This window comes from Pseudomonas sp. S32, from assembly GCF_016648095.1.
In the GTDB taxonomy this organism is placed as follows: Bacteria; Pseudomonadota; Gammaproteobacteria; order Pseudomonadales; family Pseudomonadaceae; genus Aquipseudomonas; species Aquipseudomonas parafulva.
The window spans coordinates 1-193455 of sequence record NZ_JACVVF010000004.1; the positions used below are offsets into that span (position 1 = coordinate 1).

Annotated in this window: 206 protein-coding genes and 3 pseudogenes; 137 read left to right on the forward strand and 72 right to left on the reverse strand. The window is 62.2% G+C overall.

Translation table 11 applies throughout. The features are described 5' to 3' along the window. Positions 1 to 100: 100 nt before the first annotated feature. The 5 genes from IAE38_RS03045 to IAE38_RS03065 all read right to left on the reverse strand — a co-directional run bounded on the left by IAE38_RS03045 (position 101) and on the right by IAE38_RS03065 (position 9837). Entirely contained in the window at positions 101 to 2146 is a 2046-nt protein-coding gene (locus tag IAE38_RS03045) for a PhoX family protein (protein ID WP_201215798.1), read from the reverse strand. A gap of 166 nt (positions 2147 to 2312) precedes the next feature. Further along, positions 2313 to 6830: a hemagglutinin repeat-containing protein gene (locus IAE38_RS03050; protein WP_201215800.1), complete on the reverse strand. Its 4518-nt coding sequence runs from the start codon at positions 6828 to 6830 to the stop codon at positions 2313 to 2315. A gap of 27 nt (positions 6831 to 6857) precedes the next feature. Further along, on the reverse strand, positions 6858 to 8540 hold the full coding sequence (locus tag IAE38_RS03055) for a ShlB/FhaC/HecB family hemolysin secretion/activation protein (RefSeq protein ID WP_201161871.1): 1683 nt from the start codon (positions 8538 to 8540) through the stop codon (positions 6858 to 6860). A 161-nt stretch (positions 8541 to 8701) separates the two neighbouring features. Then, positions 8702 to 9256: a L,D-transpeptidase family protein gene (locus IAE38_RS03060; protein WP_201215803.1), complete on the reverse strand. Its 555-nt coding sequence runs from the start codon at positions 9254 to 9256 to the stop codon at positions 8702 to 8704. Positions 9257 to 9282: 26 nt separating this feature from the next. Further along, positions 9283 to 9837 (reverse strand): NUDIX hydrolase, encoded by a 555-nt coding sequence (locus tag IAE38_RS03065; protein ID WP_201215805.1) that lies wholly within the window; start codon positions 9835 to 9837, stop codon positions 9283 to 9285. Between the two features lie 124 nt (positions 9838 to 9961). On the opposite strand from IAE38_RS03065, the gene IAE38_RS03070 reads away from it, so the two are divergent. The 5 genes from IAE38_RS03070 (at position 9962) to purT (ending at position 13395) form a co-directional block, all read left to right on the forward strand. Next, positions 9962 to 10609, forward strand: a complete 648-nt coding sequence (locus IAE38_RS03070) for a CoA pyrophosphatase (protein ID WP_201161868.1) — start codon at positions 9962 to 9964, stop codon at positions 10607 to 10609. Continuing rightward, positions 10606 to 11130 (forward strand): gamma carbonic anhydrase family protein, encoded by a 525-nt coding sequence (locus tag IAE38_RS03075; RefSeq protein ID WP_201215807.1) that lies wholly within the window; start codon positions 10606 to 10608, stop codon positions 11128 to 11130. The genes IAE38_RS03070 and IAE38_RS03075 overlap by 4 nt, the downstream gene beginning before the upstream one ends. Further along, positions 11123 to 11317, forward strand: a complete 195-nt coding sequence (locus IAE38_RS03080) for a DUF1289 domain-containing protein (protein ID WP_028634838.1) — start codon at positions 11123 to 11125, stop codon at positions 11315 to 11317. Before IAE38_RS03075 ends, IAE38_RS03080 begins: the two co-directional genes overlap by 8 nt. A gap of 352 nt (positions 11318 to 11669) precedes the next feature. Further along, positions 11670 to 12137 (forward strand): VUT family protein, encoded by a 468-nt coding sequence (locus IAE38_RS03085; protein ID WP_201215810.1) that lies wholly within the window; start codon positions 11670 to 11672, stop codon positions 12135 to 12137. 76 nt (positions 12138 to 12213) lie between these two features. Continuing rightward, positions 12214 to 13395, forward strand: a complete 1182-nt coding sequence (gene purT, locus IAE38_RS03090; RefSeq protein ID WP_201215813.1) for a formate-dependent phosphoribosylglycinamide formyltransferase — start codon at positions 12214 to 12216, stop codon at positions 13393 to 13395. Between the two features lie 42 nt (positions 13396 to 13437). On the opposite strand, the gene IAE38_RS03095 is transcribed toward purT, so the two are convergent. From IAE38_RS03095 to IAE38_RS03105, 3 genes are all read right to left on the reverse strand, one after another. Beyond that, positions 13438 to 14739: an MFS transporter gene (locus IAE38_RS03095; protein ID WP_028634841.1), complete on the reverse strand. Its 1302-nt coding sequence runs from the start codon at positions 14737 to 14739 to the stop codon at positions 13438 to 13440. A gap of 264 nt (positions 14740 to 15003) precedes the next feature. Then, a complete protein-coding gene (locus tag IAE38_RS03100; protein WP_201215820.1) occupies positions 15004 to 16206 on the reverse strand; it encodes a transporter associated domain-containing protein in 1203 nt (400 codons plus the stop codon). A 9-nt stretch (positions 16207 to 16215) separates the two neighbouring features. Then, positions 16216 to 17025, reverse strand: a complete 810-nt coding sequence (locus tag IAE38_RS03105; RefSeq protein ID WP_028634843.1) for a cytochrome C assembly family protein — start codon at positions 17023 to 17025, stop codon at positions 16216 to 16218. 281 nt (positions 17026 to 17306) lie between these two features. Here IAE38_RS03105 and ffh point away from each other — a divergent pair, with 281 nt between their 5' ends. From ffh to IAE38_RS03160, 11 genes are all read left to right on the forward strand, one after another. Continuing rightward, positions 17307 to 18683 carry a signal recognition particle protein gene (ffh, locus tag IAE38_RS03110; RefSeq protein WP_201215823.1) on the forward strand — a complete coding sequence of 459 codons (1377 nt, stop codon included), beginning with the start codon at positions 17307 to 17309 and terminating at the stop codon, positions 18681 to 18683. Positions 18684 to 18932: 249 nt separating this feature from the next. Next, a complete protein-coding gene (gene rpsP, locus IAE38_RS03115) occupies positions 18933 to 19184 on the forward strand; it encodes a 30S ribosomal protein S16 (protein ID WP_008094480.1) in 252 nt (83 codons plus the stop codon). 5 nt (positions 19185 to 19189) lie between these two features. Continuing rightward, a complete protein-coding gene (gene rimM / locus IAE38_RS03120; RefSeq protein WP_201215826.1) occupies positions 19190 to 19726 on the forward strand; it encodes a ribosome maturation factor RimM in 537 nt (178 codons plus the stop codon). A 3-nt stretch (positions 19727 to 19729) separates the two neighbouring features. Next, positions 19730 to 20482: a tRNA (guanosine(37)-N1)-methyltransferase TrmD gene (gene trmD / locus IAE38_RS03125; protein WP_201215829.1), complete on the forward strand. Its 753-nt coding sequence runs from the start codon at positions 19730 to 19732 to the stop codon at positions 20480 to 20482. Positions 20483 to 20524: 42 nt separating this feature from the next. Continuing rightward, positions 20525 to 20875 carry a 50S ribosomal protein L19 gene (gene rplS / locus IAE38_RS03130; RefSeq protein WP_003252148.1) on the forward strand — a complete coding sequence of 117 codons (351 nt, stop codon included), beginning with the start codon at positions 20525 to 20527 and terminating at the stop codon, positions 20873 to 20875. Positions 20876 to 21039: 164 nt separating this feature from the next. After that, positions 21040 to 21936 carry a site-specific tyrosine recombinase XerD gene (gene xerD, locus IAE38_RS03135; RefSeq protein WP_201215832.1) on the forward strand — a complete coding sequence of 299 codons (897 nt, stop codon included), beginning with the start codon at positions 21040 to 21042 and terminating at the stop codon, positions 21934 to 21936. Between the two features lie 153 nt (positions 21937 to 22089). After that, positions 22090 to 22833, forward strand: coding sequence for a thioredoxin fold domain-containing protein (locus IAE38_RS03140; protein ID WP_201161858.1), 744 nt, complete (start codon positions 22090 to 22092; stop codon positions 22831 to 22833). Positions 22834 to 22916: 83 nt separating this feature from the next. Beyond that, positions 22917 to 24221 (forward strand): homoserine dehydrogenase, encoded by a 1305-nt coding sequence (locus tag IAE38_RS03145; RefSeq protein ID WP_028634849.1) that lies wholly within the window; start codon positions 22917 to 22919, stop codon positions 24219 to 24221. Positions 24222 to 24482: 261 nt separating this feature from the next. After that, a complete protein-coding gene (gene thrC, locus IAE38_RS03150; protein ID WP_028634850.1) occupies positions 24483 to 25892 on the forward strand; it encodes a threonine synthase in 1410 nt (469 codons plus the stop codon). A gap of 130 nt (positions 25893 to 26022) precedes the next feature. Further along, on the forward strand, positions 26023 to 26442 hold the full coding sequence (locus tag IAE38_RS03155; RefSeq protein WP_201215835.1) for a response regulator: 420 nt from the start codon (positions 26023 to 26025) through the stop codon (positions 26440 to 26442). A 79-nt stretch (positions 26443 to 26521) separates the two neighbouring features. After that, on the forward strand, positions 26522 to 26803 hold the full coding sequence (locus IAE38_RS03160) for a DUF3509 domain-containing protein (RefSeq protein WP_028634852.1): 282 nt from the start codon (positions 26522 to 26524) through the stop codon (positions 26801 to 26803). Positions 26804 to 26942: 139 nt separating this feature from the next. Here the strand turns inward: IAE38_RS03160 and IAE38_RS03165 are convergent, their stop codons facing one another. Both IAE38_RS03165 and IAE38_RS03170 read right to left on the reverse strand, forming a co-directional pair. After that, complete coding sequence (locus tag IAE38_RS03165; RefSeq protein ID WP_201216066.1) at positions 26943 to 27848, reverse strand: TIGR02285 family protein; 906 nt, start codon at positions 27846 to 27848, stop codon at positions 26943 to 26945. 2 nt (positions 27849 to 27850) lie between these two features. After that, complete coding sequence (locus IAE38_RS03170) at positions 27851 to 29050, reverse strand: CaiB/BaiF CoA transferase family protein (RefSeq protein WP_201215837.1); 1200 nt, start codon at positions 29048 to 29050, stop codon at positions 27851 to 27853. A 133-nt stretch (positions 29051 to 29183) separates the two neighbouring features. Here IAE38_RS03170 and IAE38_RS03175 point away from each other — a divergent pair, with 133 nt between their 5' ends. From IAE38_RS03175 to IAE38_RS03185, 3 genes are all read left to right on the forward strand, one after another. Further along, positions 29184 to 29726 (forward strand): YaeQ family protein, encoded by a 543-nt coding sequence (locus tag IAE38_RS03175; protein WP_201215840.1) that lies wholly within the window; start codon positions 29184 to 29186, stop codon positions 29724 to 29726. 8 nt (positions 29727 to 29734) lie between these two features. Then, positions 29735 to 31444, forward strand: coding sequence for a single-stranded-DNA-specific exonuclease RecJ (gene recJ, locus IAE38_RS03180; RefSeq protein ID WP_028634856.1), 1710 nt, complete (start codon positions 29735 to 29737; stop codon positions 31442 to 31444). Positions 31445 to 31653: 209 nt separating this feature from the next. Then, a complete protein-coding gene (locus IAE38_RS03185; protein WP_201215842.1) occupies positions 31654 to 32760 on the forward strand; it encodes an NADH:flavin oxidoreductase/NADH oxidase in 1107 nt (368 codons plus the stop codon). Positions 32761 to 32792: 32 nt separating this feature from the next. Here IAE38_RS03185 and IAE38_RS03190 read toward each other — a convergent pair whose 3' ends face one another. The 7 genes and pseudogenes from IAE38_RS03190 to ydcS all read right to left on the reverse strand — a co-directional run bounded on the left by IAE38_RS03190 (position 32793) and on the right by ydcS (position 38845). Further along, a complete protein-coding gene (locus IAE38_RS03190; protein WP_201161854.1) occupies positions 32793 to 33125 on the reverse strand; it encodes a type II toxin-antitoxin system HicB family antitoxin in 333 nt (110 codons plus the stop codon). Beyond that, positions 33122 to 33376: pseudogene (locus IAE38_RS03195) on the reverse strand (type II toxin-antitoxin system HicA family toxin). The gene IAE38_RS03190 and the pseudogene IAE38_RS03195 overlap by 4 nt, the downstream one beginning before the upstream one ends. Positions 33377 to 33501: 125 nt before the next feature. Beyond that, entirely contained in the window at positions 33502 to 34926 is a 1425-nt protein-coding gene (locus IAE38_RS03200) for a gamma-aminobutyraldehyde dehydrogenase (protein ID WP_201215845.1), read from the reverse strand. A 16-nt stretch (positions 34927 to 34942) separates the two neighbouring features. Next, on the reverse strand, positions 34943 to 35749 hold the full coding sequence (locus IAE38_RS03205) for an ABC transporter permease (protein ID WP_201215848.1): 807 nt from the start codon (positions 35747 to 35749) through the stop codon (positions 34943 to 34945). Further along, on the reverse strand, positions 35739 to 36650 hold the full coding sequence (locus IAE38_RS03210) for an ABC transporter permease (protein WP_201215850.1): 912 nt from the start codon (positions 36648 to 36650) through the stop codon (positions 35739 to 35741). Before IAE38_RS03210 ends, IAE38_RS03205 begins: the two co-directional genes overlap by 11 nt. Before the next feature lies 1 nt (position 36651). Further along, entirely contained in the window at positions 36652 to 37683 is a 1032-nt protein-coding gene (locus IAE38_RS03215; protein ID WP_201215852.1) for an ABC transporter ATP-binding protein, read from the reverse strand. Between the two features lie 10 nt (positions 37684 to 37693). Further along, complete coding sequence (ydcS, locus tag IAE38_RS03220) at positions 37694 to 38845, reverse strand: putative ABC transporter substrate-binding protein YdcS (RefSeq protein ID WP_201215854.1); 1152 nt, start codon at positions 38843 to 38845, stop codon at positions 37694 to 37696. A 161-nt stretch (positions 38846 to 39006) separates the two neighbouring features. Between ydcS and IAE38_RS03225 the strand changes: the two genes are divergently transcribed. From IAE38_RS03225 to IAE38_RS03295, 15 genes are all read left to right on the forward strand, one after another. Then, the gene (locus IAE38_RS03225) at positions 39007 to 39693 is read left to right on the forward strand and encodes a tellurite resistance TerB family protein (protein ID WP_028634864.1); all 687 of its coding nucleotides are present in this window, start codon (positions 39007 to 39009) and stop codon (positions 39691 to 39693) included. A 128-nt stretch (positions 39694 to 39821) separates the two neighbouring features. Continuing rightward, the gene (locus IAE38_RS03230; RefSeq protein ID WP_201161847.1) at positions 39822 to 41444 is read left to right on the forward strand and encodes a methyl-accepting chemotaxis protein; all 1623 of its coding nucleotides are present in this window, start codon (positions 39822 to 39824) and stop codon (positions 41442 to 41444) included. A gap of 5 nt (positions 41445 to 41449) precedes the next feature. Further along, complete coding sequence (locus tag IAE38_RS03235; protein ID WP_201215857.1) at positions 41450 to 41956, forward strand: chemotaxis protein CheW; 507 nt, start codon at positions 41450 to 41452, stop codon at positions 41954 to 41956. Next, on the forward strand, positions 41953 to 43218 hold the full coding sequence (locus IAE38_RS03240; protein WP_201215859.1) for a CheR family methyltransferase: 1266 nt from the start codon (positions 41953 to 41955) through the stop codon (positions 43216 to 43218). Before IAE38_RS03235 ends, IAE38_RS03240 begins: the two co-directional genes overlap by 4 nt. Further along, positions 43215 to 43880 (forward strand): chemotaxis protein CheW, encoded by a 666-nt coding sequence (locus tag IAE38_RS03245; RefSeq protein ID WP_201215861.1) that lies wholly within the window; start codon positions 43215 to 43217, stop codon positions 43878 to 43880. Before IAE38_RS03240 ends, IAE38_RS03245 begins: the two co-directional genes overlap by 4 nt. Further along, positions 43877 to 46165, forward strand: a complete 2289-nt coding sequence (locus IAE38_RS03250) for a hybrid sensor histidine kinase/response regulator (RefSeq protein ID WP_201215863.1) — start codon at positions 43877 to 43879, stop codon at positions 46163 to 46165. Before IAE38_RS03245 ends, IAE38_RS03250 begins: the two co-directional genes overlap by 4 nt. After that, positions 46162 to 47175 carry a Wsp signal transduction system protein-glutamate methylesterase WspF gene (gene wspF / locus IAE38_RS03255; RefSeq protein ID WP_028634870.1) on the forward strand — a complete coding sequence of 338 codons (1014 nt, stop codon included), beginning with the start codon at positions 46162 to 46164 and terminating at the stop codon, positions 47173 to 47175. Before IAE38_RS03250 ends, wspF begins: the two co-directional genes overlap by 4 nt. 51 nt (positions 47176 to 47226) lie before the next feature. Continuing rightward, a complete protein-coding gene (gene wspR / locus IAE38_RS03260) occupies positions 47227 to 48231 on the forward strand; it encodes a Wsp signal transduction system regulator diguanylate cyclase WspR (protein WP_028634871.1) in 1005 nt (334 codons plus the stop codon). A gap of 151 nt (positions 48232 to 48382) precedes the next feature. After that, positions 48383 to 49478, forward strand: a protein-coding gene (gene prfB / locus IAE38_RS03265) for a peptide chain release factor 2 (protein WP_154660095.1) whose coding sequence is annotated in 2 segments (ribosomal slippage) — positions 48383 to 48454 and positions 48456 to 49478 — 1095 coding nt in all. Because the reading frame shifts where the segments join, the coding sequence is not laid out codon by codon here. Positions 49479 to 49571: 93 nt separating this feature from the next. Next, positions 49572 to 51074: a lysine--tRNA ligase gene (lysS, locus tag IAE38_RS03270; RefSeq protein WP_028634873.1), complete on the forward strand. Its 1503-nt coding sequence runs from the start codon at positions 49572 to 49574 to the stop codon at positions 51072 to 51074. A 141-nt stretch (positions 51075 to 51215) separates the two neighbouring features. Next, positions 51216 to 51920, forward strand: coding sequence for a TetR/AcrR family transcriptional regulator (locus IAE38_RS03275; RefSeq protein WP_028634874.1), 705 nt, complete (start codon positions 51216 to 51218; stop codon positions 51918 to 51920). A 28-nt stretch (positions 51921 to 51948) separates the two neighbouring features. Further along, a complete protein-coding gene (locus tag IAE38_RS03280) occupies positions 51949 to 52497 on the forward strand; it encodes a hypothetical protein (protein WP_201215866.1) in 549 nt (182 codons plus the stop codon). 79 nt (positions 52498 to 52576) lie between these two features. After that, positions 52577 to 53854, forward strand: coding sequence for a flavohemoglobin expression-modulating QEGLA motif protein (locus tag IAE38_RS03285; protein ID WP_201215868.1), 1278 nt, complete (start codon positions 52577 to 52579; stop codon positions 53852 to 53854). After that, positions 53826 to 54749: an alpha/beta hydrolase gene (locus IAE38_RS03290; RefSeq protein ID WP_028634877.1), complete on the forward strand. Its 924-nt coding sequence runs from the start codon at positions 53826 to 53828 to the stop codon at positions 54747 to 54749. Before IAE38_RS03285 ends, IAE38_RS03290 begins: the two co-directional genes overlap by 29 nt. After that, positions 54746 to 55072: a hypothetical protein gene (locus IAE38_RS03295; protein WP_028634878.1), complete on the forward strand. Its 327-nt coding sequence runs from the start codon at positions 54746 to 54748 to the stop codon at positions 55070 to 55072. The genes IAE38_RS03290 and IAE38_RS03295 overlap by 4 nt, the downstream gene beginning before the upstream one ends. Before the next feature lie 140 nt (positions 55073 to 55212). Here the strand turns inward: IAE38_RS03295 and IAE38_RS03300 are convergent, their stop codons facing one another. The 3 genes from IAE38_RS03300 to IAE38_RS03310 all read right to left on the reverse strand — a co-directional run bounded on the left by IAE38_RS03300 (position 55213) and on the right by IAE38_RS03310 (position 57070). Beyond that, positions 55213 to 55995, reverse strand: a complete 783-nt coding sequence (locus IAE38_RS03300; protein ID WP_028634879.1) for an OmpA family protein — start codon at positions 55993 to 55995, stop codon at positions 55213 to 55215. A 50-nt stretch (positions 55996 to 56045) separates the two neighbouring features. Next, positions 56046 to 56459: a DUF4398 domain-containing protein gene (locus IAE38_RS03305; RefSeq protein WP_201161840.1), complete on the reverse strand. Its 414-nt coding sequence runs from the start codon at positions 56457 to 56459 to the stop codon at positions 56046 to 56048. Between the two features lie 269 nt (positions 56460 to 56728). Further along, positions 56729 to 57070: a pilin assembly protein gene (locus tag IAE38_RS03310; RefSeq protein ID WP_201215870.1), complete on the reverse strand. Its 342-nt coding sequence runs from the start codon at positions 57068 to 57070 to the stop codon at positions 56729 to 56731. Between the two features lie 199 nt (positions 57071 to 57269). On the opposite strand from IAE38_RS03310, the gene ppc reads away from it, so the two are divergent. The 7 genes from ppc to IAE38_RS03345 all read left to right on the forward strand — a co-directional run bounded on the left by ppc (position 57270) and on the right by IAE38_RS03345 (position 64417). Then, the gene (ppc, locus tag IAE38_RS03315) at positions 57270 to 59897 is read left to right on the forward strand and encodes a phosphoenolpyruvate carboxylase (protein WP_201215872.1); all 2628 of its coding nucleotides are present in this window, start codon (positions 57270 to 57272) and stop codon (positions 59895 to 59897) included. Positions 59898 to 60154: 257 nt separating this feature from the next. Beyond that, positions 60155 to 60805: an adenylate kinase gene (gene adk, locus IAE38_RS03320; RefSeq protein WP_201161837.1), complete on the forward strand. Its 651-nt coding sequence runs from the start codon at positions 60155 to 60157 to the stop codon at positions 60803 to 60805. A 108-nt stretch (positions 60806 to 60913) separates the two neighbouring features. Further along, complete coding sequence (gene tsaB / locus IAE38_RS03325) at positions 60914 to 61588, forward strand: tRNA (adenosine(37)-N6)-threonylcarbamoyltransferase complex dimerization subunit type 1 TsaB (protein ID WP_201215875.1); 675 nt, start codon at positions 60914 to 60916, stop codon at positions 61586 to 61588. Positions 61589 to 61717: 129 nt separating this feature from the next. Then, the gene (locus tag IAE38_RS03330; RefSeq protein WP_028634885.1) at positions 61718 to 61999 is read left to right on the forward strand and encodes a hypothetical protein; all 282 of its coding nucleotides are present in this window, start codon (positions 61718 to 61720) and stop codon (positions 61997 to 61999) included. A 3-nt stretch (positions 62000 to 62002) separates the two neighbouring features. Beyond that, a complete protein-coding gene (locus IAE38_RS03335) occupies positions 62003 to 62872 on the forward strand; it encodes a DUF72 domain-containing protein (RefSeq protein ID WP_201161835.1) in 870 nt (289 codons plus the stop codon). 25 nt (positions 62873 to 62897) lie between these two features. After that, complete coding sequence (locus IAE38_RS03340) at positions 62898 to 63728, forward strand: isocitrate lyase/PEP mutase family protein (RefSeq protein ID WP_201215877.1); 831 nt, start codon at positions 62898 to 62900, stop codon at positions 63726 to 63728. Continuing rightward, positions 63728 to 64417 (forward strand): extensin-like domain-containing protein, encoded by a 690-nt coding sequence (locus IAE38_RS03345; RefSeq protein WP_201215879.1) that lies wholly within the window; start codon positions 63728 to 63730, stop codon positions 64415 to 64417. The genes IAE38_RS03340 and IAE38_RS03345 overlap by 1 nt, the downstream gene beginning before the upstream one ends. Positions 64418 to 64419: 2 nt before the next feature. Here IAE38_RS03345 and IAE38_RS03350 read toward each other — a convergent pair whose 3' ends face one another. Beyond that, complete coding sequence (locus tag IAE38_RS03350; protein ID WP_201215881.1) at positions 64420 to 65040, reverse strand: energy transducer TonB; 621 nt, start codon at positions 65038 to 65040, stop codon at positions 64420 to 64422. Positions 65041 to 65144: 104 nt separating this feature from the next. Between IAE38_RS03350 and IAE38_RS03355 the strand changes: the two genes are divergently transcribed. After that, entirely contained in the window at positions 65145 to 65921 is a 777-nt protein-coding gene (locus tag IAE38_RS03355) for a class I SAM-dependent methyltransferase (RefSeq protein ID WP_201211018.1), read from the forward strand. Positions 65922 to 65943: 22 nt separating this feature from the next. Here the strand turns inward: IAE38_RS03355 and IAE38_RS03360 are convergent, their stop codons facing one another. Beyond that, a complete protein-coding gene (locus IAE38_RS03360) occupies positions 65944 to 66591 on the reverse strand; it encodes a TetR/AcrR family transcriptional regulator (RefSeq protein WP_201215883.1) in 648 nt (215 codons plus the stop codon). A gap of 160 nt (positions 66592 to 66751) precedes the next feature. On the opposite strand from IAE38_RS03360, the gene IAE38_RS03365 reads away from it, so the two are divergent. Both IAE38_RS03365 and IAE38_RS03370 read left to right on the forward strand, forming a co-directional pair. Then, on the forward strand, positions 66752 to 67849 hold the full coding sequence (locus IAE38_RS03365) for an efflux RND transporter periplasmic adaptor subunit (protein WP_201215886.1): 1098 nt from the start codon (positions 66752 to 66754) through the stop codon (positions 67847 to 67849). Positions 67850 to 67855: 6 nt separating this feature from the next. Then, a complete protein-coding gene (locus tag IAE38_RS03370) occupies positions 67856 to 70924 on the forward strand; it encodes an efflux RND transporter permease subunit (protein WP_201215888.1) in 3069 nt (1022 codons plus the stop codon). Positions 70925 to 70997: 73 nt separating this feature from the next. Here the strand turns inward: IAE38_RS03370 and IAE38_RS03375 are convergent, their stop codons facing one another. Together IAE38_RS03375 and plsB are read right to left on the reverse strand one after the other, a co-directional pair. After that, positions 70998 to 71684, reverse strand: coding sequence for a DUF4197 domain-containing protein (locus IAE38_RS03375; protein ID WP_201215890.1), 687 nt, complete (start codon positions 71682 to 71684; stop codon positions 70998 to 71000). 30 nt (positions 71685 to 71714) lie between these two features. Then, positions 71715 to 74201, reverse strand: coding sequence for a glycerol-3-phosphate 1-O-acyltransferase PlsB (gene plsB / locus IAE38_RS03380; RefSeq protein ID WP_201215892.1), 2487 nt, complete (start codon positions 74199 to 74201; stop codon positions 71715 to 71717). Positions 74202 to 74432: 231 nt separating this feature from the next. Between plsB and IAE38_RS03385 the strand changes: the two genes are divergently transcribed. Next, positions 74433 to 74642 (forward strand): cold-shock protein, encoded by a 210-nt coding sequence (locus tag IAE38_RS03385; protein ID WP_028634906.1) that lies wholly within the window; start codon positions 74433 to 74435, stop codon positions 74640 to 74642. An 81-nt stretch (positions 74643 to 74723) separates the two neighbouring features. On the opposite strand, the gene IAE38_RS03390 is transcribed toward IAE38_RS03385, so the two are convergent. The 4 genes from IAE38_RS03390 to IAE38_RS03405 all read right to left on the reverse strand — a co-directional run bounded on the left by IAE38_RS03390 (position 74724) and on the right by IAE38_RS03405 (position 79812). Continuing rightward, the gene (locus IAE38_RS03390) at positions 74724 to 75098 is read right to left on the reverse strand and encodes a hypothetical protein (RefSeq protein WP_028634907.1); all 375 of its coding nucleotides are present in this window, start codon (positions 75096 to 75098) and stop codon (positions 74724 to 74726) included. A 17-nt stretch (positions 75099 to 75115) separates the two neighbouring features. Then, positions 75116 to 75928, reverse strand: coding sequence for a putative RNA methyltransferase (locus tag IAE38_RS03395; RefSeq protein ID WP_060481773.1), 813 nt, complete (start codon positions 75926 to 75928; stop codon positions 75116 to 75118). Continuing rightward, positions 75928 to 77079 (reverse strand): succinyl-diaminopimelate desuccinylase, encoded by a 1152-nt coding sequence (gene dapE / locus IAE38_RS03400; RefSeq protein ID WP_201215895.1) that lies wholly within the window; start codon positions 77077 to 77079, stop codon positions 75928 to 75930. Before dapE ends, IAE38_RS03395 begins: the two co-directional genes overlap by 1 nt. Before the next feature lie 141 nt (positions 77080 to 77220). Next, positions 77221 to 79812, reverse strand: a complete 2592-nt coding sequence (locus IAE38_RS03405; RefSeq protein WP_201161824.1) for a glycosyltransferase — start codon at positions 79810 to 79812, stop codon at positions 77221 to 77223. A 119-nt stretch (positions 79813 to 79931) separates the two neighbouring features. Here IAE38_RS03405 and tcdA point away from each other — a divergent pair, with 119 nt between their 5' ends. Beyond that, positions 79932 to 80738 (forward strand): tRNA cyclic N6-threonylcarbamoyladenosine(37) synthase TcdA, encoded by an 807-nt coding sequence (tcdA, locus tag IAE38_RS03410; protein ID WP_201215897.1) that lies wholly within the window; start codon positions 79932 to 79934, stop codon positions 80736 to 80738. Positions 80739 to 80745: 7 nt separating this feature from the next. On the opposite strand, the gene IAE38_RS03415 is transcribed toward tcdA, so the two are convergent. From IAE38_RS03415 to IAE38_RS03490, 16 genes and pseudogenes are all read right to left on the reverse strand, one after another. Further along, positions 80746 to 81156, reverse strand: coding sequence for a SufE family protein (locus tag IAE38_RS03415; RefSeq protein ID WP_201215898.1), 411 nt, complete (start codon positions 81154 to 81156; stop codon positions 80746 to 80748). Further along, the gene (locus tag IAE38_RS03420) at positions 81153 to 82358 is read right to left on the reverse strand and encodes a cysteine desulfurase (RefSeq protein WP_201215900.1); all 1206 of its coding nucleotides are present in this window, start codon (positions 82356 to 82358) and stop codon (positions 81153 to 81155) included. The genes IAE38_RS03415 and IAE38_RS03420 overlap by 4 nt, the downstream gene beginning before the upstream one ends. A gap of 81 nt (positions 82359 to 82439) precedes the next feature. Further along, positions 82440 to 83474 carry a 2,3,4,5-tetrahydropyridine-2,6-dicarboxylate N-succinyltransferase gene (gene dapD / locus IAE38_RS03425; protein ID WP_201215903.1) on the reverse strand — a complete coding sequence of 345 codons (1035 nt, stop codon included), beginning with the start codon at positions 83472 to 83474 and terminating at the stop codon, positions 82440 to 82442. Between the two features lie 29 nt (positions 83475 to 83503). Further along, positions 83504 to 83851: an ArsC family reductase gene (locus tag IAE38_RS03430; RefSeq protein WP_201161820.1), complete on the reverse strand. Its 348-nt coding sequence runs from the start codon at positions 83849 to 83851 to the stop codon at positions 83504 to 83506. Between the two features lie 67 nt (positions 83852 to 83918). Next, entirely contained in the window at positions 83919 to 85025 is a 1107-nt protein-coding gene (locus tag IAE38_RS03435) for a phage integrase Arm DNA-binding domain-containing protein (protein WP_201216067.1), read from the reverse strand. Further along, a complete protein-coding gene (locus IAE38_RS03440; RefSeq protein WP_201215905.1) occupies positions 85006 to 85248 on the reverse strand; it encodes an excisionase in 243 nt (80 codons plus the stop codon). The genes IAE38_RS03435 and IAE38_RS03440 overlap by 20 nt, the downstream gene beginning before the upstream one ends. 37 nt (positions 85249 to 85285) lie before the next feature. After that, positions 85286 to 85609: pseudogene (locus IAE38_RS24140) on the reverse strand (hypothetical protein). A gap of 56 nt (positions 85610 to 85665) precedes the next feature. Beyond that, a complete protein-coding gene (locus IAE38_RS03450) occupies positions 85666 to 86589 on the reverse strand; it encodes a phosphohydrolase (protein WP_236403435.1) in 924 nt (307 codons plus the stop codon). Between the two features lie 50 nt (positions 86590 to 86639). Further along, positions 86640 to 86840, reverse strand: coding sequence for a hypothetical protein (locus IAE38_RS03455; protein ID WP_201215907.1), 201 nt, complete (start codon positions 86838 to 86840; stop codon positions 86640 to 86642). A gap of 43 nt (positions 86841 to 86883) precedes the next feature. Then, on the reverse strand, positions 86884 to 87219 hold the full coding sequence (locus IAE38_RS03460; RefSeq protein ID WP_201215909.1) for a hypothetical protein: 336 nt from the start codon (positions 87217 to 87219) through the stop codon (positions 86884 to 86886). Next, complete coding sequence (locus tag IAE38_RS03465; protein WP_201215912.1) at positions 87216 to 87599, reverse strand: phage protein NinX family protein; 384 nt, start codon at positions 87597 to 87599, stop codon at positions 87216 to 87218. The genes IAE38_RS03460 and IAE38_RS03465 overlap by 4 nt, the downstream gene beginning before the upstream one ends. Further along, complete coding sequence (locus IAE38_RS03470) at positions 87596 to 87877, reverse strand: hypothetical protein (RefSeq protein WP_201215913.1); 282 nt, start codon at positions 87875 to 87877, stop codon at positions 87596 to 87598. The genes IAE38_RS03465 and IAE38_RS03470 overlap by 4 nt, the downstream gene beginning before the upstream one ends. 379 nt (positions 87878 to 88256) lie before the next feature. Continuing rightward, positions 88257 to 88550 carry a hypothetical protein gene (locus IAE38_RS03475; protein WP_201215915.1) on the reverse strand — a complete coding sequence of 98 codons (294 nt, stop codon included), beginning with the start codon at positions 88548 to 88550 and terminating at the stop codon, positions 88257 to 88259. 84 nt (positions 88551 to 88634) lie between these two features. Next, on the reverse strand, positions 88635 to 88823 hold the full coding sequence (locus IAE38_RS03480; RefSeq protein WP_201215917.1) for a hypothetical protein: 189 nt from the start codon (positions 88821 to 88823) through the stop codon (positions 88635 to 88637). Continuing rightward, the gene (locus IAE38_RS03485) at positions 88820 to 89530 is read right to left on the reverse strand and encodes a DUF3850 domain-containing protein (protein ID WP_201215920.1); all 711 of its coding nucleotides are present in this window, start codon (positions 89528 to 89530) and stop codon (positions 88820 to 88822) included. The genes IAE38_RS03480 and IAE38_RS03485 overlap by 4 nt, the downstream gene beginning before the upstream one ends. A 47-nt stretch (positions 89531 to 89577) precedes the next feature. Then, the gene (locus tag IAE38_RS03490; protein WP_201215922.1) at positions 89578 to 90423 is read right to left on the reverse strand and encodes a DNA adenine methylase; all 846 of its coding nucleotides are present in this window, start codon (positions 90421 to 90423) and stop codon (positions 89578 to 89580) included. 122 nt (positions 90424 to 90545) lie between these two features. On the opposite strand from IAE38_RS03490, the gene IAE38_RS23825 reads away from it, so the two are divergent. Beyond that, entirely contained in the window at positions 90546 to 90743 is a 198-nt protein-coding gene (locus tag IAE38_RS23825; RefSeq protein WP_236403438.1) for a hypothetical protein, read from the forward strand. Between the two features lie 25 nt (positions 90744 to 90768). On the opposite strand, the gene IAE38_RS03500 is transcribed toward IAE38_RS23825, so the two are convergent. Continuing rightward, a complete protein-coding gene (locus tag IAE38_RS03500; RefSeq protein WP_201215924.1) occupies positions 90769 to 91392 on the reverse strand; it encodes a hypothetical protein in 624 nt (207 codons plus the stop codon). A gap of 125 nt (positions 91393 to 91517) precedes the next feature. On the opposite strand from IAE38_RS03500, the gene IAE38_RS03505 reads away from it, so the two are divergent. Further along, on the forward strand, positions 91518 to 92267 hold the full coding sequence (locus tag IAE38_RS03505) for a DUF4145 domain-containing protein (RefSeq protein WP_201215925.1): 750 nt from the start codon (positions 91518 to 91520) through the stop codon (positions 92265 to 92267). A gap of 56 nt (positions 92268 to 92323) precedes the next feature. On the opposite strand, the gene yejK is transcribed toward IAE38_RS03505, so the two are convergent. The 8 genes from yejK to IAE38_RS03545 all read right to left on the reverse strand — a co-directional run bounded on the left by yejK (position 92324) and on the right by IAE38_RS03545 (position 96640). Next, the gene (gene yejK, locus IAE38_RS03510) at positions 92324 to 93328 is read right to left on the reverse strand and encodes a nucleoid-associated protein YejK (RefSeq protein ID WP_201215927.1); all 1005 of its coding nucleotides are present in this window, start codon (positions 93326 to 93328) and stop codon (positions 92324 to 92326) included. A gap of 59 nt (positions 93329 to 93387) precedes the next feature. After that, entirely contained in the window at positions 93388 to 93735 is a 348-nt protein-coding gene (locus IAE38_RS03515) for a hypothetical protein (protein WP_201215930.1), read from the reverse strand. Between the two features lie 81 nt (positions 93736 to 93816). Beyond that, entirely contained in the window at positions 93817 to 94275 is a 459-nt protein-coding gene (locus IAE38_RS03520) for a hypothetical protein (protein ID WP_201215932.1), read from the reverse strand. Next, positions 94272 to 94538 (reverse strand): hypothetical protein, encoded by a 267-nt coding sequence (locus IAE38_RS03525; RefSeq protein ID WP_058604084.1) that lies wholly within the window; start codon positions 94536 to 94538, stop codon positions 94272 to 94274. The genes IAE38_RS03520 and IAE38_RS03525 overlap by 4 nt, the downstream gene beginning before the upstream one ends. A gap of 14 nt (positions 94539 to 94552) precedes the next feature. Then, complete coding sequence (locus IAE38_RS03530) at positions 94553 to 94936, reverse strand: response regulator transcription factor (RefSeq protein ID WP_201215934.1); 384 nt, start codon at positions 94934 to 94936, stop codon at positions 94553 to 94555. Positions 94937 to 95402: 466 nt separating this feature from the next. Continuing rightward, entirely contained in the window at positions 95403 to 95582 is a 180-nt protein-coding gene (locus IAE38_RS03535; RefSeq protein WP_201215938.1) for a hypothetical protein, read from the reverse strand. A 68-nt stretch (positions 95583 to 95650) separates the two neighbouring features. Beyond that, the gene (gene csrA / locus IAE38_RS03540; RefSeq protein ID WP_201215940.1) at positions 95651 to 95830 is read right to left on the reverse strand and encodes a carbon storage regulator CsrA; all 180 of its coding nucleotides are present in this window, start codon (positions 95828 to 95830) and stop codon (positions 95651 to 95653) included. Positions 95831 to 95857: 27 nt separating this feature from the next. After that, on the reverse strand, positions 95858 to 96640 hold the full coding sequence (locus tag IAE38_RS03545) for a hypothetical protein (RefSeq protein WP_201215942.1): 783 nt from the start codon (positions 96638 to 96640) through the stop codon (positions 95858 to 95860). A gap of 724 nt (positions 96641 to 97364) precedes the next feature. Between IAE38_RS03545 and IAE38_RS03550 the strand changes: the two genes are divergently transcribed. Then, positions 97365 to 97691: a DUF1654 domain-containing protein gene (locus IAE38_RS03550; protein WP_201215945.1), complete on the forward strand. Its 327-nt coding sequence runs from the start codon at positions 97365 to 97367 to the stop codon at positions 97689 to 97691. Positions 97692 to 97849: 158 nt separating this feature from the next. Here IAE38_RS03550 and IAE38_RS03555 read toward each other — a convergent pair whose 3' ends face one another. The 4 genes from IAE38_RS03555 to IAE38_RS03570 are packed head-to-tail and all read right to left on the reverse strand — an operon-like array spanning position 97850 to position 100248. After that, positions 97850 to 98386: a type II toxin-antitoxin system VapC family toxin gene (locus IAE38_RS03555; RefSeq protein WP_201215947.1), complete on the reverse strand. Its 537-nt coding sequence runs from the start codon at positions 98384 to 98386 to the stop codon at positions 97850 to 97852. 2 nt (positions 98387 to 98388) lie between these two features. Next, on the reverse strand, positions 98389 to 99129 hold the full coding sequence (locus tag IAE38_RS03560) for a hypothetical protein (protein WP_201215948.1): 741 nt from the start codon (positions 99127 to 99129) through the stop codon (positions 98389 to 98391). 34 nt (positions 99130 to 99163) lie between these two features. After that, complete coding sequence (locus IAE38_RS03565; protein WP_201215950.1) at positions 99164 to 99403, reverse strand: hypothetical protein; 240 nt, start codon at positions 99401 to 99403, stop codon at positions 99164 to 99166. A gap of 2 nt (positions 99404 to 99405) precedes the next feature. Continuing rightward, positions 99406 to 100248, reverse strand: a complete 843-nt coding sequence (locus IAE38_RS03570) for a S24 family peptidase (protein WP_201215953.1) — start codon at positions 100246 to 100248, stop codon at positions 99406 to 99408. Positions 100249 to 100361: 113 nt separating this feature from the next. Here IAE38_RS03570 and IAE38_RS03575 point away from each other — a divergent pair, with 113 nt between their 5' ends. Further along, positions 100362 to 100673, forward strand: coding sequence for a hypothetical protein (locus IAE38_RS03575; protein ID WP_201215955.1), 312 nt, complete (start codon positions 100362 to 100364; stop codon positions 100671 to 100673). 139 nt (positions 100674 to 100812) lie between these two features. Here IAE38_RS03575 and IAE38_RS03580 read toward each other — a convergent pair whose 3' ends face one another. Then, complete coding sequence (locus IAE38_RS03580) at positions 100813 to 101073, reverse strand: hypothetical protein (protein ID WP_201215957.1); 261 nt, start codon at positions 101071 to 101073, stop codon at positions 100813 to 100815. A 209-nt stretch (positions 101074 to 101282) separates the two neighbouring features. Between IAE38_RS03580 and IAE38_RS03585 the strand changes: the two genes are divergently transcribed. From IAE38_RS03585 to IAE38_RS03595, 3 genes are read left to right on the forward strand one after another with little or no spacing between them, the layout of a single operon-like run. After that, positions 101283 to 101963 carry a phage antirepressor KilAC domain-containing protein gene (locus tag IAE38_RS03585; protein WP_201216069.1) on the forward strand — a complete coding sequence of 227 codons (681 nt, stop codon included), beginning with the start codon at positions 101283 to 101285 and terminating at the stop codon, positions 101961 to 101963. A gap of 1 nt (position 101964) precedes the next feature. Continuing rightward, a complete protein-coding gene (locus IAE38_RS03590) occupies positions 101965 to 102930 on the forward strand; it encodes a phage replication protein (RefSeq protein ID WP_201215960.1) in 966 nt (321 codons plus the stop codon). Beyond that, positions 102920 to 103723, forward strand: a complete 804-nt coding sequence (locus IAE38_RS03595) for a hypothetical protein (RefSeq protein ID WP_201215962.1) — start codon at positions 102920 to 102922, stop codon at positions 103721 to 103723. The genes IAE38_RS03590 and IAE38_RS03595 overlap by 11 nt, the downstream gene beginning before the upstream one ends. Positions 103724 to 103778: 55 nt before the next feature. Here IAE38_RS03595 and IAE38_RS24060 read toward each other — a convergent pair whose 3' ends face one another. Next, positions 103779 to 103913 (reverse strand): hypothetical protein, encoded by a 135-nt coding sequence (locus tag IAE38_RS24060; protein ID WP_268933357.1) that lies wholly within the window; start codon positions 103911 to 103913, stop codon positions 103779 to 103781. Positions 103914 to 103983: 70 nt separating this feature from the next. Between IAE38_RS24060 and IAE38_RS03600 the strand changes: the two genes are divergently transcribed. The 43 genes and pseudogenes from IAE38_RS03600 (at position 103984) to IAE38_RS03795 (ending at position 136712) form a co-directional block, all read left to right on the forward strand. After that, positions 103984 to 104229: a hypothetical protein gene (locus IAE38_RS03600; protein WP_201215964.1), complete on the forward strand. Its 246-nt coding sequence runs from the start codon at positions 103984 to 103986 to the stop codon at positions 104227 to 104229. Beyond that, complete coding sequence (locus tag IAE38_RS03605) at positions 104229 to 104558, forward strand: hypothetical protein (RefSeq protein ID WP_201215966.1); 330 nt, start codon at positions 104229 to 104231, stop codon at positions 104556 to 104558. Before IAE38_RS03600 ends, IAE38_RS03605 begins: the two co-directional genes overlap by 1 nt. Continuing rightward, positions 104555 to 104686: a hypothetical protein gene (locus tag IAE38_RS24065; RefSeq protein WP_268933358.1), complete on the forward strand. Its 132-nt coding sequence runs from the start codon at positions 104555 to 104557 to the stop codon at positions 104684 to 104686. The genes IAE38_RS03605 and IAE38_RS24065 overlap by 4 nt, the downstream gene beginning before the upstream one ends. Further along, the gene (locus tag IAE38_RS03610; RefSeq protein WP_201215969.1) at positions 104683 to 104979 is read left to right on the forward strand and encodes a DUF1364 domain-containing protein; all 297 of its coding nucleotides are present in this window, start codon (positions 104683 to 104685) and stop codon (positions 104977 to 104979) included. Before IAE38_RS24065 ends, IAE38_RS03610 begins: the two co-directional genes overlap by 4 nt. Next, the gene (locus IAE38_RS03615; protein WP_201215971.1) at positions 104976 to 105404 is read left to right on the forward strand and encodes a VRR-NUC domain-containing protein; all 429 of its coding nucleotides are present in this window, start codon (positions 104976 to 104978) and stop codon (positions 105402 to 105404) included. The genes IAE38_RS03610 and IAE38_RS03615 overlap by 4 nt, the downstream gene beginning before the upstream one ends. Further along, positions 105401 to 106693, forward strand: a complete 1293-nt coding sequence (locus tag IAE38_RS03620) for a tyrosine-type recombinase/integrase (protein WP_201215973.1) — start codon at positions 105401 to 105403, stop codon at positions 106691 to 106693. The genes IAE38_RS03615 and IAE38_RS03620 overlap by 4 nt, the downstream gene beginning before the upstream one ends. Before the next feature lie 176 nt (positions 106694 to 106869). After that, a complete protein-coding gene (locus tag IAE38_RS03625) occupies positions 106870 to 107007 on the forward strand; it encodes a hypothetical protein (protein ID WP_201215975.1) in 138 nt (45 codons plus the stop codon). Between the two features lie 6 nt (positions 107008 to 107013). Beyond that, positions 107014 to 107385, forward strand: a complete 372-nt coding sequence (locus IAE38_RS03630) for an antiterminator Q family protein (RefSeq protein WP_201215978.1) — start codon at positions 107014 to 107016, stop codon at positions 107383 to 107385. Positions 107386 to 107448: 63 nt separating this feature from the next. Further along, positions 107449 to 109047: a histidine kinase famiy protein gene (locus IAE38_RS03635; protein ID WP_201215980.1), complete on the forward strand. Its 1599-nt coding sequence runs from the start codon at positions 107449 to 107451 to the stop codon at positions 109045 to 109047. A 262-nt stretch (positions 109048 to 109309) separates the two neighbouring features. Next, positions 109310 to 109681 carry a hypothetical protein gene (locus IAE38_RS03640; RefSeq protein ID WP_049696622.1) on the forward strand — a complete coding sequence of 124 codons (372 nt, stop codon included), beginning with the start codon at positions 109310 to 109312 and terminating at the stop codon, positions 109679 to 109681. After that, entirely contained in the window at positions 109681 to 110019 is a 339-nt protein-coding gene (locus IAE38_RS03645; protein ID WP_201215981.1) for a hypothetical protein, read from the forward strand. Before IAE38_RS03640 ends, IAE38_RS03645 begins: the two co-directional genes overlap by 1 nt. A gap of 264 nt (positions 110020 to 110283) precedes the next feature. After that, positions 110284 to 110514, forward strand: a complete 231-nt coding sequence (locus IAE38_RS03650; RefSeq protein ID WP_201215984.1) for a hypothetical protein — start codon at positions 110284 to 110286, stop codon at positions 110512 to 110514. Positions 110515 to 110529: 15 nt separating this feature from the next. Beyond that, positions 110530 to 110760, forward strand: coding sequence for a hypothetical protein (locus IAE38_RS23830; RefSeq protein WP_236403447.1), 231 nt, complete (start codon positions 110530 to 110532; stop codon positions 110758 to 110760). A 12-nt stretch (positions 110761 to 110772) separates the two neighbouring features. Further along, a complete protein-coding gene (locus IAE38_RS03655; protein ID WP_181074789.1) occupies positions 110773 to 110931 on the forward strand; it encodes a hypothetical protein in 159 nt (52 codons plus the stop codon). After that, a complete protein-coding gene (locus tag IAE38_RS03660) occupies positions 110931 to 111269 on the forward strand; it encodes an HNH endonuclease (protein ID WP_201215986.1) in 339 nt (112 codons plus the stop codon). Before IAE38_RS03655 ends, IAE38_RS03660 begins: the two co-directional genes overlap by 1 nt. A 154-nt stretch (positions 111270 to 111423) precedes the next feature. Then, the gene (locus tag IAE38_RS03665) at positions 111424 to 111969 is read left to right on the forward strand and encodes a terminase small subunit (protein ID WP_201215988.1); all 546 of its coding nucleotides are present in this window, start codon (positions 111424 to 111426) and stop codon (positions 111967 to 111969) included. Then, positions 111969 to 113654, forward strand: a complete 1686-nt coding sequence (locus tag IAE38_RS03670) for a terminase large subunit (RefSeq protein ID WP_201216070.1) — start codon at positions 111969 to 111971, stop codon at positions 113652 to 113654. The genes IAE38_RS03665 and IAE38_RS03670 overlap by 1 nt, the downstream gene beginning before the upstream one ends. Then, the gene (locus IAE38_RS03675) at positions 113651 to 113812 is read left to right on the forward strand and encodes a hypothetical protein (RefSeq protein WP_192576866.1); all 162 of its coding nucleotides are present in this window, start codon (positions 113651 to 113653) and stop codon (positions 113810 to 113812) included. The genes IAE38_RS03670 and IAE38_RS03675 overlap by 4 nt, the downstream gene beginning before the upstream one ends. Further along, the gene (locus IAE38_RS03680; RefSeq protein WP_201215990.1) at positions 113805 to 115106 is read left to right on the forward strand and encodes a phage portal protein; all 1302 of its coding nucleotides are present in this window, start codon (positions 113805 to 113807) and stop codon (positions 115104 to 115106) included. Before IAE38_RS03675 ends, IAE38_RS03680 begins: the two co-directional genes overlap by 8 nt. Positions 115107 to 115109: 3 nt before the next feature. Next, positions 115110 to 115967: a head maturation protease, ClpP-related gene (locus tag IAE38_RS03685; protein WP_201215993.1), complete on the forward strand. Its 858-nt coding sequence runs from the start codon at positions 115110 to 115112 to the stop codon at positions 115965 to 115967. Continuing rightward, positions 115964 to 117157, forward strand: coding sequence for a phage major capsid protein (locus IAE38_RS03690; protein WP_201215995.1), 1194 nt, complete (start codon positions 115964 to 115966; stop codon positions 117155 to 117157). Before IAE38_RS03685 ends, IAE38_RS03690 begins: the two co-directional genes overlap by 4 nt. A 49-nt stretch (positions 117158 to 117206) precedes the next feature. Beyond that, the gene (locus IAE38_RS03695; RefSeq protein ID WP_201215997.1) at positions 117207 to 117719 is read left to right on the forward strand and encodes a hypothetical protein; all 513 of its coding nucleotides are present in this window, start codon (positions 117207 to 117209) and stop codon (positions 117717 to 117719) included. A gap of 3 nt (positions 117720 to 117722) precedes the next feature. Further along, entirely contained in the window at positions 117723 to 118064 is a 342-nt protein-coding gene (locus tag IAE38_RS03700) for a head-tail connector protein (RefSeq protein ID WP_201215999.1), read from the forward strand. After that, positions 118061 to 118387 carry a phage head closure protein gene (locus IAE38_RS03705; RefSeq protein WP_196141863.1) on the forward strand — a complete coding sequence of 109 codons (327 nt, stop codon included), beginning with the start codon at positions 118061 to 118063 and terminating at the stop codon, positions 118385 to 118387. Before IAE38_RS03700 ends, IAE38_RS03705 begins: the two co-directional genes overlap by 4 nt. A gap of 10 nt (positions 118388 to 118397) precedes the next feature. Next, entirely contained in the window at positions 118398 to 118580 is a 183-nt protein-coding gene (locus IAE38_RS03710; protein ID WP_154660098.1) for a hypothetical protein, read from the forward strand. A gap of 1 nt (position 118581) precedes the next feature. Next, the gene (locus tag IAE38_RS03715; protein ID WP_196141865.1) at positions 118582 to 119073 is read left to right on the forward strand and encodes an HK97-gp10 family putative phage morphogenesis protein; all 492 of its coding nucleotides are present in this window, start codon (positions 118582 to 118584) and stop codon (positions 119071 to 119073) included. Position 119074: 1 nt separating this feature from the next. Beyond that, the gene (locus tag IAE38_RS03720; RefSeq protein ID WP_201216002.1) at positions 119075 to 119458 is read left to right on the forward strand and encodes a DUF3168 domain-containing protein; all 384 of its coding nucleotides are present in this window, start codon (positions 119075 to 119077) and stop codon (positions 119456 to 119458) included. A 55-nt stretch (positions 119459 to 119513) separates the two neighbouring features. Continuing rightward, entirely contained in the window at positions 119514 to 119987 is a 474-nt protein-coding gene (locus IAE38_RS03725; protein ID WP_201216004.1) for a phage tail tube protein, read from the forward strand. A 68-nt stretch (positions 119988 to 120055) separates the two neighbouring features. Then, on the forward strand, positions 120056 to 120445 hold the full coding sequence (locus tag IAE38_RS03730; protein ID WP_201216006.1) for a hypothetical protein: 390 nt from the start codon (positions 120056 to 120058) through the stop codon (positions 120443 to 120445). 47 nt (positions 120446 to 120492) lie between these two features. Then, positions 120493 to 120654 (forward strand): hypothetical protein, encoded by a 162-nt coding sequence (locus IAE38_RS03735; RefSeq protein ID WP_236403450.1) that lies wholly within the window; start codon positions 120493 to 120495, stop codon positions 120652 to 120654. Between the two features lie 53 nt (positions 120655 to 120707). Beyond that, positions 120708 to 121106, forward strand: a complete 399-nt coding sequence (locus tag IAE38_RS03740) for a hypothetical protein (protein ID WP_201216007.1) — start codon at positions 120708 to 120710, stop codon at positions 121104 to 121106. A 68-nt stretch (positions 121107 to 121174) separates the two neighbouring features. After that, positions 121175 to 126748, forward strand: a complete 5574-nt coding sequence (locus tag IAE38_RS23835) for a tape measure protein (RefSeq protein WP_236403453.1) — start codon at positions 121175 to 121177, stop codon at positions 126746 to 126748. Next, on the forward strand, positions 126745 to 127716 hold the full coding sequence (locus IAE38_RS03750) for a hypothetical protein (RefSeq protein WP_201216010.1): 972 nt from the start codon (positions 126745 to 126747) through the stop codon (positions 127714 to 127716). The genes IAE38_RS23835 and IAE38_RS03750 overlap by 4 nt, the downstream gene beginning before the upstream one ends. Beyond that, a complete protein-coding gene (locus IAE38_RS03755) occupies positions 127716 to 128444 on the forward strand; it encodes a hypothetical protein (protein ID WP_201216013.1) in 729 nt (242 codons plus the stop codon). Before IAE38_RS03750 ends, IAE38_RS03755 begins: the two co-directional genes overlap by 1 nt. Further along, positions 128441 to 129061 carry a hypothetical protein gene (locus IAE38_RS03760; protein WP_201216015.1) on the forward strand — a complete coding sequence of 207 codons (621 nt, stop codon included), beginning with the start codon at positions 128441 to 128443 and terminating at the stop codon, positions 129059 to 129061. The genes IAE38_RS03755 and IAE38_RS03760 overlap by 4 nt, the downstream gene beginning before the upstream one ends. Positions 129062 to 129119: 58 nt before the next feature. Next, positions 129120 to 131372 carry an SGNH/GDSL hydrolase family protein gene (locus tag IAE38_RS03765; protein WP_201216017.1) on the forward strand — a complete coding sequence of 751 codons (2253 nt, stop codon included), beginning with the start codon at positions 129120 to 129122 and terminating at the stop codon, positions 131370 to 131372. Between the two features lie 9 nt (positions 131373 to 131381). Continuing rightward, on the forward strand, positions 131382 to 132149 hold the full coding sequence (locus tag IAE38_RS03770; protein WP_201216019.1) for a hypothetical protein: 768 nt from the start codon (positions 131382 to 131384) through the stop codon (positions 132147 to 132149). 58 nt (positions 132150 to 132207) lie between these two features. Further along, complete coding sequence (locus tag IAE38_RS03775) at positions 132208 to 132654, forward strand: structural protein P5 (RefSeq protein ID WP_201216021.1); 447 nt, start codon at positions 132208 to 132210, stop codon at positions 132652 to 132654. After that, on the forward strand, positions 132651 to 133157 hold the full coding sequence (locus IAE38_RS03780; protein ID WP_201216022.1) for a DUF2514 domain-containing protein: 507 nt from the start codon (positions 132651 to 132653) through the stop codon (positions 133155 to 133157). The genes IAE38_RS03775 and IAE38_RS03780 overlap by 4 nt, the downstream gene beginning before the upstream one ends. A 65-nt stretch (positions 133158 to 133222) precedes the next feature. Continuing rightward, a complete protein-coding gene (locus IAE38_RS03785; RefSeq protein ID WP_201216024.1) occupies positions 133223 to 133900 on the forward strand; it encodes a hypothetical protein in 678 nt (225 codons plus the stop codon). Between the two features lie 197 nt (positions 133901 to 134097). Then, positions 134098 to 134220, forward strand: a pseudogene (locus IAE38_RS24220) (hypothetical protein); the annotation flags it as partial. Between the two features lie 65 nt (positions 134221 to 134285). Continuing rightward, complete coding sequence (locus tag IAE38_RS23840) at positions 134286 to 134588, forward strand: hypothetical protein (RefSeq protein ID WP_236403455.1); 303 nt, start codon at positions 134286 to 134288, stop codon at positions 134586 to 134588. Positions 134589 to 135065: 477 nt separating this feature from the next. After that, positions 135066 to 136712, forward strand: coding sequence for a Na+/H+ antiporter (locus IAE38_RS03795; protein ID WP_201216028.1), 1647 nt, complete (start codon positions 135066 to 135068; stop codon positions 136710 to 136712). Between the two features lie 9 nt (positions 136713 to 136721). Here the strand turns inward: IAE38_RS03795 and IAE38_RS03800 are convergent, their stop codons facing one another. The 5 genes from IAE38_RS03800 to map form a co-directional block, all read right to left on the reverse strand. Then, on the reverse strand, positions 136722 to 137279 hold the full coding sequence (locus tag IAE38_RS03800) for a hypothetical protein (RefSeq protein WP_201216030.1): 558 nt from the start codon (positions 137277 to 137279) through the stop codon (positions 136722 to 136724). Positions 137280 to 137548: 269 nt separating this feature from the next. After that, entirely contained in the window at positions 137549 to 138292 is a 744-nt protein-coding gene (locus IAE38_RS03805; protein ID WP_201216032.1) for a peptidase M12, read from the reverse strand. 76 nt (positions 138293 to 138368) lie between these two features. Next, complete coding sequence (dapC, locus tag IAE38_RS03810) at positions 138369 to 139562, reverse strand: succinyldiaminopimelate transaminase (RefSeq protein ID WP_201216035.1); 1194 nt, start codon at positions 139560 to 139562, stop codon at positions 138369 to 138371. 30 nt (positions 139563 to 139592) lie between these two features. Then, positions 139593 to 142292 carry a [protein-PII] uridylyltransferase gene (locus tag IAE38_RS03815; protein ID WP_201161757.1) on the reverse strand — a complete coding sequence of 900 codons (2700 nt, stop codon included), beginning with the start codon at positions 142290 to 142292 and terminating at the stop codon, positions 139593 to 139595. Between the two features lie 34 nt (positions 142293 to 142326). After that, complete coding sequence (gene map / locus IAE38_RS03820; protein ID WP_201161756.1) at positions 142327 to 143109, reverse strand: type I methionyl aminopeptidase; 783 nt, start codon at positions 143107 to 143109, stop codon at positions 142327 to 142329. Positions 143110 to 143408: 299 nt separating this feature from the next. Between map and rpsB the strand changes: the two genes are divergently transcribed. The 23 genes from rpsB (at position 143409) to ispD (ending at position 169377) form a co-directional block, all read left to right on the forward strand. Continuing rightward, entirely contained in the window at positions 143409 to 144146 is a 738-nt protein-coding gene (gene rpsB, locus IAE38_RS03825; protein ID WP_028634979.1) for a 30S ribosomal protein S2, read from the forward strand. 183 nt (positions 144147 to 144329) lie between these two features. After that, a complete protein-coding gene (gene tsf / locus IAE38_RS03830; protein WP_028634980.1) occupies positions 144330 to 145193 on the forward strand; it encodes a translation elongation factor Ts in 864 nt (287 codons plus the stop codon). Positions 145194 to 145373: 180 nt separating this feature from the next. Continuing rightward, positions 145374 to 146117: a UMP kinase gene (pyrH, locus tag IAE38_RS03835; protein WP_028634981.1), complete on the forward strand. Its 744-nt coding sequence runs from the start codon at positions 145374 to 145376 to the stop codon at positions 146115 to 146117. Further along, on the forward strand, positions 146114 to 146671 hold the full coding sequence (gene frr / locus IAE38_RS03840; RefSeq protein WP_028634982.1) for a ribosome recycling factor: 558 nt from the start codon (positions 146114 to 146116) through the stop codon (positions 146669 to 146671). Before pyrH ends, frr begins: the two co-directional genes overlap by 4 nt. Before the next feature lie 16 nt (positions 146672 to 146687). Next, positions 146688 to 147443 carry a polyprenyl diphosphate synthase gene (uppS, locus tag IAE38_RS03845; RefSeq protein ID WP_201161755.1) on the forward strand — a complete coding sequence of 252 codons (756 nt, stop codon included), beginning with the start codon at positions 146688 to 146690 and terminating at the stop codon, positions 147441 to 147443. Further along, positions 147443 to 148258 carry a phosphatidate cytidylyltransferase gene (locus IAE38_RS03850; RefSeq protein WP_201161754.1) on the forward strand — a complete coding sequence of 272 codons (816 nt, stop codon included), beginning with the start codon at positions 147443 to 147445 and terminating at the stop codon, positions 148256 to 148258. The genes uppS and IAE38_RS03850 overlap by 1 nt, the downstream gene beginning before the upstream one ends. Then, positions 148255 to 149445, forward strand: coding sequence for a 1-deoxy-D-xylulose-5-phosphate reductoisomerase (gene ispC, locus IAE38_RS03855; RefSeq protein WP_201216037.1), 1191 nt, complete (start codon positions 148255 to 148257; stop codon positions 149443 to 149445). Before IAE38_RS03850 ends, ispC begins: the two co-directional genes overlap by 4 nt. A gap of 67 nt (positions 149446 to 149512) precedes the next feature. Beyond that, the gene (gene rseP, locus IAE38_RS03860) at positions 149513 to 150865 is read left to right on the forward strand and encodes an RIP metalloprotease RseP (RefSeq protein ID WP_201216039.1); all 1353 of its coding nucleotides are present in this window, start codon (positions 149513 to 149515) and stop codon (positions 150863 to 150865) included. A 74-nt stretch (positions 150866 to 150939) separates the two neighbouring features. After that, entirely contained in the window at positions 150940 to 153291 is a 2352-nt protein-coding gene (gene bamA / locus IAE38_RS03865) for an outer membrane protein assembly factor BamA (RefSeq protein WP_201216041.1), read from the forward strand. A gap of 44 nt (positions 153292 to 153335) precedes the next feature. Further along, positions 153336 to 153839, forward strand: a complete 504-nt coding sequence (locus tag IAE38_RS03870) for an OmpH family outer membrane protein (protein ID WP_028634988.1) — start codon at positions 153336 to 153338, stop codon at positions 153837 to 153839. Position 153840: 1 nt separating this feature from the next. Further along, positions 153841 to 154896, forward strand: coding sequence for a UDP-3-O-(3-hydroxymyristoyl)glucosamine N-acyltransferase (gene lpxD, locus IAE38_RS03875; RefSeq protein WP_201216043.1), 1056 nt, complete (start codon positions 153841 to 153843; stop codon positions 154894 to 154896). Between the two features lie 114 nt (positions 154897 to 155010). Further along, on the forward strand, positions 155011 to 155451 hold the full coding sequence (gene fabZ, locus IAE38_RS03880; RefSeq protein WP_056796416.1) for a 3-hydroxyacyl-ACP dehydratase FabZ: 441 nt from the start codon (positions 155011 to 155013) through the stop codon (positions 155449 to 155451). After that, positions 155448 to 156224: an acyl-ACP--UDP-N-acetylglucosamine O-acyltransferase gene (gene lpxA / locus IAE38_RS03885; RefSeq protein WP_028634991.1), complete on the forward strand. Its 777-nt coding sequence runs from the start codon at positions 155448 to 155450 to the stop codon at positions 156222 to 156224. Before fabZ ends, lpxA begins: the two co-directional genes overlap by 4 nt. A 1-nt stretch (position 156225) precedes the next feature. Continuing rightward, positions 156226 to 157353, forward strand: a complete 1128-nt coding sequence (lpxB, locus tag IAE38_RS03890; RefSeq protein WP_201161749.1) for a lipid-A-disaccharide synthase — start codon at positions 156226 to 156228, stop codon at positions 157351 to 157353. A 1-nt stretch (position 157354) separates the two neighbouring features. After that, entirely contained in the window at positions 157355 to 157978 is a 624-nt protein-coding gene (gene rnhB, locus IAE38_RS03895) for a ribonuclease HII (RefSeq protein WP_201161748.1), read from the forward strand. 86 nt (positions 157979 to 158064) lie between these two features. Beyond that, positions 158065 to 161589 carry a DNA polymerase III subunit alpha gene (gene dnaE, locus IAE38_RS03900; RefSeq protein ID WP_201216045.1) on the forward strand — a complete coding sequence of 1175 codons (3525 nt, stop codon included), beginning with the start codon at positions 158065 to 158067 and terminating at the stop codon, positions 161587 to 161589. A 105-nt stretch (positions 161590 to 161694) separates the two neighbouring features. Continuing rightward, positions 161695 to 162642, forward strand: a complete 948-nt coding sequence (locus IAE38_RS03905) for an acetyl-CoA carboxylase carboxyltransferase subunit alpha (protein ID WP_201161746.1) — start codon at positions 161695 to 161697, stop codon at positions 162640 to 162642. 118 nt (positions 162643 to 162760) lie between these two features. Continuing rightward, entirely contained in the window at positions 162761 to 164044 is a 1284-nt protein-coding gene (tilS, locus tag IAE38_RS03910) for a tRNA lysidine(34) synthetase TilS (RefSeq protein WP_201216047.1), read from the forward strand. A gap of 270 nt (positions 164045 to 164314) precedes the next feature. Continuing rightward, positions 164315 to 165943 carry a CTP synthase gene (locus tag IAE38_RS03915; RefSeq protein ID WP_028634997.1) on the forward strand — a complete coding sequence of 543 codons (1629 nt, stop codon included), beginning with the start codon at positions 164315 to 164317 and terminating at the stop codon, positions 165941 to 165943. A gap of 3 nt (positions 165944 to 165946) precedes the next feature. Continuing rightward, the gene (gene kdsA, locus IAE38_RS03920; RefSeq protein WP_028634998.1) at positions 165947 to 166792 is read left to right on the forward strand and encodes a 3-deoxy-8-phosphooctulonate synthase; all 846 of its coding nucleotides are present in this window, start codon (positions 165947 to 165949) and stop codon (positions 166790 to 166792) included. Between the two features lie 152 nt (positions 166793 to 166944). Continuing rightward, the gene (eno, locus tag IAE38_RS03925) at positions 166945 to 168234 is read left to right on the forward strand and encodes a phosphopyruvate hydratase (protein WP_028634999.1); all 1290 of its coding nucleotides are present in this window, start codon (positions 166945 to 166947) and stop codon (positions 168232 to 168234) included. A gap of 157 nt (positions 168235 to 168391) precedes the next feature. Beyond that, the gene (gene ftsB, locus IAE38_RS03930) at positions 168392 to 168673 is read left to right on the forward strand and encodes a cell division protein FtsB (RefSeq protein ID WP_028635000.1); all 282 of its coding nucleotides are present in this window, start codon (positions 168392 to 168394) and stop codon (positions 168671 to 168673) included. Beyond that, positions 168670 to 169377, forward strand: a complete 708-nt coding sequence (gene ispD / locus IAE38_RS03935; RefSeq protein WP_201161744.1) for a 2-C-methyl-D-erythritol 4-phosphate cytidylyltransferase — start codon at positions 168670 to 168672, stop codon at positions 169375 to 169377. Before ftsB ends, ispD begins: the two co-directional genes overlap by 4 nt. A 163-nt stretch (positions 169378 to 169540) precedes the next feature. Here ispD and IAE38_RS03940 read toward each other — a convergent pair whose 3' ends face one another. Next, positions 169541 to 170437, reverse strand: coding sequence for a LysR substrate-binding domain-containing protein (locus tag IAE38_RS03940; RefSeq protein ID WP_060481753.1), 897 nt, complete (start codon positions 170435 to 170437; stop codon positions 169541 to 169543). A gap of 107 nt (positions 170438 to 170544) precedes the next feature. On the opposite strand from IAE38_RS03940, the gene IAE38_RS03945 reads away from it, so the two are divergent. From IAE38_RS03945 to rpoS, 8 genes are all read left to right on the forward strand, one after another. Next, positions 170545 to 171657 (forward strand): S-(hydroxymethyl)glutathione dehydrogenase/class III alcohol dehydrogenase, encoded by a 1113-nt coding sequence (locus IAE38_RS03945; protein ID WP_060481752.1) that lies wholly within the window; start codon positions 170545 to 170547, stop codon positions 171655 to 171657. Between the two features lie 8 nt (positions 171658 to 171665). Then, complete coding sequence (gene fghA / locus IAE38_RS03950; protein ID WP_201161743.1) at positions 171666 to 172517, forward strand: S-formylglutathione hydrolase; 852 nt, start codon at positions 171666 to 171668, stop codon at positions 172515 to 172517. 50 nt (positions 172518 to 172567) lie between these two features. Continuing rightward, on the forward strand, positions 172568 to 173041 hold the full coding sequence (ispF, locus tag IAE38_RS03955) for a 2-C-methyl-D-erythritol 2,4-cyclodiphosphate synthase (RefSeq protein ID WP_060481750.1): 474 nt from the start codon (positions 172568 to 172570) through the stop codon (positions 173039 to 173041). Beyond that, positions 173038 to 174096, forward strand: coding sequence for a tRNA pseudouridine(13) synthase TruD (gene truD, locus IAE38_RS03960; RefSeq protein WP_201216049.1), 1059 nt, complete (start codon positions 173038 to 173040; stop codon positions 174094 to 174096). Before ispF ends, truD begins: the two co-directional genes overlap by 4 nt. Then, positions 174084 to 174833, forward strand: a complete 750-nt coding sequence (gene surE / locus IAE38_RS03965) for a 5'/3'-nucleotidase SurE (protein WP_201161741.1) — start codon at positions 174084 to 174086, stop codon at positions 174831 to 174833. Before truD ends, surE begins: the two co-directional genes overlap by 13 nt. Before the next feature lie 35 nt (positions 174834 to 174868). Then, on the forward strand, positions 174869 to 175507 hold the full coding sequence (locus IAE38_RS03970) for a protein-L-isoaspartate(D-aspartate) O-methyltransferase (protein WP_161629595.1): 639 nt from the start codon (positions 174869 to 174871) through the stop codon (positions 175505 to 175507). A gap of 217 nt (positions 175508 to 175724) precedes the next feature. Continuing rightward, positions 175725 to 176573: a peptidoglycan DD-metalloendopeptidase family protein gene (locus IAE38_RS03975; RefSeq protein WP_028635009.1), complete on the forward strand. Its 849-nt coding sequence runs from the start codon at positions 175725 to 175727 to the stop codon at positions 176571 to 176573. Positions 176574 to 176681: 108 nt separating this feature from the next. After that, entirely contained in the window at positions 176682 to 177689 is a 1008-nt protein-coding gene (gene rpoS, locus IAE38_RS03980; protein ID WP_028635010.1) for an RNA polymerase sigma factor RpoS, read from the forward strand. Between the two features lie 504 nt (positions 177690 to 178193). Here rpoS and fdxA read toward each other — a convergent pair. Further along, positions 178194 to 178517, reverse strand: a complete 324-nt coding sequence (fdxA, locus tag IAE38_RS03985) for a ferredoxin FdxA (protein ID WP_028635011.1) — start codon at positions 178515 to 178517, stop codon at positions 178194 to 178196. Positions 178518 to 178657: 140 nt separating this feature from the next. Further along, complete coding sequence (mutS, locus tag IAE38_RS03990) at positions 178658 to 181231, reverse strand: DNA mismatch repair protein MutS (RefSeq protein ID WP_060481747.1); 2574 nt, start codon at positions 181229 to 181231, stop codon at positions 178658 to 178660. Positions 181232 to 181412: 181 nt separating this feature from the next. Between mutS and IAE38_RS03995 the strand changes: the two genes are divergently transcribed. The 4 genes from IAE38_RS03995 (at position 181413) to recX (ending at position 184686) form a co-directional block, all read left to right on the forward strand. Beyond that, a complete protein-coding gene (locus IAE38_RS03995) occupies positions 181413 to 182477 on the forward strand; it encodes a hypothetical protein (RefSeq protein WP_201216074.1) in 1065 nt (354 codons plus the stop codon). A 57-nt stretch (positions 182478 to 182534) separates the two neighbouring features. After that, positions 182535 to 183017 carry a CinA family protein gene (locus IAE38_RS04000; RefSeq protein ID WP_201216052.1) on the forward strand — a complete coding sequence of 161 codons (483 nt, stop codon included), beginning with the start codon at positions 182535 to 182537 and terminating at the stop codon, positions 183015 to 183017. Between the two features lie 103 nt (positions 183018 to 183120). Then, positions 183121 to 184197, forward strand: coding sequence for a recombinase RecA (recA, locus tag IAE38_RS04005; protein WP_028635015.1), 1077 nt, complete (start codon positions 183121 to 183123; stop codon positions 184195 to 184197). 21 nt (positions 184198 to 184218) lie between these two features. Then, positions 184219 to 184686 carry a recombination regulator RecX gene (recX, locus tag IAE38_RS04010; RefSeq protein ID WP_201216054.1) on the forward strand — a complete coding sequence of 156 codons (468 nt, stop codon included), beginning with the start codon at positions 184219 to 184221 and terminating at the stop codon, positions 184684 to 184686. Between the two features lie 4 nt (positions 184687 to 184690). On the opposite strand, the gene IAE38_RS04015 is transcribed toward recX, so the two are convergent. Both IAE38_RS04015 and IAE38_RS04020 read right to left on the reverse strand, forming a co-directional pair. Continuing rightward, positions 184691 to 185758, reverse strand: a complete 1068-nt coding sequence (locus IAE38_RS04015; RefSeq protein WP_201216056.1) for an LOG family protein — start codon at positions 185756 to 185758, stop codon at positions 184691 to 184693. A gap of 122 nt (positions 185759 to 185880) precedes the next feature. Beyond that, positions 185881 to 186300, reverse strand: a complete 420-nt coding sequence (locus IAE38_RS04020; protein WP_201161736.1) for a quorum-sensing-regulated virulence factor family protein — start codon at positions 186298 to 186300, stop codon at positions 185881 to 185883. Positions 186301 to 186513: 213 nt separating this feature from the next. Between IAE38_RS04020 and IAE38_RS04025 the strand changes: the two genes are divergently transcribed. The 3 genes from IAE38_RS04025 (at position 186514) to IAE38_RS04035 (ending at position 188497) form a co-directional block, all read left to right on the forward strand. Further along, positions 186514 to 187224 carry a tRNA-uridine aminocarboxypropyltransferase gene (locus tag IAE38_RS04025; RefSeq protein ID WP_201216058.1) on the forward strand — a complete coding sequence of 237 codons (711 nt, stop codon included), beginning with the start codon at positions 186514 to 186516 and terminating at the stop codon, positions 187222 to 187224. Between the two features lie 180 nt (positions 187225 to 187404). Continuing rightward, a complete protein-coding gene (erdR, locus tag IAE38_RS04030) occupies positions 187405 to 188055 on the forward strand; it encodes a response regulator transcription factor ErdR (RefSeq protein ID WP_201216060.1) in 651 nt (216 codons plus the stop codon). 73 nt (positions 188056 to 188128) lie between these two features. Then, positions 188129 to 188497, forward strand: coding sequence for a diacylglycerol kinase (locus IAE38_RS04035; RefSeq protein ID WP_028635020.1), 369 nt, complete (start codon positions 188129 to 188131; stop codon positions 188495 to 188497). On the opposite strand, the gene IAE38_RS04040 is transcribed toward IAE38_RS04035, so the two are convergent. Continuing rightward, entirely contained in the window at positions 188494 to 189420 is a 927-nt protein-coding gene (locus IAE38_RS04040) for a LysR family transcriptional regulator (RefSeq protein WP_201211109.1), read from the reverse strand. The genes IAE38_RS04035 and IAE38_RS04040 overlap by 4 nt on opposite strands. A gap of 119 nt (positions 189421 to 189539) precedes the next feature. Between IAE38_RS04040 and fpr the strand changes: the two genes are divergently transcribed. After that, positions 189540 to 190319, forward strand: coding sequence for a ferredoxin-NADP reductase (gene fpr / locus IAE38_RS04045; protein WP_028635022.1), 780 nt, complete (start codon positions 189540 to 189542; stop codon positions 190317 to 190319). Positions 190320 to 190415: 96 nt separating this feature from the next. Here the strand turns inward: fpr and IAE38_RS04050 are convergent, their stop codons facing one another. Together IAE38_RS04050 and IAE38_RS04055 are read right to left on the reverse strand one after the other, a co-directional pair. Further along, on the reverse strand, positions 190416 to 190937 hold the full coding sequence (locus tag IAE38_RS04050) for a SprT family zinc-dependent metalloprotease (protein WP_268933359.1): 522 nt from the start codon (positions 190935 to 190937) through the stop codon (positions 190416 to 190418). Positions 190938 to 191024: 87 nt separating this feature from the next. Continuing rightward, positions 191025 to 191624: a Yip1 family protein gene (locus IAE38_RS04055; RefSeq protein WP_201216062.1), complete on the reverse strand. Its 600-nt coding sequence runs from the start codon at positions 191622 to 191624 to the stop codon at positions 191025 to 191027. A 257-nt stretch (positions 191625 to 191881) separates the two neighbouring features. Between IAE38_RS04055 and ttcA the strand changes: the two genes are divergently transcribed. Together ttcA and IAE38_RS04065 are read left to right on the forward strand one after the other, a co-directional pair. Then, positions 191882 to 192706 (forward strand): tRNA 2-thiocytidine(32) synthetase TtcA, encoded by an 825-nt coding sequence (gene ttcA, locus IAE38_RS04060; RefSeq protein ID WP_028635025.1) that lies wholly within the window; start codon positions 191882 to 191884, stop codon positions 192704 to 192706. Positions 192707 to 192710: 4 nt separating this feature from the next. Then, complete coding sequence (locus IAE38_RS04065) at positions 192711 to 193382, forward strand: DNA-3-methyladenine glycosylase I (protein ID WP_201216064.1); 672 nt, start codon at positions 192711 to 192713, stop codon at positions 193380 to 193382. The last annotated feature ends 73 nt before the right edge of the window (positions 193383 to 193455 follow it).

Consider the following 193455-nt stretch of genomic DNA (forward strand, 5'->3'; position numbering starts at 1 on the left):
GCCGCGACCAAAGTAACCCGCCGGAAGGGCGGAAAGGTGACTAAGCGCCACCGGAGCTACTGAATGTTCACGCGATGCGCGCGCCCCAACTGAACGCATCTCAGGCAGTACCAATCTCCCCGCCGTCATCACGTTGAATCACCACCGTCGAAGACCTAGGGCGAACCCGAGTGCCCTGAGGTGTCGCATCGGTGGCTTTGTCAGTCGAAGGCCAGTTCCCCGGGTGCTGAATGTTGATGAACAGCGTCTTGTTGTCCGGCGTGAAGGTAATCCCCGTCACCTCGCAATCATTAGGCCCCACAAAGAACCGCCGCAAGTCGGCCTGGTTGTGTGCACTCACCGGCACCTGCTTGCCATTGTCGTCCACCAGTTGCGTGGGGATCACCGCCAGTAGCTGGTCGTTGGTGTAATCCGTGATCGTGGCCTCGCTGTTGTCCGTCTCGAACCACAGCACGCCCCGGCTATCGAAACTCATGCCGTCAGGGCTGGCGAACTGGTTAAGCTCGGTCAGGCCGGAGCGGTTGATGTCGGCGTTGCCGCCAGCATTGGCCCCGAACACGAAGATGTCCCAGGTGAAGCTGGCATGGTCGCTGCTGTCGTGCCAGCGGATGATATGGCCATGCCGGTTTGGGCCGCGTGGGTTGGCTGCGTCGGCCTGGGCCGGCGTGCGAACGCTGTTGTTGGTCAGGGTCAGGTAGGCATCGCCATTGAGCGGGTTGACGGCGGTCCATTCCGGCCGGTCCATCGGCGTTGCACCCACCGCATCGCCGGCGCCGCGCGTGTTGAGGATGATGCCCGGCAGGTCGCCATACAACGCGCCCAGGGTACTACCACTGGTGGTCACGGTGGAGGGGTCCAGCAACAGCCACACCCCGGTGCCGTCGGCATCGAAGCGGGCTACGTACAGCTTGCCGTGGTCGAGGTATTTGTTGCCGGTGGCCAGGCGATCCGTCGGGTTGGCGTCGGCAGGGTCCCAGACGGCACTGGATACCCACTTGTACAGGTACTCATTGTTGGAATCGTCACCCATGTACCAGACCAACGGTTTACCCGCCACGGCCAGGCCCGGACAGCAGCCTTCGTGGCGGAAGCGGCCGAGGGCGGTACGCTTGGTGGCCAGGGTACTGCTGTTGTAAGGGTCGATCTCGACGATGTAACCGAAGGTACTGGCCTCGTTGCGGTAGTCGCCGTTGGCGCTGGCGGCTTTGGGGGTGATGTCGAAACGGGCGAATTCGCCGTCAACCTCGGTGCGGTCACCGGCGGCGGTTTCCCAACCGTACTGGCCGCCGCTGGTGCCAACGCCGATGCGGCGCTGGTCTTCAGGGCGCGTGCCCTTGTTGACGAAGATGCCCGGCCAGTTCTCTTCGCAGGTCAGGTAGGTGCCCCATGGTGTGTAGCCGTTACCGCAGTTGTTGTTGGTGCCGCGGCAATGGGTACCGGCGGGGGAGTACGGGGTGCGTACGTGAGCGCTGCCGCGCATCGGCCCGCTGATCTGCATGCGCGAAGCCGTAGTGAAGCGCCGGTTCAATGGGTCGTTGTCCACCACCTGCCAGCGGCCCTGGGTTTTCTTCAGGCGTACCACGCCCGCCCCGTGGGCGTTGATCTCCTTGCGTACCTCTTCGGCCGGGCGTTTGCCGTGGGCGTCCTTGGTGGGGCCGGCGGGGTGCAGGGCGGCGGTGTCGATGTACTCGAAGTTGACTGCCAGCAGGCCATCGTCCGAGCTGCCATTGATCGGGAAGAAATGCATGCCATCGTGGTGCATGCCCATGGCATTGGCCTGGTCGTGCGAAGTGTTGCTGCCGTCCGCTTTCCAGGGGTTGGCCGCGTGGTTGAGCGGCGTGCCCCAGGGGGCCAGCACGTAGGCGGTGTAGCCGGGGGCAATGGTGCAGGCGTCGGTGCGTGAACCAGGGATGGACTGGAAGCCCAGTGACAACTTGGGTTGTACAGGTTTGCCGGTTGGCGGTGCACTGCCGGGGCGGTCCCCCCCCAGGCAGCCGGCCAGGCCGGTGCCGGCGATCATGCCGACAGCGGCGGCCAGGCTGCCGCGTATCACGGTGCGGCGGCTCAGGTAGGCATCCATGACCGTGGCCATCAGCAGGTTGGTGCTGTGGTTCCTGTCCAGGTTGTCGCCGGTGTCACGACTCATCAAGGTGTCCTTTTTATGGCTGAGTTGAACCAGACCGCACTCTAGTGCGTGAATGTGACGTCCGGGTTTCAGGTTTGTTAAAGGGACAGCCGTAGTCGGCAGGTCCGCGCTGAAGTCGATGGGGGCGCTGGCCCCCATCGACCGCGCTGCTAGCGCCTACCGCACATTACTTCCCACTAATGCTGGAGGCCCATTGCTCGCTGCGGTTGTGCCCACTGGTGCGCAGCAACCCGAGGTCCAGGGGAGCCTCCCCTGCGGCAGCCCCTTTGCCCTTGGCGATATCGGCCAGGGCGGTGCCCAGGTCTACCGGGGAATTGGAAGCATCCACCGAGACATCTCGGCGATAGTCACTGCCATTCAACGTTTCCTGGGTAACCGCAGCCGCGTCGAGCCGCACGTCGCCCCGGGCTGACTGCAACCGGGCGCCGACCAGGTGGGCATTACCCCCCACATTCAACGCTATGCCTTCGCTGCCTTTGAGTACCGCCTGCTGGCCGACGGTGTCACGTTGCGCGTGGGAAACATCCAGGCGCAGGGTAGGCGATAAACCCGGGTCCACCTTGCCCAGTGCCGAGCCCGCCTTCTCGGACACTTTGCTGCCAAAAGGCCCCGCCAGCGAGGTGGCGGCATTCACATACCCCTGCGGGTTCTTTTCGTGGCTGAGCCTGGCGTCGCCCTTGATGCTGAGGGTGTTTACGCTGTCCTTGAGGCTGGCAACGCGCAGGTCGCCTTCGATCGTGCCGTCGATTTTCCCGGCCTCCAGGCTCACGCCCTGAAGCTCAGCGTTACCCCGGCTGTTCAGGCTGATGTGGTCGGCACGCAGGTTGCTGGCGTTCCAGGTCAGGTTGTCGCGCTTGTCCAGGTCGACCTTGACCCGGCCGTGCAAACCTCGGGTGTCCAGGTTGCCGGTGCTGCTATTGAAGCCAGCACCTGCGGTGACGTGCAGGTTGTCGCGCACATCCTGGTTGGACGAAGCCTCTAGCCGGATACCGCCGTTGGCCGCATCCAGGGCGATGTGCTGGGCGCTGGCCTGCAGGCCCTGGACGTTTACGGCAACCTCTTCGCGTGCCGTGCTGCCCACGCTGAGCTTACCGCTGCTTGTAAAACGCGCATCCACAGCCTCGCGCACATCCTCCTGCTGCTTGCCATGGCTGAAATGGCCGCCGATGGCACCGCCTTTGCTGGTGCCGGTTTTCAACGCCAGCTCCAGGCCTCCGCCCAGGCTGCTACCGCTGGCCTGCCGAGTGCTGCTTGCGGCCTTCACCTGCAGCAGGCCACCGCTGTGCAGGGTGATGTCGCCGGTCGGGGCCTCGCGGCTGCCGATGCGCGTGCCTTCGAGCAGCAGGTCGCCCTGGCTGGTCAGGCGCACCTCGCCCTGGCTGTCGATCTGGCCAACCTGGGCTGTGCTTTGCGTACGCTGCTGGCTGGCGTGGTCGAGGTAGCCGCGGCCGTCGATGCCGGTGCTGCCAGGGCGGTTGCCAACCTTGACCCAGGCATTGCCATCCAGCTGGCGCGACTGCTGTTGGGCGGTGTCAGTGGCTTGGGTAAAGGCCAATGTACCCTGGCTGTGAATACGGACGTCGCCGCTGCCGCCATCCAGGCGCGTGCCCTCGTAGCGGCCATCGCTGCCAAGCTGCACCTGGATACCCTGCTTGCCATACAGGCTGCCGGCCACCGCCGTGCTGGCCGTGCTCTGCTGGGCCAGCGACCCACCGTTACCCGCTATCCGTACATTCACGTCCTTGCCGCTGCTGGTGTCCACGCGGGCATCCCCGGCGAAGTTCAGGCGTTGCTCGCTGCGCTGCTCGGTGTTGGCGGCTGCTGTCATGTGGTGCTGTTGCGCCTGGATCTGCAAGGTGCCGGTGTCCGCCTGCCAACGCGTGCCTTGATCCATCAGGCTGTCGGCCTTGACCTGCACGTCGGCACCGGAAAACGTGCTGACCTGGGCGAAGCCACGGCGTTGGTTTTCCAGGTGCTTGAGGTGTTCGACTGTCATGTCCGCGCCGATGCTGGGGGCGACCATGGCATCTTCCGGGGAAGCCTGCTGGAAGCGGGCAGCTTCCTGGCCCAGCACCAGCCGTTCGATGGGGCGGGTCAGGTCGCGGTACTCCAGGCTTGCGCCCAGGCTGGCAGACCAGTCGTTGCGGTTTTTTTCGTGTTCATAGGTATCGTACACGGCGCGGTTCTCGATCTGTTTTGCGGTAACGTCCAACGTGTTGCCAGCCTTCACCCGTGCGGCCTCGGTCACCAGCGTATCGCTGTGCAGGCGCAGGTTGCCGCCGGCCTGCAGCTCGCTGTGCTGCACCTGGGTTTGCTGCTCGTGCTCGTCGCTGCGGTTGTGATAGCCATTGAACTGGCTGCCCAGGCGGTCGATACCACCGCTTACGGCGAGGCTGCCGCCGCTCTGGGTGTCGGTGCGGGTGGTGTCCTGGCTGTCATGGGTGGCGCCCAATACAATTCTCTGGGCGTTGGCTTCCAGGTCCCCGGTGGTGGCGGTGACCTTGGAGCCATTGACGTGCAACTGTGCACCGCTACCCAGGCTGACTGACGCCCCCTTGAGTTCGCTGCCTACCTGATGGGTTTCCCGGTGCTGGCCGGTGCTGGTGTTCACCTCATAGCCCAGGCCGGCGGTGTACTGCCGCGAACCCGGCTTGTCGCCGTGCGCTGCCTGGGTTTCGCGGGCATGGCCACTGAAGCCGCGTTGCTGGGTACGGGTTTCGCTTTCATCGACGGTTTGCACGCTGTCGACCACCAGGTCGCCCTTGGCCTCGATGCCAAGGTGTTGCCCGGCCTCGACCTTGGAGCCTTGAATTCGCAGTTCTTCTGCACTGGCCAGGCGCAGATTGGTGGCAGAACCCACATCGCTGCTCAGCACCTGTTCCTTACGCTCGGTGCTGTTGCCTTCGCTGGCGATCAGGCCGAACAGTTTGCTGTCGCGATTATGGTCGGTGCGGGTGTGGGTGTCCCGGTCTGCCTCGATCGCCAGGGCGCCTTGCTGGCTGTAGAGCGTGGCGCCCTGCTGGCCGAACACCTTGCTGCCCTTGATGGTAACGGTGTCTGCGCTGATGCTGAGCGCGCCGTCACTGGTGATGCTGCTACCGGCAACCCGCTTGCCGTCACTGTCATTGCCTTTGCGGTCGCCGAAGAACGTGCCAGACACCAGGTCGCCGCGGTAATCCCGTCGGGTTCCCCGATCCTGCAATTGCGCAGTGGCCACGTTCGCCTGGCTGGCGGTGATCGCCAAGTCGCCGCGGCTGTGCAGGCTGCTGCCCTGCACGTTGAGCTTGCCGGCGGCGTTAAGGGTCATCTCCCCGGCGTCCAGCGTGCTGCCTTGCGCGTTTTGCGTATAGGTGTCGGTGTCGCTGTCGCCGCGCCAGAGGTCCTTGCGGTGGCGTATCTGTTCCTCCACCCGCTGGCTATCAATACCGGCAAGCACCTCCAGGTTGCCGCCGCTGTCGATGCGCAGCCCGTTGCCGGCCTGTAGCTGGGCGGCAGTCATGCGCAGGTCGCCGCCCGATTGCAGGGCCAGGCTGTCATCGGCCTGCAGCCGGGTACCCTGTTGTTTGACGTCGGTGGTGGTGGTGTTGCGGCTGTAGGTTTCGCGGGTGACGAAAAGAAACTGCTTGTTCCAGTTGTCAGTGTCCCGGGTCACGCGCTCCAGGGCCTGGGCGTCGAGTGTCAGCTTTTTGCCTGCCCGTGCTTCGATGTGCTGGGCCTTCGCTTCCAGTGCCGCCAGGGTCAGGTCATCGCTGGCGGTCAGCTTCAGCGTGCCTTGCGCACTGTGCAGCAGGGCAGGGCTGCTGGCAGTGCCGCTGACCTGCAGATTACCGGCTGACTGGATCTGCACGCCTTCTGTGGCTTCGACTCGTGGCGCCTGCACCCGCACCCCCGCGCCCTCTGCAGTGCTGACCACGCGGATGCGCCCGGCCTGCATGGCGCCGAACAGGCTGGCATCGATGCTGGACGGGGTGCCGGGCAGGTGCTGGACGATATCGCCAGTGCTGCGGTCGATGCGGTTGCGCCCGGCAGTGATACCCAGGTCGGTGCCGGCGTTCAGCAGGCCCTGGCTGTCGATGCGCGGGGCGATCAGGTCCAGGGCGCCGTCACGGTTGCTCTGGCCCCCGCCCAGTACCCGCAGGCTGCCGCTGGCACCCAGGGTGTCGAGGTACTTCAACTGCTGCTGCTTGATTTCAGGCGTGCCCACCAGGAACCCCGCGCGGGTGGTGTTGATGAAGCTGCCACCATTGAGGGTGATGCCGTTGGGGTTGGCCAGCAGGTAATCGGCGCGGTGGCCGAACACCTCCTGCGGCCCTTCGATCAGCGAGGCGTTGCGGCTGATCACTTCGTTGAGGATGGTCGAGGCCGCCTGGCCCTGGAACTGCGGGTTGGCAGCCAGGGCGCCCGCCAGTTGCGATTGCCCGGGGGCGGTGGCGTTGTTCAGTACCAGCCCGGCGTTGCCCACGTTGTAGTCGCTGAACTGGTTGTGCGACAGCCCGCTGGCATTGGGTGGCACGATCTCGATCACTGGCACCCCATGGCCTTGGTTGATCACTGGTGTTCCGCCAGGGCCGCTTGCAGCTTCCAGGCCGCCCTGGGCCAGGGCGCTGGCAGAGCCGAGTACCACCAGGAATATGGCCCAGCGCAAGGTGTCTGGGCGGATGCAGTGGGGCGAGGGTGTTTTCATGTTTTTGTTCTCATTGTTGTGGGTGAATCAGATTGTCAGGGCCCAGTCCAGCACCCAGAACCCAGGTTCCAGGCGTCGGCCAGGCAAGTCGCTGGCATGCAGCGCACGTTGGTAGTCCAGGCGCAGCCGGCTCCCGGGCAGGCTCAGCTCGACGCCTGCGGCGGCCCCGGCCAGGCGCTGGGGCGATGAGCCGGGCAGGGTGCGGGCCCAGCCCAGGTCCACGCCTAGATAGGGGCGTATCTGCAGGGCTTGGTTGAAGGCGTGGGGCAGGGCCTGGCTGACGGTGTTGCGCCACACAGCGCTGCTGCTGCCGGAATAGGTGCGCAGGCGGAACCCGCGCACGGCGGTGTCGTCACTGGCCAGCAACTGCTCGACGGCAGGCAAGGCGTCGTCGCTGTACTGCAGCGCCACTTCACTTTGCCAGCGCCAAGGCCACTCGGCCGGGCCCTGGCGCAGGTGCAGCAGGTTGGCGCGGTACTTGCGAAAGTCTGGGCGCAGGCGCTGAACGCCGATTGGCGAGCGGTCGGCACCGAATGCACCGATACCCTGGGCAACACCCAGGTAGGCGTTCCAAAGCCCCTGATCAAGCCACAGCAGGTTGAGCCCAGCCTCCAGCGTGGTCAGCGTCGGGCTTTGCTGCACGATGACCGCGCCGGCACTGCGGTTGATCAGTTGCTTGCGGTCCACCCGGGCGCTGGCGCTGAGCATGCCGCGCGGGCCGCGCCACAGCACCCGTTCGGCACTCAGGCTGCGGTAGCGGCTGCTGCCATCGGCCACTTGGTGGCTACCCGGTAGGGGGGCCTTGTAGCGCAGCCGGCTGGCACTCATGGCGAAGGTCCAGGGGCCGTAGGGGATGCTGTAGTACAGCGTCAGGCCCTGGCTGTAGCCGGGCGCCCCGAAGACTGTGCGGCTGAGGGAGACACGCAGGTCGTCATTCAGGCCCAGCGGGCTGTCCAGCCCCAGGCCCGTGGTCAGGCGATGGCGGCCGGTCTGGTCGCTGCCACGGTTATCGAAGCGGTTGTCCAGGTGCCAGGGTGATGCCACTTTGCGCGGCTGCACCACCACCCGTGTCGCGCCTGGCAATGTGCCGGGCAGCAAATCCGCACCCAGGTCGTAGGCCCGCAGGCGGTTGAGCTGGTCCAGCCCTTGTTCCAGCTGGGGCAGGTACAGGGGCTGGCCAAGCATGTCGGGGAAGGCACTGGACAACGACAGCGGCAATTCAGGGCCGGCGAGCTCGATGGACTCGACAAAGCCCTCCACCACACCGATATGCAGGGGCGCACCGCTGCGCGGCGTTTGCGCCAGGTAGGGGCGGCTGGCAGGAAAGCCCGCGGCCACGTATTGCCCGGTAAGGGCCCGCAGCAGGCGGTCGATGTCGGCGGGGCCCATGCAGGCCGTAACGGAGCGCCGTACGGTGTCGGCCAGCAGGGTGTCTGGCAGTTGGTGGTTGCCTGCAATCTGCACGCCACGGATGGCCCAGCAAGGCTGGTGGGCAGGTGCTGGGGCGGGCCCGGGGGAGGTTTCGCTGGGTTCGCGTTTGCCCTGCCAGCGCTCAAGGCGTTGTTGCTGCTGCAGGTCGCGCAGGTTCTGCTGCTGTTCCCGCAGTTGCCAGCTGGCGGTGTCGCCGCTGGCAACCCCGGGCATGCACAGCAGCACCGCGAGGCAGGCAGCCAGCAACCAGCCGGCGTTCGGGCGTTTGTGGTTCGGCATTGTAAGCACCCCGCTGTTGCAGTACGGGCTCCGTACTCGACTGCGTGGATGCTAAAAGGCGGGCTATTCGCCTGGATGCCGTCCCTTGCCTAAGCGATTGTCAGGCAGATTCCAGCGAGATGGTGGGAGGTTTCCTACAGCCTGCGCCGAATGGCGCTCTATCAAGGCCGAATCTCGATCATGGTCCCGTCGCGCACCAGGCTCCAGACTTCCTGCATGTCGTGGTTACGCATGGCAATGCAGCCGTCGGTCCAGTCCAGGGTGTGGAAGTACCATTCCGGGTATTCATCGTTGATCGGCGTACCGTGGATCATGATCATGCTGCCGGCACTGACCCCTTCGCGGCGGGCACGGGCGGCATCGGTGACGTTGGGGTAGTCGATATGCATGGCGAGGTTGAAACGCTCGCTCTGCTTGCGCCAGTCCAGCCAGTAGAAGCCTTCGGGGGTTTTCTTGTCGCCCTCGCGCTCTTTCGGGCCTTTAGGCTGTTTGCCCAGGGAAATGCGGTAGGTTTTCAGCGGCTCTCCACGGCTGATCAGCTGCAGGCGCCGCTCGGACTTGATCACCAGCACCTTGTCGATCAATGGTTGCACCGGCTGCGCCGCGCGCGGCAGCGCCTGCGCGGCGGGTGCCGGCTTGCGGATGATGGTTTCGGTATAGGCCGCCTGGGACACCGAAGTCACGCAAAGGCAGAACAAGGCAAGCAACCAGCGCATGTAACGGTATCCCTGAAGGCTCTGAGCTAGGTGGAGGACGACGCAAGGTTCATCGGCGGCACGTACTCATGGCCAATGGGGAAGTGCTGCCCAGTGCGGTCGCGATAGTAGCATTCTAATGTGCGCGCCACGGTCCGGAAAGCCAGGGCCTGCCACGGGATCTCGTGCTCTTCGAACAGCCGTACTTCCAGGCTCTCGGCGCCGGTGGCCACGTCCAGGTCTGCCAGCTGTGCCCGGAAGAACACGTGCACCTGGTTGATGTGCGGCAGGTCGAACAGCTGGTACAAGGCCATGTCCTTCACCCTGGCACAGGCTTCCTCGACGGTTTCACGGCGCGCTGCCTGGTCGAGGGTTTCGCCGTTTTCCATGAAGCCTGCCGGCAGTGTCCAGAAACCTCGACGCGGTTCGATGGCGCGCCGGCACAGCAATATTTGGCTGCCCCAGGTGGCCAGCACGCCGGCCACCACGTTGGGGTTCTGGTAGTGGACCGTGTGGCAGGAGGGGCAGACATACCGCAGGCGGCTGTCGCCTTCGGGTACCTGCTGGATGACCGGTTGGCCGCATGCACTGCAGTAATTCATAGGTGGCCCCTTTGTTTGCCCCTATCTTGGCGTGCCGGCCTGGCGCCCGCAAGCGGGCAGGGCTTGGGTGCCTGGCGGCTTTTGGTGCATCATGCAGGGCAGGCCTTGGACACGAGTGTACGCAATGCTGGACGAGCTACTTCGCCGAATGAGCAACCACCAACCTGCCACGCTGGAAACCGACCGACGGTTTCCGGAAGCGGCGGTGCTCTTGCCCATTACCCGCAGCGAAGCGCCCGAACTGGTCCTCACCTTGCGCGCTCAAGGGTTGTCCACCCACGGCGGCGAAGTTGCCTTCCCCGGTGGCCGCCGCGACCCGGAAGACCCGGACCTGGTGTTCACCGCCCTGCGCGAGGCCGAAGAGGAGATTGGCCTGCCACCCGGGCTGGTGGAGGTGCTCGGCCCTCTTAGCCCGCTGATTTCCCTGCATGGTTTGAAGGTGACCCCGTTTGTCGGGGTTATCCCCGACTTTGTCGAATACCGTGCCAACGACGCCGAGATCGCGGCAGTATTCACCGTGCCGCTCGAGTTTTTCCGCCAGGACCCTCGCGACCATACCCACCGTATCGATTACCAGGGGCGCAGCTGGTACGTGCCCAGCTACCGTTATGGTGACTACAAGATCTGGGGGTTGTCGGCGATCATGATCGTCGAACTGGTCAACCTGCTGTTCGATGCCGGCATCAGCCTGCATCACCCGCCCGAGCGTTACCCCGACAAGCGAGCAGGGCCCACCCTGCCATCTGCGTCCCAGCCTGAGGAACAACCATGAAATACCGCCTGGCCGACCTGCGGGTCGAAACCCACCCCACCAGTTGGGCTGCACCCAACGCCACGCTGATCGGCAATGTGCGCCTGCAGGCCGACGCCAGCGTCTGGTTCGGCGCCGTGCTGCGTGGCGACAACGAGCTGATCGACATCGGTGAGGGCAGCAATGTGCAGGACGGCACGGTGATGCATACCGATATGGGTTCGCCGCTTACCCTGGGCAAGGGCGTTACGGTGGGCCACAACGCCATGCTGCATGGTTGCACGGTGGGGGATTACAGCCTGGTTGGCATCAATGCAGTCATTCTCAATGGTGCGCGCATCGGCAAGCACTGCATCATCGGCGCCAATGCGCTGATTGCCGAGGGCAAGGAGATCCCCGACGGCTCGTTGGTGATGGGTTCACCGGGCAAGGTGGTACGCGAACTCACCGAACAGCAAAAGCGCATGCTCGAGGCCAGTGCGGCGCACTACGTGCACAATGCCCAGCGCTATGCACGGGAGCTGGTGGTTGACGATGAATGACACCCCGGTGCGCCCGGTAGCGTCACCGTGCGTGAACATCTGCGCGCTGGATGAACAGGATATCTGCACCGGCTGCCAGCGCAGCGTGGCCGAAATCAGCCGCTGGGGGCGGATGAACGACGACGAGCGGCGCGCGGTGCTGAAGCTGTGCCACGAGCGGGCCTTGCAGACCGGGCTTATCCTCTAGTCGTTGCCTTCCTGGCATTCTGAGCTGTGCAATACCTGAGGGAGCAACTGTCTTCCACAAGATCTCAAAGTTGGCGCAATCACTGTGGGAGCGGGTTTACCCGCGAAGCAGGCAACGCGGTGTGTGGCACCGGCTTTGCCGGTGTTCGCGGCTGAAGCCGCTCCCACAAGATAGATGCCAGCGTTCAGAAATTTGGCAGACAGTTAATTCCACAGGCTTTTTAATCAACTAATCCGTACTGCGCTACCGTGCGGGCGGTGACTCAATAAGCAAACCATATTCCCTGTGGGAGCGGGTTTACCCGCGAACAAGCCAGCGGTACTCTGTGCGGCTTGCCCACCGATGACTCGCCATGCTTTATCTGATCGCCTACATCAGCAGCGTCGTGCTGATCAACTATGCCTTTTCCAGCGCCCCGAACCTGGACGTCATCTGGTCTGCCTGGGGCGGGCTGGTGTTCATCCTGCGCGACATGGTGCAGACCCGCTTCGGCCATGGTGCGCTACTGGCCATGCTGGCCGCATTGGGACTGTCGTACGCTACGTCCGAGCCGGCCATCGCGCTGGCCAGCGCGACGGCGTTCTTCGTTTCCGAGCTGATCGACTGGCTGGTGTTCAGTGTCACCCGCCGGCCCCTGCGCGATCGCCTGTGGCTAAGCTCCGCGCTGAGCATCCCGGTGGACACGTTCATCTTCTTCGGCATGATCGGGGCGCTCACCCCGGCTGTGATCGGTACGGCCATGGCATCCAAGTTCGCGGGGGTCACGGCGGTGTGGTTGGCCATGGCATTTCGCGCCCGGCGGGCCGCTGTGGCGGGCTGATGGTGTAGAATATCGGTCCTTTTTCAGCGGGTGGCGCCTGGCATGGCGTGGCCCCGGATGCCTGCGAGGACCTGAAATGACCCGTATCGGAACCCCCTTGTCGCCTACCGCGACCCGTGTACTGCTGTGCGGCTGTGGCGAACTGGGCAAGGAAGTGGTGATCGAGCTTCAGCGCCTGGGCGTGGAAGTGGTCGCCGTCGATCGCTACGCCAATGCCCCGGCCATGCAGGTGGCCCACCGCAGCCACGTGGTCAACATGCTCGATGGCGTGGCCCTGAGGGCGGTGATCGAGGCCGAGAAGCCGCACTACATCGTTCCGGAAATCGAGGCCATCGCCACCGCTACCCTGGTCGAGCTGGAGAATGAAGGCTTCAACGTGGTGCCCACCGCCCGCGCCACCCAGCTGACCATGAACCGCGAAGGCATCCGCCGCCTGGCGGCAGAAGACCTGGACCTGCCCACCTCGCCCTACCACTTCGCCGACACCTTCGAGGCCTACGCCCATGCCGTGGCCGACGTGGGGTACCCCTGCGTGGTCAAGCCGGTGATGAGCTCGTCGGGCAAAGGCCAAAGCCTGCTGCGCAGCGACGCCGACCTGCAGGCTTCATGGGCCTATGCCCAGGAGGGCGGCCGTGCTGGCAAGGGGCGCGTGATCGTGGAAGGCTTCATCGACTTCGACTATGAAATCACCCTGCTGACCGTGCGACACGTGGGCGGCACGACCTTCCTGGAACCGGTGGGCCACCGCCAGGAGAAGGGCGACTATCAGGAGTCCTGGCAGCCGCAGGCCATGAGCCCCAAGGCACTTGCAGAGTCGCAGCGGGTGGCCAAGGCGGTCACCGATGCCCTGGGCGGGCGCGGCCTGTTTGGCGTGGAGCTGTTCGTGAAAGGCGACCAGGTGTGGTTCAGTGAGGTGTCGCCACGCCCTCACGACACCGGCCTGGTCACGCTGATTTCACAGGACTTGTCGCAGTTCGCCCTGCATGCCCGTGCCATTCTCGGCTTGCCGATCCCGGTGGTGCGCCAGTTCGGGCCGTCTGCCTCGGCGGTGATCCTGCCCGAGGGGCAGTCCCAGCAGACCAGCTTCGCCAACCTGGGCGCCGCACTGAGCGAGCCGGACACCGCGATCCGCCTGTTCGGCAAGCCGGAAATCAACGGTACGCGCCGCATGGGCGTATGCCTGGCGCGCGACGAGTCGGTCGAAGCGGCCCGGGCCAAGGCAACCCGCGCCTCCCAGGCAGTCAAGGTCGAGTTCTGAGCAGGTAGCTGCAAGGGGCTTATGCCCCTTGCAGCCCCGCGCTTACAGCTCGCTGTCGCGGGTTTCTTTCAAGCACAGCACGGCGATCAGGCTGATGACTGCTGCGGCCGACACATACCCCCCCACCCAGCTCAAACCGCCCATGCTGACCAGTTTCTGGGCGAAGAACGGTGCTGCCGAGGCGCCGACGATACCGCCCAGGTTGTAGGCTGCCGAAGCACCGGTGTAGCGCACGTGGGTGGGGAACAGTTCCGGCAACAAAGCCCCCATGGGCGCGAAGGTGACCCCCATCAGGAACAGCTCGATGGCCAGGAACAGCGCCACCCCGGCGGTGGAGCCGGAGGTCAGCAGCGGTTCCATGGCAAAACCGGATGCCACGGCCAGCAAGCCACCGACAATCAGCACCGGCTTGCGCCCGTATCGGTCGCTGAGCCATGCCGACAGCGGTGTGGCCAGGGCCATGAACACCACGGCGAAGCACAACAGGCCCAGGAAGGTTTCGCGGCTGTAGCCCAAGGTGGTGACGCCGTAGCTCAGCGAGAACACGGTCGAGATGTAGAACAGCGCGTAGCACACCACCATGGCCGCAGCGCCCAGCAAGGTGGGCATCCAGTATTTGGAGAACAGGTCCACCACCGGCATTTTCACCCGCTCATGGCGCGCCACGGCCTTGGCAAACACTGGGCTTTCCTCAAGCTTCAGCCTCACGTACAGCCCCACCAACACCAGCGCGGCGCTGAGCAGGAACGGGATGCGCCAGCCCCATTCGCGGAACTGCTCGTCGCTGAGCACCAGGGCCAGGGTCAGGAACAGGCCATTGGCGGCCAGGAAGCCGATCGATGGCCCCAGCTGCGGGAACATGCCGAACCAGGCGCGTTTGCCCGGCGGCGCGTTTTCCGTGGCCAGCAGCGCGGCACCACCCCATTCCCCACCCAGGCCCAGGCCCTGCCCAAAGCGCAGCAGGCAGAGGATGATCGGCGCCCATACGCCAATGCTGTCATAGCCCGGCAAGATGCCGATGGCGGTGGTGGACACACCCATCAGCAGCAGCGAGGCGACCAGGGTCGACTTGCGGCCGATACGGTCGCCAAAGTGGCCGAACAGCGCCGAGCCCAACGGCCGCGCCAGGAAGGCGATACCGAAGGTAAGAAACGCCGCCAGCATCTGCGCCGTGCCGGAGCCGGACGGGAAGAACACTGGGCCGATCACCAGGGCCGCAGCCGTGGCGTAGACGTAAAAATCGTAGAACTCGATGGCGGTGCCGATGAAGCTTGCGGTGGCCACCCGTGCGGGGGAGTTGACCGGCGCACTGGGCGCCTGGGCATAGGTGCTGCTGGTAGTCATGCGTGAGTCCCTGACAGTCTGGCCGGGCGCCATCAGCGTTGCGTGCGCCTGTGGGTTTGGCACGGGCACGGGCGATAAGCGCCGGAGCGTTTTATTGTTGTCTGCGCCAGACTGACGATGGGCCAGGGGGTGGGGCGGGGCGGGCACTGTTCGGGGTGTTGAAGCAGAACCGCTGGGCGTGTCAGTCAGGCGGCTTGGCCGTAAACCACCGGATGCGGGTAGCAGGCGGGACGGCGGGGCTGGGTAAGCGTGACCGCAGTATAGCTACCGGGTCACGGTCCATACCAGTACCTTGCTGGCGCAGTTGTCTTCTGTTTCGAGGATTTCCAGGCGGTAGCGGCCGATTTTCAGGCACACCGCGCTGGCCGGTATGCTTTCCAGGGCTTCGGTGACCAGCCCGTTGAGGGTTTTCGGCCCGCCATCGCAGGGCAGGTGCCAACCCAAGGTGCGGTTGATCTCGCGCAGGGAGGCTGCGCCGTCGATCACGCAGGTACCGTCGGCCTGCTTGTGCACATGGGGGTTGTCCAGGCTCTGCTCGTCTTCGAACTCACCCACGATCTCTTCAAGGATGTCTTCCAGAGTGACGATGCCCAGCACCTCGCCGTACTCGTCCACCACCACGCCCAGGCGCCGCTGCTGCTTGTGGAAGTTGAGCAGTTGCAGGTTCAGGGGCGTGCTTTCGGGGACGAAGTACGGCTCGTAGCAAGCGTCACGCAACGCTTGCAGGGTCAGGCCACCGTGGGGCAGCAGGTGGCTGATCAGCTTGGTATTGAGGACCGCCTCGACCTGGTTGATATCGTTGTGATAGACCGGCAGGCGGGTGTGACGGCTGACAATCAGTTGTTCGCTGATACGTTCGATCGGGTCATCGAGGTTGATGCCGTCTACCTCGTTGCGCGGCACCAGGATGTCGTTGACGGTGATCTTGTCCAGTGACTGCATGCCGTCCAGCAGGCCCCGGCGAGGTGCGTCGTGTTCGTCGTCTTCATCGAAGGGGTCCGCTTGCTGCGGGTGCAGCGCCATGGCGGCGGGTTGCAGGCGAAACGGGCGCAACAACAGCTTTGCGCAGCCATCGAGTAGCCAGGCCAGTGGCTGCAGCACCGCCAGTGGCATCTGCAGCAGGCTGGCACCCAGGCTCACAAACGCCTGCGGGTTGCGGCGGGCAAGCCGGCGCGGCAGGTATTCGGCGAACACCAGCAGGGCAGCGGCGGCAGCCAGGCCTGCCAGCCAGAAGCCATGGTCACCGCCCTCGCGCAGGCCGATCAGGCAGGCGAGGGCGAGCACCAGCAGCTTGCCCAGGCTGGCGCACAACACCAGCGCCGGGCCGGGCAGGGCGGGCTGCCCGTCCCCCTCGGCCTGCTGTGTGGCCGGGTGTGTGCGGGCGGCCTCGACGGCAGTGAACAGGGCGGACCACAGCAGTGCCAGTGCCGAAGTGCCGAGTAGCGGTGCGTACGGCAGGATGTTCATGGGTGGCCGTCAGATGTGCAGGATGAATTCACGGACCAGCTTGCTGCCGAAATAGGCCAGCATCAGCAGGCAGAAACCTGCCAGCGTCCAGCGAATGGCCTTGTGGCCACGCCAGCCCAGGCGGGTTCTGCCCCACAGCAGCACACTGAACACCACCCAGGCCACGCAGGCCAGCAGCGTCTTGTGCACCAGGTGCTGGGCGAACAGGTTGTCCAGGAACAGCCAGCCAGAAATCAGCGACAGCGACAGCAGGCACCAGCCTGCCCAGAGAAAGCCGAACAGCAGGCTTTCCATGGTCTGCAGGGGCGGGAAGTTGCGAATCAGCCCGGACGGGTGCTTGTTTTTCAGCTGGCGGTCCTGCACCAGCAGCAACAGCGACTGGAACACCGCGATGGTGAACAGCCCATACGCCAGGATCGACAGCAGGATATGCGCAAGAATGCCGGGTTCTTCGTCGATCAGCGGCACCGTGCCGGGTGGCGCGAATTGCGCCAACAGCGCGGTCACAGCCCCCAGGGGGAACAGCAGCACCAGGAGGTTTTCCACGGGGATGCTGATGCAGGCCAGCAAGGTCAGGGCGATGACCGCTACTGCGATCAGGCTGGCTGCGCTGAAGAAGTCCAGGCTCAGGCCCAGCGGTGTGATCAGCTGGAAGAACAGCGCGCCGCCCTGTGCGAGCACCGCAATTGTGCCCAGCAGGGCAGGCAGGCGTTTGTCGGCCTTGCGGCCCTTGGCCAGGGCCGAGCCCTGGTAGATGGCCGCAACGGTGTACAGCACGGCAGCGATCAGGTTGGGGATGAGGCTGGGAGAGGAGAACATAAGTCCTGGTTGGCGAGCCCTAAAGAGACGGAGTTTGGCATAGCCCGCTGCAAGCTGCACCTTTGAGCTGCAAGCTTTGAGCTACAAGCCGCAAGAAAAAGCAGCCGTCACGCGCATTGGCTCTTGCTTGCAGCTTGCAGCTTAAAGCTTGCTGCTGCTGGCGAGGTGGGCGGCGGCGCTGCACTTCGCTATAATCGCCGCCTTGCTGCGCCTGGCGGGTCTGTATTTGCTCCCCCGGCGCCTGACAAACCTCGGCTTCTACTGGGCCTGAAAGGATCACCATGTTCGAAAACCTGACCGACCGCCTGTCACAGACGCTGCGCCATGTTACCGGCAAGGCCAAGCTGACCGAAGACAACATCAAGGACACGCTGCGCGAAGTGCGCATGGCCCTGCTCGAGGCCGACGTTGCCCTGCCGGTGGTGAAGGATTTCGTCAACAGCGTCAAGGAGCGTGCGGTCGGCACCGAGGTGTCGCGTAGCCTTACCCCGGGCCAGGCCTTCGTCAAGATCGTTCAGGCCGAACTCGAAAGCCTGATGGGCGCGGCCAACGAAGACCTCGCGCTCAATGCGGCCCCGCCCGCCGTGGTGCTCATGGCTGGCCTGCAGGGCGCGGGCAAGACCACCACCGCCGGCAAGCTGGCGCGCTTCCTCAAGGAGCGCAAGAAGAAGAGCGTGATGGTGGTCTCGGCCGACGTTTACCGCCCGGCAGCGATCAAGCAGCTCGAAACCCTGGCCAATGACATCGGGGTTACCTTCTTCCCCTCCGATATCAGCCAGAAGCCGGTGGTCATCGCCGAAGCGGCCATCCGTGAAGCCAAGCTGAAGTTCATCGACGTGGTCATCGTCGATACCGCTGGCCGCCTGCACATCGACGCCGACATGATGGCCGAGATCAAGGCCCTGCACGCTGCAGTGAAGCCGATCGAGACCCTGTTCGTGGTCGACGCCATGACCGGCCAGGACGCCGCCAACACCGCCAAGGCCTTCGGCGAAGCACTGCCGCTGACCGGTGTTGTACTGACCAAGGTGGACGGCGATGCCCGCGGTGGTGCGGCGCTGTCGGTGCGCGCCATCACCGGCAAGCCGATCAAGTTCATCGGCATGGGCGAGAAGAGCGAAGCGCTCGAACCGTTCCACCCAGACCGTGTGGCTTCGCGCATCCTCGGCATGGGCGACGTGCTCAGCCTGATCGAGCAGGCCGAACAGACCATCGACAAGGCCAAGGCCGACAAGCTGGCCAAGAAGCTGAAGAAGGGCAAGGGCTTCGACCTCGAAGACTTCCGCGACCAGCTGCAACAGATGAAGAACATGGGCGGCCTGGGTGGCCTGATGGACAAGCTGCCGAGCATCGGTGGCGTCAACCTGTCGCAGATGGGCGGTGCTCAAGGTGCGGCCGAGAAGCAGTTCAAGCAGATGGAGGCGATCATCAACTCCATGACCCCTGCCGAGCGTCGTGACCCCGACCTGATCAGTGGTTCGCGCAAGCGCCGCATCGCGCTGGGTTCCGGCACCCAGGTGCAAGACATCGGCCGCCTGATCAAGCAGCACAAGCAAATGCAGAAGATGATGAAGAAATTTTCCGCCAAGGGCGGTATGGCCAAGATGATGCGTGGCCTGGGCGGCATGCTGCCAGGCGGCGGCATGCCGAAGCTGTAAACCCTGTTCAGAGCGCCTGCCCCTCATTGGGCAGGCGCCCAGAACCCCCGCCGTGGCGGGGGCAACGGCCGCGCCAGGCGCGGCTTATAACGGCAAATCCGGACGGCGTGGCAAGGCCAGGCCGAAAAAGGCATTTGCAAATGTCCGTGTATTCCCTGAGAATATGCGGCCTTTTGGGCACCCGTGTGCCTATTTGGCATTCAGATTTGCAGTACAAACTGCAGCACCGACTATAGGAACGATGTTCACATGGTAACCATTCGTCTGGCCCGTGGCGGCTCGAAAAAGCGCCCTTTCTACCACCTGACCGTGACCAACTCGCGTAACGCCCGTGACGGCCGTTTCGTTGAGCGCGTTGGCTTCTTCAACCCGATCGCATCGGGCGCCGAAGTCAAGCTGTCGGTCAACCAAGAGCGCGTCACCTACTGGCTGAGCCAGGGCGCACAGCCGTCTGAGCGCGTTGCTCAGCTGCTGAAGGACGCTGCCAAGGCTGCCGCCTGAGCAGTATGAACGCGACGCCAGAAAAGGCTGACGACCTCATCGTCGTTGGCAAGATTTTTTCGGTTCACGGCGTTCGCGGCGAGGTGAAGGTGTACTCCTTTACCGATCCGATTGAAAACCTGTTGGATTATCCCGGCTGGACGCTTCGGCACGAAGGCAAGGTAAAGCAGGTCGAGCTGGTCAGCGGTCGTGGCTCCCAAAAGGGCCTGGTCGTGAAGCTTAAAGGCCTCGATGATCGTGATGAAGCCCGGCTTCTCAGCGGTTACGAAATCTGCATTGCGCGGAGCCATTTGCCCAACCTGGCTGCCGACGAGTACTACTGGTACCAGTTGGTAGGTCTGAAGGTCATCAACCAGGACGAACAGCTGTTCGGCACGGTCGATCACCTGTTGGAGACCGGTGCGAACGATGTAATGGTGGTCAAACCCTGCGCAGGCAGCCTGGATGATCGCGAGCGTCTGTTGCCCTATACGGCGCAATGCGTGCTCAACGTCGACCTGGAAGCAGGCGTGATGCGGGTTGAATGGGACGCGGACTTCTAGACGATGGGTAACCTTCGCGTAGACGTCATCACGTTGTTCCCCGAGATGTTCTCGGCCATCACGGAGTACGGCATTACCAGCCGCGCGGTGAAACAGGGGTTGCTTCAGTTGACTTGCTGGAACCCGCGGGACTACACCACAGATCGTCACCATACGGTAGATGATCGGCCGTTTGGCGGTGGTCCGGGCATGGTGATGAAAATCAAGCCTCTGGAAGATGCACTGGTCAACGCCAGGCAGGCAACCGGAGCAGCGGCGAAGGTGATCTACCTCTCGCCACAAGGCCGCAAGCTGACTCAGCAGGCGGTCAAAGGCCTGGCCGAACAGGAATCGTTGATCCTGATCGCCGGTCGTTATGAAGGCATTGACGAGCGCTTTATCGAGGCTCATGTCGATGAGGAGTGGTCGATTGGCGACTATGTGCTTTCCGGTGGCGAGCTGCCGGCCATGGTACTGATCGATGCGGTTACACGGCTGCTGCCCGGAGCTTTAGGGCATGTGGACTCGGCGGAGGAAGATTCTTTCACCGACGGTCTGCTGGATTGCCCGCACTACACCCGGCCTGAGGTGTATGCGGATCAGCGTGTTCCCGACGTGTTGCTAAGTGGCAACCATGCACACATCCGGCGTTGGAGAATGAAGCAGTCCCTTGGTAGGACCTTCGAACGACGCGCCGATCTTCTGGAAAGTCGCTCACTTTCTGGAGAAGAGAAGAAGCTGCTCGAGGAATACCTCCGCGAGCGGGACGATAGTTAAACGTATCGATGGTGGATCGCGTATCCATCTTAGGAGCACAGCATGACCAACAAGATCATCCAGCAGCTCGAAGCAGAGCAGATGAGCAAGGAAATCCCGACCTTCGCACCAGGCGACACCGTTGTCGTCCAGGTTAAAGTGAAGGAAGGTGAGCGTTCCCGTCTGCAGGCGTTCGAAGGCGTTGTTATCGCCAAGCGCAACCGCGGCCTGAACAGCGCCTTCACCGTGCGCAAGATCTCCAGCGGTGTGGGTGTTGAGCGTACTTTCCAGACCTACAGCCCGCAAATCGACAGCCTGGCCGTGAAACGTCGTGGTGACGTGCGTAAAGCCAAGCTGTACTACCTGCGCGACCTGTCCGGCAAAGCCGCTCGCATCAAGGAAAAACTGTCCTGAGTACAGTTTGCCCGGTGGCAAACGCCGCCTAGCGAGAAAAAAGCAGCCTTCGGGCTGCTTTTTTGCTTTTTGTAACCCTGTTGGCTCCTTGCATCGACGGGTGAAGACAACCCGCCAGCCGCTGTGAAACACTAGCCCCTTCTTTGTAACCCAGCAGCCCCCGAATGCCCGCCCTGGACCACCCCCTGATCGACGCGTTTCTCGATGCCCTGTGGCTGGAAAAAGGCCTGTCTGATAACACCCGGGTTTCCTACCGAAGCGATCTGGCCCTGTTCAACGGCTGGCTGCATGAGCGTGGCATCAGCCTGCCCGACGCGGGGCGCGAACTGATTCTCGACCACCTGGCCTGGCGCCTGGACCAAGGCTACAAGCCGCGCTCCACTGCACGCTTTCTGTCTGGCCTGCGAGGCTTTTACCGGTATTTGCTGAGGGAGACGCAGTTGGCCGTGGACCCGACGCTGCAGGTGGACATGCCGCAGCTGGGCAGGCCGTTGCCCAAGTCTCTGTCCGAGGCAGATGTCGAGGCCCTGCTGCAGGCCCCCGACCTGGGGGAGGCCATCGGCCAGCGCGACCGGGCCATGCTTGAGGTGCTGTATGCCTGTGGCCTGCGTGTGACCGAACTGATCAGCCTGGCCCTGGACCAGATAAACCTCCGCCAGGGTGTGCTGCGGGTGATGGGCAAGGGCAACAAGGAGCGCCTGGTGCCCATGGGTGAGGAGGCGGTGGTATGGCTTGAGCGCTACCTGCGCGATGGCCGCGGCGAGCTGCTCAGTGGCCGGCCCAGCGATGTGCTTTTCCCGAGCCTGCGCGGTGAGCAGATGACTCGCCAGACCTTCTGGCACCGTATCAAGCACCATGCCCGGGTGGCCGGGATCGACAAGCCGCTGTCGCCCCATACCCTGCGCCACGCGTTTGCCACCCACCTGCTCAACCACGGTGCCGACCTGCGTGTGGTACAGATGCTGCTGGGCCACAGCGACCTGTCCACCACCCAGATCTACACCCACGTGGCCAAGGCACGCCTTCAGCAACTGCATGCCCAGCACCACCCCCGTGGATGAATGTTTTTCATGTTCCGCTGGCCGGCACCCTGCAGGGCCCTTAAACAGGGGCGTGATGTGGTAGGCTTGGCCGGTTTGCACCAAGGACCGCACGGTCACCGCGTTTTCCCGCAGGTGACGCCCTCCGGTCCCTGTCCGCCCTCAGGAGTTCCCATGCGCGTGACCCAGTTTTTCGCCGCCGCCGCGATGGCGCTGGCCAGCACCTTCGCCGCTGCTGCGGCCACCGACAGCAATACCGGTGCCGAGCAGGCTATTCGCAAGTCGTTGCAAAACCTTGAATTGGAAGTGCCTGTAGAAAGCGTTGCCAGCAGCCCGCTCAGTGGCCTGTATGAAGTCAAGCTGCAGGGTGGCCGTGTGCTGTATGCCAGCGCCGATGGCCAGTTCGTGATGCAGGGCTATCTGTTCCAGATCCAGGACGGTAAGCCGGTCAACCTGACCGAGAAAACCGAGCGCATGGGCATTGCCAAGCTCATCAATGGCATCCCGGCTGCCGAGATGGTGGTTTACCCCGCCAAGGGCGAAACCAAATCGCACATCACCGTGTTCACCGACACCACCTGCCCGTACTGCCACAAGCTGCACGCCGAGGTGCCCGAGCTGAACCGCCGCGGCATCGAGGTACGCTATGTGGCGTTCCCGCGTCAGGGGCTGAACTCGCCAGGCGACCAGCAACTGCAGGCCGTGTGGTGTTCCAGTGACCGTCGTGCGGCCATGGACAAGATGGTGGAAGGCAAGGAAATCAAGGCGGCCAAGTGCGCCAACCCGGTCAGCAAGCAGTTCCAGCTGGGCCAGTCGATCGGTGTCAATGGCACACCAGCCATCGTGCTGGAGAGCGGGCAGGTCATTCCGGGCTACCAGCCGGCACCGCAAGTGGCCAAGCTGGCACTGGCCAAGTAATTCAGTTCAATGCGCCGTCGTCATGGGGTGACGGCATGTTTCACGGTCGGCAAGGGTGTCGACCGTTCTATGGGGAGTTCACAGTGAAACCGGTCAAAGTAGGCATCTGTGGGTTGGGGACCGTCGGTGGCGGAACCTTCAATGTACTTCAGCGCAACGCCGAGGAGATTGCCCGCCGTGCCGGGCGCGGTATTGAAGTGGCACAGATTGCCATGCGCTCGCAGAACCCGAACTGCCAGATTACCGGTACCCCCATTACCGCTGACGTGTTCGAAGTTGCCTGCAACCCGGAGATCGACATTGTCATCGAACTGATCGGCGGCTACACCGTGGCCCGTGACCTGGTGCTCAAGGCCATCGAGAACGGCAAGCACGTGGTCACCGCCAACAAGGCGCTGATTGCTGTACATGGCAACGAAATCTTTGCCAAGGCCCGCGAGAACGGTGTGATCGTGGCCTTCGAGGCTGCCGTGGCGGGTGGCATCCCGGTGATCAAGGCCATCCGCGAAGGCCTGTCGGCCAACCGCATCAACTGGCTGGCCGGTATCATCAACGGCACTGGCAACTTCATCCTCACCGAAATGCGTGAGAAAGGCCGCGCCTTCCCCGACGTGCTGGCCGAAGCCCAGGCCCTGGGTTATGCCGAAGCCGACCCCACTTTCGATGTGGAAGGGATCGACGCCGCGCACAAGCTGACCATCCTGGCCTCCATCGCGTTCGGCATTCCGCTGCAGTTCGACAAGGCCTACACCGAAGGCATCACCCAGTTGACCACCGCCGACGTGAACTACGCCGAAGCCTTGGGCTACCGCATCAAGCACCTGGGCATGGCGCGCCGCACTGCAGAAGGCATCGAGCTGCGCGTGCACCCCACGCTGATCCCGGCCGACCGCCTGATCGCCAACGTCAATGGTGTGATGAACGCCGTGATGGTGAACGGTGATGCTGCCGGGTCCACCCTCTACTACGGCGCCGGCGCCGGCATGGAGCCGACCGCTTCATCGGTGGTCGGCGACCTGGTGGACGTGGTGCGTGCCATGACGTCCGACCCGGAAAACCGCGTGCCGCACCTGGCCTTCCAGCCAGATTCGCTGTCGGCTCACCCGATCCTGCCGATCGAAGCCTGCAAGAGCGCCTACTACCTGCGCATCCAGGCCAAGGACCACCCGGGCGTACTGGCCCAGGTGGCCAGCATCCTCTCGGAGCGTGGCATCAACATCGAGTCGATCATGCAGAAGGAAGCCGAGGAGCAGGACGGCCTGGTGCCGATGATCCTGCTGACCCACGGTGTGGTCGAGCAGCGCATCAACGACGCCATTGTCGCCCTGGAGGCGCTCCAGGACGTCGTCGGTAACGTGGTACGTATCCGCGTCGAACAGCTCAACTAAGCGGCAAGCCTCAAGCTGCAAGCTGCAAGCTGCAAGCAAAAGCAGGGCGGTGTTGAGGCTTCAATAGAGTACATTTGCGGTAAAGGTGAGAAGCACAGCGCGAGAGCAACGCCGGTCGGCTTGTTCTTGCAGCTTGCGGCTCACAGCTTGCCGCTCAAACTTTGCGGTAAAGGTGAGAAGCAGAGCTAGTGAGCAACGCCGGTCGGCTTGTTCTTGCAGCTTGCAGCTCACAACTTGCCGCTCAAACCAAAGGTTTGCCCCATGCGCTATATCAGTACCCGTGGCCAGGCTCCGGCCCTCAACTTCGAAGACGTGCTGCTCGCAGGCCTCGCCACCGACGGCGGCTTGTATGTGCCTGAGAACCTGCCACGTTTCACCCAGGAAGAAATCGCTTCCTGGGCTGGCCTGCCGTACCACGAACTGGCCTTCCGCGTAATGCGGCCGTTCGTCCAGGGCAGCATCGCCGACGCCGACTTCAAGAAGATCCTCGAAGAAACCTACGGTGAGTTCGCTCACGCTGCCGTGGCGCCACTGCGCCAGCTGAACAGCAACGAGTGGGTGCTGGAGCTGTTCCACGGCCCCACCCTGGCGTTCAAGGACTTTGCCTTGCAACTGCTTGGCCGCCTGCTCGATCATGTACTGGCCAAGCGCAACGAGCGTGTGGTGATCATCGGCGCCACCAGTGGCGATACCGGCTCTGCGGCCATCGAAGGCTGCCGCCGTTGCGATAACGTCGACATCTTCATCCTGCACCCGCACCAGCGTGTGTCGGAAGTACAACGTCGGCAGATGACCACCATCTTTGGCGAGAACATTCACAACATCGCCATCGAAGGCAACTTCGACGACTGCCAGGAAATGGTCAAGGCGAGCTTCGCCGACCAGTCGTTCCTCAAGGGCACCCGCCTGGTGGCTGTGAACTCGATCAACTGGGCGCGGATCATGGCCCAGATCGTCTACTACTTCCATGCAGCCCTGCAGCTTGGCGGCCCGGCGCGTTCGGTAGCGTTTTCTGTGCCCACCGGCAACTTCGGCGACATCTTCGCGGGTTACCTGGCACGCAACATGGGCCTGCCGATCAGCCAACTGGTGGTGGCTACCAACCGCAACGACATCCTGCACCGCTTCATGAGCGGCAACCAGTACGTCAAGGAAACCCTGCACGCCACGCTGTCGCCGTCGATGGACATCATGGTTTCGTCCAACTTCGAGCGCCTGCTGTTCGACCTGCACGGTCGCAACGGGGCAGCGATTGCCGAACTGATGGCCAACTTCAGGCAGGGTGGCGGTTTCAGCGTGGAGCAGGACCGCTGGACCGAAGCGCGCAAGCTGTTCGATTCGCTGGCCGTGACTGACGAGCAGACCTGCCAGACCATCGCCGATGTGTTCGCCAGCACCGGCGAAGTGCTTGACCCACACACGGCCATTGGTGTGAAAGCGGGCCGCGAGTGCCGTCGCAGCCTGGACACGCCGATGGTGGTGCTGGGCACGGCGCACCCGGTCAAATTCCCCGAGGCTGTCGAGCAGGCCGGGGTCGGCAAGGCGCTGGAGCTGCCGGTGCACCTCAGCGACCTGTTCAGCCGCGAGGAGCGCTGCACGGTACTGGCCAATGACCTGAAGGCTGTCCAGGCCTTCGTCAGCCAGCACGGCAACCGCGGCAAGCCGTTGTAACCCTCGGCGCATCGGGGCTGCCAGTCAGCCCCGATGCCTCAGGTATTTCCTGGGGTGGTTTCAGACGCGTCCTATTCTGGCTGGCGTTCGTCCAGCCTAGATTAGCCGGTCCTCTCAACAGGAGCGGCTCATGTACCAGCCCCATGTGTTGATTCACCAGGCACGCCCATCGCATCAGATTCTTCTGCACCAAGCGCTCAATGCCCAGGGCATCTTCCAGGTTCGCATCAGCGAGAACACTGCCGAACTTAACGCTTGTCTGTCGGCCGTGCGGTGCCCTGACCTGGTGATCGTCGATCACGCCATGCCCACCCGCACCGGCTTGGCCCTGCTCAAGAAACTGCCCGCCGCCTGCCCGCTGGTGTTTGTGGGCAGCGCTGGGCCAAGGCGGCGCGACCTAGCCCAGGAAGCCCGAGGCGTGGGCTTGCGCGTGCTGGCCGAGCTGCCATGGCCGGTATCGACGCCAGCCTTGCAAAACGCGCTGCAAACCCTGCAGCAGCGCCCATGGCGGGGTATTCAAACTGTCACAAACACACCGCATGCTCACTGAAACGGCCACGGCGGGACGAACTTTCCGCTGCGCGCGCTGGTCTGCTTTCAGTACCCCCACCACCCAGCGAGTGTTCCGGATGGAAAGAATCTGCAGACTGCTCAACCAAGCACTGGCCCCTTACCAGGCTCAACTCAGCCTCGCCGATGAACGCGGCAACCGCCAGCTGACTGTTCACGATCACCTGGCCGGCATTACCTTGCAGCGCACGGTCAGTGAGTTCCAGTTGCAAGAACAGCGCCTGCTGGTGGACCTGGTGGATGGCCTGCACCGTGACTTGCAGATCGCCGAAGGGCGTTTGCAGCCCTGTGTGATTGCAGCCCTGCAGCAACGTCAGCAGCCCCAGGGAACCTTTGCCTGAGGTGTTCATCGAATGTTTCAGTGCAGCCAGCCAATGCTTCGCTCCCGTGTTGGCTGATACTGCCCCGTAAAGCCCCAGGGCTTTCGCTTGACCCCGGACGTACCTCCCCCCGCGTCCGGGGTTTCTTTTTGCCTGCGGTTTAACGGGCTTCAAGGGGTGGCTGATGCTCAGTGAAGAACTGCCTGCTCTGTTCGAGATAGTCTTCCTGTTCCACCGGCGCCAGCCAGCGAGCGTACGCACGGGGCAGCACCTCGCGGCGCAATGCTGGCAGCAACTGGTCGATACGCGCCACCGCAGCGCGTCCCAACGGGGTATCCGAACAGCCTACATGCAGGAACTGATAGGGGTTTACCCCCTGGATGGGATGGAACTGGTAATCCGCCAGCGACCCACCTTGCTGCTGGATCAGGTAGCGCACTTCAGGCCAGTAACCCAATACCAGGCGCAACCGCCCCAGGTGTTGCATCTGCAACAGGTTGGCGGTGGCTTCGGTGCCGTAGTGTCGGCTCAGGGCCGCATCGGGCAACTGGCGTAGCGTGTGGTCGATCAGCATGCCATAGCTACGCTCGGCAACCACGCCCAGCTTGAGTGAGGTGCGGCTCATCAGCCCCAGCAGGTCCACGGCATCGCCGTCGAGGTAGGGCGCAATCAGCGGTTGGCTTTCCTTCAGTGACACCAGGCCACTGGTACGCACGCCCAGCATCGGGATGGAAAAATGCACGTAACGGGCACGTTCGGCCGTCCACAGCAGCATCGGGTCGCAGGTGAAGGTGGCTGGGTCCTGCAGCATCTGGATGCCACGGGCACGGTTGACCCGCAGAACGTCGTGGTCGTATTCGGGCATGTGTTCGATCAATTGCGGGAGCAGTTGATCGATAACGCCGTGGCCTGTTTCAGGGCCCTCGAATACGGTAAAGGGCGGCAGGTCGCGCACCAGCCATAGCAAGCGCTCACGCGCTGCGGCTGGCTGGCAGAGCAGCGTGGGCAGCAAGCCGCACAGCAGGGCGAGCCTGGCGAGGCTACCCCTGCAGCAGGGGCGGGCCAGGATCAGACCGCGCCTGCTTGGCGCAGGCCGGCGATGGCTACCGCGTCGTAGCCCAGCCGGGCAAGCACTGCATCAGTGTGTTCACCCAGGGCAGGGCCCACCCATTCGGCAGCGCCTGGGGTGTCCGACAGTTTCGGCACGATGCCCGGCATACGGAACGCCTTGCCGTCGGGCAGTTTGGCCTGCAGAAACATCTCGCGTGCCAGGTATTGCGGGTCGTTGAACATGTCTTCGGCCGAATAGATGCGGCTTGCCGGCACTTCGGCGGCAGTCAGCACCTGCATCAGCGTATCCAGGGGCAAGCCGTTGGCCCACCGGTCAATTACCCCATACAACTCATCGCGGCGCAGGTCGCGGCCATCATTGGTCGCCAATGCAGGGTCTTCGGCCAGGTCGTTACGGCCAATGGCCTGCATGAAGCGCTTGAAGATCGCATCGCCATTGGCGCCGATCTGCACGTGCTTGCCGTCTGCGCTGGTGTGGATGGAGGAGGGGGTGATGCCCGGCATGATGTTGCCGGTCCGCTCGCGGATAAAACCGAATACGTCGAATTCCGGCACCATGCTTTCCATCATGGCGAAAATGGCTTCGTACAGCGCAACATCCACGACCTGGCCTTCGCCGCCATTCACTTCGCGGTGGCGCAGGGCCATGAGCGCGCCGATCACGCCCCACAGTGCCGCGATCGAATCGCCAATCGAAATACCCGTGCGCACCGGCGGGCGGTCGTCGAAGCCAGTGATGTAGCGCAAGCCACCCATGGATTCACCCACCGCGCCAAAGCCTGGCTGGTCCTTCATCGGCCCGGTCTGGCCAAAGCCGGACAGGCGCACCATGACCAGCCGAGGGTTCAGCGCATGCAGCACATCCCAGCCCAGGCCGAGCTTTTCCAGTACGCCCGGGCGGAAGTTCTCGATGAGGATGTCTGCGTCGGCCAGCAGTTGCTTGAGAATATCGAGGCCCTGAGGGTGCTTCAGGTTCAGGGTGAGCGACTGCTTGTTGCGTGCCTGCACGAACCACCACAGCGACGTACCCTCATACAGCTTGCGCCATTTGCGCAGCGGGTCACCGCCATCGGGCGATTCCACCTTGATCACTTCGGCGCCGAATTCGGCGCAGATACGCGAGGCGAACGGCCCGGCGATCAGGGTGCCGAGCTCGACCACCTTGAGGCCGGCGAGGGGTTTGCTAGGCGTCGACATGGGGCATCCGTGGCAGCTGAAAACAGCCGTGGTTTTATCACAGCTCCTGAGCGGCAGATACTGCCGCGGCACAACAAGGTGCCGGATCGGTTAGACTGGGCACCTTTTATTTCGAGCAAGAAGCCCTGCGACCATGGCCCAGCCGTCCACCACCTACAAATTCGAACTGAACCTGACCGACCTCGACCGCAACGTCTACGAGAGCGTCAAGCAGACCATTGCACGGCACCCTTCGGAAACCGAAGAGCGCATGGCGGTTCGTTTGTTGGCGTACGCGCTGTGGTACAACGAGAACCTGGCATTCGGCCGTGGCCTCTCGGATGTAGACGAACCGGCGCTGTGGGAAAAAAGCCTGGACGACCGCGTGCTGCACTGGATCGAGGTGGGCCAGCCCGACGCCGAGTGCCTGACCTGGTGCTCGCGCCGTACCGAGCGCACCAGCCTGCTGGCCTACGGCAGCCTGCGCGTGTGGGAAGGCAAGGTGGTGGGCGCGGTCAAGAACCTGAAAAACCTCAGCATCGCCGCGGTGCCCCAGGAAGTGCTGGAAACCCTGGCCACCGACATGCCGCGCAGCATCAAATGGGATGTGATGATCAGTGAAGGCACGGTGTTTGTCACCGACGACCGTGGCCAACACGAAGTGCAGTTGCAGTGGCTGCTCGGGGAGCGTGGCTGAACCACCCCATGCGTATTGAACCTCGCCCGCTGCCGCCTGCCCTGCCTTTTCTCGGTAACCTGCCGCCGTTGCTCACCCGCCTGTACGCCGCCCGTGGCGTGCAGAGCGAGGCCGAGCTGGACAAGAGCCTGGCGCGCCTGTTGCCTTATCAGCAGCTCAAAGGCATCGAGGCCGGTGTCGATTTGCTGGTGCACGCCATCGACCAGCGCCAGCGTATTCTCATCGTCGGTGACTTCGATGCCGATGGCGCCACGGCCAGTACCGTCGGCGTGCTGGGCCTGCGCTTGCTGGGGGCCGCCCACGTCGATTACCTGGTGCCCAACCGCTTCGAGTACGGCTACGGGCTGACCCCGGAAATCGTTGAAGTGGCACTGCAACGCCAGCCTGAATTGCTGATCACGGTAGACAACGGCATTTCCAGTGTCGAGGGCGTCGCTGCCGCCAAAGCCGCTGGGCTGAAGGTACTGGTCACTGACCATCACCTGCCCGGTGAGCAGTTGCCAGAAGCCGATGCCATCATCAACCCCAACCAGCCCGGCTGCACGTTCCCCAGCAAGGCGCTGGCCGGTGTCGGGGTGATCTTCTATGTACTCATGGCCCTGCGTGCACGGTTGCGCAGCCTGGGGCGTTACGCAACGCAGCCGCAGCCCAACATCGGTGAACTGCTCGACCTGGTGGCGCTGGGCAGCGTGGCTGATGTGGTACCGCTGGATGCCAACAACCGCATCCTGGTTTACCAGGGCCTCGAGCGTATCCGCGCTGGCCGTGCCCGGCCGGGGTTGAAGGCCATTCTCGAAGTGGCCCGCCGCGACCACCGGCGCATCACCTCCACCGACCTGGGCTTCATCCTCGGCCCACGGCTGAACGCTGCCGGGCGCCTGGATGACATGAGCCTGGGTATCGAATGCCTGCTGTGCGAAGACGCGGCCCTGGCCCAGGACATGGCCCAACAGCTGGACGGCCTGAACCAGGACCGCAAGTCCATCGAACAGGGCATGCAGCGCGAGGCCCTGGCCCAACTGCGGGACCTGCCGGTGGAGTCGATGCCGTACGGGCTGTGCCTGTTCGATGCCGAGTGGCACCAGGGCGTGATCGGCATCCTGGCGTCACGCCTGAAGGAGCGCTACCACCGGCCTACCATCGCCTTCGCCGATGCGGGGGAGGGTGTGCTGAAGGGGTCTGCCCGTTCGGTTCCAGGCTTTCACATCCGCGATGCGCTGGATGCCGTTGCTGCCCGCCATCCGCAGTTGATCAGCAAGTTCGGCGGCCACGCCATGGCGGCTGGGCTGTCTCTGCCGGAGGGGAATTTCCCGGCGTTTGCCGAAGCGTTCGATGAAGAAGTACGGCGCCAGTTGTGTGAAGACGACCTCACCGGCCGTTTGTTGTCCGATGGCAGCCTGGCAGTAGAAGAGTTCCACCTGGACCTTGCCAAGGCACTGCGCAATGCCGGCCCTTGGGGGCAGCATTTCCCCGAGCCGTTGTTCCATGGGGTGTTCCAACTGGTGGAGCAGCGCGTGGTGGGTGAGCGCCACCTGAAAGTGGTGCTCAAGAGCGAGTGTGGCACCGTACGCCTGGATGGCATCGCCTTTGGCATTGACCGCGAGGTCTGGCCGAACCCGACCGTTCGCTGGGTGGAACTGGCCTACAAGCTGGACGTGAACGAGTTTCGTGGCAATGAAAGTGTGCAGTTGATGATCGCCCACATGGAGCCGCGCTGAGGGTTGCTGGGGTTGCCTTGGTTTCTGAAGGGGGGCTCGACCTGGAAAACGACATCCCTCTCAAGCCAGGCAGCCATGGCCACCCAAATCCCATGGAACCTACCCCCCACCCAATCTGGTCTAGTCTGAACATTGACCGGCATCGGGCCAAGGATCGATCTGCGAGTGCCCGAGCCGGATCACCCTAGGAGTCCTTGGGAGGTGCCCTCATGAGCCTGCTGCTCGAGCCTTACACCCTGCGTCAGTTGACCTTGCCAAACCGCATTGCGGTATCGCCGATGTGCCAGTATTCCTCTGTCGATGGCCTGGCCAACGACTGGCACCTTGTCCACCTGGGCAGCCGTGCCGTGGGCGGGGCGGGACTGGTGTTCAGCGAAGCCGTGGCGGTCACGGCGGATGGCCGCATTACCGCCGAAGACCTCGGCCTGTGGAACGATGCCCAGATCCCCCCGCTGCAACGCATCACGCGTTTCATCACCGCCCAGGGCGCCGTGCCGGGTATTCAACTGGCCCATGCCGGGCGCAAGGCCAGCACTCACCGGCCATGGCTGGGCAAGCACGGCAGCGTCAAACCTGAAGACGGCGGCTGGCACCCCGTGGGGCCATCCCCCATTGCCTTTGACCCCGAGCATACCGCCCCCCGCGAACTGAGCCGCGATGAAATCCAGGGTGTAGTAGACGCGTTCGTCGCCGCGACCCAGCGTGCCCTGGAAGCGGGTTTCAAGGTCGTTGAGGTTCACGCCGCCCACGGTTACCTGCTGCACCAGTTCCTGTCACCGCTGAGCAACCAGCGCCAGGACGACTACGGCAGCTGTTTCGAAAACCGTATTCGCCTGACCCTGCAGGTAGTGGAGGCGGTGCGCAAGGTGTGGCCTGCGGAGCTGCCGCTGTTCGTAAGGGTGTCGGCCACCGACTGGGTGGAGGACGGCTGGAACCCGGACGAGACGGTCGAGTTGGCCCGCCGCCTGCGCGTGCTGGGCGTGGACCTGATCGACGTGTCATCTGGCGGTACCTCGAGCCATGCCGAAATCCCGACCGGCCCGGGTTACCAAACCCGCTTTGCCGAGCGCGTGCGCAAGGAATCGGAGATGGCAACCGGCACCGTCGGCATGATCACCGAACCCGCCCAGGCCGAACACATTCTGCGTACGGGCCAGGCCGATATCATCTTCCTCGCCCGTGAACTGCTGCGTGACCCATACTGGCCACTGCACGCCGATGACGACCTGGGCGGCAACAAGGCTACCTGGCCCGCCCAGTACCAACGGGCCACCAGCCGTGCGAATCCGATTCATGAGTCGGACTTGCGTGATTGAGGTGCGGGGGCGGCACTGAGCCGCCATGGCGGTCAGGCGCAGGCCGCCCCGCTGAGGATGTCGATGACCCATTGATTGATGCTCTTCTGTGCCAGTTCGGCCTTGGCAGCCACGCTGGCATGAAGGGCGGGCTCAAGCCGCAGGCTCAGCTTGCCGGAATAGGTTTTCTGCGGCGCCCGGCCAAGGCGCTCACAGGTTTCAAGATAATCATCTACTGCCTCATGGAAGGCCTGGCGTAGCTCGCTGATGGATTCACCGTGAAAGCCAATCACATCTCGGATACCCGCGACGTGGCCGATCAGCAGTTGGTCTTCATCGCTGTATTCGATGCGTGCGGCGTAGCCGCGATAATTCATCACGTTCATGGCGTTACTCCTGCCTGCTCAAGAAACTGGCGGGCATCCCGTATCTGATAGGTTTTCGCGTGCCTGTCCGGGTGAGGGCGATGAAACGTCGCTACTACACCGTTAAGTTAGAAGCGCACACGCGAGCCACGCCCTTCAATGACTCGCGCACCTGCCGATACCAGCAGGGTTTCAATTCGCGCCCATTCCAGCGCCTTGGGCGTTGGTGTCTTCCACAGGTTTTCAAGCGTGGCTTTCTGTTGATTGTTCATGGTATCAGATTATGATACCAACGAAAGCCACTCAATGGATCACCTGTAGGAGGTGATCCATCGTTGTTGAAGGATATTTCTGAGCGTGGGGCCACGACACTACGTGGTCCTCAATGAACGGGCCCTCAGTGCTTGATCATCACATGCCGCACGCAGGTGTAATCCTCCAGCCCGTACATCGACATGTCCTTCCCATACCCTGAATGCTTCTGCCCGCCGTGGGGCATTTCGCTGACCAGCATGAAGTGGGTATTCACCCACGTGCAGCCATATTGCAGCCGCGCCGCCAGGCGGTGGGCGCGGCCGGTGTCGCGGGTCCACACGGATGAGGCAAGCCCGTAGTTGGAGTCGTTGGCCCATGCCAACGCCTGCGCCTCGTCAGTGAAGCGGGTGACCGACACCACTGGGCCGAACACCTCGTGGCGCACGATCTCGTCATCCTGCTGGGCATCGGCCAGCACCGTTGGCTCGAAGAAGAAGCCATCCCCGGCAACGACCTTGCCGCCCGTGACCAGGCGGATGTGCGGCTGCGCGATGGCGCGCTGTACCAGGCCGGCTACCTTGTCGCGGTGCTGGGCGCTGATCAGCGGGCCCAGCTCTGTACCCTCCGCATCCTGCAGACCCTGCTTGAGGCTGGCCACCGCCGCACCCAGGCGTTCGACGAAACGCTCGTAGATACCGTCCTGCACATACAGGCGGCAGGCCGCGGTGCAGTCCTGGCCGGCATTGTAGAAGCCGAACGTGCGGATGCCGTCGATGGCGGCGTCGATGTCGGCATCGTCGAACACCAGCACCGGGGCTTTGCCGCCCAGCTCCATATGGGTGCGTTTTACGCTGTCGGCGGTGGCACCGATGATGTGAGCCCCGGTGGCGATCGAGCCCGTCAGCGAAACCATGCGCACCAGAGGGTGAGTGACCAGCGGATTGCCCACCGTCTGGCCGCGGCCAAACACAATGTTCAGCACCCCTGGTGGCAGCAGCGTCTTGGCCAGCTCACCCAGGCGCAAGGCCGTAAGCGGGGTCAGCTCCGATGGCTTGATCACCACGGTGTTACCCGCAGCGAGTGCCGGGGCGACCTTCCAGGCCAGCATCATCAACGGGTAGTTCCACGGCGCGATCGAGGCCACCACCCCCAGTGGGTCACGGCGGATCATCGACGTGTGGCCTGGCAGGTACTCGCCGGCAGCCAGGCCACCCAGGCAGCGTGCGGCACCGGCAAAATAGCGGAATACGTCGGCAATCGCGGGGATCTCGTCGTTGCGGGCAGCGCCCAGCGGTTTGCCGCAGTTCTGCGATTCCAGCCCGGCCAGCTCGTCACCGTTGGCCTCGATGGTATCTGCCAGTGCCAGCAGGGCCTGCGCGCGGTCTTTGGGGCAGGCCTGCGACCAACTGTCGAACGCCTGATGCGCGGCACGCACCGCGCTATCCACCTGGGCTTCGCTGGCTTCCTGGATTTGCGCCAGGGCTGTGCCCTTGGCAGGGTCCAGCACGGTCCAGGCCGGGCCTTCGCCGGCAACCAGCTGGCCATTGATCAGCATCTGGGTTTGCATGGGGGTTCCTCCGGGTTCATTTGCCGCTGCCCGCAACGGCGTCGCCGCCCCGGGTCAGGTAGTAGGCGCCAAGAATGGGCAGCATGGTCACCAGCATCACCAGCATGGCAACCACGTTGGTCACGGGTACGTCACGTGGGCGGCTGAGCTGGTTCAGTAGCCAGATGGGCAGGGTTCGCTCATGGCCCGCGGTGAAGGTGGTCACGATGATTTCGTCGAACGAGAGGGCAAAGGCCAGCATGCCGCCTGCCAGCAGCGCGGAGCCCAGGTTGGGCAGGATGATGTAGCGGAACGTCTGCCAACCGTCCGCGCCCAGGTCCATCGAGGCTTCTATCAGGCTTTGCGAGGTGCGCCGCAGGCGCGCGATCACATTGTTGTAGACGATCACCACGCAGAAGGTGGCGTGGCCGACCACGATGGTGAACACACCCGGTTCGATACCCAGGCTGCGGAACGTCGAAAGCAAGGCGATGCCGGTGATGATGCCGGGCAGGGCGATAGGCAGTATCAGCACCAGCGAAAGGCTTTCCTTGCCGAAAAAGCTGCGCCGGTACAGCGCCGCCGAAGCCAGCGTGCCAAGCACCAGCGCAATCAGCGTGGCCAGGCAGGCCACCTGCAGGGAGAGGCTGATTGCATCCAGCACGTCGGGCCTGGCCAGCGCCACGGTGAACCACTTCAGGGTCAGGCCCCGGGGCGGAAAGCTGAACGCTGCATCTTCGGTATTGAAGGCGTACAGCAGAATGATCAGGATGGGAAAGTGCAGGAACAGCAGCCCGCCCCAAGCGGCCAGGCGCAGGCCCCAGGGCGCCTTGTCAGAGTGCATCGAAGGCCCCCATGCGCTTGACCACAGCGAGGTAGAGGGCGATCAGCACAATGGGCACCAGGGTGAACGCCGCAGCCATGGGCATGTTGCCGATGGCACCCTGCTGGGCATAGACCATGCTGCCGATGAAGTAGCCGGGCGGGCCCACCAGCTGTGGCACGATGAAGTCGCCGAGGGTGAGCGAGAAGGTGAAGATCGAGCCGGCGGCGATGCCGGGTATCGACAGCGGCAGGGTCACCTGCATGAACGTTTGCAGCGGCCTTGCCCCCAGGTCGGCCGAGGCTTGCAGCAGCGACGGCGGCAGGCGCTCCAGCGCGGCCTGGATCGGCAGGATCATGAATGGCAGCCAGATATAGACGAACACCAGAAAACGCCCCAGGTGGGACGTGGACAACGTGCTGCCACCTACCCCCGGAATGCCCAGGATGGCCTGCAGCAGGCCGTCCAGAGCCAATTGCTGGGTGAACCACTGGGCCACACCGCCCCTGGCCAGCAGCAGGGTCCATGCGTAGGTCTTGACGATGTAGCTGGCCCACATGGGCATCATCACTGCAATGTAGAAAAACGCCTTGGTCTTGCCGCGGGTGTAGCGGGCCATGTAATAGGCAATGGGGAAGGCCAGCACCGCACTTGCCAGTGATACGGCGACTGCCATGGTCACTGTGCGCACGATGATGTCGAAGTTGGACGGGTTGAACAGCGCTGCGAAATTGGCGAGGGTCAGCGTTGGCGTCACTGCCATGGTGAAGTCATCGAACGTGTAGAAGCCTTGCCACAGCAGGTTCAGCAGCGAGCCCAGGTAGATGGCACCGAACCACCCCAGCGGCGCAACCAGCAGCAGCGCCAGGTACAGGTTGGGGCGCTGGTACAGCACGTTGCACAAGGTGCGCAGTGGGGTCATGTCAGTACGCCTCGGTGTCCTGCAGCTGGGTCATGGCCTCTTGCGGCCAGTGCGCTTGCACGCGTTGCCCCGGCTGCCAGGCCTGGGGCATGGCCTGCCAGTTGTCATTGGCCTGGCTGACCGCCAGCAACTGGCCGCTGTCCAGCTGTACTTCGAAGCGCGTGGCACTGCCTTGGTACTGGATATCGCGCAACAAGCCTTCGACTTGAACGTGACGGCTGTCGGGCCCGGCGGCGCCCAGGCGGATGTGTTCGGGGCGGATGGAGAAGGGCGCAGGGCTGCCGCTGAGGGCTTCGGCCAGCGGGCCACGCACCACGTTGGAGGTGCCGACGAAGGACGCCACGAAGGGGGTGGCTGGGTTCAGGTAGAGGTTGCGCGGCGTGTCCACCTGTTCGATACGGCCACGGTTGAACACCGCCACCCGGTCGGACATCGACAGCGCCTCGGTCTGGTCATGGGTCACGAACACGAAGGTGATGCCCAGTTGCCGTTGCAGGTTCTTCAGCTCGACCTGCATCTGTTCACGCAGCTTGAGGTCCAGCGCCCCCAGCGGCTCGTCCAGCAGCAGCACCCGCGGGCGGTTGACCAACGCCCTGGCCAGCGCCACCCGCTGGCGTTGGCCGCCCGACAGCTGGGCAGGCTTGCGCGCGCCGTAACCGGCCAGGGCGACCATGGCCAGGGCGTTTTCGGCACGGCTATGGCGCTCGGCCTTGGGCGTGCCCTTTACCTTCAGGCCGTAGGCCACGTTGTCCAGCACGTTCATGTGCGGGAACAGGGCGTAGTCCTGGAAAACCGTATTGACGTCTCGCTGATACGGCGGCACGCCAGCGGCTTCCGCCCCATGGATGCGGATGGAACCGCTGCTGGGCTGTTCGAAGCCCGCTATCAACCGCAGGCACGTGGTCTTGCCAGAGCCCGAGGGCCCGAGCAGGGAGAAAAATTCCCCTTCGGCGATGTCGATGCTGACCTGGTCGACTGCCTTGACCTCGCCGAAGGTGCGGGAAACCTGGGTGAACTGGACGGCTAGGGGCATTCAGAAAACCTCAGCGTCCGCCCATGATCGCGATGTAGTCCTGGGTCCAGCGGCTGTAGGGTACGAACTTGCCGCCCTGCGCCTGTGGGGTTTTCCAGAAGGCAATCTTGTCGAAGTTATCGAAACCATTGGTCTTGCAGCCTTCAGCGCCCAGCAGCTGGCTGCCGGTGCAGGCGGCCGGTACGGCGGGTAACGAGCCGAACCAGGCGGCCACATCGCCCTGCACCTTGGGTTGCAGTGACCAGTCCATCCACTGGTAGGCGCAGTTGGGGTGCTTGGCTTCGGCGTGCAGCATGGTGGTGTCCGCCCAGCCGGTCGCACCCTCCTTGGGAATCGTCGAGGCGACTGGCTGGTTGTCGGCTTTCAGGCCGTTGACCATATAGCCCCATGAGCTTGAGGCGACCACGCCTTCGTTTTTCACGTCGCTCATCTGCACCGTGGCGTCATGCCAGTAACGATGCACCAGCGGATGCTGCTGGCGCAGCAGTTCCAGCACCGCCTGGTACTGCGGTTCGGTGAGTTCGTAGGGGTCGGCAATGCCCAGTTCGGGCCTGGCTGATTTCAGGTACAGCGCGGCATCGGCGATGTAGATAGGCCCGTCGTACGCTTGCACGCGGCCTTTGTTGGGCTTGCCGTCAGGCAGGTCCTGCGGGACGAACACCACCCCCCAGGTAGTGGGCGGTTGGGGAAAAACACGGGTGTCGTAGAGCAGCACGTTGGGGCCCCACTGATAGGGTGTGCCATAGACCTGCTTGTCGACCACGTACCAGCCACCGTTCTGCAAGCGCGGGTCGATGTGCTTCCAGTTGGCAATCAGCGCGGTATTGATCGGCTGCACCCGCTTGCCGGCAATCAGGCGCAGCGAGGCATCACCCGAAGCGGTCACCAGGTCATAACCGCCCTTGGTCATCAGGCTGACCATTTCGTCCGAGGTGGCGGCGGTCTTGACGCTGACCTTGCAACCGGTCTGCTGCTCGAAACCGGTTACCCAGTCGTAGGCCTTGTCGCTTTCACCGCGCTCGATGTAGCCAGGCCAGGCGACGATGTCCAGGCGCCCTTCGCCCGGGCCCAGCGCCTTGAGCGGTTCGCCGGCCTGCAGGCCGGCGCTGGCGAGCAGGGCGGTCGACAAGGCGCCGAGCCATGCGGTCTTGTGCACTGACATGGTGTTCCCTCTTGTGGAGTTCTTGTTCGGGAGGTGCTGGCGATATCGAGTCTAGTTGGCTTTTTGCCGGTCAATGCAACATCCGGATGCAAATCCGCTGTGGCGAGTTGTAGGGCAAGTCTTACTCTGGCTGTTCATTTCCTTTATGTGGAGACGCACCGATGAATACTCGGGGCCTGCTGGATCAACTGCTCAAATCGGGTCAGCAACTGCTCGAAAAACAGGCTGGCGGTGGTAAGCCTGGGGCTGGCGCCGGTGGCCTGGGCGGGCTGCTGTCGGGCGCCGGCGGCGGGTTGCTGGGCGGGGGCGCGCTGGGGGTACTGCTGGGCAGCAAGAAGGCCCGCAAGTTCGGTGGCAAGGCCCTGACCTACGGTGGCCTGGCGGCACTCGGAGTGCTGGCGTACAAAGCCTACGGCAACTGGCAGGCCAGCCAGCAAGGTGCTGCGGTGCAGCCGCAGACCGTAGACCGTGTACCACCCGCTGAAGTGGAGCAGCACAGCCAGGCGGTGTTGCGGGCGCTGGTGGCAGCCGCCAAGTCCGACGGCCACGTGGACGACCGGGAGCGGGCGCTGATCGAAGGCGAGTTCACCCGCCTGGACAATGACGGCCAGCTGCAGCAATGGCTGCATGCGGAGCTGAACAAGCCGCTGGACCCGGCAGAAGTCGCCAGCGCCGCGCAAACGCCGGAAATAGCCGCAGAAATGTACCTGGCCAGCCTGATGATGGTCGACCAGGAAAACTTCATGGAGCGCGCCTACCTGGACGAGCTGGCTCGCCGTCTGGGCCTGCAACCGGGGCTGCGCGAAGAGCTTGAAAAGCAGGCCCGGCAGGCTGCCGCCCAGGCCTAGGCAACACGGCCGCCTCAGTGAGGTGGCATTTTGCGGCCACTGCCTGCATTTGAGCCGCAAAACTGTAGGGCGCCTGGGCTATACTTCGACGATTTTTCCCGCTCGTAGTGAATTCCTGAGGGCTGAATGTGAAGAACTGGACGTTGCGCCAACGGATCCTGGCAAGCTTTGCCGTGATCATCACCATCATGCTGTTGATGATCGTGGCAGCCTACTCGCGGTTGGTGACCATCGAGACTGCCGAGGAAGCGGTGGGCACCAATAACATTCCAGGCGTCTACTACAGCTCGATGATCCGCAGTGCGTGGGTGGACAGTTATGTCACCAGCCAGCAACTGGTGGGGCTTTCCGACCGCCGCGAACTGTCTTCGGCCGACCTCGAGCTGTTCAAAAGCTTCGAAGACCGGCTCAAGCAGCACATGGCCAGCTACCAGAGCACCATCCGTAGCGGGGAGGACCAGGCGCGCTTCGAGGCCTTCGTCCAGCTGGAGCAGACCTACGTCGGTGAAATCGGCCAGGTGCTCGATGCCTACCGCCAGCGCAACTACGCCGAGGCCCAGCGCCTGATCACCGACGTCCTGACCCCGACCTGGGTAGAGGGTCGCAAGCACCTGAACGAAGTGATCGAACAGAACCGCTTGTCTGCCGATGCGGCGACCCGCGAGATCGTCAGCGCCGTGGCCACCGCCAAAGGCAGCATGGTGGTGTCGCTGTTGATGGCCATTGCGGCCGCCGGCATTTGTGGGTGGCTGCTGCTGCGTGCCATCACCGCCCCCATGAAACAGATCGTCACCGCCCTGGACAAGCTGCGCTCGGGTGACCTGAGCATGCGCCTGAACCTGGCGCGCAAGGACGAATTCGGGGCCATCGAAGGCGGCTTCAACGAGATGGCGGAATCGCTGGCCAACCTTGTCGCCCAGGCTCAGCGCTCGTCGGTGCAGGTCACCACGTCGGTAACCGAAATCGCTGCCACCTCCAAGCAGCAGCAGGCCACGGCCACCGAGACGGCCGCCACTACCACCGAGATTGGTGCCACGTCCCGTGAAATTGCCGCCACCTCGCGTGACCTGGTGCGCACCATGACCGAGGTGACCTCCGCCGCCGACCAGGCATCGAGCCTGGCCGGTTCCGGCCAGCAGGGGCTGGCGCGCATGGAAGACACCATGCACCAGGTAATGGGGGCGGCCGACCTCGTCAACGCCAAGCTGGGCATTCTCAACGAGAAGGCCAGCAACATCACGCAGATGGTGGTGACCATCGTCAAGGTGGCCGACCAGACCAACCTGCTGTCGCTCAACGCTGCCATTGAGGCGGAAAAAGCCGGTGAATACGGCCGTGGTTTTGCGGTGGTAGCGACCGAAGTGCGGCGCTTGGCCGACCAGACAGCCGTCGCCACCTATGACATCGAGCAGATGGTGCGCGAGATCCAGTCGGCAGTGTCGGCTGGGGTCATGGGCATGGACAAGTTCTCCGAAGAAGTGCGCCGCGGCATGTTCGAAGTGCAGCAGGTGGGTGAGCAGCTCAGCCAGATCATTCACCAGGTGCAGGCCTTGGCACCCCGTGTGCTGATGGTCAACGAGGGCATGCAGGCCCAGGCCACGGGCGCCGAGCAGATCAACCAGGCACTGGCCCAGTTGAGCGATGCCAGCACCCAGACGGTGGAATCGCTGCGCCAGGCCAGCTTTGCCATCGATGAGCTGAGCCAGGTGGCGGCCGGCCTGCGCGGCGGCGTATCGCGCTTCAAAGTCTGACCGCGATGATCGACATGCAACCGCGCGCGGCGCAGGCGGACCACGACAAGGGCTCGTTGTATTTACTGTTTCACATCGATGACCAGCGCTTTGCCCTGAACGTGCATGAAGTGGTCGAGGTATTGCCGCGTCTGCCGCTCAAACCGGTGCTGCACGCGCCAGCCTGGGTTGCCGGCATTCTTGCCCACCGGGGGCGGCTGGTGCCGGTGGTCGACCTGACCGCCCTGTGCATCGGCCGGCCTGCCGTGCAGCGCACCAGCACCCGCCTGGTACTGGTGCACTACCGTGCCGGCCTGCAGCTTGGCCTGGTGCTCGAACACGCTACCGAAACCTTGCGTTGCCACCCTGGCGAGTTCAAGCCCTATGGCGTACACAATGCGCCGGCGCCCTACCTGGGCCCGGTCCGCCAGGATGACCAGGGCATGCTGCAGCGCATCGAGGTCGGTGATCTGCTGCCTGAGGCCGTGCATCAGTTGCTGTACGTGGATGAGCCAAGCGGGGCGTCGACATGAACGAGCAACACTTCTTCAACTTCCTGCGCGAACGTATTGGCCTGGACGTGGACTCGGTGGGGGCGCCGATGGTTGAGCGAGCCCTGCGCCAACGGTGCAGTGCACTGCAGGCCAATGGGCTGGATGACTACTGGCTGCGCTTGCAGCAGTCGCACGACGAGCAACAGGCGCTGATCGAAGCGGTGATCGTGCCGGAAACCTGGTTTTTCCGTTATCCGGACTCTTTCACCGCCCTGGCCAGCCTGGCCCATAAACGCCTGGCCGAACTCGCCGGGGCACGGCCCCTGCGGTTGCTGAGCCTGCCGTGTTCAACGGGTGAAGAACCCTACTCGCTGGCAATGGCGCTGATCGATGCCGGTATGGCGCCGCCGTCATTTTTGATCGACGGCATGGACATCAGCCCTATTTCGGTGACCAAAGCCAATCAGGCGACCTATGGGCGCAATGCCTTCCGGGGCAATAACCTGGGCTTTCGCGAGCGACACTTCGAAGCCCTGGAGGATGGCCACCGCCTGCACGAACGCGTGCGCCAGCGGGTAAGCCTGCAGGTAGGCAATGTGCTGGACCCCGCGTTGGCCAGCCGCGACGGGCTGTACGACTTTGTTTTCTGCCGCAACCTGCTGATCTACTTCGACGTGCCGACCCAGCAGCGGGTATTCGAAACCCTCAAGCGCCTGCTGCACCCCCAGGGCGTGCTGTTCATCGGCCCCGCCGAAGGCAGCCTGCTGGCGCGCATGGGCATGCGCCCCTTGGGCATACCTCAGTCCTTTGCTTACGTGCGCCAGGAGGAAACCCTCCCGGCGCTGCCGTCCGTCGCTGATGGAAAAAGCGCGCGGAGCGTTCCCGTGCCTCCTCGTATCCCCTCGACGCCCCTGCCTCGCCCGCTGCGTGCAGCCGTCGCTGGCGCGCCGGCACGCTCCCCTCAGGGCGAAGCCAGTACAGGTACCGAACGCGAGTTGCTGGCCAATATCGCCCGCTGCGCCAATGCCGGCGAGAGCCAGCAGGCCCGCAGCGAATGCCAGCGTTACCTGCGTCAGTTCGCCCCAAGCGCACAGGTGTATTACTGGCTGGGGCTGCTCAGTGACACCGAGGGCGATGCGCCGCAAGCCCTGACGCATTATCGCAAGGCCCTGTACCTGCAACCCCAGCACCCAGAGGCCTTGGTGCACCTGGCCGCGCTGCTGGCCGCCCAGGGTGACCTGGCCGGCGCCAGGCGCCTGCAGGACCGCGCCGTGCGTGCGGGTCGGGAGCCTGGCCAATGAACAACGAGTCCTCGATCAGCCTGCTCGCTGAAACCGATGTCACCATTGATGATTGCTGGAACCGCATTGGTGTGCACGGTAACAAGCAGTGCCCGCTGCTGCAGCGGCACATTCACTGCCGCAACTGCGAAGTGCACGCTGCTGCGGCCACACGCTTGCTGGACCGCTACGCACTGGTGCAAGACCGTGAGGCTGCCCAGCCTGCCCCTGCTGAAGACTGCGCCGGCCGGTCCATGCTGCTGTTTCGCCTGGGCGATGAATGGCTGGCATTGCCCACCGCCTGCCTGGCTGAAGTTGCGCCCCTGCAAGCCATTCACTCGCTGCCCCATCAGCGTTCACGGGTGCTGTTGGGGGTGGCCAACGTGCGTGGTGCCCTGGTGCCTTGCCTGTCACTGGCCGAGTTGCTGGGGGCATCGGCGGGTGCGGGTGAGCAGCGCGGTAGCCGGGCTACCCCGCGCATGCTGACGCTGGCGGCAGACGGTGGGCCGGTGGTGATGGCCGTCGAAGAGATCGACGGCATTCACCGGCTCGACCCTGGCCTGCTGGGCAGCGCCCAGGACGCAGTACGCTTCACGGCTGCGGTACTGCAGTGGCGGGGGCGCAGTGTGCGTGTGCTGGACGAACAACAATTACTGTCTGCCGTGCAGCGGAGCCTGTCATGACCCCAGAGCAAATGCGCGATGCATCGTTGCTCGAACTGTTCAGCCTGGAGGCCGATGCCCAGACGCAGGTGCTGAGCGCTGGCCTGATGGCCCTGGAACGCAACCCCACCCAGGCTGACCAGCTCGAAGCCTGCATGCGCGCTGCCCACTCCCTGAAGGGCGCGGCGCGTATCGTCGGGGTGGATGCCGGCGTCAGCGTTGCCCACGTGATGGAGGATTGCCTGGTCGCTGCCCAAGAGGGCCGCTTGCGCCTTACCGCCGAGCATATCGACGCCTTGCTGCAGGGCACTGACCTGCTGATGCGCATCGCCACGCCTGGCGATGCCGGGGCGCAGGGCAGCGTACCGGGCTTCCTGGCGCAGATGGCCGCGTTGCTGGACCCGGGGGCTGCGCTGCCGGTGGGGGCGGTTGCACCGGTTACGCCGCCACCTGAGCCATCGCCTGAGCCATCGTCTGCGCCACTGGCTGTGGCCATGGAACCGCCGCTGCCCGAAGTCGCCCCGCGGCGCAAAGCCGGGCGGCGTGAAGGTGAGGGCGCAGAGCGGGTGCTGCGGGTAACCGCCGACCGGCTCAACAGCCTGCTTGATCTGTCCAGCAAGTCGCTGGTGGAAACCCAGCGGCTCAAGCCTTACCTGGCCACCCTGCAACGCCTCAAGCGCCTGCATGGCCAGGGCATGCAGGCCCTCGACGGCCTGCGCCTGCAACTGGAAGCCAGCGGCCTGGGCAGCGAGGTACTCGACGCCCTGGCGCAGACCCAACGCGTGCTGGGCGAAACCCAGCAGACCCTGCGCGAGCAGGCAGCGGACCTGGATGAGTTCGGCTGGCAGGCCAGCCAGCGCGCGCAACTGCTGTACGACAACGCCCTGGCCTGCCGCATGCGCCCGTTTGCCGATGTGCTGGCCGGCCAGAGCCGCATGGTCCGCGACCTGGGCCGCTCGCTCGGCAAGCCGGTGCGTCTGGTGGTGGAGGGCGATAAAACCCAGGTTGACCGCGATGTGCTGGAAAAGCTCGAGGCACCGCTGACCCACTTGCTGCGCAATGCCGTGGACCACGGCATTGAATCGCCCGAACGCCGCCTGCTGCTGGGCAAGCCCGAGGAAGGTTTGATTCGCCTGCGCGCCTCACACCATGCCGGCATGCTCAGCCTGGAACTGCTGGACGACGGTGCCGGCATCGACCTGGACCGCCTGCGTACCAGTATCGTCGAGCGGGCCTTGTCACCGGTTGAAACCGTGCTGCGCATGAGCGACGAGGAACTGCTCACGTTCCTGTTCCTGCCCGGCTTCAGCCTGCGTGACAAAGTCACGGAAGTGTCTGGCCGCGGCGTCGGGCTGGACGCCGTGCAGCATATGGTACGTGAGCTGCGTGGCGCCATCGAGCTGACCCAGACTGCGGGGCAGGGCTGTCGTTTCCACCTGCAGGTGCCCCAGACCTTGTCGGTCGTACGCAGCCTGGTGGTAGAGGTAGGCGGCGAGGCGTACGCCTTCCCGCTGGCCCACATCGAGCATGCGCTGGAAGTGACCGCCGAGGAGATCGTGCAGATCGAGGGCCGGCAGCATTTCTGGCACGAAGGCCGACATGTTGGCCTGGTCGCGGCCAGCCAGTTGCTCAACCGCCCGCCGGCCCAGGCCGACCAAGGCAGCCTGCGCGTGGTGGTGATCCGCGAGCGTGAACAGCTCTACGGGGTGGCGGTGGAGCGCCTGATTGGCGAGCGGGTGCTGGTGGTAATGCCGCTGGACCCGCGCCTGGGCAAGGTACAGGACATTTCTTCGGGCGCTCTGCTGGACGATGGTTCAGTGGTGCTCATCGTGGACGTGGAAGACTTGTTACGCTCCGTGGACAAGCTGCTGAGCACCGGCAGCCTCGAACGGGTCGAACGCGGTAGCGGCGGGGCGGCAGGGGTGGCTCGCAAGCGTATTCTGGTGGTGGACGATTCGCTGACCGTGCGCGAGCTGCAGCGCAAGCTGCTGGGCAACCGTGGCTATGATGTCGACGTGGCAGTGGACGGCATGGACGGCTGGAATGCGCTGCGCGGCGACGACTTCGACCTGCTGATCACCGATATCGACATGCCGCGCATGGACGGTATCGAGCTGGTCACCTTGGTGCGGCGTGACCAGCGCCTGCAGTCGTTGCCGGTGATGGTGGTGTCGTACAAGGACCGCGAGGAAGACCGACGGCGTGGTCTGGATGCCGGGGCCGACTACTATTTGGCTAAGGCCAGTTTCCACGACGATGCGTTGCTGGATGCTGTGGTCGAGCTGATTGGAGGTGCTCAGGGATGAAGATCGCCATCGTCAATGACATGCCCCTGGCCGTTGAGGCCTTGCGCCGGGCGATCGCCCTGGAGCCTGCCCACGAAGTGGTCTGGGTGGCCAGCAACGGTGCCGAAGCTGTTCAGCACTGTGCCGAGCGCCTTCCCGACCTGATCCTGATGGACCTGATCATGCCGGTGATGGATGGCGTGGAGGCAACCCGGCGGATCATGGCCGACACCCCCTGCGCCATCGTCATCGTCACGGTCGACCGTAAACAGAATGTGCACCGGGTGTTCGAGGCCATGGGCCACGGCGCGCTGGATGTGGTGGACACGCCAGCGCTTGGCGCTGGGGACGCGCGAGAGGCGGCAGCACCGCTGTTACGCAAGATCCTCAACATCAGTTGGCTGATCGGCCAGCAGCGCCCGCCTGCACCGCGGCACGTGGCCGCACCGCTACGGGAAGTGTCCCAGCGCCGCGGCCTGGTGGCCATTGGCTCCTCAGCCGGTGGGCCGGCTGCCCTCGAGGTGCTGCTCAAGGGCTTGCCGCCGGCGTTTCCGGCCGCCATCGTGCTGGTTCAGCACGTGGACCAGGTGTTTGCTGCAGGCATGGCCGAATGGCTCAGCAGCGCGGCCGGGCTGCACGTGCGGCTGGCACGCGAAGGCGAGCCACCGCAGCCCGGTGAAGTGCTGTTGGCCGGCACGAACCATCATCTGCGCCTGCTCCAGAACGGCCAACTGGCCTACACTGCCGAGCCGGTGAATGAAATCTATCGCCCTTCCATCGACGTGTTCTTCGAGAGCGTGGCGCGTTACTGGTCTGGGGATGCGGTGGGGGTACTGCTCACAGGTATGGGGCGCGACGGTGCGCAAGGTTTGAAAATGATGCGCCAGCAAGGGTTTCTGACCATCGCCCAGGACCAGGCAAGCAGTGCGGTCTATGGCATGCCCAAGGCTGCTGCGGCAATTGATGCCGCAGTGGAAATCCGCCCGCTCGAACGCATCGCCGGGCGCTTGATGGAAGTTTTCGCAAAATGACGAAGTGTATTGAATCACGCCGCCAGGCCGGCAGTGATCGGGTGAACAGGCATGAATGATTTACCGATCGAAGGTTTCGCGAGCACCGACGAGAATTCGGCGATGGTGCTGTTGGTGGACGATCAGGCAATGATCGGCGAGGCCGTGCGGCGGGGGTTGGCCAACGAGGACAATATCGACTTCCATTTCTGTGCCGACCCGCACCAGGCAGTGTTGCAGGCGATGCGGATCAAGCCCACGGTGATTCTGCAGGACCTGATCATGCCTGGCCTGGACGGGTTGACGCTGGTCCGCGAGTACCGTAGCAACCCGGCCACCCAGGACATTCCGATCATCGTCCTGTCGACCAAGGAAGACCCGTTGGTCAAGAGTGCTGCATTTGCCGCAGGCGCAAACGATTACCTGGTCAAGCTGCCAGACACCATCGAGCTGGTGGCGCGTATTCGCTACCACTCGCGCTCCTACCTCACGCTGCTTCAGCGTGACGAAGCCTACCGTGCCTTGCGTGTCAGCCAGCAGCAGCTGCTGGATTCGAACTTGATGCTGCAGCGGCTGATGAACTCCGACGGTTTGACCGGGCTGTCCAATCGCCGGCACTTCGATGAGTACCTTGAGCTGGAGTGGCGCCGGGCCATGCGCGAGCAGCAACAGCTGTCGCTGCTGATGATCGACGTGGACTATTTCAAGGCCTTCAACGACAGCTTCGGCCACCTGGCAGGTGACGAGGCCTTGCGCCGGGTGGCCGAAGCCATTCGCAGTTCGTCGTCGCGCCCCAGCGACCTGCCGGCCCGCTATGGCGGCGAGGAATTTGCGCTGGTGCTGCCCAACACCTCACCGGGCGGCGCACGGCTGGTTGCCGAGAAACTGCGCCAGACGGTGCTGGCCCTGGGCATCCCCCACACCGCACCCGAGGCCGGCTCGCACCTGACCGTAAGCGTGGGCCTGGCTACCCAGGTACCGGCCATCGGCAGCCATTGCCGGCAGCTGATATCTGCCGCCGACAAAGGCCTGTACCAGGCCAAGAACGGCGGCCGCAACCAGGTAGGTATCGCCTGAATCAGCGCGCCTGCCCCCCCGGTAGGCGCAAGCAGACGCGCGATGCGCCGCAACCGCGGCGCCTGGCCCACCACCGCTACCCCGTTACGGCAAACCGCATACTCGGTTATACTCGCAGGCTTTTCACCGAATTCGCACGAGTAGCCCGCCCATGGAAATCCAACCGATCCTGAACACCATCAAGGACCTCACCGAGCGTTCCCAGTCCATTCGGGGGTATCTTTGACTACGATCACAAGCATGACCGCCTGATCGAAGTCAACCGCGAGCTGGAAGACCCCAACGTCTGGAACAAACCCGAGTACGCGCAAGCCTTGGGCCGCGAACGTGCCATGCTGGCCCAGGTGGTGGAAACCCTGGACAAGATGGCCAACGGGTTGTCCGACTGCAAGGACTTGCTCGACATGGCCGTCGAGGAGGGTGACGAAGGCGCCGTGAGCGATGTCGAGACCGAGCTGCAGGCCCTGGAGGAATCCCTGGCGCAACTTGAGTTCCGTCGCATGTTCAGCGGCGAGATGGACATGAACAACGCCTACCTCGACATCCAGGCCGGTTCTGGCGGTACCGAGGCGCAGGACTGGGCCAACATCCTGCTGCGCATGTACCTGCGCTGGGCCGACAAGCGCGGGTTCGACGCCACCATCATCGAGCTGTCCGAAGGTGAAGTGGCGGGCATCAAGGGCGCCACCGTGCATATCAAGGGCGAATACGCGTTTGGCTGGTTGCGTACCGAAATCGGCGTGCACCGCCTGGTGCGCAAAAGCCCGTTCGACTCCGGCGCCCGTCGCCATACGTCGTTCTCGGCCGTGTTCGTGTCCCCGGAAATCGACGACAAGGTTGAAATCGAAATCAACCCGGCCGACCTGCGTGTCGACACCTATCGCTCGTCCGGCGCCGGCGGGCAGCACGTGAACACCACCGACTCGGCGGTGCGTATCACCCACGTGCCAACCAATACCGTGGTGGCCTGCCAGAACGAACGCTCCCAGCACGCCAACAAGGACACCGCCATGAAAATGCTGCGGGCCAAGTTGTACGAGCTGGAGATGCAGAAGCGCAACGCCGCCTCGCAAGCACTCGAGGACAGCAAGTCGGACATCGGCTGGGGGCACCAGATCCGCTCCTACGTGCTGGACGACTCGCGTATCAAGGACTTGCGCACCGGTGTCGAGCGCAGCGACTGCCAGAAGGTGCTCGATGGCGACCTCGACCAGTACCTCGAAGCCAGCCTCAAGCAGGGGCTGTAAGCCGAACACCACCGCCGCGATACCCGGCCACTGGCCGGGGTCGCGTGCCCTGCCCGACAAGGGCAACGAATACCTGATGGAAAGACTGACGACATGAGCGACCTGAAGACCGAATCGCAAGACCTGCAACAGGAAGAAAACGCCCTGATCGCCCTGCGCAAGGAAAAACTTGCCGCGGAGCGCGCCAAAGGCAACGCCTTCCCCAACGACTTCCGTCGCGACAGCTACTGCAACGACCTGCAGAAGCAGTACGTGGACAAGACCAAGGAAGAGCTGGAAGCAGCCGCGATCCCGGTCAAGGTAGCTGGCCGTATCATGCTCAACCGCGGCTCGTTCATGGTTATCCAGGACATGACCGGCCGTATCCAGGTCTACGTCAACCGCAAGACCCTGCCTGAGGAAACCCTGGCGGCGGTCAAGACCTGGGACCTGGGCGACATCATCAGCGCCGAGGGTACCCTGGCCCGCTCGGGCAAAGGTGACCTGTACGTCGAAATGACCAACGTGCGCCTGCTGACCAAGTCGCTGCGCCCGCTGCCAGACAAGCACCACGGCCTCACCGACACCGAGCAGCGCTACCGCCAGCGCTATGTCGACTTGATGGTCAACGAGGAAACCCGCCACACCTTCCGTGTGCGTTCCCAGGTGATCTCGCACATTCGCAAGTTCCTCATCGAGCGTGACTTCCTCGAGGTGGAAACGCCGATGCTGCAGACCATCCCCGGCGGTGCCGCCGCCAAGCCGTTCGAAACCCACCACAATGCCCTGGACATGGCCATGTTCCTGCGCATCGCGCCGGAGCTGTACCTCAAACGCCTGGTGGTGGGTGGCTTCGAGAAGGTCTTCGAGATCAACCGCAACTTCCGCAACGAAGGCGTCTCGACCCGGCACAACCCCGAGTTCACCATGCTCGAGTTCTACCAGGCCTATGCCGACTACCGCGACAACATGGACCTCACCGAAGAGCTGTTCCGCGAGCTTGCGCAGCTGGTTCTGGGCAGTACCGATGTGCCGTACGGCGACAAGGTGTTCCACTTCGGTGAGCCATTCGTTCGCTTGTCGGTGTTCGACTCGATCCTCAAGTACAACCCTGAGCTGACTGCAGCAGACTTGCAGGACGTGGACCGCGCCCGTGACATCGCCAAGAAGGCGGGTGCCAAAGTGCTGGGCCACGAAGGCCTGGGCAAATTGCAGGTCATGATTTTCGAGGAGTTGGTTGAGCACAAGCTGGAGCAGCCGCACTTCATCACCGAATACCCGTTCGAGGTGTCGCCGCTGGCACGCCGCAACGACCAGAACCCCGCTGTTACCGACCGCTTCGAGCTGTTCATTGGTGGCCGCGAGATTGCCAACGCCTACTCCGAGCTGAACGACGCCGAAGACCAGGCCGAGCGCTTCCTGGCCCAGGTGGCGGAAAAGGACGCCGGTGACGACGAAGCCATGCACTACGATGCTGACTTCGTACGCGCGCTGGAGTACGGCATGCCGCCGACTGCAGGTGAGGGCATCGGTATCGACCGCCTGGTGATGCTGCTGACCAATTCGCCGTCGATTCGTGACGTGATCCTGTTCCCGCACATGCGCCCGCAGGGCTGAGTCTGCTGCACACAGGTACGTCATTTGGGGCCGCTTTGCGGCCCCATTTGCGTTCTATGACGAGCCAACGGCATGTTCCCACCGAACATTTGGTATTGTCTGCGACACCCCAGTTCCCGAGGTTATCCCGTGACACCTGCCATGCCTGACCAGGGCGCCGCCGGCATCGCCACCGCCGTCGCCGAGAGCGTGCAATACCAAGGACGCAAAACTGCCCGCCTGGGCAGCGAACAGCGCCGTCAGCGCATCCTCGACGCTGCCATGCGCATCGTGGTGCGCGATGGCGTGCGCGGCGTGCGTCATCGCGCCGTCGCCGCAGAAGCCGGTGTGCCCCTGTCGGCCACGACCTACTATTTCAAGGACATCGAAGACCTGCTCGCCGACTCTTTCGCCCAGTATGTCGAGCGCAGCGCCGCCTACATGGCCAAGCTGTGGGCCAACACCGAAGTGGTGCTGCGCCAGTTGCTCGCCCAGGGTGATGGCAGCCCGCAGGCACGCGCCCGGCTGGCCAATGAAGTGGCAGCCATGACCGCTGACTACGTGCAGCGCCAGTTGCTCAACCGGCGTGACTTTCTCATGGCTGAGCAGGGGTTTCGCCAAGAGGCGCTGCTGTGCCCCCGGCTGGCCGCGCTGGTGCGCGCCCACGAGCAGATCCTGCTGCACGGAACGCGGCAACTGCTGCAAGTTGTTGGCTCGCGCCAGCCCGAACAGGATGCGCAGATGTTGACGGCGATTATCGAGCAGATGGAATATCAGGGCCTGCTCAAGGGCGCAGATGCGCAAGCCGATGGGCAGATGCTCGCTATGCTTACCCGATACCTGCAACTGGTGCTGGCATCGGCCTGAGCATGGGTCGTCACTCAAGGAGAACCTGATGAAAGCCTGGCGTGTGGTGCTGTTGACGCTGTCATTCCTGATGCTGGGCGGTTGTCTGGTGACATTCCCACAGCCTTTGCCTGGTAACCAGGCGGCGCCCAAAGGGCTGCTGGGCAAGTGGCAAAGCAAGGATGCCTGGGGTGAGCCATTGCAACTGGTGATCAGCCGCAGCGGTGCGGATGCCTACAAGGCGGTGGCCACGGCCAAGGGCAAGGCCCCCGAGGAGTACATCTTTACCGTGTCGCGCCATGGTAACCGCTGGTACCTGTCAGCCCGAGTGCCGCACAAGCTGGGCGGCAACTTCGTCATCGGCGGCTTCGATATCGTCGATGGCAAACAATTGGTGGTCTATGACCTGGACCTCCAGCAGGTTCAGCAGGCCGTGGACAGTAAGGAGCTGAGCGGCCACAGCACCGAGGTGCCGCAGGATAATGGCGAGGGTGTGCTGGTCGACAGCCCGCCGGCCCGTGTGCTTGCCTACCTGGAGGACCCCGCCAATTCCGACCTGTTCGTGGAAGCCGCGCGGTTCCAGCGATCCGGCAAGTGAGGCGTTGCCCTCTTCGCGGCTAAGGCCTCGCGCACCTGCCAGCAGTGTCCCCCCCCCGGCCCCGCAGAAGGAGTACCCGTTGGACGAATACCAACAAACCATACGTACCCTGTCCGACCGCATCGTCGCGGCACAAACCCCCATCCGGGTGCTGGATGCGGTGAAGTGGGACGACGGCATCCGCCAGGGGTTCTTCGAAGCCAAGGGCAAGGAGCCCCCAGCCGTTGACCGTGCCTACTACCACGCGCGGCCGCTGGGCTTTGATTCTAGCGCGGTCAAGGCAGAGTTCCAGGCCATTGAGCGTGACATCATCCGTCAGCTCGGCCAGTTCAGCCCGGTAGGGCAGATCATGAAGCGCATGTGCCGCGAGTACCGCATGGTGGTGCGGATGCTCGAAGCCCGTGGCACCGAGGACTTCGGGCTGATTTCCCAGGAGTTGTACGGCGCGGCGTCCGATGTGTTCCACGCCGGCGACCCGACCCTGGCCGACCTCGGCCTGATGCTCTCGGACTACCTGAACAACATCGATGGCCGTGGCGACCTCAAGGACGAACCCAAGAACCTGACCGCCAAGGAAGCCGTGGCCATTTTGCAGCGGCGCTTGAACACCGTGTTTGGTGAGGCCGAGAGCACCATCCGGGTATTCGAGTCCGATGGCATCGTCGCCGACGCCGCAGCGGGCGCCGACTACATCAAGGTGCGTGCCGACGCCATGTTCAATGCCCGTGACGTGCGGGCGCTGGAAGTGCATGAGGGGCTGGTGCATGTGGGCACAACGCTCAACGGCCTGAACCAGCCCATCTGCACCTTCCTGGCCAAGGGCCCGCCTTCTTCGACGGTGACCCAGGAGGGCCTGGCCATTTTGATGGAGGTGATTGCTTTCGCATCCTACCCCAGCCGCCTGCGCAAGCTCACCAACCGCACCCGGGCCATCCATATGGTTGAGGAGGGCGCCGACTTCATGCAGGTGTACCGCTTCTTCAATGAGCAGGGCTTCGACATGGCGCAGAGCTACAGCAACGCCAGCCGGGTGTTCCGTGGCTCGGTGCCGGATGGGCTGCCATTCACCAAGGACTTGTCCTACCTCAAAGGCTTCATCATGGTTTACAACTACATTCAGTTGGCCGTGAAGAAGGGCAAGCTGGAACAGATCCCGTTGCTGTTCTGCGGCAAGACTACCCTCGAAGACATGCGCACCTTGCGTCAGCTGGTGGAGGAAGGCCTGGTGGAACCTCCCAAGTACCTGCCGGAGCAATTCCGCGACCTTAACGCGTTGTCGGCCTGGATGTGCTTTTCCAACTTCCTCAACCACCTGAGCCTGGACCGTATTGAAACCGACTACGCCAACATTCTGTAGCGTGCGCCGCCTGCTTGCCGTGGTCATCGCCATGCTGGCCCTGAACGGCTGCAGCAGCCTGCTGTTCTATCCCGAGCGTGGCCAGGCATTCACCCCGGAGCGTGCCAAGCTTGCGTACCAGGATGTCACGCTGGTTGCGGCCGACGGTGTGCGGTTGCACGGTTGGTGGCTGCCTGCCAAAGCGGGTGTGCCGGTCAAAGGCACGGTGCTGCACCTGCACGGCAACGGCGGCAACCTGCCCGGGCACCTGGGGGGCAGTTACTGGCTGCCGGAGCAGGGTTACCAGGTGTTGCTGATCGACTACCGCGGTTACGGCTTGTCGGAAGGCAAGCCGCGGTTGCCCGAGGTGTACCAGGACATCGCTGCTGCCATGGCCTGGCTCGACCAGGCGCCGGAGGTCAAGGGCAAGCCGTTGGTGCTGCTCGGCCAGAGCCTTGGCGGCGCCATGGCCATTCACTACCTGGCCGCGCACCCCGAACAGCGCCAACGCTTCAGTGCACTGGTGTTCGATGGCGTGCCGGCGAGCTACCGCGCGGTGGGCCGCTACGCGTTGAGCACGTCCTGGATGACCTGGCCGTTGCAGGTGCCATTGTCGTGGCTGGTGCCGGACAGCGACAGCGCGATCAACGCCATCGAGCAGCTGACCAGCCCGCCCAAGCTGTTCTTCCACAGCATCGACGATGACCTGGTGCCGATGGACAATGTGATCCGCCTGTACCAGCACGCGCCGCCACCGCGGGTGTTGCAGCTGACCCGGGGCGGGCACGTGCAAACGTTCGCAGACCCCACCTGGCGCGAAGTGATGCTGCGTTTTCTGGATGACCCCAGCCACTTCAGCAGCCTGAGGCGGCTGGCCGAGCTACCGAATTCCCCTGACGAGAAGGCCCCGCAATGAGTGAAGAACGCAACGCCATACCGCTGATCCTTACCGGCGTTGGCACGATCATCGTGACGGTTGGGGCCTTGTGGTACTACGGTTACCTGCACTTTGCCAAACCGCAGGATGCCTTGTTGCTGCAGGATTTCACCATGCTCAAGACCGTACCCGGCGAAGACTACAAGGTCTCCCTGGAGCCGGCGTTGCAGGTAGCGCAGTGCGTAGATGGCGTGCTGGTGCTGTTCGATACCCAGCAGAAGGGCCTGACGGGCGTGCTGGTCGATAACCGCAAACGCGCGGTGAGGTGCATGGGCGAAGAGACGCCTCAGCAGGTGCAATAAGCCTGAATTGAAATTTACCTAGGCTGCGCTGCAGCCATTCGCAGGAAAGCCCGCTCTCACAGGATTGTGTAATCACTGTAGGAGCGGGCTTGCCCGCGAAGAGCCGCAAAGCGGCTCAATGTATTGCAGCCGAGCGCGTGTTAGCGCATCGACGAGCGCGGTGCTACCGGCTGGTTGTCGTTGGAGATGGTGACTTCCACGCGACGGTTCTGGGCACGGCCGGAGTTGCTGGAGTTATCCGCTACCGGGTATTCCTTGCCATAGCCCTGCGACACGATGCGAGCCGGGTCTACGCCTGCGCGAACCAGCGCCATGCGCACGCTGCCAGCGCGGCGCTCGGACAGCGACTGGTTGTAGTTGGCCGAACCGACGCTGTCGGTATAGCCCTCTACGATCACTTTGCGCTCAGGGTTTTCCTGAAGGAACTGGGCCAGCTTGGTGATGTTCGGGTAAGCGTTGCTTTTCAGCTCGGCCTTGTTGAAGTCGAACAGCACGTCGCCGAAGGTCACCAGGGTGCCACGGTCGGTTTGCTTGGCGTTCAGGCTCTGCTGCAGCTTGGCGATCTGGGCGTCACGGGCGTCCAGTTTGGCCTGGGCGCGCTGGGCAGCGGCGTTTTTCAGGTCACCTTCTGCGGTGCGCAGGGCGATGGTCTGCTTGGCCACTTCGACGCGCTGGTTGGTCAGGTAGGCCAGCTGGTCGACCTTCTTGTCGTCTTCACGGTCCATGTAGGCCTTGTCGGCCTTGTTCAGCCAGTCCTGGGCATCCTTGGTTTCAAGGGCTGCCACTTTGCTGGCTTGCGGATCGCTCTGCAGCGATGAGAAGTTGGTGCGTGCCGCTTCCAGGTTGGCGTTCGGGTCGTGGGAGCAGGCTGCCAGACCAACGCTGAGGGCCAGAAGAGCGGGAATCATGACGTGTTTGCGCATAGTGTTCATCCTTTGATCGAATACGAAGGCTAGGGTTGGCGGGGCAGGGCTCACTGAGCGCTGCGCAGGCCTTCCTCACGTACGTCCTGAACGCCCTGACGGGCATCCTGCACGGCCTTCTGGGCCTTGGCCGCCTGGGCCTTGCGTTCGGCGAGGCGAGCGTCCCATTCGGCCTGCTCGGCCAGACGCTTGGCTTCGTCGTACTTCTTGTCATGCATGGCGATTTCGGCCTGCTTGAACTTGTCCTGTGCTGCTTTCATTTCAACAGCAGCGTACTCGGTGCCCCCTGCGCTCACGGCAGAGTTCACGGCGGACTGGGTTACCGCGTACTGCTCGGTTGGCGGGTTGCCTGCACAGCCGGCCAGGACCAGGCTACTGCCCAGGGCCAGCGCGGCCAGCTTGAACCCGCGCACGTGAGAGGATGACGGTTTGAAAGTGCGGGTTTTCATGGTGGTCAGCTCCATTGGATCACTCCTGATAATGACGATGTCCGTAGCAGTCCATCGCTCATCCCCCCCAACCGTTTCCGTACGCTTCAGCTGAATGACGCACAAGTACCGGTGTGCAGGGTTTTAGCGTGATGGCTATTGGCTCCGACTGGAACATTTTTCGAATAGTTCAGAAAAATCTCCCTAGGTTGGCCAACAATTTCTGACTGGTTGGTCAGCGCCCAGGCGCGGGCAAGTCCCGCCTAGGCGGGTGCGCTCGCCAATTTCCGGTACAAGGGGCTGCGTCATTGTTCGCCGTCGCCAGGTTTGGCGCGGGTGTGCAGATGATGGCGTGAGAGCGCCAGAAACCTGGGGGTAGGGCCCACGTCCTCATAGAGGGGGTCGCCTTCCTCATCGGTGGCGATCACCTGGTGGCCCTGCACGTAAGGGAAACTGGCTTCCAGTTCCTCAAGGGCCGCAGCCACCAGTTCGCCGAGCAGTTCCTCGGCGGTGCGTTTGGGGTACATGTCGATCAATGCGGCCAGACGCGCTTCGGACTCCAGGTCCAGGTGCAACACATGTTCTGTGCGGCTGAGGGCGCCGGCGGCATTCTGTTCCCAGTGCTGGGCGAGTTCACGTATTTTCATGGTGGCCTCTGGTAACGCCTGTTAAAAGGCATGCAGTGCATGGGAGTGTCGGGGCTTCACTTTAGTTTGCTTTGGCCGAAGGTGGCTTGCCTTTGCGCCCTGGCTGTAGGCACTCTTGATGCAACCACGGCCGTCACCGGCAGTGCGCGAAGCCTTACCAGGGATGCAAGGCGCCTGAGCTGCGCCACAGAGAGGGCCAATGACCGATATCGATGTGCGTTTGCGTGAAGATGTCCATGTGCTGGGCGAACTGCTGGGTGAGACCATTCGCCAGCAGCATGGCGAAGCGTTTTTGCAGAAGATCGAAGCCATTCGTCACAGCGCTAAGGCTGATCGCCGCAGCGCGGGCGAACAGCTCAGTTCAACCCTCGGTGATCTGGCAGAGGATGACCTGCTGCCGGTTGCCAGGGCCTTCAACCAGTTTCTGAACCTGGCCAACATGGCCGAGCAGTACCAGCTGATCCGCCGTCGTGCTGGCGACCAGCCCGAACCCTTCGAGGCGAGGGTGCTGCCAGAGTTGCTGGCCCGTCTGAAACACGCTGGCCATGGCAACCAGGCCTTGGCCGACGAGGTTGCTGCGCTGGATATCCAGCTGGTGCTGACCGCGCACCCTACCGAGGTGGCGCGCCGCACCCTCATCCAGAAATACGACGCCATTGCCGGGCAACTGGCTGCTCAAGACCACCGTGACCTGACCCCTCAGGAGGCCGAACAGGTGCGTGAACGGCTGCGCCGGCTGATTGCCGAGGCCTGGCACACCGAAGAAATCCGCCGCACACGCCCTACACCGGTCGATGAAGCGAAGTGGGGCTTTGCCGTCATCGAGCATTCGCTCTGGCAGGCAATTCCCAGTCACCTGCGCAAGGTTGACAAGGCCTTGCACGATGCCACTGGCCTGCGCCTGCCGCTCGACGCCGCGCCAATCCGCTTTGCGTCGTGGATGGGCGGTGACCGAGATGGCAACCCCAATGTCACTGCAGCGGTTACCCGCGAAGTGCTGCTACTGGCCCGCTGGATGGCCGCCGACCTGTTCTTGCGCGACATCGACGCGCTGGCAGCGCAGTTGTCCATGCAGCAGGCCAGCAATGCCTTGCGCGAGCGTGTCGGGGACAGCGCTGAACCTTACCGTGCACTGCTCAAGCAACTGCGCGACCGCCTGCGGGCCACGCGCGCCTGGGCACATGCTGCTCTTACGGGCAGCCAACCGCCCGGCGCCGAGGTACTGGTTGATAACCGTGACCTCATTGCGCCCTTGCAACTGTGCTACGACTCCCTGAACGAATGCGGCATGGGGGTGATTGCCGATGGCCCGCTGCTGGATTGCCTGCGCCGGGCCGTTACCTTTGGTCTGTTCCTGGTACGCCTGGACGTGCGTCAGGACGCTGCCCGCCACCGCGATGCCTTGAGTGAAATCACTGAGTATCTCGGCCTTGGGCGTTATGCGGACTGGGACGAAGAGCAGCGCATTAGCTTCCTGCAGGATGAACTGAAAAATCGCCGGCCGTTGCTGCCCGGGCATTTCACGCCAGAGGATGACACCGCCGAAGTGCTTGCCACTTGCCGGGAGATCGCAGCCGCGCCAGGCGCTTCGCTGGGGTCTTACGTGATCTCGATGGCTGGCGCAGCCTCTGATGTGCTGGCCGTGCAACTGCTGCTCAAGGAAGCCGGCCTGACCCGCCCAATGCGTGTGGTGCCGCTGTTCGAAACCCTGGCGGACCTGGACAACGCCGGCCCGGTGATGCAGCGCCTGCTGGGGCTGCCCAGTTACCGTGACAGCCTGCACGGCCCACAGGAAGTGATGATCGGTTATTCCGATTCAGCCAAGGATGCTGGCACCACGGCCGCCGCCTGGGCGCAGTACCGCGCCCAGGAAAGCCTGGTGCGCATCTGCGCCGAGCATGAGGTTGAGCTGCTGCTGTTCCATGGCCGAGGCGGCACGGTAGGGCGCGGTGGTGGCCCTGCACACGCCGCCATCCTGTCGCAGCCGCCTGGCTCGGTCGCCGGCCGGTTCCGTACTACCGAGCAAGGGGAGATGATCCGTTTCAAATTCGGCCTGCCGGGCATCGCCGAGCAGAACCTCAACCTGTACCTGGCCGCGGTGCTGGAGGCGACCCTGCTGCCTCCGCCGCCGCCGCAACCCGCCTGGCGCGAGGTGATGGACCAATTGGCCGCCGACGGCGTCAAGGCCTACCGCGCAGTGGTCCGCGAGACGCCGGACTTCGTCGAGTATTTCCGTCAGTCCACCCCAGAGCAGGAGCTGGGCCGCCTGCCGCTGGGCAGCCGCCCGGCCAAACGCCGCGCCGGCGGTATCGAAAGCCTGCGGGCCATTCCGTGGATTTTCGGGTGGACCCAGACACGCCTGATGCTGCCGGCATGGCTGGGCTGGGAAACCGCCCTGAACAATGCGCTGGCCAGCGGACAAGGAGCGATGCTGGCGCAGATGCGTGAGCAATGGCCGTTTTTCCGCACCCGCATCGACATGCTCGAGATGGTGCTGGCCAAGGCCGATGCGCAGATCGCCGAGGCCTACGACGAACGTCTGGTGCAACCTGAATTGCTTCCTTTAGGTGCACATTTGCGCGACCTATTGTCGCAGTCGTGCCAGGTGGTACTGGCCCTGACCGGGCAGCCGGTGCTACTGGCACACAGCCCGGAAACCCTCGAATTCATCAGCCTGCGCAACACCTACCTGGACCCGCTGCACCGGCTGCAGGCCGAGCTGCTGGCGCGCTCGCGCGCCCGCGAAGCCGCGCTGGACAGCCCGTTGGAGCAGGCCTTGCTGGTTACAGTGGCGGGGATTGCAGCGGGGCTGCGCAACACCGGTTGAGGCTGTAGGGGGATTGCCCACGCGCACATTGCTGCACCTTGTGCGCGGGTGCTGGCAGCCGGGTTGCGACGGGCGCAACCGCCTGCAGGGTTGGCCTCAAGTGGCGCATTCCTGCAACTTTGGGACGCTTGTCTGGCTGCCGGGCGCTGTGTATCTTGAGCAGCCCTCTGGCCGCTTTATGGCCATACCGATATTTCCGGACTTGGCCCTGGTCGCCGAATCCATTGAATTCCATAAAAAAATTTGAGGAGCACAAGATGCGCGTAATTCTGCTGGGAGCTCCCGGGGCCGGTAAAGGTACTCAGGCAAAGTTCATCACCGAAAAGTTCGGTATTCCGCAGATTTCCACCGGTGACATGCTGCGTGCCGCCGTCAAGGCGGGCACCCCACTGGGCCTGGAACTGAAAAAAGTCATGGATGCGGGCCAACTGGTGTCCGATGAACTGATCATCAACCTGGTCAAGGAGCGCATCGCCCAGCCTGACTGCGCCAACGGCTGCCTGTTCGACGGCTTCCCGCGCACCATCCCGCAGGCCGAGGCCATGGTCAAAGCCGGCGTGGCCATCGACGCCGTAGTCGAAATCGCCGTGGATGACGAAGAGATCGTTGGCCGCATGGCTGGCCGCCGTGTGCACCTGGCGTCGGGCCGCACCTATCACATCCAGTACAACCCGCCGAAAGTGGAAGGCAAGGACGATGTGACGGGCGAGGACCTGATCCAGCGCGACGACGACAAGGAAGAGACGGTGCGCCATCGTCTGTCGGTCTACCACAGCCAGACCAAGCCGCTGGTGGAGTTCTACCAGAAGCTGTCCCAGGAAAACGCCGGCAAGCCGAAGTACAGCCACATTGAGGGCGTAGGTTCGGTCGAGGCAATCACTGCCAAGGTGCTGACCGCGCTGAGCTGAGCCGGTCAGGTTGGGCGCCCCGTGCGCCCACCCTCACCATAACGTTCCCCCGCCTATTGCCGCTGCTTTATACTGCTGCGTTCTCCCAAGCACCTGGATACCCGTTCGATGACCACCCTGTTGGCCCTGGATACCGCCACCGAAGCCTGTTCCGTTGCGCTGCTGCATGACGGCAAGGTAACCAGCCACTACGAAGTCATCCCCCGCATGCACGCGCAAAAGCTGCTGCCGATGATCAAGCAGCTGCTGGCCGAGTCCGGGGTGGCGCTTAGCGCGCTGGATGCCATCGCCTTTGGCCGTGGTCCGGGTGCCTTTACCGGTGTGCGCATTGCCATCGGCGTGGTGCAGGGCCTGGCCTTCGCACTCGAGCGCCCGGTGCTGCCGGTGTCCAACCTCGCTGCCCTTGCCCAGGGGGCCCTGCGCGAGCAGGGCGCGCAACAGGTGGCGGCCGCCATCGACGCGCGCATGGATGAAGTGTACTGGGGCTGCTACCAGGCCACCGCAGGTGAAATGCGCCTAGTGGGCGCCGAAGCGGTGTTGCCGCCCGAGCAGGTAGCATTGCCTGAGGGCAGCACCGGCCAATGGTTTGGCGCCGGTACCGGGTGGGGTTATGCCGACCGGCTGGCTGTACCCGTGCAGGCCAGCAACGCCACTGCCTTGCCCAGTGCGCAAGACGTGCTGAGCCTGGCCAGCTTCGCCTGGGCGCGTGGGGAGGCCATTGCAGCTGACCAGGCGCAACCGGTGTACCTGCGCGACAATGTGGCGACGCCCAAGAAGGCCTGATGCTACTCGTCGGTTATTACCGATAGCGCTATAACTCTTTGCTCGAAATGTGGTCAAGTTATCAATCGGGCATTAGTAACAGGTGCCCGATGATGCTAGATTGCCATCACTGGCCCTGAGTGCTCTCCCATGCGTATCGACGGTTTCTCCTCGCAGTCCTACCCAATCAAGCGCCCGCCGCGCAAGGCTGGGGTGCGCGAAGCATCCGTGGATGATGCGGAAGTGGTTGAGGAGCAACTTGCCCAAGAGCCCACCCCCCGCCGTCGTTCTGCATTGCCTGCCCGCCAGCAGGACATGGTATTCCCCCGCGCCCGTGACAGGCGCACCGCCACGGCGCTGGCCAGCTACCTGAGTACTGCCGGTTTCACCGATTGGGACATGGAAGTGCTGGGGCTGGACCTGTACATTTGACGGATGATTCCGTCCCCACTGCCTTACTACCTGGGTTGCCCGTCGTGGAGCGAAAGCGCCTGGCGTGAGTACCTGTACCCTGCCGATGCCAGCAGCAACGAGATGCTCGGCCTGTACAGCCAGGTATTCAACGCCGTTGAGGGCAACACCACGTTCTATGCCAGGCCTGCGCCCGCGACTGTTGCCCGTTGGGCCCAGGTGATGCCAGAACATTTCCGTTTCACAGCCAAGTTCCCACGGGACATCAGCCACGAGGGTGACCTGCGTGATCAGCTGGAGCCTGCGTTCGACTTCACCCGCCTGATGGCCCCGCTGGGGCGTCGCGTTGCACCGTACTGGCTGCAGTTGCAGGCGTCCTTCGGCCCAGCGCGGCTGGCGGAACTGGACCAGTTTCTGCAGCAGATCGGTGTGCCCGTGGCGGTGGAGGTGCGCCACCCCGCGTTTTTCGCGAAAGGCGAGGAAGAACGCGCGCTCAACCGGTTGCTGCATGCCTGCGGCGTGGAGCGCGTATGCCTGGACCCGCGAGCCTTGTTCAGCTGCACCTCCCGCGACCCCGCGGTTCTGCATGCCCAGGCCAAGAAGCCCAAGGTACCGCCGCGCCCGGCAGCCTTCAGCCAGCATCCCCAGGTGCGCTTCATCGGCCACCCGCAACTGGAGGCCAATGAGCCCTTCCTGACGCCGTGGGTGGAAAAGGTTGGCGCCTGGATCGAAGAAGGGCGCAGCCCATACATCTTCCTGCACACCTCGGACAACCGCCTGGCGGCGGCGCTGGCGCAGCGTTTTCATCAACGGCTGATGCAGCGCCTGCCGGGGCTGGCGGCACTGCCGGAATTGCCACGCGCCCCTGAGGTCGAACAACTGGGTCTACTCTGACCTTTCTGACTGCCGGAGTGTAACCATGGATGTGCAAACCCTGCGAGCCGAAGCCTTCAAGGCCCTGCATGAGCGCGATGGCGCCTTCGTCATGCCCAACCCCTGGGACGCAGGCTCGGCCAGGCTGTTGGCAAGCCTGGGTTTCGAGGCGCTGGCCACCACCAGTGCAGGCCTGGCCTTCAGCCTTGGGCGGCCCGACGCAGAGGGGGCGCTTGGCCTGGATGAGGTGCTGGATAACGCCGGCGAGATCGTTGATGCCACCCCGTTGCCGGTGGCTGCCGACCTGGAGAACGGCTTCGGTGACCTGCCCGAAGCCTGTGCCATGGCCATCCAGCGTGCCGCCGAGGCCGGCTTGGTGGGGGGTTCCATCGAGGATGCCAGTGGCCAGCAGGCGTCGCCCATCTACGACATGGGGCTGGCGGTGGAGCGGGTGCGCGCTGCTGTTCAGGTGGCCCGCGGCTTGCCGTTCCCGTTCACCCTGTGTGCCCGTGCTGAAAACCTGCTGCACGGGCGCCAAGACCTGGATGACACCATCCTGCGCCTGCAAGCCTATGCCGAGGCCGGGGCCGATGTGCTCTATGCCCCGGGCCTGCGTACCGCCGAGGAAATACGAGCGGTAGTGCAGGCCTTGGCGCCGCGGCCTGTCAACGTGCTGATGGGCATGAGCGGCGTGTCGCTGAGCGTCAACCAGTTGCAGGACCTGGGGGTGCGCCGCATCAGCGTAGGCTCGTCCATGGCCCGGGCGGCCTTCGGGGCCTTGCACCGCGCAGCGCTGGAGATTCGTGAGCAGGGCACGTTCAGCTACGGCGAACACGCGTTGCCGTTCGAACAGCTCAACGACCTGTTCCGCCGCTGATGCGCCTGTTGCTGGGGTTGCTGGCCGGTGGGCTATTGCTGGCAGCCCTGGCCTGGCAACTGGGCTGGCGCCTGCCGGCCCAGTGGAACCCTTTGGCACCGCTGGATGTGCGCCAGCCGCCTAATTTGCTGACTCCCTACAAACTGTCGCGCCTGCGCGATGACCCGGTACTGTGCCGCCAGGCGCTGGAAACCAGCCAGTTGCGCTACCGTGCCCAGGCCGACAGCCCCGCGTCGGCCAACTGCCCCTTGCGCAACGTTTGGCGTATCGAGGGTGGGGAAGCACGGCTGAGCAGCAGCTTTCTGGCCACATGCCCTTTGGCAGTGGCTTATGCGCTGTTCGAGCGCCATGGCTTGCAGCCGGTCGCGCAGCGGGTACTGGGCCAACCCGTGGCGCAGGTCGACCACTTGGGCAGCTTTGCCTGCCGTAACGTTTACCACCGCAAGGAAGGCAGGCTGAGCCAGCATGCCACGGCTAACGCCTTCGATATCAGCGGCTTTCGCCTGCAGGATGGCCAGCGCATCGTGCTGGCCCGTGACTGGCAGGCGGGCGGGCAGAAGGCAGCGTTCTTGCGCGAGGTGCAACAGGCTGCCTGTGAGCAGTTCAGCACGGTGCTGGGCCCGGAGTACAACGCGGCGCACCGTAATCATTTCCATGTAGACATGGGCCGCTGGCAGATCTGCCGCTAGCCTCAGGCGTGGGCGCGAACGTTGTTGAGCACCACAGGGCGCGCCCAGTGGATATCGAACGCCAGGTCGCTCTGCTGAATCGCCAGGGTGGATTCGTCGTAGGGCTCGGGCGCCGGGTCCAGCAGATGCGTTTCGAATTCGGCGATAGGCAGGAACAGCGGGCGTGGTGCAGGCCCCGGGCCGGGCTCGGCAACAGGGTGGCCCTGGCTCATGACCACCGGGCGCAACCAGCTGTTGTCCATGTCCAGCTGGCGCTGCTGCTCGATCAGGTCGATAGCGCTGTAGGGCTCGGGTGCAGGTGGCAACAGCTTGGCTTCCAGTTCGGCCTTGGGCAGGAACAACGGCTCTGGCGGTGCCACGACAGTGTCTAGCACCGGGCAGGCGCGCTGGGCATCGATCAGGGCCAGGGCACGGGCACCCCCCACAGGTTCTCCACTGTCCTCGTCGTGCTGTTCCAGCGCCTGGCTGAAGCCATCAACCGGCAGCGCTTGCTGTTCGGCCATGGCCCGGGCAAAGAAATCCTGCCACAGGTGGCTGACGCCCCCGAGTGCCTGGGTGTTGTGCTGACTGTAGTTGCCGACGGGCGACAAATAGGTCAAGCCGATGGGAAGAGTTTCTGACATGGCAGCCGCGCGCGTTGTGCTCTGGCAGAATAGCGGGATATTGCCTGTATCGGCCGTGGTGGCCGGTTCATTAAGGGTAGCGTTGGTTTTTTCAGGTGTGGACGATGCAAGAGCAAGGTGTGGTGATCAGGGTCGAGGCAATGGCTGGCGAATACGCCGAGCAGGCCCAGGTGTGGGCCGAGCGCCTGGGCCTGCCGCTGCAGCAGGACGAGGCCGAATTTGCGGTGCAGGTCGGGGCCGATGGTTTGCAGATTCAGCAGTTGGGACCCCACGCGCCCGGCCCGGTGCGGGTTGACTTTGTCGAGGGCCAGGCCGCGCACCGGCGCCAGTTCGGCGGCGGCAACGGGCAGATGATCGCCAAGGCCGTAGGCATTGCCCAGGGCATACGGCCGCAGGTACTGGATGCCACTGCCGGCCTGGGCAAGGATGCGTTCGTGCTGGCCAGCCTGGGCTGCCGGATGACCCTGATCGAGCGCCAGCCACTGATCGCCGCGTTACTGGAAGATGGTCTGGCGCGGGCGCAGCGGGATGAAGAGGTGGGGCCGATTGTAGCGCGCATGCGCCTGCTGACGGGCAACGCCATCGAGCGCATGCGCGGCTGGGAAGGCGAGCCGCCACAGGTGATCTACCTCGACCCCATGTTCCCGCACCGCGACAAGAGCGCGCTGGTGAAGAAGGAAATGCGCGTGTTCCGGCCATTGGTTGGTGACGACCTGGACGCCCCGGCCCTGCTTGAAGCCGCCTTGGCGCTGGCCAGCCACCGGGTGGTAGTGAAGAGGCCGCGCAAGGCGCCCATCATTGAGGGGCCAAAACCAAGCCACAGCCTTGAGGGCAAGTCCAGCCGGTATGATATTTATCCAAGAAAGGCCTTGAAGGCCTGACTATGACAGGGGGGGGCTCGCGTCAGCTTTCAGGCCGATACGCCCGCAGGAACAAGCCCACCACCCCGCGTACATGTGCCTCGGCCTCATCAGTATCCAAGGGGCCTGAGCAGCCCAGCAGTAATCGGTAATCCGGCGCACCTTTGATCAGGCAAAAGAAGTGTTCTGCTGCATGCATGGGGTTGTCGATGTGCAGCAACCCGCGTTCGTGTATGCGCCGCAGCAGCGCTTCCATCTCCGCCAATACCCGTTTGGGCCCGGCCTCATAGAAATACTGGCCAAAGCTCGGGTCCAGGCTGCCTTGGGCCACGATCAGGCGGCTGAGTTTGACCGCTTCGTCACTGCTGATCAGCGCCTGGAAGCCGCGGCCGATCGTCAGTAGCACATCGTCTACACGTGCGCCCTCGGGGTAGTCAAACAACTGGTCGGGCAGTTGTACCTGGCAGGTAGCCATAACGGCGGACGTGAACAAGGTCTGCTTGTCGGTGAAATGGCTATAGACGGTAAGCTTCGAAACGCCTGCTGCCGCAGCCACCGCATCCATGCTGGTGCTGGCGTAACCAAGGCTGAGGAACAGCGCCTTGGCCGCCTCGAGGATCGCCTCGCGCTTGGCCAGGTCCTTGGGGCGACCTGGGCCGCTGGGTGCGTCATTGGACATGGTGGTCTGCATCTACTGAAAAGTTGCCTATCTTAATACGTCTGAGGGGCCGACAGCCCACTCATCCCATTCGTTCAAAAAAACCTCCCTGACTCTTCCCGGTGTACATCCGCTGATTTAATATACTCGCCAGTACAAATATTCGATCCTGCACGCCGCGAAAGGATTCCAGATGCTGCGCCATGCCATCCCCCTCGCCATGCCCGTTGCCTTGCTGCTGCTTGCCGCGTGCAGCCAGGAACCCGCCCCGCCACCCGCAGTGCGCCCGGCACTGGTCACCCAGCCGCAGCCGGCTGAAGCGGCAGCCGACAGCTACCCTGGCGAAGTCAGGGCCCGGCTGGAGCCTGCGCTGGCCTTTCGCATCGGCGGCAAGGTCAGCCGCCGACTGGTGGAGGAGGGGCAGCGGGTCAAGGCCGACCAGCCGCTGGCCGAGCTCGACCCCCAAGACGTACGCCTGCAACTGGAAGCCAACCGTGCCCAATTAGCCGGGGCCGAAGCCAACCTGGCGCTGGTGCGCACCGAGCGTGACCGTTATCAGAAATTGCTGGACCGGCAGATGATCAGCCATTCCCAATACGACAATGCGGAAAACCTTTACCGCGCCGGCCTTGCCCGCCTCAAGCAGGCCAAGGCCGAGGTCGATGTGGCCGGCAACCAGGCGGACTACGCCGTGCTGCGCGCCCCCCAGGCGGGGGTTGTGGCCCGGCGTCAGGTGGAAGTTGGCCAGGTGGTCGCTGCAGGCCAGACCGTCTTCACCCTGGCCGCTGACGGTGAGCGTGAAGTGGCCATCGCCCTGCCTGAGCAGCAGTTCGCCCGGCTGAAGGTGGGCCAGCCGGTCAGCGTGGAGCTGTGGTCGAACCCCGGCCTGCGCTTTGCTGGGCGCATCCGGGAGCTGTCGCCTTCGGCCGATGCCCGCTCGCGAACCTTCGCCGCGCGCATCGCGTTCACCTCCGCTGCCGTGCCCGCCGAGCTGGGCCAGAGCGCCAGGGTGTTCATCGCCCACCCGGGGCAAGTGCCGTTGTCGGTGCCGCTGTCGGCCGTTACCGCGGAAAACGGCCAGGCCTACGTCTGGCGGGTGAACAGTGAAAGCCGGCTGGAGCGCGCCGTGGTGCAGCTGGGGCCCTACGGGTCAGAAAGCGTGCCGGTACTGGCGGGGCTTGCGGCGGGTGACTGGGTGGTGGCAGCGGGTGGTCATGTACTGCGCGAGGGCCAGCAGGTCCGCCCGGTGGACCGTAATAACCGGGTTGTGAACCTGACGGTCAAGGAGTAAGTCCCCATGGGGTTCAACCTGTCTGCCTGGGCGTTGCGCAATCGCCAGATCGTGCTGTTCCTGATGATTCTGCTGGCCGCGATCGGCGCGCTGTCCTACACCAAACTGGGGCAAAGTGAAGATCCGCCCTTTACCTTCAAGGCCATGGTCATCCGTACCCTGTGGCCGGGCGCGACCGCCGAAGAGGTCTCGCGGCAAGTCACCGAGCGCATCGAGAAGAAGCTGATGGAAACCGGCGAATACGAGCGGATCGTCTCGTTCTCGCGCCCCGGTGAGTCACAGGTCACCTTCATGGCGCGGGACTCGCTGCATTCCAAGGACATCCCCGAGCTGTGGTACCAGATCCGCAAGAAGGTCGCGGATATTCGCCACACCCTGCCACCGGAAATCCAAGGGCCGTTTTTCAATGACGAGTTTGGTACCACCTTCGGCAATATCTACGCACTGACCGGTGAAGGGTTCGATTATGCGGTGCTCAAGGACTATGCCGACCGCATCCAGATTCAGCTGCAGCGGGTGAAGGATGTGGGCAAGGTCGAGCTGCTCGGCCTGCAGGACGAAAAGGTCTGGATCGAACTGTCCAACCTAAAACTGGCAACGTTGGGCATACCCCTGCAGGCCGTGCAACAGGCCCTGCAGGAGCAAAACGCAGTCAGCACCGCAGGCTTCTTCGAAACGCCCAGCGAACGCTTGCAATTACGTGTGAGTGGGCGTTTTGACAGCGTCGAGCAAATCCGCCAGTTCCCCCTGCGCGTGGGTGACCGCACCCTGCGCATTGCCGATGTGGCCGAGGTGCACCGTGGCTTCAACGACCCCCCCGCGCCGCGTATGCGCTTCATGGGTGAGGATGCCATTGGCCTGGCCGTGTCGATGAAGGACGGCGGTGACATCCTGGTGCTGGGCAAGGCCCTGGAAAGCGAGTTCGAGCGGCTGGCGCGCAGCCTGCCGGCGGGCATGGAGCTGCGCAAGGTTTCCGATCAGCCTGCGGCGGTGAAGGCCGGGGTCGGCGAATTCGTCCAGGTGCTGATCGAGGCATTGGTCATCGTGCTGCTGGTCAGCTTCTTCTCCCTGGGCCTGCGTACCGGGCTGGTAGTGGCCCTGGCCATCCCGCTGGTGCTGGCCATGACCTTCGCTGCCATGTACTACTTCGGCATCGGCCTGCACAAAATATCCCTGGGGGCGCTGGTGCTGGCCTTGGGGCTGCTGGTGGACGATGCGATCATTGCCGTGGAAATGATGGCGATCAAGATGGAGCAGGGCTACGACCGCCTCAAGGCCGCGAGCTATGCCTGGACCAGCACCGCGTTCCCGATGCTCACCGGCACACTGATCACGGCGGCGGGTTTTCTGCCCATTGCGACGGCAGCCTCCAGTACCGGCGAGTACACCCGTTCGATCTTCCAGGTGGTCACCATCGCCCTGCTGGCTTCGTGGGTAGCGGCTGTGGTGTTCGTACCGTATCTGGGGGAGCGCCTGCTGCCGGACCTGGCCAGGCAGCGTGAAGCGCGCCATGGCGAGGATGGTTTTGCGCCCGACCCCTACGCCACACCCTTCTATCGGCGGGTCAGGCGGGTAGTGGAGTGGTGCGTGCGCCGGCGCAAGACAGTGATCCTGCTGACCCTTGCCGCCTTTGCCGGAAGCATCCTGCTGTTTCGTTTCGTGCCGCAGCAGTTCTTCCCCGCATCGGGCCGCCCAGAACTGATGGTAGACCTGAAGCTGGCCGAGGGGGCGTCCCTGGCCAACACCGCCGAGAAGGTGAGGCAACTCGAAGCGCTGCTGCGCCAGCAGCAGGGCATCGACAATTACGTGGCTTACGTGGGCACCGGCTCGCCGCGCTTCTACCTGCCGCTGGATCAGCAGCTGCCGGCGCCCAGCTTTGCCCAGTTCGTTGTGCTGGCCGAATCGATGGAGGCCCGCGAGCGCCTGCGCAACTGGCTGATCGACACTGTGGACCAGCAGTTCCCGGACGTGCGCGCCCGGGTCACGCGCCTGGAAAACGGCCCGCCTGTGGGCTACCCGGTACAGTTTCGGGTCACCGGGGAGCATATCGAGACCGTGCGCGAGCTGGCACGGCAGGTGGCCGAGAAGGTGCGCGAAAACCCCCATGTGGTCAATGTGCACCTTGATTGGGAAGAGCCCAGCAAGGCGGTGTTCCTGGAGATCGATCAGGACCGCGCGCGGGCACTGGGTGTGAGTACTGCGCAGCTGTCCAGCTTCTTGCGAAGCTCGCTGACCGGTACCACGGTCAGCCAGTACCGTGAGGACAACGAACTGATCGAGATCCTGTTGCGCGGTACCGCGCAGGAGCGTGGCGAGCTGGGCAACCTGGCCAGCCTGGCCTTGCCCACTGAAAATGGCCACAGCGTGGCGCTGTCACAGGTGGCCACCCTGGCCTATGGCTTCGAGGAAGGCATCATCTGGCACCGCAACCGCTTGCCGACGGTCACCGTGCGTGCCGATATCTACGACAAGCAGCAACCCGCGACCCTGGTGAAGCAGATCGAGCCGACGTTGCAGGGCATCCGGGCCAGCTTGCCGGAGGGTTACCTGCTGGAGGTGGGCGGCACGGTCGAGGATGCCGAGCGTGGGCAAAAGTCGGTGAACGCGGGTATGCCGTTGTTCGTGGTGGTGGTGCTGAGCCTGTTGATGATCCAGCTGCGCAGTTTCTCGCGCACGGTCATGGTGTTTCTCACTGCGCCGCTTGGGTTGATCGGGGTAACCCTGTTCCTGCTGGTGTTCCGCCAGCCGTTCGGCTTCGTCGCCATGCTCGGCACCATTGCCCTGGCGGGGATGATCATGCGCAATTCGGTGATTCTGGTGGACCAGATAGAGCAGGACATCGCCGCCGGCCTTGGCCGTTGGCAAGCAATCATCGAGGCCACGGTGCGACGTTTCCGCCCCATTGTGCTGACTGCGCTGGCGGCCGTGTTGGCGATGATCCCGTTGTCGCGCAGCGTGTTCTACGGGCCGATGGCGGTGGCGATCATGGGGGGGCTGATTGTGGCTACTGCCTTGACCTTGCTGTTTCTGCCAGCGCTGTATGCGGCGTGGTTCAGGGTCAGGAAAAGCGACTAGGCAACATCGCTGCAGTTCGTGGTGACGAAGCGCTGCGACGAAGGGGCTGCAAGGCAGCCCCGACACTTCGGAATCACAGTGCGCCAAACACCTTCTTGGCCAGGCTGGTGGCCGCCTGTGCAGGGTTCTGGCGGATGCTCTGCTCTTGCTTGCCGATCATCTCGAACAGGCCGTCCAGTGCCTTTTCCGTCACGTAGCTTTCGATATTGGGGTCGTTTTTTACCAGGCCCAGGCCTTTCGCCTGAGCAGCGAAGGCGTTGTACTGCTGGACCACACCCACCTGGTCGGTGGCTTGCTTGACGATGGGCAGGAACTTGGCACGGATCAGCTCGCGGCTGCTTTTGTTCAAGTACTGAGTGGCAGCGTCTTCACTGCCGCTGAGGATGCCTTTGGCGTCGGTCACGGTCATGTTCTTCACCGCGTTGACCAGAATTGCCTGCGCCTGTGGCACGGCGGCCTCGGCGGCCTTGTTCATGCTGGTTTCCAGGGCCTCGACCTGCTCGCCTTTGCCGAACATCTTCATGGCCTTGGCCGCTTTGCCCAGGTTGCCGGGCAGTTCGATGCGCACATCGGGGTTGTTGTTGAAACCGCCGGGTGCGCTGAGCTGCTTGACGGCCAACTGTGCCCCTTGGGTGAGCGCATCCTTGAGGCCGCCGGTGGCGTCCTTCTGGCTCAGGTCGGACAAAGACAGCGCCAGGGCGCTGGCCGACAGCAGCAGGCCGGCGCACAGGGTGGTTAGACGCAGGGGGTTACGCAACATAGTGGGCTTCCTTACAGAGAGAATAAATGTTCACAGCGCCGAGGTGCTCAAGCCGTCATCGCGGTGCAGTGCCACCTGGCGGATCGAAAGGCGCAGTTCGGCCGATAGCACGCGCTTGGCCACCGCTTCGGCCACGTCGCCCAGCTTGTCGTGATAGCCCAGTTTGCCTTGCCCATCGGCGCGGAGCACGCCTTGCGTGACAAGGGTCTGGATGAAATGGCGGAACAGTGTCTTGTCGAAAAACTCCGGCGCGTTCAGGCCATGCAGAATCGACAGCCGCTGGGCCATCATCACGCACAGGTCTTCCAGCGCTTCGGCGCTCAAGCTGTGCTGGCCGCTGTTGAGCAGCAACGAAGTGGCCATGTAGAAGCGCTGCAGGGTCTGGGTGATGCTGCGCGCCAGCAGGGTCAGCAAGACGAACTGTCGCGAGCTGGGCGACGGGCGTATGTACACGTCATTGTCCTGGCGCAGCAGGCCTTGCTCCACCAGCGCCGCAAGCCACTGGTCAATCGCCTCGTCCAGCTGTCCAGGCGACCAGCGCAAGAACAGCTCTGCCTGCAGGTAGGGGTACAGCGCATGCACATACTGGCCCAAAAGCTCGCGGTTCATCCGTGAGTTGCTGAGGAAGAAGCTTGCCAGCAGGGCCGGCAGGGCAAAAATATGCAGCACGTTGTTGCGGTAATACGTCATCAGTACCGCGTTGCCCTCGTCCAGGTAAAGGATGCGGCCCAGTGCGTCCTTCTGCTCGGCCACCAGGTCCATGCCGCGCACGTGCTCGATCAGGGCCTGGCCATCGCCCTCGGGCAGCGTGGTATGGGGCGAGTAGGGCACCTGGCGCAGCAGTGCCAGGTACAGGTCGAGCACGCGAACCAGCGCCCGCTCGTCCAGCGCCAGGCGGCTGGTAGACAGCAGCGCCAGCGCCACCAGGTTGACCGGGTTGATGGCCGCCGCGCCGTTCAGGTGCCTGGCCACGGTTTCGCCCAGGCGGGTGGTGGTTTCGTTGAGCCAGGCCGGGCGGAACTGCGGCGCATGGTCCTGTTCGCGCCAGCCGGGCTGCTGCTCATCCAGAAAACCTGCAAGCTTGATAGGTTCGCCGAAGTTTACCGAGACCTGGCCGAAGCGCTGACGAAGTGCGCCGAACACCTTGAAGATGTCGAATATCGACTCTTTTTTCTTGCTGGCGCCGCGCAGTTCGCCCAGGTACGTGCGGCCTTCGAGCACGCGTTCATAGCCGATGTACACCGGGACGAACACGATCGGCGTACGGGATGACCGCAAAAAGCTGCGCAAGGTAATGGCCAGCATGCCGGTGCGGGGCTGCAGCATGCGCCCGGTGCGTGAGCGCCCGCCTTCGACGAAGTATTCCACCGGGAAGCCCTTGGTGTAGAGCGTATGCAGGTATTCGTTGAACACGGCGGTGTACAGCGGGTTGCCCTTGAACGTGCGGCGCATGAAGAACGCGCCGCCCCGGCGCAGCAGGTTGCCGACCACGGGCATGTTCAGGTTGATGCCGGCGGCGACGTGGGGCGGCGTCAGGCCGTTGCGGAACAACAGGTACGACAGCAGCAGGTAGTCGATGTGGCTGCGGTGGCAGGGCACGTAGATCACCTCATGACCCGGCGCGATGCCTTGCACCTGCTCGATATGGTTGACCTTGATGCCGTCATAGATCTTGTGCCAGAACCAGCTGAGTACCACCTCAAGGAAGCGTATGGCGGTGTAGGTGTAGTCCGAGGCGATTTCATTGCCGTAACGCAGTGCCTGGGCTTCCGCCTTGCCCTGCGGGATGTTCTCGCGCTGGGCTTGCTCGGCGATGGCCTGGCGCACCAGGGGCGCATGGACCAAACCTTTGACCAGGTTGCGCCGGTGCGAGATGTCCGGCCCGATGACGGCAGTGCGCAGGTTGCGAAAATGCACGCGCATCAGGCGCTGGGCCAGGCGTACGGTTCGCTCGTGGCCTTTGTTCTGCTCTACCAATTCGCGCAGGTGGATGGGGGCGGAGAACTGCACCCGTGTCTTGCGCCCCAGAATCAGCACTGTCAGCAGCCGGCGCAGGCGCCCGGTCACGGCCCAGCTGTCGGCGAACAGCAGCTTCCACGGGCTCGACTCGCTGGCTGGTGTCTGCCCCCAGAACACGCTGACGGGAATGATCTGCGCGTCCTCTTCGGCGTGTTGGCTGACTGCCGCGACCAGCCGCTCCAGCGTGGGCGGTGCGCCGCTTTTGTCATGGCGCCCGAGCCAGTCGGGTTCGGGGGTGAGGTAGAAGAACGCGGCGGGTTCATGCAACTCGCCGACGGCCACCGGCAGCACCGGGCGTGGCAGCCCGGCCTTGGTGCATTCATGGTCCAGCACCACCAGGTCGGTCAAGGCCGGAGAGGGCAGGGCATAGAACACCGGGCGGCTGCGGTCGAGCTCGAGGCTCAGGGACGATTGGTTGATGGTTTCGGAGCGCACCCACAGGTACAACAGGCGACGCAGGCCGCCGAAAATCAGGCGGCGCAGGGGGGAACGGGTCATGGGGTGTGTGCCCTGGGTGAAGGGTTCGAGGGGTATTCAGCCATTTAGTCTGCCGTATACGCGCGAGTTCAGCAAAAACCGCCGAACGGCGCCATGGTCATCAAAATTTTTTGTTCTGGGTCATAAAATCGGCCTGCCACTTGCAGGATATTCGCCCAAGCGGCGTCGACCCAGGCATGCGGTCATGGGTCGGCAAGGTGAAGTTCACAATAAAAATCCGGAGTAGTTCAGATGTCGTCTCGTGAGACTGGGAATGTAAAGTGGTTCAACGATGCCAAGGGTTACGGCTTCATTCAGCGCGAGGGGGGCGCGGATGTGTTTGTCCACTATCGGGCGATCCGCGGTGAGGGGCATCGTACCCTGGTCGAAGGGCAACGCGTGGAATACGCCTGCATCGAGGGCCAGAAAGGCTTGCAAGCCGAGGACGTGGTAGGCCTCTGAGCCACGCAATGCAGGGTTTGTGGCGCAAGCGGGCTTGCCGGTGTGACCGGCAGGCCAGGCTTCACGACAGGCGTGGTGCAGTCAGGTACGCCAGGTGATTTCTTCTTCACCGTCGGCACTGATGCGCACCCACCGGTCGGCGTCTTCCTCGCCGTCTTCCTCTACCCAGCCGCCCGGTGCGCAACGTACTTCCACGCCCAGTGCAGCGAAAGCAGCGCGGGCGCAGGCCACATCATCGGCCCACGGCGTCTGGTCGCTTTCCAGGTAAAGGCTGTTCCATTTCCCCACAGCTTTGGGTAACCAGGTGACTGGAATGTTACCGGCCTGGCATTTGAAGGTCTGGCCTTTCTGCTGCCAGTCACTGCAAGGGGCTATTGCCTGGGTCAGCCACTGGGCAAGCTGCTTGTGGTCGACGTCCGCGTCCCTCAGGTAGATCTCGATATCAGGTTGGCGCATGAAGGCTCCGGGTGTGCTCAGTCTTGGCGCACGAAATAGTCGTACCGCATGGACACTGTAACGTCGAATGGCGCGGGGTGCTCGATCACCTGCGCACGTTTGTCGGCACTGGCGCGCCAGCCGTGTGGGGTCATGGCCAGCAGGTCGGCGCGGGCCTGGGGGGCAACCAGGCTCAGGCGGAACTCCAGGGTTTCGCCATGGGCATGGGCCATGCCAGGGGGCACCAGGCCCAGGTGCTTGTCGTCGGCATAGGGCCGCACTTCATCGTAGAGCGCCTGGCGCAGTTCCATCAGGTGGCCGCTGGTGGGGCCGACACGCATCAGGCCACCACCGGGGCTGAGTACGCGCCTTGCTTCGGCCCAGTCCAGCGGGCTGAACACGCTGGCCACGAACTGGCAGCTTTGGTCTGCCAGCGGCACCCGGGCCATGCTGGCGACCATCCAGGTGACGGCTGGGGCACGCCGGCACGCCCGCTTTACCGCTTCACGGGAGATATCCAGGGCATAGCCCTGGGCATCCGGCAGCGCCTGGGCAAGCTGGGCCGTGTAGTAGCCCTCGCCACAGCCGATATCCAGCCAGGCGCCGGGTTGCCGCTCGCTGGCCAGCTCCGCCAGGCGTTTGGCGACCGGCGCATAGTGGCCGGCGTCGAGGAAGTTGCGACGGGCCTCGACCATGGCCTGGTTGTCACCCGGGTCACGGCTGTTCTTGTGCTGCACCGGCAGCAGGTTCAGGTAGCCTTGGCGGGCGCGGTCGAAGCGATGCCCGGCAGGGCATACCACGCCATTGTCCAGCTGGCTGAGCGGCGCCTGGCAGAGTGGGCAGGTGAGCATCAGGCCAGCAACCTTACCAGGGTGTGGTAATAGATCTCGGTCAGCAGGTCGAGGTCGCTGGCCAGGATTCGCTCGTCGACCTGATGGATGGTCGCGTTGACCGGGCCGAGCTCCACCACCTGGGTGCCCATGGTGGCAATGAAGCGGCCATCCGAGGTGCCGCCGCTGGTGGAGGGCACGGTGTCACGGCCGGTGACGCCCTTGATGCTGGCCGCCACGGCGTCGAGCAGCTCGCCTGGCTCGGTGAGGAACGGCAGCCCCGACAGTGCCCACTCCACCGACCAGTCCAACTGGTGCTTGTCGAGAATCGCCGCTACCCGCGCTTGCAGGCTTTCTACCGTGGATTCGGTGGAAAAACGGAAGTTGAACAGGGCGTAGAGTTCGCCCGGCACCACGTTGGTGGCACCAGTGCCGGAATTGAGGTTGGAGATCTGGAAGCTGGTGGGCGGGAAGAAGGCATTGCCCTCGTCCCAGTGCTCGGCGGCCAGCTCCGCCAGTGCCGGTGCGGCCAGGTGAATAGGGTTACGCGCCAGGTGTGGGTAGGCCACATGGCCTTGCTTGCCGCGCACGGTCAGCTTGGCACCGAGCGAGCCGCGCCGGCCGTTTTTCACCACGTCGCCCAGCAGGCGGGTGCTGGACGGCTCGCCGACGATGCACCAGTCCAGGCGCTCGTTACGCGCCTGCAGGCGCTCGACCACCGCCTTGGTGCCGTGGTGGGCCGGGCCTTCTTCGTCGCTGGTGATCAGGAACGCCACCTTGCCGCGGTGGTTCGGGTAGTCCTGCACGAAGCGTTCGCTGGCGATCACCATGCAGGCCAGGCTGCCCTTCATGTCGGCAGCACCGCGGCCGCAGAGCATGCCGTCAGCATCGATCAGTGCATCGAACGGTTCATGCTGCCATTGCTGCACCGGCCCGGTCGGCACCACGTCGGTATGGCCAGCGAAGCACAGCACCGGGCCTTCCTGGTTGCCGTGAGTGGCCCAGAAATTGTCGACGTCTTCGATGCGCATCGGCTCAAGGTGGAAACCCACGGCGCCCAGGCGGTGCATCATCTGCGCCTGGCAATCGGCGTCAACGGGGGTGACCGAGGGGCGCCGGATCAGGTCGCAGGCCAGTTGAAGGGTAGGCGAGAGGTCGGCGTGGGCCGTCATGGGTAACTCCGGGGCAAGGCAAGGCGGGGAAATCTGAGGGGCGTTATCTTATATCAAATGGTGTCAGCCTTCACTGCCCGATCGCCCCGGCCCGTCGTGACGACGAACTGCGGCGATCGGGCTGCAAAACAGCCCCCAATCTCAACCTTCCTGCGCCTGCACGGCCTTTTCCTCAGGCTTGGGCAGCGACGAGAGGAACGCCATCACCAGCGCCGCCAGATACGGCAGCGACTGCACCAGCAACATCGCCACCCAGAAACGCATGTCCGAGCTTGGCAGCCCCTGCACCAGGTAGATGCCCAAGGCTGCGCCCCACAACAGCACCATGATGAACAGCTCCTCCCGTGCCTCGGAAATGGCCACCAGCAACCCATGGCTGTCGGCGTTCTTTGGCGTGCGGAAGAACGGCATGCTGCTGGTGAAGAAGCCATACAGCACGGCCTTGGCGATGGTGTGCGACAGCGCCAGCCCGGCCAGCGCAGCCGCAAAGGCGTCCTTGAGGTTAACCCCGACTGCGCGGCGATACAGGAAGATGATCTTGCCCACCTTGAAGAAGAACAGCGCCAGCGGCGGGATGGCAAAGATCATCAGCGGCGGGTCCACCCGGTGCGGCACGATGATCATGGCAGCCGACCACAGCAGCGCGCCGACGGTGAAGAAGATGTTCATGCCATCGGCGATCCAGGGCAGCCAGCCGGCCAAAAAGTGGTAGCGCTGGCCCCGTGTCAGTTCGCTGCCCTTGCCGCGCAGCAGGGCGCCCGCGTGGTGCTTGATGATCTGGATGGCCCCATAAGCCCAGCGGAACCGCTGCTTCTTGAAGTCGATGAAGGTGTCGGGCATCAGGCCCTTGCCGTAGCTGTTGTGGGCGTAGGCTGCCGAAAGGCCTTTTTCGAAGACCCGCAGGCCCAGTTCGGCGTCCTCGCAGATGCACCATTCGGCCCAGCCCAGTTCGTCCAGCACACTGCGGCGGGTCATGGTCATGGTGCCATGCTGGATGATGGCGTCCCGGTCGTTGCGGGTGACCATGCCAATGTGGAAAAAGCCTTTGTACTCGCTGTAGCACAGCTTCTTGAACGCGCTCTCGTGCTGGTCGCGGTAGTCCTGGGGTGATTGCACCACGGCAATCTTCGGGTCGGCGAAGTGCGGCACCATGTGCTTGAGCCAGTTGCGGTCCACGCAGTAGTCCGAGTCGATCACGGCAATCACTTCGGCGTCCTTGGCCGTGTGCGGAATCAGGTAGTTCAGGGCGCCGCCCTTGAAACCGGCAAGCGGTGCCACGTGGAAGAACCTGAAACGTTCGCCGAGCTTTTCACAGTGGGCCTTCAGCGGCTCCCACACAGCCGGGTCCTTGGTGTTGTTGTCGATCACCAGCACTTCGTAGTCGGGGTAGTCCAGTGCGGCAAGGGCATCGAGGGTCTGTTTGACCATCTCTGGCGGTTCGTTGTAACACGGCACATGCACCGAGACCTTGGGCCGGTAGGGGCTGTCGCCCTGCACAGGCAGGAATTCGCGGCGGCGCTTGTGGATCCACACCGCCTCGGCCAGTTCGTGGGCTTCGGTAAGCAGCACGATGAAGACGCCCAGCGCCCCGAGGGCCAGCAGCACGCCTACCGTCAAACTGAACCAGGTGCTGTATTGCTGGCTGTAGTCGTAGGCAATCCACACCAGCACCGACCCGCACAGGAAGGTGATGAAGGTGAGGAAGGTGCGCCCCCGCTGGCGCAAGGCAGAACCGTCGATGAACAGCACCATCAAGGCGATCAGTGCCAGCACCACCGAGGCTACCGCCAAGGCGCGCCACTGCGGGATCGCCACCACCGGGCCCTCGAAGTTGAATTTCTGCTGGCGCTCGGCGTTGAACACGCCCCAGTAGGCGCCTACCGACCCTTCGTCACTGGCTTTCCACGGCTGGTCATAGGCCTCGATGACGAAGTAGTTGAAGCCTCGACGGTTAAGGGTGTTGACCAGGGTGCGCAGGTAGATCGCCTGGTCGGCCTGGGTGGCGTCGGCGCCACCGCGCATGCGGCCATTGCTGGGCCAGCCGACCTCCGACAGCAGCAGGGGTTTGCGCGGGAACTGGTGCTTGAGCTCACGGGCCCGGTCCAGCACGAATTCCACCGAGTCCTTCATGGGCACGAATTCCCAGTACGGCAGGATGTGCGCGGCAATCAGGTCGACATGCTTGGCCAGTTGCGGGTTCTGCTTCCAGATGTGCCACTGCTCACTGGTGGTCACCGGCACTTTAACGGCAGCGCGCACCCGGTCCAGGTACTTGATCAGGTTTTCCGGGGTGACCTCTTCGCGGAACAACGCCTCGTTGCCGACCACCACACGCACGACGCTGCGCGAGGTATTGGCCAGCTCGATGGCTGTGGCGATTTCCCGCTCGTTGCGCTCCAGGTCGGGGCTGATCCAGATGCCCAGGGTGACCCGCAGGCCAAACTCCTCGGCCAACTTCGGGATATCGGCCTGGGTGCCTTCCACCGTATAGATACGAATGCTGTCGGTCAGTTTGCTCAACTGCTCCAGGTCCTGGCGCATCTCGTTGTCGTCGGGGTACTGGCCTTTCTGCGGGCTCTCCCCCAGGCGGAATGGCGAGTAGGAGAAGCCGGAGATCTGCTCAGGCCACGCAGGCGCCGAAACGGGGCGGTTGATCAGCGCCCAGAAGCCGGTGAACAACGCGGCGATGGCCAGGACCACAACCAGGTTCAGGCCGAATTTACGTGAAGACATTGTCGTCCATATGTGTCGAGGTGATAGGACATTAAAGCAGGGTTGATAGGATCTTTCCTAACGGTGCAGGCTGAGGGCAGGCTCGCTTATACTGCGCGCCGGTTTTTTGGGGGTTGAGCATGAGTACAGAGGATCCACGCTTCGCCGGTGTCGCCCGGTTGTATGGCGACCAGGGGTTGCAACGCCTGCAGCAGGCCCACGTGGCGGTGGTGGGGATAGGCGGCGTAGGCTCGTGGGTGGCCGAGGCGCTGGCACGCAGTGGCGTGGGCGAGCTTACCCTGTTCGACCTGGACGATGTCTGCGTCAGCAACACCAACCGCCAGGCCCATGCCCTGGAGGGGCAGGTAGGCCGGGCGAAGGTGGACGTCATGGCCGAGCGCCTGCGCGCGATCAACCCGGCGTGCAAGGTGCATGCGGTGGCCGATTTCGTCACCCGTGACACCATGGTCCAATACATCACCGAGCACCTGGATTGCGTGATCGACTGCATCGACAGCGTGATGGCCAAGGCGGCGCTGATCGCCTGGTGCCGCCGCCGCAAGATCGCCGTGGTCACCACCGGTGGCGCGGGCGGGCAGATCGACCCAACCCAGGTGCAGATTGCCGACCTCAACAAGACCTTCAACGACCCGCTGGCCTCGCGGGTGCGCTCAACCCTGCGCCGCGATTACAACTTCTCGCGCAATGTCAGCCGCAACTACGGTGTGCCTTGTGTGTTTTCCAGCGAACAACTGCGTTATCCCAAAGGGGATGGCAGTGTGTGCCTGCAGAAAAGCTTCGTGGGTGAGGGCGTGCGGCTGGACTGCGCCGGTGGCTTTGGTGCGGTGATGATGGTGACAGCCACCTTCGGCATGGTGGCGGCGAGCAAGGCGGTGGAGAAGCTGGTAGCCGGCGCCCGCCGCCCCTCCGAGCGCCCCGCCCCGTAGGTGGCGATCAGCGGCCAGAGGCCAGTTCCGCCATCCGCTGCACCACCGCATGCAGCCCGTTGCTGCGCGATGGCGACAGCTGGCGCTCCAGGCCCAGCTGGCTGAACCAGTCGCGCAGGTCGAGCCCCGCCAGGTCTGCAACCGCCAGGCCTTGCACCCGCACCAGAAGCAAGGCCAGCAGGCCTCGCAACAGGCGTGCATCACTGCTGGCCTTGAACCGCCAACGCCCATCCACCTGCTCTGCCACCAGCCACACCAGGCTTTCGCACCCATGCACCCGGTTGGCTTCGGTTTTATCGGCGGCTGTCAGAGGCTCCAGCTGGTCGCCCCATTGCATCAGCAAGCGGGCCCGCTGCTCCCAGCCCTTGCCTTGGGCAAACGTATCCAGCGCCTGCTGCGCCTGCTCCGGCAAGCTCATCGAAGCAACTCCAGTGCCTGATCCAGCGCGCTGAAGAACCGTTGCAGGTCGTCACCGTCGTTGTACATCCCCAAGGAAACACGGATGGCACCGTCCAGCCCAAGCCCGTTGAGCAGGGGCATCGCACAGTGGTGGCCGGCCCGTACGGCGATACCCTGCTCGGTCAGCAGGTGGGCGATGTCAGCGTGGTGGACGCCTTCCACCACGAAGCTGGCCAGTGCCGTTTCGGGCGCACCCACCAACCGTATGCCATCGCGCTCGGCCAGGCCGCGCAGCAGATGCTGGTGCAAGGTGGCCTCGTGGGCGTTGATCGCCGAAGCGTCCAGGCTACCCAGGTAGCCGAGGGTTGCCCCAAGGCCGATCACCCCGGCAATAGGCGGCGTACCGGCTTCCAGCCCCAGCGGTGCAGGGCGGAAGCTGGCGCTTTGATAGTCGGCCACTTGCACCATTTCACCGCCGAACTGCCAATGCTTCAGCAGGGGTAGCGCCTGGCTGTGCCCGTACAGCACCCCGACGCCATCGGGCCCGTAGAGCTTGTGGCTGGAGAACACGTAGAAGTCGCACCCCAACCGCTGCACATCGTGCTGGCCATGCACCACGCCCTGAGCACCGTCCACCACCGTTATCGCGCCTTGCGCACGGGCATGGGCCAACAGTGCTTGCAGCGGCTGCCAGGTGCCCAGCACGTTGGACAACTGGCTGACAGCCAGCACGCGGGTGCGCGGGCCGATCAGTTGCAGCGCCTGCTCCAGGTCGATATGACCACTGGCATCCACCGGCAGTACCACCAGGCGCAGGTTGCGGCGCTGGGCCAACTGCTGCCAGGGCAGCAGGTTGGCATGATGTTCAAGGGCACTGATGGCGATTTCTTCGCCCGCTTCAAAGCGATGCGCCAGGCCATACGCCAGCAGGTTGAGCGCTGATGTCGCACCGTGGGTGAACACAATCTGGCTGGCTTGCTCGGCATTGAGCCAGGCCGCCACCTTGTTGCGGCTGGTCTCGAACGCCTGGGTTGCCAGGGCGCCCGGCAGGTGCTGGGCCCGGTGCACATTGGCCGCACCGTTGCCGTAGTAGTGGGCCAAGGCATCGAGTAGCGCCTGGGGTTTTTGGGCAGTAGCGGCGCTGTCCAGGTAAGTCTGGTGCTGGCGTTGCAGAGCGGCGATGGCGGGGAAATCGGCACGCCAGGGGGAGGGCTGGAGCATGTTCGCGGGGCCTGGAATGAAAATCGGGTCTGGCGCATGTGCACCAGACCCGATCTTAACACTTCAAACCTTGTCAGGTTTTCAGTTGTGCGCGTGCAGCGCCTCGTTCAGCTCGATGGCCGACTTGTGGGTCTTGCATTCCACTGCACCGTTGAGCGAGTTGCGACGGAACAGCAGGTCGGTCTGCCCGGCCAGGTCGCGGGCCTTGACCACCTTGACCAGCTCGTTGTTCTCGTCCAGCAGGTTCACCTTGATACCTGCGGTGATGTAGAGGCCGGCTTCGACGGTGTTGCGATCGCCCAGCGGAATGCCGATACCTGCGTTGGCGCCGATCAGGCAGCCTTCGCCTACCTTGATGACGATGTTGCCGCCACCCGACAACGTGCCCATGGTCGAGCAACCGCCGCCCAGGTCTGAGCCCTTGCCAACGAACACGCCCGCCGAGACGCGGCCTTCGATCATGCCCGGGCCTTCGGTGCCCGCGTTAAAGTTGACGAAGCCTTCGTGCATGATGGTGGTGCCTTCACCGATGTAGGCGCCCAGGCGCACACGGGCGGTGTCGGCGATGCGCACGCCGGCAGGTACCACGTAGTCGGTCATTTTCGGGAACTTGTCTACCGAAAACACTTCCAGCAGCTCACCCTTCAGGCGCGCTTCCAGTTGCAGCTCGGCCAGCTCGGCCAGGTCGACTGCGCCCAGGTTGGTCCAGGCCACGTTCGGCAGCAGTGGGAAGATACCCGCCAGGCTAACGCCGTGGGGTTTGACCAGGCGGTGCGACAGCAGGTGCAGCTTGAGGTATGCCTCAGGCGTGGAAGCCAGGGCGGCGTCTTCGGCCAGCAGCGTGGCGACCAGCGGCTTGTGGCTCTCGGCCAGGCGGGTCAGCAGTGCCGCTTGGGCTGCGTCCACGCCCCGCACGGCTTCGGCCAGTTGTGCGGCCTGGGCATTGCTGAAGGCGATCGCCTGGTTGCCGCCTTCATAGCCCAGTACCGGGGCGATGGCTGCGACCAGTTCAGCGCTCGGGTTGAGCAGGGGTTGTGCGTAGAACACTTCCAGCCAGGCGCCCTGGCGGTTCTGGGAGCCGACACCGAAGGCCAGGCTGAACAGAGTATTGGACATGGAATTACCTCGTGCGAAATAGGGGGTGGTCAGGCCAGGGTCGCTGCGTAAAGGTCGGGCTTGAAGCCCACCAGCGTACGCGCGCCAAGGTCCAGCACCGGGCGTTTGATCATCGACGGCTGGGCCAGCATCAACTCGACGGCCTTGGCCTGGTCGAGGTCTGCCTTGCTGGCGTCATCCAGCTTGCGGAAGGTGGTGCCGGCACGGTTGAGGATGACTTCCCAGCCGTGTTCGCCACACCAGCGGTTCAGGCTGTCACGGTCGATGCCTTGGGTCTTGTAGTCATGGAATTCGTAGACGATGCCCTGGTCGTCGAGCCAGGTTCGTGCTTTTTTCATGGTATCGCAGGCTTTGATGCCGTAAAGAGTGTAAGTCATTGAATTTAAAGGGGGTGGGGATTATCCCCAAATCCTCCCCAATATCTCCCAAAAATTAGTCGCAGGATTATGCGACATCGATCCACTCAGCGCCACGGCTGTCGCGGTAGAGGTCGGTCATCTTGGCCGAACGGTGACCCAGAAGTCGCTGCGCATCTCGACCCTCTTCTTCATGCAGCCGGGCCGCTAAGGATCGCTGCTCATGAAAGGTTGGCGGACTGGCACCCAGGTCGAGCCCAAGCTTTACAGCGGCCCTGTCCCGCGCCGCCGCGAACTCTTTGCTGATTGTGTCGAGCATGATGGGAGATCCCGCCTTTGCGCGGCTGATTGTCCGGTGGTGGTGCACCAGGTGCTTCGACAGCACTCGATCCCGGCAACGCCGTATCACTTCACCCAGGCTCAGGCTGATGCATTCCAGCGTTACGCTTGTGCTGATCCTTAGTCTGGCCCCTGTCTTCGATTGGACGACCTGCAGGAATCCGTCCACCTCATCCTTGAAAACGAATGAAGCAATGTCCTCGCGGCGCTGCCCGGTTATAAGAGCGAGCTCCATGGCGCGCTTTAGCCATGGCTGTGCAGCCTCCTTATAGGTCGCTTTCCACAGCTCTAGCGTCAGGCGCTGGCGCTTGATCTTGACCCGGGCGGCTCTAGTGGCTTCGACCGGATTGGCGTCTACCCAGCCCCTGGACATGGCCCCCATGAAAAGGTCGCGAAGTAGGGAGCGCATAGCCCTGGCCATCTGGGCTTTACCCTCTTTGACGTAGGTCGACAGGTAATCCGCGATGTCCATGGTCGTCAGCGTGCGGATACCGCGCTCGCCAAATGATTTCTCGACCCGATTCAGTCGCATTCGAAGGTTGCGCATGCTCGATTCTGAAAGCTCACGGTCCTTCAGGTCTGCCAGGTACTCGACGATCCACTCGCTGAGTTTCCGATCAGGCGCGCTCGGTTCGGGCGCTATGCGCGCTGACAAGGTGGGCGGCGCGACCTGCAGGGCCATGTTGGCGGAGACCGCCTCAGCGATCGCTTTTGCCTTGTCGCTGCCCAGGCCAAACATCCGATTGCTCACGGGGTCGCGGTAGGTGTAGTAGGTGACCCCGTTACGCTTGTCGGTCTTTCTGTAGAGGTTGGGCGGTAGGTCCTTTGAACCAGGATTACGCGGCCTGGGCGCCATATCGTGCACTCGCAATTCGATTAACAAGGGAACTGCCCGCAGGGGCGCGTGGCAGGGGCTCGGGCTCCCGGTAGCAGGCGTCAGCCTCCACATAGTATCTGCGTCCGTGCTTTACCGGGGCTGGTGTAATCAGGCCCTCGCGGGCCCAGCGGCGAAGGGTGTTGCCGCTGGGCGGCGTTCTGAAGTGATCGTGCGCCCATTCGTCGAGTGTGACTTTGCACATGATGGTCTCCACGCCGCCGGTGGCGGCAGGTTGGTGGTCAGTCGACCTGGTAGTAGATGTAGCAGTCGACGCCCTGATCCTTGAGCGACTGGTGCATAGCGCGCACCCCGGCACTGTGCTGGTTGCCTTGGCCAGGCCAGGGTGTGTCGAGGTGAATTCATTGGCGGTGCCAGGAGGTGCGCTGCTGGATGTAGCCGGGGAGGCTCGGGATTTGGCTGGCGCGCAGGCCGGGAATGGGAATAACGACGCGGTCGAGGTTGGCGCTGCCGCCATCGTCACTGCACGCGGCGGCCGCAGCTTTCCCAGCCTCAATGGCGGCGCTCACCTTTACGGGCAGGCTGGCCAATTCTTCTTTCGTCATGGCAATAGCTCTCCATGCCCGCGAGCGTCTGCCGGCGGGCTGAGTTAACGGGCGGGTTACTTGGTCAGGTCGTGACCGAACGGAACTCGGAAACCGGAGGCGTTGCGGTGGCCACCACCGCCGTACTGCTTGGCGATCTCCGACACATCCATGCCCTCGTCGGTGCTGCGTAGGCTGAACACGCGCCCGTCAGGTGTATCCCAGTAGCAGGCGGCGAATGGTTCGCCTTGGGCCATGAGGTGGCCCGCATCGCTGGTGAGCGTGTATGGCAAGCTGGCCACCGGTACATCGTGACCGCCGATGACCAGGCGCCGCTTCATTACCGCGACCAGCTCGGCAATGTCCTTGTGGTGTTTGCGCTCAATCGCGGCGCCATCAGAGCGAAGCGTTTCAACGTCGGCGGCCATCAGCTTGTCCCAGACCTCGAAGTCATAGGGGTAGCTGAATAGGTTGGCCTGGATCTCGCGGGTCCCGTCCAGCTGGAATAGCCAGAGGTCGCGATCCTGAATATGGCGCAGCAGTTTCGGCGGCTGCTGTCCAGGGTGGAAATGGTCCCAAGCAAGCATGGCTCCACTGCGGTGCATGTCGAAGCAAACCGCGACTCGAGGTGCGCCGCGTTCCGATGCAATGCCGATGGCCGTCTCCCAGCCGAGTTGCTTTGTCGCTCCCGGGCAGTCAGCGCGATCGCTGCGCACGCCGGCCTCAAAAGGATCAAAGCAGTCCAGATCCGCCTGCGCTGTTTTGTGGTGGTCCAGCACCAGAACCCGGTTGGCGACTTCGCCCATTTCAGCCAGCACGTCCCGCTTGTAGCTGAAATCGACGATCACCACGTCACGGCCGGCCACGTCCGGCGGCGTGTCACCGTGCTTTGCGGCCACGAACTCGACTCTGTCGCCCAGCGCATGGCGTACCGCCCAAGCTGCGCCGAAGCCATCCGCGCAGTTGCCGTGGTAGATGCAGATCGTTTTTTGTACAGACATTGGTAATCCTCGCCCGCGCATGTCGGCGGGCTTGAGTAGTAGAGGGAGGGTTAGGCTTCGGTGATTGGCGCGGGGATGGCCTGGGCTTTCCACTCTTGATCGATCTTCCAGGCGATGCAGGGCGGCTCCGTCTTGCTCTTGTAGCCGCCAAGCCAGTAGTAGCCGCTGTGCTTCGCTGTTCCGCAGACGCTGCAGGTGTGCCAGCTACCGAAGCCCCGAGCAGAGAACGGCTGGTACTGGTGGCTGTTCACGTCGGCCTCCTTCCTATCAGGTCGACGATGGGGGCGAGGTCGTTCATGGCTTCCACCTTTTGCCGACGCGGTACACCATCATCATGTTGTGATGGAGTGGCACTTTCAGGACGTGGTCGAAGAACTCGCCCTTTCCAGAGATGAATCCGGTAGGCACCTTGGTTCCTCCGGCGCCGAATTCACGCCAGCACTCTTCGCCGCCGTTCTTTTCCCAGTAGGCGCGCTCGCGCTTTGGAATCTCATCGTAGTTTTTTTCGAACACGGAGATATCCGGGATATCGCAGATCCGGCGCCATGCGGGGTTGCGTTTGCACCATTCAGCAGCATGCTGAGAGGCTTGATCGACAGAGTAGAATTCCTTTGTGCTTTGTTCGGTCATGGCATCAGCTCCTTGGGCACCTGGACGGTATCGCCAAGCTTTGCACCGACGATCGCGCGCATTGCTGCGACCAGGTGGGTCAAGCCATCCCCGTCCCCCGCAATATCGTCCAGTCCAATGACGGCGAAGAACGAGTCTGAGTAAAGGCCGAAACCGATGCGGTATTTCGCTACCAGCGGCCCGCCCATCGCCCAGGCCTCCCAAGGGTTGTACCGCTCGCAGCGCGCAGTCGCCTCGCCCCGATAGATGGCGAACACGCGCCAGCCGTTGCCGTACTGGGGCGGCTCGAGGTGCAGAGCCACCCCCTCGGCCTTGCCCACCGCCCAGCCTAGGGCCTCGTCTGCTAGGTCCGCAGTCTTCACTTCGATGAGGTCAGTCATGGATACACCTGGCTGGGGTAGGGTGGCTGGGTTGAGATCGAGAACGACCCCAGCAAAGGCAGTCGCGCCCAGGCACCGAAGTGGCCCTGGCCGACTTGGTACTTGGTTCCCGCCGCCATTGCGGGGCCAAAGGCGGGAAGGCACAGCGCCTTCTCTGGTTTTCGCCACCAGACCGCCCAGCGCCAGTAGCCGCACTTCAGGGTCCAACTGGCGACAACAGCCTCGTCCTTGCCGCCGTAGCACCAGTTGAGCCCTATAAAAAGTTTGCCGATCTTCACAGCTCATACCTCTCATCAATCCAGCGCCCAGGCGCCAGTGCGGGTGTAGGTTCGGGTTGTTGTTCGTGCGGGGAGGGTGGCCAGGCTGCGTCGGTGCGGGCCTGCACAGGGTTTTTCAACATCCAATCGGGAAGGCAAGACAGGGTGTTCCCGCCCATTGACCAGCAGGTAACTCCGTTGGCCGAGTCGCGGTAGACGTCCATGCGGGTCGTCGCTGGGTTTGGGTCCGAGCCGTGGAAGTGGCTGGCCATATTTTCGCGGTTCGCCTGGATCCTTGCCTGCTCGCGTTCGGCTTTGCATTGGTCCGGATCGCTGCTCCAGCAGCTAGGCTTGCAGCCGGCCAGGGCGGCCAGTAGCAGGAGGCAGAGGGCGAGGCGGGTCATGGCTGCACCTCGCCGCTGTAGCGCTCGTAGCCTTCGCCGTACTCATGGCAGTAGGTCGCAGGCCAGGCACCTCGGGTTCCCTCTGGCACCATGTTGTACATGCATGCGTAGGTGCCGCGACCCGGGGTTGTCTTGATCCAGACGTGGACAGGGCCGCCAAGCGCCCAGCCTGGATACTGCTTGATGGCTGCGGCCATGAACTGCTCGAGGTCGTGATGCCCCTTGCTCATGACGATGTAGGTGTCTTCGCCAACGCTCTGCACGTCGAGCGGATGCTGTTTTGCAGGCATGCAGGTTCCTTTGCCGCCATATCGCGGCAGTGAATAGAGGGGAGAGGGGTTACAGATGGTAGGAGTACATTTGTACTCCTTTGGTCAGGATGACTTGCGCTCTTGCTTTGCGATTACCTTCAGGCAGGTCTTGCAGGTGACTTCGGACTTGAACCGCGCCGATTCCCATTCTTCGCCGTCACGGCGGCCACGGCCTACGCCACAGGCCGAGAAGTGTTCGTGATCGTTGCCGTCGTGGTCATACTCGATGTGGGCAGCCCAATGGACTTTCATGGCCGGATCTCTTGTTCGGCGCGAGCTTGCCAGCCCTCCCAAGAGTCCTGAACGCTTTGATTCCGGTAGTCGTCAGGGCAGTCTTCATCGCGAACCAGGTCGCAGATCCGGTGGTGATGCTCGAAGGCAGCTCGCTCATCGCGCTCGACAGGCGCGGTAGGCTTTGTGTTCCCCTTGAGTTCATCCAGGATGTCGCGCAGGTAGCCCGTGGCCACGCTGGGCTGGGTGCCTGAGCAATCGACCAGTCGCTGGACGAACGCCGTGACCTTGGTCAGGCGCTCAACCTCGGCAGATACGGTCATCGGCCCCAGGCCAACAATCGGCAGCCCAGTCGCCGCCGCATCCCTCTCTGCCTCTTCTTTGGTCCACCAGATGGCAGTACCAACCATCCAGGCTATAGGGTCGGGGTGGGGCTGAGGGGCTGGCTGGCCGTAGCTCAGAACGCACAGGTGATCCGGCAGGCCGTAGTGTTTTTGCACATGGGTGATGGTCCGGCGCGCAACTGTGCCGGTGTAATCACGGCCATTGTCAATCTCGCGGAGCAGAACGGTGTCGCCCACGGCGAACTCACGATCTGAGCAGTCCCGGATCTCACCGGTCTTGAGTCCGCTGAGCAGGTCAGCCAGTGGGGTCTGTCGGATTTTCAGTTCGTGCACGCGCGGCACGCTGACCATCTCTGTGTTGCTGGATCGGTTTTCTGTGGGCATGGGTTACCTCGCCGGTCGGCGTGACTGAATGGGAAGGGGTGTGGCGGTCAACTACCGAACAGGCTGAATTGGCTGCTCGACCTTTGGCAGGCAGGGTTTAGCCACAGGCATTCGGTACGGCAGGCGGTGCCTCGTCCTGCTGATATGCGGGCCGAGGTCGCGTGCTTGGTCCAACCAACCAGCGTGTCGTCGTAGAGCTCGTTGGGGTACCCGGACAGCGCGACCATTCCTTCTAGCTCGAGCAACGAGCGAAGCAGCTCGGCGTGCTGGTCGTCGTCCATCTCGTGCCGGTAATAGCGGCCGCTTTGGGCGTTCTTGTATCTGGTCTCGTGCACATACGGAGGGTCCACGTAGTGCAGGGTCGTCCTGGCGTCGTGCGCCTGCATGACCTCGACCGCGGGCCTGTTCTCGATCAGGACGCCGATCAGGCGCTGTCCGATTGTGGCGATCGACTCTGGGTACTGGAGCCAGAGTAATTGGGCGGTTCCGTACTCGCGCTTGGTGTCGATACGAAAGCCGGTGATTCCTTTTGTGGCACCAGCGGAGCCGAAGCCCATCTGTGCACGGATGATGGTCCGTCGCGCCCGTTCGACTGGGTCCTCAGTAGGCTCCCATGCGCGTTCGAACTCTTGCCTGGCATATGGCGTAAGTACGACCGCCTCGAACAGCGCAGCGCGGCTCTGCGGAGCCTGCAACACGCGGAACAGGTTCACAATGTCGCCATCCAGGTCGTTGTAGACCTCCGCGTACGAGCGCGGCTTCTGCATCAAAACGCCGGCGGCACCGCCGAAAGGCTCGACGTAGCATGTATGGCGCGGGAAGTACTGGGTCACCCAAGACGCCAGCCGGAACTTGGAGCCGTGGTACCGGATCACCGGCGCTGAGATAGTCATGGCTTGCTCCATGCGTGCAGGCGCCGCCCTCGCCGGGGAGGCGTTATCGTTGAATAGGGGAAGGCGCTGGAGGGCAGCGCCGAGTGATATGCTTCGACGTTTACCAGACAAGGAGAGTGGTAATGGGATGGAAGAGAAAGCTGGTAGCGGTGAGGCAGAAGTTCACCCGCCGGCAGCGCCTTGTTGTGGGTGGCGCCGCTTTTGTGGTCGGCCAGGTAGGCTCTTTCTCGTACCCGAGCCAGCACTGGCTTTATCTGATGATCTTTGGCGTCATCGTCTTCAGCAGCGCCTGGTCACCTGAGGTATACCGGAAGGGCTGACGCGCTGGCGGGCAGCGCCGGAGGGTCAGGGGCAGTTGTTCGCGCCGCAGTTCTGACAGTCGTTGAGGTGTCGGCCATCCCAGCTGATGAAGCGTCCGCAGCCGTGGCAGTTGAGCGGCCGCTCCCAAGGCTTGCGCTGCTTCCTGGACACTGCCTTCTCGATACCGGTACCACGCAGGGCCTCTTTGATATTCACGTCCCGCTTGTGCACCAGCCGCCGGGCCTTTGCCTCGAGGTAAGCCACTGGCCAGATCACTGCTTCCTCTGGGGTGCTGCCGATTGCCTCGGCAGCCTCAAGCGTGAGGTGGTGTGCTTTCTCGAATCGGTACGTGTGGCCTATTGGCCACCTGGCCAAGGCAATGTCGTTCCCATTCCAGTGCCCTGGGATCTGCAGGACCACAGTGCATCCCGGGTTCAGCTGGTCGCGAGCTTCGTCCATGCTGATGTACTGGTGGTCGACGCCGAGATGTGCGCGGGCATCGACGTAATTCTTTGGCCAGGGGATGTCTGTATCCCGGTGGCCACAGGCTTGCTCCTGGGTGAACAGTTCGGCCCTGTCGAGGTTGGTGGTGTAACCGCCGCCCAAGGCCCAGAACATGAGGCCGTCACCGGTGTTGCTGCGGCTGTCCTGTAGGTAGAACTGGCTCATGGCTTTCTCCATACATGCGCCGCCCTCCGTGGTCGGATGCGGTAATGGTGGCAGTTTTAGTGAAAATCGAGTATTACGGGCTTCCGAAAAGGCCCGGTCGTGACTTGAACCTAGGAAGGCAAACAATGGATAAGGATTTTTTTAAGACTTACTTTAAATTGGACTCTATCCCGGCTTACAAATGCCCTGCCTGTCGAAAAGGTACCTTGATGAAGGTCGATCATTTCGCCCAGTCTACAGCAGCCTCTAACCGAGAAATGGAGCAGGGTAGCGTCGAGGGTTGGTGGGAGCCTGAAAATGATGTGCAGATATTTCGAGTTGACTTGAAGTGTGGTAGTTGTCAAGAAATTATCATCGCCATAGGTGATGGCTTTGTTGAGCAGGAACACGAGGTCGATTTTAATGGCGAGTGGGAGCGCTATTGGGTTACTTATTACCGTCCTCAGTATTTTTGGCCGCCATTACAATTCATAAATTGCCCTCCCGCAACGCCAGACGATGTATGTAAGCATTTGCACAACGCAGCTGCTCAGTACTTTTCAAGCCCTGCATCTGCCTGCAATAGCTTACGGATGGCAGCCGAGGAAATACTTAACACGCTCGGGATTGAGCGGTCGACTCGTGAAAAATTCATAAGCTTGGGGAATCGAATCAAGAAGCTTCCTAATGATTCTAATGAATTTGCGCTTTTGGATGCCATTCGGTGGCTGGGGAACGACGGTAGTCACAGCGATTCAACGTTGAACCACGATGATGTTGAAAGTGCGTTTACCATCATGGATGTGCTTGTTGAGGTCCTTTTTAGTGATCGTCAACGTAAGACGATAGAACTAGCGGGTAAAATACGGGAAAGTAAAGGCCCGGTTCGAAGATAAAGCGGATCGGTAATCCTAGAGTTCTTTCAAGTTGGCAGTATAAGGGACGATCCGATTCAAGCGGAGCGCCGTAGTTGTCCAACAAGCTGCGCGGGCAGGTTCTTGATGGTCAGGCTGGCGCTGGCCTGATCGAACTCGACTCGCTCACCAAGCAAGTGCGCCTCGAAGCTGATCGACATGCCTTCGGCGCGAACGGTGTAGCGACGATACTGGTTGAGGGTGCGCTTGTCTGCGGCGAAGGCCTCGGATATTCCGTAATCGCCCGCCCTGATGAAGTCGGCGAAGGTCTTGGGCCTATCCTCATCCAGCACCTCGGACAGTTCGTCCAGGCTAATCGGCTCGCCCAGCTTGCCCTGCGCTTGCGCGTAAGCCAACAGTCTTTGCCTCTTTTCGCTTGCGCTTTCGCTCTGCAGATCCTCCGCCTGCACGAAGTCGGCGAAGGCCTTGAGCAGCGTGCGTGTCTCGCCGGGGCTGTCGATACCTTCCTGACAGCCGATGAAGTCTCGGAAGTAGTCGGAAGCCTTGCGGCCGGTCTTGCTCTTGATGAACGAGATGTACTGGCGCGAGGCTGGGTTGTGCTTCCACTCGCTGAGGTTGATCCTCGCCGCGAAGTGAAGGGCGCTGGTGTCCAGGTGGCGCGACACGGACACGGTGAGGTCATCAGCAACCGAGATCGTCTCAGCCTGGCGCAGGATTGCGATGGTCAAGTAGTCGGTCATGCCTTGCTGGTACAGTGCGAAGAGAACATGACCGCCGACAGCCAGGTTGGATTCCTGCATGAGGCGCATCAGGTGCTCAATCGCGGTGCGCGTGAAGTCGATGAACTGCATGTCGCCGCTGACGACCTTGGCCAGCCATCCGCTGAGGGGGAAGGCGCCGGATTCGCCGTGGAAGAAGCCCCAGGCCTTGCCGGTCTTGGCGTTGTAGCCGTCGTTGACATCGTGCACCAGGTTTTCGATGGCGCCGCTTTCCGGCAGGCTGGCGCTGGCCATGTGCAAGGCCGCTGGACTGCCGTCCGCCTTCTTGTCAATGAAGTGCATAACTGTGTGGCGAATGGGCATGGGTATTCCTCCGTGGCCGACTGGCGGCATGGTGGCGATCAGGACGGTGGTGGTTGGGTCTACGGCCTGACGATCTCGTCGCCAGGGTTGCGCCTCAGTTCAGCCATGCTGGCCTCGTTGAACTGTCGCGCTAGTTTTGGCGATATGTAAAAAGCTGGCGCGTCAGGTCGTTCAAGGCGGCGAGCCCGCTCCTCGGGATCCTGCGCAATCCACGACAATGCCAGGTCCTGCCAGAGCTCCTGCACCTGGTCGTAGCCGTGGCGCTCGATCTCGGCAGCCATTGCAGCCTTGATCCCTTCCGGCATGTTGAAGAACACCTTCTCGATGCCCAGCTTCTCGGCCTTCTTCTTCTCGCGATCGCGGTAATCCGCAGAGTGCTTCGCGGCTCCGGTCTTCTGCTCGGCCATGGCCGATACCTCCCAAGCCGCTGGGCGGCAGGTTGATGTGCTGCTGGCGCCGGCCCTGCCGTACGCGCGCGGTAATTCGTTTCATGCTGATTTCTGCTGATTCCAGGCGCCGACAGCTGCAAAGATCTTTGCGGCCTCTGCTTCGTCGAGCGTTGTGTCGGTTGGGATGGCGATCCAGCCGGCTGCCACCAGGTGATTAGGATTGGCCGTGGCCCGCAGGTCTGTGTAGGTCGCCTCAATCACGTCGGTCAGATGCTCGGCCTGGTAGTTGCCCAGTGGCGCGACCTCTACTGACTTGTGGTACCGCTCGCCAAACTCAGTTCGGCACAGCACGCTGAGGTAGATGGTCCAGCGGTGAGGGATATCGCAGACGGCGTCTACGATCTGTCGCACCCGGATCTGCTTGAGGTTCTTCCAATTGATCAGCACCTGCTGGCCGCTGGGATCGATGTTCACCACGGCGGCATGGTTTGCTGACACCAGGGCGCGGCAGGTTCTATCCAGCCGGGCACGCATGTTGTGCGGCTTGCGCTTGCTCATTGCCGCAGGCCTTTGCTAGCGGCGCCCGCTTCCATCGCATTGACGAATACCAGCGCCGTTTCGTACTGATAAGCAATGCCCATGATGGCGCCGGTGCTGATCTCGATTACCTCCCAGATCTTGCCGCGGCCCTTCGCTTGGAATCGCGGGGCCGATGACTTGATTCGGGCGCGAGCCTCGTCACGAGCAATGCTGGTACTTGCCAGAAGCGCCTTGAGTTTCGGAACGCTTTGAGCGAAGGCGATGCTTGTTGCAGTTTGCATAGGTTGATCCTCGGTCAGGCGTGGAGCTCGAGGGCTTCGGCTCTACGAACAATTCGGACTTGTGCTGTGCGGCGTTCCGGAGCACGACGGTCGCGGCGCATTGGGTCGTTGTCACTGAAGGTCGAGTGCATGGCGATGAGGGCTGCCAGCACGATGCAGAGCGGGCTGATGATCTGCTGGCGCATGGCCTTGGTAACCGCCTCGATGCGGCGGCCGGCCTCCAGCTTGAACAGCGCAGCCTCGATACGGTTGGCCACCGTGCCCGGGCTGACGGCCATATGCCGAGCGATCTCTTTGGTGGTCAGCCCTTGGGCCACCCACAGCAGTGCTTCGAGCTCACGGGGTGCCAGCGCTTTGCCGAGCTGGCCGGTCCATGAGCCGCAGGTGATCGTTTCCATGATTGTCCTCAGCAACCGCATTGGTCAGGCGTCAGGGCGGGTGACCAAACCCCCGCGCAGCCGAAAGCGCGGGCCTGGCGCCTGCCTAATGCGGTCGTATGTGAAGGGAGAGGGTGCAGGCGGTGAGCGCTACCTCACATGCATCTGGTCTGGCCGGCTGGCCCCGGATTCGCCTGCGTTGAACGTTGATTAAGGTCGATGATCGTGAGCCTTACGTCTCATAAGAGTCACGGTGATGCGCTTAACGATGTGTCTGCATCGGAGATTGATCGGAACACCAGGGCGCTACCCCTGCTTGGTTCCCGCCGCGTTTCTGGTATTGGCCGTCTCGCATATACCGGCTCAGGAGGTTCACGGGTCTTTGCGATCCTAGCGCTGCAGCCCGCTTGAGCACGCTCCGATCAATCTCCGATGCAGCCTGCGATGGGGAGCAGGGCATCGGGCCGTCTTTCCGGCTGTCAGAGAATTAGGTGCTCTGCAGGTCGATAACCTTAGTGCCTGATTTGGAAACATTGAGCTGACTACCGTCGAGGTAGGTGTAGAGATCAGATCCGTCGTCGAGGCGATCAACGTGATCTACCTCAGCCCAGAGGACATCGAAGTCGTCCGAGTCAGCGACTTTTTGCGCCATAGTTAAATCGGTCATCGTCTTGCCCTCCAGGGCGGTTGATTTCCCGTCTGGCCCTGTCGCCAAGGCCAGCCAGTGAAATGGGTTCAGGCAGCAGCCTCGGCTTTTGAATCGATGCGCTCCTGAATCTCCTGTCTGTGCACTGACACGTCCTTTGGTGCTTCGATGCCCAGGCGTACCTGGCCGCCCTTTACCTGCAGCACCGTCACGCGGATGGTGTCGTTAATCACGATGGTTTCGCCCACTTTGCGGGTCAGTATCAGCATGGTCCTACTCCTTGGTTGGTGTTTTAGTCAGTCGTCGAAGCCGTAACTGAATTCGTCTGCATCGCAGTCGATGAGTAGTACGGCGTTGCCGAAATAGAGCGAGGCCAGCATGCGTTCCCATTTCGAGCGAATCCGCATGTTCACGGCTATTCGTTTGTCGTCCAGCTTCGCACTGAGGACTTCGGCCACCTGGAGAATTGGGCGATGCGAGTCATCTGTCTTGCGCGAGCCGACAATGTGAAGGTGCAGCGAGTTTTTCAAGCTGTAGATCCCCCTAGGCTCAGTGCGCCAGGAAGACAGGGCGCGACTATCTTCTGGTTCTGGATCAAAGCCTATGTAGAGGAACTCCGACCGCCCGCTCATTGTTTCTTCGATGCGAATCTCAGGGCTGTTCCAGTGTTCCTCGGCGGCTTTCTCGCGGTGCTCGCTTACGAACTCATCCAGCAACGCTTTGAGCGACACTTCACCGCTCAGCAGTCCTTCACCGTCCATCACCTCTGCAATTGCTTTCTCTGCCTGGTCCAGCACGGTGGACTGCAGCGCTGCTGCTTCCCATTTCTCGCGAAGGGCGTTTGCAACAAGAGCGTTGTAACGCTGCAGCTCGAACATGTCGGTGACGTTCGCTGGAAGAGCCGCCTTGATGGCTTCCTGCACGGATTTACCGAAGTCGCCATAGGAGCGGAAAGTGTCTTTCACCACGTCCTTGAACATGCTTTCAACGCCTTGGTCGATTAGTTCGCGCGCACGATCCGACTGGGCGTAGATGCTGACGCGCTCGATAAGCAGTTGCTGAAGGGTTTGTTGAGTCATTGGGTGATCCATCCATGTTTGGTTGATTTCCCGTCTGGCCCTCGTGGGAAGGCCAGCCAGTGAAACCGTGCTCGAGGTCCACCACCGATGGCTTCCCCCGATCTTCTGTCTGGCCTTGAGCTTCCCTGTTCACCTCGCTTTGATCGGCCTTGGCGGGGTGGTCATGGGGTTAGGTATTCGCTACACGACTGCCAGCTGCAGCTCGGCGGCCTACTGGGTAGGGCAGCTCGTCGTGGGTTGCCGGTCCGTGTTCCGGCTGGGCTTGCTACTTAATTGGCAGGTTCCTCCTATGGTTTTTGATCCGCTCCATGCTCGTCGCCGGGTTTCCCCACCACTGCCTGCTGCAGCTACTGGCTACGCATCAGGTGGCTTGCATGGTTTGGCGTCCTCCCATGGGGGAGTCCGGCAGCTATCCAGAGGCTGCATGGTCGACGACTTAGCTTGTCCCGACCCAGGTGATGGCCTGGGTGCGTCGAGGTGGTCACGTCTGGTTGTGTAAAGAGCGGCGGTCGGTAATGACCTTGGCGGTCAGTAATGCATGACGGCATGGGAAATAATTTAGCTGCACGCTAAAGTAACGTCAATAGCTCCAAGCTAAATTATTTTAGCCGTGCGACAACAGACTCAAGACTAAAAAATCGCCATGCTGGGGTTTACGCTCGATTTAGCAGTGAGATAAGCTTCCGAAATGGCTGTACGAATATACAGTAATCAAGGAGGGATAATGTCCAAGTACAAGAACGCGTCACCACAAGCACGCCAAGAAATGACCGGGTTAGAGCGCCTCGGCTTTCGAGTCTCATCGATGATTAATCACCCGATTGCGCAGTCGCAGCGCTGGGTGACGATCCATCGCCTGGACACTGATGGAGATATGGAGTGGGAGGAGGTGATGGGGCTGCTGGTTGAAACGCCGGAGCTGGACCTGACATTCAACGACGACGAAAGCGTTACGGTGCGGTGGGAGGCGCAGAGCACTGAAGATCGCGACGACCTGGTCGTGCCAAAGGACTGGGAAGACGAGAAGGTGGAGGAGGAGGCGCCCTTCTGACGCCCAAAGAAAAGCCCGCACTGCTATGCGGGCTAAGGGGAAGATGGATGAGCCTTCACTGTGCAGGGTAGGGCGTGAAAAAAGCGTGAAGGCATGAAAAAGCCCGCCGAAGCGGGCTGGTCAAGAATCAGATTGAGGAGCCACGACCGTTATAGGTATCAGGCGATGGGAGACTGAATTTCGCTGTGGAAATTCAGCTGCTCGGGGTTGGCCTCAATGCTCGCAAGAGATCTGGCCAAAATGCCGACCGTGCCAGCCCTCTTGTAGATCTGCTTGTCGTGCGTCCATATTTCTTTGGCGCCGGCTGCCACTGAGATCGCGAGAATCTGTCGGTCGTACTTTAGCTTGGCCATCGTAGAGTCTGGATCGAGTTGCTTCATCTCCTGGTTGTTTACGAGCATGGCGCACTCAATAGCAGCCAGCTGATCAAATGGAGAGACTTCGATACATTTCACGCTGCTTATGATGTCGAGATGCTGCTGATAGCTGTCACGCCGAATGCCGATCAAGTACTCAGACAAAACCGGGGCGGGCAGCACAACGACGCCTTTTATCGCCTCGATTCGCTCAACCAGAGCTTGGGCCCGCATAAATGCATTGTCTACGACTCGCCCCGTCTCTGGATCATGAAGCTCCTTAGCTCCTTCGTTCTGCATGATCTGGACCAGGACGTTTGTATCAATGACGATCTTCAAGCCTAACCCCTTGTTTCCAAAATACCGGTATGGGCGTCAGACATGTCGTTCCAATCCACCCCTCCAACGGCCTTAAGCCGGGCTATAGCTTCCTTGAAGCCAATGTCTTCCAGCTTTTCGAAGGTGCTGACTTTCAGCTTCACGAGCTTCCATGCGCCGCCCTCGGAGCGAACCCATTCGCCCTTCCCGTGCAGACGCACGGGCTTGAAAAGCAGCTGCGCAAGTCGTTCTGCAACAGCCACATCAGCCTCGCAAAGAAGGCTCTCGTTGTCAGAGCCCTCGATCCTTACTGGAACTGTCTCATCCTTTCCGCCAACGCTATAAAGCCGACCCTGGATGCTGGAGGGCTTGATAAGCCTTAGTGGAGGTTCCTCCGGTTTGACGCGTGGGAACTGGAAGATCTGGGCGCCGCCGGATCGGATAGATGCACCGGTGCCGTCAGCTGCCATATAACCAGCAAGGGTCTTGTAGGCTGTTACTGCTGATTTTTTCCCAAGCCCGCCAGAGACCTCCCGCACCTGATTCATGATCAGTGGGAATGCCTTTTCTTCAACGAATGACTTGAGCTGGGCCGATCCGGTTTCTACGCGATCGAAATGAACGGAATCCTCACAACCATAGAGCGCAGCTAAGGCGCGCAAGTATTCCGCAAGCCGTTTCATTGACAGCTGGCCCGGGGTAAGGTCGTCGAGATAAAGCGTTAACTCTTTCATGCTCTGATTATAGTCACGCGTCCATTTCAATCACTATAGGCATTCGTCATCATCGGCGTGTCGCCTAGCCGGGTTTGGCGCGACGGATGTTGCCCACCTTCACCTCATCCCCATACCCCGCCAAACGATCCTCCCCAGCCTGCATAACCTGGCAGATCCTGATCACCGCCTGGGCGTCATGCTCGTTTCCCGCCTGGCTCAGTCGTTCTGCAATACGCATCAGCTCGACCGCTGACCATTTGAGGTCGCTGGCTAGGCCCTGAAGATCACGGCGGAGGTCTTGATTGGGCTTGGTAATGGTCATGGCTACACCAAGTGCGCATTCCAGACCAATAGCACTCGGGCCTGTATATAGGTCTCATCAACCCGAATGTCCTCAGGTGGATGATTGGTGTTGTCCGAGATCATCTTGAAATGGTCGCGGCCCTTCTTCTGCAGACGCTTGATGTACTGATGCCCCTGGTGGGAGAAGTAGTAGATCCCGTCGCCCACGAACTCACGGATGCTGATGTCAACGACCAGCGGGTCGCGGCTCTTGATGGTCGGCGCCATGGACTGGCCTACGCCTGTGATGAGCTTTAGATGGAAGTGCTCTTTGAACTCGACCCCCATCTCTCGCAGGTGAGTAGGGCTGACGCGGATGTCCTGCAGCATCTCAGGGAAGTCGTGAGCTACCTCACCATCACCCATTGCTCCGCGCACGTCGTAGTGAGCAATCCATACCTCATCGCCAATCTGGCCCGGTCGGTTGAATTCTGCCTTCACTACTCCGCCGTTGGTGGGAGTGGCCGGGGTGGCCTGGTCTTCAGCCGCAGCCAATAGCCTTTTACGAGTCTCTTCCGGGATGCCTTTGCCGCTATTGGCGAGCATTTGCTTAACCAAATCCGCAGCAGACAACTTGCTGTTCACAGCATCCACAGCCGGTTTCACTTGGTCGATCGGAGGGAGCGAGTCAAACCAGCCTCGTCCCAAGCCTTCGATCTCCTCAATTCGACGCGCTACGTCGTCACCGAGATTCTTCGCGGTCTTGTCCGAGAGGATCTGGCTTAGGTGCGCAGGGGCCATGCCCCAACGCTCGGCGCAGGATCCTTTTCTCTGGTTACCGATCAATTTGACCAGGTTGTGCTTGCGAATTTCATAGATATCCATGGCGCCAAGCATGCCAGCGTTTAGCCCAGTGCTAAATGTGCGCAAAGCTAAATTATCCTTGCCTGAAAATTAGCCATAAGCTAAATTTCTGATTATCTGTTAGGAGAATCCTCATGAACGATCACCTCCGTGAATGGTTGGCCACTGCCACCAGCGAACACCGGTGTGATGTAGCCGCAGCTGCAAAAACTACTGTCGGCCACCCTTGGCAGCTCGCAGGCGGGCATCGAAAGGCCTCCGCCGAACTTGCAGAAAGACTCCAGGACGCTTCGGGTGGCGAGATCACCATCGCAGGACTGCGCCCCGATCTCATTCTCTTTGCGCGCAAGGCACTTCAAGTGGCTCATCCGGCTAGCACCGGCCCCGATGAAGAGAATTCTGATCGACCTGGCTTAGCTCCAGTAGATGACCGAAACACCTGCTGATCCATCCAGTACCTAAGGCCAACATGCCCTCATCTTCAACCAGAGAGAGCTCCCATGAATCAGGCGAGCAAACCATTTGAAAAACCGGCTCTGCTCATGACGGACGAAGAGAGCCGGAATGCGTACTACCAGCTCGCCCTCAGGACAGGTTGGGTTCCGTCCGAAGCGCGTTCCACATCTTCACGTAGTTTTCGAGGCCGGAAATGACCTCGTCGGGGATGGGCGAATTGTTCAGATGCGATCTCGCGTACTGGAGCTCGTTATCGAACTCCGCCAGCAGCCTGGCTAGGTGTTCAGGCGGGAGAGATCTAGCCATGGCGGTAAGCATGGTGTTGATCCCTATCAGCTCACCCTTCTGGGCGTTCATCGTGTCGATGATTTTATCGATGACATCAGTCATGTCCGGCCTCCAATGGCCTTTTCGTGTGGAAGCAAAAAGCTACCACGGATGCGCCGGACGGCCATAAGGCCTGATTTCGGGCACAAAAAAACCGCCTGGCCGGGCGGTCTCTTCAACAAACTTCGAGGTCGATTATGCCCAGTGCAGTCGATACACGCAACACCCAGCCCGGCGCGGTTGGTTTCCCTTCACATGCTGTCGACCACGTGATGTCCTCGCGCGAGATCGCGCAGCTCACGGGAAGCACGCACGACTATGTCCTAAAGACGGTACGCCAGCTGGTGAAAAGGGGTGTCGTTTCATCAAACGAGACCCCCTACATCCATCAGCAGAACGGCCAGCGGTACACCGAATTCCTGCTCACCTACCGGGACACGCTGGTAGTTGTGTCGGGCTATAGCGTCGAGCTGCGCGCCAAGATCATCGACCGCTGGCAGGAGCTAGAGGCGCGCGTAATTGCCCAGGTCCAGATCCCAACCAACTTTGCGGAGGCTCTTCGCCTCGCTGCTGACAAGGCCGAAGAGAACCAGCGTCTTCAGGACGCTTTGGCAAAGCAGGCTCCGAAGGTCGCAGCCATCAACCGGTTGGCCGGCGCCGGTGGGGCAATCTGCATCACCGATGCGGCGAAGCAGCTGCAGCTGGCTCCATCGAGACTGTTCGCCTGGATGGAGCAGAACCGGTGGATCTACCGCCGCGCGGGGTCGACACGCTGGGTCGCCTTCCAGCCCCGGATCAGCGCCGGGCTGCTCAAGCACAAGGTCACATCGCTCAAGCCAGATCCGGAGTCGGGCGTCGACCGTGCGGCCTTCAGCGTGCTGGTAACTACCAAAGGTCTTGCACTGCTGGCCGAAGCGGACATCGCCAAGCCGCGCACTCAGGAGCTTACCTGACATGCAATTCACCCTGACCATCAACCAGGTCAAGGCCTTGGAGTGGGGGCTCAACTCCCAGCAGGCGTTGCTGTTCGCGTTCGTTTACGGCTGCCCGAGTTGGGCCAAGGCGATGACGACGGAGCAGGGCGTTTTCTTCGTGCTGAGCAAGGCCAAGATCATCGAAGAACTGCCGCTGCTGACGGATAAGCCCGACACGGCGTATCGCATGCTGAAAGCGCTGCAGGATGTTGGGCTGATCGAGCTTTCGAGCACTTCGAATGTCACGCTTTTCCGGCTGACCGATAAAGCCGCCCAGTGGAATAAAAAAGAGGATGGGTCGGAAAAATATCCGACCTTGAAGGCGGGTACAGAGGGTCGGAAAAAAATCCGATCTACCTCGGAAAAAAATCCGAGCAAGGTCGGAAATAAATCCGAGCCAGGGTCGGAAAAATCTCCGACAAATCAAGATACCAGTAATCAGGGTACCAATCAGGATACCAGTCACAGTTCGCAGGATGCCCCGGCTGCGCCGCCGCAACCTGCCGCGCTGACGCTGGTTTCGTCCGCCGCGCCGCGCTGCGAAATTCCAGCTGACATGCCTGGGCCGAAAGATCCGTCCTGCAAAACCTTCAAGGCCTGGGCCAACTACGCCATGGCCTACCGCAGCCGTCATGGCGCATGGCCGGTGTGGAACTCCAAGGCCGGCGGCCAGATCGGCCAGCTGGTCGACCGCCTCGGCGTCGATGTTGCCCACCACGTCGCCGCCTACTTCGTCCGGATCAACGACAGCAAGCTGGTCAACCGCATGCACAGCCTTGGCGACCTGCTCCAGAACGCCGAGGCCTACCACACCCAGTGGGTCACCAATCGCCAGATGACCGGCACCACTGCCCGCCTGATCGAGCAAACCCAAGCCAACGTCAGCGCCGCTGAGCAGGCTTTGGAAGCGCTTCGAGCCAAGAGGGCTGCAAGCCATGCTGAGTGAAGACCAGCAAGACCAACTGCTGCTGTCCCTGTTCGCCACCGCAGAGGTGATGGGTCAGCAGCTCACCCAGGGCGCTGCTCTCCTGATGGTTGAGGACCTTCGCGAGTACAGCGAGCCGGTTTTGAGCGGTGCTCTGCGCAACTGCCGGCGCGAAGGTGGACGGCTAACCGTGGCTGCGATCCTCAAGCACGCCCAGGCCGCTGACGGTCACCCGGGCAAGGACGAGGCCTGGGCCATTGCTCTGTCGGCCAGCGACGAAAGCGAGACCGTAGTGCTGACCGCCGAGATTCGCCAGGCCATGGCCGCCTCCGGTCCTGTGCTGCAGGCTGGCGACAAAGTCGGCGCCCGTATGGCTTTCATGAGCGCCTACGAGCGCTTGGTCATGGCTGCAAGGGCTGAGGCTGCCCCGGCCAAGTGGGAAGTATCGTTGGGTTACGACCCCGCACGCCGTGTTACCGCGATCGAATGCGCCGTTCGCTCGAAGCTGATCAGCCAAGAAGCTGGGGCTAAACATCTGGCCCACCTGCGCATCGCGCCGCCCAGCGAGGACGGATTAGCCATTGCTGGGCTGATCACTGGCCAGGTTCGGGAAAAGGTAAGCCCTGAGGTGCGGCAAAAGCTTGGCGAGGTCCGCTGCATCATCAAGGCCGCCCAGGCCAAGAAGGACCGCGAGCGCACCAAGGATGCCCAGCGCCGCCGAGTTGAAACCTATCTTCGTAAGCGGCAGACCCGTGCCGCAGTCGCTCACTTGAACATCAAGCGCGCCGGGCAACCGGCCGGGGAGGGGGTGTGACTCCAGCCAAGAAAGAAATCCTCATGCAGGGCCAAACCGGGGTGGCCAGGAAGGTTTACGAGTGCGTGCCCATGAACGAGCCGTGGACTTCGGTCCAGGTCATGACAGCCATGCGGAACTTGACCGGCAGCACCCCGGACAACCGGATCGTTTCGGGCTGCTTGGTCAGCCTGGTTGATTCCGGGCTCATCAAGAAATCGGGTCGCGACCACTTCCAACGCACCCCTGTAGACGCCAAGCAGAAGACTCAGGAGCCAGTCATGGCCAAGCAGCAGCCGAAACTCGAAGTAGTTGCCGACCAGAAAGCCCAGGGCACCCCGCTGGAAATGCTGAGCGAGCTGGCCGGTGAAATCGCCACCATGGCCAGCAACCTGAAGCGCCTGGCCGGCCGGGTCGAGGATGTTGCGTTGGCCGTGGAGCAGGAGCGCGAATCCAGCGCCAAGTCGATGGAGAAATACCGCCAGCTCAAGACGCTGCTGCAGAGCCTGCAAGGCGAGGAGTCGTGATGGACACCAACAAAATGCGCGACATCAGCCGCGAGCAGTTCGAACTTCGCTACCCGGTGCCGGAAGGCTGCTGCTGGAACGCTGAGCAAGGCCGCTACGTGCTGTTCCACCTCAAGCTTTGCACTGTAGCCAAGTACGAGCGCTTCGTTGAGAACTGGGTCTGCTGGCAATTAAGCCGTGAAGATGCGGTCATCCAAGTGCCTGATATGAAAGACAAGCGGTACTGGGAACAGTTTGAGGATGTAGAGGGCGAGTCATTCATTTACGGGCGTTACATCGGGCACTTCATTGCGGCCATCGAGGGGCAAGGCCTGAAGGTGACCCCATGAAGCGCGTATGGACCGTAATAGTAGGCTCCAAGGCCTTCCAGATGGTGCTGATGGAGCAGAGCCTGGATCAAGCCGGTGCGCTGCGAGAGGCGCAGCTGATCTGGCCTATCTGCGAGGTTTTAGCGTGAGGCAAACCAAACTGACCAAAGCCGCGCGCGGACGCGAATGTCAGGTGCGCATCCCGGGCGTATGCAACGGCAACCCCGAGACCACCGTTTTGGCGCACTACCGCCTGGCCGGCACCTGCGGCGTTGGCAAAAAGCCGCACGACTTGCAGGGCGCCTGGTGCTGCAGTGCTTGCCATGACGCTTGCGACGGGCGCAGCAAGGCCGTGGATCGTCAGACAGCTCGCCAGTATCACGCCGAGGGCGTCATGCGCACCCAGGCGCTGTTGCTCAACGAAGGCGTGCTGATCGCATGAAGACGGCAACCATGTCTGCGTTCAAGCCCAAGAAGCCTAGGGCAAAACGCGTAGACCGCGAAGGTGCCGAGCAGGCCGCCCTGATGACTGAGATCAGGCTGCGCTATCCAGAGGTGTACGCGAATCTCCATCACACCCCGAATGGCGGGCATCGCAGCTGGGCCGAAGCCAAACGCCTCAAGGCCCAGGGCACCAAAGCTGGCATTCCTGACCTGCAACTGACGCTGGCTCGGGGCGGATATTTCGGCCTGTTCATCGAATTCAAGGCCACCGTTGAGCCGGCACCTGTCTCGCCTGAGCAGTACGCCTGCATCGAGCGGCTGGCTCGCGAGGGTTACCTGGCGGTCGTTTGCTACGGCCATTTCGACGCCATGGAGTGCTTGAGAGCCTACATGGCCCTGCCCAAAACAGAGGTAGTGCAATGACGAACACCGCTGCTGTGAAAATCAGCGACTCCGAGATCCGCCGGCAGGCCGCCGGGTCGGTGAGAGACCTGCGCAGCCTGGCCAGCAAAGGCCTGTATTTCCGTTTTCACCGGTCCCGCGATCGAGGTTCCTGGTATCTGGTCATCAAGGGCAAATGGCACCGGATCGGCTCATACCCAGAGCTGAGCGCCGCCAAGGTGGCCGCTGCGCTGCCGGATATCCGCCTGCGCCTGGAAGCGGGCGAGGGGTCTAGTCTGTCGAGTTGGGTACTGACCGGTGAGTTGCTGATCTGGTTCGCTGAGCGCATGTCCCGGGACCGTAACCTGTCTGGCAAGCGCAAGAGCACCGCTGCATCGGCGATCAAACAGCACCTGGTGCCGCGCCTTGGACAAGTGCCGCTGGCCCAGATCGATAAGGCGATGCTCGACCGGGAGCTGATGTGGCCGCTGCAAGAGACCCTGTCCATCGACTACGCGCGGCTGGTCTTCCAGCTGCTGGCCCTGGCCTTCCGGCAAGCCTTCAAGCTGGGCCACATCAGCTCCAACCCCATGGCTGGCATCCGCTTCGGTGACTTCTCGAAGGCCAAGGTCACGGTCAAGCCATCGCGCCTGCGAGGTGTGCACCTTGAGGATCTGATGAGCCGCATGAAGAGCACCCTGGCCCACCGGCCACAGCATGGTGTGCTGGCTCTGCTGATGCTGTGCCACGGCACCCGGCTGGGCGAAACCCGCCTGGCCCGCTGGAGCCACATCAGCCTGGCCGAGCGTGAGTGGTACATCCCGGCCGAGCACACCAAGACTGGCGTGCATCACCGCTTGCCCCTGACCGACCAAGTGCGGTTCCTGCTGATGGCCTACCGCGAGATTCAGCGCAACGAAGGCTACGACGGCGAGTTCATTTTCCCGGGTCGCCAGGGCAAGCCCATGAGCGAAGCCAAGGCATCGGCAGTCTTCACCGTCATGGGGCAGGGTGAGTGGACAAGCCACGACCTGCGCAAGCTGGCCCGCACAGGCTGGGCTGACCTGGGCGTTGACCACCTGGTGGGTGAGCTACTGATCAATCACGCCATGGGCCACAACGTGAAGGTGTACATCCAGTCCGACATCATGGCCCGCAAACGTGAGGCGCTGGAGAAGTGGCACGCACACCTTGATCGAAAGGGTTTCGAGTCGGTTCACGGCTTGACCGGTGATAGATCGACGGATTCAGGGATTCTCTCGCGGGCCGCTGAGCGTGCGGGCTTCGGGGCACTTCCGATATCCACCATAAGCGAGGATTCGAAAGGATGAAGAAGAGCCGCACGCCTGAGTTTTCAACGAGGCGGATACCGCTGACTGCCTGCTCGGAGTGCGGCGGGAAAGCAGCAATCAGCGGGCTTTTCGGCCCACGGCCTTGCATGGCATGCAATGTCTCAGGTTGGGTTTCGGGGGAGACGGGTGAGCCGCTACCTCTTGAGGAGCTGGCTATGCAGCTTGGCCTGAGGTTGCGAGATCTGGAGAACCAGCCCGGACGCCAACTCCCGGCCGCGATCAGCGGGCCGGAAGAGCAGTACAAGATGAACAACCGCCGCGGCGCCGGCGGCACTAATTACACCGGGGATTGAGAAAGAATGAAGAAACGAACTTACGTGGACAAGGCCCTCGGCGACACCGAGTACATGCTCGAGCAGTGGGGCTTCTGGCGAATGTCCGAGATGGGCGTACCCCGTTACGTTTCACCTCTCTATGCACTAATGCGGGACAACGTCCCCTCAGTGGGCGGGGTACGACAGCACGTGATCACGGACGATCTGGCCCTGGTGGTGGACGGCGCCGTGGCTCGGCTCGTGAAGCGCAACCAGCAGATGGGTGACTTCGTGTGGGCCTACTACGGCTACAAGCACCCGGCGATGAGGGTCGCCCGGGAGGCGGGCATGTCCGAGCGGAAGGCCTGGGAATTGATCAAAGCTGGGGTCGCTTGGATTGATGGACACCTTGCATAGACCCTTCTGAATGCTCCGCGTATAGTCCCGCTATTCGACAGATTGCTACCCGAGGGCCTAGCAGTGCCAAACAGCGAGATTAGAGTTGATAACCGGTTCACTGCTGAGGTCACTGGGCATCCAAAAGATATTTTCTTTGCTGCCGTAGAAAGTACGCGGATGCCCATGATCATTACTGATCCTAATCAACCAGATAATCCGATTATTTTTTCGAACCACGCATTTCAGGAAATGACAGGTTACACGGAAGGTGAACTCCTTGGTAGAAATTGCAGATTCCTCCAGGGTAAAGATACTGACCAAGAAGTTGTATCAGCTGTACGCCGTGCAGTGGAACTTCGCTACGACTTCTCTACTGAAATACTGAATTATAAAAAGGATGGTAGCTCGTTCTGGAATGCGCTTTTCATCTCTCCAATCTACAACGACGCCGGTGATCTCAAGTACTTTTTTGCCTCTCAACTAGACGTCAGTAGACGACGTGATGTCGAGGAGGCCCTGCGGCAGTCGCAGAAGATGGAAGCTCTAGGTCAGTTGACTGGCGGGATTGCCCACGATTTCAATAATCTGCTGCAGGTGATAGGTGGTTATGTTAGCCTGGCTAGAGGTAAAGTCGAGAAGGAATCGCCAGATCGCGAAAAAATAATGCGAAACCTTGAACATGCTTTGGAAGCGGTTGAAAAGGCAAATACATTGACTAAGCAACTGCTAGCGTTCTCTCGTAAACAGACTCTACAGGGAAGAGTCGTTAGCGTTAATGGTATCGTGAGAGATGCAAAGGGGTTAATTAACCAAACCCTAGGGGACGGGGTAGCTGTAACGCTGGATTTGAGTGAGAGCGCTCATAATGTCAGAATTGACCCTGCCCAGGCTCAAATCGCTTTGCTCAATGTGATAATAAACGCTCGCGATGCTATGGCTGGTGGTAGTGGTCAGGCTTTGAACATTCAGACCAAAAACGTGATTGTTGCTCCAGAGGCTCGAGTTTCGTATGAAGGATTACCAGCTGGCAGCTATGTGTGTCTGGCTGTCACCGACAACGGCGACGGAATGCCCGAAAGCGTGCGGGAGCGTGCAGTGGACCCTTTCTTCACCACCAAGGAGGAGGGTAAAGGCACAGGTTTAGGATTGTCCATGGTCTATGGATTTGCCAAGCAGTCCGGCGGTACTTTGAAAATTTATTCCGAGGATGGCGTAGGAACCACAATTCGTTTTTATTTCCCTGCGGACTCTGGCGACATTCACGTAGATGAAGCAAGACCAATCCCAACTCCCAAGTCTGGCGATGAGCGAATCTTGATTGTGGAAGACCGCCGAGATGTTGCGGAGTTGGCACAACTGATCCTCGAAGAGCATGGGTATCGAACAGTAGTAGCTAAAGATGCCCACGACGCTCTGGTAGCGTTAGATCAAGGAGCAGAGTTTGATCTTCTCTTCACCGATTTGATCATGCCGGGCGGCATGAACGGGGTCGCCTTGGCGCGTAATGTTCAGCTAAGGCAGCCATCAATGAAGGTGCTTCTGACCACGGGATACGCTGAAAGCTCGATCGAGCGCACTGACATTGGTGGTTCTGAATTTGAGGTCATCTCCAAGCCTTACCATCCCCAGGAGCTGGGTCGAAAAATTCGGATGATATTAGATTCACCCGGAGGCGTATAAAAACTTTCCGTACGGATAAACGTGTGTTCTCATTGCAGCGTGTCCAGCTTGCAACGGCGCGACACAGAGGAATCCCAGACACTGCGATCTGGAGTTTTTGATGTATGCAGATGAATGCCATGGCTGAGTGGCAGATTGCGGCGCTCGCTCCCACTAGGCCCGCTGAAATAGAACGAGAGGGAGTTAGCCGGGTACGCACCGGCCATCTGCACCAACTACAAGGCTCACCGCTCGGTGGGCCTTTTTTATTTCGGAGAACTTGATGGACCCGACCGATCTCGGCCCAGGCACAGCCACCTGGCTGGGCGGTACGGGCACCGTCCTGCTGGGAGGCTTCCTTTGGCTGCGCAAGTTCCTATCGAAAGATGCGACCGATCGCGCAATGGACAACGCCGATATCGGCACGGTGCGTCGCCTGAACGAACTGCTCGACTCGGAACGCGAGGCTCGCAAACTCGCCGAGGCCCGGGCCGATCAGTTCGCCAAGGAGCGCAACGACCTAGCCGCGACCGTTGGGCGCATGGAAGGAAAGATTGAGGCTCTGACCAGCCAAGTAGGCCAGCTCACTGAGCGCGTCTCGCTGCAGAGCGAAGAGATCGCCCGCTTGCGCACCAAGCTCGGAGGTATGTCGTGATGGACAGATGCGCACTTGAATTTATTGCTCGGCGCTGGTGGCGGCGCGTCGAGGTTTGGATGATCGCGCTGCTGCTCGTGGTGGGAGGTGGATTCGGTGGATACCAACTCGCGCAATGGGCCCTGGCCCGCAGCTATTTGGAGCAGGTCGCCGAGATCCGCGCCGCCTATGACGAAGCCAGTCTGCAGCGAGACCAGCGCCTGGATGAACTAGCCAGGCAGACCGGTAGCGCAGCCGCCAAGGCATCGAAGGCCGCCACCACTGCCACGCAGGCAGCAGACAAGGCTGACCAGGCTGTTGACAGGGCAGGCGAAGCGCTCAACCGCGTGACACCCTGACCCGAGCCACAAAATCCAAATGCGCCGTTTCGTGGCGCGAGGAAGAGAGCATGGGTATCCACCTTGCTACAAGCAACGAACTGGGAACTTTGATCTGCCAGAAACTGGGGCTTGATGCTTCCCAAGTAACTGCGATGACCGTTCGAATCGAGGCAGGCCAGCCAGCAGTGATTGAGGTGACTCGACATATCTGCGTCAGGGAGGCCCACGAAATCGCTGAGCAGATGACCCGATACGAGCTTGTACCCTCCAAGGATTCGATAGATGAACCGACAGCAGATCGCGACCGCGTACAGCCTCTTCCACACCCGTGACCAGGTACAGCGGCGGCTTGACACGGTGCTGAGCGGCAAGGGTGTCTCACTGGCCATCACTGGCGACTACCAAAACGAGGCTGTCCTGCACTCGGTGACCGAGCCTCTGGCAGATCACTTCAGGGCTGAGCTGGCCGCGATTGATGACCAGCTCAAGCTGTTGGGCTGGAACGGCGAGTAGCGCAGGGAGCAGACGATGGCCAGAACGCGAGCGCCTTACACACCCTGCAAGCTCCACGTGGACGGGGCCGACGGCATCGCGGTTGGTGACTACATCACCACTGCTGCCGGTTCTGCCTACCTGGTGCAGACGCTGAGGGTGAGTCGCACCAGGCCAGAGCGCAAGCACATGGACTGCCTGCGCTGGCCCATTGCTGAGTTACCGCCTGATGCACGGTGCTACCAGCTGACTTGGTACAAGAGATAAGGAATACCGGCCATGGCCAAGGTTTACGCAACGATCGTCTGCCGCCACCGCTGGTGGTTGAAGTACTACTTGGCTGGCGTGCTGCTCGCGTGTCACCTCACCGGGCGTGATCCTCACCTAGGTCGCGTCACGCGCTGGATAGAGCGCGGCATCGTGGTCGAGGTGCGTTGATGGCCAGGCTCAAGACGATCAGCCCCCGCCTACAGGAAGCCGCCAACACTAGGGTCAAGCTAGTAGACCCCAGCAGTTGGCGTAGTGGAATGACCAGCTCGCAGCGCGGGTACAACTACAAGTGGCAGAAGGCGAGGGAGCGATTTCTCGAAGAACATCCGCTCTGCGCCTACTGCGCAAAGATCGGGCGAACGACCGCCGCCAGCGTTGTTGACCATGTCGTGCCGCACCGGGGTGATCGCGATCTGTTCTGGAACCAGGACAACTGGCAACCGCTCTGCAAGCCCTGCCACGACACGGTCAAGCAGGCCGAAGAGGCCGCAGGCTTAGGCGGCTGACCGCGCGGCGCGCCAAAACGGTGCGGCACAGCATAGAGGCACGTCACTGGCGTGCCTCAAAGGGGTAGGGGGGTCAAAAGCTAGGGATTCTCATCTAGCTAGACCGCTCCCGACCCCACGTACAGATTTTTTTCCCCCACAGGATTTTTGTTAAATGGCTTTAACATCCCGCAAGCGCGCTTTCATCGCCGCGCTGAGGGAAGGTGCGTCCAATCGAGACGCTGCCGTGGCGGCCGGCTATTCCGAGAAGACAGCGTCTGCGGCGGGCTCTCGGCTGGTCAAGGACAAGGACGTCGCAGTCGAGTTAATGAAGCTACGTGCCTTGGGTCTGATGCCTCCAGATGTTAAAGGCGATGTTAAACCGGATGTTAAAGCCAGGCCCGCCGCCAAGGCTGCCAAAGAGGCTAAGCCGGGCCCGGAAGGGGCACCGGAATCCGAGGAGCAAGCAGAGCCGGAACCTGCCGGCTTCGACCTGGCCCAGGCGTTGCTCCACCGTGACCCGAAGGACTTCCTCCTCTCGGTGATGAACGACATGGGCACGGAAGCGAAGCTTCGGGTAGACGCCGCTAAGGCCCTGATGCCTTTCGTTCACCCGCGCAAAGGCGAGAGCGGCAAGAAGGACCAGGCCCAGGCCAATGCTGAGAAAGCTGCCACCGGCAAGTTCGGCACCCGCCGCGGCCCGCTGCAGTCGGTGAAATGATGGAGTGGTCAACCGCCTGCCCAGACTGGGAACAGCGCATCGTTGCCCGCCAGAGCCTGATTCCGTTCGAGCCGCTATTCCCGACCGAGGCCGAGGAAGCCCTGGACGTATTCGGCGCGCTGCGCATGGTGGACGCGACCGGCAGCCCGTTGATGTGCGAGACCGTACGTGACTGGGTCAACCAGTTTGTGGCCGCGATCTTCGGGGCCTATGACCCGGATTCAGGCCGGCGCCTGGTCAGCGAGTTCATGCTGCTGATCAGCAAGAAGAACGGCAAGTCGACCATCGCCGCCGGCATCATGCTCACCGCACTGATCCTTAACTGGCGAGCGTCGGGTGAGTTCATCATTCTCGCACCGACCAAGGAAATCGCGGACAACTCCTACCTTCCGATCAGGGACATGGTGGGCGCCGACGAAGAGCTCAAAGCCTTGCTCAAAGTGCAGGATCACCTGCGCACTGTGACGCACCGGCAGACCAACGCCACGCTCAAGGTGGTAGCGGCAGACAGCGAGACTGTGTCGGGCAAAAAGGCCATTGGCGTGTTCATCGACGAGCTGTGGGTGTTCGGCAAACGCGCCAATGCCGAGGCGATGCTGAGAGAGGCAACCGGTGGCCTGGCATCCCGACCGGAGGGGTTCATCATCTGGGCCACCACCCAGTCCGACGCCCCGCCTGCTGGCGTGTTCCGCCAGAAGCTGATGTACGCCCGCAAAGTGCGCGACGGCGAGATCGTCGATAAATCGTTCCTGCCGGTGCTGTACGAGTTCCCCAAGGCAATGCTTGACGCCGGCGAACACCGGGACTTCTCCAACGCGTACATCACCAACCCTAACCTTGGGCTGTCGGTCGACGAACCTTTCATCGAGCGCGGTTACGCACAGGCCCAGCTGGACGGTGAGGAGTCGTTCCGCGGCTTCTTGGCCAAGCACCTGAACGTCGAGATCGGCTTGGCGCTGCTTTCGGATCGCTGGGCGGGTGCTGATTTCTGGGAGACACAGACCTCCGAGCTATGCCGGACGTTGGAAGACCTGATTGAGCGGTGTGAAGTGATCGATATCGGTGTCGATGGCGGGGGGCTGGATGACTTGCTTGGCTTTGCAGTACTCGGTCGAGAGCAGGGCACACGGCGTTGGCTGACCTGGACCCATGCCTGGGCCCACCCATCAGTACTGGAGCGGCGTAAAGCAGAAGCGCCGCGCATCCGCGACTTCGCCAAGGATGGACACCTAACCCTGGTTGAACGCATCGGCGACGACATCGAGGCGGTGGCGCAACTGGTGGCTTTGGTCGAACAGGCCGGCCTGCTGGACAAGGTCGGGCTGGACCCGGCCGGGGTCGGTGCGATTCTCGATGCCCTGGAAGCTGTTGGGATTCCGCGCGAAAAGATCGATGGCATTTCACAGGGCTGGCGCCTGGGCGGGGCAATCAAGACCGCCGAGCGCAAGCTGGCCGAGGGCACGCTATTGCACGGCGGCCAGCCGATGATGGCCTGGTGCTGCGGTAACGCCAAGGTCGAGCCGCGCGGCAACTCGATCCTCATCACCAAGCAAGCCAGCGGCTCGGCCAAGATCGACCCGCTGATGGCGCTGTTCAACGCCGTGACGCTGATGGCCCTCAATCCAGAGGGGCAGGGCGGCATGGAAAACTTCATGGCCGGCATTCGGGATCCACTGATCGCATGAACGCATTTCACTATTTCATCATCTGCGCCGTGTGCGGGTTCGGCCTAGCCTGCGCGGGTGTCTGGATGCTGGCAGGCACCGGCTGGGCGATGCTCGCCGGCTCCGGCAGCCTCTTCTGCATTGCAGCCTTCATTCGCCGAGGGCTGAGCAGTGATTAAAACCCTCTCTCAAGCGCTCGGCACTGCAGCCGCCAAGCCCTCGGCAAGCATGAGCAGTTGGCTGGGCAAAAGCATTCGATTGTCGGACGGCGGGTTCTGGAGCGCCTTCTTGGGCGCCCAGTCCAGTAGCGGCAAGTCAGTCACGGTCGACAAGGCCATGCGCCTGTCGGCGGTCTGGGCCTGCGTTCGCATCATCTCCACCTCGGTCGCAGGCTTGCCGCTCAGCATCTACCGGCGCCTTCCGGACGGCGGGCGTGAGACGGCGCGAGACTTCCCGCTCTACGATGTGGTGCACAACAGCCCGAACGAGGACATGGCGGCTTTCCACTTCTGGCAGGCGGTTGTTGCTTCGATGCTGCTTTGGGGAAATGCCTACTGCGAGATTCACCGGTCCGGTGGAAGGGTCATTGCACTGGATTTCTTGATGCCGTCGCGGGTGACTCCCGAGCCAGACGACGATGGCAGGCTGCGTTATTTCTTCCAGCCGCGAAAGGGTGCCCGCCGGGAGATCGCCCGGGGCGACATGCTGCACATCCCGGCCTTCACCCTGGATGGCCGGATGGGCTTGTCGGCAATCCGCTACGGCGCCGACGTGTTCGGCGCGGCTATGTCGGCCGACGATGCGGCCAACACCACCTTCAAGAATGGCATGATGCCGACCGTGGGCTTTTCGGTAGATAGGACGCTTACCCCGGCCCAGCGTGTGGAGTTTCGTGAGTACGTCACCACCGTTTCCGGGGCGCTCAACGCGGGCAAAAGTCCTGTGTTCGAGCAGGGCGTAAAACCTGAGATGATCGGCATCAACCCGGCTGACGCCCAACTTCTTGAATCACGTGGGCATAGCATCGAGGAGATCTGCCGTTGGTTCGGCGTACCGCCCTGGATGGTGATGAAGACTGACAAGGGCAGCAACTGGGGTACCGGCCTTGAGCAGCAGCAGATCGCGTTTCTCACCTACTGCATCATGACCTACACCGCGCCGATCGAGCAGTGCGTCAACAAGCGCTGCATGACGGCAGTGGATCGGACCAAGCACTACTCGGAGTTTTCGCTAGAAGCCTTCCTGCGTGCTGACAGCGCCGGTCGCGCTTCCTACTTCAGCACCATGGTCCAGAACGCGCTGATGACACGGAACGAGGCTCGGCACAAAGAGAACATGCCGAGTATGCCCGGCGGCGACATCCTCACCGTGCAATCGAACCTGGTACCGCTTGACCAGCTGGGCAAACAAAACGACAGCCAAGCCGCGCGCGCGGCGCTGATGAACTGGCTCCAAAGCAACTCCGGGGAGTAACCCATGAAACACAAGATTCAGTCTCGCGGCCTGCGCAGCGAGATGAGCCCGCGTGCGCTCGATAAATGGAACCCCGCCATCCAGGCGGCCGTGGAAAACACCTCGGAAACCATCACCATCTACGGCGTGATCGGTGAGGACTGGTACGGGGAGGGCGTGACCCTCAAGCGTATCGATGCGGCGCTGCGGGCCATCGGCGACCGTGAGGTGACGGTGTACATCAACTCGCCAGGCGGTGACATGTTCGAAGGCATTGCCATCTACAACCGCCTGCTCGAGCACAGCCAGAAGGTCACCACCAAGGTGCTGGGTATGGCAGCCAGCGCCGCGTCGATCATCTACCTGGCTGGCGCCGAGCGACAGGTCGCCAGCAGCGCCTTCCTGATGATCCACAACTGCTGGACCTTCCTCGCCGGCAACCGCCACTACCTGCGCGACGTGGCCGACGATATGGAGGAGTTCGACGCCGCCATGAGCGACCTCTACGCCGAGACCAGCGGCCAGACGCCAGAAAGCATGGCGGAGCTGATGGACGACGAGACGTTCATCCGCGGTAAGCGCGCCGTGGAGCTCGGGCTGGCCACCAGCATCCTCGCCCCGGGAGAGATCACCGAGCGGGAGACAGAGGAATCTGCCCAGGCCAACGCCCTGAAGGCCATGGATACAGCGCTCGCCAAAGCCGGTATGCCCCGGTCCGAGCGCCGCGAATTGTTCGCCAGTTTCAAGTCCAGCATGCCTCGCGCTGCTGGCGGGGGTACGCGTAACGCTGCCCCGACCGACAAGCCGAACGCTGTCGCGCCAGACCTCTCCGCCTCACTGAGCGCGGCAACCAATCTCTTGAACTCTCTGAAAGGTAAATGACCGTGGACTATGAAGCCCAAGTCAAGGAAATCAACGCCGCCCTCAAGGGGATCGGCGACCAAATCAAAAGCCAGGCCGAGGCAACCGAAAAGCAAATCAAGGCCTCCGGCGCGATGAGCGAAGAAACCCGCGCCAAGGTGGACGATTTGCTCACCAAGCAGGGTGAGCTGAACGCGCGCCTGGGCGAAGCCGAGCAGAAACTCGTCAACGCCAGCCGTGGCCAGCAGCATCACGAAGAGCCGCAGAAGTCGGTCGGCGCCCTGGTCATCGAGAGCGAAGAGATGAAGGACATGAACTCGTCTTTCCGTGGCTCTCGCCGGGTTTCAGTGCCCCGCGCTGCTATCACCACGGCCACCGGTGGCGCTCTGACCACTGCGGATCGCCAGCCAGGCATCATCGCTCCGCCTCAGCGTCGTCTTACCATCCGAGATCTGGTGGCGCCGGGATCCACTCAAACCCAATCCATCGAGTACGTGCGTGAAAGCGGCTTCACGAACAGCGCTCGAACTGTCGCTGAGAACACGGCCAAGCCCTATTCGGACATCAAGTTCGAACTGGCCACGGCCAACGTGCGCACCATCGCGCATCTGTTCAAGGCCAGCCGCCAGATGCTCGACGATGCCCCAGCGCTGCAGAGCTACATCGACGGGCGTGCTCGTTACGGTCTGCTGATGGCCGAAGAAGCTCAGCTGCTGTACGGCAACGGTACCGGGGCCAACCTGCAAGGCCTCATGACGGTTGCCCAGCTGTACGCCGCTCCTGCTGGCGTGGCCGTGACGGGTGAGCAACGTATCGACCGCCTGCGCCTGGCGCTGCTGCAGGCCGAGCTGGCCGAGTTCCCATCGGACGGCATCGTGCTCAACCCGATCGACTGGGCCGCGATCGAGCTGACCAAGGATGGCGAAGGCCGCTACATCATCGGCGAGCCGCAAGACGGCACCACCCCGCGCCTGTGGAACCGCCCGGTCGTCTCGACCCAGGTCATGACGCAGAATGACTTCCTGGTCGGCGCATTCAAGCTGGGCGCACAGATCTTCGACCGTATGGAAATCGAAGTCCTGATCTCCACCGAGAACGACAAGGACTTCGAGAACAACATGGCGACCATCCGCGCCGAGGAGCGCCTGGCCTTCGCCATCTATCGTGGCGAGGCCTTCGTTACTGGCCCGCTGACCGGCAGCGGTTCGTAAGCCTTCCACTTCAAAGGCGCCAGTAATGGCGCCGTACAGGAGCGATCTCATGGCTAATACCAAGAAGCAGGACAAGCCAACCCCAGTACCGGAGCAGGATGCAAGAGCACCCGCTGAACAGGCATCGAACTCGCCGCTCAGCGGCAGCGACACCAGCGGTGCAGATGCCGCCGCAGGCGGTGTGGTAACCGCTGTGCCCGGCGTTGACCCGGGCGCCAGCGCTGCGCTAGAACCTGGCGGCCCGCCAACCGAGCTGCCGGTACAGCTGGCGCCGATTGTCGCCCCGGCCGAGGACGCTGCAGGTGCTGGCGCCTCGCTGAGCCAGCCGGGCCAGGCTGACGACGCGCTGCATGGCACTACCGATGCGGCAGGGCTGGACGAATCCACCTCGAGCGCCTCAGTCGAGTTAAATCCGCCCACGGTCGAGGTTTATCCGCTGCGCTCCTTCATGGACGAGGGCGAGTTGCGCCGCCGCGGCGGTCCAAGCTACTTGGTACCGCGGCTTCACGCTGAGGACCTTGAGCGGCGCAACCTGGTGTCACGCACTCCGCTGGAGGAGTGAGCCATGTCTGTGATCAGCAAGGCGCTGGCCCGGGCCCACCTTCGTGATCCAGACGATGACGACGACTATCTGCAGCTGCTGATCGACTCGGCCGAGCTCTCGGCAATGAACTACCTTAACCGCCAGGTTTACGTCGATGCGCAATCAATGGCAGAGGCAGTACTGGCGGGCCTGGCCGGGGAGAAGCCCATGCTGAGTAACGCAGCGTTCAAGTCGGCGTGTCTTCTGATCCTGGGTCATCTCTATGCCAACCGAGAAGATGTGGTTACAGGGACAATCGCAACCGACCTGCCTATGGGCTCGCAGTCCTTGCTTACCCCGTACCGAGTGGGGTGGGGGATATGAGGGCCGGTCCGCTTCGCCATCGTTGCCAGTTGCAGCAAGAGACGCTAACGCCGGAGCCAGGTGGCGGGAAGCGAAAGTCCTGGGAGGTGGTCAAGCCTATTTGGGCGGAGATCCAGCTGCCCACTGGGCGGGTTGATCCGGTTGCCAACCAAATCCAGAACATCGTGTCTGCAGAAATCCGGGTGCGTTTTTCACGCGTTTTCAAAAACGGTATGCGTCTCTTCCACATATCTGCTGGCGACACTTACCTGATCGAAGCTGTGCTGCCCAGCAATGAGCGAGACATGCTGCGGCTGCTCTGCTCCAACGTCATCAATCCTTGAGAGAACCATCATGAAAGTACGAGCTCTGGCCAGTCTCTCTGGCCCCATGGGTGAAAAGGCAGTAGGTGAAGTCTTCGATGTGAAGGCAGAGGATGGCCGCAGCCTGATCGAAAACAACCAGGCGGAAGAGGTCACCGCTGCCGCCAAGGCCGCCGATAAGTCCAGGGCTGAAACGGCCTCCTCGGGCGAGTAGGGTGGCCCGTCGCTCGCGCCTGACCGGCGATATCAGGCTGCGCAAAACGCTTCGGGCCATCCACCAGACTGTGGACAACGAGGTCAGAGGTGCCATGCAGGATGGGGCTGAGAAGATCTTGGCCAGTATGAAGGAGTTTGTGCCGAAGGATACCGGTGCCGGCGCAGCCGCTTTGACTGCCTATGTAGCCCCCAGCGGCCTGGATGCTCAGATTGGCCTGCGCGGTAAAAAGGCGAATCGCCGGTATTTTTACCTGCGCTTCCTTGAGTACGGCACCAAGGGCAACTTCAAGGGCCAGGATAACGGCCGCCGAACGGGGAGGGCCGCGAACAAAACCGACGGCACCCACTGGTTTGGCAAAGCGCCTGACATTCCAGCCATGCCCGCCCATCCTTGGCTCAGGCCGGCGATGGACGTGAACCGCGAGGTTGTTCTCGCCGATATCAGGGCGGCGGTCGCTCGTACGCTCGACAGGGCATCCAGAGGACAGTGACATGGCAGATCCAGCATGGGCCCTGCAGGTCGCCCTGCATGCTCGTCTTGTAGCGGGCCTGCCATGCCCTGTGCATGACGGCGTACCCGACAACTCGCCGTTTCCTTACGTAACTCTCGACAGTGCGGTCAGCGATGCAGCGGATTTCTTGGCCAGTCGCAAAGACCAGCGCTTCCTGTATCTGTCGGTCTGGAGCCAGTACCAGGGGCAGAAGGAGGTGCACGAGATTATGGCCAAGATCGACGCCCTGCTTCACAACCAGCCGCTGGCGCTCACAACCGGCCATGTCATCGGCATGCAGGTCACCCGCAAGCAGACCAGCCGCGAGCCTGATGGCATGACCTACCAGGGTGCAGTGACGCTGCGCGTCATCACCCAACACTGATCCACCCCTGAACCCGCCGCGTTGCGGCATATCACCTGTCCCAGGAGGACTACCCATGCCTGTTACTACCGCAGCCGGCACGAAGATTTTCATCGGCCCGCGTCTGACCGCAGATCTGCCCAAGGATGCGGCTGCTGCACTGACCCTGCTGGCCGCCATCACTTATACCGAGATTGGCGAAGTCGAGAATATCGGCGATTACGGCGATGAGGTGGGTGACGTCACGTTCGCCTCGCTCGCCGCCTCCCGAACTCGGCACCTCAAAGGCCTGGCCGATGCCGGTTCTGTCGATCTGTCCATCGGTCTGCTCGACGACGATGCCGGCCAGCTGGCCCTGCAGGCCGCGCAGAAAGACCGCAGCCGCTTCGATTACCCAGTGAAGGTGCTGTACGAAAGTGGTGTCGCTGATTACTTCGCCGCCAAGGTCATGTCGTCTCGCAAGCAGGTCGGCGGTGCGGAGGATGTTCTCAAGCGCACTGTGACCGTCGGCATCAACTCCGAGATCTACGAGGCCCAGCCGGCTCCGTAATGCACATCTGAGGCGCCGCCGCTGGCCGCGCCTCCGTTGTTCACTCCCCATAATTCAAGGAATACGCAATGTCCAAGACCAACCACGGCTCCGTCACCGTTGAGGCCGGAAGCGACAGCTTCACTCTCAAACCTACCCTCCGCGCTGTGCGCGCCCTGGAGAATCGTTTTGGCGGGATCTTGCCTGCGATGCAAGCCCTGGGCGCGGCCAACATTTCCGCGACTGCATTCATCATTGCCGCCGGCGCCGGGATCGACACCAACAAGCGCAAAGAGCTCGAAGCGGTAGAGGAAGCTGTGTTCGAGGGCGGTGTGAACAAAGTCGGTACCCAAGTACTGCAGTTCGTAAAAGCGCTGTTGAACCCCGGCGGCAAGACTGACGAAGAGCTCGAAGAGTCGCAGGGAAACGAATCGAGCGGCCAGGCAACGGCAGCTACGTCGACGAGCTCTTCGGAATAGCCACCGGTTGGTTAGGGTGGTCTCCCCGTGACGCCTGGGAAACCCCGGTGGTCGAGATCATCCTGGCTTGGGAAGCGAAGGCTGACTTCCTGAAAAAAACCAATCCGTTCGGCCAGTCGGAGACGAAGCCCTCTAAGGCGGCCGTGGCGAAAGACCTTCGGCGCGGCCTGAGAGGGGCTGCTGCGTCTCGATCGGCGGCTAAAAGCTAAGGCAGCATAGGCTTGGATGATGATAGATTGCCAAGCTTTGCATGGAGGCTGGCATGAAGCTATTGATGGGTATTCTTCTGGCGATTATCGCACTTGTATTTGTGCCTGGTCTTTTCTGGATTTTAACGGCCGGAGCAGCTGCTTATGGGCTGGTGGTCATCATAACGGGCGGGATCGCTCTTGTAATTATGATCGCCTGCGTCATGTGGCCATCAATCAGAGGATGGCTATCTAGTCGAAGAACTGACGCAAAGATAGAGCAGGCCAATAGAGCATTCCGTGAGAAGGAAAAAACTAGGTTAGAAGCGTTTGAGGCTTCCGACTCATTTTCGGATGAGTCATGGGGTGACGCCGGCGCTAGAAAATCTTGCGGCAAATGTCAGATGGAAATGCCTATTTCCTCCAGGCGATGCCCGTCTTGTGGGCACCGACCACAACTATCAGAAGTCTAGACCCGCCAAAGCTGGCGTGTACAAACAAGCCCGCCGCGTTGCGGGCTTTTTTTCGTCAGGAGAAAAGAATGGCTGATACCGACGTTCAAGGCATGCTGGTACGCATTGAGGCTACCACGGCTCAACTCCGTCAGGAGATCGCGCGGGGTGAGTCGGCGGTTGCTTCAACGTCCAGGCGGATGGATTCAAGCCTTGCGCGTGTAGACGATGCATTTGATCGAGTAGGTGCCAGCGCCCAAAACGCCAGCGGACTGCTGAAGAGCGTCCTGGCAGCAGCTGTTGGGGCTGTTTCTGTAGGCTCGATCCTCAAGGCGGCCGACTCCTACTCCCAGATGTCGGATCGTATCGGCCTGGCTACCAAGAGCTTCGGCGAGTACAACGCTGTCCAAGATCGCCTGCTTGCCACGGCTAACCGAACCTACCGGCCGCTGGAGGAGGCTCAGGAACTTTACATCCGCACAGCGGATAGCTTGCGCTCGATGGGGCTCAGCGCTGATGAGTCCATGGACGTCATGGATAGTTTCAGCTACCTGTTGGTGACCAACTCGGCTTCTGTCGATAAAGCCAGCTCAGCCATTGATGCATATTCCAAAGCACTGCAGACCGGGAAGCTCGATGCGGACGGCTGGCAGTCCATTCTCGCGGCCATGCCGACCGTGGTGGAAACCATCGCTGAGGCCACTGGCAAAAGTGCCGAAGAGATCCGAAGCTTTGGGGCGCAAGGAAAGCTCAGCCTCGACATCCTCACTGAGGGTCTACAGAAAAGCGCTGCTGCAAACGGCCTGCTGGCTGACAGCATGGGCGTTGCCGTCCGCGATGCCCTGACGGCGCTGAACAACGCTTTCACCGTCTACGTGGGCCAGCTGAATGAATCAACTGATCTCACTGGAGTGCTCGCGTCCGGGATATCGGTGCTGGCCGATAACTTCGGGACTATCACTGAGATTGCCGGGGTCGCCGCGGCTGGTGCGTTGGCCGTTTATGCGAGATCCCTAACGGTCTCGGCCGCCGGCGCGGTGCTGGCCACTAAAGCCTCGATCGAGGACGCAGCGGCGCGGCGGGCCCAGGCTGCTGCAGCAGTGCTTGCAGCAGAAGCTGATCAGCGAAAAGCGCAAACTGCTGTTTTCCTCGCTGAGAAAGAACTGGCCGCATCGAAGACCAGAATTAGCGGCATGGCGGTTGAGAAGCAGCTGGCGCTTCAACTGGCAGAGGCCAGAATGGCCGAGGCAAGGGCGACGGCCGCGCTCAGAGAAGCTCAGGCTGGACTTGCTGGCACTGGCCGCAACCTACTCGGGCTGCTGGGCGGTCCTGCAGGGATCGCGATGTTGGCGGTGGGTGCCGCGACCGCTTTCCTAACCCTGCGGGACAACACTAGTACTCTCGAGAAGAAGCTTGGCGATTTAGCTGATCCAATAGACAAGCTCGCTGAGCGTTTCAACAAGCTCAACAGGGCGACGCAGTCCGTCACCCTGCGTGAGCTTCAGGCAACAATTGCAGACACCCAGGACAAGCTGACCCAGATGTCTGGGGCGATGGCTGACAAGTTTGAGTCCGACCTGCGCAACATGGGCGCCGCGGGCGCTGACGGGATGATGGCGGGGCTCGTCGGCCTACCGGCTGACATGCAGGCGACACTGGACCTGGTACGGAAAGCATCCAAAGATCAGGCTGCCGGCATCACGGTCGACTGGAAAGCGGTTGCTGATCAGCTTCGCCTGATGCCGGGTGTCACGGAAGACATGGCGCAGGCGCTTGAGTCAAGCCAGCAGCCGGTCACCGAACTGAGCGCGCTGCTGCAAAACCAGAAGCAAGCGCTCGACGAGCTGACTGGTGCCACCGATGACAACACCCGGGCGGAGCGCGAGAATGCGGCTGCCAAGGCATCGGCTGCCGGAGAGGGACAGAAGTATCTGGAGCAGTTGCAGAAGCAACTGGCAACCGCCCAGGATAAAACCGCGCTGCAGGCAGCCAATCGGTTCATCGCTGAAAACAAGCTGCTTACTGACGAAATGGTCGTCGCGATCCGGTCTGCTGCTGCAGCCAAGGATGCCCAGAAGGCGGCGGATGATGCAGCCACCAAGGCCACCAAGGGGGCGACTGGCGCTGCCAAGGAGGCAGCTACCCAGGCCAAAAACCAAGCCAAAGCCTTATCCGATTTGAAAGTTCAGGCGGACATCGCTATAGCCTCGGCTGAGGGACTGGCGGCCGCTTACCTGGCGGGCAATGATCGCTCCCGTGAGTTCACCCTCAAGCAGAAGGTGGAGGAGGCACTGCTGAAGTCCGGGGCGGGTGCGCGCGATGCTGTCACCGCCGCAATCACCAGGCAGATGGCTGCCGAGGACCGGCTGACGGTGAGCAAGCAGGCGTTTGACCTGCAGCAGGAAGCGACCGACCAGACCGCCTTGGCCAAGGCCACGCTGCAGGGCGCGGATGCGCTGGCCGAGTACAACGTGCAGAAGGCGCTGAAGGTGGCATTGGCAGGCAAGGATATCGCCCAGTCGAGCGCTGAATACGAGGCGCTGGTGAAGTCCACGCGGGCGCAGCAACAGGCGCTTGAGCTGGTCCGGCAAGCCTCGTCGGCCAATTCGATCCTGGATCGGCTCAAGCCTGAGCAGAAGCTGCTTCGTGATTACACCGAGGACCTGGCATCGCTCGAAGCTGCGATGAAGCTCAATACCGGCCGCACGGCCGAGTATCAGGAGGCCATCGCCAAGCTGGGCAACGAGTATGAGATCAACCGCAGCAAGTCGACGCTGTGGGGTCAGATGACCGAGGGCGCCATTGACCGGGTGGACCAGGCTTTCGCCAACGCCTGGTCCAACATCGGCAGCGGGGCGAGCACCCTGTGGGGCGATCTGATCAAGGGTTTCAAGCAGACCCTGGGCGAAATCATCCACATGCTGACCACCAAGCCTCTTTTGGCATCGATCAGCAACTGGTTGACCGGTACCGACAATGGCCAGGGCCTTTCCTCGGTTTGGGGCAAGCTGCTCGGTAATGGTTCGAGTGGTGGCGGCACCGGGCAGCTCAGCTCGCTGGCCAGCACCGGCAACATGCTCTACAAGGTCTACAGCGCTATCACCGGGGTTGGCTCAAGCGTTGCTTCTGGCTGGGCGTCTGGCGGACTGAGTGGAGCCATCAATGGCGGCTACAGCTATTACGCCAACCTGTTCAGCGGACTGACCAGCAGTCTGTCCAGTGGGTTCAGCAGCGTGGTCAGCTCGATCCTGGGCTCTACCAGCTCGCAGATCGCCGCAAACGCAGCTACCTCAGCAGCGCTTCAGGGGGCGGTGGCCCAAGGCGCGGCTACCGTGGGCAGCAGCATTGGCGTTGGGGGAGCGGCATATGCTGGCACTGCGGCCGCCGGCGGCGCTGCAGCGGGCGTGAGCACCGGTCTCATGGGGCAATTGGCGGCCATGGCTTCCAACCCCGTGGGATGGGTGGTGGCGGCCATAACGGGCGCCTACCAGAGCGGCAAGCTGTACGACCAGGGCGTGAGGTTCAAAACAAGCGAGGTCACGAATCTCGACCTGATCAAATACGACCCCCTCGCGAAAACCATGATGGCCAGCCTGGGCCTGACCGACAAGATTGCGTCCAAACTGGTGGGCGGCAAGATGGCAGCCATGCTCACTGGCTCGACTCTGGCCTCTGCGGTCCTGGGTAAAGTCAGCTCCGCGCTGTTCGGCGGCAAGTGGCAAACCAAGGATGGCGGTTTTGAGCTGGGCGTCAACAACGGAGACTTCCAGGGTTGGGAGTACATCTACCAGAAGAAAAAGGGTGGGCTGTTCAGTTCTGGCAAAAAGCGCACGCGTTACTCGGCGCTCAATCCTGAATTCCAGGCCGCACTGGAGCAGACCTACAGCGAAACCCAAGACAGCGTGGTGGACCTGCTTGAGCGCATCGGCGTATCTGTGGGGGAGGGCGCTTTTGCTGGCCTGAGTATTGCCCGCAAGCAGATATCCACCAAGGGTCAAACCCAGGAGCAAATCCAGGCGGCGATCAATGACCTGTTCAGCGGGTTTGCTGATCAGATGGTCGCCTACCTGGATAAAGGTGTTGGCGGTTTTGGCTACAGCTTCGCCGAGCTTGGGCAGCGTATTGCCACGTTCGAGAGCTTCAACAAGTCGCTGGATCTTATCGATGTGGCCATGCTCAAGCTATCGCCGCACTCCATGGGCCTGGCCAACGCCCTGGTCACCGCAGCCGGCGGCATGGAGGCTTACACCGAGAGCCTGAACGGTTACTTCGAGGCGTTCTTCAGCGAGACCGAGCGCGCCGACAAGACGCTGTCAGCGGTACGGCAGCAGTTCAAGGATATGAACGTTGTGCTGCCCGAGACCCGCGATGCCTATCGCAAGGTGGTCGAGTCGCTGGACCTCACCACCGACACCGGTCAGCAGATGTACCTGACGCTGATCGGTGCGGCGGGCAATGCCGCACAGGCCTACGACATTCTAGAGGCGAGGGCTGCGTCAGCTGCCCAAGCGGTGCAGGAGGCTGCTGCGAGGGTCGCTGCCACACTCGAAAGCAACGTAACGGCCGCGCTGGGTTCGGTACAACGTGCCGTCAACGCACAGAAGACCGCGCTGACCGAGGCCTACAACGCCCAGACTGCCTCGCTCAACGACATGTCGCAGACGGCGCAGAAGAATGTCAGCGACCTGACGTCGGTGAGTACCAGCCTTGGTAACGCCATGAAGGCCCTGCGAGGGGATTCAGACGACGCTGTGAAGATGCTCAGGGCGCAGGCCCTGGCCACGCTCAACAGCGCTATGGCCACGGTGCGGGCGGGCAAGTCTCTGACAGGCGTCACAGGGCTTGAGGATGCGCTCAGTGTCGTCAGCCAGAACAACACCAACGCCTACGCATCGCTTGAGGCATACAGCCGTGATCAAGGCCGAACGGCCAATATCGTCAGCCAGCTTGAAGCTGCAAATGGAAAGCAGCTGACCGCAGCCGAGCAGTCTGTTCAGAGCTTGCAGATCCGGATCGAACAGGCCAAGAAGTCCTATGACCTGCAGATCGCGCAATACGATGCACAGCTCACGCTCGCCCAGGCGCAGATCGATGCGCTCAATGGCGTGGACAACTCAATCGTGTCAGTGGCCACCGCGGTTCAAACCCTCAGCCAAGCCATCACGGCTTCGTTGTCGATCAAGGCTGACGATGCTGCCAGGCAAAACACCAGTGACAATAACGTGGCGCTGTTGCGTGCGGTGTATCAAACCGTGCTTGGGAGGGATCTCGACGGTAATGGGCTTGCGAGCTGGGGCGCAGCTTTGGCCAACGGGTCCTTGACCTACGACAAGCTAGCCGAAGCGATTGCGATATCAGGCAAGGCCAATGGTGAAACCATCAGGATCCCTGGTTTCGCGAGTGGTGGCACCTTCGGCGGTGGTCTGCGCCTGGTTGGTGAGCGCGGGCCTGAGCTGGAGGTGACCGGGCCCAGCCGGATCTACAACGCCGGCCAGACGGCGGCGATGCTCACGGGCGGGCAGGGTGAGGCCACAGCTGCGGAGGTTCGCGAGCTGCGCGCCGAGCTCAAGTCCGCTTTGTTCGCCATCGCCAAGTACACCCAGAAAGCCGCCAAGAACACTGATCTTCTACCGCAGAAACTGGAACAGGAGCTGTATCCGTGAGGATCATTGAGCCCGTCGATATCACCCCGAGCATGGCGGTGATGGAGGCGTTTCTTGTCGAGCCCAGCTCTGAGCCCTTGGTGGTTCAGGTTGGGCAGGCTTTCCAGGTCGCGTCGATGCTGACCAATGTCCCAGAGGCCGATCACCCTCTGTGGGTGTCGACCAAGTCCTATGCAGTCGGCGATACCGTGATGCTGGAGCACCGCAACTATGAGGCGCTGGTGGCCAACAGCAACAAAAGTCCGGCCGGCAAAGCTACGGATCCACCGACCTGGTTGGATCTGGGGCCGACAAATCGATGGCGCATGTTTGATGACAAGATCGGCACGGCCACCACCAACCCTGAAAGCATCTCGCTGACCATCGCGCCCGGGCGAGCGGTTGATTCACTGGCCTTCTTCGGCTTGGACGCCGCTTCGATCTATGTGCAAGTCGTCGACCCCTACCAGGGGATTGTGTACCAGTCGAATGTCTCACCGGTGTCCACCGATGGGATCAACGACTGGTACGACTACTTTTTCTCGCCGGTCGAGGTGAACGAAGACTTCGTGCTGCTGGATGTTCCGGTGGGTAGTTACGGCTCAATCGAGATCCAGGTGGCCAAGCCTGCGGGCGTGGCCCGGCTCGGCGCACTCATCCTGGGGAAGGCGGCAGTTCTCGGCGAGGCGCTTTATGGCACCTCCGTAGGGATCATCGACTATAGCCGCAAGGAGCGGGATGACTTCGGTAACACCGTCATCGTCGAGCGTGATTACTCCAAGCGTGCTGAGTTCGACGTGATGGTGCCCACCGGTATGGTTTCGCAAGTGCAGCGCCTGCTAAGCAAATACCGGGCTAAGCCGCTGGTATGGATCGGTGAGGCCAGCTATCAGTCGACCATCCTTTACGGCTACTACAAGGAATTCAACCTAGTCATCAGCGGCCCGACAGCGTCGGACTGCTCAATTTCTGTCGAAGGACTCATCTGATGGCAACACCCACTATTACCCCGCTACCCGAGGCGCCAAGCCGGCAAAACTCGGCTGGGACCTTCGCTACGCAGGCCGACAACTTCATCGGGGCACTGCCGCAGTTTGGCGACCAGCTCAACAAGGTGGTTGATTACGTCGGCGAGCAGGCCGAGGCCGCCGCCGAAAGTGCACAGCTTGCCTCGCGCAATGGTGCGGCGCAGGTCGAGCTGGCCAACCAGAAAGCGTTGAGCGCCTCACAAAGCGCACAAGCGGCAGCGATGCAGTCTGCTGCATCGAAGGCACAGGCGGATAATGCCAAGGGGTTCCGCGACACGGCCCAGTCCGCTGCCGCTGCCGCCCAGGCCTCTGCCGGGCTTCCAGCCATAGCGGATAAGGGCGGCCTGCCGCTGGTGGCCAGGCCCGACGGAACAGGCGTGGAGTACACTGGAAGCTTACGTTGCTACGACCTGGACGTGGTGGCCACTGCCTCAGTCCTCAATCTCCGCGCCAGCAATGTGTTCAAGATTAACGCCAGCGAGCCGCGTGTACTCTCCTTCTCCAACCCGCCTGCGGCAAACCGGGCCAAGACTGTTGTGCTGCATATCACCGGCAAAGCCGATATCACCTGGCCAGATGGCATTCTCTGGAACAATAGCCAGGTGCCGGTGCTGGGCAATACCTGGACCACGGTCATTCTCATCTGGGTGAGCGACGGCTGGGTCGGCTCGGTGGGGGCTCGATCATGATCGAGGCCGCGTTGATGGGCGGCTCCTTGCCGGGGCCCTGGTCGAGCTGGGAGTTCATAGGCAGCACTGAGCTGCTGGCAAGTGGTTCCGCGCCGGTAGAGGGCACCTTTCCCCCTGGCGTCGAGCCGGGGGACCTGATCATCGCCGTCATGTCGCCCCGCAACGAGGGTGTTGGCACGGCGATGGCTACATCCGGATGGCAGCACTGGGCCGCGGGCACGCAAGACTATCTGTGCACGGCCAGGTATTCGTCGGGCCTATTGGCGCCTAAGTGGTCGAGGGGCGGGAACAATCCGCTGTTCGTCTGCGTACTGGCCTTCCGCGCTCCCGGCTGGACTAGCGTCAGCCTCAAGGCGCACACATCGCCGGCTGTGCCAACCAACATCACCACACGCCTGCAGAACGAGCTTCTGCTATGCATCGGCCTGACACCCAGGGCCACGAGGGATTGGGCTGTCAGCATGTCGGGTGCCGTTCCGGCTGTGCGACAGAACCGCCTGCTGTCGCCGGCACTGCACGTCAGCTCGGCGAACGTTGACTTTCCCAGGTCAATTACAGGTATTTCCGTCGATGCGCTGTCTGGAGACGAGCGCAACCTGATCTTGTCCGCGTCCTGAACACATCCCTTTACCAAGCCGTCCTGAGACGGCTTTTTTTATGCCTGGAGAAAAACCCATGGCTTATGAGAGCGCCCATACGGGGCCTGAGATCGACGCAGCGGTGCAGATGTTGGGCCAAGTGCAAGAGGCCCGGGAGGCCACGAAGGGCGATTTGGCCGACGTGAAAACCCTGGCTGCTCAGGTCGATTCGAACGCCAGCCAAGTCAAGTCGCAGGTCGACACCGTAGTGACGAAGGCAGAGCAAGTTTCTGCCAGTGCGCAGGTGATTGAGCAGGCTCGCAGCGAGGTGGTAATCGCAAGCGCCACTGTCGAGGAGGCCAAGAACCTGGCCTCTGAGGCTGCCGGGAAGGCCGTTGCAAGCGGCCAGGCGGCGGCTTTAAGCCAGCAGGCCGCAGCCAACAGCCAAGTGGCTGCTGGGTTATCCGAGCAGTTCACAGCCGAGAGCGCCGCGTCTGTAGAGGCAAGCCTGACGCAGGTTCAGGGGATGGCCCAGGCAGTGGAGAAGGAGAGCGCCGCCACCAAGGCGAATGCTGAAGATGCCGCACTCAGCGCAAAGAAGGTTTCTGCCTTGGTGGATGTCTACGGCTCGACGCTGCCTGCAAGAAATGTGAATGATGATGACTTTTCATTCTCAGTGACAGATGAAAAGGGCTTCGTATCGTTTGGTGTGCGACCAGATGGCACGTTTTATGGCGCCGGGGCATCTGAGCAGATTGAAGTTCTGCAAACGTCCACGCCACGAGTTACACCAATCGAGGACACCGGAACTATCGTTGATGGCGTCGTCGATAAGAACGGCTTCGTCGGCTACGGCGTCAACGCCTACGGAGAGTTCATCGCCGCGCCGTCTCCAGAGTCTGTATCTGCGGTATCGTCCTACGTTGTGCGCGGCGCCAGTGTCAGCGGACTCACAGTGACGCTGGGGAGAAGCCTGATTCGAACGGGTGACAAGAACTTCGCATTGAATGCGGTCACCCTGGCCGCTGCGACGGACGTGACGGAAAAGGTGACCGATTATTTGCTGGCCTACATCGTGCCAGTGTCGATGCCTATCACTGAGTTCTTGAAAGTTGATGCAGCGAAGTGGCTCGGTTATTCCAGCGTGCAGATCGTTTCGGTCATCAACCAGGCTGACAACAAGGAACTTGTCGCAGGCGTCGATTACGCCTACACCGAGAACGGCAAACTGGTGCGCGTGTCTTCTGGCGCGGCGCTCTCGGTGACGGTGAATTTCGTGGGCCACAAGGAGCGGTACGACCTGATCGCCTACAACGACCTGACCCGAAACGTGGTGGTTCGCCAGGGTACCGAGCGGCGCATCACTGCCCAGGAGGACGCTTACCGGCCCAAGCTGCAGCAGGGTGACATCGGGTTGTATATGGCCTACGTGGTGGGCGGCGCGATCAAGGACCTGATCGATATCAGCGGCTGGCGTGGCGTGCGCAACCGGGCAACGTCGGGCGAGATGGCCAGGCTGATCGAGTCCAACCGCTACCGGCTGCGTCGATTCCTGTGCAAGCTCAATCGGGGCGAGGGCGTAATCGTTACTGGCTACGGTGACAGCAACACGGCACTCGGCGGTGCGCGCGGGACGGATGCGGCCTATGCGCCGAACCGGGCCGGTGTCGACACCCTGGCATTCCAGGGTGACTACCTGATGTCCGCCTTCGAATCAGACTTCCGCGACACCTACCTGGCTACCGTCGGCAAGGTCACGGTAAACGGTGAGGAACGGTACAAGACCTCTCCGAACTGGTCAGTGATCGACAAGATCGTGTCCGGCTATGGCTACACCTTCGCTGCCGACCGCGTGCCGGGTGCCAAGGAGGTGATCTACCTCAACCAAGGTATCGCCACCACCACGGCTGGAACCGCAGGGCAGGGTGGGCGCAACCCTACGCGGCTTGCGGCCATGCTCAACCCAGCAGGCTTTCGAACTCCCGACCTCGTTATCCTGGCGTTCGGTATGAACGACCGGACGGATTTGACCTACGTCAACGACATCGAGCAGATCGTGCTGGCCATCAAGGCCGCCGGCGCTGACGTGATCGTGGTGGGCCCACACCAGGTTGGCCCATACAGCGCATCGTTCACCGATGAAAGCTGGCACTTGGTGCAGCGTCGGCTGCGCGAATGCGCCGACCGCCTCGACGTGGCCTTCATGCCAAACGAACTGTTCTACATGGGCAAGAACCGGGGCTACCTCGGACTCTCCGACTATTCGCTGGTCCGTGCCAACTTTGCCAACCACCCAGGCCCCTACGAGTACCGAAAGCAGGGCGAGGCCCTGGCCAGCTGCTTCCTTTGAGGTGATCACATGTTGTATGGGAAATCTGTAAAACTCGAGGGCGTGAGCTTCGGCAACCCCTCCCTGCCACGCATCCGCGACTTCCAGGCGCTGATCGCCAACCATGCGAACTGCATCGGCGCCTGGCGTCTCGATGGCGCCGATGCCATCGTGTACGACGCCGATGGCGCCATCCAGTCCTTTGCCAACTGGAAGGCGGGAGGCCTGCCGCTGGTTGCCGCAGGCGGCACACCGGCGCGCCTGGTGGATAACACGATCAGTGGCGGCAAGGCAGCCCGCTTCACCGCGGCCACCGAGTACCGGCTGACCGGCTACGCACTGGACCTGGGCAAGGCGTACACCATGGTTGCGGTCTTCAAGCCAGATACCTATGGCTCGATAATGAATGTCTGCGGCGACATTCTAGAAGCGGACATGACCAAGACTGCCGGTATCTTCAGCCGCAAAAATAACGCTGCGTCTGCTGCTGCGTTCTTCGAGGCGACGGACACTGTTTACCAGAACGTCGCGTCTGAGAGCGTGTTTCAGCCAGTGATTGCACGGCATGATGCATCAGCAAAGGTCAACTACCTGAACATCCCCGGGACTGGGAGCACCAATAAAACTTCCCCTGGTACAGCAGCTGGCACGGTCACCTTCAAGCTGTCTGACCTGAGCAGGTTCCCATTCTTGGGCCTGCTGGACTTCGTGGCTCTGTTCGACATCAACACTGCAGCCGATGCCGCGCTGCAGGCCGCGCTTGCAGATTACGTGGCGATGCGCGCCCGCCCGGCCTGATCCGCCGCACCCAACTCGGCCCGCCATGCGCGGGCTTTTTTACGCCTGGAGAAAACCTATGACCACACCTCGCGGTGTCCGCAATAACAACCCAGGGAACATCGATTACAACCCTCGCAACGCCTGGCAGGGCCAGCTCGGTCTGGAGGTGGGAGTAGCCAAGCCGCGCTTTGCCCGCTTTGACCAGCCAGAGAACGGCATCCGTGCCCTGGGTAAGCTGCTGCTCAACTACCGGGGCAAGGATGGCATGCCCGGGGTGGGCCGGCCCGGTATCGATACCCCGCTCGAATTCATCAGCCGCTGGGCGCCTGCAAGCGAGAACGACACCAATGCCTACGCCCAGGCCATCGCCAAGCGCCTGGGTGTCGGCGTGCGTGACTCGATAGACATCTCCAAGCCGCAGATCCTGCGTGAACTGGTGGTGGGCATCATCGTGCACGAGAACGGTGGCAACCCCTACAAGGCCGAGGTGATCGACGAAGGCGTGCGGCGGGCGTTGGCATGAGTCCCTGGGTTGGCTTAGCGGCTGGCTTGGTCTTGGTGTCCAGCCACTGGGGTGCCTACGAACACGGCCGAAGCGTCGAGAAGGCACAGGCCGGCCAAACCGCGGCCCAGCGCGATAGCGGCGACCGTCTTGCTGAAGTCATCGGCGAACGCGGAGCCAGGCAGGAAGAAGAACGACGCGCCCAGGCGCAGGAGGAGGCGAGAGCTCATGCACACGAACAACACCAGGTGGCTGATGCTGGTGCTGCTGGCGCCGATGCTGCTGGTCAGCGGCTGCAGCATGACGCCGACCAGTTCGCCGCCGCCGTCAGTTGCCCCGGCCCGGATACCGCCGCTGTCGCCCGAAGCCAGACAGCCACCCGCGCCGCCATGGTGCTCTCCGACCTGCTCAGCCGGTCTGTCGCAACGAATCGAGAGCTGGCGAAAAACCTTGATCAGGCCAGAATCGCAGGCCGGCAGTGTGAGCGCGAGTACGATGCCTTGATTGCTCCACGCAAAAGGTGAGGGACTTTTGGTTTCCCTTTTCGTTTTGTGTATAAGTATTGTTTTTTCCGAAAAGAGAAAACGTCATGGAAGAGGTCCTGGTTAAGCAACTGGAGCTTCATCAGCGTTTAGTCGAGCTGAATGCTTCGTATGTGAAATCTTTTGGGTTTCAAACAGATTCGGTGCCTATAAGTGCCTTCAATATGGCGTGCAATCGAAATATTATGTCGCACGAGATTTTTACGTATTATTGGCATGACTGGGGCAGGGCAAGGGAAGTGCCATCGGAGGTTTCTAGAGAGGTTGTAATTTCTGAGAACTGGAGGCGACTTTCCGAGATCTTAATTTCTCAATTAATCGCTGCCCTTTCTGGATTCGAGTTTTGTTCGAAAGCAGCCATATTGGTTGAGCTTAGTCCTGTTCCTAATAAGGGTCGGGGTAGGACGTACTTGAGTTATATATTTGAGCAAAGCTATCGATTGGAAATAATTTCAGAGGATGATTTCAATGGTTGGAGTGGGCTGATCGAGTTAAGAAATTGTTATGTTCATAACAATGCATATTCAGATAGAGATTTTGAATTTACAGCTTGTGGGTATCCTGCGGTTAAAATGCTGGCTGGCAAGCAGCCCAAAATATCACTCGCCGCTCATTTTGAATATATTTCCTGGTCGATTGAGGCTTATGCGCGATGGTGTAACGGAATGTTTAATTCAGGTGGTGATAAATATGTTGAGAACTTGGTAAGGCAGCCTATTTTATAATATTTGATTCATTCATCGAAATTGCTGCAGTAAGGCATACGGCCCCCGTTATCGGTGAGGTACTATTGAGGCGCAATACTGTATCGATATAAAGTATTCGCCCTTTTGTACTTTATCCTTATTCTACGCCGAAAGAATAGCGTGACCATCCCATGCGATCGTCTCGCCGCGCGCCTTAGGTGGCGGTTCCGGCCTAGTCAACTGCCGGCCTGCGCAAAAGCGACAGCCTGGAGGTGAAGGTCCGGGCATTGCTGGCTGAGCGACGACAACGCATTGGTTACGAACGACTGCTCGAAGCCGCAGCGGGTGCTTGCCGCTGACCGGCAGTTGCCCGGGCGCCTTCCTCGCCATACCATACTGGTCAAATATACAGTACTGGTGTGCCATGACCGATGATCTTCCACCAGCCTGGGTAGCCGAGCTGAACGACAGATACGCGCTTGTCAGTGACCCTGACGGGCGCGCAGCCGTGCTTGCCGAGATGGCGTACGCAGCGCACCGCCGTCGCGAAATCGATGCTGCTGATCTGTCCGACATGCTTGAGCTGGCTGAGGCGGCGAGGGAGTGGGGGCTTCTCGAGCACGAGGAGGCCTGGCACATCGGGTTGTTTCAACATGAAAGATTTAGGGAGCCGGATCCAGGACGGATCGTTGTCGGCAGGACGCCGCGGAAGGATATCGTTGCGTAAATCTTCCCCAAAATACATCCGTAAACGCCTGATTCTATTGGGGCTGAAACGAACAAAAACGGCGCCATTGAAAGGCGCCGAAATTGGCTCAAGGCATTGATTCTATTGGAGTTTCACAACTTTACTAGCGCGTCCCAGGCTTTGATGCCATAGAGCGTGTAGGTCATTGTGCACATTGGGGTCACAGGCTACCCCAACCTCTCCGTTTATCATGTTAACCACGGGATTATGCGGGAACGGTTCTACAAGTGCCACGGGTGGGGACGTGATGGGGCTGGGCAGCGCTGGCTGCACCCGCTGTAATCCTGGGGAACGAATCGACCCTGCTGTCACCGAAGCATCATCATGTTACATATTCAATGGTCTTTTACGACCATGGTGCAGCGGTTTTGCCATTCAGGAGGCCGCTAACATATTGTTTCAAAGGCGATGTTTCGCCTTTTGTCGCCGTTACTGCTCAAAAGGAAACCCGAACGGATGCAGTCCGCTTATACCGTCCTCATTCTGCTGACACTGGTCAGTGTGTCGAAGCTGGTCGGCCGCATGGTTCCACTCCCCCTGCCACTGGTGCAGATCGCGGCCGGTGCCTTGCTGGCCTGGCCCACCCTTGGCCTGCACGTGGCGCTGGACCCAGAACTGTTTCTGTTCCTGTTCTTGCCGCCGCTGCTGTTCGCCGATGGCTGGCGCATCCCCAAGCGTGAACTGTGGCGCATGCGCGGGCCGGTGGTAGCGCTGGCCGTCGGGCTGGTGTTGTTCACCGTGGTCGGGGCGGGTTACTTCATCCACTGGCTGCTGCCGAGTATCCCGCTGGCAGTAGCGTTCGCCCTGGCGGCGGTGCTTTCGCCGACCGACGCCGTGGCTGTTTCAGCCATCACCCAGGACCGCTTGCCCACCCCGCTGATGCACATGTTGCAGGGCGAGGCGCTGATGAACGATGCCTCAGGCCTGGTGACCTTCAAATTCGCCCTGGCAGCGGCGATTACCGGTGTGTTCTCGCTGGCAGACGCCAGCTTCAGCTTCGTATTGGTGGCCCTGGGCGGGCTGGCAGTGGGGGTGGCCCTCAGCTGGCTGGTCGGCCGCTTGCGCGCCTGGATGATCGCCCGTGGCTGGGACGACCCTGCCACCCATGTGGTGTTCATGCTGCTGTTGCCTTTCGCGGCCTACGTTCTGGCAGAGCGCCTGGGGGTGTCGGGCATCCTGTCGGCTGTGGCGGCAGGCATGATGCAGAGCTGGCTGGACCTGCTGCCTCGCCAAACCACCACCCGCCTGCTCAACCGCAGTGTCTGGTCGCTGCTGGAGTTCGCCTTCAATGGCCTTATTTTCCTGCTGCTGGGCCTGCAATTACCGGACATCATAAAGGCGGTGGTCAGCCACGAAGCTACCCTGTGGCCGACCCTGGCCTGGCGCTGCCTGGACGTGGTGGCGATCTTTGCCGCGCTGATTCTGCTACGGTTCATCTGGGTGCAGAGTATCTGGCGCGCGATCGGCGTTATCCGCCACTGGCGTGGCAAGCCGGCACTGGTGCTGATGCCCACCGCGCGGTCCTGCTGGCTGCTTACGGTGGGCGGCGTGCGGGGTGCGGTGACCCTGGCCGGCGTCATGTCCATCCCGCTGCTGATGGGGGCAGGCAAGGCATTCCCTGAGCGGGACCTGCTGATCTTCATTGCCGCGGGTGTCATTTTGCTGTCACTGATCAGTGCCTGCATCGCGCTGCCCCTGTTGCTGCGCGGCGTGACCAAGAGCCCGGACGAGCGTTTGCATCAAGAGGTGCAGGAGGCCTGGCGCCGCACCGCCGAGGCCGCGATCCACGCCTTGGAAGCAGAAGAGGTCATTGACAGCAGTGCACCCCAGGACGCCGCCCAGGCCACCTTGGCGACGGAGCTCAAGGCCCGGCTGATGGCCGAATACCGTGATGAACTGGACAGCTACAACGACAGCGCCGAAGCCAAGGCGCTGGCCGAGCAGATGGATCAGCTGGAGCGGCGGTTGCGCTTGCGCGCACTGCGCGCCCAGCGGCTTGAACTGTATAGTCTGCATCGCCAGCACCTGGTAGGTGATGAGGTCGTGCGCCAGGTGCTGGGCGAGCTGGACATGAGCGAGGCGAACCTGGGGCACGTTCGATAGCCGTACGAGTCAGTGTGGGTAGGCTTCACGCATGAATGAAAGGTCCTTTTCACTCAGTTCGGCGTTGATGCCCACCCGCCAGCCGTTGGTGGTCAGGAAGGGTTCTACCGGGTAGTGCATCACCGAATGGGGATCGTAGCCAATGTTGACGAGGTCGGCGGACGGGCGTTTGTTGAACACCTGCTTGCGAACTTCTTCTTCGCTTGCCCCGCCCAACTCTCTGGCGTAGTACTGCATGGCCCGGTCATTCCATGGGATGTCGGCTTCCGGGTGCTGATGTTCGTGGTCCAGGCCGAAGATATGGCCGAATTCGTGCAGCACCGTGAATTCGAACAGCTCTTCACCGGGTTCGAAGCACAACATCAGGTTGGGCGAGCCACTCTCGAGGATATTGGTGCCCAAGTGCGTACCGTTCAGGTAGGCCTCGGGGGCACAGCAAATCCTGATCTCGGCGCTCTGGTCATTATCTTCGACCCGCTCCATGAGCAGGTTGGCGCCCGACAGGTCGATCCAGGAACGGCCCAGTTCGTAGATGCGGGCTTTGAGCGCCTCGCGGCCGTTACTCACGAATGACACCCTGAGCAGTCGGCCTGGCTGCCACAGTTTGCCGGTGGGGCCCATGGAGCGGGTGAGAAGGCTGCCCGACCGCAGATTCCGCGGGCTTTCTTTGAAGGCGAGAGCCCTGGACTGAGCGGGCGACAGTTGGTCCAGGCGCTGAGGGAGTCTGGAAGTGACCATGGTGGATGTCTCCTGTGAAGAAAGCACCATGGTGCGGGCCTTGGGTGGCTATGCGGCGGTAGATAGTTAGCGCTGAGTGCAGCCCGGTTACCCCATGTTCAATACGGGTAGGCAAGGCGCATGAAGGTTTTGTCTTTCTCGCTCAGCTCGGTATTGAGCGGTATCTCGAACAAGCCGTCAGTGAGTGCCGGGGAAACCGGGTAGTGCATGACGGACAGGGGGTCATAGTCAGTCATCAATAAACCTGAGATCTCCAATGGGTTGAAATACTGTTCATCGACATCCTGCTCAGTCCAGCCACCTGCCCCTGTGTGCAGTTCCAGCAAGCGCTGCCTGTTCCAGGGGATTCGGGCATCCGGATGCTGGTGCTCATGCTGTGCGCCCAAGGCATGACCAAACTCATGCAAAACGGTATTGGTGAAGTATTCGCCATTATCCGGCCTGACCGTCAGCACCATTGACTCGGCAGGTCGGTCCAGCAGGCAGTCGGTGCCGATCGAACATTCGTTGATCGGCCCTCTTTCGTGGGTGGTCAGGATGGTGATATCTGCTTCAGGGGCGTTGTTCTTCATGAAGCGGAAGCGAAGGTTGCCGTAGGCCAGCCAACCGACCGCGACATCAATAATGGCTTCCCTGAGCTCGGGCGCCGGTGCGCCCAGAAACGCGATATTGAGTGTGCTGCCTGTCGGCCAAAGCTTGCCGTGTTCGGCAACCGAGCGTTTTTTACGGCGAGCGGACGAGGCGCTGGCCAAGGCGTTCAGCGGGTTGATGGCGATGGCGTTCTCATAGGAAAGCTGCGGGTCTTTATCGGTACGGCAGCGGCAAAAGGGCAGTGGAAGCATGCGAGGTTCTCCTGATCTGAGCGCTTGAGTCTCGATCATGGGGTGCCCGTGCATGCCTCAACTATGCACCGCCTTTTTACGCCGTAAGGAAAGCCCGAATCCGCTCAGCCGCCTCGATACATTCTGCCAGCGGCGCTACCAGCGCCATGCGTACACGCCCTGCGCCCGGGTTTACGCCATGTACCTCGCGGGACAGGTACGAACCCGGGACCACCGTCACATGCTGGGACGCAAACAGGTCGCGGGTGAACGCGGCATCATCACCGGGCACCTTTGCCCACAGGTAGAAGCTGCCATCGGGGCGTTGCACGTCCATCACCGGCTGAAGAATGTCCAGCACAGCGTCGTACTTGGCCCGGTACTGGTCGCGGTTGGCCCGCACATGGGCTTCGTCCTGCCAGGCGGCGATGCTGGCCATCTGGGTTTGCACCGGCATGGCGCAGCCATGGTAGGTGCGATACAGCAGGAAGGGCTTGATGATGTCGGCATCGCCCGCGACGAAACCTGAACGCAGGCCCGGCAGGTTGGAGCGTTTGGACAGGCTGTGGAACACCACACAGCGCTTGAAATCGCTGCGCCCCAGTTCGGCACAGGCGGTCAGCAGCCCAGGAGGTGGCGCCTCTTCGTCGAAGTACAGCTCGCTGTAACACTCGTCGGCGGCAATCACGAAGTCGTGTTCGTCACCCAGCGCGATCAGCTTTTTCAAAGTGTCGAGGGGCACCAGGGCGCCGGTTGGGTTGCCTGGCGAGCACAGGAACAGCACCTGGCAGCGCTGCCAGACCTCTGCCGGCACGGCATCGAAATCGGGGTTGAAACCGTTATCTTCCAGGCATGGCAGGTAATGCGGGGTCGCACCGGCGAGCAGGGCGGCACCTTCGTAGATTTGATAGAACGGGTTGGGGCTGACCACCAGGCCGTCATCGCTGCGGTTCACCACTGCCTGGGTGAAAGCGAACAACGCTTCGCGGGTGCCATTGACCGGCAGGATGTGGCGGTCGGCATCCAGCCAACCCGCTGGCACGCCAAAGCGTTGCTCGCACCATTGGCCGATCGCCTGGCGCAAGGCTGGCAGGCCCAGGGTGCTGGGGTACACCGCCAGCTTGTCGAGGTTGTCTGCCATCGCCTGGGCCACGAACGCCGGCGAGGTGTGCTTGGGTTCGCCGATCGACAGGGCGATTGCACGTTTGTCCGCCGCAGGTGAAACGCTGGCCAGCAGGGCGCGAAGCTTTTCGAAGGGGTAGGGCTGGAGCTGGGTCAAGGCATGGTTCATTGGCGCAAGGTCTCGTCAATCGTCTGGTCGTCAAAAAGTCACGCGTGCAGGGGGTGTGCTGGCTTGGCCGGCTTGCAACTGCTGCACGATGGCCTCCTGCAGGCGGCTGCACAGCTGTGGGTCGGACAGTGGCTGGTTGTCGGCGTCGGTGATGAAGAACACGTCTTCCACCCGTTCGCCCAAGGTGGCGATCTTGGCGTTTTGCAGCGACAGGTCGAACTCGAGGAAAATGCGCCCCAGCCGGGCCAGCAGCCCCGGGCGGTCGGGAGCGGTGATCTCAAGGATGGTGACTGGCCGCTGGGCATCGTTGAGGATGGTCACAAGGGGCGGGAAATCGAAATGCTTGAGCTGGCGCGGCACCCGGCGCTGAATGATGGTCGGGTAGTCTTCCGGGTTGCGCAGCGCCTCGGTGAGGCCATCGCGAATCTGCCGGACCCGCTGTGGGTTGTCGCCGATCGCGCCGCCGTCGTTGTCCAGCACGATATAGGTGTCGAGGGTGAACTGGCTGCTGGAGGTGATGATGCGCGCATCATGAATGTTCAGGTTCAACTGCGACATCGCCGCCACGGTCACCGCGAAGAAGTCGTGTTGGTCGGGGGCGTAGATGAAAATCTGCGTGCCACCCTCGAATTCGCGTTGAGTGGTTTCCTTGATCAGCACCAGTGGCCCGCCGTCAGCAGGTTGCTGCAGGATCGCATCGCTGTGCCAGGCAACGTCGGCTGCATTGTGCTTGAGGAAGTAGTCATCGCCCAACTGCGACCACAGCTGCTCGACGTCGTCCGGGTCGATACCCTGGCGCACCAGGATATCCAGGGCGGCGGACTGGGTCTGGCGAATCTGCTCTTCGCGGTCCAGCGGGTTTTCCAGGCCGCGGCGCAAGGCACGCTTGGTTTCGGTGTACAACTGGCGCAGCAAGCTGGCCCGCCACGAGTTCCACAGGCTGGGGTTGGTGGCGTTGATATCGGCCACGGTCAGCACATACAGGTAGTCCAGCCGCGTTTCGTCGCCCACGTGCAGGGCGAAATCGTGGATCACCTGCGGGTCTGACAGGTCCTTGCGCTGGGCCGTGGTGGACATGACCAGGTGGTTCTGCACCAGCCAGACGATCAGCCGGCTGTCCCAGGCGGGCAATTGATGGCGCTCGCAGAACGCCTGGGCATCCACTGCGCCCAGCTCGGAGTGGTCACCCTGGCGACCCTTGCCGATATCGTGATAAAGACCGGCCAGGTAAATAAGCTCAGGCTTGGGCAGGCGCCCCATGAGCTTGCTGGCCAGCGGGAATTTCTCGGACACCGGCGTGTACTGCAGTTTACGCAGGTGTTTGATGAGGTTGAGCGTGTGGGCGTCGACCGTATAGATGTGGAACAGGTCGTGCTGCATCTGCCCCACGATCAGGCCGAACTCCGGCAGGTAGCGCCCGAGGATGCCGTAGCGGTTCATGCGCCGCAGGTTGCGGTGGATACCGATTTCACACTTGAACAGTTCGATGAACAGGCTGGTGTTGCGGATATCGGTACGGAAACTGTCGTCGATCAGGTGCCGGTGCTCGCGCAGCAGCCGCACGGTATCTGCCCGCACGCCCTTGATGTCGGGGTGCTGGGCCATCAACACGAACATTTCCAGCATGGCGAACGGGGTACGCCGGAACACATTGGGGCGCACGGCCTCGATGTAGCCGTCATGCAGGCGGAACCGTGCATTCAGCGGCTGGGTGGTACCACTGTCGTCATCGGCCAGGATCACTTCTTCGAAGTGCTGGATGATCAGGTCACACAGCTGGCTGATGCTCATCACCACCCGGTAGTACTGCTGCATGAACTGCTCGATGGCGCGCTTCGGGTTGTCATCGCTGTAGCCCAGCAGGGCGGCGATGCTGCGCTGATGGTCAAACAGCAGGCGGTCTTCGGCGCGGCCTGCCAGCATATGCAGGGCATAGCGCACCCGCCACAGGAAGTCCTGGGACGAGGCCAGAAGCTCGTTTTCGCTTTCCAGTAGAAACCCTTCGCCGGCCAGGGCGTGCAGGTTGAGTGTGCCGTACTGGCGGCGTGCTACCCACAGCACCGTCTGGATGTCACGAAGGCCCCCGGGTGAACCCTTGACGTTGGGCTCCAGGTTGTACTCGGTGTCGTTGTACTTGTGGTGGCGCGCCTTGAGTTCGGCGCGCTTGGCCAGGAAGAACTCCCGGCTGGGCCACATGTGCGCGGTGCTGGTGACCTCGAGCATGCGCTGGCGCAAGGCCTCGGGGCCGGTGATGGTGCGGCTTTCCATCAGGTTGGTGATGACCGTGAGGTCAGCACGGGCCTGTTCGGCGCACTCATCGACGGTGCGCACGCTCTGGCCCACTTCCAGGCCTATGTCCCACAGCAGCGTGAGAAACCGCTCAATGGCATCGCGGTACTGTTCATGTTCTGCCGCGCCCAGCAGTATCAGCAGGTCGATATCCGAATGCGGGTGCAGTTCGCCGCGCCCGTAACCGCCGACGGCGACCAGTGCGATGCCGCTGTGGTCACCCCAGTCGAACTGGTTCCAGGCCTGTTGCAGCACGTTGTCCACCAGCCAGGCGCGTGCTTCGATCAGCGGGCGAATGGCGCTGCCGGCGCGAAAACGCTTGTCCAGCACCTCGCCGGCCTGGCGGATGGCCTTCTTGAAGGCAGCCACAGGGCTGGCCTTCAGGGCAAGTTCTGCCTGGAACTGGCCGCGGTCGAACAGTTCGGGGTCCACCTGTGGCATCGGGTCACGCTCCTGTGGTGTGGGCTGTGCCTGTTCAGGCCGAGATGCGCGCGATGGTGTCGTCCTTGCGCAGGGTGAAGATTTCGTAGCCTGTGGCGGTGACCACCAGGGTGTGTTCCCACTGCGCCGAAAGCTTGCGGTCCTTGGTGATGGCGGTCCAGCCGTCGCCCAGTACCTTGGTGTCGGCCTTGCCCTGGTTGATCATCGGCTCGATGGTGAAGGTCATGCCTTCTTTAAGCTCCATGCCCGTGCCGGCACGGCCGTAGTGCAGAATCTGCGGCTCTTCGTGGAACACCTTGCCGATGCCATGGCCGCAGAACTCGCGCACCACGGAAAAACCATTCTTTTCAGCGTGCTTCTGGATCACTTCGCCGATATCGCCCAGGCGGCAGCCTGGCTTCACCAGTTCGATGGCCTTGTACAGGCATTCCTGGGTGACGCGTGACAGCCGTTCGGCCCACTGCGGCACGGTACCCACATGGAACATGCGGCTGGTGTCGCCGTGGTAGCCGTCCTTGATCACGGTGATGTCGATGTTCAGTGTGTCACCGTCTTTGAGTGGTTTGTCGTTGGGGATACCATGACAGACCACGTGGTTGATGGAGGTGCAGATCGACTTGGGGTAGCCCTTGTAGTTGAGCGGCGCCGGAATGGCCTGCTGCACGTTGACGATGTAGTCGTGGCACAGGCGGTCGAGGGTTTCGGTGGTGACGCCGGGCTTGACGTGCTCTTCGATCATTTCCAGCACCTCGGCAGCCAGACGGCCGGCGATGCGCATCTTCTCGATGTCTTCTGCAGTCTTGATGGTGACGGTCATTACAGGCTCTCTTCACTGCGCCGCACGCGGCGCGCTAAAACAGGAAAGCCATCATTCTAACAGAGCTGCGGGGTTCAGGCTGTTTCAGTCATGGCAGGGCGCCTGCAGCGCGGGGGCAGTTTTCAGGTTCCGTTTGCGCGCGCACTGTGGTATAACATGCGCCGCTTTCGGGCCCAGGCCCGTCTGCACACAAACCCACACACGTGTCGACACGATGGCCTGGGTGCCCCGAGTTGCAGAACTCGCGGGTTGGTCATTGGGATACGTGGAGGCCCAACCCGACTTATCAAGGAACTATCATGTCCCAAGTCAACATGCGCGATATGCTGAAGGCCGGTGTGCACTTCGGCCACCAGACCCGTTACTGGAACCCGAAAATGGGCAAGTACATTTTCGGCGCGCGCAACAAGATCCACATCGTCAACCTGGAAAAAACCCTGCCGATGTTCAACGACGCACTGTCGTTCGTTGAGCGCCTGGCCCAGGGCAAGAACAAGATCCTGTTCGTCGGCACCAAGCGTTCCGCCGGCAAGATCGTCGCCGAGCAAGCTGCTCGTTGCGGTTCGCCGTACGTTGACCACCGTTGGTTGGGCGGCATGCTGACCAACTACAAGACCATCCGCGCTTCGATCAAGCGTCTGCGCGACCTGGAAACCCAGGCCGATGACGGCACCTTCGCCAAGCTGACCAAGAAAGAAGCCCTGATGCGCTCCCGCGATCTGGAAAAACTGGACCGCAGCCTGGGTGGCATCAAGGACATGGGTGGTCTGCCTGACGCTCTGTTCGTCATCGACGTTGATCACGAGCGCATCGCGATCACCGAAGCCAACAAACTGGGTATCCCGGTTATCGGCGTTGTCGATACCAACAGCAGCCCGGAAGGTGTTGACTACATCATCCCAGGTAACGATGACGCCATTCGCGCTATCGAGCTGTACATGACTTCCATGGCTGACGCTGTGATCCGTGGCCGCAACAACGTTGCTGGCGGCACCGAAGTCTACGCTGAAGAAGCGGCTGCACCGGCTGCCGAGTAATAGACGCTAGCGTCGACTTGGCACGCAAAAAGGGGGCTCTGCCCCCTTTTTGCCACCTTGAAATCCTGCTGTCAGCGATGGCCCCGCATCATGGGCTGGCTGAACACAACAGCGGATTCGCAGAATTGAACGCCCGTGAGCAACGGGTGGAATGGTTGAAAAACTTTCCAAGAGGATTTTGAAATGGCAGCAATTACTGCAGCGCTGGTAAAAGAACTGCGCGAGCGTACCGGCGAAGGCATGATGGATTGCAAGAAGGCCCTGGAAAAGGCCGACGGCGACATCGAAAAAGCCATTGACGACATGCGTGCCTCCGGCGCCATCAAGGCCGCCAAGAAGGCTGGCAACGTGGCTGCTGAAGGCGCTATCGCCGTCAAGACCGACGGCAAAGCCGCCGTTCTGCTGGAAGTGAACTCGCAGACCGACTTTCTGGCTCTGCAAGACGACTTCAAGAACTTCGTGGCCGAAAGCCTGGAAGAAGCCTTCGCCCAGAAGCTGACCGACGCAGCCCCGCTGATCGCCTCGCGTGAAGCTGCCCGTGAAGCCCTGGTAGCCAAGTGCGGCGAAAACGTCAACATCCGCCGCCTGGTGCGTGTTGAAGGTGACGTGGTTGGTGCTTACCTGCACGGCAACAAGATCGGCGCCGTTGTTGTTCTGCAAGGCGGTGACGTCGAGCTGGCCAAGAACATCGCCATGCACGTTGCAGCGTCGAACCCTGAGTTCCTGGACTCGTCGGAAATCTCCGCTGAAGCCATCGAGCGTGAGAAGGGCGTGTTCCTGCAACTGAACGCCGACAAGATCGCCGGCAAGCCGGAAAACATCGTTGAGAACATGATCAACGGCCGTATTTCCAAGTTCAAGGCTGAAGCCTCGCTGAAAGAGCAGGCGTTCGTCATGGATCCAGAAGTCAAAGTGGGCGCCCTGGCTAAAAAAGCCGGTGCAGAAATCGTTTCCTTCACCTACTTCAAGGTCGGCGAAGGTATCGAGAAGCCGGTTGACGACTTCGCTGCCGAAGTGGCTGCTCAAGTAGCTGCTGCCAAGCAGTAAGACAGCCCCGTCTGTCGCCCCGAAGAGGCTGCCCGCTCACGCGCGCGGCCTCTTTGTCAAAACGGCGAGGGGTTCATCGAACCCTGCCGCCGCTGGCGCCTACCCGGTGCCACGCTACAGTTAGCAGGCTGCAAACAGCCCGCACGAATTTTCTACAGTACGCCGCAGGAGAGACTCGCAATGGCTCAGCAGGTGAGTGGTCGCCAACCTCGCTATAAACGCATTTTGCTCAAACTTAGCGGCGAGGCCCTGATGGGCTCGGAAGACTTCGGGATCGACCCGAAGGTGCTCGATCGCATGGCCCTTGAAGTGGGCCAGCTGGTTGGGATCGGTGTTCAGGTGGGCCTGGTCATCGGCGGTGGCAACCTGTTCCGCGGCGCCGCACTGAGCGCTGCCGGCATGGACCGCGTTACCGGCGACCACATGGGCATGCTGGCCACGGTGATGAACGCCCTGGCGATGCGCGATGCCCTGGAGCGTTCGAATATCCCGGCGCTGGTCATGTCGGCCATTTCCATGGTGGGTGTCACCGACCACTACGACCGCCGCAAAGCTATCCGTCACCTCAACTCCGGGGATGTGGTAATTTTCTCCGCCGGTACCGGCAACCCGTTCTTCACCACCGACTCCGCAGCCTGTCTGCGCGCCATCGAAATCGATGCCGACGTGGTGCTGAAGGCGACCAAGGTCGATGGTGTGTACACTGCTGACCCATTCAAGGACCCGCATGCCGAGAAGTTCGATCGCCTGACCTATGACGAGGTTCTGGATCGCAAGCTGGGTGTGATGGACCTGACCGCAATCTGCCTGTGCCGTGACCACAAGATGCCATTGCGGGTATTCAACATGAACAAGCCTGGCGCCCTGCTGAATATCGTGGTGGGCGGCGCTGAAGGCACTTTGATCGAGGAAGGCCAAGCATGATCAACGACATCAAGAAAGACGCTCAGGACCGCATGGGCAAGTCCCTGGAGGCCCTGGCTCGCAACCTGGCGGCCATCCGCACCGGTCGCGCCCACCCAAGCATCCTGGACAGCGTCAAGGTGCCTGCCTGGGGTAGCGAGATGCCGCTGAACCAGGTTGCTGCGATCAGCGTCGAAGACGCTCGCACCTTGAAGATCGTCGCCCATGACAAGAACCTGAGCGCGGCTATCGAGAAGGCTATCCTCACCTCGGACCTGGGCCTGAACCCGTCGAGCGCTGGCACTACCATACGCGTGCCGATGCCTGCCCTGACCGAAGAAACCCGCAAAGGCTATACCAAGCAGGCCAGTGGCGTGGCCGAGGATGCCAAGGTAGCTGTGCGTAACGTGCGCCGCGATGCCCTGGCAGACCTGAAAAAGCTGACCAAGGACAAGGAAATCAGCGAGGACGAAGAGCGTCGCGCGGCCGATGAAATCCAGAAGCTGACCGACAAGTTCGTTGCCGAGGTCGATGCTGCGTTCAAGGCCAAGGAAAAGGACCTGATGGCCGTCTGAGGCCAGGTTTTTTTTGATGGAAAAGACCAAGCCAGCGGTGCCGTGTTCGGTGCCGCGTCACGTCGCGATCATCATGGACGGCAACAACCGCTGGGCGAAACGCCGCCTGTTGCCCGGGGTTGCCGGCCACAAGGCGGGTGTGGACGCCGTTCGTGCGGTCATCGAAGTGTGCGCCGAGGCGGGTGTCGAGGTGCTCACGCTGTTCGCCTTCTCCAGTGAAAACTGGCAGCGGCCGGCCGAGGAGGTCGGTGCCCTCATGGAGCTGTTCTTCTCGGCGTTGCGCCGGGAGGCCCGGCGGCTGAACGAGAACAACATCAGCCTGCGCATCATTGGCGACCGCTCGCGGTTCCACCCTGAGCTGCAGGCCGCCATGCGCGAGGCCGAGGCACTGACTGCCGGCAACAACCGTTTCATCCTGCAGATCGCGGCCAACTATGGCGGGCAATGGGATATCGCCCAGGCGGCCCAGCGGCTTGCGCGGGAGGTGCAGGCCGGGCATCTGCGCCCTGACGACATCACTCCGGGCCTGCTGCAAACCTGCCTGTCCACGGGCGATCTGCCGTTGCCCGACTTGTGCATCCGAACGGGGGGCGAGCACCGCATCAGCAATTTCCTGCTTTGGCAGCTGGCCTACGCCGAGCTGTATTTCTCCGACCTTTTCTGGCCGGACTTCAAACACGAGGCCATGCGTAAGGCATTGGCCGATTTCGCTTCGCGCCAGCGCCGCTTTGGTAAGACCAGCGAGCAGGTCGAGGCTGGAGCTCGTGCTTAATGCTTAAACAACGCATCATTACCGCGCTGATCCTGTTGCCGATAGCGCTGGGTGGGTTCTTCCTGCTCGAAGGGGGTGACTTCGCCCTGTTCATCGGCCTGGTGGTAACGCTCGGTGCGTGGGAGTGGGCGCGCCTGGCCGGGCTGATGGCCCAGCCCCTGCGTATCGCCTATGCCTTGGTGGTTGCCGGGGCGCTGATGCTGCTCTACGTGTTGCCGGAACTGGCCCCTTGGGTGCTCGGTGCGGCGGTGATCTGGTGGGGGCTGGCTACCTGGCTGGTACTGACCTACCCGCGCACCAGTGAGCTGTGGGCCAGTGCCGCCTGCCGTTTGTTGATCGGCCTGCTGGTGCTGCTGCCAGCCTGGCAGGGCCTGGTGCTGCTCAAGCACTGGCCACTGGGCAACTGGCTGATCCTGTCGGTGATGGTACTGGTGTGGGCGGCGGATATCGGTGCCTATTTCTCTGGCCGAGCATTCGGCAAGCGCAAGCTGGCCCCGCACGTTAGCCCGGGCAAGAGCTGGGAGGGCGTTTATGGTGGCCTGGCGGTGAGCCTGGTCATCACGCTGGCCGTTGGCATCAGCCGTGAGTGGGGCGTGGGCGAGGTGCTGCTGGGCCTGGTCGGTGCTGCGCTGGTGGTGATGGCATCGGTGGTGGGCGACCTGACCGAGAGCATGTTCAAGCGCCGCTCGGGCATCAAGGACAGCAGCAACCTGCTGCCGGGCCACGGTGGTGTGCTGGACCGTATCGACAGCCTGACCGCTGCCATTCCGCTGTTCGCCGTGCTGCTGTGGGCTGCTGAATGGGGTGTGATGTGAGTGCTGTGCAGCGGATCACCGTGCTCGGTGCCACCGGCTCTATCGGCCTGAGTACGCTGGATGTGATCGCGCGGCACCCGGACCGCTACCAGGTGTTCGCGCTGACCGGGTACTCACGCATCGACGAGCTGCTTGAGCTGTGCGTGCGCCATCGCCCGGTGTTTGCGGTGGTGCCGGAGGCTGAGGCCGCCTCACGGTTGCGCAGCAGCCTGGCGGCTGCCGGGTGTGCCACTGAAGTGCTCGAGGGCGAGGCAGGGCTTTGCCAGGTGGCCTCGGCTTCGGAGGTTGACGCCGTGATGGCGGCTATCGTTGGCGCCGCTGGGCTGCGCCCCACCCTGGCAGCGGTCGAGGCGGGCAAGAAGGTGTTGCTGGCCAACAAGGAAGCGCTGGTGATGTCGGGCGCCCTGTTCATGGACGCAGTCAGGCGCTCCGGCGCGGTACTGCTGCCCATCGACAGCGAGCACAACGCGATCTTCCAGTGCATGCCGGCCGATTACGCACGGGGCCTCGGCGCCGTGGGTGTTCGCCGCATCCTGCTGACCGCATCGGGTGGGCCGTTCCGTGAGACGCCCGCCGAGGCGCTGCTCGAGGTTACCCCCGAGCAGGCCTGTGCACACCCGAACTGGTCCATGGGGCGCAAGATTTCCGTAGACTCGGCCAGCATGATGAACAAGGGCCTGGAGCTGATCGAGGCGTGCTGGTTGTTCGATGCCGCGCCGGCCGACGTCGAAGTGGTGGTGCACCCGCAGAGTGTGATCCACTCGCTGGTCGACTATGTCGACGGTTCGGTGCTGGCGCAGCTGGGTAACCCGGACATGCGTACGCCCATCGCCAATGCCCTGGCCTGGCCGGAGCGGATAGCGTCAGGGGTTGCCCCGCTGGATCTATTCAGCATCGCCCGCCTGGACTTCCAGGCGCCGGACGAGCTGCGTTTCCCCTGCCTGCGCCTGGCGCGTCAGGCTGCAGAAGCGGGCCACAGCGCCCCGGCTGTGCTCAATGCGGCCAACGAAGTGGCGGTCGAGGCATTTCTGGCCCGCCGTATCCGCTTTCCGGATATCGCGAGTATGATCGAACAGGTCCTGGACCAGGAGCCGGTCGTGCCACTGCCGTCACTGGCTGCGGTGTTTGCCGCCGACCAGCGCGCCCGCGAGCTTGCCCGCGAATGGCTGAGGCGTCACGGGCGCTGATACCAGTTTGACCAGGTAATGAGGGGCCGGTGTAGGCCGGCCCGCTGCACATCATTCGGAGATGGACATGACAGCGCTCTACATGATTATCGGCACCCTCGTTGCCCTGGGTGTACTGGTCACCTTCCACGAATTCGGCCACTTCTGGGTAGCGCGGCGCTGCGGTGTAAAAGTGCTGCGGTTTTCGGTCGGCTTCGGTATGCCGCTGGTGCGCTGGCATGACCGCCATGGCACCGAGTTCGTGATAGCGGCCATCCCGCTGGGCGGCTACGTGAAAATGCTCGACGAACGCGAGGGAGATGTGCCGCCCTCGCTGGCAGGGCAATCGTTCAACCGCAAACCGGTGGGGCAGCGCATTGCGATCGTGGCTGCCGGCCCGATTGCCAACTTCCTGTTGGCAATCCTGTTCTTCTGGATTCTGGCCATGCTGGGTAGCCAGCAGATACGCCCGGTGATCGGGGCCGTAGACGCGGGCAGCCTGGCGGCCTCTGCCGGGCTGGTTGCCGGGCAGGAAATCGTTTCCATCGACGGGAAACCGACCAACGGCTGGTCGGCGGTCAACCTCCAGCTGGTGCGCCGGCTGGGTGAAAGTGGCACGTTGCAAGTGGGTGTGCGGGACGAGGGCGCCAGCGCAGAACAGCAACGTCAGGTGAAACTCGACAGCTGGCTGAAAGGCGCTGATGAGCCCGACCCGATCCAGTCGTTGGGCTTAAACCCCTGGCGGCCGGCCATCGTGCCGGTGTTGGCCGAAATCGACAGCAAGGGCCCGGCAGGGGCCGCAGGCCTGAAAACCGGTGACACCCTGCTGAGCATCGATGGCAAGCCGGTGGCTGAATGGCAGCAAGTGGTCGACAGCGTGCGTGCCCGTCCCGACGCCAAGGTGGTAGTGCGCGTGCAGCGCGACGGCGCCGTGCTTGACCTGCCGGTCACCTTGGGCCGCAAGGGCGAGGGCAGTGCGGCTGCGGGGTACCTGGGGGCTGGGGTGAAGGGTGGCGAGTGGCCAGCATCGATGCTGCGTGAGGTGCGCTACGGCCCGCTGGAGGCGGTTGGCGAGGGCTTGTCGCGCACCTGGAACATGAGCGTGCTGACGCTGCAGTCCCTGAAGAAAATGCTGTTCGGTGAGCTCTCGGTAAAAAACTTGAGTGGACCGATAACCATTGCTAAAGTGGCGGGCGCTTCAGCCCAGTCCGGCGTAGGGGATTTCCTGAATTTCCTGGCCTACCTGAGCATAAGCCTGGGGGTTCTTAACCTGCTGCCCATCCCGGTACTGGATGGGGGGCATTTGCTGTTCTACCTGGTCGAATGGGCGCGCGGTCGCCCGCTGTCGGACCGGGTACAAGGTTGGGGGGTCCAGATCGGTATCAGTTTGGTCTTGGGGGTGATGCTGCTCGCCCTGATCAACGATCTGGGTCGACTATAAAAGCTTCGCTCAATTGCGAAACCTGTCGTTCATGACGGCAGGTTGTTTATTGCCAGTTGGAATAAAAGGACTTCATGAAACGTCTGCTGCTAACTGCGGTCCTCTCCGCACTGATGATCGCTGAAGTTCACGCCGAGTCCTTCACCATCTCCGATATCCGAGTCAACGGCCTGCAGCGGGTTTCCGCCGGCAGCGTCTTTGGTGCCTTGCCGCTCAACGTGGGCGACCAGGCCGATGACCGTCGTCTGGTGGAATCTACCCGCTCGCTGTTCAAGACCGGGTTCTTCCAGGACATCGAGCTGAACCGTGATGGCAATGTTCTGATCATCAACGTGGTCGAGCGCCCGTCGGTGTCGAGCATCGAGATCGAAGGCAACAAGGCGATCAGCACCGACGACCTGATGAAAGGCCTGAAACAGTCGGGCCTGGCCGAAGGTGAAATCTTCCAGCGCGCCACCCTTGAAGGTGTGCGTAACGAGCTGCAGCGCCAATACGTGGCCCAGGGCCGCTACTCGGCCGAGGTCGACGCCGAAGTGGTGCCGCAGCCGCGCAACCGCGTGGCGCTGAAGATCAAGATCAACGAAGGCACCGTCGCTGCCATTCAGCACATCAACGTCGTTGGCAACAACGTGTTCGATGACGAAACCCTGCAGCAGCTGTTCGAACTGAAAACCACCAACTGGCTGTCGTTCTTCAAGAACGACGACAAGTATGCCCGCGAAAAACTGTCCGGTGACCTGGAGCGTCTGCGTTCCTACTACCTGGACCGCGGCTACATCAACATGGATATCGCCTCTACCCAGGTGTCCATCACGCCAGACAAGAAGCACGTCTACATCACCGTCAACATCAACGAAGGTGAGAAATACACCGTTCGTGACGTGAAGCTGTCCGGTGACCTGAAGGTGCCGGAAGACCAGGTCAAGTCGCTGCTGCTGGTGCAGCCGGGCCAGGTGTTCTCGCGCAAGGTCATGACCAGCACGTCCGAGCTGATCACCCGCCGCCTGGGTAACGAAGGCTACACCTTCGCCAACGTCAACGGCGTACCGCAGCCGAACGACCAGGACCACACGGTCGACATCATGTTCGTGGTAGACCCGGGCAAACGCGCCTACGTCAACCGCATCAACTACCGTGGTAACACCAAGACCGAAGACGAAGTGCTGCGCCGCGAGATGCGCCAGATGGAAGGCGGCTGGGCTTCGACCTACCTGATCGACCAGTCCAAGACCCGCCTTGAACGCCTGGGCTTCTTCAAGGATGTGAACGTCGAGACCCCGCCTGTGCCGGGTACCGATGACCAGGTCGACGTGAACTACAGCGTCGAAGAGCAGGCGTCCGGTTCGATCACCGCCAGCGTCGGTTTCGCCCAGAGTGCGGGCCTGATCCTGGGTGGTTCGATCAGCCAGACCAACTTCCTGGGTACTGGTAACAAGGTCTCCGTTGGCCTAACCCGTTCCGAATACCAGACCCGCTACAACTTCGGCTTTGTGGACCCCTACTTCACTGCCGACGGCGTGAGCCTGGGTTACAACGCCTTCTACCGCAGCACCAACTACGATGACCTCGATGTCGACGTGGCGAGCTATGCGGTGGACAGCCTGGGTGCCGGCGTCAGCCTGGGTTACCCGATCAGCGAAACGTCGCGCCTGACCTATGGCTTGAGCGTGCAGCAGGACAAGCTGAAAACCGGTAAGTACACGGTTGATGAGATCTTCGATTTCATCAACAAGGAAGGCAAAAGCTTCACCAACTTCAAAGCGTCGATCGGCTGGTCTGAATCCACGCTGAACAAAGGTGTGCTGGCGACCCGTGGCCACTCCCAGAGCCTGACCCTGGAGTCGACCATTCCAGGCAGTGACCTGTCGTTCTACAAACTGGACTACCGTGGCCAGCTGTTCAAGCCCCTCAGCCAGAACTACACCCTGCGTCTGCACACTGAGCTGGGCTACGGTGACGGCTTCGGCGGTACCTCTGGCCTGCCGTTCTACGAGAACTACTACGCGGGTGGTTTCAACTCTGTCCGCGGCTTTAAAGACAGCAGCCTGGGGCCACGCAGTACGCCGAGTAAGCTCAATGAGGCCAATGGCACGCTTCTTGATCCAGACCAAGACCCGCTACCCTTCGGCGGCAACGTCCTGGTGCAGGGCGGCGTAGAACTGCTGTTCCCGATGCCGTTCATCAAGGATCAGCGTTCCCTGCGGACCTCGGTGTTCTGGGATGTGGGTAACGTGTTCGACACCAATTGCGGCAAGAAGCCCGATTGCGCCAAGGTCGGCTTCTCCGACATGGCCAGTTCGGTCGGTGTGGGTGTGACGTGGATCACCGCCCTGGGCCCGCTGAGCTTCAGCCTGGCGATGCCGATCAAGAAGCCGGACGATGCCGACACCCAGGTGTTCCAATTCTCTCTGGGCCAGACCTTCTAAGGTCGGCCCTTGCTTAACGACAACGGTTTATCCAGGAGTTCATCGTGCGCAAGTTGACCCAAATGGCCGTAGTGGCCGCGGCGCTGGTCGCCACCCCGGCTTTCGCCGAAATGAAGGTTGCCGTTCTGAACTATCAGATGGCCCTGCTGGAATCGGACGCTGCCAAGAAGTACGCCGTGGATGCCGAGAAAAAATTCGGCCCGCAGCTGACCAAGCTCAAGAGCCTGGAAAGCAGCGCCAAGGGCATCCAGGATCGCCTGATCAAGGGCGGCGACAAGATGCAGCAGCCTGAGCGTGAGCGCCTGGAGCTTGAATTCAAGCAGAAAGCCCGTGACTTCCAGTTCCAGTCCAAGGAACTCAATGAAGCCAAGGCCGTGGCCGACCGTGACATGCTCAAGCAGCTCAAGCCCAAGCTGGACGGCGCGGTGGAAGAAGTCATCAAGAAAGGTGGCTTTGACCTGGTGCTCGAGCGCGGCGCGGTCATCGATGTCAAACCTCAGTACGACATCACCCGCCAGGTTATCGAGCGCATGAACCAAGCCCGTTGATATGACCCTGACCATGACGCTTGGCCAGTTGGCCGAGGCCCTTGGGGCCACCCTGAAGGGCCCCGGTGACCTGAACATCACCGGCCTGGCCACTTTGCAGGAAGCAGGCCCCGGCCAGCTGAGCTTTCTCGCCAACCCGCAGTACCGCAAGTACCTGGACAACTGCCAGGCGGCTGCCGTGCTGCTCAAGGCAGCGGATGCAGAAGGCTTTGCCGGCCACGCGCTGATCGTGGCGGACCCGTACCTGGCGTACGCACGTATTTCCCACCTGTTCGACCCAAAACCCAAGGCTGTGGCGGGTGTTCATCCCAGCGCCGTGGTGGCCGGGGATGCTCAGGTGGATGCCAGTGCCTGTATCGGGCCCTTTGCAGTCGTTGAAAGCGGGGCGTGCATCGGCGCCAATGTCACCATTGGTGCCCATTGCGTGGTCGGTGCTCGTTGCGTCATCGGCGAGGGCGGTTGGCTGGCCCCGCGGGTCACGTTGTACCACGACGTCACCATCGGCAAACGGGTGGTTATCCAGTCGGGTGCGGTGATCGGCGGTGAAGGCTTCGGCTTTGCCAACGAAAAAGGTGTATGGCGCAAGATCGCCCAGATCGGCGGCGTCAGCATCGGCGATGACGTTGAAATCGGCGTCAATACGGCTGTCGACCGTGGCGCGCTGTCCGACACGGTCATTGCCGATGGGGTCAAGCTGGACAACCAGATCCAGATTGCCCACAACGTGCAGATTGGTGAGCACACGGCCATGGCTGCCTGTGTGGGTATTTCCGGCAGCACGCGCATCGGCAAGCACTGCACCATTGCCGGGGGCGTTGGCATGGTTGGCCATATTGATGTCTGTGATAACGTTTTTGTGTCTGGCATGACCATGGTCACCCGCTCCATCACCGAGCCGGGTGCCTATTCATCCGGCACTGCCATGCAGCCACTGGCTGACTGGCGCAAGAGCGCCGCGCGTATCCGCCACCTGGACGACATGGCCAAGCGCCTCCAGCAGCTGGAAAAACGCGTCGATACCGTGACCTCAGGTGGCCAGCCGACATCAGAAGGCTGATACCATTTTCTGAGCAAGAGTGAACAGTCGCTAGCTGGCTCCTCTTTGGATTGCAAAAGGAGCGTGTGGTCAGCACCTGCGCTCCCTATTCTTATTACAGGCTTCCCCCCCGAAATGATGGACATCAACGAGATTCGCGAATACCTGCCTCACCGTTACCCGTTCCTGCTGGTGGACCGCGTGACGGATCTGGACTACGAGGCCCAGAGCATTCGTGCCTACAAGAATGTCAGCATCAACGAGCCGTTCTTCAACGGCCATTTTCCGGCGCACCCCATCATGCCGGGCGTTCTGATCATCGAAGCCATGGCCCAGGCGGCCGGTATCCTGGGTTTCAAGATGCTGGATGCCAAGCCGGCCGACGGCACACTGTATTACTTCGTCGGCTCCGACAAACTGCGCTTCCGCCAACCGGTGCTACCGGGTGACCAACTGGTGCTGGAGGCGAAGTTCCTCAGCCGCAAAAGCATGATCTGGAAGTTCGAATGCCGTGCCCTGGTGGACGGCAAGCCTGTATGCTCGGCACAGATCACCTGCGCGGAACGCTCCCTATGAATTTGATTGATCCTCGGGCCATTATCGATCCATCGGCCAGGCTGGCCGATGGCGTCGAGGTCGGCCCCTGGTCGATCGTTGGCCCCGATGTCGAAATCGGGGAGGGCACGGTCATCGGCCCGCATGTTGTGCTCAAAGGCCCGACCCGCATCGGCAAGCACAACCGTATCTTTCAGTTTTCGTCGATCGGCGAAGACACCCCGGACCTGAAGTACAAGGGCGAGCCGACCCGCCTGGTGATTGGCGACCACAACGTGATCCGCGAGGGTGTGACCATTCACCGCGGCACCGTGCAGGACCGCGCCGAAACCACCGTGGGCGACCACAACCTGATCATGGCCTATGCCCACATCGGCCATGACAGCGTCATCGGCAGCCACTGCATTCTGGTCAACAACACGGCGCTGGCAGGCCATGTGCACGTGGGTGACTGGGCGATCCTGTCCGGTTTCACACTGGTGCACCAGTATTGCCACATCGGGGCCCACGCGTTTTCCGGCATGGGCACCGCCATTGGCAAAGATGTGCCGGCTTTCGTCACGGTGTTCGGCAGCCCGGCTGAAGCCCGTAGCATGAACTTCGAGGGCATGCGCCGTCGCGGTTTCAGCGACGAGGTGATCCACGTGCTGCGCCGCTGCTACAAGATCGTCTACCGCCAGGGCCTGACTGTCGAAGATGCCCTGCGCGAGTTGCAGGCACCGGCTGCGCAGTACCCTGAGGTCGAACTGTTCCGTCAGTCGATCGTGAGCTCCGCCCGCGGCATCACCCGCTGATATGGCCCAGCTTTGTATAGCCTTGGTCGCGGGTGAGGCCAGCGGCGACATTCTTGGCTCGGGCTTGATGCGCGCACTCAAGGCGCGTCACCCCGATGTGCGCTTCATCGGCGTCGGTGGCCCGCTCATGGAAGCCGAGGGCCTGCAGTCCTACTTCCCCATGGAGCGCCTTGCGGTGATGGGGCTGGTGGAAGTGCTGGGCCGTCTGCGCGAGCTGCTCAAGCGCCGCAAGCTGCTGATCCAGACCCTGATCGAGCAGAAGCCGGATGCGTTTATCGGCATCGACGCCCCTGATTTCAACCTGACGATCGAACTCAAGCTGCGCCAGGCCGGTATCAAGACCGTGCACTATGTGAGCCCGTCCGTGTGGGCCTGGCGGCAGAAGCGCGTACTGAAGATTCGCCAGGGCTGCGACCTGATGCTTACGCTGCTGCCCTTCGAGGCGCGCTTCTATGAAGAGCAGGGCGTACCGGTACGGTTCGTCGGCCACCCGCTGGCCGACACCATTCCTTTGGAGTGCGACCGCGCTGCTGCCCGTGCCGCCCTCGGCTTGGGTGACGGGCCGGTGGTTGCGCTGATGCCAGGCAGCCGTGGCGGAGAAGTGGGGCGCTTGGGGGCGTTGTTCCTGGATGCAGCCCAGCGCCTGAGCGAGCGGGTGCCGGGGGTACGCTTTGTGCTGCCTTGCGCCAATGCTAGCCGCCGCGCCCAGGTCGAGCAGATGCTGAGCGGCCGCGAGCTTGCGTTGACGCTGCTTGACGGTCAGTCGCACCAGGCCCTGGCGGCCTGTGACGCGGTGTTGATCGCTTCGGGCACCGCTACCCTGGAGGCATTGCTGTTCAAGCGTCCCATGGTGGTGGCTTATCGCCTTGCGCCGCTGACCTACTGGATACTCAAGCGCCTGGTGAAAAGCCCCTACGTGTCGTTGCCCAACCTGCTGGCCCAGCGTGAGCTGGTGCCTGAGTTGCTGCAGGACGCAGCCACCAGCGAAGCGCTGGCCGCCACGCTGGCGCCACTGGTGCGCGATGGCAGCCTGCAGACCGAGCGCTTCGACGAAATTCACCGCACCCTGCGTCGCGACGCCTCCAATCAGGCCGCCGACGCGGTGCTGGCTTTGCTGGAGAGGCGTTGAGATGCAGATAGGGCTGGACTTCAACCTGGTCGAAGACCTGGTTGCCGGTGTCGATGAAGTGGGCCGTGGCCCGTTGTGCGGTGCAGTGGTCACGGCGGCAGTGATCCTTGATCCACTGCGCCCGATCCTGGGCCTTAACGACTCGAAAAAGCTGACTGAAGCCCGCCGAGAGGCGCTGTTCGACGAAATCTGCGAAAAAGCCCTGAGCTTTTGCATTGCCCGCGCCGAAGTCGAGGAAATCGACCGCCTGAACATTCTGCACGCCACCATGCTGGCCATGCAGCGTGCAGTGGAGGGGTTGCACATCACCCCGACTATGGCCTTGATCGACGGCAACCGCTGCCCACGCCTGGCTGTACCCTGCGCACCCGTTGTGCAGGGGGATGCCAAGGTGCCGGCCATTGCCGCCGCCTCAATCCTGGCCAAGGTAAGCCGCGACCGGGAGATGGCTGCCTTCGAGCTCATTTATCCGGGCTACGGCATGGGTGGGCACAAGGGCTACCCGACGCCTGTGCACCTCGAAGCGCTCGCGCGCCTGGGGCCTACGCCCATTCATCGTCGCTCGTTTGCCCCCGTGCGTGCGGCCTGGGAAGCGCGTGACGGCGTGGTCGATTCGCTGATCTGATCAGGGGCCAGCCGCGCGGCCCAACATCCCTTCGCAACTACGCTACAATTGCGCCCTTGTCGTTCAGCACTGCTACAGGATCTTCCATGTCGGTTCCCTTCGTTCACCTGCGCGTCCACTCCGAATTCTCGCTGGTAGACGGCCTGGTGCGGATCAAACCGCTGGCCAAGGCGCTGGCCGGGATGAACATGCCGGCAGTGGCCATTACCGACCAGAGCAACATGTGCTCGCTGGTCAAGTTCTACAAAACCGCCATGGGCGCAGGCATCAAGCCCATCTGCGGGGCCGACCTGTGGCTGGCCGGTGCAGACCCCGAAGCGCCGCTGTCGCGTATCTGTTTTCTGGCCATGAACCCTCAGGGTTACCGCAACCTCACCGAGCTGATTTCCCGTGGCTGGACCGACGGGCAGCGCAATGGCCTGGTGATTCTGCAGCGGGAATGGATCGCCTCCGCCAGCGAAGGGCTGATTGCCCTGTCTGCCGGCCGTGAGGGCGACATCGGCATGGCGCTGCTGGCCGGTAGGCTCGATGAGGCCCAGGCCCTGCTGCAGGACTGGATGGGGATGTTCCCCGACCGGTTCTACGTTGAGCTGCAGCGTACCAACCGGCCTCGCGACGAAGAGTACGTGCATGCTGCCGTGGCCCTTGCCGACCGGCTGGGCGCACCGCTGGTTGCCACCAACGATGTGAGGTTCATCAAGCAGTCCGACTTCGATGCCCACGAAACCCGGGTGTGTATCGGTGAAGGCTGGACCCTGGACGACCCGCGTCGCCCTCGGCTGTACAGCGACCAGCAGTACCTGAAGTCGGCCGACGAAATGGCGGCGCTGTTCAGCGACCTGCCGGACGCCATCGCGAACACCGTGGAAATCGCCAAGCGCTGCAATATTCAGGTGCAACTGGGCAAGTATTTCCTGCCGGACTTCCCGACGCCCAACGGCATGGGTATCGACGATTACCTGCGCCATGTGTCCCACGAGGGCCTCGAAGAGCGCCTGGCAGTGTTGTGGCCGAAGGACACCACGCCGGATTACGAAGAAAAGCGCCAGGTCTACCTGGACCGCCTGAAGTTCGAGCTGGATATCATCATCCAGATGGGCTTCCCCGGTTACTTCCTGATCGTGATGGACTTCATCAAGTGGGCCAAGAACAACGGCGTGCCTGTGGGCCCCGGCCGGGGTTCGGGTGCGGGTTCGCTGGTGGCCTACGTACTGAAGATCACCGACCTGGACCCGCTGGCCTACGACCTGCTGTTCGAGCGCTTCCTCAACCCTGAACGTATCTCCATGCCCGACTTCGACGTCGACTTCTGCATGGACGGCCGCGACCGGGTGATCGACTATGTGGCCGAAGCCTATGGCCGCAACGCGGTCAGCCAGATCATCACCTTCGGCACCATGGCGGCCAAGGCCGTGGTGCGGGATGTGGCGCGGGTGCAGGGCAAGTCTTATGGCCTGGCCGACCGCCTGTCGAAGATGATCCCGTTCGAAGTGGGCATGACCCTGGAAAAGGCTTACGAGCAGGAAGAGATCCTGCGCGATTTCCTCAAGGGGGACGAAGACGCCCGCGAAATCTGGGACATGGCGCTGAAGCTCGAAGGCGTCACCCGCGGTACCGGCAAGCACGCCGGGGGCGTGGTGATCGCGCCGACCAAGCTCACCGACTTCTCGCCCATCGCCTGTGATGAAGAAGGCGGCGGCCTGGTCACCCAGTTCGACAAGGACGACGTCGAGGCGGCCGGCCTGGTGAAGTTCGACTTCCTCGGCCTGCGTACGCTGACCATCATCAAGTGGGCGATGGAGATCATCAACCGCGAGCAGGCCAAGAAAAACCTGCCGGATCTGAACATCGACTTCATCCCGCTGGATGACCGCAAGACCTACGAGCTGCTGCAAAAAGCCGAAACCACGGCGGTGTTCCAGCTTGAGTCCCGGGGCATGAAGGAGCTGATCAAGAAGCTCAAGCCCGACTGCCTGGAAGACCTCATCGCACTGGTGGCGCTGTTCCGCCCGGGCCCGCTGCAATCGGGCATGGTGGATGACTTCATCAACCGTAAGCACGGCCGTGCCGAGCTGGCCTACCCGCACCCTGACTACCAGTACGATGGCCTGCAGCCGGTGCTGGCGCCCACCTATGGCATTATCCTGTATCAAGAGCAGGTGATGCAGATCGCCCAGGTGATGGCTGGCTATACCCTGGGCGGCGCTGACATGCTGCGCCGGGCGATGGGTAAGAAAAAACCCGAGGAAATGGCCAAGCAGCGCGGCGGGTTCATCGAGGGGTGTGCCAATAACGGCATTGATGGCGAGCTTGCGGGTAACATCTTCGACCTGGTAGAGAAATTTGCCGGTTACGGCTTCAACAAGTCTCACTCCGCCGCCTACGGGCTGGTGTCTTACCAGACTGCCTGGCTGAAAACCCACCACCCGGCTGCGTTCATGGCCGCGGTATTGTCTGCGGACATGCACAACACCGACAAGGTGGTGGTGCTGGTGGAGGAAGTGCGCAGCATGAAGCTGCGTCTGGACGCCCCGGACGTGAACTTCTCCGACTTCAAGTTCACCGTCAACAATGATGGGCGCATCGTTTATGGCCTGGGTGCGATCAAGGGGGTGGGCGAAGGGCCGGTGGAGGCAATCGTCGAGGCACGTGCCGAAGGTGGCCCGTTCAAGGACCTGTTCGATTTCTGCGAGCGCATCGACCTCAAGCGCGTCAACAAGCGCACCCTCGATGCCCTGGTGCGCAGTGGCGCCCTCGACCGGCTTGGCCCGCACTTCCACGATGAGATCAAGGCCTACCACGCCCACATCGACATCAACCGGGCAATCCTGCTGGGGGCGCTGGGCGAAGCGATCAAAGCCGCCGAGCAAACTGCCCGCACGGCAGACAGTGGTCACATCGACCTGTTCGGTGGCATGTTCGATGCGGTGGATGCCGACGTCTATGCCAACCACCGCAAGGCGCGGCCCCTCACACTCAAGGAGCGGCTCAAAGGCGAGAAGGACACCCTTGGGCTGTACCTGACCGGCCACCCGATCGACGAGTATGAAGCCGAGATCCGTCGTTTTGCGCGCCAGCGCATCATTGACCTCAAGCCTTCGCGCGATACCCAGACCATCGCGGGCATGATCATTGCCCTGCGGGTGATGAAGAACAAGAAGGGCGACAAGATGGGCTTCGTGACCCTGGATGACCGTTCCGGGCGCATCGAGGCATCCCTGTTTGCCGATGCCTACATCACCGCCCAGTCCCTGCTGCAGACCGACGCCATGGTGGTGGTGGAAGGGGAGGTCAGCAACGATGACTTCTCGGGCGGCTTGCGCCTGCGGGTGAAGCAGGTCATGACCCTGGAAGACGCCCGTACCAAACTGGCCGAGAGCCTGCGCCTGAAAGTGGCGCACGAGGCGCTCAAGGGCGACCGGCTGAAATGGCTGGGCGAGCTGATCACCCGCCACCGGGGTGCCTGCCCGATCACCCTGGAGTACACCGGCAGTGACGCCAAGGCCATGCTGCAGTTTGGCGAGCAGTGGGCAATCGACCCGGCCGATGGGCTGATTCAGACACTGCGTGACCAGTTCGGGCGTGAGAACGTCTTTCTGCAATATCGTTGAACCGACCAAATTTAATCTCGACCTGAATGCGCCTGATCCCTTAAGGTATGGCGCCAAACGGATCAACCGGCCGGCCGCCTGGCCGTAGACCCAAGACGGATGACTATGAACCCGAATTTCCTCGATTTCGAACAGCCGATTGCCGACCTGCAAGCCAAGATCGAAGGCCTGCGCCTGGTAGGCAACGACAATTCGCTGAATATCAGCGATGAAATTGCCCGTCTGCAAGACAAGAGCAATACCCTGACCGAAAGCATCTTCGGCAACCTCACCAGCTGGCAGATCGCTCGCCTGGCCCGTCACCCACGTCGTCCCTACACCCTGGACTACCTGGAACACATCTTCACCGAGTTCGAAGAACTGCACGGCGACCGCCATTTCTCCGACGATGCTGCCATCGTTGGCGGTACTGCGCGCCTGGACGGCAAACCCGTGATGGTCATCGGCCATCAGAAAGGCCGCGAAGTGCGCGAGAAGGTGCGCCGCAACTTCGGCATGCCACGCCCCGAGGGCTACCGCAAGGCCTGCCGCCTGATGGAAATGGCCGAGCGCTTCCGCATGCCGATCCTGACCTTCATCGATACCCCGGGTGCCTACCCGGGCATCGACGCCGAAGAGCGCAACCAGAGCGAAGCCATCGCCTGGAACCTGCGCGTGATGGCCCGCCTGAAAACCCCGATCATCGCCACCGTGATCGGTGAGGGTGGTTCCGGCGGCGCGCTGGCCATTGGTGTGTGCGACCAGCTGAACATGCTGCAGTACTCCACCTATTCGGTGATCTCGCCTGAAGGCTGCGCCTCCATTCTGTGGAAGACCGCTGACAAAGCGGCTGACGCGGCGGAGGCCATGGGCATCACCGCCGAGCGCCTGAAAAGCCTGAACATCGTCGACAAGGTCATCGACGAGCCGCTGGGCGGCGCCCACCGCGACCCGGCTGCCATGTCTGAAAGCATCCGTGCCGACCTGGTACAGCAGTTAGACATGCTGGGTAAGCTCGACCACGACGCGCTGCTGGCGCGTCGCTATGACCGCTTGATGAGCTACGGCGTCTGATTTTTCCGGCTGTCAGGTAATGGCACCGGCGTTGCCGGTTATCGCGGGTGAACCCGCCTCTACAGACAGGTATTGCCTGTAGGGGCGGGTTCACCCGCGAATGGTTTCAGAGGCCCTGATGATCGACCCAACCCCCTGGGTAACCGCCCCTCGCTGGTACATCGCCTTCTCGGGTGGTCTGGATTCCACCGTCCTTCTGCACTGCCTGGCGGCTTACGCCCGTCACCATTCGTGCCCACCGTTGTGCGCCGTTCACGTTCATCATGGCCTGCAGGCTGCTGCCGATGCCTGGCCTGCCCATTGCCAGCGCATCTGCGACCACCTCGGTGTAGAACTGCGCGTTATTCACGTCGACGTCGTGCGCGGCGCCAGCCTGGAACAAGCCGCCCGCGATGCCCGTTACGCTGCCTTTGAATCGCTTATGGGGCAGGGTGACATCCTGTTCACCGGGCAGCACCTGGATGACCAGGCCGAGACCGTGCTGTTTCGGCTGTTGCGCGGCGCAGGCCTGCGGGGGCTGGCGGCCATGCCCAAACAGCGCGCGCTGGGGCAGGGGGCGCTGGTCAGGCCGCTGCTGGGCTGCCCCCGGGAACAGCTGCAAGGCTATGCCCAGGCGCATGGCCTGGCCTGGGTTGAAGATCCTTCCAACAGCGATCTCCAGTACGCTCGCAACTACCTGCGTGCTGAAGTGGTACCGGTGCTTGAGCGGCGCTGGCCCCAGGCCGGCCAGAGTCTCGCCCGCGCCGCCGAGCACCTGGGCGAAGCCTTGGGCTTGCTCGAAGAGCTGGCCCGGGCCGACCTGGCATTGGCCGCGCAAGGCGCACCGGGCACCTGGCCAGGGCTGGACTCGCTGGCGCTGGCCAGCCTGGGGGCGCTGTCGCCCGCGCGGCAGCGTAACGCCTTGGAATACTGGCTCAGCAGCCGTACCCGACTGCCCGATACACGTCATTGGGCCGGGTGGGCAGATTTGCGCGACGCAGCAGCCGATGCCCAGCCCGTGTGGCGGCTTGCCGATGGGCAGGTGCTGCGCAGTCAAGGGCGTATCTGGTGGCTGAGTGGTGATTGGTTGCGACAGCCTGCAGACGGCCTGAACTGGGCCGATGCCGGGGCGCCTCTGGCGTTGACTGGTAACGGCTGCGTGCGACTTGTTGGCGCAGCTGCGCTGGCAGGCCTGCGCATTGCCTACCGCCAAGGTGGCGAAGTGCTGGACGTGCCCGGGCGGGGGCGGCGTGACCTCAAGCGCCTGCTCAACGAGCTGCAAGTGCCGCACTTCCTGCGCGCACGCCTGCCGTTGCTGTACCAGGGCGAGCAGCTGCTGGCGGTCGCCAACCTGCCAGGCCTGGGGCGGGGCGATTGCCGGCTGCACTGGGTACTGCCGAGCAGCGCGCAAGGTTTGAGCTGATGGGTACATTCGGGTAGACTACCCTCCCTTCTTGATACAGCTTCTGTGGGTTCCGCGAAAACACAGGGGTTGCCGATTACCAAGCAGTTTTTTGCTGGGCTGATTCTGAGAAATGACGAGCGAGCTCCATGCCGGGGATACCCCTGGTCTGTACAGACGCGGCAGTTTTTCGAGATGCACTGTGATTGACGCAGGTGATCGGAGGCTTCGGCCTTCCTTCGCTTTCTCCGGCGGCGCTGGCCGCCTTAACGCAGACTTCTAGGGTTTTTCATGACGCGCTACATATTCGTCACGGGCGGTGTTGTTTCTTCATTGGGGAAAGGCATTGCCTCGGCTTCCCTGGCGGCCATCCTGGAAGCGCGGGGCCTGAAGGTCACCATGCTCAAGCTGGATCCGTACATCAACGTCGACCCAGGCACCATGAGCCCGTTCCAGCACGGTGAAGTATTCGTCACCCAGGACGGCGCCGAAACCGACCTGGACCTGGGCCACTACGAGCGGTTCATCCGCACGACCATGACCCAGAACAACAACTTCACCACGGGCCGTATCTACGAGCACGTGCTGCGCAAGGAGCGCCGTGGTGACTACCTGGGTGCCACCATCCAGGTCATTCCGCACATTACCGACGAAATCAAGCGTCGCATCATCAAGGGTGCCGGCGATGCCGATGTGGCCCTGGTGGAAATCGGCGGTACCGTGGGCGACATCGAGTCGCAACCGTTCCTTGAGGCCATCCGCCAGCTGCGCGTCGAAGTCGGCTCCAAGCGCGCCATGCTGATGCACCTTACCCTGGTGCCGTACATCGCCACCGCGGGCGAGACCAAGACCAAACCGACCCAGCACTCGGTGAAGGAACTGCGCTCCATCGGCCTGCAGCCCGATGTACTGATCTGCCGCTCCGACCACCCGGTCGATGCCTCGTCGCGCCGCAAGATCGCCCTGTTCACCAACGTTGAAGAGCGTGCGGTCATCTCGCTGGAAGACGTCGACACCATCTACAAGATCCCAGGCGTGCTGCATGCCCAGGGCCTGGACGATTTCGTCGTCGAGCGTTTCGGCCTGCAGTGCAACGGTGCCGACCTGTCCGAGTGGGACAAGGTGGTGGACGCCAAGCTCAACCCTGAGCATGAAGTCACCATCGCCATGGTCGGCAAGTACATGGAGCTGCTGGATGCGTACAAGTCGCTGATCGAAGCGATGAGCCACGCCGGCATCACCAACCGCACCAAGGTCAACCTGCGCTACATCGACTCCGAGGACATCGAGAACCAGGGCACCAGCCTGCTCGAAGGCGCCGATGCCATCCTGGTGCCGGGCGGTTTCGGCCTGCGCGGCGTGGAAGGCAAGATCACCGCGGTGCAGTACGCCCGTGAGAACAAGGTACCGTACCTGGGCATCTGCCTGGGCATGCAGGTGGCCGTGATCGAGTTCGCCCGTAATGTGATGGGCTGGAAAGACGCCAACTCCACCGAGTTCGACCGCAACAGCGGCCACCCGGTCGTGGGCCTGATCACCGAGTGGGCTGATGCCACCGGCGCGGTCGAAACCCGCAGCGAAGCGTCCGACCTGGGCGGCACCATGCGCCTGGGTGCACAGGACTGCCAACTGGCAGCCGGCTCCAACGTGCACGACTGCTACGGCAAGGACGTGATCACCGAGCGTCACCGCCACCGCTATGAAGTGAACAACAACCTGCTGCCGCAACTGGTCGATGCTGGCCTGGTGGTATCCGGCCGTTCCGAAGACGGTGCACTGGTGGAAGTGGTTGAATCCAAGGATCACCCATGGTTCGTTGCCTGCCAGTTCCACCCGGAATTCACCTCCACCCCGCGTGACGGCCACCCGCTGTTCAGTGGCTTCGTAAAGGCGGCCCTCGCCCAGAAGAACAAGGCCTGACCCATGACCCAGAAGATCATCCGCGTAGGTAACATCGAGATCGCCAACGACAAGCCGTTTGTGCTGTTTGGCGGTATGAACGTGCTGGAATCCCGCGACCTGGCCATGAAAGTGTGCGAAGAATATGTACGGGTTACCGACAAGCTCGGTATCCCCTATGTGTTCAAGGCGAGCTTCGACAAGGCCAACCGGTCCTCGGTCAGTTCTTACCGTGGGCCTGGCATGGAAGAAGGGCTGAAGATCTTCGAAGAGATCAAGCGCACTTTCAATGTGCCGGTGATTACCGATGTGCATGAGCCCTACCAGGCCGAGCCGGTGGCCCAGGTTTGCGACATCATCCAGTTGCCTGCCTTCCTGTCGCGCCAGACCGACCTGGTGGTGGCCATGGCCCGCAGTGGCGCAGTGATCAACATCAAGAAGGCCCAGTTCCTCGCGCCTCAGGAAATGAAACACATCCTGGCCAAATGCGAAGAAGCCGGTAACGATCAGTTGATCCTCTGCGAGCGTGGTTCGAGCTTCGGCTACAACAACCTGGTCGTGGACATGCTCGGCTTCGGCATCATGAAGCAGTTCCAGTACCCGGTGTTCTTCGACGTGACCCACGCCCTGCAGATGCCGGGTGGCCGCGCCGATTCCGCAGGCGGGCGCCGCGCCCAAGTCACCGACCTGGCCAAGGCCGGGATGAGCCAGGGCCTGGCGGGCCTGTTCCTCGAAGCCCACCCGGACCCGGACAACGCCAAGTGCGACGGCCCCTGTGCCCTGCGCCTGGACAAGCTGGAGCCATTCCTGGCCCAGCTCAAGCAACTGGACGACCTGGTGAAAAGTTTTCCGACGGTAGAAACCGCGTAAAGCGCGTTTCTCGGGTAAAGTAGCGCCCGACCTACCCCTGACCATTCGGTCAGGGGCTCCCTTCGCCGGGCCTGCCATCGCAAACCCTCCCGGCGAACGGCAAGAATTCCCTAAGCTGCGTTGTTTTCGTCAATTCTGGAGTGCTTACAACAATGGCAAAAATCGTCGACATCAAAGGTCGTGAAGTTCTCGATTCGCGTGGCAACCCCACCGTGGAAGCCGATGTACTGCTCGACAACGGCATCATCGGCAGCGCCTGTGCGCCGTCCGGTGCTTCCACCGGCTCGCGCGAAGCGCTGGAGCTGCGTGATGGCGACAAGAGCCGTTACCTGGGTAAAGGTGTGTTGAAGGCTGTCGCCAACATCAACGGCCCGATTCGCGAGCTGCTGCTGGGCAAGGACCCTTCCGACCAGAAGGCCCTGGACCATGCCATGATCGAACTCGACGGCACCGAGAACAAGGCCAAGCTGGGCGCCAACGCCATCCTCGCCGTGTCGCTGGCTGCCGCCAAGGCTGCCGCCCAGGACCAGGACCTGCCGCTGTACGCGCACATTGCCAACCTCAACGGCACCCCAGGCCAGTACTCCATGCCGGTGCCGATGATGAACATCATCAACGGCGGCGAGCATGCCGACAACAACGTCGACATCCAGGAGTTCATGGTCCAGCCGGTTGGCGCCAAGACCTTCTCCGACGGCCTGCGCATGGGCACCGAGATCTTCCACCACCTCAAGGCCGTGCTCAAGGCACGTGGCCTGAACACCGCCGTGGGTGATGAAGGTGGTTTCGCGCCTAACCTGGCGTCCAACGAAGATGCCTTGGGTGCCATCGCTGAAGCTGTCGAAAAAGCCGGCTACAAGCTGGGTACCGATGTGACCCTGGCCCTGGACTGTGCAGCTTCCGAATTCTACGAAGACGGCAAGTACAACCTGTCGGGCGAAGGCAAGTCGTTCGACGCCGAAGGCTTTGCCGAGTACCTCAAGGGCCTGACCGAGCGCTTCCCGATCATCTCCATCGAAGATGGCCTGGACGAATCGGACTGGGCGGGCTGGAAGATCCTCACCGACAAGATCGGCAGCAAAGTGCAGTTGGTGGGCGACGACCTGTTCGTGACCAACACCAAGATCCTCAAGGAAGGTATCGAGAAGGGTATCGGTAACTCGATCCTGATCAAGTTCAACCAGATCGGCTCGCTGACCGAGACCCTGGAAGCCATCCAGATGGCCAAGGCTGCAGGCTACACCGCAGTCATCTCGCACCGCTCCGGCGAAACCGAAGACTCCACCATCGCCGACCTGGCCGTGGGTACCGCTGCAGGTCAGATCAAGACTGGCTCGCTGTGCCGCTCCGACCGCGTCTCGAAGTACAACCAGCTGCTGCGCATCGAAGAGCAACTGGGTGCCAAGGCGGTATACCGTGGTCGTGCCGAGTTTCGCGCCTAAGCAAGAGATGGTAAAAAGGCAGCAGCCGCCGCTGCAGGCACACGCGTACTGAATGTGCCTGTAGCCCACGGGTTTCTGTTTACGAAGCCTGGCCTCGGCCAGGCTTTGTGCTATCTGAGCCCCTGAACCGACAGGGTCTTTCAACCTGGATATCTTGATGCGCAGTCCTTATTGGTTGTTCCTGGTCCTGCTTTTGCTGCTGGGTGGCCTGCAGTACCGCTTGTGGGTGGGCAATGGCAGCCTGGCGCAGGTGGCCGAGCTCAAGCAGCAGATCGAAGAGCAGCACGCCGAAAACGAGCGCCTGCTTGAGCGTAACCGCGTGCTCGATGCCGAAGTGCTGGAACTGAAGAAGGGCATGGAGACCGTCGAAGAACGGGCTCGTCATGAATTGGGAATGGTCAAGGAGGGCGAGACCCTCTTCCAGTTGCCGCAGAAATGAACGCGCATCTACCGGCCTTCTGGGCCGTGATCCCTGCTGCCGGCGTGGGTGCCCGCATGGCTGCCGACCGCCCCAAGCAATACCTTGAGCTGGCCGGCAAGACTATTCTTGAGCACAGCCTCGACTGTTTCCTGGGCCACCCCACGTTAAGCGGGGTGGTGGTGAGTGTTGCCGAAGACGACCCCTATTGGCCCGGCCTGCCGTGTGCCAATGACGCGCGCATACGGCGCGCGGATGGCGGCCGTGAGCGTGCGGAGTCGGTGCTGAATGCTTTGTTGCTGCTGCATGCCCAGGGCGCGTGTGACGAAGATTGGGTGCTGGTGCACGATGCGGCGCGGCCTAACCTGGCGCGCAGCGACCTGGACAAGCTGTTGGCGGCACTGGCAGACGACCCGGTGGGGGGGCTGCTGGCGGTGCCGGCGCGCGACACCCTCAAGCGTGCCGACAGCAATGGCCGGGTGAGCGCTACCGTGGACCGTAGCACCATTTGGCAGGCTTACACGCCGCAGATGTTCCGCCTTGGAGCATTGCACCGGGCGTTGGCCGAGTGCCTGGTGTCTGATGTGGTAGTAACCGATGAAGCCTCGGCCATCGAGTGGTCCGGCCAGGCGCCGAGGCTGGTCGAAGGGCGCAGTGACAACATCAAGGTCACGCGCCCCGAAGACCTGGAATGGTTGCGCCAGCGCTGGGCGGGTAGGCGCTGATGGTCGCTCTCCTGTACCGGCCTCTTCGCGGGTAAATCGGATCGCCGCACCGCCGCTCCCACAGGGTCTCCACTGGGTCTGAAATCCGTGAAGTACCTGTGGGAGCGGCGGTGCGGCGATCCGATTCACCCGCGAAGAGGCCGGTATTAAGCAGCACACTCCTTCAGCCGAAACGATACTCCGGCAACCCCGTCAACCCTTGCTTCAGGTAATCCACCAACCGCCGCACCTTCGGCGACAGGTGCCGTTGCTGTGGATACAGCGCCCACACTGCCGTATTTGGCGGCTGGTGTGCCTCCAGCAGTGACACCAGCGCCCCAGTGTTCAGGTGCTCCAGCACGTAGTAATCCGGCAACTGGCACAACCCGATCCCCTGCAGCGCAGCGTCCAGCACTGCCTGCCCGCTGTTGCAGCGCCAATTGCCTTGCACCCGTTGGCTGAGCTCGCGCCCTTCCAACTGCAGCGCCCACACGTCCGAGCTGCCGATCAGGCAGTTGTGGCGGGCGAGCTCGGACACGCTGTGTGGCCTGCCGTAGCGTTCAAGGTAGGCGGGTGAGGCACACAGGTACATGCGCCGTGGCGCCAGGCGCGTGGCCACCAGGCGAGAATCGGCCAGGCGGCCCAGCCTTATCGCCAGGTCCATGCCGTGATGCACCAGGTCGAGGGTGTGGTTGCTCAGCTCCACGTCCACCCGCAACTGCGGGTACAGGGCCATGAAACGCGTCACCAGCGGCACGATGAACCGTTCGCCATACGCCACCGCGCAGGTCATGCGCAGCAGCCCTTTGGGCTCGCTGGCCAGGTCGCCCATGGCGCGCAGCGCTTCCTCGCGGCCGTCTTGCAGGCGCTGGCAATGCTGCAAAAAGGTCTGCCCCGCCTCGGTCAGCGTCACACGGCGGGTACTGCGGTACAGCAGGCGTGTTTGGACCCGCTCTTCAAGGCGGGCGATCTGGCGGCTCACGTGGGACGACGAAACCCCCAGGCGTTCGGCCGCCGCGGTGAACTGGCCAGACTCGGCCACTGCGACGAATTCGTCTATGCCTTCCCAACGGTTAAGCATCGATTGTCCCTGTGCAGCAATAATGTTTTGAGCTGGGGCTGATTATTCATCAAATCAAGGTGAATTACACTGCAGGCCATTGTTCAACACCTGTATGGAGACCTTTGATGATCAAGTCCCGCGCTGCCGTAGCCTTCGAAGCCAAGAAACCGTTGGAAATCGTCGAAGTGGACGTGGCCATGCCCAAGGCCGGGGAAGTGCTGCTGCGCGTTGTCGCCAGCGGCGTCTGCCATACCGACGCCTACACATTGTCGGGCGCCGACCCGGAAGGCATCTTCCCGTCGATTCTGGGCCATGAAGGTGGCGCAATCGTCGAAGCGGTAGGCGAGGGCGTCACCTCGGTTGCCGTTGGTGACCACGTGATCCCGCTGTACACCCCTGAATGCGGCAAGTGCAAGTTCTGCCTGTCGGGCAAGACCAACCTGTGCCAGGCCATCCGCGCCACCCAGGGCAAGGGCCTGATGCCAGACGGCACCACGCGTTTTTCGTACAAGGGCCAGCAACTGTTCCACTACATGGGCACCTCGACCTTCTCCGAGTACACCGTGCTGCCGGAAATCTCCGTGGCCAAGATCCAGAAAGAAGCCCCGCTGGAGAAGGTCTGCCTGCTGGGCTGTGGCGTTACCACCGGCATCGGCGCGGTGTTGAACACCGCCAAGGTCAAGCCGGGTGATACCGTCGCGGTCTTCGGCCTGGGCGGCATCGGCCTGTCGGCGATCATCGGCGCGGTCAAGGCCAAGGCCTCGCGCATCATTGCCATCGACATCAACCCGGCCAAGTTCGAGATCGCTCGCCAGCTGGGTGCTACCGATTGCATCAACCCGAAGGAGTACGACCGCCCAATCCAGGAAGTCATTGTCGACCTCACCGACGGCGGCGTGGACTTCTCCTTCGAGTGCATCGGTAATGTCCAGCTGATGCGTGCGGCGCTGGAGTGCTGCCACAAGGGCTGGGGGGAATCGGTGATCATCGGCGTCGCCGGCGCCGGGCAGGAAATTGCCACCCGTCCGTTCCAGCTGGTTACCGGCCGGGTATGGCGCGGTTCGGCGTTCGGTGGGGTGCGGGGGCGCAGTGAGCTGCCGAGCTACGTCGAGATGTCGCAGAACGGCGAGATTCCGCTGGACACCTTCATTACCCACACCATGGGCCTGGAAGACATCAACAAGGCGTTCGACCTGATGCATGAAGGCAAGAGCATTCGCAGCGTCATTCACTTCTGAGGTTTGCCATGAGCCTGGACAACATCTCCTGCCAGAAAAGCTTCGGCGGCTGGCACAAGCGTTACCGGCATCACTCCAAGGTGCTGGGCTGCGACATGGTGTTCGCTGTGTACCTGCCGCCACAAGCGGAGCAGGGCGCCAAGCTGCCGGTGCTGTACTGGCTCAGCGGCCTGACCTGCACCGACGAGAACTTCATGCAGAAGGCCGGTGCCCAGCGCCTGGCTGCGGAGCTCGGGTTGATCATTGTGGCGCCCGATACCAGCCCGCGTGGCGAGCAGGTACCGGGCGACCCCGACGGTGCCTGGGACTTCGGCCTGGGCGCCGGGTTCTACCTGAATGCTACCCAGCAACCCTGGGCCCAGCACTACCGCATGCATGACTATGTGGTGCAGGAGTTGCCCGCGCTGATCGAGGCACACTTCCCCGCGTCGGGGGAGCGCAGCATCAGTGGCCATTCCATGGGCGGGCACGGCGCGCTGGTATGCGCCTTGCGCAACCCGGGGCGGTATCGCGCGGTATCGGCGTTTTCACCCATCAGCAACCCCATGGATTGCCCATGGGGCGAGAAGGCGTTCAGCCGCTACCTGGGTGAAGACCGCGCCCGCTGGCGCGAGTGGGACGCCAGCGTGCTGCTGGCCGAAACCCCGGCCGGGCAGTGCCCACCGTTGCTGGTGGATCAGGGCGACCGCGATGACTTCCTGGAACAGCAGCTCAAGCCTGAAGCACTTGAGCAGGCTGCGCGCAAAGGCGGTCACGACCTGACCTTGCGCCTGCAACCTGGCTATGACCACAGTTATTACTTCATTGCCAGTTTCATCGAGGACCACCTGCGCCATCACGCCGCGGCATTGGGGCGCTAGCCTGCAAATACAGGTAGAATCACGCCCTGACTCATTCAGGGCGTTTTTCTATGCGTATTGGCCACGGCTACGATGTGCACCGTTTCTGCGACGGTGATTTCATTACCCTGGGCGGGGTGCGTATCCCCCACAAATACGGCCTTCTGGCCCACTCTGATGGCGACGTGCTGCTGCACGCCGTGAGTGATGCGCTGCTCGGTGCTGCGGCCCTGGGCGATATCGGCAAGCACTTCCCCGACACTGACCCGCAGTTCAAGGGCGCGGACAGCCGTGTGCTGCTGCGCCATGTGCTGAGTGTGGTCCAGGCCAAGGGCTGGAAGGTGGGCAACGTGGATGCCACCATCGTCGCCCAGGCGCCCAAGATGGCGCCGCATATCGACACCATGCGCCAACTGCTGGCCGACGACCTGCAGGTTGGCCTCGATCAGGTCAACGTCAAGGCCACTACCACCGAAAAACTGGGCTTCGCAGGCCGCGAGGAGGGGATCGCCGTGCATTCGGTTGCCCTGCTGCTGCCAGCATGACCGAACAGGAACTGCTGGGCCCGCGCGCATCGGGCGAACCCCTGGGCAGCGCCGTACTCAAGGCGGTAGCTGAAGACTTCCAGGTGGATGAGGTACTGGATATTCCGTTGTCCGGGCAGGGCGAACACCTGTGGCTATGGGTGGAAAAGCGCGACCTCAACACCGAGGAGGCGGCTCGCCGCCTGGCCCGTGCTGCGGGTGTGCCAGCGCGTGCTATCAGCTACGCCGGGCTCAAGGACCGCCAGGCGCTGACCCGCCAGTGGTTCAGCCTGCACTTGCCTGGCAAGGCCGACCCGGACCTGTCGCGGGCCGAAGATGCCAGCCTGCGCGTGTTCAAGCAGGCGCGCCACCAGCGCAAGTTGCAGCGTGGCGCCCACTCCGCCAACGGTTTCACCTTGCGCCTCACGGCCCTCAAGGCAGATCATCAGGCCATCGATGCGCGTTTGGCGCTGCTCAAGCAGCAAGGGGTGCCCAACTACTTCGGTACCCAGCGCTTTGGCCACGGTGGTGGCAATGTGCATGATGCCCTCGAGTGGGCGGCACGCAAGGCCCTGCCCGAGCAGCGCAACGTGCGCTCGCGGTTGCTCTCGGCCGGGCGCAGCTACCTGTTCAACCAGGCGCTGGCTGCCCGCGTGGCCCAAGGCAACTGGGACCAGGCGCAGGTCGGCGATTTGCTGGCCTTCACCGACAGCCGCAGTTTCTTCCCGGCGGGTGAGGCCGAATGCAGTGACCCACGGCTGGCGGTGCTCGACCTGCACCCCACCGGCCCGTTGTGGGGCGAAGGCGCGTCACCCGCTGCTGGCGCCTGCGCAAACCTGGAAAATGCCATCGCCGCGCGTCAGCCAGCACTCTGCCACTGGTTGTCGCAGGCGGGCATGGATCACGAACGGCGCATCATGCGGCTCCCTATTGGCGGCCTGACGTGGCATTATCCCGAGCCTGATATCCTGCAACTGGAATTCGTCCTTCCGGCCGGATGCTTCGCCACCGTAGTAGTGCGCGAAGTCGTGGATCTGGTGCCGGCAGGGCAGACGGACAGCCCATGCGTATTCTGATTTCGAACGACGATGGTGTTACTGCACCCGGCATCGCCGCGCTGCACGCTGCGCTGGCGGATTACGCCGAGTGCACGGTAATCGCCCCTGACCAGGACAAGAGCGGCGCCGGCAGTTCGCTGACGCTGGACCGCCCGCTGCATCCCGTGACCCTGGCCAATGGCTTCATCAGCCTCAATGGCACGCCCACCGACTGTGTGCACCTGGGGCTCAACGGCCTGTTGCCGCAAACGCCCGACATGGTGGTGTCAGGCATCAACCTGGGCGCCAACCTGGGCGATGACGTGCTGTACTCCGGCACGGTCGCAGCGGCGCTCGAGGGGCGTTTCCTGGGTGGCACATCGCTGGCGTTCTCGCTGCTGTCTCGCCAGCCCGACAATTTGCCGGCTGCCGCGCACATCGCCCGTCGTTTGGTAGAGGCACAGTCGCGCCTGGTGTTGCCACCGCGTACCGTGCTCAACGTCAACATCCCTAACCTGCCGCTGGAGCGCATCCGCGGCATCCAGCTGACCCGTTTGGGGCACAGGGCCCGTGCGGCGGCACCCACCAAGGTGGTCAACCCGCGCGGCAAGGAAGGTTACTGGATAGCCGTGGCCGGTGACGCCGAGGATGGCGGCCCGGGTACCGACTTCCATGCGGTCATGCAGGGGTATGTGTCAATAACGCCGCTGCAGTTGGACCGCACCTTCAGTGATGCCTTCGAGCAGCTCGATGGCTGGCTGGAGGGGCTGCTTTGATGCGCGAGGACGATATGCTGCGTCGCGGTATCGGCATGACCTCCCAGCGCACCCGGGAGCGGCTTATCCAGCGCCTGTGCGAAGAGGGTGTATCGAACACCCAGGTGCTGGATGTGATCCGCCGCACGCCCCGTCACCTGTTCGTCGACGAGGCCCTGGCCCACCGGGCCTATGAAGACACCGCGCTGCCGATCGGGCACAACCAGACCATCTCGCAACCGTTCATGGTCGCGCACATGAGCGAGTTGCTGCTCGAAGCCGGGCCGTTGGACAAGGTGCTGGAGATCGGCACCGGCTCGGGTTACCAGACCGCCGTGCTGGCGCAATTGGTGGAGCGGGTTTTCTCGGTTGAGCGCATCAAGGTGCTGCAGGATCGCGCCAAGGAGCGTCTGGTTGAGTTGAGCCTGCGCAACGTGGTGTTCCGCTGGGGCGATGGCTGTGAGGGCTGGCCGGCATTGGCGCCTTACAACGGTATCATCGTGACGGCGGTGGCGCCGGAAGTGCCCCAGGCGTTGCTGGACCAGCTGGCACCCGGTGGGCGCATGGTGATCCCTGTGGGGCCTGCCGGCGAGGCTCAGCAACTGATGCTGATCGTGCGTGAAGAACATGGCTTCTCGCGCCGGGTTCTGGGCGCGGTGCGTTTCGTGCCGTTGCTGAATGGGCCTGTGGCCTGAGCCGCCGGCCTTGCCGGCGGGCTATTTTTACAACAGCAGCGAATTCTTGCCGCGTCGTCCTGTCTATCAGGCGGTACGCACAGGTTGCGCCGGGCTATGATCGGCCTTTGCAGCAGTGTGTTGCATCTGCCTGGGAATGCCGGCGAGCTTCGTTATAATTGCAATACTATTGCATTTCTTGTTCAAAGAAGATTTCGGCACCATGAGGGGAGCACGGGTGGTTCACACAGTCTTTCGGCAGCGCAAGGACAGCTCGGCTTTCAAGCTCGTGGTGCTCGCCATGGCCCTGGGCGCGCTGCTGGTGGGGTGCTCCAGCAGCGGTAGCAACAACGCACGGGTGGTCGACCGTAACAGCGCTGCGCCCAAACGGCCTACGGTGACGTCCGGGCAATACGTGGTCAAACCGGGTGACACGCTGTTTTCCATCGCTTTCCGCTATGGCTGGGACTACAAAGAGCTGGCCGCCCGCAACGGTATCGCACCGCCCTACACCATACGCCCCGGCCAGGCCATTCGTTTCAGCACGGGTGCGTCGGGCAGCACAACGGTGGTCGCCAGCCCGTCTTCCTCCAGCCGTACCACCGTGACTCGTCGTCCGGTGGGCACCTCGCCGGCGGCCCCTGCCAGCACCACCAAAACCGTTACTACGACCACTGCCCCTGTGGTGGCTACGGTGCCCGCTGCAGAACGTGCGGTGGGTGGCTGGACATGGCCGGCCAATGGGGTGCTGATTGGAAAATTTGCTTCAAACGGTAGTTTGAATAAAGGCATTGATATCGCCGGTGATTTGGGACAGCCTGTTTTTGCTGCGTCGGGTGGTACAGTGGTCTACGCCGGGAGTGGTTTAAGGGGCTACGGCGAGTTGATCATCATCAAACACAGCGATACCTACGTCAGTGCCTACGGTCACAACCGCAGGCTGTTGGTTCGGGAGGGGCAGCAGGTCAAGGCAGGGCAGTCGATTGCTGAAATGGGGTCCACAGGCACAGATAGGGTGAAGCTGCATTTCGAGATTCGCCGCCAGGGCAAGCCCGTCGATCCTCTCCAGTTCCTGCCACGTCGTTGACCGTTGTACCGGCCTGTTTCCCGTGACGTAGAGGGGACAGGCTCCAGCGCTGCCAGGGATACAGGTGCCGCTTGAGTCTGAGTTCGAACTCAGCAAAGGACTATAACAATGGCTCTCAGTAAAGAAGCGCCGGAGTTTGACATCGACGATGACGTCCTCCTCATGGAGACGGGTATCGTTTTGGAAACGGATGTGGTGTCAGACGAACCTGCTGTATCCTCGGTTCGGACCAGGGCCAAGTCGGGCCCTTCGCTCAAACAACACAAGTACATCGATTACAGCCGGGCGCTCGATGCCACCCAGCTGTACCTCAACGAGATCGGCTTCTCGCCCCTGTTGTCGCCGGAAGAGGAGGTGCATTTTGCGCGGTTGTCGCAAAAAGGCGACCCCGCCGGCCGCAAACGCATGATCGAAAGCAACCTGCGCCTGGTTGTGAAAATTGCCCGCCGTTACGTGAACCGTGGCTTGTCGTTGCTCGATCTGATCGAGGAGGGCAACCTGGGGTTGATCCGTGCCGTTGAGAAATTCGACCCGGAGCGTGGTTTCCGCTTTTCCACCTACGCCACATGGTGGATTCGCCAGACCATCGAGCGGGCGATCATGAACCAAACCCGCACCATCCGCTTGCCCATCCACGTGGTCAAGGAGCTGAACGTTTATTTGCGTGCAGCCCGTGAGCTCACCCAGAAACTGGATCATGAGCCTTCGCCGGAAGAAATCGCTACCCTGTTGGAGAAGCCTGTTGCGGAGGTCAAGCGTATGCTCGGTCTCAACGAGCGGGTATCGTCAGTCGACGTCTCGCTAGGGCCGGACTCAGACAAGACCTTGCTCGATACGCTCACTGACGACCGCCCGACCGATCCTTTCGAACTGCTTCAGGACGATGATCTTTCCCAGAGCATCGATCAGTGGCTGGGTGAGCTGACCGATAAACAGCGCGAGGTGGTAGTGCGTCGTTTTGGCCTGCGCGGCCACGAGAGCAGCACCTTGGAGGATGTCGGGCTGGAGATCGGCCTGACCCGTGAGCGCGTTCGGCAGATCCAGGTAGAAGGGCTGAAGCGTCTGCGCGAAATCCTTGAGAAGAACGGCTTGTCCAGCGAGTCGTTGTTCCGATAAGCAGCTGCTGCCTTACCCCCTGAAACGCCCCGGCATGCCGGGGCGTTTTCGTATGTGAGGTAATCACTCGAATATTCCTCAACCCCTAACAGAGTCGCTCAACGCCTACAGGTTGCAGCTTGGCGTGTAAGTGTTTGCTTACTCGTCGCGTAAGCCATGTATGCGAGGGAGAGTAAATCATTGTCGTTTTCAGTCGGGCTTTTTTCACAAGTGACTGAAAAACATGATGTTTTTGCCTGTGAGGAAATGTATCCAGGGCAACATCGTGAGAGGTTTGCCGGTTGTCTCCCTCAGCCGAATCGCTAGTATTCGAACTGTGCACACGGACATGCACAGGCCTTCAGGAAGAAAGCCAGGGACATCGCAAGAAGCGATTTCATCAGGATGATGTTCAGGACAAGCAGGGACTACGGAAAAAAATGTGGGCGGGTCAAACCGCCCCTTTTTTTGCCCGCTAGAAAGCAAAAAAGGCCCTGCAAGGGCCTTTTTGTATTGCGCTGCTGCTTAGCGTTGCAGGTCGGCAAGCTTGCCGGTCTTGCCATCCCATTCCTCTGCGTCGGGCAGGGCGTCCTTACGCTCGGTAATGTTCGGCCAGATCTCTGCCAGCTCGGCATTCAGCTCAATGAAGTTTTCCATGCCCGAAGGCACTTCGTCTTCCGAGAAGATGGCTTGCGCCGGGCATTCAGGCTCGCACAGGGCGCAATCGATGCACTCGTCCGGGTGAATGACCAGGAAGTTCGGGCCTTCGTAGAAGCAGTCCACCGGACAGACTTCCACGCAGTCGGTGTATTTGCATTTGATGCAGTTGTCGGTGACGACGAAGGTCATTTCTAATTCTCTCCTCAGGCGACGGCGGCGGCCCTTCCTCTTGGGGCCGCGCGGTTTACGGGTACATGGCTGCAGGCCAGGCTAATAACCTGCAGCACCAGCAAACCGCGGCGGATTCTACCAGCTTGTAGTGGACGCCGTTATAACAGGTTCTTTAGTTGATATAGCATTTCGATAGCTTGACGCGGGGTCATGTCATCCAGCTGCAGCTTGCCCAGCTTCTCGATGGCTGGGTGGGGCAGGCTGGCGAACAGGTCGCTCTGGTGCGGCACCTGTGGCGCGCCCTTCGGACCCGGCACAGCAGGCGGTTCATGGGGCAGGCTGTTGGTTTCCAGGCGTGCCAGGTGCTCCCGTGCGCGCTGGATGACCGCAGTTGGCACCCCGGCCAACTGCGCCACCGCCAGGCCATAACTCTGGCTGGCCGGCCCTGGCAGCACATGGTGCAGAAACACGATGCGTTCATTGTGCTCGGTGGCATTGAGGTGCACGTTGGCCACCAGCGGCTCGCTGTCGGGCAGTACCGTCAGCTCGAAGTAGTGCGTGGCGAACAACGTATAGGCACGCAGGCGCGCGAGGCGCTCGGCCGCTGCCCAGGCCAGCGACAGGCCGTCAAACGTGCTGGTACCGCGGCCGACTTCGTCCATCAGCACCAGGCTGCGGTCTGTAGCGTTATGCAGGATGTTGGCCGTTTCGCTCATCTCCACCATGAACGTGGAGCGCCCGCCCGCCAGGTCATCGCTGGAGCCGATGCGGGTGAAGATCCGGTCTACCGGCGACAGTTCGCAGCTGGCTGCCGGTACAAAGCTGCCAATGTGGGCCAGCAGCACGATCAGCGCGGTCTGGCGCATGTAGGTGGATTTACCGCCCATGTTCGGCCCGGTGATCACCAGCATGCGTGTGTTATCGTCCAGGCCCAGGTCGTTGGCCACGAACGGGGTGGTGAGCACCTGCTCGACCACCGGGTGACGGCCCTGCTCGATGCGCAGGCAAGGGTGGTCGACGAAGCGTGGGCAGTTCAGGTCCAGGTTCAACGCGCGCTCGGCCAGGTTGCTGAGCACATCCAGTTCGGCCAGGGCTGCGGCGCTGTCCTGCAGCGGCGCAAGGTGGCTGATGAGGGTTTCCAGCAGGGCATCGTAGAGCATCTTTTCGCGGGCCAGGGCCCGGCTCTTGGCCGACAGCGCCTTGTCCTCGAATGCTTTCAGCTCTGGGGTGATGAACCGTTCGGCGCCTTTCAGCGTCTGGCGGCGGATGTAGTCGCCCGGCGCCTGTTCTGCCTGCTTGGTGGGCAGCTCGATGAAATAACCGTGCACGCGGTTGTAGCCGACCTTGAGGTTGGCCAGGCCAGTACGGGCTTTTTCACGGGCTTCCAGGTCGATGAGAAACTGACCGGCGTTTTCGCTGATCGCCAGCAGGTCATCCAGCTCGTTGTCATAGCCGGCCTTGAGCACACCGCCATCACGGATGACCGCCGGTGGGTTGTCCACGATCGCCCGTTCCAACAGGCTGGCAAGCTCCGGGTAGGTGCCGGTAATGGCGGCCAGGCGCGCCAGGTGAGGGGCTTCCAGTTCGGCCATGGCGTTCTGCAGTTCGGGCAGTGCGCCCAAGGCATCACGCAGGCGGGCGAGATCGCGGGGGCGTGCGTTACGCAGGCCGATGCGCGCCAGAATACGTTCGATGTCGCCGATTTCCTTCAACTGCGGTTGCAGTTTTTCGAACCGGTAGCCGTCGAGCAGGCATCGGATCGAGTCCTGCCGGGCCTGCAGCACCTTGAGGTCGCGCAGCGGCCGGTTCAGCCAGCGGCTCAGCAGGCGGCTGGCCATGGCGGTCTGGCAACGGTCGATCACCGATTGCAGGGTATTATCACGCCCACCCGCCAGGTTGATGTCCAGCTCCAGGTTGCGGCGGCTGGCACCGTCGAGGATCACGGTGTCGTCCAGGCGTTCATGGCGCAGGCTGCGCAGGTGCGGCAAGGCGGTCCGCTGGGTTTCCTTCGCGTAGGTCAGCAGGCAGCCAGCGGCGCCGATGGCCAGGGTCAGCTTGTCGCAGCCAAAGCCCTTGAGGTCCTTGGTTGCAAATTGCTGGCACAGCGCCTTGCGCGCGGAGTCGCGGTCGAAATCCCACGGCGCACGGCGGCGAGCCCCCGGGCGCTTTTCGGCAGGCAGGTCGCGCGGCCAGTCGTCCGGGATCAACAGCTCCACCGGGTTCAGGCGTTCCAGTTCGGCCAGCAGGTTTTCCCAGCCCTTGAGCTCCTGAACGCTGAAATTGCCACTGGTGATGTCCAGCACAGCCAGGCCGAACAGGCGGTCATCGCCCAGCAGCGCGGCAATCAGGTTGTCGCGGCGCTCGTCCAGCAGCGCTTCGTCGCTGACTGTGCCGGGCGTGATGATACGCACCACCTGGCGCTCGACCGGCCCTTTGCTGGTGGCCGGGTCCCCGATCTGTTCGCAGATCACCACCGACTCGCCCAGCTTCACCAGCTTGGCCAGGTAGCCTTCCAGCGAATGGAACGGCACGCCGCACATGGGGATGGACTGGCCGGCTGACTGACCGCGGGCGGTCAGGGTGATGTCCAGCAGGCTGGCGGCCTTTTTCGCATCTTCGTAGAAGATCTCGTAGAAGTCGCCCATGCGGTAGAACATCAGCTGGTCCGGGTGCTGGTTCTTCAGCTTCCAGTACTGCTGCATCATCGGGGTGTGTGCGGAAAGATCAGACATTCGGGGCCTTACAGCGGGTGATCTGGTTGGCGATGGTAAACCCGCAATGGTACAGCCTTTTTGCTTGCCATGCAGGCGCCCGCAAGTGGGCAAATCGGCGCAGTTGGCGCTCGGGGGTGGAGCCAGGCGACATCTGGCTTTAGAATGGCGAGCCCCGATGAAGACCCAAGCCGCTATTTGCATGAATGTCTCCACGCGCGTTTCTTTTGTAGACCAGCAACTTATCTACCTTCTGTACGGCAAGCGTCGTACCTATCAGTTAGAGGCCAAGTTCAGCATTCTCACCGCCTTGGCGCGCTGTGAACCCGGCGAGTGCCCCGTTATTCGTGTGCTTACCGACGAGCCCCAGGCATTTGCCGGGTGGCCCGTGGAAGTGGTCAGGCTGGACACGCAGACCCTTCAAGCCTGGGCGCCCGATGGCAGTTACACCCATCGGCGCAAGGCCTGCGCCATTGCCCAGGCTTGCGAATGGGCACAAAAGACTATTTTCATCGACACCGACACGGTGTTTCTGCAACCTGCGCAGCGGCTCTTCGAACAGGTGGGTGCCGACCAGTTCCTGATCGACGAAGTAGAGTCGAGCTGGGCCAAGGCCTCGCGCAAGCGTCATTACCGCGCCCTCACCCGTGGGTTGGCGGCGGCAGGCCAGTTGCCACCCGACGACCTGCAGCTGTGCAACAGTGGGGTACTGGGCCTTGCGCATGAAAACGCAGCCGTTGCCCAGCGGGCGATCGCCCGGATCGACGACTGGGCCGCCTACAGCCGCGAGCTGCTGACCATCGAGCAGATTGCATTCTCGTTTGAAATCCACGGCGCGCGCATCAATCAGGCGCGGGGTTTGATCAGCCATTACTACGCCATGAAACCGTACCTTCATGCCATCCAGGACGTGTTCTTCGCCCGCCATGGCGAGGGCTTCCATGCCGACATGCCAGCCTTGGCGCTGCAGGTGCCAGCGTACCGCCCGCTGCCCTCGTGGTCGATGCGCGTTGGCGTGAAGCTGAGCCTGCTGCGCGTGCCTCGTGAACTGCGTGGCGTTGCCCGCAAGCTGCTTTACGGCAGTGCGATAAGTGGTGACGAGTACCTGCAGGCCTGCAAGGTGGTGTGGTGGCGCTCGGCGATCGACGACATGCGCATGCTCGGCGGCCTTGACTGGACCAATGGCTGGCCTGCAGGGCTGCCGCGGCTCAGGCGCAGGGATGAGCGCGTCATCAGCAAGATTGCGCGGGAAAGCCTGAACGTTTGACCGGCCAGTGGCTCTACCAGGATGGTAGGGTAGCGCCCACCCTTTCAGGAGCCTGTCATGGACCCGATCACCACACTCGCCACCCAACTGGGCGAACACCTGCAGCGCATTAATGCGCAGGTGAGTACTGCTGAATCCTGCACCGGCGGCGGTATCGCCGAGGCCATCACCCGCATCGCCGGCAGTTCGGCGTGGTTCGAGGCCGGTTACGTGACCTATTCCAATGCGCAGAAAACTCGGCAGTTGGGCGTGCCTGAGCAGTTGTTCGGGCAGGTCGGGGCGGTGAGCCAGGAGGTGGTCGAAGCCATGGTGCGCGGGGCGCAAGCCGCCAGTGGCGCACGTTTTGCCGTTGCGGTCAGTGGGGTGGCCGGCCCTGGCGGTGGTTCGCCGGCCAAGCCGGTGGGTACCGTATGGCTGGCCTGGGGCGATGGCAGCCGCGTGGTCAGCATACGCCGCCACTTCGACGGCGACCGCGAGGCGGTGCGCCGGCAGACGGTGATCGCCGCTTTAGAAGGCTTGTTACAGCTTGCCCCGCGGTAAATCGACGACAGGGGTTTGCGTAGGCGCTGGCCTGTGGAATAATACTGGCTACTTATACAGGTATCCCGGCCGTCAGGGCCAAGTCGAACACGTGAGGATTTCAATGGACGACAACAAGAAGCGCGCCTTGGCTGCGGCCCTGGGTCAAATCGAACGCCAATTCGGCAAGGGCGCGGTCATGCGCATGGGCGACCACGAGCGCCAGGCCATTCCCGCCATTTCCACTGGCTCCCTGGGGCTGGACATTGCGTTGGGCATCGGCGGTTTGCCAAAAGGCCGTATCGTCGAAATCTACGGCCCGGAGTCGTCGGGTAAAACCACGCTTACCCTGTCGGTCATCGCCGAAGCCCAGAAAAGCGGCGCCACGTGCGCGTTCGTCGACGCCGAGCACGCCCTGGACCCGGAGTACGCCGGCAAGCTGGGCGTCAATGTCGACGACCTGCTGGTTTCGCAGCCAGACACCGGCGAGCAGGCCCTGGAAATCACCGACATGCTGGTGCGCTCCAACGCGGTTGACGTGATCATTGTCGACTCCGTAGCTGCGCTTGTGCCGAAGGCGGAAATCGAAGGAGAAATGGGTGACATGCACGTGGGCCTGCAGGCTCGTCTGATGTCCCAGGCCTTGCGCAAGATCACCGGTAACATCAAGAACGCCAACTGCCTGGTGATCTTCATCAACCAGATCCGGATGAAGATCGGCGTCATGTTCGGCAGCCCGGAAACCACTACCGGTGGTAACGCCCTGAAGTTTTACGCATCGGTGCGCCTGGACATCCGCCGTACTGGCGCGGTCAAGGAAGGCGATGAAGTGGTGGGTAGCGAAACTCGCGTCAAAGTGGTCAAGAACAAGGTTTCGCCGCCGTTCCGTCAGGCTGAGTTCCAGATTCTTTACGGTAAGGGTATTTACCGTAACGGCGAGATCATCGATCTGGGCGTATCCCAAGGGTTGGTCGAAAAGTCGGGTGCCTGGTACAGCTATCAGGGCAATAAAATCGGTCAGGGCAAGGCCAACGCCGCCAAGTACTTGCAAGAAAACCCAGCTATCGGTAACGAGATCGAGAAGCAGGTTCGCGACAAATTGCTCACCGCAGGCGCCGCTGCCGCGGCAGCAGCTGCTGGCAAAGCTGCAGCAGCAAAAGCTGACGCCGACGACATGGCTGACGCCGACGCTGGTTATTGATCGCGCGGTAGTTGCTAAATTATGCCCGCCGTACTCGACACCCCTGTCGCCATTCGGCGGGCTGCCATGGACCTGCTCGCGCGACGTGAGCACGGTCGCGTTGAACTAACACGCAAGTTGCGCCAGCGCGGTGCGATGGACGAGCTGATCGAGCCTGAGCTTGATCGGCTTTGCGATGAAGGGCTGCTAAGCGAAGCCCGGTACCTGGAAAGCTTCATTAGATACCGTTCCGGCTCTGGTTATGGCCCGGCGCGCATTCGCGAAGAACTTGGTCAACGTGGGTTGGCTCGAACTGATATCGAGCAGGCACTGCGTGAAAGCGAAGTGGATTGGGGGGAGCGCTTGCGGGATGTCTGGCAACGCAAGTTCGCCGGCCAGCGCCCGCAGGATCCGCGCAGTCGTGCGCAGCAAACACGCTTTCTGGCCTACCGCGGCTTCCCCCTGGATATGATCGGTCGTTTGCTCAGCGGGCGCGATTTGGACGACTGACGTGTTATGTCAGCCAGTTCTCCGGCACGTTGATGAAGTTCACCAGCTCTCTTAGCCGACCCTGGTCGCGACCGGTAAAGGCGAAGGACAGGCGGGTGAGGTGCCCATAGTCGGCCGTTTCATGTTCGGCGCTGCTGTCGGGCTGCTGTTCAAATTCCCCATTCATGCACAAGTCCGCGAAGGTTTTCCGTATGTCCTGGAGTGCGGCGGCACTCAGGGCGTGTTGCATACGAATCACGAACTGGCTCTTCAACCAACGGCTTGAATGGTAATTGCGGTAGAACTGGTTGATTTCCTCCACCGCCTCATCAGCTGTATGCACCAGGCGGACCAGCTTCAGGTCGCCGGGCAGGATGTAGCGGTTTTCTTCGAGTTGATTGCGGATGAAAGCCAGGCAGTCGCGCCAGAAGGTGCCGTCGGGTGAGTCCAGCAGTACCACGGGTACCAGCGGGCTTTTGCCGGTCTGGATCAAAGTCAGCACTTCAAGCGCTTCGTCCAGTGTGCCAAAGCCGCCAGGGCAGAGCACCAGCGCATCGGCCTCCTTGACGAAGAACAGCTTGCGGATGAAAAAGAAGTGGAAAGGTAGCAATTTGTCCGTGCCATCCACCGTGGCGTTGGCATATTGCTCGAAGGGCAGGGTGATGTTGAAACCGAGGCTGTGATCGCTGCCGGCACCCTCGTGCGCTGCGGCCATGATGCCGCCACCGGCGCCAGTGATTACCATCAGGTCCGAGCGTGCAAGGGTGGCGCCCAGTTCGCGGGCGATAGCGTACATCGGGTGCTGCAGTGGCGTGCGCGCCGAGCCGAATACGGTTACCTTGCGGCGGCCCTTGTACCGCTGCAGGGCACGGAAAGACTGGTCAAGTTCACGCAGTGCCTGCGCTGTGATCTTGGCGCTCCAGCGGTCGGCATCGTCATGAGCCATGCGCAGAACGGTCAGCATCATCTCGCGGTACAGCGGCAGGTTGGGGCTGGCGGGTGCCACGAGTTGCAACTGTGCGTCGATGTGGCTGAGGTCGATGTTGTTGTCGCGGAAATGGCCGCAAAGCAGTTCGTTCGATTGATAAGGCATGCAACTTCTCCTTCTGCACCCTCTCAATCTAGCCGTTTGCGCAGCATCATGCCCAGCCGCAATGGCTGCCGGTCAGCCGGCAATGGGCGCCGCGGCGCCCAGGTAACCGGCCAATGCGGCCATTACTTCTTCTTGTTGCCTGCCACGCAGCTGGCGCTGTCGAAGGCTTGATCCATCACAGGCTGGTTGGTCTTGTACACGGTAAAGCGGTAGACCATCACGGCACCCTTGGACATCAGGTTGCGGAACCCGCTGTTGCGGCACACGCTGTCGCCCAGCTGGCTGCGAACCTGCTCGGGATTGGATTGCATGCGCGCAGCATGCTCGCCACGCACGCTCAGGTGGTTGATCAAGGCCTTGCCTTCAACGGTGTAGCCTTGGTCGAGAATGTCTTCGTTGATGGCGCGGGGCGTGCCGACGCTGCTTTCCTTGGCGACCTTCTGCAGCATCGTGTTCAGGTCGTAGTCCTGCTTGGAAGCCGCCTGGGCTGCCAGAGGCAGAGCGAGCATCAGGCTCAGGGCGGGGGCGATGAGGCGCAGCATGAATCTCTCCTGTTCGGTGACTGGCGCTTGGACATGCATGTGTCTGCGGCGTTCCGTGAGCACCGCACGGCGCCTGTGCCTGGCATAAAGCCGCGATTATAGGGGGCGCGCCGCCCGCTGCACAGCAATGGGTGGCGCTTCTGTTAAACTGCACGCCGTTTTTGCTCGAGCTATTACCGTGCCTATTTTCAACCTGCCTGGAGGCCTGCCGGCATGAGCCACGCGGTAGCGCGTTTGCGTGCCGAACGCCTGGCCCGCAGTAACAAGCCCTTCGTTGCCCGTGGATCACGGGCGCAACGCTGCCCCGATTGCCGGGTAATCGCCACGCACTGCCTGTGTGCCTGGAAGCCCAAGGTGCAAGCCGAGTCAGGCATTTGCCTGCTGATGCATGACACCGAGCCATTGAAGCCCACCAACACTGGCTGGCTGATTGCCGACCTGATCGAGGACACTTCCGCTTTTGGCTGGCTGCGCACCTCGGTCGACGAGGGCTTGCTGGCATTGCTGGACGACCCGCAGTGGCAGCCCTATATCGTCTTTCCCGGTGAATTCGTTACTGAACAACGTGTGGTCAGTGAAGTGGTGCGCGAGCCCGGCAAGCGCCCGCTGTTCATCCTGCTGGATGCCACCTGGACCGAAGCGCGCAAGATGTTCCGCAAAAGCCCGTACCTGAACCGCTTTCCGGTGTTGAGCCTGCAAGCCGAGCAGATGTCACGCTACCGCTTGCGCCGTTCCCGTCGTGATGACCACTTCTGTACCGCCGAGGTTGCGGCCATGTGCCTGGACCTGGCCGGAGACGCGGTAGCCTCCCAGGCGCTGGATGCCTACCTGGATGTCTTCAGCCTGCATTACCTCAGCGGCAAGCGGCGGGTGCCGCTGGACGAACAGGATGACACCCATCGCCGTTTGCATACCTTCCTATAGTCCAAGGGGCATGCCCCGGGCTTTCGTTCATAATGATGGGGCTGGGCAGCCAGGACAGGCGAGACGGCAGGGCGGCTGGCTTGCCTTCCTGGGCCGCGCTCGGCATCCTTGGCGCCGATTCCCCGCCGGGCAGCCCCGTTTGAGACCGGGCGCCGGGTACAGAACAGGATCACTAGATCGATGGCCACGTACGAAATCCTGATTGCCGATGACCACCCGCTGTTCCGCGGTGCCTTGCGCCAAGCCGTAACGCTTGGCCTGGGCCCGGACGTTCGCCTGGTAGAGGTTGCCAGCATCGCCGAGCTGGAAACCCGCCTGAGCGAAAAAGCAGATTGGGACCTGGTGCTATTGGACCTCAACATGCCAGGCGCCTATGGTTTCTCCGGCCTGGTGCTGCTGCGCGGGCAGTACCCGCAAATACCTGTGGTGATGGTCTCGGCGCAGGAAGAGGCCGCCGTGGTGGTCAAGTCTCGCGAATTCGGCGCCAGCGGGTTCATCCCCAAGTCAAGTACGCTGGAGGTGATCCAGGACGCCGTGCGCAAGGTGCTGGACGGTGACGTATGGTGGCCGCCCCAGGCGTTCGAGAAGGTTGATGTACCGGCCGAGGCCAAGGCCGCCAGTGCAGGTCTGGCGAGCCTGACGCCGCAGCAGTTCCGGGTGCTGACAATGGTGTGCGAAGGCCTGCTGAACAAGCAGATCGCTTACGAACTGAGCGTATCCGAAGCCACCATCAAGGCCCATGTCACGGCCATCTTCCGCAAGCTGGGCGTGCGTACGCGCACCCAGGCCGCGCTGCTGCTGCAACAACTTGAATCGGTTGCCAGCACCTGACTGCGCGTGGCTTCACGCTTTTTTGACCCATGCCGGTCTAGTCTGCTGGCCTTTTCGTTGTTAAGCGACCCTCATGACTCCATCACCCTTCAAGGGCCAGACCGGCCTTAAACGTATCCTGAATGCCGCTGGCTATTCGCTGGACGGGCTGCGCGCCGCATTCAAGGGCGAAGCGGCATTTCGTCAGTTGGTACTGCTCAACGTACTGCTGATCCCCATCGCCTTCTGGCTGCCGGTCAGCCGTGCCGAGCGGGCGATCATGATCGCTGTCTGCTTGTTGGGCTTGATCGTGGAGCTGTTCAACTCGGCGGTAGAGGCAGCCATCGACCGCATTTCACTGGAGCGCCACCCGCTGTCGAAAAATGCCAAGGACATGGGCAGCGCTGCGCAATTCGTGTCGCTCAGCATGGTGGCGCTGGTGTGGGGCGTGATCCTGCTCTAGGCGATAGGCGGCAACACGATTTCATCACTGCGGGTGACGCCGGCAGTGAAGTTGCGGCACAGCTGCAGGAACTCGCGCATGGCCGATGTCTGGTATTTCTGCTTGTGCCAGATGAAGTAGAACTGGCGCATCAGGTCCAGCTCCGGGGTTTCCACCGCCACCAGGCTGCCCCGGCGGAATGCATCGCGCAGCGCCAGGCGCGAGATGCAGCCGATGCCCAGGCCAGACTCCACCGCACGTTTGATGGCCTCGGTATGCTCCAGTTCAAGGCGGATATCCAGATGGGAGCGGTGGTGTCGCATCGCCTGGTCGAACGTAAGCCGCGTGCCTGAACCCTGCTCGCGCAGGATCCAGGCCTCCCTGGCCAGCGTCTGCACATCGGCGCGGCCCTGTTTGGCCAACGGATGCTGCGGCGCGCAGAACACCACCAGCTCATCCTCCACCCAGGGCAGGACCTCAAGGTCTGGATGGTTGCAATCGCCTTCGATCAGACCCAGGTCAATTTCATGGTGAGCAACCTGTTGCACGATATGCGCGGTGTTTTGCACGTGCAGCTTCACCTGGCTTTCCGGGTGAAGTTGCATGAAGCTGCCGATCAGCAAGGTGGCCAGGTAGTTACCAATGGTCAGCGTGGCGCCCACGGCCAGCGAGCCGAAGCCGGACTTGCCATTGAGCAGGTCTTCGATTTCCTTGGCCTGGTCAAGCAGGGCGACAGCCTGAGGCAGTAACTGGTGCCCCAGCGCATTGAGGCTCAGGCGCTTGCCCGCGCGGTCGAACAGCTGGCAGCTGCACTGGCGCTCGAGTTCGGTGATGGAAGTGCTGGCAGCAGACTGCGACAGCGCAAGCAGGCTGGCTGCTCGCGACACGCTCTGGTGCTGGGCGACGGCCACGAAGACCTGAAGTTGACGAAGTGTAAATCGCATATCGATATAACCGATAACACATATCTTGATAATTCAGTTAACAGATATTGTCGCTGCCCCTAAACTATCGCGCAACTACGCGCCCTCTGCGCCGCGTCTTTTTTCAGGAGCCCCATTAGATGAGCAACATGAACCACGAACGTGTCCTCAGTGTGCACCACTGGAACGACACCCTGTTCAGCTTCAAGTGCACCCGTGACCCGGGTCTGCGCTTCGAGAACGGTCAGTTCGTGATGATCGGCCTGCAACAAGACAGCGGCCGTCCGCTCATGCGCGCCTACTCCATCGCCTCGCCGAACTGGGAAGAGCACCTGGAATTCTTCAGCATCAAGGTGCCGGATGGTCCGCTGACTTCCCAGCTTCAGCACCTGAAGGAAGGCGATGAGATCATCATCAGCAAAAAGCCTACCGGTACGTTGGTACTCGATGACCTGAACCCGGGCAAGCACCTGTACCTGCTCAGCACCGGTACCGGCCTTGCGCCTTTCATGAGCGTCATCCAGGACCCGGAAACCTACGAGCGTTTCGAAAAGGTGATCCTGGTACACGGCGTGCGCTACGTGAACGAGGTGGCCTACCGTGAGTTCATCACCGAACACCTGCCACAGAACGAGTTCTTCGGTGAAGCGGTACGCGAAAAACTGATTTACTACCCCACCGTTACCCGCGAGCCGTTCGAGAACCAGGGCCGCCTGACCGACCTGATGCGCAGCGGCAAGCTGTTCAGCGACATCGGCCTGCCGCCGATCAACCCGCAGGACGACCGTGCCATGATCTGTGGCAGCCCCAGCATGCTCGACGAGACCAGCGAAGTGCTGGACAGCTTCGGCCTGAAGATCTCCCCACGCATGCGTGAGCCAGGTGATTACCTGATCGAGCGCGCCTTCGTCGAGAAGTAAGGCGCAGGCGGGTACAGAAAGGTGGCCTCGGTGCCACCTTTTTCGTGCCTGGGCGGCTGGCGCAATCGCTGGCATGCCAGCTAGAGCATCACCTCTCTATTCCAGCCGCGTTTCACCGCTATACACCAATATCCCCCGGCACCGCTTGCACAGGTAGCGCCGCCCCTGGCGAACCAGCGTGTGCCGCTGGGCCGTGAACGGGAAATCACTCTGCGGACATGGGCAGCGGTAGATGTACCGGGTCGCCAGGCGGCGCTCGATTGCATAAGTGTGGCAGCGGCTGGGCGGCAGTTCGTACACACCGCGCATGATCAATTGCCACTCCTGGCCGTGAGCCTGAATGCTGTCGCCGAACAGTTGGTGGGCCACCAGGTGCGCGACTTCATGCGCCACCGTCTGGCGTAGAAAATCTTCCTGGTTTTCTCGGTACAGCTGCAGGTTGAAGCGCAGTTTGTTCTCGTGAAGGTGGGCGACCCCGGCTTTTTGCCCGCGCAGTTTGAAGTTCACTTCCGGGCGGAGGAAGGGGCGTTTGAAGAAGGTTTCCGCTTGCTGGTAACAGGTTTCGACGCGTTGGATAAGCAGCTCGGGCATGGTGCAATGGTTCTCCTGGCCCGTCATTATGCCGCAACCGCGGGGAGGCCGCCGAGCCACCTGTCAGCGCGCCCGCGGCCTTTGGCTTGGCCGGGCAGCGCGCTGACATCCGGCCTAGTTGGTGTAGACAGGCCCTACACCCAAGCCCCAGATGATGACAGTGGCCGCCATGATCGCCACCAGTACCACCAGCCCTACCGCCAGGACGGAGCTGGAAAACAGAAAGCCTTCATCCTGCGGAATGTTCATGAAGGTTGGCAGGCCCACGTACAGCAGATACACCGTGTAGCAGATAGCCGCTGTGCCTACCAGCATGCCCAGCCACAGGTGTGGGTAAAGCGCCGCCAGGCCGGCAATGAACAGTGGGGTGGCGGTGTAGGTGGCAAAGGCCATGCACTGAGCCATGGACGGGTTGGCATCGTAGGTACGGGCCATCCAGTGGATAAAGGCCCCCATCACCGCCACCCCGGCGAGCATGGCGATATAGGACATGATGCTCATCCATAGTGCGCTTTCGAGGGTCAGCATCACCGCTGGCCGGTCGCCGATCACCCAGCCGACCTGGGTAGTGCCAATAAATGCCGAAAGGGCGGGTATCGCCGCCAGTATCAAGGTATGGGTCAGGTACATGTGGCTGATGGTTTCGTCTTCGCCACGGATTTCCCGCCATTCCCGGTCGGGATGGGTAAACAGCCCAACGACGTGATGAATCATGCCGGTCACTCCTCTGAATGTTGCCAGTCGCCCCCTATGGAGCGCAGCGGCCCGAGGCCTGGACACCGAGCGAGCGGTATGTTGGCCCTATCACGCAGTATAGGAAGCGGTGACTCCATCAAGGCAGCACCTTTAGAGCAAATCGCACTCGCCCACCTGCTGCTGATTACGTGAAGTCTTTGTCGGAATGCCTACAGCGCTGGCGCATTTGTGCGTAAAATAGCCGGCTTTTGTCACACCTCGCGGATTCAAGCGCTATGGGCACCCTCTCGGTCAACCAGAACAAACTGCAAAAACGCCTGCGTCGTCTTGCCGGCGAAGCCATCACCGACTACAACATGATCGAAGATGGCGACAAGGTCATGGTCTGCCTGTCCGGCGGCAAGGACAGCTACACCATGCTCGACGTTCTGTTGCACCTGCAGAAGGTGGCGCCGATCCAGTTCGAGATCGTCGCGGTGAACATGGACCAGAAGCAGCCAGGCTTCCCTGAGCACGTGCTGCCTGCGTACCTGAAGGCGCTGGGCGTCGAGTACCACATCGTCGAGAAGGATACGTACTCGGTGGTGAAGGAGCTGGTGCCGGAGGGCAAAACCACCTGTTCGCTGTGCTCGCGCCTGCGCCGTGGCACCCTGTACACCTTCGCCGATGAAATCGGCGCAACCAAGATGGCGCTCGGTCACCACCGCGACGACATCGTCGAGACATTTTTCCTCAACATGTTCTTCAACGGCGCCCTCAAGGGCATGCCGCCGAAGCTGCGCGCCGATGACGGCCGCAATGTGGTCATCCGCCCGCTGGCCTACTGCAGCGAGAAGGATATCCAGGCCTACTCCGACATGAAGGAATTCCCGATCATCCCGTGCAACCTGTGCGGTTCGCAGGAGAACCTGCAGCGCCAGGTGGTCAAGGACATGCTGGTGGAGTGGGAGCGCAAGCACCCGGGCCGTACAGAGAGCATCTTCCGTGCGATGCAGAACGTGGCGCCGTCGCAGTTGGCCGACCGCAACCTGTTCGACTTCACCAGCCTCAAGATCGACGAAACCGCTGCGCCACGTTTCCTTGATGTGGTGAACATCTGAACCTATGCGCGATTACCAGTGGTTGCACGAGTTCTGCCTGAATCGCTTTGGCTCCGCCCAGGCCCTGGAGGCTTTTCTGCCGCAGCCGCGTACACCTGCGCAGTTGCGTGCAATAACCGACGACCGTTACCTCTCCACGCTGGCGCTGCGGGTGTTCCGCGCCGGGCTCAAGCACAGCCTCGTGGATGCCAAGTGGCCAGCATTCGAGCAAGTGTTCTTCGGTTTCGATCCGGAGAAGGTCGTGCTGATGGGGGCCGAGCACCTGGAGCGGCTGATGCAGGACACGCGCATCATCCGCCACCTGGGCAAGCTCAAAAGCGTGCCGCGCAATGCGCAGATGGTATTGGACGTGGCGAGGGAGAACGGCAGCTTTGGTGCGTTCATCGCCGACTGGCCGGTTAACGACATCGTCGGGCTATGGAAGTACCTGGCCAAACAGGGCAACCAGCTGGGCGGGCTGTCGGCGCCGCGGTTTCTGCGAATGGTGGGCAAGGATACCTTTGTGCCCACCGACGACATGGCGGCAGCGCTGATCGCGCAGAAAGTGATCGACAAGCCGCCGACCAGCCAGCGCGACCTGGCCCTGGTCCAGCAGGTATTCAACCAGTGGCAGGCCGAGAGCGGGCGGCCGCTGTGCCAGTTGTCAGTGATGCTGGCGCATACTGTCAACCATTGAGACCGCCGGGGGGGGGCCCCCGCCCCCGGGGGGGGGGGGGGGGGGGGGGGGGGGGGGGGGGGGGGGGGGGGGG

Coding starts and splice junctions, on each gene's coding strand:
- IAE38_RS03045 (WP_201215798.1), bottom strand. CDS start 2,146: ATGAGTCGTGACACCGGCGACAACCTGGACAGGAACCACAGCACCAAC.
- IAE38_RS03050 (WP_201215800.1), bottom strand. CDS start 6,830: ATGAAAACACCCTCGCCCCACTGCATCCGCCCAGACACCTTGCGCTGG.
- IAE38_RS03055 (WP_201161871.1), bottom strand. CDS start 8,540: ATGCCGAACCACAAACGCCCGAACGCCGGCTGGTTGCTGGCTGCCTGC.
- IAE38_RS03060 (WP_201215803.1), bottom strand. CDS start 9,256: ATGCGCTGGTTGCTTGCCTTGTTCTGCCTTTGCGTGACTTCGGTGTCC.
- IAE38_RS03065 (WP_201215805.1), bottom strand. CDS start 9,837: ATGAATTACTGCAGTGCATGCGGCCAACCGGTCATCCAGCAGGTACCC.
- IAE38_RS03070 (WP_201161868.1), top strand. CDS start 9,962: ATGCTGGACGAGCTACTTCGCCGAATGAGCAACCACCAACCTGCCACG.
- IAE38_RS03075 (WP_201215807.1), top strand. CDS start 10,606: ATGAAATACCGCCTGGCCGACCTGCGGGTCGAAACCCACCCCACCAGT.
- IAE38_RS03080 (WP_028634838.1), top strand. CDS start 11,123: ATGAATGACACCCCGGTGCGCCCGGTAGCGTCACCGTGCGTGAACATC.
- IAE38_RS03085 (WP_201215810.1), top strand. CDS start 11,670: ATGCTTTATCTGATCGCCTACATCAGCAGCGTCGTGCTGATCAACTAT.
- purT (WP_201215813.1), top strand. CDS start 12,214: ATGACCCGTATCGGAACCCCCTTGTCGCCTACCGCGACCCGTGTACTG.
- IAE38_RS03095 (WP_028634841.1), bottom strand. CDS start 14,739: ATGACTACCAGCAGCACCTATGCCCAGGCGCCCAGTGCGCCGGTCAAC.
- IAE38_RS03100 (WP_201215820.1), bottom strand. CDS start 16,206: ATGAACATCCTGCCGTACGCACCGCTACTCGGCACTTCGGCACTGGCA.
- IAE38_RS03105 (WP_028634843.1), bottom strand. CDS start 17,025: ATGTTCTCCTCTCCCAGCCTCATCCCCAACCTGATCGCTGCCGTGCTG.
- ffh (WP_201215823.1), top strand. CDS start 17,307: ATGTTCGAAAACCTGACCGACCGCCTGTCACAGACGCTGCGCCATGTT.
- rpsP (WP_008094480.1), top strand. CDS start 18,933: ATGGTAACCATTCGTCTGGCCCGTGGCGGCTCGAAAAAGCGCCCTTTC.
- rimM (WP_201215826.1), top strand. CDS start 19,190: ATGAACGCGACGCCAGAAAAGGCTGACGACCTCATCGTCGTTGGCAAG.
- trmD (WP_201215829.1), top strand. CDS start 19,730: ATGGGTAACCTTCGCGTAGACGTCATCACGTTGTTCCCCGAGATGTTC.
- rplS (WP_003252148.1), top strand. CDS start 20,525: ATGACCAACAAGATCATCCAGCAGCTCGAAGCAGAGCAGATGAGCAAG.
- xerD (WP_201215832.1), top strand. CDS start 21,040: ATGCCCGCCCTGGACCACCCCCTGATCGACGCGTTTCTCGATGCCCTG.
- IAE38_RS03140 (WP_201161858.1), top strand. CDS start 22,090: ATGCGCGTGACCCAGTTTTTCGCCGCCGCCGCGATGGCGCTGGCCAGC.
- thrC (WP_028634850.1), top strand. CDS start 24,483: ATGCGCTATATCAGTACCCGTGGCCAGGCTCCGGCCCTCAACTTCGAA.
- IAE38_RS03155 (WP_201215835.1), top strand. CDS start 26,023: ATGTACCAGCCCCATGTGTTGATTCACCAGGCACGCCCATCGCATCAG.
- IAE38_RS03160 (WP_028634852.1), top strand. CDS start 26,522: ATGGAAAGAATCTGCAGACTGCTCAACCAAGCACTGGCCCCTTACCAG.
- IAE38_RS03170 (WP_201215837.1), bottom strand. CDS start 29,050: ATGTCGACGCCTAGCAAACCCCTCGCCGGCCTCAAGGTGGTCGAGCTC.
- IAE38_RS03175 (WP_201215840.1), top strand. CDS start 29,184: ATGGCCCAGCCGTCCACCACCTACAAATTCGAACTGAACCTGACCGAC.
- recJ (WP_028634856.1), top strand. CDS start 29,735: ATGCGTATTGAACCTCGCCCGCTGCCGCCTGCCCTGCCTTTTCTCGGT.
- IAE38_RS03185 (WP_201215842.1), top strand. CDS start 31,654: ATGAGCCTGCTGCTCGAGCCTTACACCCTGCGTCAGTTGACCTTGCCA.
- IAE38_RS03190 (WP_201161854.1), bottom strand. CDS start 33,125: ATGAACGTGATGAATTATCGCGGCTACGCCGCACGCATCGAATACAGC.
- IAE38_RS03200 (WP_201215845.1), bottom strand. CDS start 34,926: ATGCAAACCCAGATGCTGATCAATGGCCAGCTGGTTGCCGGCGAAGGC.
- IAE38_RS03205 (WP_201215848.1), bottom strand. CDS start 35,749: ATGCACTCTGACAAGGCGCCCTGGGGCCTGCGCCTGGCCGCTTGGGGC.
- IAE38_RS03210 (WP_201215850.1), bottom strand. CDS start 36,650: ATGACCCCACTGCGCACCTTGTGCAACGTGCTGTACCAGCGCCCCAAC.
- IAE38_RS03215 (WP_201215852.1), bottom strand. CDS start 37,683: ATGCCCCTAGCCGTCCAGTTCACCCAGGTTTCCCGCACCTTCGGCGAG.
- ydcS (WP_201215854.1), bottom strand. CDS start 38,845: ATGTCAGTGCACAAGACCGCATGGCTCGGCGCCTTGTCGACCGCCCTG.
- IAE38_RS03225 (WP_028634864.1), top strand. CDS start 39,007: ATGAATACTCGGGGCCTGCTGGATCAACTGCTCAAATCGGGTCAGCAA.
- IAE38_RS03235 (WP_201215857.1), top strand. CDS start 41,450: ATGATCGACATGCAACCGCGCGCGGCGCAGGCGGACCACGACAAGGGC.
- IAE38_RS03240 (WP_201215859.1), top strand. CDS start 41,953: ATGAACGAGCAACACTTCTTCAACTTCCTGCGCGAACGTATTGGCCTG.
- IAE38_RS03245 (WP_201215861.1), top strand. CDS start 43,215: ATGAACAACGAGTCCTCGATCAGCCTGCTCGCTGAAACCGATGTCACC.
- IAE38_RS03250 (WP_201215863.1), top strand. CDS start 43,877: ATGACCCCAGAGCAAATGCGCGATGCATCGTTGCTCGAACTGTTCAGC.
- wspF (WP_028634870.1), top strand. CDS start 46,162: ATGAAGATCGCCATCGTCAATGACATGCCCCTGGCCGTTGAGGCCTTG.
- wspR (WP_028634871.1), top strand. CDS start 47,227: ATGAATGATTTACCGATCGAAGGTTTCGCGAGCACCGACGAGAATTCG.
- lysS (WP_028634873.1), top strand. CDS start 49,572: ATGAGCGACCTGAAGACCGAATCGCAAGACCTGCAACAGGAAGAAAAC.
- IAE38_RS03275 (WP_028634874.1), top strand. CDS start 51,216: ATGCCTGACCAGGGCGCCGCCGGCATCGCCACCGCCGTCGCCGAGAGC.
- IAE38_RS03280 (WP_201215866.1), top strand. CDS start 51,949: ATGAAAGCCTGGCGTGTGGTGCTGTTGACGCTGTCATTCCTGATGCTG.
- IAE38_RS03295 (WP_028634878.1), top strand. CDS start 54,746: ATGAGTGAAGAACGCAACGCCATACCGCTGATCCTTACCGGCGTTGGC.
- IAE38_RS03300 (WP_028634879.1), bottom strand. CDS start 55,995: ATGCGCAAACACGTCATGATTCCCGCTCTTCTGGCCCTCAGCGTTGGT.
- IAE38_RS03305 (WP_201161840.1), bottom strand. CDS start 56,459: ATGGAGCTGACCACCATGAAAACCCGCACTTTCAAACCGTCATCCTCT.
- IAE38_RS03310 (WP_201215870.1), bottom strand. CDS start 57,070: ATGAAAATACGTGAACTCGCCCAGCACTGGGAACAGAATGCCGCCGGC.
- ppc (WP_201215872.1), top strand. CDS start 57,270: ATGACCGATATCGATGTGCGTTTGCGTGAAGATGTCCATGTGCTGGGC.
- adk (WP_201161837.1), top strand. CDS start 60,155: ATGCGCGTAATTCTGCTGGGAGCTCCCGGGGCCGGTAAAGGTACTCAG.
- tsaB (WP_201215875.1), top strand. CDS start 60,914: ATGACCACCCTGTTGGCCCTGGATACCGCCACCGAAGCCTGTTCCGTT.
- IAE38_RS03330 (WP_028634885.1), top strand. CDS start 61,718: ATGCGTATCGACGGTTTCTCCTCGCAGTCCTACCCAATCAAGCGCCCG.
- IAE38_RS03335 (WP_201161835.1), top strand. CDS start 62,003: ATGATTCCGTCCCCACTGCCTTACTACCTGGGTTGCCCGTCGTGGAGC.
- IAE38_RS03340 (WP_201215877.1), top strand. CDS start 62,898: ATGGATGTGCAAACCCTGCGAGCCGAAGCCTTCAAGGCCCTGCATGAG.
- IAE38_RS03345 (WP_201215879.1), top strand. CDS start 63,728: ATGCGCCTGTTGCTGGGGTTGCTGGCCGGTGGGCTATTGCTGGCAGCC.
- IAE38_RS03350 (WP_201215881.1), bottom strand. CDS start 65,040: ATGTCAGAAACTCTTCCCATCGGCTTGACCTATTTGTCGCCCGTCGGC.
- IAE38_RS03355 (WP_201211018.1), top strand. CDS start 65,145: ATGCAAGAGCAAGGTGTGGTGATCAGGGTCGAGGCAATGGCTGGCGAA.
- IAE38_RS03360 (WP_201215883.1), bottom strand. CDS start 66,591: ATGCAGACCACCATGTCCAATGACGCACCCAGCGGCCCAGGTCGCCCC.
- IAE38_RS03365 (WP_201215886.1), top strand. CDS start 66,752: ATGCTGCGCCATGCCATCCCCCTCGCCATGCCCGTTGCCTTGCTGCTG.
- IAE38_RS03370 (WP_201215888.1), top strand. CDS start 67,856: ATGGGGTTCAACCTGTCTGCCTGGGCGTTGCGCAATCGCCAGATCGTG.
- IAE38_RS03375 (WP_201215890.1), bottom strand. CDS start 71,684: ATGTTGCGTAACCCCCTGCGTCTAACCACCCTGTGCGCCGGCCTGCTG.
- plsB (WP_201215892.1), bottom strand. CDS start 74,201: ATGACCCGTTCCCCCCTGCGCCGCCTGATTTTCGGCGGCCTGCGTCGC.
- IAE38_RS03385 (WP_028634906.1), top strand. CDS start 74,433: ATGTCGTCTCGTGAGACTGGGAATGTAAAGTGGTTCAACGATGCCAAG.
- IAE38_RS03390 (WP_028634907.1), bottom strand. CDS start 75,098: ATGCGCCAACCTGATATCGAGATCTACCTGAGGGACGCGGACGTCGAC.
- IAE38_RS03395 (WP_060481773.1), bottom strand. CDS start 75,928: ATGCTCACCTGCCCACTCTGCCAGGCGCCGCTCAGCCAGCTGGACAAT.
- dapE (WP_201215895.1), bottom strand. CDS start 77,079: ATGACGGCCCACGCCGACCTCTCGCCTACCCTTCAACTGGCCTGCGAC.
- IAE38_RS03405 (WP_201161824.1), bottom strand. CDS start 79,812: ATGTCTTCACGTAAATTCGGCCTGAACCTGGTTGTGGTCCTGGCCATC.
- tcdA (WP_201215897.1), top strand. CDS start 79,932: ATGAGTACAGAGGATCCACGCTTCGCCGGTGTCGCCCGGTTGTATGGC.
- IAE38_RS03415 (WP_201215898.1), bottom strand. CDS start 81,156: ATGAGCTTGCCGGAGCAGGCGCAGCAGGCGCTGGATACGTTTGCCCAA.
- IAE38_RS03420 (WP_201215900.1), bottom strand. CDS start 82,358: ATGCTCCAGCCCTCCCCCTGGCGTGCCGATTTCCCCGCCATCGCCGCT.
- dapD (WP_201215903.1), bottom strand. CDS start 83,474: ATGTCCAATACTCTGTTCAGCCTGGCCTTCGGTGTCGGCTCCCAGAAC.
- IAE38_RS03430 (WP_201161820.1), bottom strand. CDS start 83,851: ATGACTTACACTCTTTACGGCATCAAAGCCTGCGATACCATGAAAAAA.
- IAE38_RS03435 (WP_201216067.1), bottom strand. CDS start 85,025: ATGGCGCCCAGGCCGCGTAATCCTGGTTCAAAGGACCTACCGCCCAAC.
- IAE38_RS03440 (WP_201215905.1), bottom strand. CDS start 85,248: ATGTGCAAAGTCACACTCGACGAATGGGCGCACGATCACTTCAGAACG.
- IAE38_RS03450 (WP_236403435.1), bottom strand. CDS start 86,589: ATGTCTGTACAAAAAACGATCTGCATCTACCACGGCAACTGCGCGGAT.
- IAE38_RS03460 (WP_201215909.1), bottom strand. CDS start 87,219: ATGACCGAACAAAGCACAAAGGAATTCTACTCTGTCGATCAAGCCTCT.
- IAE38_RS03465 (WP_201215912.1), bottom strand. CDS start 87,599: ATGACTGACCTCATCGAAGTGAAGACTGCGGACCTAGCAGACGAGGCC.
- IAE38_RS03475 (WP_201215915.1), bottom strand. CDS start 88,550: ATGCCTGCAAAACAGCATCCGCTCGACGTGCAGAGCGTTGGCGAAGAC.
- IAE38_RS03480 (WP_201215917.1), bottom strand. CDS start 88,823: ATGAAAGTCCATTGGGCTGCCCACATCGAGTATGACCACGACGGCAAC.
- IAE38_RS03485 (WP_201215920.1), bottom strand. CDS start 89,530: ATGCCCACAGAAAACCGATCCAGCAACACAGAGATGGTCAGCGTGCCG.
- IAE38_RS03490 (WP_201215922.1), bottom strand. CDS start 90,423: ATGACTATCTCAGCGCCGGTGATCCGGTACCACGGCTCCAAGTTCCGG.
- IAE38_RS23825 (WP_236403438.1), top strand. CDS start 90,546: ATGGGATGGAAGAGAAAGCTGGTAGCGGTGAGGCAGAAGTTCACCCGC.
- IAE38_RS03500 (WP_201215924.1), bottom strand. CDS start 91,392: ATGAGCCAGTTCTACCTACAGGACAGCCGCAGCAACACCGGTGACGGC.
- IAE38_RS03505 (WP_201215925.1), top strand. CDS start 91,518: ATGGATAAGGATTTTTTTAAGACTTACTTTAAATTGGACTCTATCCCG.
- yejK (WP_201215927.1), bottom strand. CDS start 93,328: ATGCCCATTCGCCACACAGTTATGCACTTCATTGACAAGAAGGCGGAC.
- IAE38_RS03515 (WP_201215930.1), bottom strand. CDS start 93,735: ATGGCCGAGCAGAAGACCGGAGCCGCGAAGCACTCTGCGGATTACCGC.
- IAE38_RS03520 (WP_201215932.1), bottom strand. CDS start 94,275: ATGAGCAAGCGCAAGCCGCACAACATGCGTGCCCGGCTGGATAGAACC.
- IAE38_RS03525 (WP_058604084.1), bottom strand. CDS start 94,538: ATGCAAACTGCAACAAGCATCGCCTTCGCTCAAAGCGTTCCGAAACTC.
- IAE38_RS03530 (WP_201215934.1), bottom strand. CDS start 94,936: ATGGAAACGATCACCTGCGGCTCATGGACCGGCCAGCTCGGCAAAGCG.
- IAE38_RS03535 (WP_201215938.1), bottom strand. CDS start 95,582: ATGACCGATTTAACTATGGCGCAAAAAGTCGCTGACTCGGACGACTTC.
- csrA (WP_201215940.1), bottom strand. CDS start 95,830: ATGCTGATACTGACCCGCAAAGTGGGCGAAACCATCGTGATTAACGAC.
- IAE38_RS03545 (WP_201215942.1), bottom strand. CDS start 96,640: ATGACTCAACAAACCCTTCAGCAACTGCTTATCGAGCGCGTCAGCATC.
- IAE38_RS03550 (WP_201215945.1), top strand. CDS start 97,365: ATGTCCAAGTACAAGAACGCGTCACCACAAGCACGCCAAGAAATGACC.
- IAE38_RS03565 (WP_201215950.1), bottom strand. CDS start 99,403: ATGACCATTACCAAGCCCAATCAAGACCTCCGCCGTGATCTTCAGGGC.
- IAE38_RS03570 (WP_201215953.1), bottom strand. CDS start 100,248: ATGGATATCTATGAAATTCGCAAGCACAACCTGGTCAAATTGATCGGT.
- IAE38_RS03575 (WP_201215955.1), top strand. CDS start 100,362: ATGAACGATCACCTCCGTGAATGGTTGGCCACTGCCACCAGCGAACAC.
- IAE38_RS03580 (WP_201215957.1), bottom strand. CDS start 101,073: ATGACTGATGTCATCGATAAAATCATCGACACGATGAACGCCCAGAAG.
- IAE38_RS03585 (WP_201216069.1), top strand. CDS start 101,283: ATGTCCTCGCGCGAGATCGCGCAGCTCACGGGAAGCACGCACGACTAT.
- IAE38_RS03590 (WP_201215960.1), top strand. CDS start 101,965: ATGCAATTCACCCTGACCATCAACCAGGTCAAGGCCTTGGAGTGGGGG.
- IAE38_RS03595 (WP_201215962.1), top strand. CDS start 102,920: ATGCTGAGTGAAGACCAGCAAGACCAACTGCTGCTGTCCCTGTTCGCC.
- IAE38_RS24060 (WP_268933357.1), bottom strand. CDS start 103,913: ATGAGCCCGGAATCAACCAGGCTGACCAAGCAGCCCGAAACGATCCGG.
- IAE38_RS03600 (WP_201215964.1), top strand. CDS start 103,984: ATGGCCAAGCAGCAGCCGAAACTCGAAGTAGTTGCCGACCAGAAAGCC.
- IAE38_RS03605 (WP_201215966.1), top strand. CDS start 104,229: ATGGACACCAACAAAATGCGCGACATCAGCCGCGAGCAGTTCGAACTT.
- IAE38_RS24065 (WP_268933358.1), top strand. CDS start 104,555: ATGAAGCGCGTATGGACCGTAATAGTAGGCTCCAAGGCCTTCCAGATG.
- IAE38_RS03615 (WP_201215971.1), top strand. CDS start 104,976: ATGAAGACGGCAACCATGTCTGCGTTCAAGCCCAAGAAGCCTAGGGCA.
- IAE38_RS03620 (WP_201215973.1), top strand. CDS start 105,401: ATGACGAACACCGCTGCTGTGAAAATCAGCGACTCCGAGATCCGCCGG.
- IAE38_RS03625 (WP_201215975.1), top strand. CDS start 106,870: ATGCAGCTTGGCCTGAGGTTGCGAGATCTGGAGAACCAGCCCGGACGC.
- IAE38_RS03630 (WP_201215978.1), top strand. CDS start 107,014: ATGAAGAAACGAACTTACGTGGACAAGGCCCTCGGCGACACCGAGTAC.
- IAE38_RS03640 (WP_049696622.1), top strand. CDS start 109,310: ATGGACCCGACCGATCTCGGCCCAGGCACAGCCACCTGGCTGGGCGGT.
- IAE38_RS03645 (WP_201215981.1), top strand. CDS start 109,681: ATGGACAGATGCGCACTTGAATTTATTGCTCGGCGCTGGTGGCGGCGC.
- IAE38_RS03650 (WP_201215984.1), top strand. CDS start 110,284: ATGAACCGACAGCAGATCGCGACCGCGTACAGCCTCTTCCACACCCGT.
- IAE38_RS23830 (WP_236403447.1), top strand. CDS start 110,530: ATGGCCAGAACGCGAGCGCCTTACACACCCTGCAAGCTCCACGTGGAC.
- IAE38_RS03655 (WP_181074789.1), top strand. CDS start 110,773: ATGGCCAAGGTTTACGCAACGATCGTCTGCCGCCACCGCTGGTGGTTG.
- IAE38_RS03660 (WP_201215986.1), top strand. CDS start 110,931: ATGGCCAGGCTCAAGACGATCAGCCCCCGCCTACAGGAAGCCGCCAAC.
- IAE38_RS03665 (WP_201215988.1), top strand. CDS start 111,424: ATGGCTTTAACATCCCGCAAGCGCGCTTTCATCGCCGCGCTGAGGGAA.
- IAE38_RS03670 (WP_201216070.1), top strand. CDS start 111,969: ATGGAGTGGTCAACCGCCTGCCCAGACTGGGAACAGCGCATCGTTGCC.
- IAE38_RS03675 (WP_192576866.1), top strand. CDS start 113,651: ATGAACGCATTTCACTATTTCATCATCTGCGCCGTGTGCGGGTTCGGC.
- IAE38_RS03685 (WP_201215993.1), top strand. CDS start 115,110: ATGAAACACAAGATTCAGTCTCGCGGCCTGCGCAGCGAGATGAGCCCG.
- IAE38_RS03690 (WP_201215995.1), top strand. CDS start 115,964: ATGACCGTGGACTATGAAGCCCAAGTCAAGGAAATCAACGCCGCCCTC.
- IAE38_RS03695 (WP_201215997.1), top strand. CDS start 117,207: ATGGCTAATACCAAGAAGCAGGACAAGCCAACCCCAGTACCGGAGCAG.
- IAE38_RS03700 (WP_201215999.1), top strand. CDS start 117,723: ATGTCTGTGATCAGCAAGGCGCTGGCCCGGGCCCACCTTCGTGATCCA.
- IAE38_RS03705 (WP_196141863.1), top strand. CDS start 118,061: ATGAGGGCCGGTCCGCTTCGCCATCGTTGCCAGTTGCAGCAAGAGACG.
- IAE38_RS03710 (WP_154660098.1), top strand. CDS start 118,398: ATGAAAGTACGAGCTCTGGCCAGTCTCTCTGGCCCCATGGGTGAAAAG.
- IAE38_RS03720 (WP_201216002.1), top strand. CDS start 119,075: ATGGCAGATCCAGCATGGGCCCTGCAGGTCGCCCTGCATGCTCGTCTT.
- IAE38_RS03725 (WP_201216004.1), top strand. CDS start 119,514: ATGCCTGTTACTACCGCAGCCGGCACGAAGATTTTCATCGGCCCGCGT.
- IAE38_RS03730 (WP_201216006.1), top strand. CDS start 120,056: ATGTCCAAGACCAACCACGGCTCCGTCACCGTTGAGGCCGGAAGCGAC.
- IAE38_RS03740 (WP_201216007.1), top strand. CDS start 120,708: ATGAAGCTATTGATGGGTATTCTTCTGGCGATTATCGCACTTGTATTT.
- IAE38_RS23835 (WP_236403453.1), top strand. CDS start 121,175: ATGGCTGATACCGACGTTCAAGGCATGCTGGTACGCATTGAGGCTACC.
- IAE38_RS03755 (WP_201216013.1), top strand. CDS start 127,716: ATGGCAACACCCACTATTACCCCGCTACCCGAGGCGCCAAGCCGGCAA.
- IAE38_RS03760 (WP_201216015.1), top strand. CDS start 128,441: ATGATCGAGGCCGCGTTGATGGGCGGCTCCTTGCCGGGGCCCTGGTCG.
- IAE38_RS03765 (WP_201216017.1), top strand. CDS start 129,120: ATGGCTTATGAGAGCGCCCATACGGGGCCTGAGATCGACGCAGCGGTG.
- IAE38_RS03770 (WP_201216019.1), top strand. CDS start 131,382: ATGTTGTATGGGAAATCTGTAAAACTCGAGGGCGTGAGCTTCGGCAAC.
- IAE38_RS03775 (WP_201216021.1), top strand. CDS start 132,208: ATGACCACACCTCGCGGTGTCCGCAATAACAACCCAGGGAACATCGAT.
- IAE38_RS03780 (WP_201216022.1), top strand. CDS start 132,651: ATGAGTCCCTGGGTTGGCTTAGCGGCTGGCTTGGTCTTGGTGTCCAGC.
- IAE38_RS03785 (WP_201216024.1), top strand. CDS start 133,223: ATGGAAGAGGTCCTGGTTAAGCAACTGGAGCTTCATCAGCGTTTAGTC.
- IAE38_RS23840 (WP_236403455.1), top strand. CDS start 134,286: ATGACCGATGATCTTCCACCAGCCTGGGTAGCCGAGCTGAACGACAGA.
- IAE38_RS03795 (WP_201216028.1), top strand. CDS start 135,066: ATGCAGTCCGCTTATACCGTCCTCATTCTGCTGACACTGGTCAGTGTG.
- IAE38_RS03805 (WP_201216032.1), bottom strand. CDS start 138,292: ATGCTTCCACTGCCCTTTTGCCGCTGCCGTACCGATAAAGACCCGCAG.
- dapC (WP_201216035.1), bottom strand. CDS start 139,562: ATGAACCATGCCTTGACCCAGCTCCAGCCCTACCCCTTCGAAAAGCTT.
- IAE38_RS03815 (WP_201161757.1), bottom strand. CDS start 142,292: ATGCCACAGGTGGACCCCGAACTGTTCGACCGCGGCCAGTTCCAGGCA.
- map (WP_201161756.1), bottom strand. CDS start 143,109: ATGACCGTCACCATCAAGACTGCAGAAGACATCGAGAAGATGCGCATC.
- rpsB (WP_028634979.1), top strand. CDS start 143,409: ATGTCCCAAGTCAACATGCGCGATATGCTGAAGGCCGGTGTGCACTTC.
- tsf (WP_028634980.1), top strand. CDS start 144,330: ATGGCAGCAATTACTGCAGCGCTGGTAAAAGAACTGCGCGAGCGTACC.
- pyrH (WP_028634981.1), top strand. CDS start 145,374: ATGGCTCAGCAGGTGAGTGGTCGCCAACCTCGCTATAAACGCATTTTG.
- frr (WP_028634982.1), top strand. CDS start 146,114: ATGATCAACGACATCAAGAAAGACGCTCAGGACCGCATGGGCAAGTCC.
- uppS (WP_201161755.1), top strand. CDS start 146,688: ATGGAAAAGACCAAGCCAGCGGTGCCGTGTTCGGTGCCGCGTCACGTC.
- IAE38_RS03850 (WP_201161754.1), top strand. CDS start 147,443: ATGCTTAAACAACGCATCATTACCGCGCTGATCCTGTTGCCGATAGCG.
- rseP (WP_201216039.1), top strand. CDS start 149,513: ATGACAGCGCTCTACATGATTATCGGCACCCTCGTTGCCCTGGGTGTA.
- bamA (WP_201216041.1), top strand. CDS start 150,940: ATGAAACGTCTGCTGCTAACTGCGGTCCTCTCCGCACTGATGATCGCT.
- lpxD (WP_201216043.1), top strand. CDS start 153,841: ATGACCCTGACCATGACGCTTGGCCAGTTGGCCGAGGCCCTTGGGGCC.
- fabZ (WP_056796416.1), top strand. CDS start 155,011: ATGATGGACATCAACGAGATTCGCGAATACCTGCCTCACCGTTACCCG.
- lpxA (WP_028634991.1), top strand. CDS start 155,448: ATGAATTTGATTGATCCTCGGGCCATTATCGATCCATCGGCCAGGCTG.
- lpxB (WP_201161749.1), top strand. CDS start 156,226: ATGGCCCAGCTTTGTATAGCCTTGGTCGCGGGTGAGGCCAGCGGCGAC.
- rnhB (WP_201161748.1), top strand. CDS start 157,355: ATGCAGATAGGGCTGGACTTCAACCTGGTCGAAGACCTGGTTGCCGGT.
- dnaE (WP_201216045.1), top strand. CDS start 158,065: ATGTCGGTTCCCTTCGTTCACCTGCGCGTCCACTCCGAATTCTCGCTG.
- IAE38_RS03905 (WP_201161746.1), top strand. CDS start 161,695: ATGAACCCGAATTTCCTCGATTTCGAACAGCCGATTGCCGACCTGCAA.
- tilS (WP_201216047.1), top strand. CDS start 162,761: ATGATCGACCCAACCCCCTGGGTAACCGCCCCTCGCTGGTACATCGCC.
- IAE38_RS03915 (WP_028634997.1), top strand. CDS start 164,315: ATGACGCGCTACATATTCGTCACGGGCGGTGTTGTTTCTTCATTGGGG.
- kdsA (WP_028634998.1), top strand. CDS start 165,947: ATGACCCAGAAGATCATCCGCGTAGGTAACATCGAGATCGCCAACGAC.
- eno (WP_028634999.1), top strand. CDS start 166,945: ATGGCAAAAATCGTCGACATCAAAGGTCGTGAAGTTCTCGATTCGCGT.
- ftsB (WP_028635000.1), top strand. CDS start 168,392: ATGCGCAGTCCTTATTGGTTGTTCCTGGTCCTGCTTTTGCTGCTGGGT.
- ispD (WP_201161744.1), top strand. CDS start 168,670: ATGAACGCGCATCTACCGGCCTTCTGGGCCGTGATCCCTGCTGCCGGC.
- IAE38_RS03940 (WP_060481753.1), bottom strand. CDS start 170,437: ATGCTTAACCGTTGGGAAGGCATAGACGAATTCGTCGCAGTGGCCGAG.
- IAE38_RS03945 (WP_060481752.1), top strand. CDS start 170,545: ATGATCAAGTCCCGCGCTGCCGTAGCCTTCGAAGCCAAGAAACCGTTG.
- fghA (WP_201161743.1), top strand. CDS start 171,666: ATGAGCCTGGACAACATCTCCTGCCAGAAAAGCTTCGGCGGCTGGCAC.
- ispF (WP_060481750.1), top strand. CDS start 172,568: ATGCGTATTGGCCACGGCTACGATGTGCACCGTTTCTGCGACGGTGAT.
- truD (WP_201216049.1), top strand. CDS start 173,038: ATGACCGAACAGGAACTGCTGGGCCCGCGCGCATCGGGCGAACCCCTG.
- surE (WP_201161741.1), top strand. CDS start 174,084: ATGCGTATTCTGATTTCGAACGACGATGGTGTTACTGCACCCGGCATC.
- IAE38_RS03970 (WP_161629595.1), top strand. CDS start 174,869: ATGACCTCCCAGCGCACCCGGGAGCGGCTTATCCAGCGCCTGTGCGAA.
- rpoS (WP_028635010.1), top strand. CDS start 176,682: ATGGCTCTCAGTAAAGAAGCGCCGGAGTTTGACATCGACGATGACGTC.
- fdxA (WP_028635011.1), bottom strand. CDS start 178,517: ATGACCTTCGTCGTCACCGACAACTGCATCAAATGCAAATACACCGAC.
- mutS (WP_060481747.1), bottom strand. CDS start 181,231: ATGTCTGATCTTTCCGCACACACCCCGATGATGCAGCAGTACTGGAAG.
- IAE38_RS03995 (WP_201216074.1), top strand. CDS start 181,413: ATGAATGTCTCCACGCGCGTTTCTTTTGTAGACCAGCAACTTATCTAC.
- IAE38_RS04000 (WP_201216052.1), top strand. CDS start 182,535: ATGGACCCGATCACCACACTCGCCACCCAACTGGGCGAACACCTGCAG.
- recA (WP_028635015.1), top strand. CDS start 183,121: ATGGACGACAACAAGAAGCGCGCCTTGGCTGCGGCCCTGGGTCAAATC.
- recX (WP_201216054.1), top strand. CDS start 184,219: ATGCCCGCCGTACTCGACACCCCTGTCGCCATTCGGCGGGCTGCCATG.
- IAE38_RS04015 (WP_201216056.1), bottom strand. CDS start 185,758: ATGCCTTATCAATCGAACGAACTGCTTTGCGGCCATTTCCGCGACAAC.
- IAE38_RS04020 (WP_201161736.1), bottom strand. CDS start 186,300: ATGCTGCGCCTCATCGCCCCCGCCCTGAGCCTGATGCTCGCTCTGCCT.
- IAE38_RS04025 (WP_201216058.1), top strand. CDS start 186,514: ATGAGCCACGCGGTAGCGCGTTTGCGTGCCGAACGCCTGGCCCGCAGT.
- erdR (WP_201216060.1), top strand. CDS start 187,405: ATGGCCACGTACGAAATCCTGATTGCCGATGACCACCCGCTGTTCCGC.
- IAE38_RS04035 (WP_028635020.1), top strand. CDS start 188,129: ATGACTCCATCACCCTTCAAGGGCCAGACCGGCCTTAAACGTATCCTG.
- IAE38_RS04040 (WP_201211109.1), bottom strand. CDS start 189,420: ATGCGATTTACACTTCGTCAACTTCAGGTCTTCGTGGCCGTCGCCCAG.
- fpr (WP_028635022.1), top strand. CDS start 189,540: ATGAGCAACATGAACCACGAACGTGTCCTCAGTGTGCACCACTGGAAC.
- IAE38_RS04050 (WP_268933359.1), bottom strand. CDS start 190,937: ATGACGGGCCAGGAGAACCATTGCACCATGCCCGAGCTGCTTATCCAA.
- IAE38_RS04055 (WP_201216062.1), bottom strand. CDS start 191,624: ATGATTCATCACGTCGTTGGGCTGTTTACCCATCCCGACCGGGAATGG.
- ttcA (WP_028635025.1), top strand. CDS start 191,882: ATGGGCACCCTCTCGGTCAACCAGAACAAACTGCAAAAACGCCTGCGT.
- IAE38_RS04065 (WP_201216064.1), top strand. CDS start 192,711: ATGCGCGATTACCAGTGGTTGCACGAGTTCTGCCTGAATCGCTTTGGC.